General features: G+C 37.1%; 241 protein-coding genes, 2 pseudogenes and 1 riboswitch. Of the genes and pseudogenes, 181 read left to right on the forward strand and 62 right to left on the reverse strand.

Going from position 1 to position 230,686, the window contains the following annotated elements; translation table 11 throughout:
- Positions 1 to 526: 526 nt before the first annotated feature.
- The gene (locus CZ490_RS02740; RefSeq protein WP_077617446.1) at positions 527 to 1,612 is read right to left on the reverse strand and encodes a citrate synthase/methylcitrate synthase; all 1,086 of its coding nucleotides are present in this window, start codon (positions 1,610 to 1,612) and stop codon (positions 527 to 529) included.
- A gap of 107 nt (positions 1,613 to 1,719) precedes the next feature.
- Between CZ490_RS02740 and CZ490_RS02745 the strand changes: the two genes are divergently transcribed.
- Complete coding sequence (locus CZ490_RS02745; protein ID WP_077617447.1) at positions 1,720 to 2,601, forward strand: LysR family transcriptional regulator; 882 nt, start codon at positions 1,720 to 1,722, stop codon at positions 2,599 to 2,601.
- A 407-nt stretch (positions 2,602 to 3,008) separates the two neighbouring features.
- Here the strand turns inward: CZ490_RS02745 and CZ490_RS02755 are convergent, their stop codons facing one another.
- The 4 genes from CZ490_RS02755 to CZ490_RS02770 all read right to left on the reverse strand — a co-directional run bounded on the left by CZ490_RS02755 (position 3,009) and on the right by CZ490_RS02770 (position 5,491).
- A complete protein-coding gene (locus tag CZ490_RS02755; protein ID WP_077617449.1) occupies positions 3,009 to 3,605 on the reverse strand; it encodes a hypothetical protein in 597 nt (198 codons plus the stop codon).
- A gap of 129 nt (positions 3,606 to 3,734) precedes the next feature.
- Positions 3,735 to 4,058, reverse strand: coding sequence for a hypothetical protein (locus tag CZ490_RS02760; RefSeq protein ID WP_077617450.1), 324 nt, complete (start codon positions 4,056 to 4,058; stop codon positions 3,735 to 3,737).
- 100 nt (positions 4,059 to 4,158) lie between these two features.
- On the reverse strand, positions 4,159 to 5,160 hold the full coding sequence (locus tag CZ490_RS02765; RefSeq protein WP_077617451.1) for an HAAS signaling domain-containing protein: 1,002 nt from the start codon (positions 5,158 to 5,160) through the stop codon (positions 4,159 to 4,161).
- On the reverse strand, positions 5,144 to 5,491 hold the full coding sequence (locus tag CZ490_RS02770; protein ID WP_077617452.1) for a PadR family transcriptional regulator: 348 nt from the start codon (positions 5,489 to 5,491) through the stop codon (positions 5,144 to 5,146). The genes CZ490_RS02765 and CZ490_RS02770 overlap by 17 nt, the downstream gene beginning before the upstream one ends.
- Before the next feature lie 142 nt (positions 5,492 to 5,633).
- A riboswitch (TPP riboswitch) is annotated at positions 5,634 to 5,743 on the forward strand.
- A 60-nt stretch (positions 5,744 to 5,803) separates the two neighbouring features.
- Here CZ490_RS02770 and thiM point away from each other — a divergent pair.
- The 3 genes from thiM to thiD are packed head-to-tail and all read left to right on the forward strand — an operon-like array spanning position 5,804 to position 8,041.
- Positions 5,804 to 6,628 carry a hydroxyethylthiazole kinase gene (thiM, locus tag CZ490_RS02775; RefSeq protein WP_077617453.1) on the forward strand — a complete coding sequence of 275 codons (825 nt, stop codon included), beginning with the start codon at positions 5,804 to 5,806 and terminating at the stop codon, positions 6,626 to 6,628.
- Positions 6,615 to 7,265, forward strand: coding sequence for a thiamine phosphate synthase (gene thiE / locus CZ490_RS02780; RefSeq protein WP_077617454.1), 651 nt, complete (start codon positions 6,615 to 6,617; stop codon positions 7,263 to 7,265). The genes thiM and thiE overlap by 14 nt, the downstream gene beginning before the upstream one ends.
- The gene (gene thiD, locus CZ490_RS02785; protein ID WP_077617455.1) at positions 7,262 to 8,041 is read left to right on the forward strand and encodes a bifunctional hydroxymethylpyrimidine kinase/phosphomethylpyrimidine kinase; all 780 of its coding nucleotides are present in this window, start codon (positions 7,262 to 7,264) and stop codon (positions 8,039 to 8,041) included. The genes thiE and thiD overlap by 4 nt, the downstream gene beginning before the upstream one ends.
- Before the next feature lie 25 nt (positions 8,042 to 8,066).
- Here the strand turns inward: thiD and CZ490_RS02790 are convergent, their stop codons facing one another.
- Positions 8,067 to 8,837: a class I SAM-dependent methyltransferase gene (locus CZ490_RS02790; protein ID WP_077617456.1), complete on the reverse strand. Its 771-nt coding sequence runs from the start codon at positions 8,835 to 8,837 to the stop codon at positions 8,067 to 8,069.
- A gap of 171 nt (positions 8,838 to 9,008) precedes the next feature.
- On the opposite strand from CZ490_RS02790, the gene CZ490_RS22250 reads away from it, so the two are divergent.
- The gene (locus CZ490_RS22250; protein WP_159439899.1) at positions 9,009 to 9,158 is read left to right on the forward strand and encodes a hypothetical protein; all 150 of its coding nucleotides are present in this window, start codon (positions 9,009 to 9,011) and stop codon (positions 9,156 to 9,158) included.
- A gap of 9 nt (positions 9,159 to 9,167) precedes the next feature.
- Here the strand turns inward: CZ490_RS22250 and CZ490_RS02795 are convergent, their stop codons facing one another.
- Positions 9,168 to 10,028 carry a HAMP domain-containing sensor histidine kinase gene (locus CZ490_RS02795; protein WP_327078397.1) on the reverse strand — a complete coding sequence of 287 codons (861 nt, stop codon included), beginning with the start codon at positions 10,026 to 10,028 and terminating at the stop codon, positions 9,168 to 9,170.
- 647 nt (positions 10,029 to 10,675) lie between these two features.
- Positions 10,676 to 11,566 (reverse strand): MBL fold metallo-hydrolase, encoded by an 891-nt coding sequence (locus tag CZ490_RS02800; protein ID WP_077617458.1) that lies wholly within the window; start codon positions 11,564 to 11,566, stop codon positions 10,676 to 10,678.
- 148 nt (positions 11,567 to 11,714) lie between these two features.
- Here CZ490_RS02800 and CZ490_RS02805 point away from each other — a divergent pair, with 148 nt between their 5' ends.
- Positions 11,715 to 12,380 carry an oxidoreductase gene (locus CZ490_RS02805; RefSeq protein WP_077617459.1) on the forward strand — a complete coding sequence of 222 codons (666 nt, stop codon included), beginning with the start codon at positions 11,715 to 11,717 and terminating at the stop codon, positions 12,378 to 12,380.
- A 39-nt stretch (positions 12,381 to 12,419) separates the two neighbouring features.
- Here CZ490_RS02805 and trhO read toward each other — a convergent pair whose 3' ends face one another.
- Positions 12,420 to 13,325, reverse strand: coding sequence for an oxygen-dependent tRNA uridine(34) hydroxylase TrhO (trhO, locus tag CZ490_RS02810; RefSeq protein ID WP_077617460.1), 906 nt, complete (start codon positions 13,323 to 13,325; stop codon positions 12,420 to 12,422).
- 196 nt (positions 13,326 to 13,521) lie between these two features.
- Here trhO and CZ490_RS02815 point away from each other — a divergent pair, with 196 nt between their 5' ends.
- Positions 13,522 to 13,890 (forward strand): iron chaperone, encoded by a 369-nt coding sequence (locus CZ490_RS02815; RefSeq protein WP_077617461.1) that lies wholly within the window; start codon positions 13,522 to 13,524, stop codon positions 13,888 to 13,890.
- Between the two features lie 47 nt (positions 13,891 to 13,937).
- Here the strand turns inward: CZ490_RS02815 and CZ490_RS02820 are convergent, their stop codons facing one another.
- Genes CZ490_RS02820 through CZ490_RS02830 form a run of 3 tightly spaced genes read right to left on the reverse strand, consistent with a single transcriptional unit; the run spans position 13,938 to position 15,685 of the window.
- Positions 13,938 to 15,077 carry a zinc-dependent alcohol dehydrogenase gene (locus CZ490_RS02820; RefSeq protein WP_077617462.1) on the reverse strand — a complete coding sequence of 380 codons (1,140 nt, stop codon included), beginning with the start codon at positions 15,075 to 15,077 and terminating at the stop codon, positions 13,938 to 13,940.
- Between the two features lie 20 nt (positions 15,078 to 15,097).
- The gene (locus CZ490_RS02825) at positions 15,098 to 15,460 is read right to left on the reverse strand and encodes a spore coat protein (protein WP_077617463.1); all 363 of its coding nucleotides are present in this window, start codon (positions 15,458 to 15,460) and stop codon (positions 15,098 to 15,100) included.
- 6 nt (positions 15,461 to 15,466) lie between these two features.
- The gene (locus tag CZ490_RS02830; RefSeq protein ID WP_077617464.1) at positions 15,467 to 15,685 is read right to left on the reverse strand and encodes a spore coat protein; all 219 of its coding nucleotides are present in this window, start codon (positions 15,683 to 15,685) and stop codon (positions 15,467 to 15,469) included.
- Between the two features lie 153 nt (positions 15,686 to 15,838).
- On the opposite strand from CZ490_RS02830, the gene CZ490_RS02835 reads away from it, so the two are divergent.
- Together CZ490_RS02835 and CZ490_RS02840 are read left to right on the forward strand one after the other, a co-directional pair.
- Positions 15,839 to 16,048, forward strand: coding sequence for a hypothetical protein (locus CZ490_RS02835; RefSeq protein WP_142255327.1), 210 nt, complete (start codon positions 15,839 to 15,841; stop codon positions 16,046 to 16,048).
- Positions 16,041 to 16,337 carry a spore coat protein gene (locus CZ490_RS02840; RefSeq protein ID WP_077617465.1) on the forward strand — a complete coding sequence of 99 codons (297 nt, stop codon included), beginning with the start codon at positions 16,041 to 16,043 and terminating at the stop codon, positions 16,335 to 16,337. Before CZ490_RS02835 ends, CZ490_RS02840 begins: the two co-directional genes overlap by 8 nt.
- 55 nt (positions 16,338 to 16,392) lie before the next feature.
- Here CZ490_RS02840 and CZ490_RS02845 read toward each other — a convergent pair whose 3' ends face one another.
- On the reverse strand, positions 16,393 to 17,625 hold the full coding sequence (locus tag CZ490_RS02845) for a helix-turn-helix domain-containing protein (RefSeq protein ID WP_077617466.1): 1,233 nt from the start codon (positions 17,623 to 17,625) through the stop codon (positions 16,393 to 16,395).
- Positions 17,626 to 17,808: 183 nt separating this feature from the next.
- On the opposite strand from CZ490_RS02845, the gene CZ490_RS02850 reads away from it, so the two are divergent.
- From CZ490_RS02850 to CZ490_RS02890, 9 genes are all read left to right on the forward strand, one after another.
- Positions 17,809 to 19,110, forward strand: a complete 1,302-nt coding sequence (locus CZ490_RS02850; protein ID WP_077617467.1) for an MFS transporter — start codon at positions 17,809 to 17,811, stop codon at positions 19,108 to 19,110.
- 292 nt (positions 19,111 to 19,402) lie between these two features.
- A complete protein-coding gene (locus CZ490_RS02855) occupies positions 19,403 to 20,116 on the forward strand; it encodes a GTP pyrophosphokinase (protein ID WP_077617468.1) in 714 nt (237 codons plus the stop codon).
- A gap of 21 nt (positions 20,117 to 20,137) precedes the next feature.
- Positions 20,138 to 20,740: a TetR/AcrR family transcriptional regulator gene (locus tag CZ490_RS02860; RefSeq protein WP_077617469.1), complete on the forward strand. Its 603-nt coding sequence runs from the start codon at positions 20,138 to 20,140 to the stop codon at positions 20,738 to 20,740.
- A 92-nt stretch (positions 20,741 to 20,832) separates the two neighbouring features.
- Complete coding sequence (locus CZ490_RS02865) at positions 20,833 to 21,798, forward strand: DMT family transporter (RefSeq protein ID WP_077617470.1); 966 nt, start codon at positions 20,833 to 20,835, stop codon at positions 21,796 to 21,798.
- A gap of 241 nt (positions 21,799 to 22,039) precedes the next feature.
- Complete coding sequence (locus CZ490_RS02870) at positions 22,040 to 22,825, forward strand: SDR family oxidoreductase (protein WP_077617471.1); 786 nt, start codon at positions 22,040 to 22,042, stop codon at positions 22,823 to 22,825.
- A gap of 142 nt (positions 22,826 to 22,967) precedes the next feature.
- A complete protein-coding gene (locus CZ490_RS02875) occupies positions 22,968 to 23,276 on the forward strand; it encodes a hypothetical protein (RefSeq protein WP_077617472.1) in 309 nt (102 codons plus the stop codon).
- A gap of 483 nt (positions 23,277 to 23,759) precedes the next feature.
- A complete protein-coding gene (locus CZ490_RS02880; protein WP_077620916.1) occupies positions 23,760 to 25,277 on the forward strand; it encodes an FAD-dependent oxidoreductase in 1,518 nt (505 codons plus the stop codon).
- Between the two features lie 197 nt (positions 25,278 to 25,474).
- The gene (locus tag CZ490_RS02885) at positions 25,475 to 25,882 is read left to right on the forward strand and encodes a hypothetical protein (RefSeq protein ID WP_077617473.1); all 408 of its coding nucleotides are present in this window, start codon (positions 25,475 to 25,477) and stop codon (positions 25,880 to 25,882) included.
- Between the two features lie 227 nt (positions 25,883 to 26,109).
- Positions 26,110 to 26,310 (forward strand): cold-shock protein, encoded by a 201-nt coding sequence (locus CZ490_RS02890; protein WP_077617474.1) that lies wholly within the window; start codon positions 26,110 to 26,112, stop codon positions 26,308 to 26,310.
- A gap of 103 nt (positions 26,311 to 26,413) precedes the next feature.
- On the opposite strand, the gene CZ490_RS02895 is transcribed toward CZ490_RS02890, so the two are convergent.
- Together CZ490_RS02895 and CZ490_RS02900 are read right to left on the reverse strand one after the other, a co-directional pair.
- Complete coding sequence (locus tag CZ490_RS02895; RefSeq protein ID WP_077617475.1) at positions 26,414 to 27,139, reverse strand: MerR family transcriptional regulator; 726 nt, start codon at positions 27,137 to 27,139, stop codon at positions 26,414 to 26,416.
- An 18-nt stretch (positions 27,140 to 27,157) separates the two neighbouring features.
- Positions 27,158 to 28,018 (reverse strand): Hsp33 family molecular chaperone HslO, encoded by an 861-nt coding sequence (locus CZ490_RS02900; RefSeq protein WP_077617476.1) that lies wholly within the window; start codon positions 28,016 to 28,018, stop codon positions 27,158 to 27,160.
- Positions 28,019 to 28,194: 176 nt separating this feature from the next.
- Here CZ490_RS02900 and CZ490_RS02905 point away from each other — a divergent pair, with 176 nt between their 5' ends.
- Positions 28,195 to 28,593: a DUF2200 domain-containing protein gene (locus tag CZ490_RS02905; RefSeq protein ID WP_077620917.1), complete on the forward strand. Its 399-nt coding sequence runs from the start codon at positions 28,195 to 28,197 to the stop codon at positions 28,591 to 28,593.
- A 6-nt stretch (positions 28,594 to 28,599) separates the two neighbouring features.
- Here CZ490_RS02905 and CZ490_RS02910 read toward each other — a convergent pair.
- Positions 28,600 to 29,013: pseudogene (locus CZ490_RS02910) on the reverse strand (cupin domain-containing protein); the annotation flags it as partial.
- Between CZ490_RS02910 and CZ490_RS22760 the strand changes: the two are divergent.
- Positions 29,013 to 29,141 carry a hypothetical protein gene (locus CZ490_RS22760; protein ID WP_268761985.1) on the forward strand — a complete coding sequence of 43 codons (129 nt, stop codon included), beginning with the start codon at positions 29,013 to 29,015 and terminating at the stop codon, positions 29,139 to 29,141. The pseudogene CZ490_RS02910 and the gene CZ490_RS22760 sit on opposite strands and share 1 nt — an antisense overlap.
- A 21-nt stretch (positions 29,142 to 29,162) precedes the next feature.
- On the opposite strand, the gene CZ490_RS02915 is transcribed toward CZ490_RS22760, so the two are convergent.
- Complete coding sequence (locus CZ490_RS02915) at positions 29,163 to 29,462, reverse strand: hypothetical protein (protein WP_077617478.1); 300 nt, start codon at positions 29,460 to 29,462, stop codon at positions 29,163 to 29,165.
- An 89-nt stretch (positions 29,463 to 29,551) separates the two neighbouring features.
- Here CZ490_RS02915 and CZ490_RS02920 point away from each other — a divergent pair, with 89 nt between their 5' ends.
- The 4 genes from CZ490_RS02920 to CZ490_RS02935 all read left to right on the forward strand — a co-directional run bounded on the left by CZ490_RS02920 (position 29,552) and on the right by CZ490_RS02935 (position 31,840).
- Complete coding sequence (locus CZ490_RS02920; protein WP_077617479.1) at positions 29,552 to 30,250, forward strand: polysaccharide deacetylase family protein; 699 nt, start codon at positions 29,552 to 29,554, stop codon at positions 30,248 to 30,250.
- A 173-nt stretch (positions 30,251 to 30,423) separates the two neighbouring features.
- Positions 30,424 to 30,708, forward strand: a complete 285-nt coding sequence (locus CZ490_RS02925) for a nucleotidyltransferase domain-containing protein (RefSeq protein ID WP_077617480.1) — start codon at positions 30,424 to 30,426, stop codon at positions 30,706 to 30,708.
- Between the two features lie 101 nt (positions 30,709 to 30,809).
- A complete protein-coding gene (locus tag CZ490_RS02930) occupies positions 30,810 to 31,256 on the forward strand; it encodes a DUF6376 family protein (RefSeq protein ID WP_142255328.1) in 447 nt (148 codons plus the stop codon).
- A 116-nt stretch (positions 31,257 to 31,372) separates the two neighbouring features.
- Complete coding sequence (locus tag CZ490_RS02935; protein ID WP_077617482.1) at positions 31,373 to 31,840, forward strand: SRPBCC family protein; 468 nt, start codon at positions 31,373 to 31,375, stop codon at positions 31,838 to 31,840.
- Positions 31,841 to 31,922: 82 nt separating this feature from the next.
- Here CZ490_RS02935 and CZ490_RS02940 read toward each other — a convergent pair whose 3' ends face one another.
- Positions 31,923 to 33,239, reverse strand: coding sequence for a short-chain fatty acid transporter (locus CZ490_RS02940; RefSeq protein WP_077617483.1), 1,317 nt, complete (start codon positions 33,237 to 33,239; stop codon positions 31,923 to 31,925).
- A 163-nt stretch (positions 33,240 to 33,402) separates the two neighbouring features.
- On the opposite strand from CZ490_RS02940, the gene CZ490_RS02945 reads away from it, so the two are divergent.
- The 12 genes from CZ490_RS02945 (at position 33,403) to CZ490_RS03000 (ending at position 44,130) form a co-directional block, all read left to right on the forward strand.
- Positions 33,403 to 33,738 (forward strand): hypothetical protein, encoded by a 336-nt coding sequence (locus CZ490_RS02945; protein ID WP_077617484.1) that lies wholly within the window; start codon positions 33,403 to 33,405, stop codon positions 33,736 to 33,738.
- Positions 33,739 to 34,188: 450 nt separating this feature from the next.
- The gene (locus CZ490_RS02950; protein ID WP_077617485.1) at positions 34,189 to 35,835 is read left to right on the forward strand and encodes a S8 family serine peptidase; all 1,647 of its coding nucleotides are present in this window, start codon (positions 34,189 to 34,191) and stop codon (positions 35,833 to 35,835) included.
- 249 nt (positions 35,836 to 36,084) lie between these two features.
- Positions 36,085 to 36,318, forward strand: coding sequence for a hypothetical protein (locus CZ490_RS02955; protein WP_077617486.1), 234 nt, complete (start codon positions 36,085 to 36,087; stop codon positions 36,316 to 36,318).
- Positions 36,296 to 36,886, forward strand: coding sequence for a hypothetical protein (locus CZ490_RS02960; protein ID WP_077617487.1), 591 nt, complete (start codon positions 36,296 to 36,298; stop codon positions 36,884 to 36,886). The genes CZ490_RS02955 and CZ490_RS02960 overlap by 23 nt, the downstream gene beginning before the upstream one ends.
- Before the next feature lie 79 nt (positions 36,887 to 36,965).
- Positions 36,966 to 37,391 carry a hypothetical protein gene (locus CZ490_RS02965; RefSeq protein ID WP_077617488.1) on the forward strand — a complete coding sequence of 142 codons (426 nt, stop codon included), beginning with the start codon at positions 36,966 to 36,968 and terminating at the stop codon, positions 37,389 to 37,391.
- A gap of 76 nt (positions 37,392 to 37,467) precedes the next feature.
- On the forward strand, positions 37,468 to 37,929 hold the full coding sequence (locus tag CZ490_RS02970) for a DUF6843 domain-containing protein (RefSeq protein ID WP_077617489.1): 462 nt from the start codon (positions 37,468 to 37,470) through the stop codon (positions 37,927 to 37,929).
- A gap of 117 nt (positions 37,930 to 38,046) precedes the next feature.
- The gene (locus CZ490_RS02975) at positions 38,047 to 38,532 is read left to right on the forward strand and encodes a GyrI-like domain-containing protein (RefSeq protein ID WP_142255329.1); all 486 of its coding nucleotides are present in this window, start codon (positions 38,047 to 38,049) and stop codon (positions 38,530 to 38,532) included.
- Between the two features lie 617 nt (positions 38,533 to 39,149).
- Positions 39,150 to 40,184, forward strand: coding sequence for a serine hydrolase domain-containing protein (locus CZ490_RS02980; RefSeq protein WP_077617491.1), 1,035 nt, complete (start codon positions 39,150 to 39,152; stop codon positions 40,182 to 40,184).
- Positions 40,185 to 40,217: 33 nt separating this feature from the next.
- The gene (locus tag CZ490_RS02985; protein WP_077617492.1) at positions 40,218 to 40,967 is read left to right on the forward strand and encodes a phosphotransferase family protein; all 750 of its coding nucleotides are present in this window, start codon (positions 40,218 to 40,220) and stop codon (positions 40,965 to 40,967) included.
- Positions 40,968 to 41,183: 216 nt separating this feature from the next.
- A complete protein-coding gene (locus CZ490_RS02990; protein ID WP_077617493.1) occupies positions 41,184 to 41,900 on the forward strand; it encodes a ferredoxin reductase domain-containing protein in 717 nt (238 codons plus the stop codon).
- A 501-nt stretch (positions 41,901 to 42,401) separates the two neighbouring features.
- Positions 42,402 to 43,184: a TerC family protein gene (locus tag CZ490_RS02995; protein ID WP_077617494.1), complete on the forward strand. Its 783-nt coding sequence runs from the start codon at positions 42,402 to 42,404 to the stop codon at positions 43,182 to 43,184.
- A gap of 193 nt (positions 43,185 to 43,377) precedes the next feature.
- Positions 43,378 to 44,130 carry a DUF6904 family protein gene (locus CZ490_RS03000; protein ID WP_077617495.1) on the forward strand — a complete coding sequence of 251 codons (753 nt, stop codon included), beginning with the start codon at positions 43,378 to 43,380 and terminating at the stop codon, positions 44,128 to 44,130.
- Positions 44,131 to 44,295: 165 nt separating this feature from the next.
- Here CZ490_RS03000 and CZ490_RS03005 read toward each other — a convergent pair whose 3' ends face one another.
- On the reverse strand, positions 44,296 to 44,541 hold the full coding sequence (locus CZ490_RS03005; protein ID WP_077617496.1) for a hypothetical protein: 246 nt from the start codon (positions 44,539 to 44,541) through the stop codon (positions 44,296 to 44,298).
- Between the two features lie 340 nt (positions 44,542 to 44,881).
- On the opposite strand from CZ490_RS03005, the gene CZ490_RS03010 reads away from it, so the two are divergent.
- Positions 44,882 to 45,640 (forward strand): NERD domain-containing protein, encoded by a 759-nt coding sequence (locus CZ490_RS03010; protein ID WP_077617497.1) that lies wholly within the window; start codon positions 44,882 to 44,884, stop codon positions 45,638 to 45,640.
- Between the two features lie 987 nt (positions 45,641 to 46,627).
- Here CZ490_RS03010 and CZ490_RS22135 read toward each other — a convergent pair.
- The 4 genes from CZ490_RS22135 to CZ490_RS03030 all read right to left on the reverse strand — a co-directional run bounded on the left by CZ490_RS22135 (position 46,628) and on the right by CZ490_RS03030 (position 50,908).
- The gene (locus CZ490_RS22135) at positions 46,628 to 46,861 is read right to left on the reverse strand and encodes a hypothetical protein (protein ID WP_142255330.1); all 234 of its coding nucleotides are present in this window, start codon (positions 46,859 to 46,861) and stop codon (positions 46,628 to 46,630) included.
- 363 nt (positions 46,862 to 47,224) lie between these two features.
- Positions 47,225 to 48,394 (reverse strand): Ger(x)C family spore germination protein, encoded by a 1,170-nt coding sequence (locus tag CZ490_RS03020; protein ID WP_077617499.1) that lies wholly within the window; start codon positions 48,392 to 48,394, stop codon positions 47,225 to 47,227.
- On the reverse strand, positions 48,384 to 49,826 hold the full coding sequence (locus CZ490_RS03025; RefSeq protein WP_077617500.1) for a spore germination protein: 1,443 nt from the start codon (positions 49,824 to 49,826) through the stop codon (positions 48,384 to 48,386). The genes CZ490_RS03020 and CZ490_RS03025 overlap by 11 nt, the downstream gene beginning before the upstream one ends.
- The gene (locus CZ490_RS03030) at positions 49,823 to 50,908 is read right to left on the reverse strand and encodes an endospore germination permease (protein WP_077617501.1); all 1,086 of its coding nucleotides are present in this window, start codon (positions 50,906 to 50,908) and stop codon (positions 49,823 to 49,825) included. Before CZ490_RS03030 ends, CZ490_RS03025 begins: the two co-directional genes overlap by 4 nt.
- Before the next feature lie 176 nt (positions 50,909 to 51,084).
- On the opposite strand from CZ490_RS03030, the gene CZ490_RS03035 reads away from it, so the two are divergent.
- The 17 genes from CZ490_RS03035 to CZ490_RS03120 all read left to right on the forward strand — a co-directional run bounded on the left by CZ490_RS03035 (position 51,085) and on the right by CZ490_RS03120 (position 60,738).
- Positions 51,085 to 51,285 carry a helix-turn-helix transcriptional regulator gene (locus CZ490_RS03035; RefSeq protein ID WP_077617502.1) on the forward strand — a complete coding sequence of 67 codons (201 nt, stop codon included), beginning with the start codon at positions 51,085 to 51,087 and terminating at the stop codon, positions 51,283 to 51,285.
- Positions 51,282 to 51,737 (forward strand): hypothetical protein, encoded by a 456-nt coding sequence (locus CZ490_RS03040; RefSeq protein WP_077617503.1) that lies wholly within the window; start codon positions 51,282 to 51,284, stop codon positions 51,735 to 51,737. Before CZ490_RS03035 ends, CZ490_RS03040 begins: the two co-directional genes overlap by 4 nt.
- Positions 51,738 to 51,907: 170 nt before the next feature.
- Positions 51,908 to 52,552 (forward strand): lysozyme inhibitor LprI family protein, encoded by a 645-nt coding sequence (locus tag CZ490_RS03045; RefSeq protein WP_077617504.1) that lies wholly within the window; start codon positions 51,908 to 51,910, stop codon positions 52,550 to 52,552.
- A 215-nt stretch (positions 52,553 to 52,767) separates the two neighbouring features.
- Positions 52,768 to 53,289 carry a hypothetical protein gene (locus tag CZ490_RS03050; RefSeq protein WP_077617505.1) on the forward strand — a complete coding sequence of 174 codons (522 nt, stop codon included), beginning with the start codon at positions 52,768 to 52,770 and terminating at the stop codon, positions 53,287 to 53,289.
- Positions 53,290 to 53,416: 127 nt separating this feature from the next.
- On the forward strand, positions 53,417 to 53,719 hold the full coding sequence (locus CZ490_RS03055) for a hypothetical protein (protein WP_077617506.1): 303 nt from the start codon (positions 53,417 to 53,419) through the stop codon (positions 53,717 to 53,719).
- A gap of 92 nt (positions 53,720 to 53,811) precedes the next feature.
- Positions 53,812 to 54,063: a hypothetical protein gene (locus CZ490_RS03060; RefSeq protein ID WP_234987160.1), complete on the forward strand. Its 252-nt coding sequence runs from the start codon at positions 53,812 to 53,814 to the stop codon at positions 54,061 to 54,063.
- 11 nt (positions 54,064 to 54,074) lie between these two features.
- Complete coding sequence (gene map, locus CZ490_RS03065; RefSeq protein WP_077617508.1) at positions 54,075 to 54,815, forward strand: type I methionyl aminopeptidase; 741 nt, start codon at positions 54,075 to 54,077, stop codon at positions 54,813 to 54,815.
- A gap of 343 nt (positions 54,816 to 55,158) precedes the next feature.
- A complete protein-coding gene (locus CZ490_RS03070; protein ID WP_077617509.1) occupies positions 55,159 to 55,521 on the forward strand; it encodes a hypothetical protein in 363 nt (120 codons plus the stop codon).
- 72 nt (positions 55,522 to 55,593) lie between these two features.
- Positions 55,594 to 56,358, forward strand: a complete 765-nt coding sequence (locus CZ490_RS03075) for a hypothetical protein (protein WP_077617510.1) — start codon at positions 55,594 to 55,596, stop codon at positions 56,356 to 56,358.
- A 94-nt stretch (positions 56,359 to 56,452) separates the two neighbouring features.
- Positions 56,453 to 57,151, forward strand: coding sequence for a Type 1 glutamine amidotransferase-like domain-containing protein (locus CZ490_RS03080; RefSeq protein WP_077617511.1), 699 nt, complete (start codon positions 56,453 to 56,455; stop codon positions 57,149 to 57,151).
- 509 nt (positions 57,152 to 57,660) lie between these two features.
- Complete coding sequence (locus CZ490_RS03090; RefSeq protein ID WP_077617512.1) at positions 57,661 to 58,047, forward strand: hypothetical protein; 387 nt, start codon at positions 57,661 to 57,663, stop codon at positions 58,045 to 58,047.
- A gap of 287 nt (positions 58,048 to 58,334) precedes the next feature.
- A complete protein-coding gene (locus CZ490_RS03095) occupies positions 58,335 to 58,589 on the forward strand; it encodes a histidine kinase (protein WP_077617513.1) in 255 nt (84 codons plus the stop codon).
- A gap of 456 nt (positions 58,590 to 59,045) precedes the next feature.
- Entirely contained in the window at positions 59,046 to 59,306 is a 261-nt protein-coding gene (locus CZ490_RS03100) for a hypothetical protein (RefSeq protein WP_077617514.1), read from the forward strand.
- Positions 59,307 to 59,316: 10 nt separating this feature from the next.
- Positions 59,317 to 59,742 (forward strand): RND transporter, encoded by a 426-nt coding sequence (locus tag CZ490_RS03105; RefSeq protein ID WP_077617515.1) that lies wholly within the window; start codon positions 59,317 to 59,319, stop codon positions 59,740 to 59,742.
- A gap of 60 nt (positions 59,743 to 59,802) precedes the next feature.
- Complete coding sequence (locus tag CZ490_RS03110; RefSeq protein ID WP_077617516.1) at positions 59,803 to 60,093, forward strand: serine hydrolase; 291 nt, start codon at positions 59,803 to 59,805, stop codon at positions 60,091 to 60,093.
- Positions 60,094 to 60,293: 200 nt separating this feature from the next.
- Positions 60,294 to 60,479 (forward strand): PspC domain-containing protein, encoded by a 186-nt coding sequence (locus CZ490_RS03115; protein ID WP_077617517.1) that lies wholly within the window; start codon positions 60,294 to 60,296, stop codon positions 60,477 to 60,479.
- A gap of 70 nt (positions 60,480 to 60,549) precedes the next feature.
- Entirely contained in the window at positions 60,550 to 60,738 is a 189-nt protein-coding gene (locus CZ490_RS03120; protein ID WP_077617518.1) for a hypothetical protein, read from the forward strand.
- 29 nt (positions 60,739 to 60,767) lie between these two features.
- Here CZ490_RS03120 and CZ490_RS03125 read toward each other — a convergent pair whose 3' ends face one another.
- Positions 60,768 to 61,190 (reverse strand): RDD family protein, encoded by a 423-nt coding sequence (locus tag CZ490_RS03125; RefSeq protein ID WP_077617519.1) that lies wholly within the window; start codon positions 61,188 to 61,190, stop codon positions 60,768 to 60,770.
- 332 nt (positions 61,191 to 61,522) lie between these two features.
- On the opposite strand from CZ490_RS03125, the gene CZ490_RS03130 reads away from it, so the two are divergent.
- Positions 61,523 to 62,821, forward strand: a complete 1,299-nt coding sequence (locus CZ490_RS03130; RefSeq protein ID WP_327078398.1) for an MFS transporter — start codon at positions 61,523 to 61,525, stop codon at positions 62,819 to 62,821.
- A gap of 309 nt (positions 62,822 to 63,130) precedes the next feature.
- Complete coding sequence (locus tag CZ490_RS03135; RefSeq protein WP_077617520.1) at positions 63,131 to 63,394, forward strand: hypothetical protein; 264 nt, start codon at positions 63,131 to 63,133, stop codon at positions 63,392 to 63,394.
- Positions 63,395 to 63,525: 131 nt separating this feature from the next.
- On the opposite strand, the gene CZ490_RS03140 is transcribed toward CZ490_RS03135, so the two are convergent.
- Positions 63,526 to 65,592: a catalase gene (locus CZ490_RS03140; RefSeq protein WP_077620919.1), complete on the reverse strand. Its 2,067-nt coding sequence runs from the start codon at positions 65,590 to 65,592 to the stop codon at positions 63,526 to 63,528.
- Between the two features lie 303 nt (positions 65,593 to 65,895).
- Between CZ490_RS03140 and CZ490_RS03145 the strand changes: the two genes are divergently transcribed.
- Genes CZ490_RS03145 through CZ490_RS03155 form a run of 3 tightly spaced genes read left to right on the forward strand, consistent with a single transcriptional unit; the run spans position 65,896 to position 67,196 of the window.
- Entirely contained in the window at positions 65,896 to 66,171 is a 276-nt protein-coding gene (locus CZ490_RS03145; RefSeq protein WP_077617521.1) for a hypothetical protein, read from the forward strand.
- Between the two features lie 58 nt (positions 66,172 to 66,229).
- On the forward strand, positions 66,230 to 66,775 hold the full coding sequence (locus tag CZ490_RS03150) for a DinB family protein (protein ID WP_077617522.1): 546 nt from the start codon (positions 66,230 to 66,232) through the stop codon (positions 66,773 to 66,775).
- Between the two features lie 43 nt (positions 66,776 to 66,818).
- Positions 66,819 to 67,196 carry a VOC family protein gene (locus tag CZ490_RS03155; protein ID WP_077617523.1) on the forward strand — a complete coding sequence of 126 codons (378 nt, stop codon included), beginning with the start codon at positions 66,819 to 66,821 and terminating at the stop codon, positions 67,194 to 67,196.
- A 100-nt stretch (positions 67,197 to 67,296) separates the two neighbouring features.
- Here CZ490_RS03155 and CZ490_RS03160 read toward each other — a convergent pair whose 3' ends face one another.
- Together CZ490_RS03160 and CZ490_RS03165 are read right to left on the reverse strand one after the other, a co-directional pair.
- Positions 67,297 to 67,779 carry a nucleoside deaminase gene (locus CZ490_RS03160; protein WP_077617524.1) on the reverse strand — a complete coding sequence of 161 codons (483 nt, stop codon included), beginning with the start codon at positions 67,777 to 67,779 and terminating at the stop codon, positions 67,297 to 67,299.
- An 83-nt stretch (positions 67,780 to 67,862) separates the two neighbouring features.
- Entirely contained in the window at positions 67,863 to 68,705 is an 843-nt protein-coding gene (locus CZ490_RS03165) for an aldo/keto reductase (RefSeq protein ID WP_077617525.1), read from the reverse strand.
- Positions 68,706 to 68,970: 265 nt separating this feature from the next.
- On the opposite strand from CZ490_RS03165, the gene CZ490_RS03170 reads away from it, so the two are divergent.
- From CZ490_RS03170 to CZ490_RS03180, 3 genes are all read left to right on the forward strand, one after another.
- Positions 68,971 to 69,162, forward strand: a complete 192-nt coding sequence (locus CZ490_RS03170) for a hypothetical protein (protein WP_077617526.1) — start codon at positions 68,971 to 68,973, stop codon at positions 69,160 to 69,162.
- 63 nt (positions 69,163 to 69,225) lie between these two features.
- Complete coding sequence (locus CZ490_RS03175; protein ID WP_077617527.1) at positions 69,226 to 69,450, forward strand: DUF4083 family protein; 225 nt, start codon at positions 69,226 to 69,228, stop codon at positions 69,448 to 69,450.
- 93 nt (positions 69,451 to 69,543) lie between these two features.
- Positions 69,544 to 70,299 carry a class I SAM-dependent methyltransferase gene (locus tag CZ490_RS03180; protein ID WP_077617528.1) on the forward strand — a complete coding sequence of 252 codons (756 nt, stop codon included), beginning with the start codon at positions 69,544 to 69,546 and terminating at the stop codon, positions 70,297 to 70,299.
- Between the two features lie 138 nt (positions 70,300 to 70,437).
- On the opposite strand, the gene CZ490_RS03185 is transcribed toward CZ490_RS03180, so the two are convergent.
- From CZ490_RS03185 to CZ490_RS03195, 3 genes are all read right to left on the reverse strand, one after another.
- On the reverse strand, positions 70,438 to 71,433 hold the full coding sequence (locus tag CZ490_RS03185; RefSeq protein ID WP_077617529.1) for a DoxX family membrane protein: 996 nt from the start codon (positions 71,431 to 71,433) through the stop codon (positions 70,438 to 70,440).
- A 365-nt stretch (positions 71,434 to 71,798) separates the two neighbouring features.
- A complete protein-coding gene (locus tag CZ490_RS03190) occupies positions 71,799 to 74,003 on the reverse strand; it encodes an FIMAH domain-containing protein (protein WP_077617530.1) in 2,205 nt (734 codons plus the stop codon).
- Positions 74,004 to 74,473: 470 nt separating this feature from the next.
- Positions 74,474 to 74,929, reverse strand: a complete 456-nt coding sequence (locus CZ490_RS03195) for a hypothetical protein (RefSeq protein WP_142255332.1) — start codon at positions 74,927 to 74,929, stop codon at positions 74,474 to 74,476.
- Positions 74,930 to 75,363: 434 nt separating this feature from the next.
- Between CZ490_RS03195 and CZ490_RS03200 the strand changes: the two genes are divergently transcribed.
- From CZ490_RS03200 to CZ490_RS03210, 3 genes are all read left to right on the forward strand, one after another.
- Positions 75,364 to 75,558 (forward strand): hypothetical protein, encoded by a 195-nt coding sequence (locus tag CZ490_RS03200; protein WP_234987161.1) that lies wholly within the window; start codon positions 75,364 to 75,366, stop codon positions 75,556 to 75,558.
- Positions 75,559 to 75,585: 27 nt separating this feature from the next.
- The gene (locus CZ490_RS03205) at positions 75,586 to 75,927 is read left to right on the forward strand and encodes a hypothetical protein (RefSeq protein WP_077617533.1); all 342 of its coding nucleotides are present in this window, start codon (positions 75,586 to 75,588) and stop codon (positions 75,925 to 75,927) included.
- A gap of 146 nt (positions 75,928 to 76,073) precedes the next feature.
- Positions 76,074 to 77,753, forward strand: a complete 1,680-nt coding sequence (locus CZ490_RS03210; RefSeq protein ID WP_077617534.1) for a hypothetical protein — start codon at positions 76,074 to 76,076, stop codon at positions 77,751 to 77,753.
- 105 nt (positions 77,754 to 77,858) lie between these two features.
- Here the strand turns inward: CZ490_RS03210 and CZ490_RS03215 are convergent, their stop codons facing one another.
- Complete coding sequence (locus CZ490_RS03215) at positions 77,859 to 78,980, reverse strand: metal ABC transporter solute-binding protein, Zn/Mn family (RefSeq protein ID WP_077617535.1); 1,122 nt, start codon at positions 78,978 to 78,980, stop codon at positions 77,859 to 77,861.
- Positions 78,981 to 79,422: 442 nt separating this feature from the next.
- Between CZ490_RS03215 and CZ490_RS03220 the strand changes: the two genes are divergently transcribed.
- The 13 genes and pseudogenes from CZ490_RS03220 to CZ490_RS03280 all read left to right on the forward strand — a co-directional run bounded on the left by CZ490_RS03220 (position 79,423) and on the right by CZ490_RS03280 (position 90,932).
- A complete protein-coding gene (locus tag CZ490_RS03220; RefSeq protein ID WP_077617536.1) occupies positions 79,423 to 80,304 on the forward strand; it encodes a DUF421 domain-containing protein in 882 nt (293 codons plus the stop codon).
- A 166-nt stretch (positions 80,305 to 80,470) separates the two neighbouring features.
- Positions 80,471 to 80,665, forward strand: a complete 195-nt coding sequence (locus CZ490_RS03225; RefSeq protein ID WP_077617537.1) for a hypothetical protein — start codon at positions 80,471 to 80,473, stop codon at positions 80,663 to 80,665.
- 210 nt (positions 80,666 to 80,875) lie between these two features.
- Positions 80,876 to 81,652 carry a nucleotidyltransferase domain-containing protein gene (locus CZ490_RS03230; protein ID WP_234987162.1) on the forward strand — a complete coding sequence of 259 codons (777 nt, stop codon included), beginning with the start codon at positions 80,876 to 80,878 and terminating at the stop codon, positions 81,650 to 81,652.
- A gap of 191 nt (positions 81,653 to 81,843) precedes the next feature.
- Positions 81,844 to 83,322 carry an Lsa family ABC-F type ribosomal protection protein gene (locus CZ490_RS03235; protein WP_077617538.1) on the forward strand — a complete coding sequence of 493 codons (1,479 nt, stop codon included), beginning with the start codon at positions 81,844 to 81,846 and terminating at the stop codon, positions 83,320 to 83,322.
- Positions 83,323 to 83,449: 127 nt separating this feature from the next.
- The gene (locus CZ490_RS03240; protein ID WP_077617539.1) at positions 83,450 to 84,007 is read left to right on the forward strand and encodes a 2-phosphoglycerate kinase; all 558 of its coding nucleotides are present in this window, start codon (positions 83,450 to 83,452) and stop codon (positions 84,005 to 84,007) included.
- Positions 84,008 to 84,152: 145 nt separating this feature from the next.
- A pseudogene (locus CZ490_RS03245) lies at positions 84,153 to 85,707 on the forward strand (MMPL family transporter).
- A 52-nt stretch (positions 85,708 to 85,759) separates the two neighbouring features.
- Complete coding sequence (locus CZ490_RS03250; RefSeq protein ID WP_077617540.1) at positions 85,760 to 86,431, forward strand: response regulator transcription factor; 672 nt, start codon at positions 85,760 to 85,762, stop codon at positions 86,429 to 86,431.
- Positions 86,428 to 87,825 carry a sensor histidine kinase gene (locus CZ490_RS03255; protein WP_077617541.1) on the forward strand — a complete coding sequence of 466 codons (1,398 nt, stop codon included), beginning with the start codon at positions 86,428 to 86,430 and terminating at the stop codon, positions 87,823 to 87,825. The genes CZ490_RS03250 and CZ490_RS03255 overlap by 4 nt, the downstream gene beginning before the upstream one ends.
- Before the next feature lie 3 nt (positions 87,826 to 87,828).
- Positions 87,829 to 88,233 (forward strand): hypothetical protein, encoded by a 405-nt coding sequence (locus tag CZ490_RS03260; protein WP_077617542.1) that lies wholly within the window; start codon positions 87,829 to 87,831, stop codon positions 88,231 to 88,233.
- Between the two features lie 162 nt (positions 88,234 to 88,395).
- On the forward strand, positions 88,396 to 89,415 hold the full coding sequence (locus CZ490_RS03265) for a serine hydrolase domain-containing protein (RefSeq protein ID WP_234987163.1): 1,020 nt from the start codon (positions 88,396 to 88,398) through the stop codon (positions 89,413 to 89,415).
- Positions 89,416 to 89,543: 128 nt separating this feature from the next.
- Positions 89,544 to 89,954, forward strand: a complete 411-nt coding sequence (locus tag CZ490_RS03270) for a GNAT family N-acetyltransferase (protein WP_077617543.1) — start codon at positions 89,544 to 89,546, stop codon at positions 89,952 to 89,954.
- An 89-nt stretch (positions 89,955 to 90,043) separates the two neighbouring features.
- Positions 90,044 to 90,718, forward strand: a complete 675-nt coding sequence (locus CZ490_RS03275) for an HAD family hydrolase (RefSeq protein WP_077617544.1) — start codon at positions 90,044 to 90,046, stop codon at positions 90,716 to 90,718.
- A gap of 34 nt (positions 90,719 to 90,752) precedes the next feature.
- Positions 90,753 to 90,932, forward strand: a complete 180-nt coding sequence (locus CZ490_RS03280; protein ID WP_077617545.1) for a hypothetical protein — start codon at positions 90,753 to 90,755, stop codon at positions 90,930 to 90,932.
- Positions 90,933 to 91,064: 132 nt separating this feature from the next.
- Here the strand turns inward: CZ490_RS03280 and CZ490_RS03285 are convergent, their stop codons facing one another.
- Entirely contained in the window at positions 91,065 to 91,505 is a 441-nt protein-coding gene (locus tag CZ490_RS03285) for an Lrp/AsnC family transcriptional regulator (RefSeq protein ID WP_077617546.1), read from the reverse strand.
- Between the two features lie 173 nt (positions 91,506 to 91,678).
- Here CZ490_RS03285 and CZ490_RS03290 point away from each other — a divergent pair, with 173 nt between their 5' ends.
- From CZ490_RS03290 to CZ490_RS03340, 10 genes are all read left to right on the forward strand, one after another.
- The gene (locus CZ490_RS03290) at positions 91,679 to 92,125 is read left to right on the forward strand and encodes a GNAT family N-acetyltransferase (RefSeq protein WP_077617547.1); all 447 of its coding nucleotides are present in this window, start codon (positions 91,679 to 91,681) and stop codon (positions 92,123 to 92,125) included.
- 184 nt (positions 92,126 to 92,309) lie between these two features.
- Positions 92,310 to 93,923, forward strand: coding sequence for a spore germination protein (locus CZ490_RS03295; protein WP_077617548.1), 1,614 nt, complete (start codon positions 92,310 to 92,312; stop codon positions 93,921 to 93,923).
- A complete protein-coding gene (locus CZ490_RS03300) occupies positions 93,916 to 95,019 on the forward strand; it encodes a GerAB/ArcD/ProY family transporter (protein ID WP_077617549.1) in 1,104 nt (367 codons plus the stop codon). The genes CZ490_RS03295 and CZ490_RS03300 overlap by 8 nt, the downstream gene beginning before the upstream one ends.
- Entirely contained in the window at positions 95,016 to 96,209 is a 1,194-nt protein-coding gene (locus CZ490_RS03305) for a Ger(x)C family spore germination protein (RefSeq protein ID WP_077617550.1), read from the forward strand. Before CZ490_RS03300 ends, CZ490_RS03305 begins: the two co-directional genes overlap by 4 nt.
- A 248-nt stretch (positions 96,210 to 96,457) precedes the next feature.
- Positions 96,458 to 97,009, forward strand: a complete 552-nt coding sequence (locus tag CZ490_RS03310; protein ID WP_077617551.1) for a hypothetical protein — start codon at positions 96,458 to 96,460, stop codon at positions 97,007 to 97,009.
- A 91-nt stretch (positions 97,010 to 97,100) separates the two neighbouring features.
- The gene (locus CZ490_RS03315) at positions 97,101 to 97,589 is read left to right on the forward strand and encodes a pyridoxamine 5'-phosphate oxidase family protein (RefSeq protein ID WP_077617552.1); all 489 of its coding nucleotides are present in this window, start codon (positions 97,101 to 97,103) and stop codon (positions 97,587 to 97,589) included.
- Positions 97,590 to 98,032: 443 nt separating this feature from the next.
- Entirely contained in the window at positions 98,033 to 99,949 is a 1,917-nt protein-coding gene (locus tag CZ490_RS03325) for a heavy metal translocating P-type ATPase (RefSeq protein WP_077617554.1), read from the forward strand.
- A gap of 152 nt (positions 99,950 to 100,101) precedes the next feature.
- Entirely contained in the window at positions 100,102 to 101,262 is a 1,161-nt protein-coding gene (locus CZ490_RS03330; RefSeq protein ID WP_077617555.1) for a Gfo/Idh/MocA family protein, read from the forward strand.
- Between the two features lie 15 nt (positions 101,263 to 101,277).
- Entirely contained in the window at positions 101,278 to 102,006 is a 729-nt protein-coding gene (locus tag CZ490_RS03335; protein WP_077617556.1) for a ThuA domain-containing protein, read from the forward strand.
- 44 nt (positions 102,007 to 102,050) lie between these two features.
- Positions 102,051 to 103,130: a Gfo/Idh/MocA family protein gene (locus CZ490_RS03340; protein ID WP_200801540.1), complete on the forward strand. Its 1,080-nt coding sequence runs from the start codon at positions 102,051 to 102,053 to the stop codon at positions 103,128 to 103,130.
- A 359-nt stretch (positions 103,131 to 103,489) separates the two neighbouring features.
- Here the strand turns inward: CZ490_RS03340 and CZ490_RS03345 are convergent, their stop codons facing one another.
- A complete protein-coding gene (locus CZ490_RS03345) occupies positions 103,490 to 103,966 on the reverse strand; it encodes a CarD family transcriptional regulator (RefSeq protein ID WP_077617558.1) in 477 nt (158 codons plus the stop codon).
- 336 nt (positions 103,967 to 104,302) lie between these two features.
- Between CZ490_RS03345 and asnA the strand changes: the two genes are divergently transcribed.
- Entirely contained in the window at positions 104,303 to 105,274 is a 972-nt protein-coding gene (gene asnA, locus CZ490_RS03350) for an aspartate--ammonia ligase (protein WP_268762193.1), read from the forward strand.
- 58 nt (positions 105,275 to 105,332) lie between these two features.
- Here the strand turns inward: asnA and CZ490_RS03355 are convergent, their stop codons facing one another.
- Positions 105,333 to 105,953: a DUF3298 and DUF4163 domain-containing protein gene (locus tag CZ490_RS03355; protein WP_077617559.1), complete on the reverse strand. Its 621-nt coding sequence runs from the start codon at positions 105,951 to 105,953 to the stop codon at positions 105,333 to 105,335.
- Between the two features lie 153 nt (positions 105,954 to 106,106).
- On the opposite strand from CZ490_RS03355, the gene CZ490_RS03360 reads away from it, so the two are divergent.
- From CZ490_RS03360 to CZ490_RS03400, 9 genes are all read left to right on the forward strand, one after another.
- Complete coding sequence (locus CZ490_RS03360) at positions 106,107 to 107,933, forward strand: MotA/TolQ/ExbB proton channel family protein (RefSeq protein WP_077617560.1); 1,827 nt, start codon at positions 106,107 to 106,109, stop codon at positions 107,931 to 107,933.
- Positions 107,926 to 108,615 (forward strand): OmpA family protein, encoded by a 690-nt coding sequence (locus tag CZ490_RS03365; RefSeq protein ID WP_077617561.1) that lies wholly within the window; start codon positions 107,926 to 107,928, stop codon positions 108,613 to 108,615. The genes CZ490_RS03360 and CZ490_RS03365 overlap by 8 nt, the downstream gene beginning before the upstream one ends.
- A 365-nt stretch (positions 108,616 to 108,980) precedes the next feature.
- Positions 108,981 to 110,093, forward strand: a complete 1,113-nt coding sequence (locus CZ490_RS03370; protein ID WP_200801542.1) for a glycoside hydrolase family 88/105 protein — start codon at positions 108,981 to 108,983, stop codon at positions 110,091 to 110,093.
- 91 nt (positions 110,094 to 110,184) lie between these two features.
- Positions 110,185 to 110,673 (forward strand): TRAP transporter small permease, encoded by a 489-nt coding sequence (locus CZ490_RS03375; protein WP_234987164.1) that lies wholly within the window; start codon positions 110,185 to 110,187, stop codon positions 110,671 to 110,673.
- A complete protein-coding gene (locus CZ490_RS03380) occupies positions 110,670 to 111,956 on the forward strand; it encodes a TRAP transporter large permease (RefSeq protein ID WP_077617562.1) in 1,287 nt (428 codons plus the stop codon). Before CZ490_RS03375 ends, CZ490_RS03380 begins: the two co-directional genes overlap by 4 nt.
- 88 nt (positions 111,957 to 112,044) lie before the next feature.
- Positions 112,045 to 113,082 (forward strand): TRAP transporter substrate-binding protein, encoded by a 1,038-nt coding sequence (locus CZ490_RS03385; protein ID WP_407639776.1) that lies wholly within the window; start codon positions 112,045 to 112,047, stop codon positions 113,080 to 113,082.
- Between the two features lie 90 nt (positions 113,083 to 113,172).
- Positions 113,173 to 115,002, forward strand: coding sequence for a cache domain-containing sensor histidine kinase (locus CZ490_RS03390; RefSeq protein ID WP_077617563.1), 1,830 nt, complete (start codon positions 113,173 to 113,175; stop codon positions 115,000 to 115,002).
- A 22-nt stretch (positions 115,003 to 115,024) separates the two neighbouring features.
- Positions 115,025 to 115,771 carry a response regulator transcription factor gene (locus tag CZ490_RS03395; protein WP_077617564.1) on the forward strand — a complete coding sequence of 249 codons (747 nt, stop codon included), beginning with the start codon at positions 115,025 to 115,027 and terminating at the stop codon, positions 115,769 to 115,771.
- Between the two features lie 361 nt (positions 115,772 to 116,132).
- The gene (locus CZ490_RS03400) at positions 116,133 to 116,942 is read left to right on the forward strand and encodes a M15 family metallopeptidase (protein ID WP_234987165.1); all 810 of its coding nucleotides are present in this window, start codon (positions 116,133 to 116,135) and stop codon (positions 116,940 to 116,942) included.
- A gap of 84 nt (positions 116,943 to 117,026) precedes the next feature.
- Here the strand turns inward: CZ490_RS03400 and CZ490_RS03405 are convergent, their stop codons facing one another.
- On the reverse strand, positions 117,027 to 118,247 hold the full coding sequence (locus CZ490_RS03405; protein ID WP_077617565.1) for an MFS transporter: 1,221 nt from the start codon (positions 118,245 to 118,247) through the stop codon (positions 117,027 to 117,029).
- 175 nt (positions 118,248 to 118,422) lie between these two features.
- On the opposite strand from CZ490_RS03405, the gene CZ490_RS03410 reads away from it, so the two are divergent.
- The 3 genes from CZ490_RS03410 to CZ490_RS03420 all read left to right on the forward strand — a co-directional run bounded on the left by CZ490_RS03410 (position 118,423) and on the right by CZ490_RS03420 (position 121,948).
- Positions 118,423 to 119,589, forward strand: coding sequence for an LL-diaminopimelate aminotransferase (locus tag CZ490_RS03410; RefSeq protein WP_142255420.1), 1,167 nt, complete (start codon positions 118,423 to 118,425; stop codon positions 119,587 to 119,589).
- Between the two features lie 118 nt (positions 119,590 to 119,707).
- Positions 119,708 to 120,232: a CBO0543 family protein gene (locus CZ490_RS03415; RefSeq protein ID WP_077617567.1), complete on the forward strand. Its 525-nt coding sequence runs from the start codon at positions 119,708 to 119,710 to the stop codon at positions 120,230 to 120,232.
- Between the two features lie 102 nt (positions 120,233 to 120,334).
- On the forward strand, positions 120,335 to 121,948 hold the full coding sequence (locus CZ490_RS03420; RefSeq protein ID WP_077617568.1) for an ABC1 kinase family protein: 1,614 nt from the start codon (positions 120,335 to 120,337) through the stop codon (positions 121,946 to 121,948).
- Positions 121,949 to 121,986: 38 nt separating this feature from the next.
- Here the strand turns inward: CZ490_RS03420 and CZ490_RS22255 are convergent, their stop codons facing one another.
- From CZ490_RS22255 to CZ490_RS03425, 3 genes are all read right to left on the reverse strand, one after another.
- Positions 121,987 to 122,163 carry a hypothetical protein gene (locus tag CZ490_RS22255; protein ID WP_159439901.1) on the reverse strand — a complete coding sequence of 59 codons (177 nt, stop codon included), beginning with the start codon at positions 122,161 to 122,163 and terminating at the stop codon, positions 121,987 to 121,989.
- A 194-nt stretch (positions 122,164 to 122,357) separates the two neighbouring features.
- Positions 122,358 to 122,516, reverse strand: a complete 159-nt coding sequence (locus tag CZ490_RS22260; RefSeq protein ID WP_159439902.1) for a hypothetical protein — start codon at positions 122,514 to 122,516, stop codon at positions 122,358 to 122,360.
- A 53-nt stretch (positions 122,517 to 122,569) separates the two neighbouring features.
- Positions 122,570 to 122,815 carry a DUF2164 domain-containing protein gene (locus tag CZ490_RS03425; protein WP_077617569.1) on the reverse strand — a complete coding sequence of 82 codons (246 nt, stop codon included), beginning with the start codon at positions 122,813 to 122,815 and terminating at the stop codon, positions 122,570 to 122,572.
- 35 nt (positions 122,816 to 122,850) lie between these two features.
- Here CZ490_RS03425 and CZ490_RS03430 point away from each other — a divergent pair, with 35 nt between their 5' ends.
- Positions 122,851 to 123,261: a hypothetical protein gene (locus CZ490_RS03430; protein ID WP_077617570.1), complete on the forward strand. Its 411-nt coding sequence runs from the start codon at positions 122,851 to 122,853 to the stop codon at positions 123,259 to 123,261.
- A gap of 52 nt (positions 123,262 to 123,313) precedes the next feature.
- The gene (locus tag CZ490_RS03435) at positions 123,314 to 123,952 is read left to right on the forward strand and encodes a cytochrome P450 family protein (RefSeq protein ID WP_077617571.1); all 639 of its coding nucleotides are present in this window, start codon (positions 123,314 to 123,316) and stop codon (positions 123,950 to 123,952) included.
- Between the two features lie 259 nt (positions 123,953 to 124,211).
- Here the strand turns inward: CZ490_RS03435 and guaC are convergent, their stop codons facing one another.
- The gene (gene guaC, locus CZ490_RS03440) at positions 124,212 to 125,195 is read right to left on the reverse strand and encodes a GMP reductase (protein ID WP_077617572.1); all 984 of its coding nucleotides are present in this window, start codon (positions 125,193 to 125,195) and stop codon (positions 124,212 to 124,214) included.
- 156 nt (positions 125,196 to 125,351) lie between these two features.
- Positions 125,352 to 125,891 carry a helix-turn-helix domain-containing protein gene (locus CZ490_RS03445; protein WP_077617573.1) on the reverse strand — a complete coding sequence of 180 codons (540 nt, stop codon included), beginning with the start codon at positions 125,889 to 125,891 and terminating at the stop codon, positions 125,352 to 125,354.
- Positions 125,892 to 126,211: 320 nt separating this feature from the next.
- On the opposite strand from CZ490_RS03445, the gene CZ490_RS03450 reads away from it, so the two are divergent.
- A complete protein-coding gene (locus CZ490_RS03450) occupies positions 126,212 to 126,637 on the forward strand; it encodes a DoxX family protein (RefSeq protein ID WP_200801543.1) in 426 nt (141 codons plus the stop codon).
- A gap of 18 nt (positions 126,638 to 126,655) precedes the next feature.
- Here the strand turns inward: CZ490_RS03450 and CZ490_RS03455 are convergent, their stop codons facing one another.
- Complete coding sequence (locus CZ490_RS03455) at positions 126,656 to 127,747, reverse strand: metallophosphoesterase (protein WP_077617574.1); 1,092 nt, start codon at positions 127,745 to 127,747, stop codon at positions 126,656 to 126,658.
- Between the two features lie 368 nt (positions 127,748 to 128,115).
- On the opposite strand from CZ490_RS03455, the gene ltaS reads away from it, so the two are divergent.
- From ltaS to panF, 3 genes are all read left to right on the forward strand, one after another.
- Positions 128,116 to 130,071, forward strand: a complete 1,956-nt coding sequence (gene ltaS, locus CZ490_RS03460) for a lipoteichoic acid synthase (RefSeq protein WP_200801544.1) — start codon at positions 128,116 to 128,118, stop codon at positions 130,069 to 130,071.
- A 151-nt stretch (positions 130,072 to 130,222) separates the two neighbouring features.
- Positions 130,223 to 130,510 carry a YhdT family protein gene (locus CZ490_RS03465; RefSeq protein WP_077617575.1) on the forward strand — a complete coding sequence of 96 codons (288 nt, stop codon included), beginning with the start codon at positions 130,223 to 130,225 and terminating at the stop codon, positions 130,508 to 130,510.
- On the forward strand, positions 130,507 to 131,967 hold the full coding sequence (gene panF, locus CZ490_RS03470) for a sodium/pantothenate symporter (protein WP_077617576.1): 1,461 nt from the start codon (positions 130,507 to 130,509) through the stop codon (positions 131,965 to 131,967). The genes CZ490_RS03465 and panF overlap by 4 nt, the downstream gene beginning before the upstream one ends.
- A gap of 76 nt (positions 131,968 to 132,043) precedes the next feature.
- On the opposite strand, the gene CZ490_RS03475 is transcribed toward panF, so the two are convergent.
- Positions 132,044 to 132,481: a cell wall hydrolase gene (locus CZ490_RS03475; RefSeq protein ID WP_077617577.1), complete on the reverse strand. Its 438-nt coding sequence runs from the start codon at positions 132,479 to 132,481 to the stop codon at positions 132,044 to 132,046.
- 216 nt (positions 132,482 to 132,697) lie between these two features.
- Between CZ490_RS03475 and CZ490_RS03480 the strand changes: the two genes are divergently transcribed.
- The 8 genes from CZ490_RS03480 (at position 132,698) to CZ490_RS03515 (ending at position 141,342) form a co-directional block, all read left to right on the forward strand.
- Positions 132,698 to 133,186, forward strand: a complete 489-nt coding sequence (locus tag CZ490_RS03480) for a PH domain-containing protein (RefSeq protein WP_234987166.1) — start codon at positions 132,698 to 132,700, stop codon at positions 133,184 to 133,186.
- Entirely contained in the window at positions 133,186 to 134,763 is a 1,578-nt protein-coding gene (locus CZ490_RS03485; RefSeq protein ID WP_077617578.1) for a PH domain-containing protein, read from the forward strand. Before CZ490_RS03480 ends, CZ490_RS03485 begins: the two co-directional genes overlap by 1 nt.
- A gap of 450 nt (positions 134,764 to 135,213) precedes the next feature.
- Positions 135,214 to 136,956, forward strand: coding sequence for an ABC transporter ATP-binding protein (locus tag CZ490_RS03490; protein ID WP_077617579.1), 1,743 nt, complete (start codon positions 135,214 to 135,216; stop codon positions 136,954 to 136,956).
- Positions 136,953 to 138,689 carry an ABC transporter ATP-binding protein gene (locus CZ490_RS03495; RefSeq protein WP_077617580.1) on the forward strand — a complete coding sequence of 579 codons (1,737 nt, stop codon included), beginning with the start codon at positions 136,953 to 136,955 and terminating at the stop codon, positions 138,687 to 138,689. The genes CZ490_RS03490 and CZ490_RS03495 overlap by 4 nt, the downstream gene beginning before the upstream one ends.
- A 131-nt stretch (positions 138,690 to 138,820) precedes the next feature.
- Positions 138,821 to 139,300: a sigma-70 family RNA polymerase sigma factor gene (locus tag CZ490_RS03500; protein WP_077617581.1), complete on the forward strand. Its 480-nt coding sequence runs from the start codon at positions 138,821 to 138,823 to the stop codon at positions 139,298 to 139,300.
- Positions 139,300 to 140,283 (forward strand): anti-sigma factor, encoded by a 984-nt coding sequence (locus tag CZ490_RS03505; protein ID WP_077617582.1) that lies wholly within the window; start codon positions 139,300 to 139,302, stop codon positions 140,281 to 140,283. Before CZ490_RS03500 ends, CZ490_RS03505 begins: the two co-directional genes overlap by 1 nt.
- A complete protein-coding gene (locus CZ490_RS03510; protein ID WP_077617583.1) occupies positions 140,265 to 140,555 on the forward strand; it encodes a hypothetical protein in 291 nt (96 codons plus the stop codon). Before CZ490_RS03505 ends, CZ490_RS03510 begins: the two co-directional genes overlap by 19 nt.
- A gap of 133 nt (positions 140,556 to 140,688) precedes the next feature.
- A complete protein-coding gene (locus CZ490_RS03515) occupies positions 140,689 to 141,342 on the forward strand; it encodes an SDR family oxidoreductase (RefSeq protein ID WP_077617584.1) in 654 nt (217 codons plus the stop codon).
- Positions 141,343 to 141,381: 39 nt separating this feature from the next.
- Here the strand turns inward: CZ490_RS03515 and CZ490_RS03520 are convergent, their stop codons facing one another.
- A complete protein-coding gene (locus CZ490_RS03520; protein ID WP_077617585.1) occupies positions 141,382 to 142,365 on the reverse strand; it encodes a Gfo/Idh/MocA family protein in 984 nt (327 codons plus the stop codon).
- An 85-nt stretch (positions 142,366 to 142,450) separates the two neighbouring features.
- On the opposite strand from CZ490_RS03520, the gene CZ490_RS03525 reads away from it, so the two are divergent.
- Positions 142,451 to 143,773, forward strand: coding sequence for a purine/pyrimidine permease (locus tag CZ490_RS03525; RefSeq protein ID WP_234987167.1), 1,323 nt, complete (start codon positions 142,451 to 142,453; stop codon positions 143,771 to 143,773).
- A 109-nt stretch (positions 143,774 to 143,882) separates the two neighbouring features.
- Here CZ490_RS03525 and CZ490_RS03530 read toward each other — a convergent pair whose 3' ends face one another.
- A complete protein-coding gene (locus CZ490_RS03530; RefSeq protein ID WP_077617586.1) occupies positions 143,883 to 145,244 on the reverse strand; it encodes a YjiH family protein in 1,362 nt (453 codons plus the stop codon).
- Between the two features lie 233 nt (positions 145,245 to 145,477).
- Here CZ490_RS03530 and CZ490_RS22265 point away from each other — a divergent pair, with 233 nt between their 5' ends.
- The 7 genes from CZ490_RS22265 (at position 145,478) to CZ490_RS03560 (ending at position 151,116) form a co-directional block, all read left to right on the forward strand.
- Positions 145,478 to 145,630 (forward strand): hypothetical protein, encoded by a 153-nt coding sequence (locus tag CZ490_RS22265; protein WP_159439903.1) that lies wholly within the window; start codon positions 145,478 to 145,480, stop codon positions 145,628 to 145,630.
- 219 nt (positions 145,631 to 145,849) lie between these two features.
- Positions 145,850 to 147,112: an ammonium transporter gene (locus tag CZ490_RS03535; protein ID WP_077617587.1), complete on the forward strand. Its 1,263-nt coding sequence runs from the start codon at positions 145,850 to 145,852 to the stop codon at positions 147,110 to 147,112.
- Between the two features lie 68 nt (positions 147,113 to 147,180).
- On the forward strand, positions 147,181 to 148,140 hold the full coding sequence (locus CZ490_RS03540; protein WP_077617588.1) for a DUF294 nucleotidyltransferase-like domain-containing protein: 960 nt from the start codon (positions 147,181 to 147,183) through the stop codon (positions 148,138 to 148,140).
- A 15-nt stretch (positions 148,141 to 148,155) separates the two neighbouring features.
- Positions 148,156 to 148,884 carry an exonuclease domain-containing protein gene (locus CZ490_RS03545; RefSeq protein WP_077617589.1) on the forward strand — a complete coding sequence of 243 codons (729 nt, stop codon included), beginning with the start codon at positions 148,156 to 148,158 and terminating at the stop codon, positions 148,882 to 148,884.
- 144 nt (positions 148,885 to 149,028) lie between these two features.
- On the forward strand, positions 149,029 to 149,994 hold the full coding sequence (locus CZ490_RS03550; RefSeq protein ID WP_077617590.1) for a bile acid:sodium symporter family protein: 966 nt from the start codon (positions 149,029 to 149,031) through the stop codon (positions 149,992 to 149,994).
- 120 nt (positions 149,995 to 150,114) lie between these two features.
- On the forward strand, positions 150,115 to 150,555 hold the full coding sequence (locus tag CZ490_RS03555) for a GNAT family N-acetyltransferase (RefSeq protein WP_077617591.1): 441 nt from the start codon (positions 150,115 to 150,117) through the stop codon (positions 150,553 to 150,555).
- A gap of 42 nt (positions 150,556 to 150,597) precedes the next feature.
- Positions 150,598 to 151,116, forward strand: a complete 519-nt coding sequence (locus CZ490_RS03560) for an acyl-CoA thioesterase (RefSeq protein WP_077617592.1) — start codon at positions 150,598 to 150,600, stop codon at positions 151,114 to 151,116.
- Between the two features lie 46 nt (positions 151,117 to 151,162).
- Here CZ490_RS03560 and mscL read toward each other — a convergent pair whose 3' ends face one another.
- Both mscL and CZ490_RS03570 read right to left on the reverse strand, forming a co-directional pair.
- Positions 151,163 to 151,540, reverse strand: a complete 378-nt coding sequence (gene mscL / locus CZ490_RS03565) for a large conductance mechanosensitive channel protein MscL (RefSeq protein WP_077617593.1) — start codon at positions 151,538 to 151,540, stop codon at positions 151,163 to 151,165.
- A 70-nt stretch (positions 151,541 to 151,610) separates the two neighbouring features.
- Entirely contained in the window at positions 151,611 to 151,910 is a 300-nt protein-coding gene (locus CZ490_RS03570) for a hypothetical protein (RefSeq protein ID WP_077617594.1), read from the reverse strand.
- A gap of 314 nt (positions 151,911 to 152,224) precedes the next feature.
- Here CZ490_RS03570 and CZ490_RS03575 point away from each other — a divergent pair, with 314 nt between their 5' ends.
- The 19 genes from CZ490_RS03575 to CZ490_RS03665 all read left to right on the forward strand — a co-directional run bounded on the left by CZ490_RS03575 (position 152,225) and on the right by CZ490_RS03665 (position 172,413).
- Positions 152,225 to 153,904 (forward strand): alpha amylase family protein, encoded by a 1,680-nt coding sequence (locus CZ490_RS03575; protein WP_077617595.1) that lies wholly within the window; start codon positions 152,225 to 152,227, stop codon positions 153,902 to 153,904.
- 164 nt (positions 153,905 to 154,068) lie between these two features.
- Positions 154,069 to 154,878 carry an MBL fold metallo-hydrolase gene (locus tag CZ490_RS03580; RefSeq protein WP_077620931.1) on the forward strand — a complete coding sequence of 270 codons (810 nt, stop codon included), beginning with the start codon at positions 154,069 to 154,071 and terminating at the stop codon, positions 154,876 to 154,878.
- 43 nt (positions 154,879 to 154,921) lie between these two features.
- A complete protein-coding gene (locus tag CZ490_RS03585) occupies positions 154,922 to 155,872 on the forward strand; it encodes an acetylxylan esterase (RefSeq protein ID WP_159439904.1) in 951 nt (316 codons plus the stop codon).
- 222 nt (positions 155,873 to 156,094) lie between these two features.
- Entirely contained in the window at positions 156,095 to 157,378 is a 1,284-nt protein-coding gene (locus CZ490_RS03590) for an ABC transporter substrate-binding protein (protein ID WP_077617597.1), read from the forward strand.
- 181 nt (positions 157,379 to 157,559) lie between these two features.
- Entirely contained in the window at positions 157,560 to 158,414 is an 855-nt protein-coding gene (locus tag CZ490_RS03595; RefSeq protein WP_077617598.1) for a carbohydrate ABC transporter permease, read from the forward strand.
- 134 nt (positions 158,415 to 158,548) lie between these two features.
- A complete protein-coding gene (locus tag CZ490_RS03600; RefSeq protein WP_234987168.1) occupies positions 158,549 to 159,334 on the forward strand; it encodes a carbohydrate ABC transporter permease in 786 nt (261 codons plus the stop codon).
- Between the two features lie 154 nt (positions 159,335 to 159,488).
- On the forward strand, positions 159,489 to 160,193 hold the full coding sequence (locus CZ490_RS03605) for an N-acetylmannosamine-6-phosphate 2-epimerase (RefSeq protein WP_077617599.1): 705 nt from the start codon (positions 159,489 to 159,491) through the stop codon (positions 160,191 to 160,193).
- A 52-nt stretch (positions 160,194 to 160,245) separates the two neighbouring features.
- On the forward strand, positions 160,246 to 161,328 hold the full coding sequence (locus CZ490_RS03610; protein ID WP_234987169.1) for a mandelate racemase/muconate lactonizing enzyme family protein: 1,083 nt from the start codon (positions 160,246 to 160,248) through the stop codon (positions 161,326 to 161,328).
- 12 nt (positions 161,329 to 161,340) lie between these two features.
- Positions 161,341 to 162,357, forward strand: coding sequence for a Gfo/Idh/MocA family protein (locus CZ490_RS03615; protein ID WP_077617601.1), 1,017 nt, complete (start codon positions 161,341 to 161,343; stop codon positions 162,355 to 162,357).
- A 13-nt stretch (positions 162,358 to 162,370) separates the two neighbouring features.
- Complete coding sequence (locus tag CZ490_RS03620; protein WP_077617602.1) at positions 162,371 to 163,165, forward strand: M55 family metallopeptidase; 795 nt, start codon at positions 162,371 to 162,373, stop codon at positions 163,163 to 163,165.
- A gap of 22 nt (positions 163,166 to 163,187) precedes the next feature.
- Entirely contained in the window at positions 163,188 to 164,177 is a 990-nt protein-coding gene (locus CZ490_RS03625) for an ROK family protein (RefSeq protein WP_077617603.1), read from the forward strand.
- Between the two features lie 41 nt (positions 164,178 to 164,218).
- Entirely contained in the window at positions 164,219 to 165,277 is a 1,059-nt protein-coding gene (locus tag CZ490_RS03630) for a Gfo/Idh/MocA family protein (RefSeq protein ID WP_077617604.1), read from the forward strand.
- A 115-nt stretch (positions 165,278 to 165,392) separates the two neighbouring features.
- On the forward strand, positions 165,393 to 166,241 hold the full coding sequence (locus tag CZ490_RS03635) for a MurR/RpiR family transcriptional regulator (RefSeq protein ID WP_142255421.1): 849 nt from the start codon (positions 165,393 to 165,395) through the stop codon (positions 166,239 to 166,241).
- A 69-nt stretch (positions 166,242 to 166,310) separates the two neighbouring features.
- Positions 166,311 to 167,153, forward strand: coding sequence for a sugar phosphate isomerase/epimerase family protein (locus CZ490_RS03640; RefSeq protein WP_077617606.1), 843 nt, complete (start codon positions 166,311 to 166,313; stop codon positions 167,151 to 167,153).
- A gap of 91 nt (positions 167,154 to 167,244) precedes the next feature.
- Entirely contained in the window at positions 167,245 to 167,850 is a 606-nt protein-coding gene (locus CZ490_RS03645; RefSeq protein WP_077617607.1) for a YesL family protein, read from the forward strand.
- A gap of 12 nt (positions 167,851 to 167,862) precedes the next feature.
- On the forward strand, positions 167,863 to 169,449 hold the full coding sequence (locus CZ490_RS03650) for a DUF4127 family protein (protein WP_077617608.1): 1,587 nt from the start codon (positions 167,863 to 167,865) through the stop codon (positions 169,447 to 169,449).
- On the forward strand, positions 169,427 to 171,019 hold the full coding sequence (locus CZ490_RS03655; protein ID WP_077617609.1) for an FAD-dependent oxidoreductase: 1,593 nt from the start codon (positions 169,427 to 169,429) through the stop codon (positions 171,017 to 171,019). Before CZ490_RS03650 ends, CZ490_RS03655 begins: the two co-directional genes overlap by 23 nt.
- 65 nt (positions 171,020 to 171,084) lie before the next feature.
- Positions 171,085 to 171,834 (forward strand): Cof-type HAD-IIB family hydrolase, encoded by a 750-nt coding sequence (locus tag CZ490_RS03660; RefSeq protein ID WP_077617610.1) that lies wholly within the window; start codon positions 171,085 to 171,087, stop codon positions 171,832 to 171,834.
- Positions 171,835 to 171,972: 138 nt separating this feature from the next.
- Positions 171,973 to 172,413 (forward strand): SRPBCC family protein, encoded by a 441-nt coding sequence (locus CZ490_RS03665; RefSeq protein WP_077617611.1) that lies wholly within the window; start codon positions 171,973 to 171,975, stop codon positions 172,411 to 172,413.
- A gap of 72 nt (positions 172,414 to 172,485) precedes the next feature.
- Here CZ490_RS03665 and CZ490_RS03670 read toward each other — a convergent pair whose 3' ends face one another.
- Together CZ490_RS03670 and fdhD are read right to left on the reverse strand one after the other, a co-directional pair.
- Positions 172,486 to 173,814: an IS3 family transposase gene (locus CZ490_RS03670; RefSeq protein WP_077617612.1), complete on the reverse strand. Its 1,329-nt coding sequence runs from the start codon at positions 173,812 to 173,814 to the stop codon at positions 172,486 to 172,488.
- A gap of 132 nt (positions 173,815 to 173,946) precedes the next feature.
- Complete coding sequence (fdhD, locus tag CZ490_RS03675) at positions 173,947 to 174,756, reverse strand: formate dehydrogenase accessory sulfurtransferase FdhD (RefSeq protein WP_077617613.1); 810 nt, start codon at positions 174,754 to 174,756, stop codon at positions 173,947 to 173,949.
- 401 nt (positions 174,757 to 175,157) lie between these two features.
- Between fdhD and CZ490_RS03680 the strand changes: the two genes are divergently transcribed.
- The 4 genes from CZ490_RS03680 (at position 175,158) to CZ490_RS03695 (ending at position 179,958) form a co-directional block, all read left to right on the forward strand.
- Complete coding sequence (locus tag CZ490_RS03680) at positions 175,158 to 176,423, forward strand: L-lactate MFS transporter (RefSeq protein ID WP_077617614.1); 1,266 nt, start codon at positions 175,158 to 175,160, stop codon at positions 176,421 to 176,423.
- 62 nt (positions 176,424 to 176,485) lie between these two features.
- Complete coding sequence (locus CZ490_RS03685) at positions 176,486 to 176,848, forward strand: Na-translocating system protein MpsC family protein (RefSeq protein ID WP_077617615.1); 363 nt, start codon at positions 176,486 to 176,488, stop codon at positions 176,846 to 176,848.
- A 226-nt stretch (positions 176,849 to 177,074) separates the two neighbouring features.
- Positions 177,075 to 179,438: an FdhF/YdeP family oxidoreductase gene (locus tag CZ490_RS03690; RefSeq protein WP_077617616.1), complete on the forward strand. Its 2,364-nt coding sequence runs from the start codon at positions 177,075 to 177,077 to the stop codon at positions 179,436 to 179,438.
- A 97-nt stretch (positions 179,439 to 179,535) separates the two neighbouring features.
- A complete protein-coding gene (locus CZ490_RS03695; RefSeq protein ID WP_077617617.1) occupies positions 179,536 to 179,958 on the forward strand; it encodes a hypothetical protein in 423 nt (140 codons plus the stop codon).
- A gap of 16 nt (positions 179,959 to 179,974) precedes the next feature.
- Here the strand turns inward: CZ490_RS03695 and CZ490_RS03700 are convergent, their stop codons facing one another.
- Entirely contained in the window at positions 179,975 to 181,027 is a 1,053-nt protein-coding gene (locus CZ490_RS03700) for a YeiH family protein (RefSeq protein ID WP_159439905.1), read from the reverse strand.
- Between the two features lie 301 nt (positions 181,028 to 181,328).
- Between CZ490_RS03700 and recQ the strand changes: the two genes are divergently transcribed.
- Together recQ and CZ490_RS03710 are read left to right on the forward strand one after the other, a co-directional pair.
- Complete coding sequence (gene recQ / locus CZ490_RS03705) at positions 181,329 to 183,116, forward strand: DNA helicase RecQ (RefSeq protein WP_077617619.1); 1,788 nt, start codon at positions 181,329 to 181,331, stop codon at positions 183,114 to 183,116.
- 98 nt (positions 183,117 to 183,214) lie between these two features.
- A complete protein-coding gene (locus CZ490_RS03710; protein WP_077617620.1) occupies positions 183,215 to 183,715 on the forward strand; it encodes a spore coat protein in 501 nt (166 codons plus the stop codon).
- 50 nt (positions 183,716 to 183,765) lie between these two features.
- Here CZ490_RS03710 and CZ490_RS03715 read toward each other — a convergent pair whose 3' ends face one another.
- Positions 183,766 to 183,996 carry a group-specific protein gene (locus CZ490_RS03715; RefSeq protein WP_077617621.1) on the reverse strand — a complete coding sequence of 77 codons (231 nt, stop codon included), beginning with the start codon at positions 183,994 to 183,996 and terminating at the stop codon, positions 183,766 to 183,768.
- A 1,298-nt stretch (positions 183,997 to 185,294) separates the two neighbouring features.
- Between CZ490_RS03715 and CZ490_RS03720 the strand changes: the two genes are divergently transcribed.
- Positions 185,295 to 185,795, forward strand: coding sequence for a hypothetical protein (locus tag CZ490_RS03720; protein ID WP_077617622.1), 501 nt, complete (start codon positions 185,295 to 185,297; stop codon positions 185,793 to 185,795).
- 106 nt (positions 185,796 to 185,901) lie between these two features.
- Here the strand turns inward: CZ490_RS03720 and CZ490_RS03725 are convergent, their stop codons facing one another.
- Both CZ490_RS03725 and CZ490_RS03730 read right to left on the reverse strand, forming a co-directional pair.
- Positions 185,902 to 186,462, reverse strand: coding sequence for a thioredoxin family protein (locus CZ490_RS03725; protein WP_077617623.1), 561 nt, complete (start codon positions 186,460 to 186,462; stop codon positions 185,902 to 185,904).
- A gap of 74 nt (positions 186,463 to 186,536) precedes the next feature.
- Positions 186,537 to 186,818: a hypothetical protein gene (locus CZ490_RS03730; RefSeq protein ID WP_077617624.1), complete on the reverse strand. Its 282-nt coding sequence runs from the start codon at positions 186,816 to 186,818 to the stop codon at positions 186,537 to 186,539.
- 163 nt (positions 186,819 to 186,981) lie between these two features.
- On the opposite strand from CZ490_RS03730, the gene CZ490_RS03735 reads away from it, so the two are divergent.
- The 4 genes from CZ490_RS03735 to CZ490_RS03750 all read left to right on the forward strand — a co-directional run bounded on the left by CZ490_RS03735 (position 186,982) and on the right by CZ490_RS03750 (position 191,300).
- On the forward strand, positions 186,982 to 187,389 hold the full coding sequence (locus CZ490_RS03735) for a VWA-like domain-containing protein (RefSeq protein WP_077620933.1): 408 nt from the start codon (positions 186,982 to 186,984) through the stop codon (positions 187,387 to 187,389).
- 127 nt (positions 187,390 to 187,516) lie between these two features.
- Positions 187,517 to 188,899 (forward strand): L-cystine transporter, encoded by a 1,383-nt coding sequence (locus tag CZ490_RS03740; RefSeq protein WP_077617625.1) that lies wholly within the window; start codon positions 187,517 to 187,519, stop codon positions 188,897 to 188,899.
- Between the two features lie 92 nt (positions 188,900 to 188,991).
- The gene (locus tag CZ490_RS03745) at positions 188,992 to 189,744 is read left to right on the forward strand and encodes a VOC family protein (protein ID WP_077617626.1); all 753 of its coding nucleotides are present in this window, start codon (positions 188,992 to 188,994) and stop codon (positions 189,742 to 189,744) included.
- A gap of 296 nt (positions 189,745 to 190,040) precedes the next feature.
- Positions 190,041 to 191,300: an ATP-binding protein gene (locus CZ490_RS03750; protein WP_077617627.1), complete on the forward strand. Its 1,260-nt coding sequence runs from the start codon at positions 190,041 to 190,043 to the stop codon at positions 191,298 to 191,300.
- Between the two features lie 95 nt (positions 191,301 to 191,395).
- Here CZ490_RS03750 and CZ490_RS03755 read toward each other — a convergent pair whose 3' ends face one another.
- Positions 191,396 to 192,901: an extracellular solute-binding protein gene (locus CZ490_RS03755; protein ID WP_077617628.1), complete on the reverse strand. Its 1,506-nt coding sequence runs from the start codon at positions 192,899 to 192,901 to the stop codon at positions 191,396 to 191,398.
- Between the two features lie 282 nt (positions 192,902 to 193,183).
- Between CZ490_RS03755 and glcT the strand changes: the two genes are divergently transcribed.
- The 5 genes from glcT (at position 193,184) to CZ490_RS03780 (ending at position 199,792) form a co-directional block, all read left to right on the forward strand.
- Positions 193,184 to 194,026 (forward strand): glucose PTS transporter transcription antiterminator GlcT, encoded by an 843-nt coding sequence (glcT, locus tag CZ490_RS03760; RefSeq protein ID WP_077617629.1) that lies wholly within the window; start codon positions 193,184 to 193,186, stop codon positions 194,024 to 194,026.
- Positions 194,027 to 194,221: 195 nt separating this feature from the next.
- Positions 194,222 to 196,255 carry a glucose-specific PTS transporter subunit IIBC gene (gene ptsG, locus CZ490_RS03765; protein ID WP_077617630.1) on the forward strand — a complete coding sequence of 678 codons (2,034 nt, stop codon included), beginning with the start codon at positions 194,222 to 194,224 and terminating at the stop codon, positions 196,253 to 196,255.
- A gap of 189 nt (positions 196,256 to 196,444) precedes the next feature.
- Positions 196,445 to 197,395 carry an AAA family ATPase gene (locus CZ490_RS03770; protein WP_077617631.1) on the forward strand — a complete coding sequence of 317 codons (951 nt, stop codon included), beginning with the start codon at positions 196,445 to 196,447 and terminating at the stop codon, positions 197,393 to 197,395.
- The gene (locus CZ490_RS03775; protein WP_077617632.1) at positions 197,395 to 198,585 is read left to right on the forward strand and encodes a DUF58 domain-containing protein; all 1,191 of its coding nucleotides are present in this window, start codon (positions 197,395 to 197,397) and stop codon (positions 198,583 to 198,585) included. The genes CZ490_RS03770 and CZ490_RS03775 overlap by 1 nt, the downstream gene beginning before the upstream one ends.
- Complete coding sequence (locus CZ490_RS03780) at positions 198,575 to 199,792, forward strand: DUF4129 domain-containing protein (RefSeq protein WP_077617633.1); 1,218 nt, start codon at positions 198,575 to 198,577, stop codon at positions 199,790 to 199,792. Before CZ490_RS03775 ends, CZ490_RS03780 begins: the two co-directional genes overlap by 11 nt.
- A gap of 59 nt (positions 199,793 to 199,851) precedes the next feature.
- On the opposite strand, the gene CZ490_RS03785 is transcribed toward CZ490_RS03780, so the two are convergent.
- Positions 199,852 to 200,640, reverse strand: a complete 789-nt coding sequence (locus CZ490_RS03785; RefSeq protein ID WP_234987284.1) for an HAD family hydrolase — start codon at positions 200,638 to 200,640, stop codon at positions 199,852 to 199,854.
- 520 nt (positions 200,641 to 201,160) lie between these two features.
- Between CZ490_RS03785 and CZ490_RS03790 the strand changes: the two genes are divergently transcribed.
- A complete protein-coding gene (locus tag CZ490_RS03790; RefSeq protein ID WP_077617635.1) occupies positions 201,161 to 201,427 on the forward strand; it encodes a phosphocarrier protein HPr in 267 nt (88 codons plus the stop codon).
- Positions 201,427 to 203,145, forward strand: coding sequence for a phosphoenolpyruvate--protein phosphotransferase (gene ptsP / locus CZ490_RS03795; RefSeq protein WP_077617636.1), 1,719 nt, complete (start codon positions 201,427 to 201,429; stop codon positions 203,143 to 203,145). The genes CZ490_RS03790 and ptsP overlap by 1 nt, the downstream gene beginning before the upstream one ends.
- 82 nt (positions 203,146 to 203,227) lie before the next feature.
- Here the strand turns inward: ptsP and CZ490_RS03800 are convergent, their stop codons facing one another.
- Together CZ490_RS03800 and CZ490_RS03805 are read right to left on the reverse strand one after the other, a co-directional pair.
- Positions 203,228 to 203,899 (reverse strand): GNAT family N-acetyltransferase, encoded by a 672-nt coding sequence (locus CZ490_RS03800; protein ID WP_407639777.1) that lies wholly within the window; start codon positions 203,897 to 203,899, stop codon positions 203,228 to 203,230.
- A 60-nt stretch (positions 203,900 to 203,959) separates the two neighbouring features.
- Positions 203,960 to 204,151: a DUF5370 family protein gene (locus CZ490_RS03805; protein ID WP_077617637.1), complete on the reverse strand. Its 192-nt coding sequence runs from the start codon at positions 204,149 to 204,151 to the stop codon at positions 203,960 to 203,962.
- A gap of 109 nt (positions 204,152 to 204,260) precedes the next feature.
- On the opposite strand from CZ490_RS03805, the gene CZ490_RS03810 reads away from it, so the two are divergent.
- Complete coding sequence (locus CZ490_RS03810) at positions 204,261 to 204,467, forward strand: hypothetical protein (protein ID WP_077617638.1); 207 nt, start codon at positions 204,261 to 204,263, stop codon at positions 204,465 to 204,467.
- 63 nt (positions 204,468 to 204,530) lie between these two features.
- Here the strand turns inward: CZ490_RS03810 and CZ490_RS03815 are convergent, their stop codons facing one another.
- Both CZ490_RS03815 and CZ490_RS03820 read right to left on the reverse strand, forming a co-directional pair.
- The gene (locus tag CZ490_RS03815; protein ID WP_077617639.1) at positions 204,531 to 204,653 is read right to left on the reverse strand and encodes a YjcZ family sporulation protein; all 123 of its coding nucleotides are present in this window, start codon (positions 204,651 to 204,653) and stop codon (positions 204,531 to 204,533) included.
- 51 nt (positions 204,654 to 204,704) lie between these two features.
- Positions 204,705 to 204,806, reverse strand: a complete 102-nt coding sequence (locus CZ490_RS03820) for a YjcZ family sporulation protein (protein ID WP_077617640.1) — start codon at positions 204,804 to 204,806, stop codon at positions 204,705 to 204,707.
- 149 nt (positions 204,807 to 204,955) lie between these two features.
- Here CZ490_RS03820 and CZ490_RS03825 point away from each other — a divergent pair, with 149 nt between their 5' ends.
- From CZ490_RS03825 to CZ490_RS03870, 10 genes are all read left to right on the forward strand, one after another.
- Positions 204,956 to 205,843, forward strand: a complete 888-nt coding sequence (locus tag CZ490_RS03825) for an NAD(P)-dependent oxidoreductase (protein WP_077617641.1) — start codon at positions 204,956 to 204,958, stop codon at positions 205,841 to 205,843.
- Positions 205,844 to 205,935: 92 nt separating this feature from the next.
- Complete coding sequence (locus CZ490_RS03830; protein WP_077617642.1) at positions 205,936 to 206,118, forward strand: hypothetical protein; 183 nt, start codon at positions 205,936 to 205,938, stop codon at positions 206,116 to 206,118.
- Between the two features lie 160 nt (positions 206,119 to 206,278).
- A complete protein-coding gene (locus CZ490_RS03835; protein WP_077620935.1) occupies positions 206,279 to 207,490 on the forward strand; it encodes an acyl-CoA dehydrogenase in 1,212 nt (403 codons plus the stop codon).
- A 15-nt stretch (positions 207,491 to 207,505) separates the two neighbouring features.
- A complete protein-coding gene (locus CZ490_RS03840) occupies positions 207,506 to 208,279 on the forward strand; it encodes an SDR family oxidoreductase (protein WP_077617643.1) in 774 nt (257 codons plus the stop codon).
- A 111-nt stretch (positions 208,280 to 208,390) separates the two neighbouring features.
- Positions 208,391 to 210,004: a long-chain-fatty-acid--CoA ligase gene (locus tag CZ490_RS03845; RefSeq protein WP_077620936.1), complete on the forward strand. Its 1,614-nt coding sequence runs from the start codon at positions 208,391 to 208,393 to the stop codon at positions 210,002 to 210,004.
- Between the two features lie 48 nt (positions 210,005 to 210,052).
- On the forward strand, positions 210,053 to 210,619 hold the full coding sequence (locus tag CZ490_RS03850) for a TetR/AcrR family transcriptional regulator (RefSeq protein WP_077617644.1): 567 nt from the start codon (positions 210,053 to 210,055) through the stop codon (positions 210,617 to 210,619).
- A gap of 115 nt (positions 210,620 to 210,734) precedes the next feature.
- Positions 210,735 to 211,796, forward strand: coding sequence for a phosphotransferase family protein (locus tag CZ490_RS03855; protein ID WP_077617645.1), 1,062 nt, complete (start codon positions 210,735 to 210,737; stop codon positions 211,794 to 211,796).
- Positions 211,797 to 211,822: 26 nt separating this feature from the next.
- Positions 211,823 to 213,589, forward strand: a complete 1,767-nt coding sequence (locus CZ490_RS03860) for an acyl-CoA dehydrogenase family protein (RefSeq protein ID WP_268762194.1) — start codon at positions 211,823 to 211,825, stop codon at positions 213,587 to 213,589.
- A gap of 13 nt (positions 213,590 to 213,602) precedes the next feature.
- Positions 213,603 to 214,577, forward strand: coding sequence for a quinone oxidoreductase family protein (locus CZ490_RS03865; RefSeq protein ID WP_077617647.1), 975 nt, complete (start codon positions 213,603 to 213,605; stop codon positions 214,575 to 214,577).
- 243 nt (positions 214,578 to 214,820) lie between these two features.
- Positions 214,821 to 216,680, forward strand: coding sequence for a PAS domain S-box protein (locus CZ490_RS03870; protein WP_077617648.1), 1,860 nt, complete (start codon positions 214,821 to 214,823; stop codon positions 216,678 to 216,680).
- Between the two features lie 68 nt (positions 216,681 to 216,748).
- Here the strand turns inward: CZ490_RS03870 and CZ490_RS03875 are convergent, their stop codons facing one another.
- Positions 216,749 to 216,985, reverse strand: a complete 237-nt coding sequence (locus tag CZ490_RS03875; RefSeq protein ID WP_077617649.1) for an IDEAL domain-containing protein — start codon at positions 216,983 to 216,985, stop codon at positions 216,749 to 216,751.
- A 295-nt stretch (positions 216,986 to 217,280) separates the two neighbouring features.
- Between CZ490_RS03875 and CZ490_RS03880 the strand changes: the two genes are divergently transcribed.
- Both CZ490_RS03880 and CZ490_RS03885 read left to right on the forward strand, forming a co-directional pair.
- Positions 217,281 to 218,549: a PLL family lectin gene (locus CZ490_RS03880; protein WP_077617650.1), complete on the forward strand. Its 1,269-nt coding sequence runs from the start codon at positions 217,281 to 217,283 to the stop codon at positions 218,547 to 218,549.
- 25 nt (positions 218,550 to 218,574) lie between these two features.
- The gene (locus tag CZ490_RS03885) at positions 218,575 to 219,222 is read left to right on the forward strand and encodes a glycoside hydrolase domain-containing protein (protein WP_077617651.1); all 648 of its coding nucleotides are present in this window, start codon (positions 218,575 to 218,577) and stop codon (positions 219,220 to 219,222) included.
- 41 nt (positions 219,223 to 219,263) lie between these two features.
- Here CZ490_RS03885 and CZ490_RS03890 read toward each other — a convergent pair whose 3' ends face one another.
- Positions 219,264 to 219,734, reverse strand: a complete 471-nt coding sequence (locus CZ490_RS03890; RefSeq protein ID WP_077617652.1) for a YkyB family protein — start codon at positions 219,732 to 219,734, stop codon at positions 219,264 to 219,266.
- Positions 219,735 to 219,915: 181 nt separating this feature from the next.
- Here CZ490_RS03890 and CZ490_RS03895 point away from each other — a divergent pair, with 181 nt between their 5' ends.
- A complete protein-coding gene (locus tag CZ490_RS03895; RefSeq protein ID WP_077617653.1) occupies positions 219,916 to 221,646 on the forward strand; it encodes a sensor domain-containing protein in 1,731 nt (576 codons plus the stop codon).
- 25 nt (positions 221,647 to 221,671) lie between these two features.
- On the opposite strand, the gene CZ490_RS03900 is transcribed toward CZ490_RS03895, so the two are convergent.
- Positions 221,672 to 222,538 carry a metallophosphoesterase gene (locus CZ490_RS03900; protein ID WP_077617654.1) on the reverse strand — a complete coding sequence of 289 codons (867 nt, stop codon included), beginning with the start codon at positions 222,536 to 222,538 and terminating at the stop codon, positions 221,672 to 221,674.
- 299 nt (positions 222,539 to 222,837) lie between these two features.
- On the opposite strand from CZ490_RS03900, the gene CZ490_RS03905 reads away from it, so the two are divergent.
- Positions 222,838 to 223,470, forward strand: a complete 633-nt coding sequence (locus CZ490_RS03905) for a DUF3993 domain-containing protein (RefSeq protein WP_159439906.1) — start codon at positions 222,838 to 222,840, stop codon at positions 223,468 to 223,470.
- Between the two features lie 29 nt (positions 223,471 to 223,499).
- Here the strand turns inward: CZ490_RS03905 and CZ490_RS03910 are convergent, their stop codons facing one another.
- The gene (locus CZ490_RS03910) at positions 223,500 to 224,456 is read right to left on the reverse strand and encodes an MBL fold metallo-hydrolase (RefSeq protein ID WP_077617656.1); all 957 of its coding nucleotides are present in this window, start codon (positions 224,454 to 224,456) and stop codon (positions 223,500 to 223,502) included.
- A 196-nt stretch (positions 224,457 to 224,652) separates the two neighbouring features.
- Between CZ490_RS03910 and CZ490_RS03915 the strand changes: the two genes are divergently transcribed.
- The 6 genes from CZ490_RS03915 to CZ490_RS03940 all read left to right on the forward strand — a co-directional run bounded on the left by CZ490_RS03915 (position 224,653) and on the right by CZ490_RS03940 (position 230,645).
- Positions 224,653 to 224,889 (forward strand): YkuJ family protein, encoded by a 237-nt coding sequence (locus CZ490_RS03915; protein ID WP_077617657.1) that lies wholly within the window; start codon positions 224,653 to 224,655, stop codon positions 224,887 to 224,889.
- A 179-nt stretch (positions 224,890 to 225,068) separates the two neighbouring features.
- Positions 225,069 to 225,506, forward strand: coding sequence for a cyclic-di-AMP-binding protein CbpB (gene cbpB, locus CZ490_RS03920; RefSeq protein ID WP_077617658.1), 438 nt, complete (start codon positions 225,069 to 225,071; stop codon positions 225,504 to 225,506).
- Positions 225,507 to 225,609: 103 nt separating this feature from the next.
- Positions 225,610 to 226,488, forward strand: a complete 879-nt coding sequence (locus CZ490_RS03925) for a LysR family transcriptional regulator (RefSeq protein ID WP_077617659.1) — start codon at positions 225,610 to 225,612, stop codon at positions 226,486 to 226,488.
- Between the two features lie 102 nt (positions 226,489 to 226,590).
- On the forward strand, positions 226,591 to 226,839 hold the full coding sequence (locus CZ490_RS03930) for a YkuS family protein (protein WP_077617660.1): 249 nt from the start codon (positions 226,591 to 226,593) through the stop codon (positions 226,837 to 226,839).
- A gap of 217 nt (positions 226,840 to 227,056) precedes the next feature.
- Positions 227,057 to 228,811, forward strand: a complete 1,755-nt coding sequence (locus CZ490_RS03935; RefSeq protein WP_077617661.1) for an ABC transporter ATP-binding protein — start codon at positions 227,057 to 227,059, stop codon at positions 228,809 to 228,811.
- 13 nt (positions 228,812 to 228,824) lie between these two features.
- Positions 228,825 to 230,645, forward strand: a complete 1,821-nt coding sequence (locus tag CZ490_RS03940; protein WP_077617662.1) for an ABC transporter ATP-binding protein — start codon at positions 228,825 to 228,827, stop codon at positions 230,643 to 230,645.
- The last annotated feature ends 41 nt before the right edge of the window (positions 230,646 to 230,686 follow it).

Consider the following 230,686-nt stretch of genomic DNA (forward strand, 5'->3'; position numbering starts at 1 on the left):
GGTGCAAACAGAGAAACAAAAACGACAACAACTAACGTGGCTTGACCTCTCTATAGCCCCGGATTCCCTCATCATACTAAGGTGGTGAGGATGGGGACTTTTTGAGGATATGATAAATAGATAAAATTCAGTTACGCTGGAGGCTTAAATAGCTTCAGCGTTATTTGTTGTATAGTGAAAAGGAATAACCAGTATTGCTTGAATCAACGGATATATCAAGTATGTAAATTGCGGTCATTCATATAAAAAGATTAAAACGTTTATTTGGGGATTTTTATTGGGAGCAAACCTCTTAAGTTGTACTCTTTGGTTAGGTCTTAGCTATCCTTTTACATTATCCAATATTGATAGGATTTTACTACTAAGTATGCTTGTAGTTAATGTTATTTTAATAGTTCAAGTTATAAAGAATTTCTTAATGTAAATAAAGAATAGCGTATGAATGTGAAGTTATTGATCTAAAACTTAAGCGACGTAAAGTATTCCCTACGTCGCAATTATACATTGAAACATTGAAAGTATGGGTCTAGACTTTTGTCCCTATATACTCCGACTTAGGGCGGAAGATTGTATTATCCTGCAATTGTTCGATTGCATGTGCAGTCCAACCAATGATTCTCGCAACACTGAACGTTGGTGTAAATAGTTCTGGAGGCATTTCAATCGATTGCATAATAGCTGCTGCATAATACTCGACGTTTGTGTAAAGTTTACGGCCAGGCTTGTACTGTGATAGTAAATTAATTATTTCCTTTTCAGCTAGAACTGCTAAGTCTAACCACTCATCACTACCTAACATACTGGCACATTTTTCTCTCAACAGAATGGAGCGAGGATCTTCTGTCTTGTATATTCTGTGTCCAAAACCAAGTATTCTTTCTCCTTCTTGAAGTTTTTTCTCGACAATCGGTTTGATGTTTTCCTGATTTCCTATTTCTTCAAGTAACTCAATAACGCCTGAAGGTGCCCCCCCATGCAAAGGACCTTTCATTGTGCCAATTGCAGATGTGATGGCTGCAGCTAGGTCTGATTCAGTTGAAATCGTTACGCGGGCTGCAAATGTAGCTGCATTCAACCCGTGTTCCATCGTTAATTTTAAATACGTTTCAAGTGCCTCAACTTGTTGTTCGTTGGGGAGTTCCCCATTTAGCATCCATAAGTAATTAACTGTGTGTGACAAATTAGGATTAGGAGCGATTGCAGGTAATCCTTGTTGTTTACGATAATGCTTAGCTACGATAACCGGAATGGCGCCCGCTAGTATAATGGCTTGCTCCTGAATAGGTTTAGTAGAAAAGTGAGTATGTGCGAATGCGGATATAGCTGTTCGTAGAGCATCCATCAACGATATTTCTGCTGGTAAAACATCAAGGATGCTCTGAACATGGAAAGGTAACTGTCTACCATTTATTAATTTATTTTCTATGCTACGTAACTCAATATCGTCAGGTAAAACTCCGTGCCAAATAAAATAAGCAATTTCTTCAAACGAATAAGAGGGGATAAGTTCGTTTATTAAAACACCTCTGTAGCGTAATTCCCCTAAATTGCCTTCGACCGAAGCTATTTTCGTTTGGACGGCTATAACGTCTTTTAACCCTTTATTAAACATTATGATTTCTCCTCCTTTTCTTTAGTATAGTGTTGTTTTATGATTATATAAATTAAATGTTTTTTATTATAATGATTAATAACTTTAATCATTATGGAGGGTGTTTTATGGAGTATCAGTGGTTAAAGACATTTATTGTAGCAGCAGAAACGACTAACTTTCGACAAGCCTCGGAAAAACTTATCATTTCTCAACCAAGTGTGACTGTCCATATCCGACTGTTAGAGGAATACCTGGGTACTAAGCTTTTTGATCGGGTGAAGAACCGTGTTACATTGACCGATACTGGCAAACTATTTTATCAAGAGGCAAAGAAACTAGTCGAACAAATGGAAAATAGTATAGATAGAATACATACGTATTCACAAGGATTCCGTAAAAACTGGATCATTGCCATATCACCACTTATGGCCGAGACGATCTTACCGTATATTTTACGAACGTTCATGGAGAGTCATCCAGAAGTTGAAATCAGTATCAGAGTTGAAGAATCGGAGAGTATTGAAAAACTTGTTGATAACGGTGAAGTACATCTTGGTATCTCAGCAATGGACGCTAAATTTAAAAATATCGAGTCTATACTCATGTACGAAGACCCAATCCTATTCGTTATTCCAGTGGATACATATGATGAAGAAAGTGGACCTCAAATTGACGTTTCGGAGGTATTAATGAAAGAGTATGTATTTACGTATCATCATCCAACATATTGGGACAGCTTGCTCAACAAACTAAATAAACATGTAAACAGAATTCGTACGATGAAAGTTACACAAGCACATATTGTAAAGCGGTTCATTCAGGAAGGTCTTGGCGTTTCGTTCTTACCACAATCGATTGTTAAACGTGAATTAATCGAAGGAAGGCTCATGCAACCACATTTCGACCTCTTTACACTCCCGACAGCTTCAACATTTATTCTTGTGAAAAAGAAAGGGGAGCTTGAGGAAGAATTCATTCATTTAATTTCTAGGTATTATTTTGGATAAGGCTAAAAAGACAAGCATAATGCTAACTGAGAACCTCAGTTGCTTTTAAGTTGGTTGAATTAGTAGTAACGATAATAAAATAAAGTTATAAATGAAGGGATACTCTAAGTGAAGTAAATGGAGGCAAAGAATGTATAAAACAAGCATTAGATTCCCCGTACTCTATTTTGTGGTTATAACGGTTTGGCAAATTATCTCCAATAAAGATGTTGCTTGGTTAGCGAATATAGGTGTCTGTTTGATTATTTTTTTAATGCTTGCCTTCTATAATTTGTCTAAAAAATCATATATGTGGAAAAAAGAAAAAAATGAGAAATCGGAGTAAAAAGTTAAAGGCTTAGAGTACAATTCCTCTAAGCTTTTTTAGTGTAGACAAAATTTCAAATTGAACACAATACATTATCATACTAATCTACTTTACCAATTTGCAGGTCCTGTTCCATTTTCGCGACATTTTCACCGTCCTGATAGTAAGTCACACCAAAAGTTGAGCCTTCGCCACCATTGTTAAGAATTACATTCAAGTCATTTAATAATTGCTTCATATAATCGAAAGCCATCAATTGGGAATCCTGTATAGGCTTCCACTGATCACTTAGGTCAATCCTATCGATCGCACCTCCATTGCCATCGATATGCGATGTTCGGACGAATTGTTCGTGTGAAATTATCTTTGCGATTAATAGAAGATTAGCGAAATCCTTATCAAGATTGTCATTTTCGAAAAGCTGATAATCTCCCACTCCCAAGCCTTTCGTTAGCTTTTCTGCTAGCAAATACTGCTCATAACCTTGTTCGTATTTTCCGCTAGGTGTTTTTTCTACTTCATCGAGTAATGCTGCAAGAAATTCTTTCACTTCAGGAGCGGCATCTATCCATCCTTTTGAATCATCTTCTATAGATTCTACATACTTCTCACTATCAATTGTTGTTTCATCTTGACTACATCCAGCTAAAATACCAGAGACTAAAAATCCTGTTAGGATTAATTTATGCATGTTCATATGAAATCCTCCTAAACTTTCCTCTACCTATTCTAGCATTTGTTATTGGAAATTTTAAGAAGACTTTAAACACTTATTTGTAAAATGAAAAAAAGATAAGCCCAAAACACAGGACTTATCTCCTTGACGTTACCTCCAGTACTCCAAATACTCGTAATTCTCAGTGGGAACTTTTTTTATGACTTCGTTTGCCTCATTGCGATAAATTTCATATTCACGGTAGATTTCAACCTTATTACCTTTGACTACCTCTGTGTTAACATAGTGCATTTCTAATTCTGGAAGTACATCCTCGACTGAATTATTTCCTTCCGGGTTTGCCGAAACTTCTTCTTCAGACGTCATACCAGACACAGATATTGCATTTTTGTATTCATACACATCATCAGCTTCAATGACACCTGTTACAAATATAATAAACAGAATACCAATTGCAACCAAAAATTTATTCAACGTCACCAAACTCCTTTGTTCCTATCTCTTACTCATCTATATGCATTAGGGAAAAAGAATAGGACAACTAATCCTGTTGGAAAGAGTTCGATCAAATATGTTATCGTATGTTTGATTTGCGAATGCCATCGAATATATTGATGGCAGCAGATACGATGAATGAAACGAGTACTGTAACAATCAACCATGTTTTAAATTGTTGATTTGGAATACCAAATAAATCTGTCATAAACAAAATAAAATTTTGGTTGAAGATGCTAGGGTGTAAGGTGATTATAAAGAATACAATGGTTGAAAATATCTGAAGGCCCGTATTGAAAAATGCCATTCTTTTCGTCCATTGGCCCTGTATCAGTTTATAGAGGACTAATGCAATTTCAAGCCCAACTACAACCACCACAACCGGCCAAAATGAAAGTAACACTTCTTGATTTAATGCTGGAATCACAAATTCAAGTCCATCATTACTACCTTCATAGATACCTAGAAGTTGATTGGCCTTCAAATATAGAGTGACCCAGATTGCAGTCCACAATAATGAACCAAATACTTCAAATTTCGAGATTGCCTTTTTCTTAGGGATGTAAGTGATGTTTTTTAAATCATCGGGTGTCCATTTTTGTAGGTTAGTTGTTAGTGGAGTGTTATCTTTTTTGTGGTCTACTCGTTCAATGATTGCAAACACTAATGTAAACCAAAAGAAGGTTTGAATTGATACGTCTATAACTCTCCAAATCCCAAAGCCTATTAAGTCTAAAAGGACATTAATAATGGCTTCATTACCTCGATACCCGATAAAATATTCACCAAACATCGCGATGAGTGCAACAACAGCAGCTATTGGTACAATCATTTTCAATAACGTCACGTACACATCAAAATACCGAGGACCTATTAAATGCATGGGACGATCAGAGTATTCATTAGCTAACTTTACGGGATTACCTAGTTTTTCAAGAACCCTCTTTACATCATCTTCCCTATATTCCTCAGGTAACATGTCTTCAATTGTTGATCGTAATTCAAGAGCAATATCTTCTCGCATCTTTTCTGGAAGTCTTCTAATAACCTCCTGAATATAGACATCAATCAGATTCGTCATCTCTTTTCCCCTCCAATAGGTTATACAGCTCTTTTGAGTTCTGTATCCATTCCTCTTTTAGCTGTAAATAAATTTCTAATCCAAATTCGCTTAACACATAATACTTGCGGGGCCTACTATCCGATGTATCCCAACTACTTGTCACCAATTCCTGTTTCTCTAGTCGGCGAAGTAATGGATATAGGGTGCTTTGGTCAATGTCGATACCTGAACCTTCCAATAATTGAACAAGAGAATAGCCATATTGGGGGGTTCGTAATTGACTTAAAACCGCCAAAGTCAACGTTCCTCTTCTAAGCTCTGTAAGTAATGAGTTTAATAAGTTACTCATTTCACCCACCTCATTTTTGATACTATATGACATACAGTATTTATTTTATACTATGTATCATACAGTATGTTTGTTACGAAAGCAATTTATCTTTTTAAAAAGAATGACAGAAATTATTCATATGCTATAATAGAATAAAATTGAATGATGACAGGGGAGCTCACACATGTGGGCTGAGAGTAAGCGAAATGTAGCTTAGACCCATAACCTGATTTGGATAATGCCAACGTAGGAAATTGTGTAAGTATGACTATTCATGCGGTATATCTATTTTAGGTATACCGCATTTTTCATTTTTGAGGAGGAATTGGGATGTTTGAGGCTATTCTAAAAAATGTTAGAGAAAAAACACCACTCGTCCATAATATTACTAACTATGTGACGGTTAACGATGTTGCAAATAGTGTTCTTGCCTGTGGAGGATCACCGATTATGGCAGACGATCCAAAGGAAGTTGGTGAAATTACAAGCATTTGTAATGCACTCGCAATCAATATTGGAACATTAAATGAGAGAACGATAGAATCAATGATTATCGCTGGAAAAGCAGCAAATCAAATGGGCCTTCCTGTTATTTTAGATCCTGTGGGAGCGGGTGCTTCTAGTATAAGAACGAATACCGTATATCGCCTATTAGATGAGGTCCAGTTTGCTGTCATACGTGGAAATTTGTCTGAAATTAAAACAGTACATGCTGGGAGTGGGAATACTAAAGGTGTAGATGCCGCTGCAGAAGATGTCATCAATGAAGACAATATCGATGAGATGGTTCAGTTTGCAAAAGGTGTCAGTAAACAAACTGGTGCCGTAATTGCAATCACTGGAGCTATTGATATCGTCGCAAATGAGGAAAAAGCTTACGTAATCAAAAATGGTCATCCGATGATGTCAAAAATAACAGGGACAGGCTGTATGCTTTCGGCAGTTGTTGCAACTTATTGTGGAGCAAATCCTCAAGAGATAGTAAAAAGTACCGCAGCCGCTGTATGTGCAATGGGGCTTTGCGGGGAACTCGCTTATCAAAAGGTAGAAGAGACGAATGGCGGGACATCGTCGTTACGAACGTATTTAATCGATACTATGAGTCGTTTAGATTTTACACAATTACAAGGTGGGATGAAGATTGAAAGCAGATAAACAATCAATGCTGTTATATGCAGTAACTGACCGTGCCTGGACAGGCAGCCAAACATTAGTAGAGCAAGTAGAGGCAGCACTAAAGGGAGGGATTACATTTCTCCAACTCAGAGAAAAGAATCTGGGGTATGATGACTTTTTACAGGAAGCCATTGAATTAAAAATGCTAACGACATTTTATCATGTTCCCTTTGTGATTAATGACAATGTTGAAATTGCACTAGCGTGCGATGCTGATGGCGTACATGTTGGTCAGGAGGATTTGCCTGTTGAAAAAGTTCGTGACTTGATTGGCCCCGATAAAATTCTTGGTGTCTCCGCTCAAAATGTGGAGCAAGCGATTGCTGCTGAAAAGGCAGGTGCGGATTATCTTGGAATTGGTTCCGTGTTTCCAACAAGTACGAAGAAAGACGCACAACCTATGACATTTGAAACCGTCAAAGAGATTTGTAACAGTGTCTCCATTCCGATTGTTGCAATTGGTGGTGTTACGAAATCGAATATTCTAGAATTAGCTGGAAGCGGGGTAGACGGAGTTGCGGTGGTATCGGCTATTTTTGCACAGGCGGATATCACTGAAACAACGAAAGAATTGCGTAAGCTTTCAACTGAAATGGTAAGGAGCGACAGAAGATGAAAAAGGTACTGACGATTGCTGGTTCAGATTGTAGTGGGGGAGCAGGTATTCAAGCAGATATCAAAACAATCACTGCTCATAATATGTATGCGATGAGTGCAATTACTGCACTTACGGCTCAAAATACAACGGGTGTGTTTGGGGTGGTTGACACGACTCCTGAATTTGTAGGTGGACAGCTCGATGCGATTATGACTGACATTTTCCCTGATAGTGTCAAAATAGGGATGGTTTCATCACCTGATATTATCGGTAAAATTGTAGAAAAGTTAGAAGAGTACAAGCCTTCGAATATTGTCGTAGACCCTGTGATGATTTCTACAAGTGGAAGTAAGCTTTTAAGTGATACGGCAATGGATGCCTTAATTACCCGCTTGATTCCGTTAGCTACCATTATTACGCCTAACATTCATGAGGCAGAAGCACTTTGTGGGATGGAAATTCATTCAAGGGAAGATATGCAAGCGGCTGCCCAAACATTGTCGGAAACGTATAAAGGTGCCATTTTAATTAAAGGTGGTCATCTTGAAGATACGGCAGATGATTTATTATACAGCGATGGTGACTTCACATGGTTCCCAGGTGCAAAAATCAGTAATCCGAATACGCATGGTACGGGCTGTACATTATCATCAGCGATTGCTTGTAATTTAGCAAAAGGCGAGGATATCCAAACGAGCATTAGGGAAGCAAAGCGTTATATCACGGGTGCAATTGAAGCGGGTCTTGACCTTGGAAAAGGAAGTGGACCCCTCAATCATTGTTATGCATTATAAAAAAAGTGGGGAATAAACCCCACTTTTATATTTTTATCGCCTTTAACACAACTGCTTCCCCTTGGAAGGAAACAATTTTATGTTTCTCTATTTTTATCCGAAACTTCTTTTTGACCGTATCAGAGGAGTTTAGCATATAGTCAGTTAGTTCAGCCTTCACGGTGTCTGATACATGCATGCGGGCACACCAGCTCTCAAACTCAAATGTTTTGTCAAAACGATGGAACACTTGGATTTCGAACCCTTCATTTTCAAGCATTTGGAACCACTCTGTTTTTTTCCATGCACGAAAATGGCTGTGATCTCTCTTTTTCTCAATTGTATTATAAAACTCATCAAATTCTGTGGTTTCTGGAGCGACGTTATCGTCTAATAGAAATTGCCCGCCCGTTTTTAAAACTCGAGCAACTTCACTTACGAAGTGATGAATATGAGGAAAATGGTGAGGTGCAATACGACAAGACACGATATCATAGGTTTCATCTGGGAATGGTAGTTTTTCAGCATCACCCTCTACAAACTCAACGTTTTCATGACCATTACCTCTTATGAACTTCTCAGCAGCGGCTAGCATCTTTGGTGTTAAGTCCAATGCAGTCACTTTTTTTACAAGAGGTGCCAGGGCATTTGCTGTATGGCCGCCACCGGTTGCAATGTCAAGTGCAAGCTCTGTTCCAGTGGCTTGGGCCATTGCCACTAATGTTTGTAAATCTCCACCTTTTCGGTGAATGTCACTATCTACATAGTAGTCAGCGCTACGACCAAATTGTTTTATTACATCTGCCTTAATATCCATTTTTAGTTCCTCCATTTCATTTGATTACTTTTATCATATAGAAAAAACTGACATTAGGAAATTTTAAAAAGATTATAAATTGACATAAGAGAAAGTTATACTCCTGAAATAAGAATATTTTCCTATTTTATTAATAAATTTTATTGAATACATCTGAGGGGTCAGCATGTGGTGATAGAGAAGAAGATCTTTGTTGGGAATTACAAGGTAGGAGTAGGGGACACACTTGAGTTAAAAGGAACAAAAAGCGAAGTATACGAAGCGATTAAACGGGAGATTCGTACGAAAAAAAGGGGTAAGGCTTTTTTGAAATATGTATAAGACCCACGTTTAGACGTGGGTTTCATTGGTGATATGAGTCGAAGGGAATTGGAAGGTAAATTCGGTACCTTCTCCAATTACGCTGGTCACACGAATTGTACCATTCATTGCTTTAACAATGCTATAAACGACCATCATGCCAAGGCCAGTACCTTTTGAACCTTTAGTCGAATAATAAGGTTCACCAAGACGATCAATTTGTTCTTTTGTCATTCCAACACCTGTGTCTCTAATCGTAATTGTTACATTTGACCGGTCATAACTCGTTTCTACATATAGTTGACCACCACCAGGCATCGCTTCTATTGCATTTTTCATCACGTTGATAAAGCATTGCTGAAATTTTTGGCGATCGCCACTCATAGAGCCAATTAACGCAAAGTTTGTATGAATCTCCACTGAATTCTGGTTCGCAGTTGGCTTTAATATGGTCAGAACTTGCTGCAACTCTCGCTTAATTTGCAGTATTTCTATAGTCTCTAAGGCTGGCTTTGAGAAAGTCAAATAATCTTGTATAACCCTTTCGGCAGCACCCAATTCTTCTTTTATAATGGATAGATATTCCTTCTGCTTATGCCGAGGAAGATTATTGGACATTAGTAATTGCACAAATCCATTAGCTGCAGTTAATGGATTTCTGATTTCATGAGAAATCGCAGCACCCATTTGTTCAACGGCATATAGTTTTTCGGATTTCACAATCGTTTGTCGCATTATAAAGTTATTGCGGAAAAACTCTGTAAAATAGGATAATATACCTAATCCAATCGCTGGAATAACTAAATACGCAAACCATGCATCAACTGGATTAGCTGGTGGCATGGTAATTTGCAGGGTTCCTACAGTAATTAGAGAAATAATAAAAGTCAAAAGCACAGATGAATAAACGCGCTTAATGGAATTTTGTTTCCAAAACCAAGGATATAGCCACCATAACATAATAGAAAGTGGTAGATAGAGTATAATGGTCATATAAAATCCCAAGTCTATTCCGTAAAATCCTCTAATAACGATAACGGTTAGACAGAGGAGGGGGCCCAAACCTAGGTAAAGTCCTCCTATCAATACGGGTAAAAATCGCAGGTCAAAATAGTAAGACGAAGGAGTAGGGTGATATGAAAAGAGAAAACAAACGTAAATGAGCACAGATAGACATATGTATGCTTCCCATTTCGAAAGAGCTAGATTTCTCTTTCGATCAAACCATATTAAGCCTATAAATAATAATATGATGAGGATTGAAAAGTTAAACAAAATGTGCTTCGTAATTTCCATAATTCACCTTCGACAAATTAGTAGTAGATTTAAAAAACGGAATAGTTCGACAATAGTTACATTTATTATAACTCATAATCTATTTGTTTTGGGATTATTACTGAAAAAACTAATAAAAAGTAAAAAGAAGTTTGTAAATGGTATTTATTACCTATTTTACTATTAATTACTCTTTAAAACTATCGTTTTTATTGGAAGAAGATATAACAATAGAAAAAACGTACTTTCTTGAAAAAGTACGCTTAACTAGTAATCAGATATTCATTATTTGCTCCGGGTACTGTTAAATTCAGTCGTTCCAGATGTTTTCTTATCCCTACACGTTCCCATGTTTGAAAGATTGGTTCTTTTAGGGATTCTTTTGGATAGAAGATGCCAATTCTAACAAGCTCATTGAAATTCAAACCTTTTTTCACAAGACTCTCAATTTCCTGGTCCCTCCTGTTAATAATCTCAAGGTAACGGTACATGGCCTCGTGAAACTCCTGTTTCGAAAAAACACCTTTTTGATGTCCTGTGATGTAGGTATCAACATCCAAGGAAAGTAGTCTTTTGGCGGAAGAAATGAACTCTTCAATATCTCCATCCGTCCCATTATACCAAGGTCCAAAAGTCGTCATATCATAATCGCCAACAAAAACAACTCCTAAATCAGGAAAATATGGACAAGAGAATCCTTTTGTATGACCGGGTGTATGAAGAAAAATTACGTTCACATCGCCAAAACGATACTCCTTTTCATACTGATAGCATCCAGAAATATTGCTTAAATTCTCTGTCCATTCTTTCGGTACGCTTTTCCGAAAAAGCTCAACACCGGACGGCCCCCATTCCTGATAGATTCCATTTAACTTTGCAATAGAATCTACTGAGCGTGCTGTTTTAAACTCAATTGGGTTGATCCAGGTGGGTGTGTCTTTGAATAAATGGTTATTTAGGGTGTGATCAGGGTGATAATGAGTATTAATAATTAAGTCGACTCCATATTGTAGCTTTAGATTTACTAATGCTTCAGGTTCAGCACCGGTATCAATTAAGACTTTATCCTGACAATTGATATACAAACTTCTTGAAAAAGGGACCTTACTTTTATTACGTCCTTCTACAAGTAGGAGTGGTCCAATACGTTCCATATTTTCTTCACCTCTTTATAAAAATGACTGAATGTTCATTCATTATATCATGACCTATAGGATGCAAAGCAAGAGAAATGCCAAATTTTATATAAGTGGGTATACTTGAGTGTATATATCTGTTTTTTTATGTAAAGGAAGTGGACCAGTGGAAGGGAAAACAGCATTAATTGCGGGTGCGACAGGGTTAATTGGGAATGGACTGCTTCATGTTTTAATTGATGCCCCTGAATACAAGAAAGTATATGCTCTAGTGCGAAGACCGCTTGAAATCAATCATCCTAAGTTGATGGAGGTAGTCGTTGACTTTGATCGGCTTATTGATTATAAACACTATTTTGCGGTTGATGATGTGTTTATATGTTTAGGTACAACGATTAAAAAGGCAAAAACACAAGAAGCGATGTATAAAATTGATGTAGACTACCCTGTTGAAATTGGCCGTATCGCAAAGGAATGTGGGGCAAAACATTATTTAGTAGTCAGTTCCATGAATGCGGACTCGAAGGCTAAACTGTTTTATCCTCGAATGAAAGGTGAACTTGAGGAGAAGGTACAGAATTTAGGTTTTGAAAAATTATCCATTTTTCGACCGTCCCTGCTACTAGGAGACAGAAAGGAATTTCGTCTTGGCGAAGAAGTGGGTGCCTTTCTGTCAAAAGGGTTAACGTTTCTGTTTGTAGGGTCACTTCGAAAATATAAAGCGATACAAGGTAAAACGGTAGCGAAAGCCATGTACAAAGTGGCTCAGCAAAAAGAACAAGGTAAGACGATTTTTGCATCAGAAGAAATTGAGAATATTGGAAGACAGTAAGACCCAAAAAAGCTGCTCAGACTTTGCTGAGCAGCTTTTTTAAACCGATTGATGTTCCTTCACATAGCGGTTCTGTGGGTGGTCTTTACATTCTTGGCTACAAGATCTGTAGTGTTCATGTTCGCATTCCTCACATAATAGCAGATGTTTGTTACATTCAGGATTTCCACATTTTACGTAACGTTCCTCTGGTTTTTCACAGTGATAGCATTTCCCAACCACCGTTTCTTCACCAGTTCGGTTGACCTGTACTGCAATACGCTCATCGAAGACATAGCATTTTCCATCCCATAATGCGCCTTTTGCTTCAGGGTCATAGCCGTACGTAATAATTCCGCCATCCAGTTGGGAGACATCTTGGAATCCTTCTTTTACAAGAAAACCTGAAAACTTTTCGCAACGAATACCACCTGTACAATAGGTTAGTATTTTCTTATCTTTATGCTCACTTAAATTTTTTTCTACCCATTTTGGCAACTCGCGGAATGTTTCAATATCTGGTCGAATTGCACCTCTGAAATGGCCAAGGTCGTATTCATACGTATTCCGCGCATCAAGAATGATCACATCTTCCTGCTGCATCGACTCAAGGAATTCCTTAGGAGAAAGATGCTTGCCGGTCACTTTATTTGGATCTAAATCCTCTTCCAGACTTAAATTCACAATTTCAGGCTTAACCTTCACTTTTAATTTCTTGAAGGCGTGACCTTCACTTTTTTCGATTTTGAAAATCATATCAGAAAAACGGGAATCGTTTCTCATGAACTCAATGTATTTTTCTGTCTGTTCCACAGTACCTGAAACAGTACCATTCATGCCTTCAGTAGCAACAAGAATTCTTCCTCTTAAATCGAGGTTTGAACAAAGTTCAAAATGTTCATCTCTAAATGCTTGTGGGTTTTCAATTTCAACATACTTATAATAAAGTAAAACTTGGTAATCCATTTTCTTCACCTGTTTCTATAGATACATTTATCTTTAAGTATAATAACAAAAATGGAGCTACTAATAAAAGTACTTTTTGTTTCCTATGTGGAGGGAATTATAAGATTTTGACTGAGAAAGAGATAAGTAATATAGTTATCTACATTACTGTGACTTTTTTCATCGTATTTAATAGCTAATTTTAGGAGGAATCAAAATGGAGGTTTTTGCTGAATTTCTAGATGGGATTGGTAACCCTGAACATCGTGCTAGAACGGAAGAAGTGTTGAGTTGGGTCTCTCATACATATCCCGATTTAGAGCCTGTGGTAAAGTGGAATCAACCAATGTTTACAGATCACGGTACATATATTATTGGATTTAGTGTAGCAAAGCGTCATATGTCTGTTGCACCTGAAAGGGCAGGAATGGAGCGTTTTACGGAACAAATAGAGCAGTCTGGCTATGAATACACGAAGGAATTAATACGTCTTCCATGGAATAAAGAGGTTGATTTTTCATTGCTAGGGAAGATGATTGATTTCAACATAATGGATAAGGCTAACTGTTCTACATTTTGGAGGTAGTGGAGAGTTAAAGGGAACTTGGACATCAACCCAAGTTCCTATAAGACTCAATGTGGCTTCAATACAACCTTTATACAATCCTCTGTTTTGGTGTCAAAGACCTCATACCCATGTTTTGCCTGGTCGAGTGGAAGGACGTGGGTAATGATATCTCTAGGATCAAATTTCCCTTCAGAAATAAGATCATGTAGTTTAGGAATGACAGGGATTACGTGTGCTTGCCCCATTTTTAACTGAACATTACGTTGGAAAATGTCGCCTAACGGAAATGCATTGTATCTCATTCCGTATACACCAGTCACTTGAATCGTTCCACATTTACGAACCGCTTGTGCGGCTGTAACTATTGCGCCCATGGAACCACCATGTAGTTTGAGTCCAGTTGCTAAAAATTCGAGTGGTGACATCTTCCCGTCCATGCCAACACAATCAATGACAACATCCGCTCCACCTTGCGTTATTTCCTTCAAGTACGTTCCGACGTTTTCCTCTCTCTCAAAATTTACAATTTCAACGTTGTTCGTTCTTTTCGCATGCTGAAGCCTGTAATCGATATAATCTACGGCAATGACCCGTTTTGCTCCAAACATCCAGGCGAATTTTTGCACGAGCAACCCAACTGGGCCGCAACCAAGAACAATAACCGTATCCCCATTTTTAACTCCAGCATTTTCAACAGACCAATAGGCGGTGGAAGAAACATCTGCGAGTAATACAAGTTGTTCGTCCTCTAGTTCACTATCTTCCGGAACCTTGAACGGGGTAAAATCACCATAAGGTACACGTAAATATTCTGCTTGCCCACCAGCAAATCCACCGGTTGTTTCTGAATACCCTAAAAATCCACCCATGTCCCCGTTTTCATTTGCCTCATTACATTGGCTAGTGAAGTCATTCTCACAATACCAACACTTTCCGCACGCCATATTAAAGGGAACGATAACACGGTCTCCTTTTTTTAGCTTTGTCACTTCCGGTCCAACTTCTTCAACAATCCCCATTGGCTCATGCCCAATGATGTAGTTTTCTGGTGTGTTTGGAATCATTCCATGAATTAAGTGCAAATCAGACCCACAAATGGCAGAGCTCGTTACTTTGACGATAATATCGTCTGCTTTTTGAATTTTAGGATCTTCAACTTCTTTTACAGCCACATCTTTGATGCCCTGATATGTAACAGCTTTCATCTGTAATTTCCTCCTGCACGTTATTTATTCGGTGTTGCAAATGTACCGCGACGGTCTGTGTCAATTGGGAAAAGCTCCATTCTTGCTATTGCAAGGGCCATATCTGCGGATTTTAAATCTAATTCAATTTGTTTTTCTACGTCATTCGGATATAACCAGCCTTTTTTGATCATTAAATCAGAGAGCTCCTCATGTAAATCGATAGCCTGTTCCATTTGGCGATACAAGGCATCCCGTAAGTCGGGGGTGGCTGTCTCTGTTAAGGCAACTGAATAGTACCGAATACCCGTTTTAACGGATAGCAAAAAATCCATCGCAAAAGAGGCGTCGGCCATTTTCGGCATTCCTTCTGCGTATTTGGGATCTAAATAATCTTGATTCATCAATGCTCACCCTTTGTCTGAATTTGTTCGTGCTTTTTCGTAGAGTTCCTTAAGTTCTTCAATTGCTGCCATTGTCTGGTGTACATCTTTTTCCATCATTGCTTTTAAATCATTATCAAAACAGATACCTTGCATAAGCTTTGAGCGTACTAAACAGATTGTTTTAAAATTGATCATTTCATGTGTTTCCATTGTCTCGTGGAAGCCAAGTGCATGAAGGTCCATTTAAACTTCACTCCTTTTTACCATTAGGATGACCTTTTTTCTTGAAAAAATGGTGGAAAATTGATTGCCAAAATTAGTATGTTTGGAAAATGGATAAGAAACCTTGCCCAAGGAAATCTAAATGTAAGGAGTCAAACGAAAGGGGAATGACAATTGACACAATACATGGGACTACATGAAACTCTAGAAGTACACGAGTTATTAACCTTTAAAAACTTATGTGTAACAAAAGCGTTTACGATGAGTGGGCTTGTTCAAGACCCTCGGTTAAAAACAATCCTAACGAATGATGTTGAATCGGGGAGAAGGTTCATCACCCAACTACAGGAACTAATTACAGATAGGAGTCAGGACAATGAATGATATCTTTAAGAAATTAGTGGGCATGGGTGGGATGACCGACCAAGTTATTGCAACAGATTTCCTCATTTCAGCAAAAGCAGGAGTGCGTAACTTAGCATTTGCTATAACAGAAGCCTCAACTCCGAAGGTAAGGGCAGTACTGCGTGAACAGCTCCGACATGCAGTGGAAACTCATAAAAATATATCGGATTACATGATTGAAATGGGAATGTATCACCCTACAGACCTAGGTGAACAGCTTAACACCGATTTGACAATTACAAAAACATCTCTTGAACTGACAGACTAACGTAAAAAAGGTATTTTTCACCCATAGTGGATATGAAAAATACCTTTTCTATTTTTTAAGAACGTGAACTATCGGAGGCAATTTGTTCATACGTCCTTAAGCTAAATTCTTTGTATGGGGAATTTGGTAAATGGTCGAATAATTGAACGGCTTTTTTCGCAGCTGAAAGAGCCTGTTCATGCTTTCCAATTTCCACTAGACAAAGAGCCTTATAAGTCTCCATTAAATAAAATTGCGACAAGTCAAACGGATGACGATGATAATCCGGTACTTCCACTTGATTAAAATAATTTACAGCCTCTTCGTAACGACCTAACCCACGTAAAGCCTTTCCTTTCTCAAGGAAAAACCATTCCTTAAATTGTTGATTAAAGTCTGGATTAGCGAAAGTTTCGTCAATAATTTCAAGGGCTGTATTGTATTCTTTTGAAACAGAATTTAATGACTCAATGTAAAAAAGCTGGGAGGTCAACCTTGACATTTTATCCTCTGAAAACTCGGCGTATTGCTTTAATTTTTTCAGATAATTTTCGTGCAGTTGTCGATCACCAGCCATCATCGCATAAGCCGCGGCAAGTCGATATAAATCATCAATCAAATAAAAGGTCTTATTTTTTTGTGAAAAAGCAATCGCTTCATCCATTACGCGCTTTGCGGAATCTGAATCTCCGACTGCAAAATATAGGACGGCTTCTTGATAGTCAAGGTCCAATTTTGAAATAGGATCCAAGTAAACATGATTTTTTTCGATTTCTTTCCGTTCCCGGAGAATGGTCTCTAGTGCTTCTTTATATTGGTAATTCATGAAATGAACAAGTCCGCGAAAGCGAGCAATACTTACCCTTCTAGGTGTAACGTTCATTTGGTCATATAAAGTGGTCGCATGGTCAAGTGGACCTTGCCATTCATCGTTCTTCTCCCAATAAAGACTGTATCCATACAATTCAAGCAATCTTGCGGCTTCATAGCCTTGGGTTAGCTTAGGAACCAGTGGTTCAATAAGGGATCTCAACTTTTTATATTTATCCGGATCAACTTCAGAATCAATTGTAAATATTTTTTCGGCCTCTTCTAGAGTTTCTCTTAATTCATCGAAATTCACTTCATTTAAAAGCTGTGATACCTCAATTTCTAGTTGCTCCGCTATATAGGATAAGCTTTCCATCGAAGGATTTGCCTTATTATTCTCAATCAGGCTCAGCATGCCTTTTGTCAATTTAGTTCCAGCGAGCTCTTCTAATGTTAGTTTCTTTTGTTTTCGTAGTTTGCGTATTCGTTCTCCTAGCATGAGAAATAGGCACACTCCCTATTTTTGATATTTTGTTTAATTATATTAAACTTTTTATTGAAAAGAAAGTAAAATGGTGATATGATTTGTTTAATTATATTAAACTTTTTATTGAAAAGAAAGTAAAATGGTGATATGATTTGTTTAATTAAATTAAACTTTTCCATTTTTGGAGGAATTCACATGAATGAACAACAAAAACTCAAACGAGCAACGTATCATTTGTTTACTTTTACCATTAGTAAAATTATTTCTTCCTTCGGCGCACAAGTATACGCATTTGCTATCAGCTTTTATATTCTTCAACTAACAGGATCTGCAACAAGCTTCGCTACAAATCTAATCTGTAATCTATTACCTAGAGCCCTTGTCGCACCGCTTGCTGGGTATGCAGCTGATAAATATTCCCGAAAGAAAATCGTCATTATTTCACAACTCGTAACGACGCTCGCTATCCTTGGATTACTCGTTGTTAGTATGACCTATGGTCTTTCCTTACTTGCGATTTACACGACAACCGTTGTCTTATCACTTGCAACTTCTTTTACCGGTGTAACGTTTACGTCCTCAATCACAGGTTTAGTGGATGAAGACAGAATTCAACGAGCGATGTCACTCAACCAAATTTCAATGTCTTTTGCAGCGGTTGGAAGCCCTGCTGTTGGTGGTCTTTTATATGGAACTGTTTCTATGGAAGTATTTTTAGGGATGTATATTGCAGCATCAGTTATCGCTGTTATCTTTGAATCGACCATGAATTTCAATCTGTTCTCAAAGCGTAAAGCGAAGGATGTTGAAGAACAGAAGGAAACGATGTGGCAAAGTATTAAAGCGGGGATTGGCTATTTAAGAACCAAACAGGTCCTCATGACAATGATTTGGATCTCATTAATCATTAATTTCCTTTTTGGTGCGTTTGAAGTGGGTTACTCCTTCATTTTAATTGAAAAATTAAAGCTTGAATCACAGCATTTTGGATTTACACAAGGTGCATTCGCGGTAGGGATGCTGTTGTTCTCCATCTACTTCTCAGTTCGTAAAGAAGTGAAGTTTCCATTCCTCGTCTCAAAACGTGGCATCATTGGGATGGGGGTCATTATGGGATCAATGTCGGTTCCGTTAATCATTTCGCTATCGTATTGGTCTGTGTTCACATACTACTTTATCGCAATGTTTACTTTCGGTTCGATGATTATTGTTGTTAATACACCAATCCAAGTAATGATGCAAAAAATGATTGATGACGACTTCAAAGGTCGAGTATTCTCTATTTTAGAAACTATGGCAGTTGCCTTAATGCCACTAGGAATGATTATTTTCGGCTATCTGTATGATGTCTTACCAGGCCAATATATTCTCATTACCTCATCCGTTATTCTAATCGGAATCGTGCTCTTCCTTGCTCGACCTAGTGTCGTTCGAAAAGCACACCCAGAATTAAGTGGAACGAAAACGGTTGTGGAGAAAGCGAGTACCGCATTGTAAAAATAACGCAGCCTTCCTCAAGATGAGGGGGCTGTTTTATTTTATGAACAATATATGACATTGTGTCACTTCTGGTTGTTTAATGACAGACTGTCATATAGAATGTAGGTAGTGAGGTGACACAAGGTCATGTTAAAAACGGTCCCAAAAAATGAACTCAATAAACTAAAGCTGCGAAGGCTAGTGAGAAAGCTGCAATCACTTGGTGTCAATGCTTCAATTTGTAAGAAACCGATTAGCATAGAATAGTGACTTATAACAATAGGTGAATTTTTTATAAGGGAGACAAATGATGTCTGTAGGAATAAGAATTGATCAATTAAAAGATATGAAAGTGGAACTTCTACGATTTATGATGCCGTACAAGTTTGCCATTGAAGAAATGATGACCAAAATCAATATTTTAAAGCAGGAATTTAAATATATACACGATTACAACCCAATTGAACATGTATCCTCTCGTTTGAAATCACCAGAGAGTATTTTAAATAAGATTGACCGAAAAGGATATGGGTATTCGCTTGAATCCATAAAAGAAAATATTCTTGATATCGCAGGGATTCGGATAACATGTTCCTATATTTCTGATATATATAAAGTTAGTGAAATGCTTCAACAACAAAAGGACGTTACTGTTATTGCAAGTAAGGACTACATTAAAAATCCAAAACCGAATGGGTACCAAAGCTTGCATTTAATTGTGAAAATCCCTATTTTTATGTCGGACCGTGAAGAACATATTTATGTTGAAATTCAAATTCGAACCATTGCGATGGATTTTTGGGCAAGCTTAGAACACAAGATTTATTACAAATATAATAAAGAAATTCCACAGCATATGAAGGATGAATTAAAGGAAGCAGCAGTTACTGCCGCTCAATTAGATAGAAAAATGGAGAAGCTACAAAATGAAATGAACAAACTAAAAGAATCATCAAAAGCGGAAGAATTTTATAACGAGGATAGGGTCTTTCTACCATATGACTTTCTAACATTAGGAAAATAGTGAATTAAGGGAAAGGTGAAAATGCCGAAGATTACATTTTTTAATTTACCTGAGGATAAAAAACAAACACTACTTCAAGCAGCCAAACAAGAGTTTTCCAGTGTCCCATTATTCGATGCTTCGATCTCTAACATTATAAAATCTGCTGGAATTCCACGTGGTAGCTTTTATCAATATTTTGAGGACAAGGAGGATGCCTTCTTCTATTTGCTCGGGCAATTCGCTAAGGAAAAGAACATTGTTTTTCTTTCACTCTTGGAAGAGCATAAAGGTGATTTGTTCCCAACCTTTACTGAGTTTTTTAAGTTATTTTTAAATGAAGTTGAAAATACGACTTTTTTAAAAAATGCATTGCTTAATATGACTCATAAAATTGAGCGTACGTTTGATCGAATGACAAGTGAACATGAAATTAATGAGAACTTTAACAAGTTTAGCTCGCTGATTGATGTACGTATTTTACATGTAGAGGATGATAGGGAATTATTTCACGCCTTACAAATCATCACATCGGTATTGTTACGGAATTTAATTCATGCAATCGCCTATGACTTGCCTCGTGGAGTTGCATTGAACAATTTTGAAATTGAAATGAATTTATTGAAAAAGGGCCTTGTCCGGTAGGGAACACAATGGTGTTCTCGCCGGGCTTTTTTATTTTTTAAGAGGCTTTTTCTATAAGAATAGGAGTATAATAGAATGCATTAACAAATGATATGGAAAAAGAAAGTATGAATGGATGGATGAGTGTGCGGAAAATTTATTTATATGGCTTGCTGTTGTTTGTGATGCTTGCCTGGGGGCTAAATATTGTTGCAATTAAAATACTGATTGATCATTTTCCTCCTATTACTATTACCGGACTACGTATACTGGCAGCAGGGATTGTCATATTTGTTTTCTTGTATATGAAAAAAGATCTTCAAAAAATGAATCTACACGAGTTTGGATATGTCTCACTAAGTGCTTTAACTGGAATCTTCGGCCACCAAGCGTTATTATCAATTGGCTTAGTGAATACAAGCGGTACAAATGGAGCGTCCATATTGGCTTTAATACCACTCGTCACCAATATATTTGCAGTCCTTTTCTTAAAAGCAAAAATGACTTTCTTAAAAATCACCGGTGTGCTCCTTGGGATTGTCGGTATTTATTTGATACTAGTTCTTGGCGGAGGCTCTTTCACAAAGCTTTCGAATGGAGATGTTTTTGTTTTTTTATCTGTAATAGCGCAAGCTTTAAGCTTTATTTTTATACGTAAAGCTTCGTATACGTTAAATGCCAAAACCATAACTTGTTACGCTTTGTTAATGGGCGCAGGTTTTTTGATAATGTTAAGCTTCGCATTGGAGGGTCAAAAAATTGGAACAATGGGAACTCTCGGGGCTTTACCTGCCTATGTTTGGATCATTTTTTTAGCCTCTGCGATTGTCTCAACAGGTATCGGGAACTTGTGTTATAATTTTGCTATTTCAAAAATTGGAGCTGGTGAAGCGGCAATATTTCTAAACCTAGCCCCATTCTTTTCATTAGTGGGATCGGTTCTATTTTTAAATGAAACTTTCAAGTTCATTCAGTTGATTGGATTTATTTTAATTGTCCTTGGTGTCCTATTAGGTACTGAATTATTTGTGCGCAAACCGAAAATCGATAAGCAGGTCGAAGTTTCTGTATCGAAATAGTTTAGGAGGGTCGGCTCTAGAAATGGGAGCCGGCCCTTTTTGGGGGAGTGAGGTACTGTTATTTTCCAATTAGGGCAGAAAGATTGTTTGTTTGCGCGTAATGCAAGAGGTAGGGCACAATTAACGGAAGGCAGGGTACATTATTCAGCAGTGTAGGCACAATTCGTTGAGGAACAACACAAAAAAAGAGTAAAATGAGCTAAAATTAAAGTAACTTAAAACATAAAAGGAGTGGATACATATGGATCTGAATCTAAATGGAAAAACAGCAATTGTTGTTGCTTCAAGTCAAGGTCTCGGAAAAGCAATCGCAACACAGCTCGTTAAAGAAGGCACAAATGTAATGCTGGCTAGTCGTAACGAGGAGAAACTAAAAGGAGTTCAAGTAGAACTCTCAGCTTTAAACAAAGGTAGAGTGTCGTATCATCAAACGGATATTACTAAAAAAGAGGAAATCGAAGCGCTGATTAAACATACAGTAGACACTTTTGGGGCAATTGATATACTTGTTAATAATTCTGGTGGTCCACCAGCTGGAACGTTCGAACAACTGGACGATGAAGAATGGCAGAATGCCTTTGAATTAAATCTATTAAGCTATATTCGAATGATACGTAACACTGTACCACATATGAAAGAAACGGGCGGGAAAATCATCAATATTGCGTCAGTTTCCATTAAAGAGCCGATTCCTGGGTTAATCCTTTCCAATACATTCCGATTAGGAATTGTAGGTTTATCAAAAACGCTAGCAGATGAATTAGCACCCCATAATATCTTGATTAACACCGTCGCGCCAGGTCGAATTGCAACAGATAGGGTTGCTCATCTTGATCAAGTGAATGCTGAGAAACTAGGTAAGCCAATCGAAGAAATTGAGCACATGTTCAAAGAAAAGATCCCTTTAAAACGGTATGGTACACCAGAAGAATTCGCTACTTTTGTGACATTCCTAGTGTCAGACGCCAACACCTATATGACTGGTCAAGCTTACATCCTTGATGGTGGTATGGTGAAGGCGATTTAACAAGTTATGAGCCCAGGCAGGCTCTTTCTCGTCCGGACTAAATAAAGAACCAACTGAATAGTATAATACTGAGTATTCCGAAACTTTTCTCGCGCTTAAACGTAATACAATTGTCAGCGGTTTGAGGAAGGGGGGATGAACAATGGTACGATATACCACATTTGCACTTCTAATTACTACAATGGAGGTTGCGTTTCTTATAGGCGTTTCACTCTATATAGATGCAAATTTGTTAACTACCATGTTTTTCGGCTCTATTGTCTTTATAATAGTCGCATTCCTAATGGGCTCCTCAGACGATATTTTTACAAATAACTCAGAGTTTGCCGTTTTTAATAATACGTTTCTTGGTCGAGCAAGACATCAAAAAGGAAACTTCAAACTCAGTCCATTTTTTTCAGGATCACTTCTGTGCTTGGGTGTGTATTTTGTAATGAACTATTTTATGTAGGTGCGCCTATCCATTTGGAGGGGCGCTTTTTTTATGTTGTGTTGCTTTACGGCGGTTGCAGGCACGAAGCGGTAGGAGAATGTCATTGCTTGATGTCTTCAAAAGGAGAATGAAGTCCTGAAGTAGTCGGGAGTGTCGAGCTTGAGGTCGTCAAAGTGTGTATGAAGACCCGAATTCGTCGGGGGGTAGTTCGCTTGATGTATTCATAAGGTGTATGAAGACTCGAATTTGTCGGGATGAGCGAGTTTTTAGGACTTCATTTTGTGGTAAGAGGAAACCGAAACAGAAAAAGAGTCCAACACCCCTTCCATAACTGAGAAGAAGGGAATAACAGAATAACACGATCTTCGCCATTTTTCCTTCCCCTCATGTATGATACCCACATTACTGGAAAACCTAATCACAACTGACGAATTAAGGAAATGAGGGGTTATTGTGGAAAATGAGAAAAAGCTTCCTGACGCTCCAGAGCCATTATGGCGTATGGGTGTTGAAATACCGGAATTTTCTCCGCTTGAGGAGGATCTCGAGGTAGATGTTGTGATTGTAGGTGGGGGAATTACGGGTTTGACTTCAGCCTATGTTTTGGTTAACGAAGGTCTCAAAGTTGCTGTCTTAGAGGCCGATCAAATACTGAATGGTACAACGGGGCACACGACAGCAAAGGTCACCGCACAGCATGGCCTCATCTATGATGAGTTTATAACAAATTTCGGTAGAAGCACAGCTAGACTTTACTATGAAGCAAATACGGATGCATTGAAATTTATCCAAAAAACAGTTGAAGAGCATCAAATCGAGTGTGATTTTAAAGGACAGGATGCCGTAATTTACTCTACAACAGACGAGTATGCACAAAAGCTTGAAAAGGAAGCGAAAGCCTATAATAAAATAGGAATTGATGGTGAACTCGTAGACCAGATTCCTTTTAAGATGGACATAAAAAATGCACTTGTTATGAAAAATCAGGCTCAGTTTCATCCAGTAAAGTATTTAGCTCACCTGGTAAACCTCATTAAAGAAAAAGGTGGCTACATATTTGAACATACGGTTGCAGTAAATGTGGAGCCAGGGGAGAAACCAACTGTTCTTACGCGCGAAGGTAAACGGGTAACGGGTGGCTTTGTTCTAGCTTGTTCTCATTTCCCTTTTTATGAAGGAACGGGTTTTTATTCAGCACGATTGAAAGCTACAAGGTCTTATATTGTTGCAGCTAAAACGAAGGATAACTATCCGGGTGGAATGTATATTAGCGCTGACCAACCGACACATTCACTTCGTTCAGCTACAAGTAATGGAGAAGAGTATGTCCTTATTGGTGGTGGCAACCATCAAACGGGTGAAAGAAATGATACATTAGAAGATTACAGTGCTCTAAATATCTTTGGGGAACAGATTTTTGAAGTAGAAAAAATCCATTCCAGGTGGTCAGCGCAGGACCTTCAAACGTTAGACAAAATACCTTACATTGGGGAACTAACAACGGGCGAACCCAATATATTGGTCGCAACTGGCTTCCGAAAATGGGGGATGACAAATAGTACGGTGGCAGCATTGTTATTTAGGGATATAATTTTAAAACGAAATAACCCATATCGCGACTTATATTCGCCTGCTCGTTTCTATGCACATCCATCCCTAAAGAACTTCTTTGTAAATAATGCAAAAGTTGTTAAGCACTTGGTGCAAGGTAAAATGGAAATCCCGCAAAAAAATGTCGATGAGATTCCAGTTGGAGAGGGCGCTGTAATTTCAATCAATGGGCATCGTAAAGGAGCTTATAAAGACGAAGAGGGTAAAGTGTACATTGTTGATACAACCTGTACGCATGTTGGCTGTGAAGTCCATTGGAACAATGGTGAAAAATCATGGGATTGTCCTTGCCATGGCTCACGTTTCTCATATACTGGAGAGGTCCTTGAAGGTCCAGCTGAAAAACCATTGCAGCAATACGATTTCACAATGCTCGATAACCTAACATCGGAGGATTCTGGCTACTAAGCTTGAGTTGAAGTACTATGACACATTGACGTATAAAGGTTTTGTTATATAAAATATGATGTAGCGTAATAGCTTCCTTGTAGAAGGTTGTTTTGATTAAACAACTCAACAAGCGGAGCTTTCTTTTTGTTTGCCTATTTCACGCATGACTAAAAGTACCAGTAGATAACAAGTGGATTAGAAATGGGGGAGTTTTAGTGAAATTACAAAAAATAAACTTAATGGAAGCGTATTTAATCGAAACTCTACGCAGTAAGGGTATTACCAATCAGGAAATCCTTGCTAAAATTGAACAAGGCAGTGTAGAGGGCTGGAAGGATTTGCATGAGCACTTCAATTTTCATGAACTATTAAAATTGAATTACGATGATCTCAAACCAATTCTAACTGAGGGCTACAAAATTAAATATATAACCTTTAATGGAATGCAAAATCTTATTAAACTAAAATTTGGAAAAGTTAAAGACAATGATTACCAACTTTCAGAAAAGGGAATTAATAACCTAAACCTATCCGAAGAACAAGCTAACACACTCGCCCAAATGATCTCCCCAAATTGGGTTTTCAACTGGGACGGAGGGACAGGTTCCTTGACGCATAAATAAATCAGGACTAGATTAACGCCTTAACTTTTATGAGAAGTAGAGCTTGTCAGAGCAGGCTCTACTTTTTTTATTTTAAATAAGTTTGCTATTTTCTTTTATATCTGTTATTCTAAAGAAGAATTATTTTTGTTCTCATTCAGATTAAGAATTTCATTTGTTTTTCGTCTAAGGTATTTGAACAAGGATAGTAACACATGTGTGAACATCACACTAGGAGGCAAATTAACATGGAACAAGGTAAAGTAAAATGGTTTAACGCAGAAAAAGGTTTTGGATTCATCGAGCGCGAAGGTGGAGACGATGTATTCGTACACTTCTCAGCTATCCAAGGCGAAGGCTTCAAATCTTTAGACGAAGGTCAAAGTGTAACTTTTGATGTTGAGCAAGGTCAACGTGGCCCTCAAGCATCAAACGTTAGAAAAGCTTAATTAACCGAAACCGACAGGTCCTCTAGTAGGGCCTGTTTTTTATTTGAAAAATGAAAGAGGGTTAATATAAACCCTCTATTGTATTAGTTTATTATAGAAAAAGTCATTCCAATGCTTTTTGTATATATTGATAAGTCTCAGCATCCATTCCAAACTGCAAATTATTATTGGGATTTTCTGAGTGGAATAATTCTGTTTGTTTCTTTAGTTCTTGATCATTTCCTATGAATGAGTATACAATCTCACCCCATTTCTTTGCGAGTACCCGGACCTTGTTACTCGTAGGAGGTGTACCGTTCTCTTTTTCTCTTTGTATTTTTTTCAGAATTGCTTTAAATTCATCTTGTACTTCTTTTAAGGTATCTTCATCATATTGATTATAATAAGTTTTCATGACGTCTAGTTGTTCTTTTGTAAAGTATCCACCTTGGTACATTTTCATTGCTCCTAATAATTTTGTTAGTTCTTCAACAGACATCGTTTTCTTACTACGAATTGTTTCTAGAGCACTTTCTAATTCAAAGAGTAGTTTTTGCTGAACTTTTATATCATCCTTTATACGGGTTATTTGAGTTTCTATGATAGCAGCAGTAAAATCTTTTTCATTGTTCGTCATGACGGATTTTATGTCATCTAAAGATAACCCAATTTGCTTTAATGCTAGAATCTGTTGAAGTTTGGACAAGTCCGATTCTGTATATAAACGGTGTCCTGATTCTGTATATTGCGAAGGAGAGAACAAATCAATTTGATCATAATATCGCAGCGTTCTAATTGTTAAGCCTGTTAGTGCTGCAAGCTCTCCAACTTTCCAGTGTTGTTTCTTCATGTATATTTCACCCTTTATTTAATTCAAAAGCCTTTGAACCTCATTATAACTGAAGTGATAGCTTCTTCCGCAGATTTGACAAACGGTTTCAATATCTTCATGATTAGGTAAATCATTCTCACTTAAAGAATGTAGTATCCCGTAGAACATTTCTTTTGAGCATCCACAGAAAAATTGGACAGGACTGTATCCTATTACTTTTACATCCTCAAATAACTCACTTAGTTTTTCTTCAATTTTGATGTTTGGTTGTTTCAGTAAGTTGGTAAAGAAATTGCGGTTGGTTAAAAAAATGTGCCTTACTCTAATTAAAAGGTCATGAGAAGCTCCTGGAAGCAATTGTGCATATACCGCATTACTGTGTTGAACAAAGTTATCCTTGGTAAGGGTAAGATTGGTTCCTATAAATGTTTGTGTTTGTTCGCTTTGATTAAAATAATGTGAAATATCGTCAACAATGTTTCGGTATGGCATATCTGTTATGCCAGTAAATTGATGCATTTCGGATCCTTTGATAACACGTATGGTGCCATTATTCCCAATTAGATGGTTAAGTGAAAGGTCTTTCAATTGCTTCTTAGCAGCTTTTAATAATGCCTCGTTGAGATAACCGCGAATATTTCCATTTGCATCCGCATCAGCAAAAATCTTATATTTTGGTTCACTCATTGTCAGTTGAAGACTTATTCGTTGATTGCCTTTTAAGGTTCCAGCTATTAAACTGACAGCTGAGATGGTTTTTCCTAATGTAAGTTTAAGAATTTTGTTTGTTCCTCTGTTGAGGCTTAGTATATCATTCATTAATTTTGTATTATCGATTAATAATAAACGAACTTGTTTGTCATAAATAAGTGTCTTCACAATTGTATTCTGCATCATTCTATTCCTTTCTTTCTTCAATTACATACACTATAAAACATAACCTTACGTAAGGTTCAAGGTTTATTTATCATAGTTAAAAATTATCTCATTAATAATCACTAAGGAGTTTGTATGTTTTGAATCTCTCTGGTTTTCGGACTATAATGAAGAAAATTACAAAAGGGAGAAAGATGATGACTAAACATCGAATTTATACAACAAGTTTTGCAAGTGTCTACCCCCATTACATTACGAAGGCGGAGAAGAAGGGGCGTACGAAAGAGGAAGTCGATGAAATCATCCGATGGTTAACAGGATTGAGTCAGGAAGAATTAGAAATGCACCTGGAAAATAAGACAGACTTTGAGACGTTCTTTGCGGAAGCACCTAAGATGAATCCTTCTCGTTCACTTATCAAAGGAGTTATTTGCGGGGTACGAGTGGAAGACATAGAAGAGACGACAATGCAGGAAATTCGCTACCTGGACAAGCTAATTGATGAGTTAGCTAAGGGGAAAGCAATGGAGAAAATCCTTCGGAATAATGATATTAGAAATACTGAGTCTATATGTACATTAGTTTCTTTTGATTGATCTCGTGATTATAATGAATCCTAGTATCACTTCAGGTGTTGGTGCATTAAAAATGGCCAATAGATGCGTGTTATCAACAGTTGCCATTTCATAGTGCCACCACCCTTGAGGGATGTTGGTCACTTGGCCAGATGTTATCGGAAAATTAAGTACCTGTTTAGTAAATGGATTCAGCATGGAAACTGTAGCAGCACCTGAAATACAATAGACTAACTCTGCGGCATTTTGATGATAATGTGGTTCCACGACATTAGTCTTACTTAAGAAAATATCAAGCAGTGATACATTTTCCAGGGTATTTAATTGTTTGATACCCAATACATTTATATAGTTATGTTTGTCTTTTTTGAATAATGGACTTTTATTCACATCATAAGCGTAATGAGTCGCTGGAGATGTATAATCCAAGTATAATACCATTGATTATAACGTTCATAGAGCCTACAGCAATTATCGGACTTATCATGGGGGCTGTCTTTTTTCCAGTCGCATTTCGTATCATTATGGGAATCTTAAGTAAAGTAAATAACGTTGAACGTGAAATATAAAAAATAGACCTAAGCATGGGATCATATTGTCCCTGTTACGTCTATTTTTCTTAACTCTACAATTTGGGTATGACCAAGATATTGCGCTCGTTTAACGGTAAGTTCGTACTGTACCCCATCAATTAAGAGTTCCGCGACTTTGTTACTCGTTACTTGTTTAACAATCGAAACAGTCTCTACTTTTTTTCCTTCTTGTGTAAGGTGGGCAACGACAGCATCGTGGAAGTTCTCAGGCTCCTTGTACCATTTATGCCAATCTTCTAATTCAAATTGAATCACATTACCGCGCTGAAACAATGATTTTGTGAACTTTTTTAACAAATCGAATCTCCCCACTTCAAAGACAGATTTCTATATTAATCTAATTTTACTATAATATTAGGTAAATAAATATAATAAGGAAGTAAACGATGAAAAGAAAACTAGTATTTAGTGTTATTGGAATTTTAATTATTTTATTTATGATGGTTGGGGGATACAAAATCACGGTATCAAGGTCCTATCAATTATTTGGCGGTCTTACACAGCAGATAGACACAGAACAAAAGGTCGTAGCACTGACGTTTGATGACGGCCCAACTCAGAATGTACATGAAAGCCTACCTTTACTAGACAAATATAATGTCAAGGCTACGTTCTTTCTAATCGGTCAAGATATCGAAAAGTATCCGGAGGAAGCAAAGCAAATCGTGGAGGCAGGGCATCAGGTAGGAAATCACACCTATTCCCATGATCGCATGGTCCTAAAATCACAATCTTTTATTAGTGAAGAAATTGAAAAAACGGACGAGCTCATTCGTGAAGCGGGTTATGAGGGGGAAAATGACTTCCGACCACCGTATGGGAAAAAGTTTGTTGGGTTACCTTATTATCTTAGTAAAGAAGATAGGGAGACAATAACATGGAATATCGAACCTGATACCTATCATACAACCCCTGTGGATAAAGTTAATTATGTGAAAGAAAATATTCAGCCTGGTTCCATCATCCTGATGCATCCGATGTATGCAGAAGTTGATAAGGTCTTGGCGGAAATAGAAGGCGTCATTCAAACGCTGCAGGATGAGGATTACACGTTTGTAACAGTTGATGAACTACAGGGGATGTAACTCCAAAAAGGAAGAACCATTTTATAGGCGAATGGTTCTTTTTTCAATGATTGGACACGATTAATACTAAGAGTTAATACACTATCTAAAAAAGAAATTGAGGTGTTATTCTGGAGCCTATTGAAGTCCATGGTTTACGTCATTATTCTAAATCTGAATTGAAGGCCATCATAATGTCTCATATTGATGATAAGCTTGCTGATTTAGATGTTGAGATCGAGAGGATAGCTATTGTCGGCAGTCGGTTATACACTCACTTTCATTCAGAGAGTGATTTGGACATAGTAGTAGAATATAGTGGAGCGGAAAGAGAAGATGCCGTTTTTTATTATTTAATGGAGGACCCCCTTTATATTGACCATATTAAGGTAGACTTTCTACCCTATTGGGATTTGAATGGGACTGGAATCAGAAATCGAGAGCACGTTATGTTATATGATGAATCGTATCAAATATAGCACCTGGTTAACAGAATATACCAGAGTAGCAAACCGAACAAAATGAAACCTTTTACCCTTCTGCAACGTATATAGAATATGCGCAAAAAGGAGGGGATGTAGTGAAGAAACGATTTTTGGTTTTTTCCCTTATAGGTTTATTATTTCTTGGGGCTTGTTCCATCCTTGAGGATGTTAATAATACTGTAACGTACGTGAATGAGGCAACTGATTATGTTAATGAGGTAACTACGTTTGTAAACGAGGCTCCAAGCCTTGCACAACAAGCTGTTACGGATGAACAGGCAAGAGCAGACCTTGAGACGATGTTAACTGAAATGCAAGAGGACATGGAAACGTTCAATTCTCTGGAAGCACCAGGACTAGCAGCCGATATCCATCAACAAATTGTCGATTATAACAACCAAGCAGAAGAAGGAATCAATGTATTAGTAGAGAATGTCGAGAATGGTAAAATTGATCCTGCACTATTTGAAAATAGTGAAATCTTTCAAACGTTTCAGAACATCACAAATACGATTGATCAAATCCAACAATTAGGGGAATAAAACGAGGCGCAAGCTCTTCTATAGAAATTGCGCCTTATTTGTCTTATCAACTATCATCCTATAAAATAGTAATAAAATGTTAGCTTACTGGAGTACATAAAGGTGGTTACATTTATATGAATAGTTATGGCAGTCTATTTGAAAAAGAGGGTAGATACGTTTTAACTTTCGAACGTATTTATCCATTTAGTCCCGAAGAAGTGTTTCGCTATATAACGGAACCTGAGTATTTTACTCAGTGGTATCCCTTTGCAACGGGAGAAATGGAATTCCGAGTAGGTGGAAAGTTAAAGTTCAATGATGGTGAAGGTACGGTGTATGAGGCCGTTATTACTGAATTTAATCCTCCGCATTCCTTCTGTTTCCGGGAAATTGATGATTTATTAGAGATGCGGCTACTAGAAACAGAAGAAGGGAGTACCTTAACATTTAATCATACGTTTGATGACCCTGAAATGGCTATGTATACAGCAGCTGGTTGGCATAGATGCCTGGATGTACTTGGTCAATTAATACATGGTCAACCAGTTGAATGGAAAGATAATGCCCCGGAACTACGTGAATACTACAAAGTAAACTTATAAAAGAAGTTTACAATAATCCTACCCTAATAAAATAAAACCTTGCAAGAGAAAACTTGCAAGGTTTTGATATATTTGAACATCATTAGTACACAAAGTAAATCAAAATCGACGTTACAATTCCAATCCATACACTTAATAAAATACAGTATCCCATGATGTGCCGGATATGGAGCCCGACAATACTTAAGATTGGGAGTGCCCAGAATGGTTGAATGAGGTTCGTCCAGGCATCTCCCCATCCCACTGCCATGGCGATAACGGCAGGGTCGGCACCGAGTTCAATTCCGGCAGGTACTTGAAGCGGTCCTTGTAACGCCCATTGGCCTCCGCCTGATGGAGCTAAAATGTTAACGAGTCCTGCTGTCCAGTACGTAAAGACACCAAATGATTCAGCACTCGATATCGATGCCATACCCTGAATGATTTTATCCGCCAGACCAGAGCTTCCAAGTAACGCTATAATCCCGGCGTAGAAAGGGAATTGAAGAATGATTGGTGAGATTGATCCAGCAGCATCTTTGAATGCTTTTCCGTATTGTGCTAGCGAACGGTGAAACAGTAATCCTAATGATAAAAATAAAATATTAATAAGGTTCAAATTTAAATCAACACTGTTTGAGAATTGTAGCAACACATAGACGATACCAATTAACCCAATCAGAATCCCTAGGATAGGCGTGTTTTCTAAGCGATAGGCGGGTGTGTTTGTGTCGGCGGTATGTTCAAACTCTGACTGTTCTTTCTCCGGTTTTGCTGTATAAGGAATGATATTCTTTTTTGGAGCCATTAATAAGATAAAAATAGGTATGGTGATTAGTAGTGTGAAGAAGATGATAACCGTTCCAGGGTGGAAGATTGTTTCAGAGGTTGGAATGACTCCCATTACATTAGCAAGAAAATGATCTTCCGTCGCAATCGTAAGCAGGATGGAGCTTGAAAGCCCGGCTGTATAGAGGACAGTAGGCGCATATGCACATGCAACCAATAGTGGGAAATGGGCGTTTTTATTTCGTTTTCCAACTTCACGAGCAACAATGGCACCTACCACAACTGCGAGTCCCCAGTTAATATAATAGGCTGCTGCAGAGATTAAGAATGTGAATAAATAAGCTTTAGTTGCGGTGTTTGCTTTAGCTGAAATCGCCTCTAAGCCTCTTCGGACAAAGGGAACGGATGCTAGCACCATCCCAGTCATTAATAAGAGTACCATTTGCATCGTAAAGGCTAAATACGTCCAAAAACCATCACCATACGACTGAAACAAGTTCGTAGGATCTGCTGGAGCTGTAAAAAAGGCCAAGATAAAAACAAATAAGGTCATCAATACGGCGATAACAAATGCATCAGGCAAGTACCGCTGAATTACACGTGAAAAACGTTCTGACACTCTGTTTAACATGATTATCCCTCCTTTTTATTAATCAAGTTATGAGGAGGGAAAGTGTATTATGACAGAGTGGATTAAGGTATTAATTACGTAACCATTTGTTGAACTAATCGTTGTCCAGTAAGTAAAATCGTCTTATACTTTAAGCTACACCATGCGAAAGGAAGAGTAATGATTGAAGAAGACTCTAAAGACCGTTTCAGGTTATGTTTTAGTAGCTGTGTTTATTTGGGCTTTATTTTATTTGGGGAATAGAATCATAGATACAATTAAGACTAACTTTTTCAGCCTTGAATTATTGCTCTTACTTGTTGCAGTGTATCTAGTTTGTGCAGTTTATGGGTTGTTATTTTTTGTCATTGTAGATATTAAAAGAATGGAAGAACACTCTGATGGTACGATGATTATCATGATTGCACTATTATTTGCGTTTAGCGCATTTCCATTAATGAGGCTTATTGATAAAGTGTTTAAAACGAAGTTAATGGAAGGTGTAAATACCAAAAATTAAAGAAGGTAGCCCTCAACAATAAGAGGGGTACCTTCTTTATGTTAATAAAATGTTTTCTCCCATGACTCTCCCTCTCATTTGACCACCATCATTCACCGCACCAAAGCGGTGAATCTCTGTAATAGACTATCTTACTATGAGAAGGTTAACCCTTTAGATAGTTAGGCCCGTACCCCATTTTAGTGGTTAATGGAATTATAGTAATAAAATACTGAATTTACAAAAAATATTGACTATGACGTTTGAAACGGAGTATCGTAATGAAGGTAGGTCACACTATTACGAAGTCACAGTCTTCTTTAACCTCAGCATTACATACTTCATACTTTACAACGGACAGTCAAAAGTAAAGACTATTACTTTACTTTTTTAACTGTATAAAAAGTACATAGAAAGGAGCGAAACTCTTAATACCATAGTTGTTCAAATTCTTTATATGGAGGTTTGTAGATGAGAAAAGTAGTTAGCATGTCGATAGTTGTGTTGCTTATTTTAACGATGTTTGCGGGAAATTCATTTGCGAATTCAGCAGATCAAGCCAGTCAGGCAAACGGAAACCAGGATGTCATTGAAGGTGAACTGATTGTATCAGTTGAACCAAAAAATGGAAAACCAGATGTCTCCATCCAAAGCGCACAAAGTGTAACAGGGCAGGAAGATGTGTTGAAAAGTAAAGGATTTACAATCGTTGATACACTCCATGTAGAAGATTCTTCAGTCAAACCACTTGTTAGCAAAAATTTCAACAAAAAAGTAGTCGAGAAGATGGGCTTAGTCTACCTTGTACAATACTCTCCAGACCAGTTTAAATCTAGTAATATTGCAAAAAAAGAACTTCGAAAAGAACTAATGGATCTTGGTTTCAAGGTACGTTATATTTCTGAAAACTATAAAATGATGGCAATTGAAGGAACGGCAACGTTACAGGCTGTTCATCCAAATCAAAATTGGCATTATAACATGATTAAAGCACCAGAGGCGTGGGCGATAACAAGTGGCTCTAGCTCCGTTAAGGTGGCTGTATTAGATACTGGGATAGACCACAATCACCCTAGCTTAGCAAATTTCGTGAACACAAACTTAGGTCGAAGTTTCGTTGGTGGTAATACGATGGATGTTCAAGGTCATGGTACGCATGTGGCAGGAACAATTGCAAGCTATGGTAGCGTTTCTGGGGTTATGCAAAGTGCGACCCTTATTCCTGTCAAGGTACTAGATAATAGTGGTTCAGGTTCTTTATATGGCATCACTCAAGGAATTTTATACGCAGCAGATATTGATGCAGATGTTATCAATATGTCACTTGGTGGCGGTGGCTATAACCAAAGTATGGACGAAGCGGTTCAAACAGCGGTTGCACAAGGAACCATTGTGGTTGCTGCAACTGGAAATGATGGTGCATCTAGTATTTCTTATCCAGCCGCGTATAGCAGTGTTATCGCAGTTGGATCTGTAACATCAAATCGAACTCGCTCGAGCTTTTCAAATTATGGATCTGGATTAGAAGTCATGGCACCAGGCTCGAACATTTATAGCACCTATCCAAACAGTCGTTATACTTCATTATCTGGTACATCGATGGCGACACCACATGTTGCAGGTGTAGCGGGCTTAATCCGAGCAGCTAATCCCGATATCTCAGTAGCACAAGCAAGACAAATTTTACGTGATACAGCTCAAGAGGCCGGAAGCTTCACACAATATGGCTATGGAATTGTTGACGCGCATGCTGCAGTTGTAGCTGCGTCAGGCGGAAGCGGCGGTGGTACAACGCCTCCACCACCATCATCAACAGATACTGTCACAACAGTTTCAACAAACTATAGTTACTATTATCGTGGTGAAACAGTCTATATGACGAGCACAGTTAAAGATTCAAATGGTGTAGCCATCTCAAATGCAACGGTTAATTTTAAAATTACACGTCCAAACGGCACGAGTGTTACAGCCACGGCAGCTACAAATTCTTCAGGTGTGGCTACTTATTCGATTGGAACAAACTATTCAACAGCAACAGGAACGTATCGTGTGGATGCAACTGCATCAAAGAGCGGGTATACAACAAGCAGTGCTTCTACGACATTTAGGGTTCGTTAAGACAGTAGTCTCTGTAGGTAGTTAAATACAACTGACCCTTATTATAATAATGTAAGCTAAGCGCCTATCAAATGAATGATCATTTGATAGGCGTTTTTAGTTGAAAAATAATGATTGACTAAACTGTTACTTTCAATTACATTCTGGATAAATATGTTAAAATGAGCATAGAGTTTGTGAGACAAATAATTTCATAAAGACTTGAAAATTATGGATATAACAAAAGACCTGGAAATAAGGAGGAGTATGATGAGTAACAATTCAAAAAGAAAAGCTTTGATTATTTGGGGCTTAATCACCATGTTGGTAATTGCACCGCTTTTATCTTGGTTTATCGGAGTTATTTATGGTGTAAGTGTTTCAAGCGGGTTTGCTGGCGGAGGATTAATGGTCATCTTGTTTCCGGTTATATTTATCGTGGGAGTAGTTATTTTAATCAAAGGTCTAAGAGTGCCAAAGCGTGAAATTTCTTCAACTAAGTGAGCGAAAAGGTAAACTGACACTTTTACTTATTTTATTAGGGTGCTGCGTTTTAGTGGTGTATTTATTCTATTTTAAAACATATTCAACTAAAGGAATACTAGATAATGTAACCGAACGAGACGGTTACACTCTGAAACTCATAAAAAACAACGAAACTGTAGACTTTTATATAAAACCTGAGTGGATTCCTTTTGCTAGCAACGAAGAAAAGAAGCTTGGTATAGCGCTTGCGAGCAAAAATAATACAACGATTATTCTTGATGAAGTTTGGAATAGAGGTAGCGATATTCATTTTAATTTTGATACGATATACGATATGAAATACGATGCCGGAACCTTTCTATACAATGGTATCTTCAACGAAGACGGAACATTTACCACGAATGGGTCTTATCATGATTTTGATTTATATAACAAAAAAGCTGAACAAATTGATGTGGGGCAAACTGGATACGGCCCCAACTCATCATTCGGATTTGTTATAGATTCGGAGAATTATCATTTGATAAGAGATGGATTTTTTGTAGAATTTTCAGGATTCTATATGTATGAATACAACAGGAATTAATAATCGTTTTGGTAAAGAAATGATTGGTGCATACAAACCATTGCTCATACTTTTCGGTTAATTTGCTAGGGGGATATTTTTGAAAAAATATTTATATGTTTCTATAATAGTACTAATAATTGGAGTAATATTAATTACCATTTACAAGTATCGTGAGCAGGACTTGGGTGAGTTAGTAAATATGGAAAACGTTGATAAGGTCCATATTATTACCGAGTATAAAGATTCATATGAATTTGAAATTTCAAAAGTTGATCAAGAAACGATTAATAAACTTGCTAATTTTTTAAATCAATACAAAGTAAAACTAACAAATCAAGATGGTTGGATTTCAAATAATGAAGATGAAAGATTTGAACTCTATCTTGGATACAAAAATGGAGAAATTGAAATATATACAATTGAAAGGGATGTTGTTGTATCAAACCGAGTTTATAAGGTAGTGAATGCACCTTTGGATTATAAATGGATACAGGAACTTGAACGAGACATAAATTCTAAGTGAAAAATTTGATGTACTAAAGAAGCTGTCCAACACAATAAGAAAGATATGACTTATATTGGTTATATAAAATCGGGAGGTGGAGATTGTTAAAATAAAAGTTGGAATTGCATTTTTAGTTCTCGCTTTCTTAGGAGGAATATATGCGTTTTTCTTTAATCAAAAAGGAGTAGACCAGACGTATTTATTGCCTTTAGATTTTGAAGGATGTGTAGTAATCAACTACAATGTGGAAGGTGCAGAACCTCTAAAAATAGAAAACAATGAGATTATTTATAAGATTCCTAAAAATGGGATTCTCTATACATCTTCGCCATTTGATTTTGGATGGGTTAATGACAAGCATTCTGGAGCCTACCAATCACGAGCTTATTATGTTGATGAAAGAGGAGAAATACTAGAAGAACTACCACAAGAAAAAATAAGGTTTGGAGCAAACGGGGCTAGTCAAGTGGAAGGGAAAACAGAAAAACATTATTACTATCAGATATTTGGTTCAAAAGAAACTGAAGATGAAGGTTGTCCAGCACTCGGGATATAAAGGTAATCCTAATGCAACTGTGAGATATCTTAGTGGGATTTACAGACTTTATAATGAATGGCAGTTGGTACTAGATAAAGAAGTATTATGCATTTTAAAAGATTGGGAGGGTATAAAGTGAAAGTTGAGATTATTAGTTTACCGGCTTATTGTGCAGTTGGATTAAAGTGGGAGGGGACTTTCTCTGAAGTTGTACCGAATTTAAAAAATGTTATTCGGCAAATGGGAGAACGTGCCAATGAATTAGAGTATATGGTGAATCCTACAATTCAGTTAGGTCTATCATATCATGTCATTGAAAATGGATTTGCGCACTACGCGGTGTATGAAGTGAGCAATGAACAAGTAATTCCTGATGGAATGATTGAAATCAAGGTTCCTGAATTAATGTATGCGAAGACAACCCATAACAAAGGCGAAGTTATCCAAAAGACATATACGGATTTACATCAATGGTTATTTGATAGTGAATATACCGCATATAGGGAAGCAGGGGTAGAATACTATGATCCATATATGCCTCTAAAACATGAATACTATCCAATTGATCAAGACCCTAGTGATCCTCATTTTGATATTTATATTCCGATTGTCAAAAAATGATGAGAAGGCTTCTGTATTGATTTTTCCTGTCTATCAGCATAAAGTGCAATTGGGATAAAATAGGAATGGACATTCGTTGGGAAGTTCTTAATTTACCTTTTTTGGATTATCTACATTATCTCTTCATGCTTAAGTAGAGAAAGTATGTGTATTCAGTTTTGCGCATACTTTTTTCATATTTAAATTAAGAAAACATGCGCAAGTGGATAAATATTGAAATTCTAAGTGCTTTTCGGGATAATTTCCCCTTTTTCTGGATAATTCGCATGATTTGGTCGCACTTGTCTTAGGTAAAGCATGTGTAATTCAGTTTTGCGCATGCTTTTATCATATTTATATCAAGAAAACATGCGCAAGTGGATAAATATTGAAATTCTAAGTGCTTTTCGGGGTACTTCCCCCTTTTTCTGGAAATTACGCATGATATCATCGCGTTTGCCTTAGTTAAAGCATGTGCATTAAAACTACCCTTGTCAATGAATTCTTTGAATGACATTTTCTAAAAGTTCACACGCTGGATTTGAAATGATAGTAGAAGTTATTGTATGGAGATTAATAACCGAATAAGTGAGGAACTCTTGTTTTATCTTACTATAACGGAATCCAGGGAGAGAATAATGAAACTAAAAGATATCAATGTTCATGAGCAAATGAAACATTACCATGTCAACGGTTTAAGTATTAGCTTTATTGAAAAAAGTAGAATCACTGGAACAGAGAACTATGGTTTACTTGAAAGCAGTAGTGATAGAAATGTAAGTAATGATTCTATTTTTAATGCATGTTCCATTAGTAAATTCTTAACTGGAATGTTAGCGTTAAAGCTGCTAGAAGATGGGCACTTTGGTTTAGATGAAGATGTAAACAAAAGACTTGTCACTTGGAAAGTTCCTGAAAATGAATATACAAAAAATAAAAAGGTGACCTTAAGAAACTTGCTTAGTCATCAATCTGGAATCAAGGATCCTAAAGGCAGTTTCTCAGAACTACGTTCAGATATAGGCCCTCCTTCGATGCTTGAATTGTTACAAGGGAAGTCTCATTATTGTAAGGTTCCGATTGAAGTTACATTCGAGCCAGAGAGTGAATTCCATTATTCAGATGCGGGATATTGTATTGTTCAACAACTTATAGAAGATGTAATGAAAAAACCATTTTATCAAGTGATGAACGAATATATTTTTAAGCCGTTGAGGATGGAAAGTAGCTTCTTACCCACAACGATGTTAGAAATCGATAATAATAAATTTTCTTGTGGTCATGATAGGAATGGGCAATTGGTTGAAGGAAAATATCCGATCTACCCTTATCCATCTGCTTCAGGATTATGGACATCCTCGCTAGATTTAGCCTTAATAGTCCTTGAGTTAATGAATGCATTAAATGGAGAAAGTGAGATTGGTATTTCTAAGAGTTTAGTTCAAGAAATGATAACGCCACAAAGAGGAAAATGCTGGACAGGACTAGGTGTATTTCTAGAAGGTTCCGCCGAGGATTTAGAAATTACATCTATGGGTTGGGGAATTGGTTTTCAATGCATGTTGGTAGCGTATCCAAACTTAGGAAAAGGTGCAGTTATTATGACCAACGCCGAATTAGGTGTCCACCAAATGGATGGGATAATTGGAGAAATCTATAAATCTATTAGGTAAAGTAAGTGGAAAAAATGCAAGGGAGCTAACCAAATGATATTAGGTAAGCCAATAGCGAGTGGAAATACTGCGAAAATCTATCTTTCTGACAACAAAATAATAAAAGTTTTTAACGACTTTTTACCAGATTCGGAATCCATAAATGAAGCAAAAAAGCAAGAATATGCCTATACATGTGGACTTCCTGTGCCTATGGTGTTAGATGTTACAAAGATAAATGGAAAACAAGCAATCATAATGGAATATGTCGAGGGAGCAACATTGGGAGATTTATTTCTCAAAGATCAAGAACAAGCAGAGCATTATTTAAAGCTTTCTGTTGATGTACAACTTAACATCCATAGCATAATCCCCGATTCAATGGAACCTATGTATGATAAATTATACCGTCAAATTGAGGGTGTGAAAGTATTAGATAAAAGACAAAAAAATCTTTTATTAGAGAAACTAGATTCATTTTCATATACTAAAAGGCTCTGTCATGGTGATTTTCATTTATTTAATTTGATTATGAAAGGTAATCAAGTGGTAGTTATCGATTGGGTTGATTCAAGTGCAGGAGATATTCGTGCTGATGTATATCGGACCTATCTTTTATACTCCCAATTCTCGACTGAACTATCTGAATTATACTTGCGAATTTATTGTGAAAAAAGCGGAATATTAAGATCTGAAGTGCTGCGATGGGCTCCAATCATTGCTGGAGCGAGGTTATCTGAAAATGTCTCGTCGGAGAATTCAGAACGACTTGTTGAGATTATAAATCGCTACTGCCCAGTATAATTTGAAAACATTATGCCCGTATCTAAAAATTCATGTGTCATATGCCACTGGAGCAGACTAGTGAGAAGCATCAGTTTAATTATAATCAGAAGGCACACAAACAATCTTGAAAATAAAAATTATATCTCAAAATAATAAACCTTTTAATTGAGAATAATTATCATTTGCTGTATAGTAGGATGTAGCGATATAAATAAATGTGTTAGGAGAATATACATGCAAATATACTGGACGAAAATAAATAAGATTATTGAGGAAACTTCAGAGGTTAAAACATACTTACTTGATTGCCCAGAAGGCTTTACTTGGGAAGAGGGATCTCACACTCACTTCGCACTAGAAGGTTTCAACGCTGGAGAAAAGCCAAACAAGAGCCTAGTTCGCCATATGTCAATCTCTACTTTACCATACGAAAATGCAATCGGTATCACAACACGCATTAGGGAAAAGTGCTCTGAGTTTAAAATGATTTTAAGAGATCTTGAAGTGGGCAGTGAAGTAGCAATCTTTAAGACGTATTCGAATGTACCGCTTAAAAGAGAAGATAAAAATATTTATCTGTTGTCATCAGGTGTCGGCTTGGCAACATTTAGACCGCTTGTCCTTGATTATTTAAATCGTGCTGATAATGTCAATCAAATTAATTCCTTGAACATTGATTCATCAAAAGAATTCCTATTCACGGATATATTTGAATCAGTACCTGACAAAAAATTCACAGCTCAGTTCGTTGACAACCGTAATGACTACTATGAAGAAGTGAAAAAATTTGCAGCAGACCAGGATGGACTTTTCTATGTTGTTGGTAGCGATGAGTTCGTTGTACAAAACATTGAATTACTGCGTGAACAGGGTGTCAAGCCAGAACAGATTATGCTTGATAAGCGCGAACAACGACGTGCCGAGCTTTTATCAATTGATTTGACAGTATAACGGGCCAATTACGGGTGTGAAAAATATATTATTGACACATTTAAAGAACTCGCTTATGATTAACATATTAATTAATTGAATATCGTTTCTCCTAAAGGGGAGTAGCTTTTACAGCAGAGTCGTCATTTCAGAGTATTAGTACTCTCGGCTTTGTTGGCAACATTACTGTTGTTAGCAAGACCTTTACCAAGTCGGTAGAGGTCTTTTTGTATTTTAAGCTTCCTTTCAAACCTCTACCAGCAATATGGTGGAGGTTTTTTTATTTACTTTAAACAATAGGAGGTAAGTACATGAGGGATAGTGTGTTATTAATACAAAAAAAACTCCGCGGAGACGGTGACATTAGAAACTCACGTTAAATCTTATGGTCTAAATCATCGAGAATATTTTACAAAAGGTATAGAAAGTATTGATCAAGATAAGATTCAAATTGTTAATTGAAAGATTATCAGTATAAGAGCTAAAAAAATATTTTAGAAATATTAGGAGGTATGGAATAAGTTGGAGTTTTCAATTTTATTAGAGTATGGTTGGGTATTATTACTTTTAATTGCAATAGAAGGTTTATTGGCAGCAGATAATGCACTTGTATTAGCTATTATGGTTAAGCATCTTCCCGAAGAACAGCGGAGAAAGGCCTTGTTTTATGGGCTTGCAGGAGCTTTCGTGTTTCGATTTGGTTCCTTGTTCGCTATCTCTTTCCTTGTCGATGTTTGGCAGGTGCAGGCAATTGGTGCACTATATCTCTTGTTCATCGCTGCAAATCATATTTTTAGAAAGCTCATTTTTAAGAAGGAAAAGGATCAATCGAGTAAGGAAAAGAAAAAGTCTGGTTTCTGGGGAACTGTTTTTAAGGTTGAATTAGCTGATATAGCATTTGCTGTTGATTCAATCTTAGCAGCCGTTGCTTTGGCTGTCACACTTCCAAATACAAACCTCCCAAATATAGGTGGATTAGACGGCGGAAAGTTCCTTGTCATTTTCGCAGGTGGATTAATGGGTTTGATTATCATGCGTTTTGCGGCTAATTTCTTTGTTAAACTACTCAATACGAGACCAGGTTTGGAAATTGCTGCATTTATGATTGTTGGCTGGGTGGGTGTGAAGCTTTCCGTTTACACATTATCTCATCCAGAATTGGCCATTTTACCTGAAGGATTTGCAAAATCACCAGAATGGAAAATCACCTTCTATATTGTCCTGATACTAATTGCACTTGGAGGTTGGTTCCTATCTAAGGAGAAGAAGGAAGATTCTTCATTTGCCAAATCTGACACAAGATAAATAGAGGTAGGCAATAAAAATAGAAATATCCTATGAACACACATCAATTTAGGGACGATTACTGAAAAAGTAGTCGTCTCTTTATATTGAAAGTATATACACTCAAATTTTCATTCTTGTTTGTTAAGTCTGTTGTTGATTACAAAAGGGTAATGTATGATAAAAGATATTCCATATTAAAGAGGTAGATAGAATGAAATATCTTGAACATACTCCTAATCTTACCGGTGTTACGGTATATGGGGATCATAAGGATTTTGAACAGTTATACGATGCTCTCCATGAAATAGTCGGCGAGGAGGGGGAATACCCTGGTTTTGAAGGTCCACGCTTACGGGTACTGGGAATGTGCTACGATATTCGTCATGCATTAATGGGAAACAGAGAGATTATATTAATTGACAATGGAATTAATCAAGACATGATGAAATATCATTCCCTTATCGCACCTAGTCATAATGCCTATTTAGCCTTTAACGTCCTTTGGCCTGAGTTACTGTTTGTCACAATGGCATTAAATGAATTCGTGAACATTTATGCGAGCAAGCGATCAACAGATACTTTTAGACCAACACTTGGTCATCGTACCATTTGGGATTCCTCAATCGCATCCGTTCGGAGTTTTCAAGCTGCTGTAGCAAGTCATCTCTTGAACTCAATCCCAGAATCATCACATGCCCGGATTCTCCGATTAATGAACGACGGGTTCAGTACCTATGAGTCATATGCGACTCAATATATAGACAAGCTTAACGGCAAATTTATACGTATGACAAAGGAAAAACGTGAAAAAAACATAACTATCATGGTAAAACGCATTGCTGAACGTGGAGACGACTACCAGAGAGTAAGAGCGGAAGTACTTGAGGCTTCAAAAGAGTATAACTGCTCGATGACTGAAATAAGACCGATAAAGGATGAGTACCCAGAGGATTTTGATTGGTAAACAGGAGGATATCATGCCTAAGCATAGGATGTGCCTACGGTACGGAAATTAATGAAAAGAACTATTTAGTTTGGTTTAAGCTCTTACCTATAGAAAGGGAAACCCTCAAGAGCCTAGGGTTTCCTTTTTTTAGTTACAAAAATCAATCTTAAATTATTACATCGCCTAGATATTATAAACATCTGGGGCATGTTTAAACGTTTTGACAAATTCACCTAAACATGATTCACAAATATCAAATTTCCATGTTTCCTCATCATAGATAGATCCATATCCAAAGGAAAGAGAGAAAGATTGGAAACGCCCCTGCTCCCAGCCGTCATCTGAAATGTTTGTTGACTTCCCACATTTGTTACAGGTGATAGAAGATGCTACTTTCTTTGTTATCGTTACGTCTTTATATTCCTTCATAGACAATCACTCCCGATTAATTTAGTAAACAAACATTGAATAGGCTGTGTAGGTTCTTTTTCTTAATGCTATTACAATGCTAGTAAGTTTAGTAAGGGTAAGTCAAGTAAAAACGTTTTTTGTAAAGTTGTAGAAATAAGTAAAGGATTAAAGCAAACGAGTTCACATACTTCTGAACTAGTTTTTTATATAATATAATCTCAAAAGTAAATTCTTAGGAAAAAAGAAGGGTTTTTCGACAACTTAATGGAAACTATTTACTAATAGAGTGAATTCTGTCGAGATGTGTATATAAAGCTTGAAGAAAAAATAATAGAAATTAAATAAAGGGGTAATAGAGATGGAAATAGTAGCAATACTTATAATTACAATATTGCTCGTCCTAGGTATGCCAAAGGTTAAAGGGTTCATTGGTGAAGCATCCGTACGACTTTACTTATACAGGCTAGATAAAGAGAAATACAAGGTGTTCAATGATGTTCTTATACCATTACCAAACAGAAAAACATCTCAAATTGATCATGTTGTCGTGTCTCCATATGGAATTTTTGTTATAGAAACGAAGAATTACAAAGGGTGGATTTATGGTGATTCCAAGAGAAAATATTGGACACAAGTAATCTATAAGCATAAAGAAAAGCTCTATAACCCAATTTGGCAAAATTATGGTCATATTAAAGCATTACAGGAATACCTAGGAATAGAAAAAGATGAAATCTATCATTCTATTATATCTTTCAGTACACGTGCTACACTGAAAAAAGTTGATCCTGGTGATTCAAAATCAAGTGTTATTTATTCCTCACGAATAGTAAGTACAATCAATGCACACAAACAGGTTGTCTTAACAACAAAAGAAGCTCAGCAGATTGGAATGAAGCTTGAGAAGACATTAAACGCCGCTGGAGATAAGAAAAAACAACATATAAAGAATATCAAAGATACACAGCGCTTTAATCAATATAAAATCAACGCGAATATGTGTCCGAAGTGTGGTTCTGATCTAGTTGAACGAAAAGGGAAGTACGGAAATTTTGTGGGTTGCAGTAATTATCCAACGTGTAAGTTTGTCGGGAAAACTAAACAAGCAAATATGTAGAACAAGAGGATCTTTCACATACTGCATTTTTATGTTATCAATCAATCGGCTTGCTATCGACCCTAATTAGCAAGCCTTTAGATATTCCTCAAAAGTTCATATTATTTCTTACTTTAAGAAATAAATGCTTTTTCTGGTTGTTTATCTTTATCAAACCAATATTAGAATGTTTTTTTGATTTCAATTGCCAGTTTTAAAGAAGAAGTCTGTGTAGTAATTTGTGGTATTGCTCTGTTCAAATTGAATACATTGTCTACTCATTTTGAACAGACGAGCTGTCCAAGTTGAGCGACTCGTCTGCTCACTTTGAAAAAACTACTTGAAAGGGAAATCTAAAAAGTCATAAAATTGTTGGAATTATGTCGTGAAGTCATTAGTTTCTCACACTGAGGAAAACTGTTGCCATTTTGTAGATTCAGAGTATGAAATTTTTAAAAAAAGAACTGCTTCCAAAAATAAGTAAATACTAGATACAATCATAATTAAACCATCTGGCTGTTAAGCTAATTTACGATGCGTCCACGACTCGTCATACGATACGTTCCACGACACGTACACGATACGTGGACAAAAAGAAAAAGAAAAACAAAAAGAAAATAAAAACAACAACTACGTCTATAATTTCTATTATTGTCGTTAATCTAAAAGGAAAAATTCACAGAGTCGTAAGGTTGATGTCTTTAATAAAATTTGATTTGAAAATAGATGCCCCTTTTTCCCACTCACTCTCTATAACAATAGTGAAAAGGTTGTGAAAAACATGGCAGCCATTCAAGACATTCAACGTTCACAGTTGCATTACGTGTTTGATGCCGATGTTAACGAAAAGGGTGAACCAATCTTCTAGAATAAAAACTACAACAATATTAATCCTGCTGCAACAGTCAAAAAAGAATATTTCGTAAGGAATGTGAATGAATTAAAGAGGACGCAGATTATTTGCATCCTCTCACCTTTCTCCGCACTATACGCCAGATATTACACTTTTCAGGATTTTGCTTTTTTACATACTAAAATGATTTTGTCTTCTTTCATATCTTTCTTCTTGTCCTTTTTCTTGCCTTTCTTCATATCTTTCTTTTTGTCCTTTTTCTTGTTTTTCTTCATATCTTTCTTTTTCTTTTTCTCCTTTTTCTTATCTTTCTTCATATCTTCTTCCTCGTCACCCACTTTGCAGATTAAAAAGCAGTTATCGTCTTTACTATAACTATTTGACACCATTAAATACCTCCTTCCTTAATGTTTCTACATCTTATTAAGACAAGGTGAGGTCAGTGTCGGCAATTATCCTAATTACGATGAATTAAGTGAAAATGGAGAAATGTTGAGAAGTCGAGAATTAAATCTGAAATGAAGGAAGTAGAGGCACAAAATATCCAAGATAACAAGCTAATATTATTTATTACAATTTAGTTTAATCAAAAGTTTGTGAAGATGAATCTTCTACTAACAGTAGCTTAAGTTGAACAGCAAGACTTAAAAAACATAGCAAATAGACTAGGGGAAACCTTAATCCCTAGTCCTTTTCTCTAAATTTATAGGTAACTATGCTGCTTAATATTATGGTAAAAAAACCTGTCGCAATCACTCCGTAATCTTAATTTTACGATTTTTAAACGACCCTGAGTGCTCGAGTGTTATATGGGCCTCAATTGATTTAATGCTGTCTTCCTGTAGTAAGGTGCTTTGATCATTTAGCTTTTTCCAGTCAGAAGGGTACTTGCGATACAACTTATGCTCAAGGTTCAAGAAGTCAATATCATGTTCTATTCCGAATTGATACAATTCCCTTATCTCTGAAATGATACCCTTTTTTACGAACTCTTCCATCACGGCTACATTAAGGGTATGGTCTGTAATTCTGTTACTGACTACCCCATTAGCCAAGTACAGGATGGTGAATCGAAAAATTCCAGATTCTTTTTCAAGGAGAACTTTTACCATCTGGTCCTCAAGTACTGCAAGAAATTCAGGATCGTTATCATTTGGTAATAATAACGAAGCCCGTGTCGTTTCTGGCGTCAGCCAGCGCAACCCTTTCAATTTCTCGTACGGAAAATGCCCTTTGTATTTTTGATTATCAAGGAAAAAAGCACCATCGATTGCTAATTTGGCCTCATTCTTCTTATTTTTCTTCCATTGTTTGTCATCGATTGTTAGGGCAGGAATATAGGTCGTGCGGCCAGGGTCAAAAAACTCACGTGCAAAATGGTTTAATCGAACAGGTCGAATAGTTGAACTTTGCTCGTACGAACTTTCTGGGCTATGTAGAATTGTATTTAATGATGTTTGATTAAAAAAACCAGTTGCTGATAAAATATCTTCCATGTGGTTTTTCGTCCCAAAAATCCACGGTGTGGACCGGAATTCATAGTACCGTGTTAAGCCATCAAAAATACTCTCCAGTCCTTTTTCTAGTGCATTTTCGCTGAGTACAATGGCTGTAACATGTGCCCAAAGAAACCGTTCCTGTGATGTGTGGTATGCTTTAAAAAACGCATCGATAAATGTCGTTCCACTCGTCTCAGAAACATAGATTTCAGGTGGTCCTTTTTCCCCGCCTTCTCTTTTGGCTACTGAAGATAATCCAATCATCTGAATGGATACATAGTATTTCCCATCTCGGAAATCAACTCCGATGGCGGTTGCAAAATTTTGATTTTCAATCTCTCCCATATCATGGTTACACGCCGTAATCAGAATAAGACATAAAATGAGATAGACAGTACGAATGATACTCTTATTACACTTCATTCTTCTTTCTCCGCTTCTGTATAAATGATATTCCAAATTTTTTCCGGTCAAAAGGGTTCACAAAAAAGGCTGCTAGGTACTCTTTAAATGTTAATGAAGCAATTGGTTCTAGATAAGCGACCTTTAAGGACTCTAATGTTGATAAATAAATAAGAATGCTAAAGAAACTGATAAAAAGCCCATACACACCTAAAGTAATAGAGAGTAACAATGAAAAAAGTCGAAGGATGCTGACAGTTCCAACTAGTGATTGATTGACAAGGGTATAAGATGCTACAGCTGATAAGGCAATAATGACAATCATCGTTGGGGAAGCGAGTCCAGCTCTGATTGCTGCATCTCCAATAATGATACCTCCGACTATGGATATGGTCTGTCCCAGAACTGTAGGCATTCGAATTCCGGCTTCTCGTAGCAATTCAAACAATCCGAGAATAAAAATTGACTCAAGTCCGATGGGTAAGGGTAAACCCTCACGAGAGACAACAACTGTTGCTAATAGTGCAAATGGAAGTTGATCAATATTGACAGAGGATAAAGAAACCCAAAATCCAGGAAGAAAAATAGCTACCACTAAACCTATAATCCGAATTAACCTTCCAAATATAACGAGATAGTAAGGGAAATGAACATCCTCTGGTGATTTAATCAGCTCAAAGAGATTAATAGGTCCAATCAGTACTGAAGGGGAACCATTCACAATTAAGATGAATCTACCGCGCAACATAGATTCGATGACAAAGTCTGGACGAGTAACATAATCAAATAAGGGAAACAAAGAGAACGAGCGATCGGAAAGCCATTGTTCCAATTGCCCACTACCTACAACACTTTCGCCTTTAAAATCGGAAAGTCGTTTTCTTACTTCTTCAATTGTGTCCGGATTGGCTTTATTATGTAGATAGAGGAGAGAAACCTTGGTTTGACTCGCTGATCCAAGTGTGAAGGATTCACTGTAGAGCTCTGCCGACTTCATTCTTTTTCGTATCAATGAGATATTTACATTTAATTCTTCGGTAAAGCTATCTTTCGGCCCCTTAATTGAAACCTCTGTGTTCGATTCTTGCGGGTTACGTTGTGGCACCTTGCTAATATCGAATGCATGAAAAAATGGTGTGCCTTCTCGAAACAAAATCAATGAACCAGAAAACACTAGAATCACTGTTTCATTCATACTCCGAATATGCTGAACAGGTGGAAGCACTTCAGAACGGCTACGTGGTTCTACTTGATCAATACTCACTAAGATTCGATTGAAATATTCATTTAGCTGTGTTGAATCTAACATTCCTTTACAATAGAAAGCCTGAATCTTGTCGTCTTTTTCGATGGGTATAAATTCTACATCGGCATAATGACTGAAAAACTCTTTTATCTCGTCGCTAGTCAAGTTTTTATCTGTTAATTTCGTCTCTAGTTGCTCCATGTTCATAGCTTTTGGATTCCTTTCTTCTCTGGCAAATAGCTAATAATCAATAGTGCTAGCGAAAGTATCAAGGTGCATATGAAAGCAGCTGGGTAAAAGTATCTCCCGATGAAAATTTGCACCCACATATCACTTAATGGGAGTAATGTCAGTACTCCTAAACTGAGTGTCGTAACGATGAACACATGTTTCTTTTTAGTTGGCTTTAGATGTCCCTTCACCATATCTGATAAAAGGTATAAACCTAATGAGACTCGGATGAGTTCGCCACTCAATAATTGAAATACGGCTAGAAAATCAACATGAGAAATATAATTCCCCAATGTAATCAATCGCCATTGTTCAAAAGCAGGGAAACGCATATCAGATGCTACAGCTGGACCAAATGAAGAGAGTGAACCCATTGTAGGTCCAATAATCAGAATAGTTAACACAGTGATCAGCACATATATGTTGAGTAATGAAAATGATTTTTTTAAATGGTGCTGAAGAAGTAATAGCACAAGTAAGTCCGCGCTTCCACCGAGAATAATGACCGCTCCCTTGATGACGGGTTGAAAACCGTTGGCAACTATTGGAAAAAGATAAGAATAATCTTTTTCACTAAATGTAAATGTCGCGACAAATATCCCAAACGCCCATACGATAGGCAATAAAATAGCCGAAACATAGGCAATCGATTTTAGTCCACTGTAAGCTGACCAAACACAAATCACTAAAAAAGGTAGCATAACAACAAATGGCGGTGTTCGTGGTAAAAAATAGATATTAACAGATTGAATTAAGTCATAAAAGGAGATTGCGCTAATCGCATACACAAAAACCCAAAGGATGGATATACACACACGCGATATCATTGTCCCAGCACGTGATGATATCCAATCCGATAGATAGAGTTTTTGTTGATTCCGCTTCATAATTACATAAAGAATGAATCCCCATAGCAGTAGGAACCCATATGCAAAAAGGACAGAAATCCACGCATCTCGTTTTCCTGTTGTCAGTAAGTGCGGCATAATCAGCACGTGATTTGATATACCAATAAAAAGAATAAGTATAAATATAATCTGTGTTCGAGAAAACTGCATACAACCACCACCAATTGAAATACCAGCATTGTTAGGTTTTGTTTGAAATACCAAATTATGCATAATGTGAGTATGGAAAACTAAATAAAAAGATTTTGACTTTTTTTTTCACGTGATGTAATATATAAATTGCATATGCAAGATATATATTACATCGAGTTCGGTAGGTTGAGAAAATGAAAAATAATGTAAAGCTAACACGTATGAAAACGACGATGACTCAGGAGCAATTAGCAAAGAAAGTGGGAGTAACTAGACAGACCATTGGGTTAATTGAGAAAGGAGAATATAATCCGACTCTTCAACTCTGTATAGCGATCGCGAAAGAACTCAATAAAACGTTGGATGACTTATTCTGGGAGGTAGAGGACAAATGAAATCATGGATATCAGTATTATTGCCAACTGATGAATATAAGGAAAAGCGAATGGTGTATTTTTTCGCTGAGGGTGGAGTACTGCTATTATTGATGTTATTTTTACTAATGATTAGTAGCATCTTTTTTACTATTAGTGTGGGAGTAGCGCTATTCACATCGATTGCCGTATTCCTTCTATATGTGGTAGGGAGATATATATTGTCTGGAATGGAATTCACGGAGGTTGCAACTGAAACATCGTATAAGAAGGAGGTAAAGAATACGTTAAAGAAGACTTCTGGTTTTGTTTTAATCTTTGCGGTGTTCTATTTACTTCTTGGAGATGTGCCTAGCAATCGAATTGAATGGATTGAAAGTGTAGGATTAATGGTAAGTGTGGGTATAGCATGGTTTTTACTAAACTATATTTCTTTGAAAAGATCTTACAATAAGAACAAGGAATTAATCTAACAAATAAACATATACCTAGGTTTTCTGTAGTGAAGGGTCACAAGTTTCAAGTGGGCCTATCGATTAATTTTAAGATTGATAATCTTTTAGGAAATATATGTTAAAATGTTTGAGTGTACCAACTCGAATTGGGTGTGTTTGAAGAAAATGAATGGTAAAAGGAGATTTGAATGAAAAATACTAGAAAAGTCATAGTTCCCATTTTCACTTTGTTCGTACTCTTAGTAGCTGCTTGCTCAAATAATGAGGTAAGTAAAGAAGCGGACACCACGTTAACAAAAACGACTACTACTCAGAATGAAAACGAGGATTCTACTATTAAGGATTCATCTGATAATGCTTCAAATACTGACATCACAAATACAGACGCCAACGATACAACTACGAATAAGGAAACAGCAAAAGAACCTAAAAGTCTACCTGCTAAAGAAACGACCAGTTCAAATGACAATATGGAAGTGGATAAGAAGGATGAATATTTAACAAAATTAAATGATGCTAAAAAGATATTGGATGAAATGGAAGGTTCAGATTCATCAACATATGCTCTGAAAAAGGTAGAGGACGATCGATACGAGGCTTGGGATGAATTGCTGAATGAAGTATATGGAGTCCTACAAGAGCAACTACCTACAGAGAAAAAGGAGCAATTGAGAACTGAACAAAGGAACTGGATAAAATTTAGAGACGATTCTGCACTGGAAGCATCTTTAAAATATAAAGGTGGTACGCAAGAACATCTAGAGTACTCTGCTGTGAGTGCAGCTCTTACAGAAGATAGATGCTTTGAATTAGTTGAGGAATATATGAAATAGTTACATATTCTTCACGAACACAAACAGTACACCTTCTCATTGGTACAATAAATAGTTTGGTATATCGTTGTTTACGAAATGCGCTCTGAGTATGGATGATTCAGGGCGTTTTTTATTTGTAAAAGCACCTAAAGTCTTTTTTTTGGAAGGGATTTTCTACCAAATTATCGAATATGTTATAGTCATTAAATCGCGATGATGGAGGAAGATAATAGATGTACGAGATTATTAAAACGTATAAACAAGCAATCCCTGACATGAATTTTGTTGGAATGAAATATGGTGATATGGACCGGATTAACGGAGGGTTTGGAGCAAAGTGGGAGGAATGGTTTGAGAAAGAACGTTTTACGAAGCTTGAGTCCTTATTAACAGACGATTTCATGCGTGAATATAAAGATTATAATACAAATATTGGGTTAATGCGCTGGAAAGAAGGGGAACCGTTCGAATATTGGATTGGCATGTTTCTACCTAAAGGTACGGTAGCTCCTAAGGGTTACAAATCTATTAATATATCGGCATCAAATTTAGGGGTATGTTGGGTACAAGGTACAGAACCTGATGTATATGGTAAGGAAAAAGAGTGTGCTGACAACCTTCTGTATGAAGGCTATGAACTCGTACATGATGATGCTGGGGCATGGTGGTTCTTTGAACGATACGGCTGTCCACGATTTACAGAACCTGATGAAAAAGGAAAAGTCATTCTGGATATATGTCATTTTGTTAAATGATATCGACTTGTTGCTTTCTGTCTGATAAATTCAAGGCAATTTACAGATGCCGCTATTTTACTATTTTTAAATATGATTATTCTACAACATCCATTTAATAAATAATCGTTTTCAGGAGGAATGGGATTTGGATTGGACTTCACTATCAGATATGTTTTCTCTGATACTTGGTTTTGCTGTTATTATCTTCGTTTGTTATTTTCTGTTTTTTCGGCCTTTAAAAAAACTATTCACAGACAGAGGCAATCGGTTGTATTGGCTGTTGGCCATACTTGGATCAATTTGGTTAATCGTCGGAATAGCACTAATCGACTGGTTGGGGAAAAACTTTGAAACGGGTCAGACTATTGGTGCCGTACTCTATTTTGGTGTGATAGCAGCTGTTGTAATCCCCCTAACGGTGCGTGAAATTAGGGGAAGGAAAGAGTGAGTGTATCAAGTGTTATTTAATAAGATTAATGCTTTTAGATATAGAGTGCTAACCAAGTATTGGGGGAGGAAGTATAAGTTAATAACGTTGAGGTGAAACAAATGAAATGGTGGAAGTTATTTCTACTGTGCTTTCTTTTAAGAGATGAAGTAGTGTGTATTTTTGTTCTGTTAGAAAAGTGGAAACAAAATCAAATTAATAGTATAGTATTATGTGCCAAAAACTTTTTGGCATATTTTTTTGAAGAAAATGTGCAGCTTGATGGTAATATAACAAATATAATTTCACAAGCTAAAGGTATAATAAATAAATACATAAATAGTATAATGATGAAAAGAGAATGAGGTAGGAAAATATGATTGTGAAAACAGAAGAAGATATTAATGGTATAAAAGAAATTGGCAAAATTATTGCCTCAATTCGAGATGAATTGGTACAAAGAACGATTCCAGGCATAACCACAAAAGAACTTGATGACCTAGCCGGAGATCTTTTTGAAAATGCAGGTGCCGTTTCAGCTCCGAAAGGTGAATACGATTTTCCTGGCTTTACTTGTATTAGTGTCAATGACGAAGTTGCACATGGTATACCGGGGCAACGGGTTATTCAAGAAGGCGACCTAGTAAATATAGATGTATCTGCTTCAAAGAACGGTTATTTCGCAGATACGGGAATTTCGTTTGTTGTAGGAAACGGTGAAGAAATATTAACGAAAATATGTGACGTTGCAAAAGCAGCATTTGAAGCAGGTCTTCAGAAAGTAAAGCCAGGTTCCAAAATGAGTAGAATCGGAAAAGCGGTACATGAAACTGCGAAACAACATGGATTAACTGTTATTAAAAACCTTACAGGACACGGTGTTGGACGTAGTATACACGAGGCACCTGACCATATTTTAAATTATTATGATCCATGGGATAATGAAATTTTAAAGGATGGGATGGTTATCGCATTCGAACCATTCATCTCAACCCTTGAAGAAGAAGTGTTTCAGAAAAATGACGGTTGGACCTATGCTACAAAAAAGAGCTATGTAGCTCAGATCGAACATACGATTATCGTTACTAAAGATGGTCCAATTATTGTTACACTCTAAAATTAGTAATGCACTCTGTGTTGGAATGGAAATTATCGCATTCCCTTAAACTGAGTAACAATTAGTAATAAATGGTTACTACTAGTATTTGACTATTTAATTGCAAAATACAAAAAGGAGGACTAGCAAATAAAATCATTTGCTAGTCCTTTTTTAGTTAGCCTCTTCTACACTTTTTGTATATTGAATTGTTAGAGCGAGATATGGACTTTGCTTGTCATTATTCATCATCATATTTTAGCAATATCAGGATAGTTTTTTAAAAATCGAAACTAATTTACAGTTTATTCGTAAATATGGTTATGATATCACAAAGACAAAGCACCATAGGAGTTGAAAAAAGGTGAACAAACATCTAGCGAGAATTTCTACTGATATAAATAATGAAAAACTGAGGCTTTATTGGCCAGGATTTGAAGCTGTGGCTTTTGCTTTTTTTGATAGAACCAATGTGTACCTGTTTAACCACCCATCATATAAGAATAAAAATCTCTATCAAACGTTAAAATGGGACAACCGGTTTAGAGGGTGTACTATAATCCTATTTGATGAGTATCCAACGGCTATCGTTGATCTTGATTACTACGCAGATTATGAGAGTCTATATTCGATTGCTGTTCATGAGCTATTTCACGGCTACCAGCATATAAAAGGTGAAAAGAGATTTCCGAATGAGTTACTTGGGATTACCTATCCGATATTGTAAGATAACGTAGAAATCCGAAACCGAGAGAGAACGTGTCTACATCAAGCAGTACTAGCTGACTCTAAAGAGGAAATGAACCGATTTATTATTGACTTCATTTCATTGCGGGAAAAAAGGGAAGGCATCCTTAATAAATATCTGGATTATGAAAAGCTCGTAGAGACAGTTGAAGGACCAGCTTGGTACTTGGAGTCTAAGGCCTATGCAGATAAAAGCATGCTATCCTATGCCGAGGTACTGGAGAAACATTTCACACCATTATTAATCGATCGAAAACGATCGGCTCTTGAAATACGCAGTGGATGTATGGGTTCAGGTTTATATATTTGTTTGATTCTAGATAAGATTGCACCAGATTGGAAGGAGACTTTTTTAGATTCGGAAGAAAGTTTATATGAAATTCTTAAGCAGCATGTGGGGGTATGTATCAATCTCACAGAGGATAGAATCAGAGTTTCTCAGGAAACATTGGATATTATCAGCTACGTAATAGAAAACAAGAAAAAGCCCATCGACGAGTTTGAAAAGCAAGAGGGCATTCATCTTTTTATTGAGGGTCCAATTATAGTTACCTCATTTGATCCAATGAATATCAAATCTACAGAAGAAAAACGACTGCATCAAACCTTTATTGGGGTTCGTCTCAATAATGAAGAATACGTAATCCAGCAACCTGTTATTACGTATCCAAAAGATGGATTTAAATATGTTTCAAAAATGCACTTAATTCTAAAGAAGGAACCTATCGAAACTAATGAATCCCTTATCATTGAAGGAATTGGGGAAATAAAAGGAAGGGTGAGAAAAAAAGGGAATGAGATATTGATCGTTGCATAAATTCATATACTACGATTACATCGTATTTTTATCTCTCTAATAATTAAAATAGGGAGAGGTCATAATAAATCAGTCTTAATTTAAGAGGTGTTAAATGAGACAAATAATTGCTCTAGGTGGTGGAGGGTTTTCTATGGAACCTGAGAACCCTTTGTTGGATCGATACATTCTTAACCAGGCTAATAAAACAAATCCGAAAATTTGTTTCGTTCCCACTGCAAGTGGAGATTCAGATAATTACATCTCTAGATATTATAACTTTTTCGAAAAACAGAATTGTAGACCATCTCACTTGTCGTTATTTAGACCACCCACCAGAGACTTAGAGAGTTTCCTATTAGAAAAAGACATTATTTATGTTGGTGGTGGAAATACTAAGAATTTATTAGTTTTATGGAAAGAATGGGGCATAGATATTTTTTTAAAAAAGGCCTGGGAAAATGGGATATTATTAGCTGGTATTAGTGCAGGTTCTATTTGTTGGTTTGAAGAGGGAGTTACTGATTCTTATGGAGATGGGCTAGAACCATTAAAGTGTATGGGTTTTATAAAGGGGAGTAACTGTCCCCATTACGATGGAGAAGCAGAAAGAAAGCCTTCCTATCATAAATTAATTGAAACAAACAAAATCAAACCTGGGATTGCTGTTGATGATGGTGTTGCTATTCATTACATAAATCAAGACATATATAAAATCGTAAGTTCTAGATTAAATGCTAAGGCATATAAAGTGTTTTATGATGAGCAAGTTAAGGAAATAGAGCTTGAAACACAATTTTTAGGTTCTATTTGAGGGAATGGTGTAAAAGAGTCGCTTGTTTGGCCGTTTCGTACAGCAACATACTAAGCAAGATTCATTGAAGCAGGGAAATATGGCGCAGGCTCAGTAGAAGAAAACCTACTGGGCCTTTTTATATAAATAGGATTTTTTTGAAGAAAGAGAAGGTTATGCGTAAGGTGTAAAAAACATTTGACATCCTCTTTGTCAATTTTTATAATAAAGGTGTAAAAGGTTTTTTACACCTTTGTATTTGGTGGTGAAATAGTGGAATGGAAAATCGTATTAAGATGTACAGAGAGAGAGAGTAGGTGTCTCCCAAGGAAACTTGCAGAACTATGTAGAGTTAGCATACAAACTATTAATGCGATTGAGAATAACAAATATGATCCCAGTTTGCAATGGTCTTTGACATTGCGATGCATCTGGGAGTAAAAATGGAAGAATTATTTAATCCAGTTAGAACTGAAGAAAACAAGTAATACTTATATGAATTCAAAAAAAGTAAAGGGAGGGGATGTTTTATGAAAAAGAAAGATATGATTTGGTTAGTTGTATTGGGAGTCATTACTTTATATTTTGGTTCGACATTAGTAAGTTATTTTCGGACTGGAGATACTTTGGGAATTCCGGAATTTCTATTAATTATCGGGCTAGTTATTGCTTGGAGTGAGGTTATTACTTGGGGGACTAGAAGAGAAGTTCAAAAGGACGAAATGGGTAAAGAGATTATCAAAAAAAGCAACCACATTAGTTATAATATCCTCTTTATCTCATTATTAATTATTTGGATTATTGATTATTTATTCCTAGGCAATGAGAAGAATTATCCGCTATTTATTGCTTTATGTTTAGCATATATTATCAATCCAGTCGCTCAGTTTATCTTGGTGAAAAAACATATAGGTTAGCATTTGATTAGTAGACTATCATTGTTTCTGAGAAGTTAAGTTAGGGCTGTCTGTTTAATGCGAAGCTAGTATGAAATACGAAATAAAAAATTTCCGGAGCATAGGCAATCGCCCATGCTTCTTTATTGTGATGTCTAATTTGAAACCTTATTCTATCTTCTAACGTAAATAATAGAAATAAAAACCAACCGATATTATTTTTTCAGGGCTGTGGGATACATTAATTTACTTTTGTAAGAGCCCAGCAATGATTTAAGAGATTAAATAGGAATGAGGGATGTACTTTAATGGAAAAAATGAAATGGTTTTTGTATTTGAGTGCCCTCTTGTTAATTGGCATACCGATATTTATTGTTCTATTTTCAGATGATGTTACTTTCAGTTCAACCTTCAGTCATATAGTACTGAGCATAGGAATTTTATTATTTATCAGCGGAAAACTGATTGCAATAAGTGAAAAGAAAAAAGAAAGCAAACGATTGGCCCCTGATATCGGAGTTGTAATCGGACTATTTATCGTTTTAGTTTTCAGGCTTGTTTAACAAGAATAATGATTTAATCTTTGTCAGTCTATATGTGACTACAGCTACTGAAAATAGTTGGAGGGATTTATTATATGAAAGCAGAGAAAAGTCTAAGAATTTGTGGATAGGGTCATAGGTATTACAAAAGTAGCCAAGCTTTTTAAGATTTTCTGTATTATACTCTGCATTTGTACCCAAGTTACGGTGATGGTTATCCGTAATTTAACATAGAATTTTAATTAGCAGCCAAATCTAATGCTTGACGTATAAGCTGCTTTTAGTTTTTTATGAAACCCTAGCTACCAACCTACCCTTGTGCATCGAATCAATATGGTTTTAAAACATGAGAAGTCGCAAAATTCCTGAATTCACAAGGTGCTCATGGGAAATTATGTTAATATGAATGTATGTACTTATAATGTGAATATCGCATAGCGTCTTTGAAGTGGAGATAGGGTTTGAAGGGGGCGAAACATGACTGATAAAACAAATAAAAAGCAGCCCAACCTACCTAATTATTTAGTATACGGAATGATCTTTGGATTGTTTTTAGGTTCGTTCGTAAGTACATTTGCGATGATGTTTGATTATAAATTTATTCAAATAGTTGGCGTAGGTATGGGATATATATTAGGAATTACAGTTGGTGCTTTACTCTATTATATGGAAGAGCAGGTCGTAAGTAACATTTTTGACATGGTAGACGGAAGTTTTGAGAGTTTAATAACGTATTAGGGGGCATGAAATGGAAATTCAAATTAACAAGAAAGTGTTAAATTGGACAGTTTTTACACTGGTTTTATTGGCGGCTATTATTACGATAACTAGTACTGTATATGATTTGTATTATTCACCTGGGATTGGTGAAGCTGCACAAAGTCGATTAGGTTTTCGGTGGGGGACCATTCACCTAATTATCTCAGTCATATTACTACTTTTTTCTGGACTGTTAGCAATAAATTGGAAGCGCATGTTTCCATTCAACATTCCAGTCGCTATCATATTAGTAGGATTTTATTATGAGTTGTTTTTTCTAACTTTTACAATTGGATGGGTAGGCGCACTAGGTATGTTTGGTTTCGTTATTGCTTTTTTAATTGGAGCGACTTTAATCATCTCGTACTCGATCGCGAATCTTCTCGATCGTCGAAAATCTATTATTAAAAACTAAGACATCGAAACGTATTAGTTACCTCGGTGAGTAAGTTGTGGGGAGGAGGGGTGTTAAGAAATGGAAACAAGTAAGTTTGAGAAACACTTTAATCGTACGACAAAATCAAAGTTCATACATGAGTGCGTACTATTAGTTGAAAATACAAATGGCGATTTTTTGTACAAGAAGGAGTATGGTGACAAGAATCTAGACGCACCGTTACTTATGGCAAGCATCACAAAATTATTTACAACCGCATGTATTTTGATTTTGCGTGAGCAGGGTAAGTTGTCATTAACGGATGAGATTACTACTTACTTCGATAGCAATATGCTTAGTAGACTACATGTCTATAAGGGGCAGGACTGAAAAAGATCTCTTCTTTGTGGGAGATGTCAATCAGTTGGCAAACCCAATTGGTATACGATTGGTGATGCGCCTTGCGATATCGATTACATAATCCAAATGGGTTTCTTACTCCAGTTTTAGTTGAAGTGGTTTTTAAAAAATTAGAACTTAAATTAGGGGAGTTTATTGGTTTCTAAAAAAGACTAGGGAGAGTGATTTGGATGACGAGAAAATTAAGAAGATCATCAACCAATAAGGCAATATATGGGGTATGCGGTGGCATAGCAACATTTTTTGGTAAATCGCCACTTGCCGTTAGGTTAGCATTCCTTATCACGGCTTCAGTTTCGGTTTGGGTATATATCTTTCTTGTTTGGGCTTTAGAGGACGACTACCATTATAGATAAATTGATTCAATTTCTTTACGAACTGTGATATTTAGGTTTTAAGAGGAATAACTAATAAGGGGCATATTTTATGAATATTTTTGTAATGCTTCCGGTGATCGTTTCAATGATAGGTTTATATTTGATTACAATTGGATTGTGGGAACTTAGACAGGGGATCGATCGAAAGAAATATGTGACATATATGTTTACTGGTTTAACTCTACTTTTGTTCGTTGCCACATTACTATCCCCATTATTAATGATGTTTTTAAACTGAGGGGCCAGATGCCCCTCTGTCTGCACATGTTAATTTCTATCGGGGGGATTATAGGTTACGTAGGTTCCAGCAACGAAGTCATGGATTGCTCTCTTGTCTTCTCGAACTCCCACCATTACTACACTAACAATAAACCCGACTCCTAACGTCAAGGCGTATAGTAGTCCAGCAACTACAATCCTAAGTATCATATTCCCAATGTGTAATTTTTCACCATCAATCCTCGCGATTCGGATCCCGCATACCTTTTTTCCAACTGTATACCCGTACCATAAGACTGGTAGAGTTAGAGCATATAAGAATTCAATAAGGCCAGATTGCCAAGAATCATCATTTATTGGAAAGTTGAAAATGAGGGAAAGTAGAAAAGTAACAAAAAGAACGACAAAACCATCAATAAGTGTAGCGCCAAGTCGAACCCAAAACCCGGCTGGATTAAAAGTACTATGCATGTAAACACCTCCATTAGAAATTGTATTAATCTTTGTTGAGTTATATTATGGTAACCTTAGTTTAACGGTAACTACTTCATCAAAAATACTTAGGACTTTTATTAAGGGCAAGAGATTAAGTGTGAGTTGCTGCGGCAGCTTTTTTTATTTTATATATGAGAATTTAAAGAATTAGATGAAGTTTAGTTCGAGTAGTTTTTGAGTAAAAACATGTTTTAAATGGAGGCAGATTAGTAGTGAAGTGCTACGCAGGCTAGTCCGGTATGCGTCCTAATAAGATTATTACCCGTTTGTTTTATTTCATATATACTTAGTTTAGGAAGCGGTTAATTGTGAACGCGTATTTAGAAGAAGATTGTACGATTGTTTATTGTGTGTTTAGTTCCATTGTGCTTGCTTATATCATGTACATCATAGAGTTGGAGGTAGGAAGATTGAAACAAACAAAGCTATGGACGAAAGACTTTATTATTATGTTTTTCACGTCCTTTTTCATTGCATTAGTCTATTTCTTATTAGTAACAACTATGGCTGTTTATGCGATTCAACAATTTAAAGCTTCGGAAAGTATGGCTGGTCTTGCTGCTAGTATCTTTGTGATTGGAGCTGTTTTTGCTCGGTTTTTCACGGGGAGGTATCTCGATACAATTGGACGGAAAAAGGTACTATTAGTAGGGGTTCTTTTGTTTTTTGTACCAACTTTGCTCTATTTTACTATCACGAATATGTATCTACTACTTTTGGTTCGATTCATTCATGGGGCTGCATTCGGAATATCTACAACTGCTTTAGCCACCATCGTAATCGATGTTATCCCGAAGGAACGTCGAGGGGAAGGAATTAGTTACTTTTTTCTGAATCATACCTTGGCAACGTCGATTGGTCCATTCCTTGGCCTATTTCTAAACCAACATGCAAGCTTCTCTATGATTTTTATCGTGTGTACCCTTCTGTCTAGTGTTAGCTTGTTCCTCCCATTATTTTTAAGGATCCCACGTTCGGTGATGACAGAGGAGCAACGTAATTCGTTGAAGGGGTTTAAATTATCAAATTACTTTGAGAAAAAGGCCATCCCGATGTCACTAATGATTGCAATCATGGGATTTGTTTATTCAGGTGTCTTGGCTTTTATGACTCCTTATGCAACTGAAATAAATTTGCTAGAAGCAGCAAGCTTCTTCTTTCTTGTATATTCAATCGTTCTATTATTCTCAAGACCAATTACTGGTAAGTTGCTAGATAAAAAAGGGGATAACTTTGTTGTATATCCATCCATTATTTCATATGCGTTGGGTCTATTGATACTTAGTCAATCTCACAATAGTCTAACCTTTCTCTTATCAAGTGTGTTTATTGCACTAGGTTTTGGAACGATGCAGTCTTGCTTTCAAGCCATCGCTATTAAAGAATCACCAAAGCACAGGGTTGGTCTCGCAACTTCTACTTTTCTGATTTGTTGTGATTTTGGGGTTGGCTTCGGCCCCTTTCTATTAGGTACTATTATTCCAACATTAGGCTTCCGTGGATTGTATCTAGCGTTAGCCATCGTCCTTTTTTTGTGTATCTTTTTATATTTTTTTCTGCATGGGAAAAAAGCGGCCACTCAAAAATCGTATTCACAAGCGAGTTAGTAACGCCCACATTATCTAGATAATAGGCAAAAGGATTATGTGAAGGAGAACCATTTGATGGTGTACTGGTAGGAGCTAAAGTCTCTAAAGAGTTGGAATGAAAAATACTGAAGATATAGGTTGCAATTTTCCTTAAAGAAGGAGACTGCCCCAACTAGTGATACTTCAACCGCATTTGTAAACATATTTGCAGATGCTTTAGCACACTTACGGAGCAGGAAAGTTCAGAAGGTTTTAGTTTTTTGAAAGTTGAAACTTTTTTCTCGTATAAACGTAAATTAGGTATGATCTCATTTGGAGGTGTATAATTTGAATGCAGAAATAATGATGTTAGCCGTAACCTTAATAATAGGTCTTTCCTTATTTTTCATGGTAGTTACCAAGAAAGGTAACCCCACGAAAACATTTTTTCTATGGTTCATTCAATTTATAGTTGTACTAAGTGTAAGTATTTTCATCTTAAATTTGGGAGTAATTGATATGGTTATCTCAACATATGGCCTTCTAACTATTCTAATGCTAATTCTAGTATTGTTGAGTAACAATAAAGTAAGGAAAGAATCAAAAAAGTAACCTAGAAAAAGAGTATACTGAAAATAGAAATTACATGGTGAAAGATTGAATAAAAACATTCAAATAGTGACCTTCTTTGATTCATCCTCTTAAAAATGAAGAAGGAGGGTGGGACCCTCCTCCATATTTCATTATTTCGTTATACCTGACATTCCTTGGGACGCGGGACCTGTCCCTTTGTCCCGGTTCCAGAAGCGGGACTGCGCGATAGCGGTAACAAAATTTTGCTTAAAGTTTGGATTATTTGCTGCAAGGACGACACCCTCTGAGTTTTCCAATCCTGTTAGTGCAGTCATTTCCTGACCTGTTGAAGCAATGCCGATTGGCTTGTAGAGTTTGTAGGCCATGTTCACAAACTCTAAAACATTTTCCGTAAACCTTTTTTCATTTGGAGTATTTCCTCCGACAACGTAAACGGAGTCAACTAAGTATGGACTAGAAGTTAGGAATGATTTATTAACTTTGATTTTTGACCCGTTGGCTCCTGTGACAAATCCAAGTCTTTCACTAATAATATCGTAAAAAACTTTTTGTTGGTCAAAGAAATCCAGGATCTCACTAACTTCCTGATCATTAAAACCATCGCCAATCAGTACACCAACTTTTTTCGTATACGCACTAGGAGGTGTATTGAATTGACTTAAGGATGGATAACTATCAGAAACCGGAACATGGCTACCTGTTGGTCGAGCAACACCGATATTATCTGCAATTGCTGATGCCAGTTCCACATCGACATTAGCTAATAAATTCACATTTTGCTGACGAACGGATTCATCCATTACGTTACCGAGCTGATAGCTAAACGCTTCAATGGTATGCATTCTTTCAATAGGTGTCAAACTATTCCAAAATATTCTTGTCTGTGAAAAGAAATCACTTACCGAATCAATCTGTTTTCGTGTAGTACGACTACCTACCTCTTTAGATTGATGTTCATAGCCACCTTCTTCAATCGGTGTTTCGTGTGGGGTATTATCAGCTAACGAATTATTATGGTAGTTCACATGGTCGACATCGATTCGATGACGCATAGGTCCACGTCTTTGGTTATTATGGAATGGGCAAACCGGTTTATTAATCGGTAACTCTTGGAAATTAGGTCCGATCCGATACAGTTGTGCACTATGATACGCAATTAACCGACCTTGTAAGACTGGATCATTTGAAAAGTCAATCCCAGGTACAACATTCGCGGGATTAAATGCAACTTGTTCGGATTCTGTATGGTAATTTTCAATGTTTCGATTGAGTGTCATTTTACCAATCATTTCAACTGGAATTAGTTCTTCTGGCCAGAACTTGGTTGGATCAAGAATGTCGATGTTATATTTGTGTTCATCTTCGACAGGAATTAGTTGAACTCCTAATTCATATTCTGGATAGGCACCACGCTCTATTGCCTCGCGGAGATCTTTTCGATGGAAGTCAGGATCAATTCCACCGATTTTAATTGCCTCTTCTTGAAGTAAGGACTGAACACCAAGAACAGGCTTCCACACAAATCGTACATACGTTACTTTACCTTGTTCATTTACAAAAGTATATGTATTAATTGACCAAGATTCCATATGACGATAACTTCTTAGAACCCCTCGGTCCGACATAATCCAAGTGACCATATGTACCGCTTCCGGGTTATTTGCAACATAATCCCAAAATCTGTCGTGTGCGCCGGTAGCTGTTGGGATATCATCATCTTGTTTTGATTGGTAAGCATGCATAGCATCTGGAAATTTCATCGCGTCATAGTTAATGAGAACAGGCATTGCAATAGTTGTCAAATCATAATTTCCTTCATCCGTATATAACTTAACTCCCTGACAACGTAAATCTCTCGCTGTATCATAAGACCCTTTTGGCCCTTGGACGGTTGAAAAACGAATAGTTAGAGGCGTCTTTTTACCAGGTTCTGATAAAAAATTTGCTCTTGTTACATGCTTCATTGATTTATAGCATTCAAATTCACCATGTGCGCTATAACCTCTGGCATGAACGACCCGTTCAGGCTGCTCTTCATGTACAAAGTGAGTTATCTTTTCAAAATACTGCCAATCCTCATGTAACGTCGGCCCACGTTCACCAGCTTTTAATAGTGATCGATCATTTGCAATGGTCCTTCCTTGATTGGTTGTAAGTGGATTTCCGATGTTCTGAACACGATAATCGTCCAATTGCTGTTGTTTAATGTCTTTCATTGGATTATTGTTCAATAGATATTCCTCCCGAAATATTTTTTAAATAATTACCATTGTTAGATTTCGCCAACCAACCATAAATATGCATACTTGGAAAAATAATTAGGCGATGGGGGAGAAGGTGAGCTGTAGCTTGTTGGATAACCAAAACAATTTCCGATAAGAACGGTCTAAAATTCGGGTGCTTGAAAGCGATAACTCAAAACGTAGAGGAGAACACCCTTTATTTGTAGAAGTTAGTGTACTAACGAACAAGGGATAAACCCTAACTAAGAAATAGTTTCATTAAAAGGGGGATATTTGATGAATAATGATTTTTTGATGTATTCATTGGTCTTATTAAGTCACTTACTAAGTGTAGGTTTAATATTGGGTATTTTTACTTCGATTTTTGTGAAAAGCAGAAAGAAAGGTTTTGTATTTTTAACCATATATATTTTACTAAGTGTATACATTTTAATCACTGGATTTGATTTTTCTGTAGTAATAGGGAGTGGTATGTTGTTTATCTATCTTGTTATGGGTGTATTAACATACTTTGTTATTAAAAGAAAACGATTGCACGAAACCGTTATGTAGCTTTATTTATTGAAAGATAATCATAGTTAAGTAGGATAGAAGATGAGGGGGAGTAGTCGTGCATTTTAATATGAAGGAAGCTATAGAGGTGCTAGAACGTACACCGCAAACACTGGAGAATTTTTTATCTGGGTTATCGCAAGATTGGCTACAATGTGATGAAGGCGAAGGAACCTGGAATGCCATTGAAGTGATCGAGCATCTCATTGAGGGAGAGAAAAATAATTGGATACCAAGGTTAGAATTTATTCTTCAGGAAGGTGGCAATCGACCATTTCCTCCTTTTGATCGATATTCACACTTAACCGATAGGTCTCAACTGTCAATTGACCAGAAGTTGCAAGAATTTAAGGAAATCAGAATGAAAAATATACGTAAACTTAAGTCTCGTGTTGAACCTGATCTTCATCTTGAGCTGAAGGGTTTACACCCTGAATTTGGTACAGTTACGATAAGAGAGTTGCTGTCAACTTGGGTTGTTCATGACTTAACACACATTGCCCAAATTGTAAGGGTAATGGCTGAGCGATACAGGGCCGATGTAGGTCCATGGAAAGAATATTTAGGGATACTAAAAAGGCAGGAGAATAAAGACAAGCTGTAATAACAATCTTATATGCTTTCACAAAAGAGGGAGGGAGAGAAAGATGAGTGTCCTTTTCAGAGTTGAGTTGTATGTAAAAGACATTGAAGAATCTATAAAGTTTTATCAAGATATTATCGGGTTAGAACTGTTTGGCAGAAATGAACGTTCTGCACGATTCAACTATGATTGTTTCTCATTGTTACTAACTTCTGAATCAATCCTATTGCATGGACACTATTTTAATCAAAAGGCCAAAAGTAACGTTAAGGGCAATGGGTTTGAATTGATTATTGTTGTAGATGCTTTAGAAAAAGTGTACCAACGATGTCTTAACAGCGATTACCCAATTGAAGTTGAGGTGGAGAAATACCCTTGGGATATGAGAGGGTTTAAGATTGTAGATCCAGACGGCTATTTTTTAAGAATAACTTCTAAATAATGATAGTAAAGAAATGAAAATGGGTGCCAGCGCCCGTCAAGTAAAAGGGTTAGTGCATTTGGAGCCTGGCACCACATTCAAACACTAGAGTGAAAGTTGTTTAACGTTTCCCAGCATAAAATCGACGGTGGAGTTGGCGAACTTGCTCCGCTAGTTCAGGAACGGGACCATCTACTTGGGTATCCCGAATGACATCTTGTATAGGAAGATTTCGAACGCGTGATGGCGTAACACCCAGTTCACTCAACCATTGTGCTAGCTGTTCAGTTGAACTTGCATAAACAATTCGACCTAAACCAACCCAACCGTGGGCCGCCGCACACATTGGGCAATGTTCGCCTGACGTATATACTGTCGCATTTCCTCTATCTTCTGGTGTCATGTTTTCAGCCGCCCATCGTGCCAACGCAAACTCCGGGTGTTGGGTATGGTCACCACCTGCAACGTGATTATGATCTTCTGCAAGAACTTCCCCGTTGGCTGAGACAAGTACTGAACCAAATGGTTCGTCACCTTTCTCCAGCGCAAGTTTGGCTAGTTCAACACAACGTCGTAGGTGCTTTAAATCGATATCACTTATCATATTTAAATCCTCCTTGTCCCTAGACTTATTAAACAGGTGCTTTCCTCTAACGAGGAGAAGCACCTTTTAGTGTATTGTCTGAATTAATTTTCTTCATAAACGGCTGGATTTTGATTCTGAATCCTGCCATCTGGTCTGCTTAAGGATGAGATCATAGCCATTTCTGCATCATCCAGTGAGAAGTCAAAAATAGAAAGGTTTTCTACCTGGCGAACTGGAGATGCTGATTTAGGAATTGAAATCGCTCCAAGCTGATAGTGCCAACGTAAAATGATCTGCGGGATCGTTTTATTATGGTTGGTAGCAATCGTTTGAAGTGTATCAATCTCTAAGTCTTTGATACCACGTGTGAATGGGCTCCACGATTCGGTCGCAATATTGTTTGCTTCATGATATTTTCTTTGTTCAGCTTGGTTGAAGAAAGGATGTAACTCAATTTGGTTAATACTTGGTTTGACACCGGTTTCCTTTTCCAAACGATCTAGGTGTTCAGGTAAGAAATTACAAACACCGATTGAGCGGATAAGTCCCCATTTTTTAGCATCAATTAAGGCCTGCCAAGCTTCTACATATTGGTCTCGGTTAGGGTTCGGCCAGTGAATTAGATATAAATCATAATAATCAAGATTAGCTCGGTATAGAGATTCTTGAATGGTCGCTACTGCTTTATCGTATGCATGATAGCGTCCCGGAAGTTTAGATGTAATGAGTAATTCATGTCTAGGGACAGAACTACGGCGAACAGCTTCCCCGACCGCACCTTCGTTCTCGTAATTATAAGCAGAGTCAATAAGACGATAGCCATTATTAATCGCACTAACGATGGCATTTACTCCATTGTTTCCCTTAAGCGGGTATGTACCAAAACCGATTACAGGTACTGCTAGTCCATCATTCAATGTAATCTCTGGAATCCTAATTTCCATAAAGTAACACTCCTTCCATTAGCACGTTAATAGTATCATAATTTTGAAAATTACTCTATATTGAAAGTGGGAAGTTTAACTATATATGGTAAAATTAAGGTGACTTAATAATCCTGATGCTTATGTTATAAAGGTGTATTCAGGATTTGAGTGTGCAGCACTTGTTGCGGACGAATATTCAACTATGATCAATCAACTTATACTTACCTAAGTTGTTTCAGAGAGTAACTAATTTTTAGTAACTTAATTATAAAGGAGAGAGAGAATGCACTGGAAAAAATATGCGATGCTTTTACCACCATTTGTTCTTATTGGCCTCCTTTTACTATTTTACCTACCTACAGGTCAAAAACATTATGCAATATTAGTTGCCTTAGTGTTCTGGGCAGTTTACTATGCTTGGGTTTGTATCGATAAGAAAAGAGGGACAGAAGGCGTTAAAGGAATCAACAAGTAAGTCCTATTGGTAGGAATGGTTGCAAGATTAAATGTGAATGGGTTAGAAAGGAGAATTTAGTTTATGGAGGCAATAGGTAGCTTTGGGTGGTTTTTACTAATGAACATTTTAATAATAATGGTCATTGCTTTTATTTTTTACGGAGTTCGTTCATTCTTTATAAAACCTAATAATGACGATAATGACGATCGCGATTTTAGGGACACTAAAGAAAATAATAATTTAAAAGAAATTGAACAAAAGTTAGATAGAATTATTGAATTACTTGAAAAGGAAAAAAAGGACTGACACCCGACAGCTACAACCTTATTTCAACTGACATATAGGTTTGTAGGTATTATGGCAGACATAGACAGGTTGCGAAAAGGAGTAGGTGGTTTGATGAAATCAGCAGATAAATTTACAGACAAAGCTGAGATATATGCAAAATATCGTCCCAGCTATCCGCTTGAATATATTGAGTATTTAATTTCTGAGTCAGGCTTAAATGAAGATAGTCTGATTGCGGATATTGGATCAGGGACTGGAATATTAAGCAGGCATCTTCTTGAGAGGGGATTTGCTGTTATTGGGGTGGAACCAAACGATGATATGAGAACAGTGGCGGAACAAACGGTAAAACCTGGTACACGTTTTATATCCCTTAATGCCACTGCCGAAAATACAACTTTAAAGGATAACAGTATAGATTTAGTAACGGTAGCACAGGCTTTCCACTGGTTCAACATGGAGCAATTCAGATTGGAATGCCAACGAATATTGAAACAAGAAGCAAAAGTGGCCCTTGTTTGGAATAGTAGGGAGGCTTCAAGTGACATAAACAAGGAAAGCGCTGAAGTTTGCCGAAAGTATTGTCCGAATTTTAAAGGGTTTAGTGGGGGAATGGAGGAAACACCGATACCTTTTCATCAATTCTTTAAAGATGGAAAGTACGAAACTACCTACTTTGGCAATGACATCCACCTTCATTTAGATGGTTTTTTGGGTAGGTACTTATCCGCCTCCTATTCCCCGAAGGAGAACGACAAGGAGTATAATTCCTTCATTACGGCATTAACGAACCTTTTTGATAAATATAGTAACAATGGCACAATAATTATTCCGAATACAACCAGGAGCTTTTTGGGGCAGGTGTAATTATTTCATTTTTGTAATTGAAGTTATTCGACTATAAAGGAACCCAAGTTTTCTTTTTTTAAAAATTACGGTGCAAAATTAGTTGAACCGTTGAACAAAAAAGCTACCAATTGAGGTAGCCTCTTTATTTAAATTGTTTTATGCAAATCGGTAATAAATTAATAAAAATGTACTTAGCACAAATATAAAGTTTAGAAATACAAATATCATTTGATCCAATCTGGTTCTATGCATTTTAACTGGTGGATGGTAAAAGGATATTCCTTCGATAATAAAGATGATTAAGACAATATGAATCATCCCATGCCCCACTACTTCAGTGTATCCAAATATGGTTGTTGTCAGGATAAATAGAATGGTTACTACAAAAGCCAATAGACGGTTGAGAATACCAACGACTAATAGGTAACCAACGACGAATTCAATGAATGCCGATAGAACAATAAATAGTTCAGGAGCAAAGCCAAAAGTCGGCACGTGATGACGGTGAATAATGTCAATCGTCATAAAAGGATAAACCCATTTTTCTACGGCTACCCAGCATAAACTTAAACCTGTTCCGAGATAAAGAAACGGAAACCCCGCCGTCTCCAATTTCGTTCTTCCCACCAATAAAACACCGATAATAGCGAGATAAAACCCATAGTCTAACATATGAAACCAACCGGAATAACTCCATATATGAATAAACAAACCAAGCATTAATATGGAAGCTATTTTTGTTGCAACATGGTGAGGAATTATTAGTAAACCGATAATCGACCACATAAGGACCGTTTGCCAAGTATGGTGGATTGTGAACTCAGGTGCAAACATCGATCTATTAAGCACTTGTAAAATAAATGCCGCAGCTGTGCCATATTTTAAGATATAACGAGAGTATTTCCGATATCCATCTAGTTTCATATCAATTGTAGTGACACCGGGAATCTTCATCAAATGTGGTATAACTTGAGATAATATCGCTAAAAAAAGAGCTATTAGTAGAGATAACAGTATGAATTCTATTGAAAGGATTTGCTCAATAGGAACCTTTTCAGGTTCTTTCTCCGTAAACCATTTTACATGTGCGTTTGCTATAATTGGTGAAAAACAAATGACTCCAAATAATAAAAAAGAATTGTATTTCTTCAATGGATATCCCCCTCCTATTTGTAACAAGGTTCAAAAATAATTAGTCCAAAAAAAAGAAAATGAAAGATTCTTCGTACGTATAAGGAAAATGTTATGTTTCCGATATTGAACGATTTTTTATCCTCTCCAGTTTTTTAAAAGTATAATTGTTAATATATCCAACCGCATTTTGTACATGCAAAAAGTGGATTATTGTGGAATTGTCACTTACTTAACTGCAAAAGGAAGGGGGAAAGTTTTGTACTGTTTATGTTAATGATCCAAAGCCTCAAAAAGAGAAACCATCAACAATAATGGTTTCTCCAGATTTCTTATTAAAAATCAATGCTAGCCAATGAGCACAAGAAGGGGGATATACCGCCAAACTATCCCAACAAATAATCCTTTAGCTCTTGGTCAATATCCCATCTAAGGATATGTTCTTTTAGTATTTCCAGGTGACGTTTCACTTTTTCTGGCTCACCTTTTTGTTCAAAATGTCGGGCTTGCTTGATTTGGTTACTTGCTTGTTTATATTGGCTATTTTCGAGTAACTTGTTGCCATGTACCGCCTCAATTTTTGCTTCTAACGTATCTAATTCAGATGCATTCTGGTTAGTTACCGTAATCTTTAGTAATTTTGTACGATTTTCATAAGGGGCATAATAGATGTTTCCATCTTTCCCAAGTGTAAAAGTGATGGTGTTAGTAATATATTGAGATTCCAATGATATTGGATCGACTACGAATAATTTGCTACCAGCATTGGCGTACAAGAATCCATCTTCTGACCATTCTAGATGCACGTTATTCCACGCACCCATTGCAGCATTCGGATCAATATTTACGCTTTTTACGACATCAAGAGTTTCTGGATCCAATGCAAAGATGAAACCAGAGGAGGCTCCCCAAATATAGCCATCATGGAGTCCGAACTTCAGTTGACCAATGTGTGTCGGTTTATCTAATCCATCAATTTGGAGTGATACTTCTTTCGTCTTTGTTTCCGTTTCAACATCAAAAACAAATAATTTTGCTTCCTCTGCTGTCGGCGTACTTCCTAGACCACCTGTAATGGAAGTTGAACCATACACTTTGCCATCTTTATACACAATATCATTCACACTTTGATCTTGAACAATATTTCTAAAGACTTTATGGGATTCACCATCATAGACAGTGAGAGCTCCACCTAATTTACCGTAAGTCGGGATACTACCTACAAATAGCTTCCCATCACCAGAAGCCATTGAATGGAGTCGCTCTTGCTCGTCACCTATCACAAATAGTTTGCTTGGTGCTTGATATGGATCTACTTCTGGGTCGATGACCTGCACACTACCTTCAGGGTACACACCAAAATACATTTTTCCATCCATTTCATGCATGACATCTGCTTGACCTAAGTTTAGAGTTACAATCTCATTTGTAAGTGGGTTAAACACGGCTCCAACAGCCCCAGTCATACCACTCATATAGATTTTATCCTCTGAATAGGTAAAAAACTTATTCGTCACATTTGCAGTTGGAGGAACCATCTTTGGATAATTTACAACTGTATTTGTCTCGATATTAAAAAATACAACATCACCAGAAAACGTAATCGTGGCAAGACTTTTTCCTGGGAGTCTATCATCTCCTTCAATTTCAACCCAGTCTGCTCCTCGTAGGCCACTTCCATACGTCATCGGCGTATCATTCACTTGTAGCGTTTCGAGGTTGACATATTTAAGCTTTCCATCAGCTACAAAATACACATTTCCATCAAGCGAGTCAGTTACATGCAATCCTGTAACATTTGTTAAGATTACATCTAACCATTTTTCTTGTTCGATATCATAGATATACATTTTCTTAGAAACAGAGTATCTAGCAAAAATATATCGGTCATCGACGACATTTAGATCATAAACAAATCCGGATTCATTTAATTCCTCCGCGATATCTATTTTTTCGCCCGTTTCTACATTGAGTTTCATAAGTTTGTCATGAGCGGTACCGGCATAAATATATCCATCATGATAATCCATGGAACGAACATATTCTTGACTAATTTCCCCAATCATTTTTCCATAATCATGTAATTGTCCAGTAGCTTTCTCGTATTTAAATACCTTACCACTTGGATACGTACCAATGAAAGCATTACTCTCTTCATCTACTGCTAGGGCCCACAAGGACGCTTCTGGAATTTCAGCCAATGCTGTTATTTCTTTGGTTTGGGGTGAGTACCCCCAAATATGCTTGCCAGCTGCTACATAAACGGTACCATCTGGTGCAACCTCATGATGCCACGAATCATTTGCTCCATCCATAAATAATGTTCGAAGTGTTTCCTTTGTCTCAAGATCAATAACACTAAACTGAGCTGGAATACCCTTGGAAGTTGTATACATAACTTCATTTCCGTCCTCAATCCCAACAGCTCCATCGTAAATCGTTGTACCACCCGTTAATGGAAAACCTATTTCCTCAGGTTCTGAATATGTAGGAAATAATATCTCATTTGCCTTAACCTGATTTAAAGGTGCAATTAGCAATACGAATATAGTTAAAGATAGAAAAATTTTTACGGAATTTACTTTAAACAAATATCCCAACCTCCCATTTTTTTAATCTGTAGTAACCATAATTAAGTTGTACGCGCTTTCAAAAAATTAAATCACCTCCACAATTAAAGATGTAGTAGTATCTCTATTTAGTAGAATACTTTGAATTTATACTACTATCGCTTATTGTAATCAGTAAAACTGGATGATTTATGACGAAAATGAGACTCTAAAGTCGATAAAATGTCTAAAAACCACATCTAGGACAATCGATTTATCGAGAAGTGTGTCTAAATACCTACCTAAAATTAAATATAGGAACAAGGAAGGGGTTGAAGAATTTTGAAAATTATTACGAAAAGGTGGGGTGACTTAGTGAAGAAAGAACTCAAATTTAATTAAACATCAAAAAGTGCCTAAAATACTGCGAGTGTATTATTACTGCTAGATATTTTAGGCGTTTATATCCATATCTTTTTGAGGTTCTTGCTTTTAATTGTTAAGATTGAAGCCTATAACATTCCCCAGAAAAGATTAATCTGTGCAGTAAGGAAATAAAGTACCATTCCTAATGAAACTACCCTGAGTATTTGTTTCGGGGATTGATATAAAACAAATATGGTGGCAACCCATAGCAGGAACTCCAACCCGTTGATTAAATCAAAATACCAAAAACCAAAAACAAACGTTTGTCTTGAAAGAAACATCAAAATGGTTGATGAGAGAAAAATAGCAAGTAAGCCTTTTCCTTTGGCATACCAACATACAAAGGCCAATAAAGGTGAGAACACAGCAATGGTAAACCAAATTATCATATAAGATTTTGGATAAAAACCTGCGACAATCACTGTATATAAATAATAGCTCCCTACCATTCCTACAAAAAACAAAAAAACATTCAACGCAGACCTACCTGGTGATTTACTATAAACAGATAGGAGTAGTGCTAGGAATATCCAGATTCCCATCCGAGAAAAGAAATTCCTTAAATCCAATACTTCAAGGAAGTAGGGTAATAGATTACTGGGAGTTTCATCAAGAACTTTGGATATGACCCCTAAAAGAACCCCAGCAATAAAAATGAAAGTTGAATTGAGCAATTTTTTGGATCGTGTTATAGGGCTTCGAATTTCGTTCAGAAAGGCTCTCATGTTTCACCTCATAGTACAATATTCTGTTATAGAGTATGGATTCTTCGAATATACCTCTATCGTTCGTGCAACAAATTCAACAAAAGGTAGCTAAACTCCTTCTTTCTTTAACAATAGTCATCTTTGAAAACAAACTGTTCAAAGATTGTCTATGGTAACCCATTATACATATAATGAAAGTAAAGACATAACTACAGGAAAATGTAGATCATTAAAAGAGAAGTGAGGAGATGATTTTTTTGGTAGATTTGTTGGAACATATCTTTCAGCTATCAGCGGCATTTTTAATCCTGTGTTCTTTCTATTATTACCGGCATTTTAAAAGGGTTAGAAGAGAAAGAAAACTAACGATTATGGAGTTTTTAATTTACATCTCAACTCAAGTTGCATTATTTCTTTGTGCAGGTAGTTATTTATTGTTATTTTTAGATCGAAATTTTGGATAAAATAACTAACAAACATAGGGGGGTACTATGAAGGAATTTATGGAGTCATTCCTATTTTACATGATGTTTATAAGTCCAGCTTTAGTGGGTATACCGTTACAGGTGGTAGCGACTAGAAAGAAACCGGTAATAGGTGGATTTCTTGCGATAAATTGTATTGCGACCTCGGTAGTGCAGTTTATTTTCGTAGTTTTGTATGTGTTTTACGTAGCTTACGCTTTTCCAGGTCAAGCAGAAGCAGTTGGCTGGATAATGGTTGCGTATATACTACTATCATTAGTACTAATCAGCATTAATACAGCCATAGTATTCATTACGCATTTCATAACAAAGTGGGTAATGAATAAGAAGATAAAAAGAGTAGAATAGTTTGAAATATATACAAGACAGAACACGCCCCTTAGTAATCTATCAAGGGGTGTTATTTTATGGAAATGGTGGATTGTCAGTTACATGAAACTTTTTATGAAGTTCTTCGTATATAAAGTATAGTACGTTTTGAAAGGAGTCACTATATGCAATCAATTCTATTATTTTCAGTTATTATAGGGGTGGCATCTGCACTCATCCTTTTTCCATTTACACGAAAAGCTAAAAAGAAGGAAAAGGAAACTAAGCCTCATACCGGATACCTATTAACAGGTGCGGTTGTTTTTACTCTTCTAGCATTTATCTTCTTCTATGTTACGAATCTTGATCGTAACTTTTCTTCGGCTTGGTTGGTAGCCCTTATTGTTACTGCTGCCGGCGCGTTTTTTGCAAATGGCGCAGAACGAAAGATAAAAGCCATCCTGTTTGTAGGAAGTTTAGTCTTCACGATCTATTTAGGAACAGCATTCGTTTTTAATGCTGATGAAAAATTTGAAGTGGCAAGTATGGCGCAGGAAACGGAGATTGAGGTGTTTGACGAGACAAAAACGCCTGCAAGCGTTCCTCCACAATTCGCGCGGAATAAAATGAAAAAGGCCTTTGGCCAAGTACCTGATACGAGTTATTATGAGCTAGGAAACTTGCAAATTCAAAAGGTAAATAATGAATATGTTTATATTGCACCTATCGAATTTTCTGGTTTCTTCAAATGGTGGAATGGGGACACTACGCCAGGGTACTTTACAATCAGTGCCACAGATTCTACAGATAATCCGAAGTTTGTAAAATCAGAAATGACGTATACACCATCCTCCTATTTTCATAAAGATTTAACACGCCATATCCGTATGAAATACCCGAATACGATTTTTTACGGGGAGCCTCAATTGGAAATTGATGAGGAAGGAAAACCGTTTTATATTCGCTCATATGGGGAATTTATTTCAGCACGAAATGGATTTGACGTTAAGGGAATGGTACTTGTTGACCCTGCTTCAGGGAAAACAGAGATGTACAAATTAGCGGATGTACCAGCATTTATTGATGGTGCCGTATCACCAGAAGTAGTTAGCTTACAAAATAGCTATTATGGGAATTATGTACATGGTTTCTGGAACAGCTTATTCGGAAAATCCGATGTGAAACTACCATCGGATGAAGGAACAGAAGCAAATGTAAGCCCAATTTTTGATGAAAACGGAGATATGCATTATTTCACTGACTTTACCAGTCCGAAAGAAGGCGTAGACTCCATGCTTGGGTATTCACTGACGAATTCAAGAACGGGTGAAGCCGTTTATTATACGGGTAACTTAGAGGAATCGTATATGGATTCCCAAGGTGCTCTCCAGATTATTGAAAAGAAATTTATTGAGAAGAAATGGGATGGCGAGATGCCAATTCTCTATAACTTCTACGGGGAAGCAAGTTGGTTAACCCCAGTTCTGGATGCGAACGGATTTTTGCAAAACTACTTCATCGTCTCAGCTGCCAATCCGGAGATTTCCGTTTTTGGTAATACTCCAAATGAAGCGTTGAAGCTATATAAAACTGCTCTACAACGTGGCGGTGGAACGGTTGATGGAACATCTGAGGCAGAAGAAAAAAAAGTAAGCGGAAAAGTTGTGCGTGTTTATAAAGAAAAAACAGAAAACGCAACAATTGTTTACTTTTTACTAGATAACAATCAAAGTTACATGATTTCTTCGGAAAACAGTCCAAAAGCGATTTATTTACAAGAGGAAGATGAAGTAAGTGTAACATATCTCGATACAGGGGAAGAGTTTTTACCAGCAAAAGCCCTTGAAATCGAAGGATTAAAATAATTGTTTATGAAGAAAGTGTCGGTTGCGCATGTAACCGGCACTTTCTATTAGTAAGGAGTGAACAGGGATATACTCTATTTTACATTTTGGCCATCCTCTATATTTCTAATGTAATGCTTTTTTCAATGTTTCTAGATTTTTCCTCATGATACTGAAATAATCAGCACCACTCTTAGCGTCATCTTCTGTTCTAGATTCAAGGTTATGAAGAGTTAAGGCCTCTGCGTTTATTTCTTTTTTTACCATTTCGGCAATTTTGGATGTTACGTTTTGATCAAATATGACAAACTTGATATCATACTGTTTGGCTGTGTTGATAATCGTTGTTAACTGCTTTTGTGTGGGTTCATTCGTTGGTGATAAGCCGTGAACACTAATTTGCTTAATACCATACCTTGATTCCCAATATGAATAGGCAGCATGCGAAACCAGTATTTCTTTCTTTGAAGATTGATCGATAACACTCTTAAATTCTTCATCTAAATCTTGTAAACTCACCACTAATTCATCATAGTTCCTTTTAAACTCTTCCTTAGCTTCTGGTTTTAGTTCTTCAAGGGTATGCAGAACTTCTTCGGCTAATTCTATAGCTAATTGAGGATCTAACCACACATGCGGGTCAATGTCGTCGTGATTGTGGTGATGGTCATGGTCATATTCATCTTCGTCTTCGTGATTCTCATTATGTTCAGGTTCGGCATCATGCTCATGGTGCTCGTGCTCAGCGTCATGTTGGTGTTCATCATGACTGTGGCTTTCCTCAAAATTCGAATCAATATGATGGTTATGCTCTGTGTCATGTGTATCCTCACCATGGTGATGTTCCTCTTGTACTTTAGCAATCTCCATACCTTCAGTGGTTTTCACAAGCTGAACCTTTTCATCTTGCAAAATCTTGATTGCAGCATCGATGAAACCTTCCACACCTGCACCAATATAAAGAAGGGCATCTGCTTCCGCAATCTCTACCATTGTTTTTGTAGTAGGCTCAAAAGTATGAGCATCAGTCCCAACAGGGAACACGCTTAGTACCTCAACATGTTCACCACCAATTTTTTCTGTGAAGTCCTGTAAAGGAAATACAGTAGTGAAGATTTTAAGACGTTCGGAGGGGGGAGTGGCGGTATCCTTGACCTCATTAATGTTTGTTTTTTTCTCTGCAGCACACCCAGCTAAGAACGTGCTAATGACTAAAAGTAGTAATGGAACTATGTATTTTATTTTCATACTTTCTCCTCTCAAATCATAATTATTTCGATTTAGGTGCCGCAAAAGTATATATATCGTAATCATTACGATTATATGACTAAAAAAATCAATGGTGATGATATACAAGGTGTACATGGCTTGCTGTTTTCCACTAATCTCCATTTGTGATGTGATCTAAGGTGTTTAGGTCACTTATAGTGTTTTTTTCTTAATCCCACAAGATTAAATCGTAATCGTTTCGTTTTACTTAAACCATATTACGTTATAAATTTAAAAAATTCAAGAAAAAATTTCAGATAAAAAGAGAAGTAGTTGATTTTTATACATGGCTATCACAGTAAAACTAAATTTAAGATGGGTTGAAAAATGAAATGTCAGTCACAGCGACATTTAATAAATCATATTCCCACTATAAATGGGAACGTTAAGTGAATAGTAAAAAGAAACACTGGAGGTTACTATGTCTGAATTTCTTTTAATGGCTGGTAGAGCTGTGTTCTCTTTTTTAGTGTTATTCACATTGGCTCGAATACTTGGGAAAAAGCAAATTTCGCATCTTACATTCTTCGATTATGTTGTTGGAATTGTTATTGGGGATATGGCCAGTACAATTGCAATCGACAAGTCCTTAAAAGTAACACATGGCCTAATAGGGTTAGCTGTCTTTACGCTTTTATCCTTAATAATTGGATATGGTGCCGTAAAATCGTTTAAGTTTAGAGAAATTGTTGAAAGTAGCCCTGTTATATTGGTGAAGGATGGAAAAATTATGGAAAAAACGCTCCTCAAACAAAGGATGACCTTCGATGATTTATTGAATGGCTTACGGATAAAAGGTGTTTTTAATGTTTCAGAGGTTGAACTCGCTATGATGGAAACCAATGGTGAGATTAGTGTCTTGAAAAAATCGGAGTATGATGCACTCACTCCAAAGGATATCGGTTTGAGTGTTGAAGAGGATCATGGGCCTTCCTTAGTCATCGTCGATGGTGTCATTTTAGAAAAACATTTAACTTACTTAGGTTATACGAAAGAATGGCTTTTGCAAGAATTAGAAAAACAGGGGGCAAAAAGTAGTGAAGATGTCTTTTTAGCACAACTTGAATCCAACGGAAGCATATATGTTGATTTATATAATGATAAGAAGGATGCACAAAATAATAATAACGATCAACAAGAAAAACAAAAGCCTAACCTTGCCATTAAGTTGAGGAGATTACAAGCTGAATTAGAACGAACTGCTTTTCAAACGAAGGATACCCATGCAAAGAAGATGTATTTTAGTCAATCCAAGGAAATGGAGACGATCATAAAGAGACTAAATCCATATCTTACTGAGTAAAACGTATAGGAAATTCTAACAACATTGTACAATGTTGTGAAAATGTAGGAATATAGAATAAAAGAGCGATAATCCAAGAAGGATTATCGCTTGTTCGTATTGAATAGGGATTATAATTGGTGTTAAACAGGACGATTTTTAGATAATACAAAAGAGGTGTCTAATTATGAAGATACATACAATCGAGGATATACCTAAGGAAAAAGTAATGGATTTCTTTAAATTACATTGGGGAAGTACTGGGATGGTTATTTCAAGTGGAGTTTATGATTGTAGCACCTTAGACGGCTTTGCAATTGTAAATGAAGTAGATTCTATTGTTGGTTTAATTACTTATATAGTGAAAGGTAAGGAATGCTGAAAGGGTTCTTAGTAGGAGAAAAATGAATCTAGAAGAGGGTAACTTTGAAAAGAAGGCTTGGCTGCTTCGTGTTCTTACTATTCATTGAAGGATTCATTTTCTGACTCGGAGGTAGATGGAATATTAATAAATAAATACACTTTTTCACCATCTGAAAAATAGAATATAGAGAGGGTGTTTGCCATAGGAAATCTAAAAGCAGGGTATGGTTTGGACACTGATGGTTACATTGTAAGTGATGTTAGTATTGATAAGATTGATAGTGTCTATTTCCCCTGCATCCAAGAATCTATTAAGAGTCTTAAAGAATTATCCAAACAATTGCACAGTGTATATGTGTATGGTAGTGTAGCCAGGGGAGAAGCAGTTGAAAAAAAGTCAGATTTAGACCTCATTGCGATGTTCAATACGTCACTAGGTGCCGATAAGTTAGCCGAAGTAAAGAAACTCGCTGGAGAGCTGTCTGAAAAATTTCGTTTTCTAGTTCGTGATGTGGGTATAGCTGTAGCTTATTATGACTATACGATTGATCCCATAAACTATTACGAAAATGCATTCCTAAAGGAACTCTGTGTTTGTATGTATGGAGAGGATTTAGGTAATCGTTTTGGTCCTTATAAACTTACTTCAGAAATAGCCATCCGCTTTAATGGTGATATTAATGAGGCTCTAAATCGAACCTTAAAAAGGCTAGAAACAGCTTCTAAAGAAGACTATAAAATAATAACACAAAGCTTCGCTAGGAAACTAATTCGTACTTTATATTCAATGGTGATGCTTCGTTCACAAATTTGGACGACAAGGCTTCATGAGCAGGCTGAAGTTAGTATTCAACACTTCCCAGAAAAAGAGTCTATGATTCGAACTCTGTTAAAATGGGCAGACGATCCGCCGGTAGAATGTGATGCAGTGTATGAGGTGTTTAAGACTGAGGGTAAATGGGCTTGTGTGAATTTTTTACAAGAAGCCAAAATTACTTTGAACTAACTGATTAACTAAATTTATAAGAGCGATATTTTCGAGAAGGAGAGATAGTATGTCTTTAGAATTGGAAGTTACACATGATTTACTCCGTATGGGTCGTTATACTCCATCAACACTTGTACGGAGTAAGTAGGAGAGATGGATATACCGACTTTGTATGAAAAGGAAGCATGATATACAAAGGAGGAATAAACATGGCAATGATACAAGTTCAACATTTAACTTTTTCGTATCCGAGCAGTTCCGATACGATTTTTGAAGATGTAAACTTTCAGATTGATACAGATTGGAAACTAGGTTTTATAGGACGAAATGGACGAGGGAAAACAACCTTTTTTAAATTGTTACTGGGGAAATTTGAATACAGTGGAAAAATTATATCTCCGGTTGATTTTAATTATTTCCCTTTTACAGTAAAGGATAAAAGCAAAGATACGCATGAAATCTTAGAAGAAATATGCTCTCAAGCTGAAGATTGGGAGTTCCTTCGAGAATTGGCTTATTTACATGTCGATGCCGAAGTCATGTACCGACCATTTGAAACCTTATCGAACGGTGAACAAACAAAAGTACTACTTGCTGCACTATTTTTAAATGAAGGAAAATTTTTATTAATTGATGAACCGACCAATCATTTAGACACGGAGGGACGTAAGATCGTCTCGAGTTATTTAAAAAAGAAAAAAGGATTCATTTTAATTTCACACGACCGTAGCTTTTTAGACGACTGTGTGGATCACATTTTGTCTCTAAACAGAGCAAACATAGAGGTTCAAAGTGGCAACTATTCTTCTTGGAAACTAAATTTTGACCGCCAGCAGGAACATGAAGAAGCAACAAATGATCGTTTGAAGAAGGAAATAGGACGCTTAAAGCAATCCTCAAAACGTTCGGCAACTTGGTCGAATCAAGTTGAAGCCTCTAAAAACGGTTCAACGAATTCAGGTTCTAAATTGGATAAAGGGTTTGTGGGACATAAGGCCGCAAAAATGATGAAACGATCTAAAAACCTAGAGGCTCGTCAGGCAAAGGCGATTGAAGAAAAGTCGAAGTTATTAAAAAACGTTGAAAAAACGGAATCGTTGAAACTAGATCCTCTAGCCTATAAATCGAAGACTCTTATTCAATTAACAGATGTGTCTGTCATGTATGATGGTCAAGTTGTTAACACGCCACTACGTTTTACTGTAGAACAAGGCGATCGAATTGTACTGGCTGGAAAGAACGGAAGTGGAAAAAGTAGTATTTTAAAATTACTTTTAGGAAATACGATTCAGCATACCGGTTCATTATATAAGGGCTCTAACATGATTATTTCTTATGTCCAACAAGAGACCTCTCATTTAAAGGGGAGCCTATCTGACTTTATTGAAGAATATCAAATTGATGAAACTTTATTTAAAGCGATATTGCGAAAAATGGATTTTGATCGGATCCAATTTGAAAAGGATATGTCCTATTATTCAGGTGGACAGAAGAAAAAGGTACTGATTGCAAAAAGTTTATGTGAAAAAGCTCATCTGTACATTTGGGATGAACCATTGAATTTCATTGATGTATACTCTCGTTTGCAAATTGAAGAGCTTATCCAAACGTTTAACCCTACCATGGTTTTTGTCGAACATGATCAAACATTTCAAATGAAAATTGCAACAAAGGTAATTAAAATGTAGCAAATCCAGATAGGGCATGGGGAAACCCTCTTGTCACTTAAGATATGCGTTAATCCAAGCAGGATTAGCGCATTTTTCAATGGAATTATTAATGTAATTGGGACTTTAAATGAGATGGGGAAGATAAATGGTTATTTTAATTAGTGCTGTTAGTAGTACCGGTAAAACCTTGATGGCGCAAAAGCTACTAGAAACATATAATATTCCTTATTTATCAATAGATCATTTAAAGATGGGGCTGTACAGAGGAAATAAGGATTGTGGATTCACACCTTTAGATGATACAGAGGTTATTGCTAATAAGTTGTGGCCAGTCATAAAAGGGATGATTATGACTGCTATCGAAAATGATCAGCATCTAATTATTGAAGGCTGTTACATACTGCCTCACTATATGAAGGATTTCAACAAGGAATACTCAGAACAAATCATCCCAGTATTCTTAGGCTTTTCGGAATCGTATATTTTAGAAAACTATGAAACAAAAATAGTGAAACATCGGAATGTAATTGAAAGTCGTAAATGGCCGGAAGAAAGAACGAAAAACGAACTAATCAGGGAACATTCAGAGTTTAAAACTGAATGTTTACAAGCAGGTGTGAGGTATTTTGAAATTCAAAACGACTATGAAAAGGAATTATCGACTGTATTTGAATTTATAGAGACACAGAAAAGACATCTATAAGACAGTTAATCGACAAATGTAAACAAAAGTTGAGATTAAATTTATATTCAACTAGTACTATCAAAGTCGAAAGATAGTAAGGGAGGTTTACATTTTGAGAAAACTGTTAAATACAATTACGGATTGGGTTTCGACTAAACGTGGGATGTGGATTACCATTATCGCCTGGCTAGTCCTGATGGTTGGGTTAAGTGCTGGACCACGGCTTGGGGATTATAAAGTATCTAATTTCCAATCGCTTCCGGACGAAGCACAATCTATCATTGCTGAGAAAAAGACAGCAGAGATATTCCCAAATGAACAAGGGACACCGGGAATATTAGTCTTTCATAATGAAAAGGGAGACATCAGTCCTGAGGAAGTCAATCAAATACTAGAGGGAATAAATGCAGCAGGTATTAAAGGAATTGAGACCATACTAGATATAAGTACACTTCCTCCGCAAGCGTTGACAGGCTTTATTTCTAAAGATGGTTCAACGATGATTGTTCCCATGGAATTGCAGCAGGGTCTTGGGAATAGCGAGTACGCTGAGATTAATGATAAAGCTTCTAATATAGGTAATGATATAGCAGAAACCTTTTTGCTGGAGGAACGGTGTTAGCTGCAATGCTCATTTTATTTTTCGCTAACTTCCGTGACTACATGCGATGCGTGCAACAGGAGAACATGGAATTTGGGGGCCAATTGCTAAGTTTGTAGTGAATAAGCCTGGTTTTGCTGGAGGAATTGTTGGGATCTTCCTTCTCATAACTGCTTTTAATATGTTTAATCTTGATTTTGAATTTGATACCGTCAAAAAGTTTCCTGAGGATTTACCATCTAGAGTAGGTTATGAAATAGTAGAGACAAGATATGATAAAGGAGAACTAGCTCCTACAACGTTATTAATCGAAAGCAATCAAGCTATGGACCAAAATGAGGTAACTGCGTTTACAGAAAAACTAACAGAAAATGATAATATTGCATCTGTGCGATTGACTGCTCAATCTGAAGACACAAAAGCTCTAAAACTAAGCGTTGTATTAGCAATTGACCCATATTCTACTGAAGCTATGGATATGATTACAGACTTACGTGAAAATACTCCTGATTTATTAAAAGAGCTTTCTATATCAGGAGAATCATACTATAGCGGAGTAACTGCAAAGTTAGTAGATGAACGGGATGTGAATAATAGGGATATAATCACTATTGTGACACTTGAAACATTACTAATACTCGTGCTTTTATTTGCCCTAACTCGTTCAATTAGAATGCCAATTTATATGATGACGACAATTTTACTATCCTATGTGTCTGCCTTGGGTCTTGGTATTTTCCTTGTCGATGTTTTGTTTGGTTATGACGCATTAAGTACTAGGGTTCCAGTATATGCATTCATCTTTCTTGTTGCATTAGGTATCGATTATAATATTATCCTTGTCTCCAGATTTATCGAAGAGAGGAAGGCTCATCGGGTTAAAGATGCTCTTGAAATTGCAATCCGTAATACTGGTGGTGTAATCTCATCTGCTGGTATCATTCTAGCTGCAACCTTTGCTGCGTTAACAACGATGCCGATTGCTGACCTTTTCGTATTTGGATTTATTGTCGCAATTGGAATATTGATTGATACATTCTTAGTTCGGGGCATGCTCCTACCAGCATTAATATTATTATTTGAAAAAGATAAGCAAGCCTCGCATAATAGACAGTAACACAGAATACAAAACGCTTCCTACGTATTCTACATTTTGGAGGTTTCGTAGTATGAAGATTCTTGTTGTAGATGATGATGTCTATATTCAACAGCTTGTATCTATCCACTTAAGTCGAGAAGGGTATCAAGTATATAGAGCCAATCATGCCGAAGAAGCATTAGACTTTTTGGAAGAGAAAACAGTTGATTTAGCGATTGTCGATGTTATGATGCCCGGGATGGATGGGTTTGAATTGACAAAAATATTATCAAATGATTATGAAATCCCAGTTATTCTACTTACGGCTAAAGGACAAATCGATGATAAGGAACAGGGCTTCTTATCTGGTTCTGAGGACTATATCGTGAAGCCTTTTGAAGTGAAGGAACTTTTATTCAGAGTTGCCGTCGTTTTACGACGAGTCGAACGTGCTTTTGATACTGTTACAAAAGTTGGGAATCTCATGATTGATCGAAAGAACTTTGAGTTAATTATCAATCAAGAAACAGTTCTCCCACCTCTAAAGGAATTTGAAATATTAAGCTTATTAGCTTCACGTGTAAATAAGATCACCCCTAGATCTATACTAGTGGAAAAAGTATGGGGAGTTGATTATGAGGGGGGAGAACAAACCCTTAATACTCATATAAACCGAATTCGGGAACGTTTAAAAAGATACGAAGCTTCGGTAGAAATCCAAACCATCCGAGGAGTTGGCTATAAATTAGAGGTAACAAAATGAAGACTTTATATCGAAAGTTCATTGTTGCAACACTCATTATTTTAACAATAAGTGTCACTATAGGGATAATACTTGCAAATTTCATTTACATGACATCTACAAAAGAGAAAATTGACAAACAAAATGTGGAAATTGCACAACAAATTACATTCACTCTTGAGAATATGCATGCAGATAGTTCATCCCTTGAGCCCTTCTTGCAATCAATCGGAAATCTTGGTTATCAGATTTATGTGGTGAACAAATCGGGAAAAGATGCTTATTTTGGGGAACCTTTTAGCAAGACAGCTCTTCCTGAGGAGGCTATGGACGTTCTTACAGAAAAGGAAATTTACCATGGTATGAGTACTTTTTCCCATACGTTTTTAATGATGGGGCACTTCTCGAATGATGTAAAAAATACTGTAGGTGTACCCTTTAGAATGGGCGAGGAAGAATATGGCTTGTTTATCCGTCCAAATAATAAGCTGCTTTTTTCAGATATTCATATGATTCTAGCGTGGTTTTTTGTAGCAGTTGCAATTGTAAGTATTAGTGGGGTCATTCTTTTTGCTAAGCACCTAATTAAGCCGATTACAACGTTAACTGAAGCAACTAAAGAGATTACAAGGGAGAATTTCCATTATCCGTTAAAGATTGAGCGCAATGATGAGATTGGGCAATTAGTAGAAAGTTTTCATACCATGCAAAAGCAGTTACAGCATAATGATGAAGCACGAAAGTCCTTTATTAATAATGTATCACACGACTTTCAGTCTCCACTTATGAATATACAAGGTTATGCGGAACTTCTTCTTTCACAAGCTGTAACTGAGCAAGAATTCAGAGAATACTTACAGGTTATTGATCAAGAATCAAAACGACTTTCAAATCTAACAAAGCAACTATTGCTTATAACCTCACTCGATCAAAGTGCGTATCCGATGAGTATCTCCGAAGTGCAATTGGATGAACAAATTAAACAAACCATACGTAGATATCAATGGCGACTTCAAGAAAAGGAAATAGAAGTTTCTTATAAACTGCCATTTACTCGGATGAAGGCAGATGCAGAACTCATGATAAATGTCTGGGATAATTTGTTAACTAACGCAATTAAGTATAATGCTCAAGGTGGTAGTATTTGGATTGGATTAAGCAGGAATGAATCTTTCCTGACGATAGTGTTTAAAGATACGGGAATTGGTATGTCCGAAGAAGCGCTTAACCAAATTTTTGACCGGTTTTATCGAGTCGATTCTTCTAGAAAAAGAGATGGAACCGGACTTGGACTATCGATTGTTAAACAAATTATTGACTTACATGGAGGAGAAATCAAGGTTGATAGTAAGATTGGCGAAGGTACAACCTTTACAATCACGCTTCCAACTATGCATAAATTATTGGGGGAATAAAGAATGGAACAAACGTGGAGTTTACGACTTATTCGATTTTCAGCTATATTCGGGCTAATCGGTACGTTTCTTGGCTCTCATATGTCTGGAAATATGGATTATTCGTTGAGGCCGATTCATGCTCATATTCTATTAGTGGGATGGCTTTCAGTGTTTGCGTGGGGAATATTTTATAAGGTTTATACGATTAAATACAAAAGACTTGTTGAAATTCATAGTATCCTAGGAATGCTAGGTGCAGTAGGCTTGACCGTCGGAATGTGGATGTACAATTTAAATCCATTCAATCTTGATGAGACGTTTGTAATGGTATTCTTTATCGTCGGCGGAAGCTTACTTTTACTAGCTTTTATCCTATTCGTACCTATCACTTTTTTAATTGAAAAAAATGAGAAGAAGAACTACTAATCAAATTACAACCAATTGAAATAAAGTGCATCCCTTTAAAAAGGGGTGCATTTTGCTTTACTCGAAATATGCTTATTTAAGTAGAGGGTGCAACAATCGAGAAGGATTAATTCGAGGTCTTATTGAATAAGTTTATTAGAAAAAATAGAAAGCAGTGAAACAATGATAAGCTATGATAAAAATAACCGGTTTGAGTTGGTTGTCTCTAATGTAAGGACAACCTCTCAAGAAGTCGATTGTTCCGGTGCATCTGTACTTATTATTCATAATGATAAAGTAGTCACTGAAGAATATTGGGGGAAGCAATCCAATAAACCGAATGCAAGGCCTATTCAAGCAGATACCCAATTTCATGTTGCATCCGTTCGAAAAAGTTACATAGGCTTTGTCGTTGCATATGCCATAAACGAAGGTTTTATTGAGTCGATTGATGATGACATTACGAATTATCTTCCGAGTGAACAGCCAACTGAATTGATTGGAACAACAATCAGACATCTTATAACACATACACACGGGTTGAAGTTAGTTGATGGTGATGTATACCGAGAATTTGCGCCAGGTAGTAATTGGGCATATCGCGGGATTGGAGTTGACATGCTTACGCAAATTGTTAAAACAACATCAGGTCAATCAGTGGCTGAGATTGTTATGAACAAAGTACTGAAACCCTTACAATTAAAAGAGACTGGATGGTATGGAGAATTAAATGAAAAACTTGTAGAAGTGATACGAAAACCTGATAACCCACATTGGATAACAAGTAAAAGTACTACCGGTGACAAGATGAACATGTATGTATCAACTAGAGACTTAGCAAAATGGGGGTACCTACATCTGAAGAGGGGATTAGTAAATGGTCAGCAACTACTATCAGAGAAAATTTTTGATATGACTACAACTCTTCAAAGTCCGGAAGAATTAGATACGGAACTCCCACATAATGGCTTTCTCTGGTTTGTGAAAGATTTGTCTACGAGAAGATCAGAAATTGGAGACCTTGTACCTAAAGGTTCTTTCCAAATATTAGGGTATACGGGAGTTGCTCTATTGGTTATCCCCAAGCATAATCTTGTCGCTGTACGTGCTTTTAATAGTTTTGGATCTCCTGAAGGATTTGATTATCTAGCTGATGTTCGAAACTTTGGTGATGCAATCATGACTTGCTTATCAAACGAGTAGCAGGAATATGGTGAGCCATGTCGAAATAGTCATATAACAACATACGGAAATGTTCATAAGGAGGCATAAGACAGTGGATAAATTATGGATTCACTCTTCAAAATAAATAATTTTGAGGAGGAAAAGGAATGGAAATCAAATATAGTACTAGTAAAAATATTAATATACAACAATTAGAAAAATTGTATACAGATGTAGAATGGTATGCGTACACACAAGATTTAGACGTTCTAAAGCAGGCGATAGAGCAGTCGTTAGAGGTTATAACTGCTTGGAATGGTGATGAATTAGTCGGGCTAATTCGCATAGTTGGAGATGGTATAACTATTATCTACATTCAAGATATTCTTGTATTACACGCGTATCAAAATCAAGGAATTGCTACTCAACTTATGCAGCGGGTTTTGGAAAAATATAATAACGTTCGTCAAAAAGTGTTATTAACAGAAGAAGCTCCCGATGTAAGACATTTCTATGAAAAGAATGGCTTTGAGTCATGTGATCAGGGTTCTTTGGTCGCATTTGCGAAATTAAGGTAGTTTTAGAAAACGTTGCATTACTCTTAGTTGTGCAACGTTTTTTGTTGGGAAAGTAATCTACAAGAATGTAAGAAAGGAATGAGGGTTATTTGAGTAAGTATAAGGCAGTTCTGTTTGATTTAGACGATACTTTACTAGATAGGAATCAGGCAGTTGATCATATGTTTTTACTCATTTTAGAAAAGTGTTATATGAATGTTAACCAATCGGTTCGAGTTGATATGTTACATAGATTCAAAGATTACGATAAAAGAAGCTATGGTCATAGAGATAAATCCAACGTATTGGACTCGTTTTTTAACGATTTCCCACCATTATACAGATTGCCGCGGCATGAGATTCAAGATTTCTGGAATACTCATTTTCCTCATTGTTTTTCTATTGACCAAAGTACGTTAAATATTCTAAATATGATAAAGAAGCAAGTTAAAGTTGCAATTGTCACGAATGGCTCCTCTCAGAGGCAAAAAGCAAAAATAATGAACACTGACTTAAATAGTTATGTTGATGTAATCATTATTTCTGAAGAAGTGGGTTATTGTAAACCAGACAAGCGCATATTTGAGTTAGCCTTAAATAAGCTGAATGTGGAACCGGAAGATGCTTTATTTGTTGGAGATGATTTAGAAAAGGATATTGTCGGTTGTCAAAATGCCAGTATAAAGGGTATCTGGTACAATCCTCAAATGAGTAATAATGATACCGAAATCAAACCAGATGCAGAGGTTGATTCTCTTGGAAATTTAGTAGAGTATTTTACATAGAAAATTTAATGATCGTATTCCTGGGGGAGATATAATGTTAGTGGTTTTTGTTTTTTTTACACCAATAATTGCAGCAATATTTTTTGCGAACTGCATTTCAATTTTGAAGAAGGTGAAAGCGGGAAAAGATGTTCATAATCAAACTATTTTGGGTTCTTTGATGTTTGGATTTATCGTGCTTTCAATTGTTTGGTCTGTGCTATTTTCAAGTTAACGTTCAACCGATTGTTTTGTTAATTGTCAAAGTGGCATCCGAATAGCTATTCAGGATGCCACTTGCCTACCAAATTATCACGGTCAGAGGGTTTATCTTGTAATTAACAAAAAAACTAAACCTCAAATATAGTTAACCTTCAAGTCCATCTTTGCTTACTGGTTTAAATTCGACAACATCAGTTAATTTTATTAAGGTAGTCGGTTCTCCGTAAGGTAGTGTAGCATCAATAAATTCCTCAAGTATTTTCACTGATTCCGTTACTACTTTTACTAGATAACTATATTGACCTGCCAATCGGTGGCATTCCACTACTACCGGATGTTCTTTGCAAAAACTTCTAAACTTCTTCCCTTGTTTCGTATCGAATAAAATAAATGCTATTACAGTTTTATTTAGTTTTTCAGGGTCGATGATAGCCCTATATCCTTGTATAACTTCTTTATCCTCAAGTTTCTTTACTCTTTCGGTAGTTGCGGGTGTTGAAAGTCCAATCTTCTTTCCTAATTCAGTCATTGATATTCGAGCATTGTGTTGAAGATGTGTAAGAATGCTTTGATCTATTTCATCCATTTTAACTCCACCTTTACTTAAAAAATTTAGGAATATATATATAAGAAACATATTAAATGAAGTGAATCTTGTGAAAAACAATAAATTAAGTATGTAATAAGAATTATATACCAGATAAAATTGTAATCAATAAAGTTTATAACACCATATTATCCAGTGAGGAGAGAGTTTATATGGAAATATACCAAGCTAGTATTGAAGATATTGAAGGGTTATCAAATTTATTTAATATGTATCGTATGTTTTATCAACAAACATCAGATCTAGAAGGTGCCAAAACTTACATGAAAAATCGTATAGTAAACAAGGATTCTATTATTTTCGTTGCTAAAAATAAACACGAGTACTTAGGATTTGCTCAACTTTATCCCACTTTTTCATCAATATCCATGAAAAGAGCATGGATATTAAATGACTTGTATATCGATGAAAAGTACAGGAACCAAGGAATAGGAGAAATGCTACTACATAAAGTAAAAGATTTTGGAATTAGTACAGGTGCTAAAAGTATTAGCTTGGAGACCGCACCAGATAATTATGTTGCTCAAAGGTTATATGAAAAAAATGGTTACAAAAAGGAATCACATTTTTATCATTATGAATTGGACCTAGCAGAGTAGCCTTTATACTTATAAATTTTAAGGAGTGATTATCCAATAAGGGTAGTCGCTCTATTTCTATTTATAATAGTTTCCATACAATTCACCTTCATAATCCATAAGTACTAAAAAAGCACTATTTATCCGAAAAAATACATTTTAGAAAATGATTGGTACAAAATACCACCTTGAGGGAGGTAGAAAGATGCCGTCATTTTTTAAAAAGAACCCAAAACATCATCATGAAGTCTCCTTACCTGAGAGTGAAATTATAGAGTCAAAGCAAAAGAATATAAGCATCGATGCGGAACAAACAGCAAAAGAGGTTACGCAGATTTTCCAAAAGGATTTCGATTTTTCAACAAGAAGGTTTCATCTATTTGGTGAAACCCTGGCAGTTGTCCTTTATATGAGTAGCTTAGTTGATCAAGAAAAATTGGACAGAGATATTATTAAGCCTCTTCAAGAAACTAGACTCACTGACTCCTATATTAAATCCAAACTCAACACAAATAGTCTCACGTCGTCCCTACTTGAAGAAGTGCTCTATCATTGCTCAGGAGTATCTGAGTCAAGACTTTCATCTATATTATCGGGTTTATTAAGGGGACAATGTGTCGTTATCATCGAAGGGTCCAAACAAGCTCTCCTTCTTGACGCATTCAAACCTGAAAAGCGTAGTCTTACACAACCTGAGACTGAGAGAGTAGTGAGAGGTTCTCGTGATGGCTTTATAGAACAAATCATGACAAATGTATCTCTACTTCGTTATCGCTTGCCTGTCCCTGAGTTCAGAGTCGAGCAAACAGAAGTGGGTAGACGCACAAAAACAAGAGTAGGCATTTGTTATATGGAGGATATCGTAAACAAAGAGTTATTGAATGAGGTGAAAAAAAGGTTAAACAAGATTGACATTGACCGTATATTGGATGCCGGATATATTGAACAGTTTATTGAGGATAACCCTAGATCTCCGTTTCCGCAGGTGCAAAATACGGAACGGCCAGATAAAGCCGTAGGAAATTTATTAGAAGGTAGAATTGTTTTACTTGTAGACGGTTCCCCGTTTGTTTTGATTGTTCCTGCGGTATTTAACCAATTCTATCAAACGAGTGAAGATTATAATGAAAGATTTTTGATTACTAGTGCAATTCGTTTGATTCGTTTTATGTCTCTTATTTTTTCCTTAACATTTTCGGCCTTCTATGTAACAGTCCTTTCGTACCATCCAGAGATGATTCCGGCAAAATTTGTTGTTGCTGCTTCAAGCGGTCGTGCTGGGGTCCCTTTCCCCGTGTTTATTGAGGTATTAGTCATGGAGTTGGCGATGGAAATCTTACGTGAAGCAACCGTTCGAATGCCCCAACAGGTGGGTGGAGCGCTTTCTATTGTAGGGGTACTTGTTATTGGACAAGCAGCTGTTATGGCTGGCTTCGTTAGCCCAATAACAGTTGTCATAATTGCATTATCAACTATCGGTTCGTTTGCAACACCCTCATATAATGCAGCAACAGCTTTTCGGATGCTACGTTTCCCCCTAATCCTTTTCGCTGGAACCTTCGGCTTACTAGGATTAGCATTTGGGATTATACTCATCATCAATCATATGTTATCATTGCGTTCCTTTGGCGTTCCTTATATGGCACCTGTGGCTCCAGGGAATTTTAAAGGAATGAAGGATTCATTTATTCGTGCCCCACTACGTTGGTTGAAAAATCGTCCGGATGAGGTAAAACCGGAAGATAAGAAAAGGATAGATTTGAAAAAGGAAAGGGTACCAACGCCGAGGATTAAAGAAGGTGACAATAACAATGGATAAGCAACGAGAAAAAATAACAGTTGTTCAGTTTGCATTTATCGTCGTCAGCACCATTCTTGGAGTTGCAATGCTTGCTTTACCGAGATTTGTCGTTAGAGAGGCAGGAATTGGCGCTCCATTTGCAAGTTTCATTGGTGTCGGTTTAGCTTTCATTGGTCTATTAGGAGTTGTGTATTTAGGAAAAAGATTTCCGAAACATACACTAATACGATACAACGAAATCCTCCTAGGAAAGTCTTTAGGCCGTGTTTTTAGTATCCTTATCATTCTATTCTTTACGTTAAACATGGGGCTAGAAACACGACAATTTGCTGAGGTTGTAGCAGGCGCTTTACTTCCAAATACACCCATTCAAATTGTAATCTTTATGATGATATTTTTGTGTTTAACTACTGGGTTTCAAAGTGTTTCAACCTTTGCGCATATTCATTTTTTCTATATGCCGTTAATCATTTTTCCATTAGGACTAGTCTTACTTCCGGCGATTGGCGATATTGAAATTTATCACATTACACCCATTCTAGGAAATGACCCAACATGGAGAGAGTTTTTACGTGGAAGCCTTGTGGTGACACAATCAATGTTAAGCTTTTTCATTATTTCAATGGTTATACCATATATGAAACAACCAGAAAAATGTGTTAAAGGTGGAGTCTTGGGATTTCTAATAGCCGGCATATTTGTCGTGTTTATTTTATTCATGACAGTCGGAGTATTTGGGGACGTGGAAATTCTAGAAATGATTTGGCCGACATTAATTCTTGGAAGAATGGTGACAGTTCCAGGAGAAATTTTAGCAAGGGTAGATGCAATTTTGGTCATATCCTGGATATATGGTGTATTTACAACACTTTTATCCCACTATTTCCTTATTGTTCGCGGAATAGGGGAGTTATTTCGCTATTACAATTATCGGGTGATCGCAATTGCTGGATCCCCCATTCTTTTTTGTATTGCGATATTTCCACAGAATATTTATCAATTGTATGAATATTTAATGGCTGTAACCTTAACGGGACTTCCTTTAACGATTATATACCCAGTGATACTTTTGGCAATTGCAAGGCTAAGGAAAAAAGGAGGCATCTCTGTATGAAAATGATACGACTAATCATGTATCTACTCATATCTATGCTTATTTTAACAGGATGCTGGGATAGGTACGAACTAGAAGATCGTGCAAATATACTCGCACTTGCGATTGATCTTGCAGAAGGAGATGATGAAGCCGAAGTAACCCATCGTGAAGGAGATTTTCCAGGAGGGAAAAAAGGTGTTTTGTATAAGGTTACTGCTCAAGTTGCATTGCCGGGGAAAATCAAGCTCGGCCCTGAAGGAGGTGGAGGGGAAGGATCAGAAAAAACAGCGTGGTTGCTAGAAACCTATGGTCATACGATAAAAGATGCCATGTCTAACCTTCAGCAACAGCTTGCTGAAAAGCTGTACCTCGGTCATCTACAGATTATCGTGGTATCTGATGAAGTTGCAAAAAAAGGTGTTAGCGATATAAGTGAATTTTTTAAGCGTGATTATGAAGTGCGAAGAACGGCATGGATGGCGATTAATAAAAAGGATGCAGCAAAAGTGTTGCGAACAGCACCACCCCTAGAAACGGTACCTGCACTTTACTTGGGTGATACATTAGATAATGCCGTTCGTTTCGGAAAGTTACCCAGGGAATATCTTGGGGACTTTTGGGTAGATGTTTCAGATAAAGGAATTGACCCTATTTTGCCGGGGATAAAAGTGATTAACAATGACCGAATCCTGATTGATGGACTTGCCTTTTTTCGTGGTGAAAAAATGATGGGGCTAACATCTCCAATTGAGATTGGGGCCTTTATGGATATGAAGGAGAAAGATTCTGGTGGTTATCCTTTTAGCGTCTCGTTAGATGATAAAAGTGTTTACGTGATTCAAGGACAAGAACGAAGCTCTAAAATAAAAGTGAATATAGAAAATGGAACTCCAAGCGCGACAATTGATGTAAAAATTGATGCAAATTTAGAAGAAGCCATTGATGTTACCGTAAGTGGTGACAAAATCAAGCAGATAGAGAAGGCTGCAAATAAAAAAATGGAAGAAGTTAGTAGTGAGCTACTTAAGCAGTTACAGGAGCAAGGCTCTGATGTATTAGGGTTAGGTGCAAGGGTTAGAGCCAAATTTGGTACGTATTGGGACGAGGAAGTAAAAACCGATGAAGTATGGTCGGAAATCTACAAAGACATGAAAGTTAAGGTGACATTTGATTACTCCATTAGACGGACTGGAATGAATTGGGAGTAGGTAATTGTGAAAAGACAATTAATTGTTGTCTTATTGTTTGAATACTGAAAAACGAGCGGATAGAATGTTGATTATTTAACTATAATCAACATTCTAGTTGAAGTTAAAACGCGTTAAATGCTTCATTAAACTGTAGCTGAACTACCTGTTTATTTCACAACAAAAATAAGTTGGTTAAAAAGTGAAACTTTTCCCAATTATTATTCGTAGATACTATTATCAAATAATTTTCACAGGTAGGTACAAATATGTTAGAAAAAATTGATAAAGCATATTGGGTTGTATTATTGATTATTAGTTTAATAGTTGGTATTATTTTAGGTTTTATCGGACCTAATATGATTCATCACATATTGTTTAAACACGGAGAAACATTTTATGTGTTAACCCCTTTTCTATCAAACATTCTAATGCTGGTTGCAGTCGGATGTTTCGTTTTGTTCTGCATCGGTATGCTATTTGAAAAGAAAAAATGGAATTATACAGGGTTAGGATTCTTGGTGATTTCTATTTTAATATCTTACTTTGCAAATTTCGGAAACTATACTCTTTTTTCAGAACAGGACATCACTTTTAAGAAAATGCTTACAAAAGAAGTATACCATTGGAAGGATATCCAAGAAGCATCCTTAATCGAAGAGTATATTAAAAAAGGAAATACAACGGTAGGAGGCAATAAACAGTTTTACTTTACCTTCACTAATAACAAAGAAGTAGAATTAGAAATTCCCGACAGGAATATTGCAAATAAAATTAAACATAAACTTGCTGAATTTGATATTGACTTAAAAACTGAATAATTTCTTATTGTAAATGGACCGCTTCAACACCTCTACACATGAATAAGTGATTGTTTAGAGGGGAGTATAAACCTAAAAAGAGGTGATGAAAATGTCTAATATGATGAAACAAGAAGAAATTGAAACATTACGAGAGTTAATTAAAGATGTAGACACTGCCATGTTTACTACGGCTACTGAAGAAGGGCTCGTTTCTCGTCCCATGAAAACACAAGAAGTAGAGTTTGATGGTGACCTTTGGTTTTTCACTAAAAAAGAGACGGATAAATATGAAGAAATCATACATAATCAAAATGTGAATGTGGCCTATGTAGGTAAATCTTATGTTTCGGTTCGCGGAATAGCGGAAATCGTTGAGGATATAGGCAAGAAAAAGGAATTTTGGAGCAAAGCACATGAGAAGTTTATGCAAACTTCCTATGATGATCCTAACGTTATCTTGATAAAGGTAAAGGTCGACGCAGCTGAATACTGGGAACAAGGTAATTTCATAAAGAACATGCTCTTCTACTATAAACGAATGACAGGGCAAAGTGCTAAATCGTTAGATATGAATGAAACAATCGAATTGAATCATTAACAACCAAAATGGATTGTCCAGTCAGAGGACAATCCATTTCATCGTTATAAGCAGCATTAATTCCTTCGTAGATTAACTTCTTTTCGCTAGACAACTCATTATCTAACTTGAGCGGTGTTCTAGTCTACTTGGACTTTCCCGTTCCGAAACAAGTATGACAATCATGAACATGAACAGTTTCAAAAACTGAAGAAAAAAATCCCCATCCTGAGCAATCGGGACATATTTCCCTTTGAATTTTTTTATTTCGCTGTTTTTCTTTCCGATTTCCAAAGAAATCCATATAAATCCCCCTAAACTTTTATCTTTAGTAAAGTTTTCTTTATTCATTTTATATTTATCTTACACAACGTATTTTAAATTTGACTGCCGTCAAATTAATCTTCCTCAATTAACGTTACGATATAGACATAAGGTAATCGTAAAAGAGGAGGAGATAGAAAATGATTAATCACCATAAAAACCACTTAACACTCATTGCAGGAATTTTAATAGCGTTAGGCTTAGTGACAAAATGGATTGATATGTCAACATGGAGTAATGGACTCCTTCTGGCAGCAACCTTGATTGCAGGGGTTCCAATAGCTGTGAAAGCGTGGCAGTCATTACGAATGAAAACTTTCAGTATTGAATTACTTGTTACCGTTGCTGTTATAGGAGCAATTTTTATTCATGAATATATCGAATCAGCAATTGTTACGTTTCTGTTCTTGTTTGGAGCCTACCTAGAGTCGAGAACTTTGAAGAAGACTCGTGCTTCGTTACGAGAACTAGTAGACATGGCGCCCCAAGAAGCCGTTTTGCTTCATGAAGATGGTACCCGTGAAACCATTAGTGTGGATGCTGTGGTAAAAGGGTACCACTTGGTTGTTCTACCGGGTGGTAAAATTCCAGTTGACGGGGTGATTGTAAAGGGCCATGCCTCTATCAGTGAAGCGGCGATTACAGGTGAATCTGTTCCAGTGAACAAATCGAGGGATGATAAGGTATATAGTGGCTCAATACTCGATACGGGTTATGTTGAAATTATTGCAGAGAAAGTAGGGGATGATACCACTTTTTCAAAAATCATTGAGCTTGTAGAGGAGGCACAAGACTCAAAGTCAAAGGCAGAGCGTTTCCTTGATCGTTTCTCAAACTACTACACACCAGGTGTTGCGCTCCTTTCTGTTTTTGTCTATCTCGTAACTCGTGACTTGCACTTGGCAATCACATTTTTAGTCATTGCATGCCCAGGAGCTCTTGTTATTGGCGCGCCAGTTTCAAACGTAGCGGGGATTGGAAATGGCGCGAAGAATGGAGTGTTAATCAAGGGTGGAGACATTATGGAGAAATTCGCTAAAATCGATACATTAGTATTTGACAAAACAGGAACGTTAACGAAGGGTAAACCGGAAGTGACAGATTTGCATAATGTTAGCAGCATGCCGATTCATAAAATACTTGGTCTACTCGCAAAGGCAGAAACGATTTCTGAACACCATTTAGGTCGAACGATTATAAAGGAAGCACAGAATCAAGGAATTGATTTAAATGCATATTCAATCAGTGAAAGTGAAACAATCAAAGGGAAAGGGATTACCGCAACTGTCGAAGGATATTCGATTGTAGCTGGGAATCGTAAATTAATGGATGCAAAAGGAATTGAGCTTACTTCTGACACAGTACATCATGCGATTGAACGGGAAAAGGCAGGAAATACAGCTATCTATGTTGCTTTCAATCAAGAACTGGTTGCGATTATATCGATTGCTGACCAGATTCGTGAGGATGCAAAAGCAGCATTAGAGTATATGCGTTCAAACGGTATTAAGAGAATTGTCATGTTAACGGGTGATAACCGCCATACTGCTGAAGCAGTAGCGACACAGCTAGGAATTGATGAATTTCACGCTGAGCTATTGCCAAATGAGAAAGTTGAATACGTGAAGAATTTAAAAGCAGAAGGTGCGATTGTTGCGATGGCTGGTGATGGAGTCAATGATGCCCCAGCGATTGCGATTGCTGATATTGGGTTAGCGATGGGTGAGGGTGGTACAGACATATCAATGGAGACAGCGGATGTCGTCTTAATGGCAGACAAACTGTCCCAATACGCGCACTCTTTTGCCTTATCAAAAGCGACGATTCGAAATATGCGCCAAAATATTAGCATTGCTCTCATCGTTGTTGCGATACTACTTATCGGAGTCCTTACGGATCGAGTGCATCTTGCAGGAGGAATGTTCATCCATGAAGGCAGTGTCCTAGTGGTCATACTCAATGCAATGCGCTTAATTCGTTTTAAAACGAATGTTGGACAACGTAAGCAAATAAAAACCAAAAAGAAGAACAATTATTTTCTGGTGTTAGGTAAATGAACCAAAGCTGCTCGAATTTGAGTAGCTTTTTTCTACGAATCTAAAAAAAGTGAAACAAAATCTAAAGATAGGATACTTACTGTAATAGACAATCTATGTTTAAATAGAAGTGAACCATTTACAAAAAATGTTATGAAGAGGAGGAGGACACTATGAAACAAGTAAATATCGGTATGATTGGTTACAAGTTTATGGGAAAAGCTCATAGTCACGCATATCGCGATCTTCCACTGTTTTTTCCAGAAATGCTTCGTCCTGAAATGAAAGTAATTTGTGGCAGAAACAAGGAAGCGGTTACAGAGGCAGCGACACAATTTGGCTGGGAAGAATATACCACAGATTGGAAGGCCCTTATTGAGCGTGAAGATATTGATGTTATTGATATAAATGCGCCGAGTGATGTACATAAAGAGATTGCGATAGCTGCTGCAAAAGCAGGGAAACATGTTTTTTGTGAAAAACCGTTAGCGCTTACACTTCAGGATTCTAGGGAAATGCTAGAGGCGGTCAAGGCTGCAGGTGTGAAGCATATGATTGGTTTTAACTATCGTTTTACTCCAGCTGTTCGACTAGCAAAAAAGCTGATTGAAGAGGGAGCCTTGGGGGATATCTATCATTTCCGTGCTTGGTTTTTGCAAGATTGGTTGGTAGATCCGGACTTCCCACTTGCTTGGAGGCTTCAAAAAGAAATTGCTGGTTCTGGTTCCCACGGTGATTTGGGGGCACATTTAATTGATATGGCTCATTATTTAATTGGTGATATCACAGAAGTAATCGGAATGAGTGAGACATTTATCAAAGAACGACCACTCCCAACAAATATGACAGGGCTTTCAGCAACCGGAAGTAGTGAAGGTGAAAAAGGGCCGGTTACGGTAGATGATGCTACATTATTTATGGCCCGTTTTGAAAATGGGGCAATTGGTAGTTTTGAAGCAACTCGTTTTGCAACAGGGCACCGCAGTACAAATTCATTCGAAATTAATGGGAGTAAAGGTAGCGTCATTTTTGATTTTGAAAGATTGAATGAACTTCAGGTTTATTTTAAGGATGACCGAGAGGATGCCCAAGGATTCCGTCGAGTTGTGGCGACTGAGCCAAGTCACGAGTATATAGACCGTTACTGGCCAGCAGGGCACACAATTGGATATGAGCATACATTTATCCATGAAATTGTGGAATTAATGGATGCAATTGAAGAAGACCGCCAGCCTGTACCGAATTTTGAAGACGGTGTTAAATGTCAAGCTGTACTTGAGGCAGTAGAGCATTCAATTGAAAAACGACAATGGATTCAACTATCTGATATTTAGAAGGAGCGCTCAATTATGAATAAAAAAGCATTAATCGTTTGGGGTGGCTGGGATGGTCATGAACCTGAACAAGTGGCCTATCTTTTTAAAAACATCCTTGAAGAAGAGAACTTTAATGTTGAAGTTTCGCATTCGCTGGATACATATGCTGATACTGAAAAACTACAAACACTAGATCTACTAATTCCGCATTGGACGATGGGAGAGATTGAGAAGAAATATGTTCTCAATATTTCACAAGCTGTAGCAAGTGGAGTTGGCATCGCGGGCTGTCATGGGGGAATGTGTGATTCATTCCGCAATAACGTAGATTGGCAGTTTATGACGGGCGGTAATTGGGTAGCTCATCCTGGTAATGATGGGGTTGAGTATATGGTAAATATCAAGCATAGCTCAAGTCCGTTGCTTGATGGGTTACGTGATTTCAAAGTGGTTAGTGAACAATACTATCTTCACTTCGACCCAGCAGTTGAAGTTTTAGCAACTACTAGATTCCCGGTAGTCGACGGACCACATGCGACCAATAAAGCTGTTGATATGCCAGTTGTTTGGACAAAGCGTTGGGGGCAAGGACGAGTATTTTATAGCTCCTTAGGTCATCATGCGGATATTATCGAAATGCCCGAAGTTTCACTGATTATGCGTCGTGGTTTCTTATGGGCTGCAGAAGGTAAGCAATTGGCTAACCGTGAAGCTGTATCCGGTGATATTCGTTCGTATACAGGCATGGGAGATAGTCAGTAAACGATATTCGCGCACATTCTCATCTACAAATGGAGGAACGACCTATGAGTACAGTGAAACTTGGCATTATTGGCTGTGGCACAATTAGTTCGATTTATATGGAAAATGTTCAAAAATTTGATCACCTCGAGCTTGTTGCTTGTGCCGATTTAGATGTTTCGCGGGCACAGCTTCAGGCCGAAAAATATGGGATACCTAAGGCGTATTCTGTTAATGAATTATTGGCTGATGACGAAATTCAGTTAGTCATAAATTTAACGATTCCACGCGCCCATGCTTCAGTTAGTCTTCAAGCATTAGAAGCTGGAAAGCATGTGTATACGGAAAAACCACTAACTGTTTCCCGGGAAGAAGGGAAACAGGTGTTAGAAGCTGCGAAGAAAAATAATCTTCTTGTTGGTAGTGCTCCAGATACATTTTTAGGTGCAGGCATTCAAACTGCGGTTCATCTGATTGAAAATGGTGAAATTGGTGTACCAATTGGAGCATCTGCTTTTATGATTATTCGAGGCCATGAACATTGGCACCCAGACCCTGCCTTTTATTATGATCATGGTGGAGGACCAATGTTTGATATGGGACCGTATTATTTAACGGCATTGGTCGCGCTTTTAGGTCCAATGAGACGAGTTTCTGGGTCAACTCGTATTAGTTATCCAGAGCGAACCATTTTAAGTGAGCCGAAAAAGGGTACGAAAGTCAAAGTGGTTACTCCTACTCATATTGCGGGAACGATTGATTTTGAATCTGGTGCCATTGCAACGATTACAACGAGCTTTGATGCTTTTGGAGGAACATCTCTACCACCTATTGAGGTGTATGGAAGTGAAGGGACGTTGCTAGTTCCTGATCCAAATCGTTTCGATGGGACCGTAAAAATTAGAAAAAGAGATGAAAAGGAATTTGTAGAAGTCCCGCTTATTTTTGACAATCCACAGAATAACCGTGGTATTGGGGTAGCGGACATGGCTAAGGCCATTCTACATCAAGAATCGTTCCGTTCAAATGGCGAACTAGCTTACCATGTTCTTGAAGCCATGCATGGATTTCATGATTCATCCGCCAATGGCACACATTATCATTTGGAAAGCACGTGCAGACGACCTGAACCACTTAAAGGGTAGAAAGTGTAATAAGAACGTAAAACGTTTAAAGGCATTGCGATTGTGCAATGCCTTTAGAGTTATATAAATGACTAAAATATGTGCACCCAAAACAATGAAAGCCCTGCCTCTCTTTCATCCTTACGGCTCCTTGGCCGTGCCAGTGTGAATCAGGGGTAAAAACTTTTTTATCTAGTTATTTATTAGATATTAAAACATCGGGCAAGTGAAATATACATCGGAAATAGGAATAAAATGGTAGAAATGACAAAGAGGTTCATGCTCAATAGGTGAGTTAAAGAAGATGCCCCAAATAAAGGACATATTCCCCAAAAACCAGGACATTTTTGGGAGAATTAATACAAACTGCTAATTAACTCTTAACTGAAACTTTTGATTTGATTTTCAGTAATTCCTTTAATTAAATTCAGTTCACTAATCAAAAATTCATGTGCGTTAGCCAACATTTTCTTCTCGCTTGTATTAAGTGTTTTCTCTTTCTTCATACGCATTAAATCACGTACAACTTCAGCGCATTCTTGAATTTTACCTGTTTTTATTTTATCTGTGTTCACTTTAAATCTTTGTTTCCAAGGTAGTAAACGATCTGATTCTCCATGCAGAAAAATGTGAATGAGGTGTTTTAACGCAATTATGTCAGTAACAGGGCGTATGCTAGAACTCACTATTTTGCTAGTAGGTATCATGATTTGCATATTACTGATTAACATTTTTATAACATAATATTGCTGTTTTTTTCCTGAGACTTCCTTTTCTTCTATGGCTTTAATTATACCTACGCCATGCATTGGATAAACAATGTTATCGCCTACTTGATACAAATAACCCACCTCCATATTTAATAACCTTCTTAACCTTAACACAGATTCTATTTTATAACAAATTTTTAATAATATCATATTTTTATTTTGTGTGTCAATATATTTGGTTTAAAAAAGAAAAACACAAGTATAAGGTAGGTAGTTTACCACGCAGATTCTAAAACCTTACTATTCTTAATCTATGTAAACTTCATATATTGAAAAAGTAAACTGTAACACTTTAGGGCATTAGCACATATGGTAATAAGTCTAAAAATGGAGCTAACACACAACGAACTCCACTTAAGACTTATTTTTGGAGGTGGATGGACCATTACTTCTATATCTATACAAGGCGAATACAAACCTGTATTGAACGTCCTTCATACACAAGTAGCGATTAACGAAATGAAACATTATTTTGAAGATAAGTTCTCGAAGTCACTGCGTTTATTAAAGGTCCTGGCCCCGTTATTGGTTCAAACTGACGAGGGAATTAATGATGATTTAAATGGATACGAGCGAGTCCTATCATTTGATGCTGCTGATATTAAGAATAAAAATATTGAGGTGGTTCAGTCTCTTGCCAAATGGAAACGGGTCGCCCTAGGTAATTATGGGTTTTCAAAGGGTACTGGTTTGTATACCGATATGCATGCCATTCGTAGGGACGAAAAGCTCGACAACCTTCATTCAATCTATGTAGATCAATGGGATTGGGAGAAAATCATTTCAAAGGAAGAGCGAGACTTAAACACTCTTAAACGAGAAGTGAGAAAAATATATCAGGCAATTAAATCGACTGAGCTTCACCTATATGACCTTCATTCAGAATTAACACCTGTATTGCCTAATCAAATCTTCTTTATTACATCCCAAGAGCTTGAGGATATGTACCCTTATAACACCACAAAAGAACGAGAATATATTATCTCAAAAAAACATGGTGCGGTTTTCGTCATGCAGATTGGAGGTGTATTACGATCTGGTGAGGGCCATGATGGACGATCACCAGACTATGATGACTGGACATTAAATGGAGATATGCTTTTTTGGAGTCCACTTTTAAACACTGCTGTTGAAATTTCTTCCATGGGCATACGCGTTGATGAAAAAGCCCTCCTTAAACAATTAAAATCTTCCTTTCATGAAGACCGCAAAAGCTTACCTTATCATCGAGCCGTGCTGGAGAGAAAGCTTCCCCAAACAATCGGTGGAGGAATTGGCCAGTCAAGACTATGTATGTTTCTTTTGAAAAAGGCCCATATCGGAGAAGTGCAGGCCTCCGTATGGAATGATCAAATCATAAAAGAATGCAAAGAACAAAATATAGTTCTTCTTTAATCTAGACAAAAGCTTAAATGAGGATTTGGAGATGATTCCGCATTTAAGCTTTTTCACATTAATTATTTGTTGCTAATCTTCCAAGTGGTCCATTTTCATCGATGATATCTTGAATGTCGTAGAGGGAAATTGGAAACATAGGGAAGCCAAATACATATGGGGTGAGTTCATAAAGCTGGAAGTAGATGACAAGGGTTTTGTCAGCAACATAAAAATCTTGGTCCGGACTAATTGTAGTAAAATCAGAAATCAGACCAATATCACGTACTTTGATTTGTTCGTGAATGAGTATAGATAACCTTTTGACATAGTCACTTCCTGGTTTGAAAAGATCCTTGAGGTCGCAACATCTTCCGCGGTTAAGATCAAAAGTTAAAGATTTGATTATGGTATTCCCATGGGCAGCTCTGTCATGGTAGGTGTAGTTTGATTGAGTAAGACTTAGGACTTGCCTCTGGTTGTTTTTTATTTCGTAGTGACCTAGCATTTCAGCAACGGTAGAAGGTGAATCTCCAACCTGGGTCGAAATCAACGTTTGGGCTTGCTGGATAATCGATTGATTTATAAGATGCAGAAGTTGTCGGTTTCGCATTCTTTCAACTTGTGGGTAAAAGACCCTCTTTTGAGGATCAAATCTAAACGTACGAGTTATTGTACTAACTGGAAATGAAATAGGCATTTGTCACAATCCTTTTTTCCTTATCGTATTCCACTCAACCTAGGTGTGTGCGTGATTATAGAAATTCTCAAAAGCTTCAATGCATGATTTGTCCATTTTTCGAATAACTATTAACAAGACAAGGTTGGACGTGCAATGAGAGGAGAGAAGAGAATGGTAGAAGCAATTTTGAAGATATTTGTGAGTGAACAACAGGCTGAGGCGGTATTAACGAGTCCGTTGGTCGAATTAATTTTTATGGTGCTTTTTGTAGGGTTTGTTGTGGGAATTTTCGTTCATTTTACTCTCTACAGCAAGCTAAGGAGAATACGGAATTATATCCGCGATACAGACTCGTTGGAGATTGAACCTCTAAGTAAGATTCAGGCTGATTTTGAACAAATGAATCAGAAAGAATCCGTGAAAGTGGAGACCTTTGTTCAGAATAAAATTTCTGGTTGGAGAGTGTTTAATTTCCCAGTAGTGAATCTGATTAAAATTGTGCAAATGACCGTATCGATCTTTATTTTAATCGGTGTGCTCGGGACATTTATTGGACTAGCGATGTCATTAGGTAGTATTGATGCAACTGGTGATCAGCTTGTGGAGAACGTAGCTTTAGTCCTTGCGGGGATTGATGTTGCATTTTATACGAGTATTGCTGGGATGGGATTGTCATTGATTATGACAATCGTTACTCGGGTGGCCAATACCGAATTTATGTTAACGGATATCATGTTGAAAACGGAATCGATTTTAGAAGGAAATGAACAGGATGGAATGGGGCGGCTCATAGCCGTTTCCGAAATGATTAACTCTTCTATTCAAGAACTGCGAAGTACGAATCAAGAGTCCCTTCAAAGCATTGTCAATTCGTTTAAGGGGTTCCAGGAATACACCGTTGGTTTACAGCAATCCGCAAGGGATTTGGAGAAATTTAATGAGGGACTTTCGGAAAATCTCAAACAGTTCTCGGCCATTTTTCATGGTGTACAGGAGTTGACAGAAGGCTTTGATCAAGGTGTAAAAAAATTGAATCTAAACTTTGGTCAATTGTTCACGTATTTTGAAAACATGGACCAGCGCAATGAAAAGATGAGAAGTGCTTTCACTGAGACCTATAAAAAAGTAGCCGAGTTAACAGCGGACCAAAAGGAAACTATGAATCATTTTCAGCAGTCAGTTGTTGATATTAGGGAGTATTTTTCTTCAATTGCACAGCGACAGGAATCGATTTATGGTGCATTTGATAAGTTAAATGAACAGAGTGGCCACTATATCAAACTTATGAAAGAAAATAATCTGCAGTTTGAACGTGTGTTTGGAACCGATGTGAGTTCGAAATTAACCGATATTATATCTTCATTGCGGGATGTTAAAAATGATTTTAAGGCACTAGGCACCTCCATTGGTCGTTTGCCGCAAGCAATGGATACGATTAACAAGGCACAAAGTGAGTATAAGAATTTGCTAACCTACCGTTTTGATGAGTTAACACAGTTTACCCACGATTTTAATTCACATTTACAGGTTCATTTGACAAATGCACAAGCGATTGAAAGTTATTTAAGTGAAGCATCTCGTTCAAATGAGCAAGTGGGTATGAAATATATGAAGCTTTTAAATGAAATTAATCGCACGATCTCTCAAATGGGGGATTCCTTCCAATATAAAGAAAACCAAATTGATGCCAGTGTAAATGCTTTACGAGATACGCTTTCAAAATATGTGTCGAATCTCGAGGGAACGCTGGGTGAAAAGCTTGATAAGATAAGTAGAAACATTAATGAATATATCCTTGAGATGAACGAGGCTGTTAAAAAGGAATTTAAGCAAATTGGTGAAATAACAGGTGATGTTGGTCAACGTAATGCCCGCCAACTACAGCAAACTTTAGGGGATATGGGGCAGGAATTTCAAATGCTGAACCGTCAGCTCCAATTGATTGCTCAAAGTACGGTTCAAGAAAACAGTCATGTAAGGATTGGAACCAATGATTAATAAATACCAACGACTTTTTCACCGTGAGCAAGAGGAAAGTTCATTTTGGCCATCATTTACAGATTTGCTAACATCGGTATTACTTTGTTTTATCCTGATTTTTATCATCATGATGGTGATCAAATCGTTTCAAATCCAGGAAATGAAAAAGACGATTGATCAAATTATGGGTGTAAGGGTCGGGCTCATTGAGGATTTGAATAAAAAATTTAGTGACGACGCTGGTATAGAAATTGATGAGAAAACCGGGGCCTTGTTATTTAATACGGATATCTTGTTTGAATATGACTCGGCTGTGTTAAAACCAGAAGCTTTTACATTTTTGGACGAATTTGTTCCAGCATATTTGGATGTGCTTCTTGAAGAAGGATATGAGGCGTACATTTCTGAAATTATCATAGAGGGGCATGCTGATAAGGATGGAAGCTATTTGTATAATATGGAGCTTTCTCAGCAGCGCGCGTATAGTGTGGCTGAATACATTTTGAGTAGTCAGTTTCCATATAAAAACATTCAAGAGCATCTACAAGCTAAACTTACAGTGAACGGGAAATCCTTTACCGATGGACGGACCGATGAGGGTGGGAACTACAACGGCCAAGCCTCCCGTCGCGTCGAGTTCAAATTCCGCTTAAAAGACCAGGAAATATTGGAAAAGACAAGAGAATTACTAGGGAATTAATGGATGCGACCTATGGTCGTGTCTTTTTTTGGAGAATGGCCAGTTTTGGTTAGTTTTTGAAGTAGGCCAAGAGAAGCATGTTCGGTAGGACTAGCTATAAGGATGTTCTAGTGGTACACGCAAGCTCGAAAGAGAGACGAGCATGTGCCGCAAGAATGATATATTCTAGCGCATACTTACCACGAATCTCCATTAACATAGTCCCTAATCCCGCTCCAGCAAGCCTCGTCCATTCCTCCGCTCCGCTCGACTGAGAACAATATATTACAAATCTAAGACAAATTTATCGTATTTTAAATAGTCGGAATTATAAATATAATTAAGACAAGAGGATAAACAATACTTCAAAAGGAGGAACTAAGGGAATGTTTGAAAATCAAGCATGGTCGATTAGAATGGCCGACTCAGTTTTGAAATCCTATCCCGACCTGTCGGATAAATGGGATCATGAATACGGTGTGGTGTTCAAGTCCATTGAAGATGTTTGGCATAAAACAAAGGACCGCAACTATTTTGACTATCTAGAATCTAATATTAAGTCACGAATCGCCGAAAATGGAGATATTGCGGGTTACGCGCTCGAGGACTATAGTGTCGATCATATTAATACAGGTCGGATTCTGTTCACTTTGTACGACGAGACTAGAGATGAACGTTATCGAAGAGCAGCTACTATCTTAAGGAATCAATTTAAAACACATCCCCGTACAAGCGAAGGAATCTTGTGGCATAAGAAGATATTTCCGTATCAAAGTTTCTTAGATGGTATTTATATGGCTTCACCTTTTTATGCACAATATGCAAAGACTTTTAATGAACCTGAAATATTTGAAGATGTAATAGACCAAATTATATTGTTGGCAAAACATTCGCGTGATGCGACCACAGGTCTCTTTTACCATGGCTGGGATGAGAAAAAAGAACAGATTTGGGCAAATCCACAAACGGGGTGTTCACCAAGTTTTTGGGGACGTTCTGGGGGGTGGTACTGTGTTGGGATTGTGGATGTGTTGGATTATCTTCCCGAAAATCATCCTAAAAGAGGGCGCCTAATTGAAATCTTAAGTGGGTTCCTTACCTCAATTGTAAAGTATCAAGATTCAGAGACTGGCGTTTGGTACCAAGTCGTTGATCAGGGAGACCGAGAAGGCAACTACCTAGAATCTTCTTCATCAAATATGTACACGTATGCATTGGCAAAAGGAATTCGAAAAGGGTATCTTTCTGACGGTTTTCTCCCAGCATTAAAAAGGAGTTATCAAGGTATTCTTAAGAACTTCATCGAAGTAGATAATGATGGAACTATTAATCTTCATCAAACTTGTAAAACAGCCGGACTTGGAATCACGGATAATCGAGATGGTTCATTTGAGTACTATATAAGTGAACCTGTGGTTAGCAATGATTTCAAAGGCTTAGGTACATTTATAATGGCAAGTGTTGAAGTGGAGTTAATACGCGAGTTAGTTCAGATGTAGATTCCTATTTTTAAAGGTTAATATGTAATCGCTTACAATAGGACTTGAACTCGGAAAGGAAGTGAATCATTTGAAAAATAGAATAAGGAGCGTGTTCCTAAAACTTGACTCAATCATTGAAACAATAGCTGTATACATGTTGGTCGTAATGACATTAATTGTTTCGTTACAAGTAGCCACCAGGAAGATCTTTAATGTGGTGTTCTTCTGGTCTGAAGAAGTGACCATCCTATTACTAATTTGGTTTTCATTTTTAGGGATTGCGATTGGGTTTCGAGAAAAAATCCATATTGCCATGAGTGCCTTTACAGCACTATTTCCAAAGTTCTGGAATAAAGTCTTAGATAAAATCATTTCTGCAACTGTGTTTTCATTAGGTTTATATTTTATCGTGTATGGGTGGAGATTCTCGGTTGCGATGCATGCAAACACACTCTCTGCTACAGGTTGGCCAGTTAGTGTTATGTATGTCATTATGCCGATTACTGGGATTCTTATATGCATCTATTCTGCGTTAGAATTTTTCGGAATTGATACTGTCAGGCACCGATACTTAGATGAGGAGGTTGTGGAGAGATGACGACTGGAACGATTATTTTACTCGTGAGCTTTATTGTACTCCTCCTCTTACGTTTTCCAGTAGCAGTTGTATTAGCTCTTTCATCTCTAATTACAGCTATCTATTTAGGAATCCCCCTTGAGGTGATCGGTCAACGAATTGTTCAAGGTATTAATTCCTACGGGTTATTGGCAATCCCTTTCTTTATTCTAGCGGGGATGATTATGAGTGAGGGCGGACTTGCCATGAGGTTGGTGAATTTTGCTCAACTATTTGTCGGTGCGATTAGAGGTGGCCTCGCGATGGTCAACTGTATTGCGTGTATGTTGTTTGGTAATATCAGTGGTTCAGCTGCAGCGGATGTTGCCTCGGTAGGGTCGGTCATGATTCCGACGATGAAGAAAAAAGGCTATGATGCGGACTTCTCGGTAGCAATTACCTCTGCAGCAGCGATTCAGGGCACGGTTATGCCACCGAGTTATAATATGATCCTTTATGCGGTAGCTGCTGGTGGGGTCTCTATCTCGAGTCTTTTTTTAGCTGGCATCATTCCGTGTCTATTAATGCTAACCGGATTATTGATTGCTACCTTCTTCATTTCGAAAAAGCGTGGATATGAAAAGGGTGAAGGAATTCCATTAAGGGATGCTCCTAAAATTATTAAGGATGGTTTTCTGTCCCTGTTAACTGGAGTCATTATTTTGGGTGGAATCTTCTCTGGGTGGTTTACACCAACGGAATCTGGGGCGATTGCTTGCATTTATGCCTATATCATTACGTTCTTTGTTTACAAAGATTTACCTCTTAAACATTCTAAAATTATTTTTTTAAAAACGTTCCGAACGGTATCAATGGTCTTATTTTTAATTGCATCATCAGCTGCATTTGCTTGGATCTTAACCTATTTAAAGATTCCACATTTATTAGCCGAAACTCTATTATCCATCTCAGATAATCCACTTATTATTCTATTGATTATTAATATACTTTTATTGTTATTAGGTTCACCTATGGATATGGCACCATTGATTTTAATTATGACACCAATCTTGTTTCCAATTGTTACTGCGCTGGGTGTTGATCCAGTCCATTTTGGAATCATTATGATTATGAATCTAGGTATCGGTTTAATCACACCACCGGTTGGAACGGTCCTATTTGTAGGGGCTGCTATCGGAAAGGTAAGTATTGAAAGAGGGGCAAAAGCATTAATTCCACTCTATTTTGTCTTGGTTGTTGTTTTGTTAATTGTCACTTATATTCCAAGTATTAGCATGTGGTTACCAAATTTAATGAGTTCTTAATGGTAGAATCGCATTTCGATATGCGTGTTTCATAAATGAAACAAGACAGTCATTCTACAAAAAATTCAAAAACAAGGGGGAATTTAGCGTGTTCAAGAAGAAAGGGATGTTTGGTTTTTTAACGATGCTACTTGCTTTCATGCTACTTGCGGCTTGTTCGAGTGGTACGAATTCCATTGGTTCAGATCCTAAAGATGGGGATGGAAAGTCAGCTGATGAAGGAAAAACATACTCGTTTCGGTTAGCTGAAACACATCCAGCAGATTATCCGACGACAAAAGGGGATATTAAATTTGCGGAATTAGTAGAAGAACGTAGTAATGGTCGGATTAAAATTGAAGTTTTCCCTTCTGCTCAACTTGGAGAGGAAAAGGCAGTGATTGAACAGGTACAGCTAGGAGCAATTGAGTTCACTAGGGTTAGTAGTGGTCCTTTGGCAGAATTCAACAAGGACTTTGGTGTATTCAGTCTTCCATATATTTTTGACAATGATGAACATACTTGGAAGTTTTTAAATGGTGACATGGGAGCAGCCATGTTAGAGAGTCTTGAAGATTCACAATTAAGGGGCCTGGCCTACTACAGCTCTGGTTCGCGAAACTTCTATTCTTCTAAACCACTGAAAAGCATTGACGATTTAGAAGGATTAAAGATTCGCGTACAGCAAAATAAAATCAACATGGAATTAATTGATGCTTTAGGTGCTAGTGCAACTCCAATGCCTTATGGTGAGGTTTATAGCTCATTACAAACAGGTGTAATAGATGGAGCTGAAAACAACCACCCTAGTTTCTATTCTGCAAAACATTATGAAGTCGCGCCGAACTATATTCTTGATGGGCATCAACGTGTTCCTGAAGTTTTATTAATTTCCAAAACGGTTTGGGATACTTTATCGGCCGAAGATCAAGAGATTATTAAAGAGGCTGCACTTGATTCGGTTGAATACCAGCGCGAGGAATGGGATAAATACGAAAAAGAATCATTAGATGCAGTTAAAAAAGAAGGTGCTACAGTTGTTGAGGTAGACGATGTAACTCCATGGCAGGAAAAAGTAAAGCCAGTTATCGACAACTATCGTGATGAATTTAAAGATGTACTTGATGCAATCGATAATGCCAGATAGTAGTAAATATGGTATTATCAAGGGAAGGAAAGAAAGGGCTCACATGAGACTCTTTTTTTCCTTCATTTTACGATAAGTGGGGCTGGTTATTTGAAGTCTGTACGAAATAGAACTACAGATCTGCTAACACGAACAGTCTTTCTAAGAGATAAATCATTAATTGTAAAATTATCAGTATTTTCTGGATTGTTAATTATGTTCCCCATGATTATCTTCACACTCATTTCGTATACGAGGTTTTCAGAGGTTCTACAAGAAGAAGCTCATGATTATAATCGTCAAATAAATGAACAGATACAATTCTTTGTGGAAGGTTACTTACGAGATTTCGAGATTGAAACTTTAAAAATTATTAATCACCCAGATACGATTACCTTTTTAAAAACAGATACATTTCAACACTTACATGAACAAACCGTTCCTGCGGTGCGAAAAGTATTGGAAAATGCAGCATATTCAAGGTCCGATATTGTAAACTATACGATGATTCTTGATGATGTTCAGATCATTGATTTAGCGTCCACCGAGCAAAAACAGTCCTTACTCCAATTGCAAAATGAATATTGGTATAATCTTGTTCCTCCTAACGGGCAATCGCGAATGATAGTTAGACGCATCCCACGTACTACAGGCAGAGCCCGTACTTCTTCAACGAAGAATGAACAGCCAGTTATTACCATCGCAAAACGATTGATAAACCCTCAGACACTACAACCAATGGGAATGCTGATTTTAGATGTGAATTATAAGAGGTTACATGAAGTGGTTAATCGAGTAAGACCAGGACACTCCGGGTATCTCTATATCTTGGATGATAGCGGTCGATATGTATACCATCCCAAAAATACAAAAATTGGAACAATGGCTGAACATTCTGAGCGCAATATTCATGCTGCGGACGATTATTTACTTAACAGAAAAGAGAATCTCTTTCTTACATGGAGTGAAAGCGAGGTTCTAGATTGGCATTTCGTGACTTCAATCCCATTTTCAGAACTAATGGAGGGCGCAAATTCGATAAGAAACACTATCTTCTTAACATCAATCGTCTTTATCATTATTGCTTTTATCATGAGTTTTGGACTAGCAACAAGTCTAATTAATCCTCTCAAGAGGCTCCGAAATTTCATACGTAAAGTGGAAGTAGGCGATTTCACTGGAAAAGTACCGGTTGTGTCGAAAGATGAGATTGGTATGCTGACACATGGTTTCAATAACATGGTAGAAAGACTAGATACATTAATGGAAGAGGTATACGCTTCTAAAATAAAGGAAATAGAAATGAATCTACGTCAGAAGGAAACGGAACTAAAGATGCTACAGGCGCAAATAAACCCACACTTTTTATACAATTCTTTGGACACGATAAGAGGGATGGCATTAGAACGAGATATGGACGATATCTCAATTATGGCGGAATCCCTAGCCCAACTGTTACGTTACAATATAAAAGAAGAGGCCGCTAAGGTGACCATTAAACAAGAGATTCTTATAGGAGAGAAGTACTTACGAATTCAAAAGTATCGATTTGAAGAGAAACTAACCTATCATTTTGACGTTCCTGAAGAGTTGCTAGAAAAAAAGATTGCAAAATTTACACTTCAACCTCTACTAGAAAATTGTGTTGTACATGGCTTAGAGCCACAAACTGGGCATACAAATATAACGATACATGCTAAAACTCTAGATTCGAATACGTTTTTATTATTGATCTCCGATACTGGACCGGGCATTGATGAGGAACAACTCGAAAAAATTACAACTCTATTAAAAAGTGATCAGAACAATGACAAAGTTCGTCACATTGGAATAATGAATGTACATAAGCGGATCAGACATTTATTTGGCAATGAATACGGCCTTTTTATTACGAGTACCCTGACATCAGGAACCACAGTAGGCATTAAATTACCACTCTAGTTTTGTAAAAGGGGGGAGCTTTATGCATCAAATCTTGTTGGTGGAAGATGAAAGATGGGTTCGTACCGTCATTCGCAAGACGATAGAAAAAACCGGACTTCCTTTTCAAGTGGCTCAGGAATTGAAGAATGGATTGGAGGCTTATGATTGGCTGGCTCAGCATCAGGTAGATCTTGTGTTAACAGATGTCCGTATGCCTGCAATGGATGGAATCTCGCTTATGAAAGAAGTCCGTCGCCGTGAAATGGAAACGGATATAATTATTATTAGTGGACATGACGATTTTGCCTATACACAACAAGCCATTCGACTTGGTGCCTTTGATTATTTATTAAAGCCAGTTGAACAAGAAGGTATGACGGAGACCTTAAATAAGTGGCTACTAAAAAAAGTAACAAGAAACGCTCAAGACATTCGGGATAACCAACCTACAGCAGATGTAAATGAACTGTCTCCAATTGAGCAAGTTCTTTTATATATCGACCAATCCACAACAAAGGATGTCTCATTAGCTGAAGCTGCAGAAAAGGTCCACCTAAGCACGACTTATTTTTGCAAGCTCTTTAAAAAGGAGACGGGAACGAACTATAGTGACTATATCGTAAATATTCGTTTGAAAGAAGCGGCACGGTTACTTGAACAAACATCCCTTCGTATATCAGAAATTGCCGAGCGACTGGGATACGCCGACCTTGCATACTTTAGTAACTGCTTCAAAAAACAAAATGGCATAACCCCAAGCCAATTTCGAAAAATAAAATCCAGTTGAGGACAGAGGAACAGACGCTGTCCTTTTTTGTTTTTTTAGTTTGGGCCGTGTGAAGAGAGAGAATTAGCAGTTGAAATTTTGACAGAGAAGCTAGAATAGTAAATTGTTGAGTCTAAATCATTTGATTACTAGTACAGAAAACGGGTAAAACTGCTAGTAGAAAGTCAATGCCAAGAGTTTAATTTAAACCTTTGATTAAAATAAGGTGGAGGGCAGTTAAGCTATTTTTTACAGGAGGATTCAGAAGTACTTCTCCAATGGTTCCTAAAACCTAGAACTATTTCCCTGTGTCGAATCTTGTAGTTTATAGTAAAATGGTACATAGAGAAAAAATAGATGCAATTAGGGAAGTGGAAGAATAGTGAAAAAGGTCATCATCGGGGTGCTACTCGTGGTAGTTGTTGCAGGAGCGTTCTCTGTATTCTACTGGAGGGAACCCATAACCGATACATTACAAAAAAGCTATACGTCAATTCAGGAATTTGTGCTTGGGAAAATAAATAAAAAAGACAGTGAATCAAAGGTTGAAGCGCCCGAAACCCAAACATCTGGTGAAACAGAAGTGGTTGAACCAGATGAGGAAAAGCCAGTCATCGACCCAAACGATCCGTTTTTAATTCTTGTAAATAAAGAGGTAGGGGTTTTAGATGGAAATTATGTGCCGCAGGATCTTTCCATTCCAAATGTAGCTTTTTCAACTTCCGCTACAGAACGTAAATATATGGTAACAGAGGCTGCAGTTGCGCTAGAGGAATTATTTGAAAAGGCAAACACCGATGGTATTAAGCTCCATGCACAATCTGGCTATCGTTCTTACGAGACACAAGAGGCTATCCATGCCTCTTATATCAATTCAGTTGGTGAGGTAGAGGCAAGTACGTTTAGCGCAAAACCTGGACAAAGTGAACATCAAACAGGTCTAGCGATGGATGTAACAAGTGAAAGTGTTGGTAACCTACTTGTTCCAGAATTTGGTGAAACGGCAGAAGGAAAATGGCTTGCTGAGCATGCAGCCGAATTTGGCTTTATCGTCCGCTATCAACTTGGAAAAGAGGACATCACAGGCTATATGTACGAGCCGTGGCATATCCGTTATGTAGGTGTGGAGCATGCGATGTATATGAAAGAGCATGACCTAACACTTGAAGAATACTTAGGAGTTGTTAATTAATAGCTGCAATGAGCTTTTTACTCTACTTAAAAAAGTACCTGGAACCACTAAATGGTGGAACCTGGTACTTTTTTATATATTTATTTAACTTACACTCACCTGCACATTAGTCTTTTCTGCCCTTTTAGCATGGTTGATTTGTCTTCTCAAAATAACGATATAGGCAAAAAAGGCAAAGACAATACCTAAAGCACTATATAAAAACACAGCTTTAAAACCAGCATTCAAGGAAATAAATCCTAGGCAAATAGCGCCAGCACCACTACCTAAATCTTTGGCAGTAAAAAAGGTTGAATTCCCTGCGCCTCTTCGATCAGGAGGACATAGTTTAATCATGATTGCGTTTAAAGCAGGCTCTACTAACCCTAAACCCAAACCATAAAGGATACCAGTCACGACAAATCCACCAAGAGAAGTAGCGTACGCTAAAACTACAAATGAAATTGTCATAATGACTAAGCCAGGGATAATCGCGATGGAACTTCCATATTTATCCGCCAATTTTCCACCAAAAATCCTCGTGAACAATAGCGCGAATGAATACACGGTAAAATATAAACCGATGTCTTCAATCCCCAAAGATAAAGCAAAGGTCGGGATAAAGGTTAACGATGCGCCCATCCCTACATAAACAAAAGCAGTCACTAATCCAGTTGGAAGGGCTGTTTTCTCAAAAAGTAACTCAGAGATTTTTCTTTTTATTTGTGGTGCTTTTGGTTTAACATTTCGTTTTTCATACGTAATCAGAAGGCTGCAAGCAATCGAAATTAAGCTAATAATTCCGGCAACCAGGAAAAGTATTTGATAATTAAATTGTTGAATGAGAAAGATGCTTAAAGCTGGCCCAACTGCTGTTGCGAGTGTATTGGATAAACCATAATACCCAATACCTTCTCCTAAGCGTTTTTTTGGTACAATGTCTGAAATGACGGTTCCAGCACCATTCGTTGTGGCAGCGAATCCAACTCCGTGTATACTTCTCATAATCAACAATAAACTAATCGAAAAAGCAGCGATATATGATAGTGTTAAAAAGGTAGCAACCACTGCTCCAATAATAAGCACAATCCTACGACTCTTCTCATCCGATAATTTACCAAAAAAGGGTCTAGAAAGGATTGCAATGAACATGAAGAACCCAAATAGCATACCCGAAATCGAATTATCGCCACCCAGATAAATGGCGTAAAGTGGAAGTGCAGTCATCAACATGTTATTTGCAATCTGTGTGGACATTGCATAACTAAATGTTAGGATATAGTCCTTTGTCCATAATTTTTCTGAATTAGTTTGTTGGTTAAGCAAATGAAATCCTTCTTTCTGTACATGGTCATGTTGGCTATATATATGAAACGATGATGAAGGCTAGCAGTCATTATTTGTTTATTATAGAATGAAAGTTAGTAAGAATCAAAATTATCATATCAATTACCTGTAAATGTTTAAAAAAGCACTAATTATAACAGATGAGGTGACAGCTTTGGAAATCAGTCTTTCACAGAGAATGAATAAATTTGGAGAATCAATATTTAATGAACTAGCAAACTATAAAAAACAAAAACTTCAACAAGGTCAAGACATTATAGATTTAAGCGTTGGTAGTCCAGATTTGCCACCACCACCTTTTGTGATTGAAGAACTGTCTAAACATGTTCACAATCCTTCCTTATATGGTTATTCATTAACAGGAATAGATGAATTACATGAAGCGATTGTTGATTATTATTATAAAAACTATGATGTTCAGTTAAAAAAGAAAAAAGATGTCCTAATGGTGATGGGGTCTCAAGATGGACTTGTCCATTTTCCAATGGTTTTTTCAAACCCGGGAGATATTATTCTAGTTCCAGATCCTGGTTATACTGCATATGCAGCAGGAGTGGCGTTGGCAGGGGCAACTCCATATGGTATGCCTTTAAAAGAGGAAAATCAATTTTTACCAGATTTAGAGGCAATACCTGAAGATGTATGTCAAAAAGCAAAACTAATGATTTTAAACTTCCCCGGTAATCCGGTTCCAGCCTTAGCTACAGAATCTTTTTTCAAAAAGGTTATCGAATTTGCTAAAAAGCACCAGATTATCGTATTACACGACTTCGCTTATTCGGAATTATATTATGAAGAGAAGCCTATTAGCTTTCTATCAGTTGATGGAGCAAAAGATGTAGGCGTAGAATTTAACTCACTTTCAAAGAGCTTTAATATGGCTGGATGTCGGATCGGATATATTGTCGGAAATGCCGAAATTGTCGATGCGGTAAACCGATTGAAGTCCAATCTTGACTATGGCGTGTTTCTGCCAATTCAAAAAGCGGCGATTTCAGCATTACGATATTCGGAGAGCTTCAGTAATGACCTACGAGAGGTTTATAAAAAACGTCGCAATCTATTGGTGGAGGGGCTTGCTGAAGTTGGGTGGATTGTAGATGCACCGAAAGCGTCGATGTTTATCTGGGCGAAGGTTCCAGTTGGTTTCACCTCTACTGATTTCACCTACAGATTAATTGATGAAGCAGGTATTGTAATTACGCCTGGAAGCGCCTTTGGGCCAAGTGGGGAAGGCTATGTTCGAATAGGGCTTGTACAAAATGAGGAGACGTTGAAAAAGGTTGTTCAACGGTTAAAGGAAATCCAGTTCCTAAAATAGTGTAGGATATTTAGATGGGAATATAGCGCCTATTAAAAAGAATTAGGTTGATTTAGGTCTAATTAGAATGTAAATATTTGGGTAATCTAACGTTATTACATGATCAGGAGTGTATTCGATGCACCTACTATATAACGCCTTATTCCTTGTAGCTGCAATCAAATGGGGTGATTGGAAAGGCTGGCGAACGTATTACCCAACTATTTTATTCTTTATAGTGGGAGATCTTATTAAAAATATTTTATATCATGATTACTGGGTTTGGACCTATCAAGAAACTCTATTCGCACAAAATATCCTACTTAACCATACGTTTATATCCTTTTTAATTATGTTTGTTTCCTACCCAGCAACAGTACTAATCTTTCTTGGTCGTTATCCTGAAGGGAAATGGAAACAGATTCTCTGGACTGGTTTATGGATGGCTCTATATATCTTCGTTGAATATATAAACTTGGAGTATCTGCAGTTGATTAAACATCATCATGGCTGGTCGATGGGCTGGTCGATTCTTTTTAATCTTGTCATGTTTCCGATGCTTAGACTTCACCAAAAAAATCCGCTAATCGCGTGGGGACTGTCGATTGTATGGATTATTTTTCTGATATTGATGTTCCCGATTCCGATGGACTATATTAAGTGAATTATGAAACATCAATAAAATTCAAGCATTTCTTTTTAAAGGAGAAATGCTTTTTTTATTGAACTATTTTAGTAAGTAATTAAGAAATGAGAGGTTTCATTCATGAAAACAAAAAATAGGTTGGTTCGGATGACTACGGTTCTCTCGCTGGCATTTGGGATATTCTTTAAAGTCTATTGGTATAAATTACGTAAAAAACCACAGGCAGATTGGGATAAACTGTGGGAAGAGATAGGTGTGCGATTCCGCAACACCTTGTTTGAATTGGAAGGTTTACTTATTAAAGTCGGACAGATTTTGGGAACTAGGGCAGATTTATTACCTAAACCTTTTTTAAATCAAATTCAAGACCTTGCTGATAAGGTGCCTCCTTCAGAGTGGGAAGAAATTGAGAAGATACTTACAGAAAACTGGGGAAGCTCTATCTTTGATATCGTGGAATCCATAGAAACGAAAGCAATTGCATCTGCATCGATAGGCGAGGTTTATCGAGGAGTATTGAAAGATGGGCATTCGGTAGCCATTAAGGTTCAAAGGCCAGATATTCATTCCATTCTTAAAACGGATTTTCGTACATTGTCGATTATTATTTGGTTTGCTGACCATTTTGTACCGGTGCCAAAAGGGTTCATTAATTTTAAGGTTCTGTTTAATGAAATCAAACAAGTGATTGAACGTGAGTTAGACTATACAAAGGAACTACAAGCCATAGAATACTTTATCAACCGATTTAAGGATATGAAAGGTGTAAAAATACCTAAACCGTATCCTCATTACAGTACATCTAACGTACTAGTCATGGAATGGGTAGAGGGAACCAAAATTATGGATGTAGAGGGTTTAAAAGCAGTGGACCAGAAAGAATTGGCACGAAATTTGCTTGAGCTCTTTCTACCCCAATGGCTTGAACCAGGTATTTTTCATGCAGATCCACACCCAGGTAATGTACATATATCAAAGGAAGGGAAAATTATTTTACTAGATTTTGGCATGATAGGGGAAATTTCAAAAAAAGATGCAGCAAGTTTTCAAGGGCTACTAGAAAGCTTACTTACAAAAAATTATTCAAAAGCAGTTGATTGTATAGTGAGTTTGGGTTTTCTTTTGCCAGAAGCTGACCATGGAACGATGGAAAAGCTCCTCGAGGAAGTAATGTCTGTTAATCTGTCTCAATTTAAAGAAATCGACATAATCTCTTTTAAACGTGAGATGAACGACATTGTCCAAGCATTGCCGATTCAGGTCCCAACACGGTTTGTCTTTTTAGGTCGGTCATTCGTTGCAGTTGAAGGAATTATTTTGAATTTAGTGTCCGAAGAAGAAGTAGTAGATCTTATAAAGCCTGTGTTCGTGAACTGGATGAACAAAGATGGAAACAAGAAATGGTCACTTATTTTGAAATGGATAGAAGCACTCCCTATATTTAAGGTGGTCCATTCCGTTCAAGAATTTCTACAACTTCCTCAAAAACTAAAGGACTTAAAGGAACTTGAACAAAGACGAAAATTCCAATTTACCATTTTTGAAACGAGTAAAAAGCATTTCTTCCAGTTATTTTTATTAGGCCTTACTGGGATCGCAGCTGGTATTTTAACTACTCATCCAGAATTAATATACCTGTCAGGTGGTCTAACAGCTATATCTGGAGTGGGTTATATTATTTTTACGTATAAACAGAAAAAGTGGATGAAGTATATGCGTGATAGACGGAAATGAACCTTTAAGAGTAAAGGGTAAAAGAAAATCGCGAGGGTTTACTCCCCGCGATTTTCGTGTTCACCACGTTTTTTATTTTGGTTATAAATGTACCGTATCATTTTCATCGTTCTACTTCCTTGAATCATAATCACAATTGTGTAGATTGTCGTTAATATTACCCCAAGTATCGCAATCCAAAACAGTGTAGTGATTTTTGTCGATCTGCTTAACATACCAAACCTCCAGTTCCTGATTTAGTTGTTAGCATTTGTCATCAAGATGAGATTATCCTTTCACCATAAAATTGTGTAATTTTTCCAAGGAACCTAGGTTTCAGAAGAGGTACATTCATTTATACAAAAAACAATCCTTGCTCATAATGATAGTTTCTCTCTGGCTAAGAAGGAATTCTACCGTCTACAGAGAATTATTTAGGTATGTTTTTTATCGATTCAATAAAAGCTTCAACCGAGTCATCAAGTAATTGTTCACGATTCATGTCCTCATTGACATCTGTATCGACTTCCATCTCAGATTTAAGTACTCCATAGGTATCATCTGAATCAAAGAAATTCTCTTTTTTCATTACTTATCACTCCTTACAGATAGTGTAAGCAACAGAATCAAATTATACTCGGTCTATCTTCTGATAGGTCTTTCAAGCGTTAAAATTTCATCGTCAAGGGAGGCGAATTGTTGATCTACCACTGATTTAACATCTTGAACTGCAGCATTGTAGATATGTGGTGCTAGTTTTTCTTTTACAAAATGTAATACCTGTTCTGCCGCAAATTCACTGATTTCCTCATCACGTTCTTGTAAGAAAAATTCCTGTATGTCGGAAATCATCATTTGCTGCTGCTCCTTCGAAAGCTGTATAAACATAAAAACACTCCTTTTTTTTGAAAGGTGGAACCAAGATGAAATGGAAAACACTATTACTTGTGATACCACTACTCCTTGTTTTACTATACAGTTTTACATTCGTTCCTCACAAGGTTTTTAATATAGACCCTAACAATATTTTGAAAATACATATAGTTGATGGGAACACTGGAGAAAGGTTCGATATCACTTCAGAAGAAGAGATTCACACCATCACTACAAACTTAAACGAAGTCACCTTTAAAAAAGGTAAGCTATCTGCAGGATACATGGGATATCGTTTTGCTACTACAATATATGATAAAAATGGAGACGTTCTTAAAGAGTTAATCATCAATTCAAGCGATACCATTCGCTACAAAGGATTTTTTTACACAGCCACTGATAAAACACTCGAATATGAGTATATCGACAATTTAGTAGAAAAATATGTGAGTAAGCAATAACAATAAGAACCAGAATAAGCGATGATGATGATAAAACCAAGAGGTGAACAAGTTGAATAACCAAAATGAGATGCCTCATGAAGAAGGAATTGATCATAGCCTAGGTTTCCTAAAGGATGGATATGAGTTTATATTAAAGCGGCGTAAAGAGCTCCAGTCAGATATATTCGAAACCCGAATGTTTGGAATGAAAGTGATTTGTATGGGTGGTAGTGAAGCAGCTGAACTATTTTATGACACTGAAAAATTCCAACGAAAGAATGTTGCTCCAAATCGGATTGTCCAAACATTGTTCGGAAAAAATGCGATTCAAACCCTTGATGGTAAACAACATAGATGGCGCAAGCAATTGTTTATGTCGATACTGTCAGGTGAACAGCTTTCTAACTTGATTAAATTGGTGGAAGCGCAGTGGGAGATAGCAATTAATAAATGGGAGCAAAAAGAGCAGATTGTTTTATATGAGGAAGTAAAGCTTCTGCTATGTAAGGCAGTCTTTGAGTGGACAGGTGTACCTATTAAAGAGAATCAAACTGAAGAATTTACCGAAGAGCTGGCAGCATTGTATGAATCAGCAGCAAAAGTAGGTCCAAAACACTGGCAAGGAAGAACAGCAAGAAATCATGCGGAGCAATATGTGGAGGATGTGATCGAGGGTGTACGTGGTGGGAAAATAACGCCACCTAAATAGTTTTAAAAAAATGCCTAGTATGCCAAAAAGTAAGGTCATATTAGAGAATGTGAAAAGAATACAAAAAGGATGAGCAATCACAGCTCATCCTTTTTAAAGATAGAAAGTATATAATTCTTCACTTAGTTTTCGATGTCTAGCTCCAGTCGCCATCGGCTCGAGGTCTTAAGCTAATCGCTTAGGAAGGTAAAGGGCACCTTCTATCAGCGCTCGTATTTAAGCTTGTTGCCGTTAGGCGGGCGCCTTGCGATTTTTTTACTTAGTAGATTCGATCTCCGTTAAAGATTGAGTTTTTAACGACAACGTAATCAACGTGGCGAATGGAATCTAATTTAGTTCCTCCTGCATATGAGATAGAGGATTGTAGGTCTTGTTCCATTTCTTTTAGTGTATCTTTTAATGAGCCTTTGTGCTCAACATAGATTTTCTTTCCTTCAACGTTCTTCTTTTCACCTTTTTGGAATTCAGAAGCTGAACCAAAGTACTCTTTCACTACTTTACCTTCTACTTCTTTCGTTTCACCCGGTGACTCTTCGTGTCCTGCGAATAGTGAACCGATCATCACCATTTTTGCACCAAAACGGATTGATTTTGCGATATCACCGTGAGTACGGATTCCACCGTCAGCAATAATTGGCTTTGTTGCAGCCTTAGCACACCAACGAAGAGCAGCAAGCTGCCAACCGCCAGTACCGAAACCAGTTTTAATTTTTGTAATACAAACCTTACCAGGTCCAATTCCAACCTTCGTTGCATCAGCACCTGCATTTTCTAATTCTCTTACCGCTTCTGGCGTTCCAACATTACCAGCGATAACAAAGCTCTTTGGTAAATGATTCTTGATATGTTTAATCATTTCAATAACTGAATTTGAATGACCATGGGCGATATCGATTGTGATGAATTCTGGAACAAGGTCTTCTTTAGCGAGTTTCTCGATGAACTCGTATTCTTCCGTTTTAACACCAACACTAATAGAAGCAATTAGACCACGTGCATGCATGTCTTTGATAAAATCAACGCGTTTTTCTGGGTTGAAACGGTGCATGATATAGAAATAGCCATTTTCAGCTAAAAATAATGCAATCTTTTCATCTATAATGGTTTGCATGTTTGCAGGGACAACTGGAAGCTTAAATGTATGGCCACCAAACTCAACCGTTGTGTCACACTCAGAACGACTGTTCACAATACATTTTGCAGGGATTAGTTGAATATCTTCATAATCAAATACGTTTTCCATTTAAAAACACTCCTAAAACCGAATATTATTTTCATCATCTTTTAATAATGTTCGTACATTAGATAATGTACATGATTTTTAAAGCGATGTCAAAGACTTTTTCTTGTTGTTTTAAATAGAATTAAAAAAATCCTGCGATGAATCGCAGGCTTCAAACTAATAAATATCACTCAATTCTGAGTCTGAATAAACGGAGATTAATATAACGGCTGTCGTGTCCCCGATATTTTTGACAAAATGGGGGACGCTAGCATTCCAGCTGAACGAATCTCCTTCTTCAACAACAATAGAATCTTCTCCCTGTTGAGCGAGAATTTTGCCTTGTAAGACTAAATGGCATTCTTCACCTTCATGTGCATTTGGCTCTCCCATGGAACCTCCCGGTGGACATTCGACAATCATCATCCGAAGCCCTCCTTTGGAGGAAAGATGTTCAACTTTTAATGAGTTAAAAGAGGTTGTTGTGCGCTCTTCTTTTCGAACAACCCGCATATGTTCGCTCTTCTCTAATAATAAATAGGGGAGGGGAATGTCAAGGAAATCAGAAATAGTCTTTAACGTATTAATTGATGGAGAGGTATTGTTGTTTTCGACATTACTGATAAACCCTTTTGATAGGCCAGTTCCCTCACACATTTGGGCAATGGTAATCTTTTTGCGATTTCGGATAGCGCGTATTTTTGATCCAATATCCATTTTTTTACCTCACATGTATTCATTTATGAAACTTATTTTTATAGTAGCAAAAAAAATGTTGACAAGCTACTCTATATATTGTTATGTTATAAACAACAAATATTCATATTAAGAAACTCGAAGTCGTAACGACTTCTTTTTTTGCTCAATAGTATTTTTATACGAATATTTTATATCTATAAAAATACTTTTTGGTTATAATCCTTTAATATAGAAAAAACAAGAGGAGGGAAGAGAAAAAAGACGAGGGATATACCGTATCATTTATCGTGTTTTAAAGAATAGATAGTGAAAAAAAATTCTAATTGGAGGATAATATAATGGAAAATAAATTTGAATTAGGAAGTTTAATTATTAGAATCGTATTAGGGATTACGTTTTTCGTTCATGGGCTTGATAAGTTCCGTGGTGGGGTAGAAAATACTGCAGGTTGGTTTGATAGTATTGGATTACCAGGATTTTTAGCATATGGAGTTGCGTCTATTGAGCTTGTTGGAGGAATTATGTTGATTCTTGGTTTGTTTAGTAGAATTGTGTCTATTCTATTTGCTGTAATTATGGTTGGGGCCATCGTAAAAGTGAAGCTTGCAATCGGGTTTCTTGGTAACGGTCAGATGGCTGGCTATGAATTAGATTTAGCATTTCTAGCGATGGCAGTAATGCTTATCATTACTGGTTCGAAGGCATTCGCTCTTGATCAATTCATAGTAAAAGGGAAAGGGAATGCGACAACTTCTGTTAACTAACTAAAAAGGCATTACCACTTAAGGTAATGTCTTTTTAAATTCCACATTTATAATGACAACTTCAGACCTAGTTCCAAGTCGAAGTGGAGGACCCCACGTCCCAAATCCTGATGATACAATGGAATGCATTCTTCCTTTTTTTAACAAGCCGTAATCATTCTCGTAAAGTATATTTGTTATTAAATTACCGGGAAACACTTGTCCGCGATGGGTATGTCCTGATAGAAGCAAGTCGATTCCATGTTCTTTTGCAGCCTCTAATTCCGTTGGTTGATGATCTAGCATTATCACCGGTTTAGATGTATCCAGTGTGGCCACAAGCTCCTGAATCGCAGCACGTTTGTCATCTGTATCATCATTTCTTCCTATTAAATAGAGTTCGTTCTCAAGCATCGTAATTTCATCCGTTAGAATCTCAATTCCTAGCTTCTCCATTTCTTCGACAATTTTCTCGTTGTCGTTTCCATAGTAATCATGATTTCCAAGCGTAGCATAAACGCCTAGTGGTGCATCCACTTTTGTTAAGGTTTCACCCATGTTTTTATCGAGGAAGGGTTCAATGTAATCGTCAATAAGGTCACCAGGAATTAACACGATGTCAGGTTTCGTTTCTTCTACTAAATCGACAAATTTTGATAGATGACTCTTTCCAACAATACTTCCTAGGTGGAAATCGGACGCCATTAAAATCTTTAGACTGTCACGTTGTTCGAAAGCTTTTTCAATGGTGATATCATAGGTTTGTACAATAGGGCTCCATGCGTTGTAAGTCCCAAAACTGAATATAAGGATATACAGTGCCAGCACCGCAAAACCAATTGAACGGATTTTTTTCCTTTTAAATAGAAAATATAATAGAGTTGCGATTGGAAGCAATATAAGGCCAAAGCCTGTTAGTGTCATCCAAAAATAACCGATTGTGATTAGAATTGTAGAGGATGTCGTATATCCAATAAATATGGCCAGTGACAAAATAATAAGTACCAGTATATACGTTTTTTTGTATCGAAATGAAAAGGATTTTTTAAGCCAAATCCAGGCTAAATACCCAAAAAGGTAACACATACCACCGTAAAATAAAGTAAATAAGAGTATCGCAATAATAAACATAGTTCTAATAGCCCTTTCGGAATGGAATATCTTTCTTTTATGATAGTATAATTGAATCTTTATTAATTCGTCCTTTTTTATGCTTGATAAGAAGCAATTGTCATATTTAGAAGGGATAAGACGTATTTTATTAATGTTTGAAAAAAAGTTGTACAGGCAGGGTTGTAAGGGATTACAAAAATTTCAAGAAAATTCGGGGGTTTCTTTGGACTCTTGACTTTTCAAATAAACATAGTAAAGTAAGTGAATGTATTCTGTTTGTAAATTTTATTACGAACGTTAATAATTTGTTCATATTTTCTTGATAGAATGATTTTTGGAATCTGGTGAAGAAAAATCATTAGTTTAGATTGAAGGTAGGTGCAATCATGGAAAAGAACATACTAAAACGTGGTCAAAATATCTTCACTAACTTTTTTGGCTTCTTCTTATTGGCAGTGCTACTACTTTGGCTTAAAACATACTTCTCACAACTAACGGAATTTAATTTAAATATCGATAATTCATTGCAAACATTCTTATTGTTTATAAACCCGCTTGGATCGGCATTATTCTTTTTAGGATTTGCATTTTTAGGTAAAGGGAAAAAGAGATATAGAAGACTTCTTATTATCTATTTTCTAATGTCTTTCCTTTTATACGCAAATATTATGTACTACCGGTTCTTTAGTGACTTTATAACATTACCAACATTGTTCCAAACACAAAACTTTGGTGATGTAAGTGGAAGTATCGTATCGCTCGTAAAACCATATGATTTCTTGTTCTTTATTGACTGGATTGTATTGGTTGCCCTAGTTGTATTTAAAGTTGTTAAGGTTGAGACAACAACTAGGATGAAAGGTTTAAAAGTCGCTGCGTTATATGCTTTTGCAATTTTAATCTCTGTGATTAACCTTTCACTAGCAGAGGCTGATCGTCCACAGTTATTAACTCGTGGATTTGACCGACACTATATCGTGAAATATTTAGGGATGTATAACTATACAATTTATGATGCTGTTCAAAGTACGAAAGCTTCAACACAGCGTGCGCTAGCAGATAGTAATGACAGTATTGAAGTTATTAACTATACAAAGGCAAATTATGCTGAACCGAATCCAACTTATTTCGGAGCGGCTGAAGGAATGAACGTGATTTATTTGCATCTCGAGTCAATTCAAAACTTTTTGATTGATTACGAGTTACATGGAGAAGAGGTAACACCGTTTCTTAACTCCCTAACAAGTGATGAAAATACACTTTATTTCGATAACTTTTTCCATCAAACAGCTCAAGGTAAAACAGCTGATGCGGAATTTATCTTAGAAAATTCATTATACGGTTTACCACAGGGTTCAGCTTTCACAACAAAAGGTATGAACACTTATCAGGCAGCACCAGCGATCCTTGGACAAAAGGGCTATACGTCAGCCGTGTTCCATGGTAACTCAGGAAGCTTCTGGAACCGTAATGAGATTTATAAGTCTTTTGGCTTTAATCACTTCTTTGATTCAAGCTATTATCAAATGAATCCAGAGGATTTAGCAGAATATGGATTAATGGATAAGCCGTTTTTCGAACAATCTGCGGACCTTTTAGAAACATTACCGCAACCATTTTACTCTAAATTTATTACGGTAACACATCACTATCCTTACCGAATTAGTGAAGAAGATGCTACGATTGCACCACATACTACTGGTGATCGTTCTGTTGACCGCTATTTCCAAACAGCACGTTACGCAGATGAAGCATTAGAGCAATTCTTCAATGATTTGAAAGAATCAGGTTTATATGACAATTCCATCATCATCATGTATGGTGACCATTATGGAATATCTGCGAACCATAATAAAGCAATGAAACAAGTACTTGGAAAAGAAGAAATTACTGCTTTTGATAATGCTTCCCTTCAACGTGTACCATTGTTTATACGTGTACCGGGAATGGAAGGTGGAGTTATGCATCAGTACGGTGGTCAAATCGATCTTCTTCCAACGCTAATGCACTTGCTTGGAATAGATACAAAAGACTATGTACAGTTTGGAACGGATTTATTATCAGAACAACATGATGAAGTAATTCCATTCCGTAATGGTGATTTTGTAAGTCCAACAATATCGTCAATCGATGGGAAATATTATGACTCTACAACTGGCCTTGAAATTGAAGAAGATCAACTAGATACTGCAAAGAAGCTACGAGAAGTAGTTGAAGAAAAATTATCAACTTCTGATAAGGTAGTAAATGGCGACTTATTACGTTTCTATACACCACCTGGATTTGAGCCTGTAAAGCGATCAAACTACAATTATTTAATTGATGGTGAATCAGAAGAATAAAAAACATACAAGCTACCTAAGCAAATTGTTCTTAGGTAGCTTTTTGTTGGTTATCTTTAATATACTGATTCATGTTCGTTGCAGGAATTTTTGGGTAGGATAGAGAATAATAAAACGTCTAGTGGATTTGATTAGGTAAGGAGAAGTTAAAATGAAAAATCGTAAAACACCCGGTGATCCTCGTTTTCAAATTGCCAAAAGGGAAGCACTTATTGGAATTGGTTTGGCTATTTTTAATTTCCTTTGGTGGTTTGGCTTTGCATATGGATTAGGGTCAAAGCCAGTTGAAGAGTATACATATATTGCTGGATTGCCTAGCTGGTTTTTCTACAGTTGTGTCGTTGGATTTTTAGTTGTCGTTATGTTAGTCATCATACTCGTTAAAACAGTCTTCAAAGAGGTTCCGTTTGAAGATGACGAGGGAGGGGATTCTGTATGAATTGGGAAGTCGTGATCCCTCTTATCGTGTTCTTCGTCTTAATTTTTATGATTGGTTTTTATGCATCTGCACATGTAAAGTCAAAAGCGAGCTTTTTACAAGAATACTTTCTCGGTAGCCGTGAGTTAGGTGGTTTGGTCCTTGCGATGACAATGGTTGCTACTTACGGAAGCGCAAGTAGTTTTATCGGGGGGCCAGGTGCTGCCTATACAATTGGGCTGGGCTGGGTGTTGCTAGCGATGATTCAGGTTGTAACGGGCTATTTTGTACTAGCTGTGTTAGGAAAGAAATTTGCAATTGTAGCTCGAAAAATAAATGCAGTTACAATGATTGATTTCTTAAAGGAGCGCTATAACTCCAAATGGGTTGTACTATTATCAGCTGTAAGTATCATCGTCTTTCTTTTTTCTGCTATGGCGGCACAATGGGTTGGTGGTGGTCGTTTAATTGAGTCATTAACCGGTTTATCATATACAACGTCACTGTTTATTTTTGCAGTTTCTGTATTAGTTTACGTGACCATTGGGGGCTTTCGTGCTGTTGCACTAACGGATACCGTCCAAGGCATTATTATGTTTATTGGGACTTCCATCATCTTAATTGGGACAATCATTGCTGGCGGGGGAATCTCAAACATCATTCAGGAGTTAGTTGAAATTAACCCGAATCTCGTTACTCCGTATGGACATGATCGGTCGCTTACACCTATCTACTTATCTTCATTTTGGATTTTGGTCGGAGTAGGGGTTGTAGGGCTCCCGCAAGTTGCAGTACGCGCGATGTCGTACAAAAATGCAAAAGCGATGCATAAAGCGTTGATCATCGGGACGATAGTCGTTGGATTCATCATGTTAGGGATGCATTTATCTGGGGTCTTTGCAAGAGTGGTTATTCCAGGTGTTGAAGTGGCGGACACGGTTATGCCACTACTGGCAATGGAAGTGCTCCCACCTTGGCTTGCAGGAATTGTCTTAGCTGCACCAATGGCGGCAATCATGTCTACAGTAGACTCGTTACTATTGCTAGTTAGTTCTGCGATTGTAAAGGATGTGTATTTAAACTACATAAGACCGGATGCATCAGATACAACTGTTAAACGACTTAGCATTAGTGTTACGGCGGTTATTGGAATTCTTGTGTTTTTCATGGCAGTAAACCCTCCTGATTTACTCATTTGGTTGAATTTGTTTGCATTCGGTGGACTTGAGGCAGCCTTTATCTGGCCGGTTGTGCTAGGTTTATACTGGCGAGGTGGAAATAAGTATGGTGCGATTGCTTCAATGCTTGTAGGGGTTGGGAGTTATATTCTTATTTATACCATTTATCCTGAAGCCCTTGGTATGCATTCTGTAGTCTTACCGGTAATTTTCTCACTCATTACGTTTGTCGCAGTGAGTTTACTGGTAAAGGAAAAAGACCTCGACCACTTACGTAACATGGAGACAAAGTTTTATTAATCGACAAGTGCCTAAGCTTGTCGTTTTTTTAATATCTGAAGAAACATAAAACCCCCAAATGGGGGCTTGAAAATCATTATCTATAAACACTGTCACATGTATTTGCCTGTGGTTCGTAATAGCAATGTTGTTTGAATTGTCCTGAAAATGGTTGATTGTACCAAGTAGGGGGGCAAGTGCCATAGGGGTTAAAATACCATAGTGAATACTTGGATGGATGCTGTCTCCAATGGTTTATAGTTTGTCTGGCTAACTTTCTTTCAACCTCTCTAGCTGGGTTATAAAACAAATTCCCTTTTTGAACGGCTTCAAACGAATAATTTCCACCCTGAACCTGAAAAATCACATCCCGAATTGTTCTTACATCTCTAAAATCTAAACAATCTGCGACTGCTCGATTTACAATGACATTACCAACCATGAGCATACCAAGCCGACCTTCACCCTCGGCTTCTGCACGCATCATTCTAGCTACTAAATCAACATCTTTGTCTGTATGTTTTACTCTTGCCACTTTTCATCACCTCTTACAGAATTGTATGAAAACAGCCTTAAAAGATGTCGGTTTTTCAATTAAATTTTCGCCCATTATTTGTGTTTTTTAGGCGGCAAGCGTTGGTTATAGGAGGTTAATTATTTGTTTGGAATGAAACCTTTTGTGGATGGTAATCGTACCTATGTAATGTAAGTAAATTAAGTAGTTTTAGAGAATTATAAGGAGTTGCTAGTCGTGAATGAACGTAAATTAAAACATCATTTATCCCCTGCGTTTCCTAAGATACGGATGATTACAGAAACAATAACAAATATTATTGGTTTTTTAGTCGTAGGTGTATTATTTTGGTTGAATCATTATTTTTCGTGGCCAACATGGGCGTACTGGATATTAATTGCTCTACTCGTGTTCGCCGTACTTGGTGCTATTTGGTCCTTTATTGAACCAAGGCTCCTTTATCGAAGCTGGAGTTATCAAATAGATACCGAGTATCTGCAAATGAAATTTGGTGTGCTAACAAAAGAATGGGTGACTGTACCGATGACGAAAATACAATCGGTCTCAACAAGCCAAGGTCCAATCATGAAAAGGTATCAAGCCCGGTCAATAAAGGTTGAAACGATGGGATCATCACATACGATTCCTGCTCTAGAAGAAGATATCGCCCTTGAACTTAGAGAGAAACTAGCAGACTATGCAAAATTAAAGGAAGTAGATGAATAATGAGATATCATCCACTTAGTGTAGCTTTTCGGATTTATCAACTAATTAAAAATAATTTTATCCTCATCCTGCTTTTGTTTGTTATTCAAAGAAATTCAGAAGCCTGGTATTTTGTGTATGGAAGATATGTGTTTTTAGCAATAGTGATCTTACGTTTGTTTTACATAATCGCAAGTTGGTTTGTTGAGAAATATGAATGGAAAGACCGGACTTTTCACATCCATAAAGGGATTTTTGTTAAACACACAAGTACGATACCCTTCACAAGAATTCAAAATGTAACGAGGAAGACGACTGTCTTTCATAAAATTGTTGGATTAACGTCTCTTACTTTTGAAACGGCAATGGACGGGGAAGATGATTCAATTCATTTTGAGGTGATAACGAAAAAGCATGCTGAATATTTAATTGAACTTGTTCAACCAGGTAAAGAATTAAATGAAGAACAGGAGCTAAAAAAGGTCGAAGCAGATAATAGGAGTGATGTCCCTACTCACAATGAAGAGCTAAGGGGAAATGATGTGCAAGAACTTAAGAAGCTGCACAAGCCAAATCGTAAGGTGCATTTTACCCCTGAAAAGAAAGACTTGTGGAAAGCGAGCTTTACTTCGTTAAGCTTCCTGGCAATTGTTCCAATTATGTTCGCAGGATTGGAGTATTTGCAACCCGTTTTACCTGACCCTGACGAAATTGAAGGTTTATTTCAGAGAGTTCTTGCGAGTAAGTGGCTCTTTATGATTATCCTGGTTTTGGCTCTTACCGTTGCCGTCACGTTTGGTGTAGCAAGGACATTTATTCGATATGGCAAATATGAAATTTCATCTGATGAACGTTATATCTATATTCATCGAGGAGTTCTTGATGAAAGTTACTTCGCGATAGAAAAGAATAAGATTCAAGGTTTGGAAATGAAACAATCTTTGATGAAGCGAATCTTTGGGTTAGTGGAAGTAAAATTAATCAGTTCAGCTAATCCAAATACGGGGGATGAATCTCTTAATGTAAACTCACTTTATCCATTTTTACCTGTTCAAACAGCGTACGAATTAATTGAAGAAATACTACCTGTTTATCAGTTAAAAACAGCTAAATTAGAGAGGTTACCACGTAAATCTCTATGGGTAAAATTATTAAAACCGAGTTGGATCTGGATTTTGGCAACGATTGGCTTATTCTATTTTAAACCAGAACTGTTTGGTACGAATCATGTATGGTGGATGTTGTCGATTGGATTACTTTGTTTCATTGTCATCCAACGTGTACTTGATTTTTTTCATACGAGATATGCTGTTGCAGGGGATCAAGTCCAATGGTGGCGAGGTGGTCTCACTAGCACTATGTTTGTAACGAAACGAAGAAATATTATTGAGATGTCCTATTCACAAACAAGACTACAAGGAATTTTCGGAATTGCATCGGTAACAACAATGAATCGTGCTACACCAACACATATTGAAACAATAGATGATATCCCATTCCCGTTTGCAATGGAATTTGAACAATGGTATTTGAAACGACAAGGTGAAATTGATTTGATGGAAGGCGATGGGGAAAACCCGACTGCACCTAAAATATAAGAGATTAGGTGTGCTTTCGCATAGTGTCGTAGTCAGTTTTGTCAAAAAAAGGGCTATTAAATAATAATTTGATAGTTGACAATTGTAGGAAAAAAATGATAATCTTCAAGAGCACTAAGAAAAAATTGACAAAGGAGGAAAGGACAATGAAAAAATTAATTGCGTGTCATTCAAACTACAATTTAATATATTGTCCATACCTTCGATTTGATTGATTGTCAGTTTCCAATACAATAAAAGGTATAGGTACGCCTACTATACCTACTATAGAGATGCATGCTCTTTTTAGGGTGTGCATCTTTTTTGTTGTCTGGAAATTCTTGGTGAATAAAACGAAAAGGGGAGAAGGACAATGTGGAAGAGACGAAAATTATTGATTTTCAATAAGGAGTTGCTTGATGGTGGGTAGCTCTTGTCTTCTAAATAAGCAGGAGAAAGAAGGTATAAAACATGTTTGAAGTGTTAGGTAAATTGGGATGGTTCTATAAAAAATATTGGCTACAATATACAATGGCCATCATCCTTTTAATGATTGCAACTGTTCTGGAAGTGATTCCGCCTTATTTACTAGGTTCTATAATCGATCTTCTAACAGTGGGTGACATGACCAGAAACGTGTTGATTCAATATGTTCTGATATTCGTAGCGATTATTGTAATTGGTTACTTTTTGAATTTTTTCTGGCAGTACCGTTTATTCGAAGGTTCATTGAATCTTGAAAAACTAATGCGTCGTAAACTGATGCTGCAGTTTTTAAAAATGACGCCGACCTTTTACGAGAAAAACCGGACAGGTGACCTAATGGCTCGTGCAACCAACGATTTAAATGCAGTTTCACTTACAGCAGGTTTTGGAATTATGACTTTAATCGATTCTACTTTATTTTTGGGCACGATTATCTTTGCGATGGGGTTCATGATTTCTTGGAAACTGACATTTTTCTCCATGCTTCCAGTTCCAATCATGGCAGTACTGATTCAGTATCTAGGTAAAATCGTTCACGAACGCTATATGAAAGCACAAGATTCGTTTGGTGAACTAAATGATAATGTACTAGAATCTGTTGCAGGTGTTCGAGTGATTCGTGCCTATGTACAGGAGAAGAAAGATGAGCAGGTCTTCGCAGATAAGAGTGAAGAGGTTTACCAAAAGAATATGGATACTGCTAAAATAAATGCTTTATTCGGTCCGATTACAAAGATTGGCACGGGCATTAGTTATGTTGTAGCACTTGGATATGGGGCGGTTCTTGTAACAAATGGTGAAATGACAGTCGGTCAACTTGTAACATTTAATGTCTACTTGGGGCTAGCTGTTTGGCCGATTTTTGCAATAGGTGAGCTGATTAATGTTATGCAACAAGGGAATGCATCACTTGACCGTGTTCAAGAAACATTACAGTATGAAGCTGATGTAAAAGATGCAACGCATCCTGTTTCAATCTCGAAACCAAGTACCATCGGATTTCATGAGTTACGGTTCCAGTATCCAACAAGTCAGGTGAAAAACCTACAGAACATTACCCTTTCCTTAAAAAAAGGAGAAACATTAGGTATTGTAGGGAAAACAGGAGCTGGAAAAACAACTTTCCTACGTCAGTTACTACGGGAATATCCTTTGCAGGAGGGTCAGCTAAGTATTGATGGTATTGATATTGCTTCCCAAACGAAAGAACAAATACTTGATTGGATTGGCTATGTCCCACAGGATCATGTGTTATTTTCGCGGACAATTCGTGAAAACATCTTGTTTGGAAAAGAAGAAGCAACAAACGCTGAAATTGATAGAGCGATTCACTTAGCATACTTTAAAAAAGACTTAGAAAACTTACCAAGGGGACTTGAAACCCTTGTAGGTGAAAAGGGTGTTTCCTTATCTGGAGGACAAAAACAGCGCGTGTCTATTGCGCGTGCATTGATAAAAGACCCTGAAATTCTAATTTTAGATGATTCCTTGTCAGCAGTTGATGCAAAAACAGAGGCACGTATCATTGAAAACATTCAGAATGAGCGTAGCGATAAAACGACTATTATTACGACACATCGTTTATCTGGTGTTCAACATGCTGACCATATTATCGTGCTAGATGAAGGGCAAATCTTGGAACAAGGAACGCACGAAGAACTATTAAGACTAAATGGCTGGTATAAGGAACAATTTGACCGTCAACAGCTAGAGGGAGGCGGCGCATGAGTACAGGTAAACGATTAACAAAATATGCTTTTGCATACAAGGGCCCGATTTTTCTAGGTTTATTTTTCTTAACAGTTGCCGTGTTTACAGACCTTGCTGGACCATTCATTGCAAAGTACATCATTGATGAGCATATGGTCGTCGGCAATATCGAAGTTGGCCCAATTGCCTGGTTGCTTTGTCTTTATCTTATTTTAGCCATCGCAACTGCGGTGTTACGTTATTTTATGTATATTTACCTGCAAGTAGGGGCAAATCGCGTGATTCAAAAACTTCGTAAGGATGTTTTCGGTCATATACACACTTTACCGATACAGTATTTTGATCAACTTCCTGCTGGTAAGATTGTAGCACGTGTAACAAATGATACAGAGGCGGTTCGCAATTTATATGTGCAGGTCCTTTCAAATTTTTTAACAAGTTTTATATCAATTGTAGGGGTTTATGTAGCTCTTTTCATCCTCAGTTGGAAAATGGCGATGATTGCACTGTTGATGGTTCCTCTCATCTATCTGTGGATGATTCTATATCGAAAATACGCATCACACTATAATAAAGTGATTCGTAAGAAAATTGCAGATATCAACGCAATGATAAACGAATCGATTCAAGGGATGACAATCATTCAGGCATTCCGTCGTGAAAAACAAATGACAAAAGAATTCGACGAAATGAATAACGAGCATTATGCATATGGTCGAAAATTATTATTATTAGATTCAGCAACTTCATTTAATCTAGTTAATACATTGCGTCTTATAATGTTTACTATTTTCATTGTCTATTTTGGAACGCAATCTTTAACGGTTGGTGAGGTTGTATCAGCTGGTACAATGTACGCTTTTGTTGATTATTTAACGAGACTTTTTAATCCGATTACAAATATTGTAAATCAGTTTTCCCAATTAGAGCGCTCTCTAGTTGCAGGAAAGCGGGTGTTTGATGTGTTGGACCTTAAGGGAGAAACGGTATCTGAAGAGGGTATGCCTCGGTATGATGGTCATGTTGTCTTTGAAGATGTCACCTTCGCCTATAAAGATGATGAATATGTATTAAAGAACCTTTCATTTGAAGCAAAACGTGGTGAAACGGTAGCCCTAGTAGGTCATACAGGTTCGGGAAAAAGCTCAATTATGAATCTGCTTTTCCGATTCTATGACCCATCAATAGGGAAAATCTATATTGATGGGATTGATATCACTACATTACCAAGACAAAGCGTTCGTCAACATATGGGAATTGTTTTACAGGATCCCTACTTATTTACAGGGACCATTGCTTCAAACGTCAGCTTAAATGATCCAAAGATTACACGGGAAAAAGTTGAGGGTGCATTACGAGCGGTTGGTGCAGACCGGGTTCTTAAAAACCTGGAAAAAGGAATAGATGAACCGGTAATTGAGAAGGGAAGTACATTGTCATCCGGTCAACGTCAGCTAATCTCTTTCGCTCGAGCTCTAGCCTTTGACCCTGCTATTCTAATATTAGATGAAGCCACTTCGAATATAGATACTGAGACTGAAGAAATCATTCAACATGCGATGGATGTTCTAAAGAAGGGGCGCACAACCTTCATTATTGCTCACCGTCTTTCAACAATTAAAAATGCCGATCGCATCATTGTGTTAGATCGAGGGGTAATAAAAGAACAAGGTACACACGAAGAATTACTTGCCGTTGGTGGAACCTATTCACAAATGTATCGTATGCAAGCAGAATCATTACAGGTATAATAAGAAAAGACCACTGGAATAGCCCAGTGGTCTTTTACTTTTACCATTTCAATATATTTTACAATTAAATTTAGTATTCTTTGAAACTTTTTCTTTATTTGTTACGTGGATAGGGTGAAAGGTGGGTAGTGATGGACCTTGAACAAATGTTTTCATTGTATTTCAATGACTTATATCGTTATTTATTTTCATTAAGTAAAAATCATGCTGAAACTGAGGATCTAATTCAAGAAACCTTTACGAAGGCGCATATCACTCTTCTATCCAATGAAATTAAGGATATAAAGCCATGGCTTTTTAAAGTTGGATATCACTCATTTATCGACCGAGTAAGGAAGGAAAAACGCTATAGCTATACTGAGGATTTTCTCCAAGTAGAGTTTAATACCCCAGAAGCAATTGTTGTTGAAAAGAACTCCTACTTAGAATTGCTGAACTATCTGGATAAAATCAAGCCGGTAGAAAAACAAGCCATCTTACTCTGCGATGTAAATGAGTGTTCAAACGAGCAAGCAGCTACCATCTTAGATTTAAATGTAAATACACTTAAAACACATTTATCTCGTGGAAGAAAAAAGCTTCGGAAAATGTTATCGGAGGAGGAAAGGTAATGGACTCGTACGAAGAATTAATTGATAAAGCTAAAAAGGGTGGTCAATTGCCCTCGAACGACGGTAGTAAAAAACTAAAAAGAGCAATCTCATCTTCGAAATGGAGGTTAATCCTGACGACATTAACAGTCATTCTGTTAATCGTACCAACTAGTTATTTGTTCACCTTTATGTATTATGCATTTGGGACAAAATCGACGACTTTGATGGATATTGCGAGTAAGACGCTTTATATCACAGAGCCAAATACAACGTTGGAAGAAATCGAATTCGATATGGATTTTTCCCCTTTTTCGATGACGTTGGCATTTGAACAATATAAACAAATTGGAGATGAATTTTATCCAGCTGCGAATTATCGCTTACAGTTTATCCTGAATGACTTAGTTGAAAGTGAAAAGACTTCAAAACTGGAGAAGGTGTATCCAAAATACCCAACCGAGACAAATCTTTGGTTAACTCATCCGAGCAATTCAATCGAATTTAATAGTCAAAAAGAGTGGCAGGTTCTTGCTGGACTACCAGAGGAAACAGTCGTAGAGGCCTATGTCTCATTAACTGGTTTATACGAGGTTGATGAAGTAATAGATGAAGTGGGAAACATGGATGTAACTTGGGCTGCTATTTATACTGGAACGGAAGATACAATGATTAGTGCTGAGGGCGAATTGATTTCTCCGATTGGATATCCAGTCCAAAGTGACAATACCTATTGGTCTCCATTTCGGGACTCCACCTCACATGAGGATACATTTTTACAGATGTTAAAAGAAATTGAACCATATGAAGAGATTGCTGTTACAGTTTCATCTCATAAAAATCTAGAATTGGCAGAACGAATTGATTTTATTGAGGAAAATGGTTTCCAAACCTATGGAGTTGTCGTTACAGGGCCAAAAGCTGAAATAGAAAAGCTTAAAAATTCGGATATGGTTCGTTATTTAAAAGTAGGAGAGGTGAAATTATGGAACTGGGCAAGATGAGACATATTGTATTTCAATGGATGGGGTGGTCTAGTGTAATAATGGGGCTTACTGGTTTGCTGCTATTAAATGGTATGCTTTTATCCGGATTCGATATTCCCATTGCAACAAATGCATCCTTTTACGTAATTTCTTTTATCCTTGGATTTGTTTCGATTTTTCAAAAGAAAAGTCGATCATTAGGCTTGTGGGGAATCGGCTTAAGTATCTACTTCTTTGTGTTCATTATTCTCATGTTTGGTCTAGGCTGGGCGATTGTGCCTTTTCCATAAGTCTATTATTTATAGCGAGAGGTCACTATCTCTTCGTGCTTATTTTAATAAACTGACAGTAAACCCCTTATATTTGATATCTCATTCTCAACTTGTAATAATAGAAGAAATGGAAAAGAAAGGGGCTAAAAGGATGAAGGTTTGTGTAGTCGGTGCTAATGGACAAATTGGAAAACAGGTTGTCCAGTTATTAAAAGAAAGTGGTGAGCATACACCAATTGCCATGGTACGTAAACAAGAACAAGTAGCATCTTTTGAGGGGTTAGGCGTAAACACTGTGCTTGCCAGTATCGCGGAGAGTGTGGAAAAAATTGCAGAAGCTATTTCAGGCTGTGATGCGATTGTCTTTACTGCGGGTTCAGGCGGACATACAGGTCCGGATCAAACGTTGTTAATTGATCTGGATGGTGCAGTAAAAACAATAGAAGCAGCAGAGCAGGTGGGGGTTAAGCGTTTTGTGATGGTAAGTGCATTGGGTGCGAATAAACGCGAAAAATGGAATGAAGCAATCCGCCCATACTATGTAGCAAAACATTACGCAGATCGTATTCTTGTTGAAAGTGATTTAACGTATACCATTGTCCGTCCTGGAGGGTTATTAAATGAAGAGGGTACGGGTCATGTAGAATTAGGAGAGAACTTGACGAGAAATACCATCCCACGTGCGGATGTGGCGAAGGTAATTGTTGCTGCATTAAGCGAAGAAAATACCTATTATCAATCATTTGACCTCGTCAGTGGAGAAATTCCAATTGTAGATGCATTGAAAAATGTAAAAGGTGATTAAAAGAACCGCTTGCGATCAGACTGTCGCAAGCGGTTCTTATTATTTATCCGCAGGGAAAACCAAGCCAATTTGTTTTCGAGCCTCATCTAAGATTTCCATGACAGCAATCGAATCCTCGTAGGTATTTATCGTAGATTCTAGCGAGCCACTCTTAAGCAAATCAATAAATTCTTTTGTTTCGTAATACATTGTGTGTTGCTCAGGTAGAATGGAAATATCCTCAACTCGCCCATCGCGATAGCGTATCTCCACTTTTTCAGGTGATGCAATTTTATCAATTAAAATACTGCCATTTTCACCTTGGATTTCAGAAGGTATATAGGAATTCGTGACTTTTGAAAACATCACCATTCCTTCCAATTCCTTATAGTGTGCTAGAATTCCACCTTCACCATCAACACCGGAATCAAGCATAAGTCCACTTGCTTTAATTGAATCAGGTTTTCCAAACATTTGTATCATTGGATATATGCAATACACACCAATATCCATTAATGAACCATTCGAAAATTCAGGTTTGAATGCATTCAAAACCGTCCCTTCCTTATAAGCGTCATAGCGAGAAGAGTATTGACAATAACTTGCAAAATAACGGCGGACTTGCCCAATTTTATATAAGTTCTCTCTAATACTTGCATAAGAAGGGAGAAAACCTGACTTCATTGCTTCCATAAGTAGCACTTGATTATCTTTTGCTGCTTGAATCATTTCCGTTAGCTCTCTCTTGTTAGAGGCGATTGGCTTCTCGCAAAGAACATGTTTGCCGTTATTAAGTAGAATGGTTGCATGAGAGGCGTGAAAGGATGTCGGGCTTGCTATATACACGGCGTCCACTACATCTGATTGAGCTAACTCTTCTATCGAAGTAAATGTATAAGGTGCCTGGTGTTTTTCAGCATACTCTTTGGCACGTTCTTTCGTTCGTGAGTATACAGCTGTTAATGAGAATTCTTCAATTGACTTTGCAGCCTCTAAAAATGTATCTGTAATCCAGTTAGTTCCAATTATTCCAAAACGAATCATACATTACCTCCGAAAATAAAAGATAGATTCATTATACCAGACATCCTTATTTAGAAAAAAATGATAAAATGAGGAGGTGAATTTATTGAGAATAGGGATGAGAAATTTGAAAGTACTACTACGTTCATTACAATGGTTAGCCTTTATCGTGGCTAGCTCCATAGTAGCGCCTATTGCAATTGCCGCTCTTTATGGAATGGATCCTAACGAGACGGCTAGATTTGTCCAGCGCACGTTTTTAGTGTTAGGATTATCAGGAATGGTCCAGGTCTACTTTGGGCACCGATTACCGATAAATGAGGGACCTGCTGGTTTATGGTGGGGTGTATTTATTATCTATGCTGGCCTGGGTCCAACTTTATATGGTTCAGGTGAAGAAACGCTAAGGGCAATTGAAGCAGGTATATTGGTAAGTGGATTTCTTTTTATGATTTTAAGTGTTTCTGGAATTATAGACCGGCTTTCAAAACTCTTTACACCGGTTGTAACGGGTACTTATTTAATTTTACTATCCCTTCAATTGAGTGGTTCTTTTTTGAATGGAATTCTAGGTGTTGGTTATCGAGGTGAAGAAAGTGTTAACTTAAAGATCTTCGTTATTTGCTTATTCATTATTCTATTTACGTTTATTTTTGCTGAAAAAGGACCGCGTGCCTTTAGGCAATATTCAGTACTGATTAGTTTGGCACTTGGTTGGGGTGTTTTTGCTATCTTAGGATTAACAGAACCTTCAAAAGTAAAAACGAATAAGTGGCTAGAAGTTCCTGAACTTTTTTCATTTGGGCAACCTTTATTCGATAGCGGAATGATTGCAACCTCGGTGCTAGTGACTTTATTACTTCTTACAAATTTGATAGCTAGTATTAAAGTTGTGGAACAAGTCCTTCTATCTCAAAATAGACCCGTAGAAAAAACGAGATTTCGTCCAGCGGGCTTTATGGCAGGGATTAATCAAATTTTTGCGGGACTCTTTTCAGCAGTTGCACCAGTTCCTATCTCAGGTGCTGCGGGATTTATCGCAACAACGAAGATTAATACGCGGCTTCCTTTCATTGTTGGAAGTGCTATTTTGGTCGCGATAAGTTTCTTGCCGAAGGTCATGAATTTCCTTTCGGGTTTACCGGCACCAGTTGGATATGCTACGGTATTTATTATTTTCGCAAATCTGATGTTACCTGCTTTAACTGCGTTTGAACAACTTGAAAACCGTAGCACTTCTCGAATGATTATTGTTCTTTCGTTATTCGTTGGTGTAGGGTCAATGTTTGTCCCCTCAGAGGCTTTTAAGGATATGCCACCCGTTTTGACGTCCATATTAAATAATGGGCTCATCCTAGGAACGGTTGTGGCTATTGTGATTGAGCAGTTTGTTTCAAGGCTAGGCTCCAAAAATACCGAAAGAGCCTAGTCGAGGTTGTCACTTATACGGAAATACTGTCACTAACCAAAAAAAACTGTCACTATCATCAATGAACTAAGAAAAAGCCCCGAAATTAGCTTCGGGGCTTTTAATAGTTTTAAAAGAATAAATACGCCATCCCAACAATAATAGGTAACGTAATAAGTGTTCTTAATAAAAAGATAATCACTAAGTCTATGAAAGATACAGGTAATTTGGAACCAAGTAATAATCCGCCAACCTCTGACATGTAAATCAACTGTGTAATCGATACACCCGCAATGACAAATCGCGTTAAATCATTTTCAATGCCTGCACCGATAATGGCTGGTAGGAACATATCAGCAAATCCAATCACCATCGTTTCAGATGCTGCGGCCGCTTCAGGCACTTGAAGGAAAGTAAGAATTGGTACAAATGGCACACCTAGATATTTGAAGAATGGAGTAAATTCTGCAATGATAAGTGCGATTGTGCCGATTGCCATTACAACAGGAACAACGCCAAGCCACATATCCAATACGTTTTGAAAGCCACCTCGAGCCACTCTAGAAAAGCCACCTGCTTTGTCGGCTTGAATAACTGCTTTTTCCATTCCCCATTGAAACCGGTTTACATTAGTCGGTATCATTTCATCTGCTTTCCTAGTTGTCCCCTCATAATACGTATCCAATTTTCTCGACAGTGGCGGTATCCGAGGCATAATAATTGCTGCAACTAAACCTGCAACTAAGACCGTCATATAAAAAGGGACAAACATGCCTTCTAATTCCATTTGAGCTAATATGACAACCGTAAACGTGATTGAAACGACAGAGAAGGTTGTTCCAATAACAGCGGCTTCTCTTTTTGTATAATAACCCATTTCATATTGTTTATTTGTCAATAGAACCCCAACTGTTCCGTCACCTAGCCAAGATGCGATGGCATCAACGGATGAACGTCCAGGTAATTTAAAGAGTGGTCGCATCACCTTTGTCAATAAAGCTCCAAAGAGTTCGAGTAAGCCAAAATCAAGTAACAAAGGTAAAAAGAGTCCTGCAAATAAAAACACAGAAAATAATACTGGAATTAAATCAAATAGCAAAGTCCCGCCAGTAGTATCCGACCAGATCGCGGAAGGACCAAGTTGAAATAACGTCATTATCGCGAAAATCATCCCAAGTATACGTGTGATGACCCATAATGGTGTTATATAAAATAGACCAGATAAGAAGGGTGATTTCGTTATAAAAGCAGGTTTTACAAATAACGTAATGATTGACAGAATCCCAGTAAATGTGATCAACCCAGTCATTATATAAGGGATGGATTCTCCTAACCAATCTTGAACAATACCTGCCAAGATAGCAACTGGTATCGTGAATGAATCATTATATGGTAATGGTACGATGAATAAAAGAATTCCGATTAAAGATGGGATTATGAATCGTAAATAACCAGTCGTTGTTGGTTTGTCTTGTTGTTTTTGAACTTCCATGGTTTCACCTCAAAAATCAAAAAAATCTTAAAAAGTCACAATGAATACTTTATAACAAACTGAATAAAAATGCGAGTATTTTTTTATAATAATTCCGCAAGGTGTATAAAAATACTATTCTGAAAAGGAAGGTTAATTTAACCAACCTTGTTGTAGCATTCCCAATTAAACAAATAATTAATGAATGAGGATGTAAACCATTGGAAAACTAAAAAGAAAAGGAGTTGTGACTGGTGAAGAAACGTCAAACTAAAGAGGAAGCAACAATCGCAGTTGGAATGGATACAGAAGAAGAATTACAAAAGGAGGCAACTATGGATGAGGTTGAACAGGGTGATTACACCCAAGTGACAACATTATCCTTCGATGAAAATGACCCGAGTTAAGCTAGGAGAAGCATTATCTCAACGATAATGCTTCTTTTTTAGATTGAAATTTGCACTTAGTAAACTAATTGTTATACTTTCTTACATAATTCATCTAAAATCTGAAAAAAGTGATTGAAATCAATCTATATATTAGATTAATATTAGAAATCATATATATGATGTTACATTTCCTAACATGAAGTGTAATAAGAACAAACGAATTGAGGGGGAGAGAGAATGGACGTTTCATATCTTATGGACAGTTTATGGGTAATGGTAGGAGCAATTTTGGTAATTTTTATGTTAGGTGGATTTATTCTTCTAGAGGCTGGTTCAACTAGAATGAAAAATGCCGGGCATATAGCTGGGAAAACAATCTTTACATTCGGTCTATCTTCATTAGTTTTCTGGGCTGTTGGATTTGCATTTATATTTGGTGAAAATGCAAACCTATTTGTAGGACTTTCAGAATTTTTTTACTCTGGCAAAGAACTTGATTTAGGATTTAATTCATCTGTTTTCTTTTTATTCCAATTAGCATTTGCAGGAATCGCTATTACCATTGCAACAGGAGGCTTCGCAGAACGAGCAAAATTATCAATCTATCTTGTGTTTACTATTCTATTTGCTGCAATTGTATACCCGGTAGTCGCTCACTGGATTTGGGGAGGGGGTTGGTTAGCAGAGCATGGTAAGCAAGACTTCGCAGGCTCCACTGTAGTTCATTTAACAGGGGCGATGGCCGCTTTTGCAGCTACGATTTTATTGAAGCCACGTATTGGGAAATTCAATAAAGATGGTTCGTCCAATACGCTTTTCGGACATAACCAAGTGTATACAGCGTTGGGAGTATTAATTCTTTGGGTAGGTTGGTTTGGATTTAATGCAGGAAGTACAGTATCTGTAGCCGATGGATTCTTTGGTTTTGTTGCTTTAAATACGAATTTAGCAGCTGGTGCTGGTGCAGTGGCAGCGCTACTAGTTTCTTGGATTGTATTAGGGAAGTCGGATATCCCGACGATGTTAAATGGAACCTTAGCAGGTTTAGTTGCTATTACAGCTTCTTGTGCATTTGTTGATACATGGGCAGCAGTCGTGATTGGATTTGTAGCCGGAATACTAGTGTTTTATAGTGCTAGATTCTTTGAAAAGAGAAGAATTGATGATCCAATCTTCGCTCTATCAGTTCACGGAGCAGCGGGTATTTGGGGCACTTTATCAACAGGTTTCTTTGCAACTCCAGAGCTTGCAACGGTAGGGCAAGCAGGTTTGTTTTATGGAGGTGGATTCACACAATTGGGTGTGCAATTCTTAGGTGTTACAGTATCAGGTGCATATGCATTTATAGTTTCTTTTATCATTCTAGTTGTTCTGAAGAAAGTAATGGGTGGTCTACGTGTAACTGAAGAAGAGGAAATTATGGGCTTAGATATAAGTGAACACGGTAGTTATGGCTATCCGGAAGTCTTCTTAGCGAAGGAAGATAAAATGAGTTCATAATGTGATTAAGCAGGTCCCTAGGAATAGAGGACCTGCTCCTTTTGGATATACATGATGGGGGTGTGTAAATGAGTGAGGGGAAACAAGAATATGAAGATATAAAAAGAATGAAGCGTGCGTTGTTTTTTCAATACCAGATTGATGCAAATTCCCTAAATCATTTTCATGATAAGGTGATGAAATATATCTTCCATCTGGCTGTAGAGCGTTTAGGACAAAAAAATGTGCCATGTGAGTTTGTATGGTTTATAACCGGTAGCGGTGGAAGGCTGGAACAAGGATATGTTAGTGACCAAGATCATGGGATTATTTATGCCGATCATTCAAAGGAAGCAATTACCTATTTTCATGAACTAGGTAAAGAGCTTTCTTATGGTTTATACAAAGTTGGATATCCCTACTGTGAAGGTAAAATTATGCCATCTAACCCAGTATGGTGTAAATCGGTGGTAGAGTGGCAACAACAGCTTTCATCTTGGATGGTGGAGGAGACCTGGGAGACCATACGGTATTTGCAAATCTTCTTTGATTCACGAGTGCTTATTGGAAGTAACTCTTTAATAAGAGAACTTAAATTATTACTACTAACCTCTCTTAATGAAAATCTCTTGAGGAGACACCTGGAAAACATATTATACGTTAAAAAGGCAATTGGCCCACTCGGTCAGCTTGTGGGAGAAGAAAAAGGGGAGTATGAGGGGGCGATTGATTTAAAACAAACAGCCTTTCTTCCTTATGTAAGTGCAGTTCGGTTACTGGCGATGAAGGAAGGTATACAAGAAACCTCGACAATTGATCGGATAGAGGCCCTATTAAAGAGAGGATACCCACCAGAATTTCAGGTCTATCTTGAAAATTTTGAACGGTTACTAGAAATACGGAACCATTTGTTTCGCCATACGCAATCATATGAAGCAAGCCATTTTATTCCAATTAGACAATTGGATAGATCACGAAAAAAGGAGCTTAGAGAAATATTAAAAAATGGCTTGAAACTACATCATTATGTTCGTTCAAGTATTGGTTAGAGAGGTGATAGAAAAATGGCATTTGAACCATTTATTCAATTTGTGAGGGGGCTTCAAGGAAAAGTAAATACAAGTGGGATGGGTGGGAATCAAGGCCTAAGTTTTCAACAGATTGCTTTTCTCCGACAAATCCATCGTGACCTCCATCAAGAGGATAAATTGACCGTTCCTCTAGAAGAGCTAGGTGTGGTCGTGTTTGATATTGAAACAACAGGCTTTTATCCAGAACAAGGGGATGAAATTATCTCACTTGGTGCAGTTAAGATGAAAGGGGGAATCATACGCGAAAATGACATCTTCTATTCTCTCGTTTTCTGTAACAATAAGATTCCTGAGTCGATTCAAAACTTAACAGGGATATCAGGTGTTGATTTACAGAATGCCCCTCCCCTATCAGATGTTCTAGTTCGTTTTTTTGAATTTGCGAAGGGAAATCCCCTCGTAGCACATCATGCTAATCATGAGAAAGCGTTTATGCAAGCTGCAAGTTGGAAACAATTCCGTACACCATTTAAACACCGTGTTATTGACACTTCCTTTTTATATAGATTAGTTGAACCCAATTTACAACTAACAAGATTGGAAGACCTCTGTGAATATCACGACATACCAGTAACAAACCGACATCATGCTCTTGGAGATGCAGTGTTAACAGCTAAGCTTTGGTCAATCTATATCCAAAAAATTCAACAACTAGGATGTTGCACATTACGAGATGTCTATAACAGGCTTGCTAATCTTTAAAGAAGCACTACACCAAGTGTTTCTTTTTTAGTTGAAAGTCTCAATTTTTCCCTTTTTTTATTGAACAACCCCTAAATTGCGAAAATTGTAGTATACTATGGTAATGGTTTTTTAGTGTTAGATTCATAATATAGGGGAATGATCATGTTACAGAAACTCAACAAGAAATTAGAAAAGATGATGCCACTTATTACACCTACGAGTGTTGTTATTGGTGTTTTACTGACTGCTTATTTAGCTCCTTTTTCATATTTAGTACCTTGGATTTTTGCATTTATTACTTTTTCTGGAGCGCTTAGCTCTAACTTCACGTCGTTAAAACGGGCGATTGCTCATCCATTTCCAATTTTACTTGCCCTCTTTACATTACATCTCATCATGCCTGCCTGGGCTTGGGTGGTTGGACATTTAACATTTCCGGGCGATAGTTTTACGATTACTGGTTTGATTTTGGCAGTGGTCATTCCAACTGGGATTTCAAGCTTTATTTGGGTCGCTATGAAGCACGGTAATATTGCACTTACGCTTTCAATCATCTTAATAGATACTCTGATTTCTCCTTTTGTTGTACCGTATAGTTTAACATTGTTTGTTGGAAGCAATATCGAGATGGATATTTCTAGCATGATGCAGGGTCTCTTTTTTATGGTAGTGCTGCCTTCTGTCCTGGGTATGCTCGTCAATCATCTTACAAAAGGAGAATGTACAAAAACACTCAGCCCCACCTTAGCCCCATTTTCTAAAATTGGTCTTGGTGTTGTTGTTATTTTGAATAGTGCTGAAATTGCTCCATACCTTCAAAATGTAAATCTAAAGTTAATCAAAACTGCAGGTGTGGTTTTTTTCATTGCGTTTTGTGGATACTTGATTTCATGGGGAATTGGTCGTCTGATGAAATTAGAGCCCGATGTCATAGTGGCCCTTGTATTTACAGGAGGAATGCGTAATATAAGTGCTGGTGCTGTTATAGCTATTACCTTTTTCCCACCAGAAGTCGCGGTTCCTGTAGTTGTTGGAATGCTATTTCAACAAATTTTAGCCTCGATTTATGCTGGATTCATTGACCGTGTCTATTCAGTACAGCTTATTGAACAAAAATACACGGCTTAGACGTTAGCCAATCAACTGGCTAACGTTTTTCTTAGAAAAAAGATTGAAAAAAGTAGTTCGAACACATACGATATTTGGTGGAGGAAACTCCTATATACATATGATTCGGGGGAAGCTCACTTGACAGTGTCCTTACAAAAAATAACAAGTGAAAATTGGGAAGAGTGTATTGAATTAAAAGTTGGGAAGTCCCAGCAAGGTTTTATTGCAACAAATTTATACTCCTTAGCAGAGGTTCAGTTTTTACCGAATTTTGTTGCCTATGGAATCTATGTGGAGAACAAAATGGTTGGATTCACGATGTATGGTTTAGATGAGGATGACCATAATTATTGGATCTATCGTATAATGATTGACGAAAAATACCAAGGGAACGGCTATGGGACTAAAGCGTTGATACATGTAATTGAGGCAATAAAAACAAAACCTGATGCCAAAGAAATCATTATTGGGTATAATCCAGGTAACATCCAGGCGGAAAGAACCTACTTGCGAGCAGGTTTTCACCCTAAAGGTACAGCGCCTTGGGGGGAAAAACTCGTTTGTTTGAAATTACAATAAAACGACAAGAATAAAACAAGAGAAAAGGAGGGGGATTAACAAATGGAAGATGCAAAATACTGTAAAGAATCGTTTGTCGTGAAGACAAGCAATGTATTTCCACCTGATACCAACTATCATGGAACCATGTTTGGTGGAAAGTTAATGGCTTATATCGATGATGTTGCGTCCATTTCTGCTGTGCGTCATTCACGTTCACCAGTTGTAACAGCATCAACTGACTCAGTGGACTTCCTTCATCCGATCCAAGAAGGAAGCTCAGTTTGTTTAGAAGCGTTCGTAACCTATACGGGTCGCTCTTCGATGGAGGTATTTGTTAAAGTTATATCTGAGAATTTATATACGGGGGAACGCAATATTTGTGCCTTATCATTTTTAACTTTTGTTGCATTAGATGAGAATGGAAAACCTAAGCCCGTTCCGAAAGTTATTCCGAAGTCTGATGAAGAAAAGATGCTGCATGAATCAGCGAAAGAACGCGCTGAAACACGAAAGAAACGAAAAAAAGAAAACGAAAAAATGGCTTCAAGATATAGCATCGCATTACCTTGGGAAGTGTAAAAAAAGGTTGTCCACAGTCAATCACGACGCGGACAACCTTTGCTATTTATTGGCGCTGTTCCTTTAATAAATCACGAATTTCAGTAAGTAATGCTTCCTCTTTTGTTGGGACAGGTGCGGCAGGTGTCTCTTCTTCTTTTTTCTTAAAACGCTGAAAAAAACGAATAAACATAAAAATAGAAAAAGAAATAATTAAAAAGTCTACGACCGTTTGTAGAAACAATCCGTATTTTAGTTCTACTTCATGGAAGGTATAAGCCGCTTCAGATATTTTAATTCCACCTAATAATAAGCCAAATAATGGCATAATAATATCATTTACAAGTGATGTGACAATTTTTCCAAAAGCTCCACCGATTATAACACCGATTGCAAGATCAATGACATTGCCTTTAAGGGCAAACTTTTTAAATTCATTAAGCATACGTAAGTCTCCTTTCAAAATACATCTTATTTTTACAGATTAGTCGTAAAAAGAAAATAGTTCTTAAGGCTTATCTATGAAACTTCTCCAATTGATATAGCATATTTTCTTGCCTAAGGATTTCTATTTGCCTTTCACCTAACAAGTCAAAATGCGGGAAACCGGTTCGGTTATGAATATATTTCGAGGGAATCCCGTATTTTTGTCCCCACTTAATTAATTTATCAACGTCTGCACAGCCAACCTTCGTTACAGTCGTCATTCCAGGAAAACGATCATCCAACCAATAATGTGTGAGAAAAGCAATTTCTCCTTGTGAAACTTTTCGTTTCCATTCCATAAGCTCCTTGCGTTTAATGCCAAAAGCCATATTAGTACCACCTCAACAAATTACATTAGGCTTATTATATCAAAAAATAGAAATTATTTACTAAGATTAGGAGTGGAACGGATGTCTTATTAATAACAGGACTTTAGTCATAGGTAATTTTGTTGAAAAAAGAATAATCGTAACAGGATGTAGAGAATTTATCCTGTTTATTTTGAAAAAGTGAAGAAAATATTTTTCTTTACACCTAGTTGTGTTACTATTTAGATAATTCTTAAAAAAAGGAGGTAAGCTTACATCCATCGTTGTAATACATAAATGTAAACATAATTGAAAAGGAGAAAAAGGAGCGAGTTATGAAAAAAATATTTGTTGTTGTTACTGCTTTCTTATTGTTAACTTTTTCGGTTATTCCAGTTTCAGCTAAGGGTGGGAATGATACTGCTAGAAAGAATGTATTACAAAACATTGTGAAAGAACAGGATAAAAAGGCGAGAATGCTATGGTACGACTTGTCTGCTAATATCGAGTATCTAAATACAAAAGAAAAAGTAAAAGAGATCGTTGGTAAAACGGCTAAAGCAAATATAGACACAATTATTCTAGATATAAAAAACTCAACAGGGTTTGTTGCATATAATAGCGATTTAGCTCCACATGCAAGTACATCGAAGAAGATTGATAAGTTCCAAGGATATCCTGAGAATTATGATTTATTAGAGAATGTGATAGAAGAGGCACATAAATATGGAATTAAGGTACATGCGGCCATCAATGTATTCTCAGAAGGAAGCACGACTTTCCAGGAAGGGCCGGCTTACGAGAACCCGGAATGGCAATCAGTTATTTATGAGGGATCAAGGGTTGCAACTGCTGCAAATAATAGTACTAGAAAAATTGATGGTTCAAATATTACTAGAAATACAAACTATCTTGTACTGTATACTCCAGACAAATATGAAGTTTCTCCAGCTAATCGGTGGGGTGCAGAAATTCAAGTTACAGATGGTGTTGTAACACAGGTCTCAGATCGAAACACGTATGGTACACCTGCATTAGAAGTTCCTGAAAACGGTTACGTTCTCTCTGGGCATGGAACAGCAAGAACATGGTTACTTGATAATGTTAAAGTTGGGGATGTGTTAGACATTTCGGCAACTGAAACGAAACTTGTGCCATCTTCACAAGCAGCAGGACATTCTACATTTGTAAACCCAATTCGGGAGGATGTTCAGAACTATGAATTAGGTATCATTGAGGAATTAGTTACTAATTATGATGTGGACGGTATCGTTCTTGACCGAGCAAGATACAACAATATTTACGCTGACTTTAGTGAATTAAGCCGTGAAAAATTTGAGGCGTATATAGGTCGAGAAGTTGCAAATTTCCCGCAAGATATTTTTGAAATCAAATTTGACAACAACGGACAACAAAGTATTGAAGAAGGTCCTTTGTACCAAAAATGGATTGAATGGCGTGCTGGAAATATTCAGTCCTTTTTTAAAAAGGCACAGAAAACAGTTCATGATTTAAAGGAAGATGTATATTTTAGCACGTATGTAGGTGCATGGTATTCGGATTACTACAGTGAAGGTGTGAACTGGGCAAGTAAAACATATCAACCAGATTATAGCTGGACTTCACCTGATTATCACAAAACTGGTTATGCTGAAACATTAGACTTCATCATGACAGGTACGTACTTTGAACATGTAACAAAAGAAGAAGCGATTGCTAATGGTAGAATTGCTGAGCATAGCGTTGAAGGCTCTGCTGAACTAGCTATGGATGTCATTAATGAATCGACATTTGTTTACGGAAGTCTTTATCTCAATCAATATAGTAATAATCCAGATCAATTCCGCAAGGCTCTACGGAAGGATATTGAAAAAACACATGGTGTTATGTTGTTCGATTTAGTATATCTGGAATGGTTCGATTGGTGGCATATCGTAGAAGAGGAATTTGCAGAGCCTAGTCAAGCTCCGCACCATATTCCTGGATTCCTGAAAATGGTTCGAAGCGATACGTAGCAAAGATTGAGGAGCGGTTTATAAAAAAACTGCTCCTTTATGTATTTTTAAAATAATTTGAATTTTATGTAAAGTGAATTTATACTATGAATAGGAAATATCCTCCTTTTTGGTAAGAAACAGGAGGAGAATTTTACTCTGATATGAAAAGAGAGGAAGGTTATATGAAAATACAGATTCTTGGTACAGGAGCGGCAGAAGGATTTCCAGGTTTATTTTGTAATTGCAAACATTGCAAGAGGGCAAGAGAGTTAGGGGGAAAGAATATTAGAACCCGTTCTTCAACTGTTATCGATGATACAATTAAGATTGATTTCCCACCCGACACCTATCACCATGTTTTAACACACCAACTCGACCTTTCTAAAGTAGAGCATTTATTGTTTACTCATACTCACATGGACCATTTTAACCCCAAAGATCTAGGAATGAGAACACCAGGATTTGCTCATGATTTTTCATATCCCCTACATATTTACGGAAATGATGCAGCGATATATAAATGTAAAGAAGTCTTATGGCATACTGAAAATTATTTCTCATTTACATTAATGCACCCTTTTTCTACGTATCAAGTCGGTACAGCAAAGGTGACGCCTTTACCCGCAGATCACAACCCATTAGAAACCTGTTTGCTTTTTTACATTGAAAAGGATGGAAAAACGATATTTCATGGACATGATACAGGTTGGTTTCCTGAAAAAACATGGGAATGGTTATCTACGAAAAAAATAGATGTAGTCATTTTGGATTGTACTCGTGGACTTTTACCAGGAAGAAAAAATCATCTTAATATAGAAGCTGTTAAGGATATACAAAAGGTATTTCTTGAAAAAAATATCATATCGAAAGGGAGTCAAATAATAGCGACTCATTTTTCTCACAATATTGGTCTAATGCACGAGGATTTAGAAGAAATTTTTGCTTCGAGTGGTATTAAAGTTGCCTTTGATGGAATTGAAATTCATGTATGAAATACTGTATTAAACAGGAATAAAAACAAAGGATAGATGAATCGTGATATTTTACGAAAAACAAATCGAAGAATACGAGAATTATAAACCTGAACTAACTAAGCGTGAGGATTTTGAGAATTTTTGGGAAGAAACTTTAAAGGAATCAGCTGTATCTCCACTTCACATCCAAATGAAACCGATTAATTATCCAATCGATCAAATTGTCGCCTACAAGTTGATATACAGGGGATTTGCAGGAACTCCAATAAATGCCTTTTATATATTACCAAAAGATAAAAATAAAGACTTGCCGTGTATTATTATTTTTCATGGTTATGGTGGTAATAAAGGTTCAATATCTAATTACATGAAATGGACTATACAGGGATATGCCGTTTTGGCAGTAGACTGTCGAGGCCATGGGGAAAGTGCTGAGGACACGCTCTATTCCTTCGGTTCTACTGGAACATGGGCTACTCAAGGAATTCTAGATAAATATGAATATTATTATCGAAAAATCTATGTTGATTGCAAACGAGCAGTCGATGTTATTTTTACTAGAAACGAAATTGATAAATCTAGGATTTGTCTGCATGGTGCAAGCTTAGGTGGGGGGATCTCACTAGCGGTTGCAGCACTAGATAATCGTCCTACATTAGTTGTAGCTGATGTTCCGAATATGTGTAATATCGAGCTTGCTGTTCAGCAAAAATTCGAAGGCTCTTTAGTTAGTATCGAAAATTTTATGAATAGATATCCTGAAAAGAGTAAACAGGTGTTTGAAACCCTCTCCTATTTTGACAATCTTAATTTAGCACAATGGATTAAGAGCAAGACACGAGTTTCTGTAGCTTTCAAGGATTTAATCTGCCCCCCTCAATCTGTTTACGGTGTATACAACCAGATCGATGCAGAAAAGTTGATCATTTCATATCCGTTTTCAGGACATGATGCACCAGGCATCATATCGCACATCGATCAAACAATTGCTTATATTAAAGAAAATCTATAGAGCTTAATATTCTTCGAAGCTTCGAACGGTGACTAGATTGTTATAAGTAGGTCGCACCTTTATCGTAAATTAAAATTTCTAAAAATTGTTACAATTATATTGACAATGTAACTTTCTTGCAATAAAATTAACTTTGAAGAATATATTCACTTTTACACATTTTTTAGGAGTAATATTCCACCTCTGTTGTGAGTTCTTCGATTAAAAAAGGGGGAAATCGAATTGAAAAGATTAAAAAGGTTTTCAATGTTGTTGATCGTTTTAATGCTTTTTGTTGCAACTGCATGTTCTAACAATGAGAGTGCAGGAAATGATGACGAAGGTAAGAAAGATGAGAAAAAGAATGTTGAAATTAAGTTTTGGACGATTTCACTAAGCCCTACATTTGATGATTACATAAACGGTTTAGTCGATCAGTTCGAAGAGCAGAATCCAGGGGTAACTGTTGTATGGGAGGATATTCCGTATGACACTGTAGAACAAAAGACGTTAACTGCCGCTGCTTCTGGTCAGCTTGCTGATGTTATGAATTTAAACACAGACTACCTCAAGAAACTTGCAGCTGTCGGGGCTGTTATGGATCTTACAGAAAAAGCAGCCGATGTTAAGGATGATTTCTTTGAAGGAGTATGGGAAGCTGGGAATTTAGGCGATAAAACATATGCACTTCCATGGTATCTATCTACAGGTGGTCTTTTATACAATAAGGAATTATTGGAAAAAGCGGGTTTTGACGGTCCACCTAAAAGTGAGGAAGAAGCTTGGGAAATGTCAGAAGTTCTTTATGAGAAGTTAGGAGTCTATGGTAATACACCTACAGATATCCATTTATTCTTACCTCAAAATGGTATTCCTTTAGTTTCTGAAGATTTAAAGAGCGCAGCTATTAATACACCTGAGGCAGTTGAAGTATTTAAAAAGTTTAAAGAGCGTTTTGATAAGGGCTTAATCCCTAAGGAAATTTTATTAGCGCAAGCGAAACCAAACGAGTGGTATGCACAAGAGAAAATGGCATGGTGGGGTACAGGACCACAACTTTATCGTCAGGTTGAAGACTTATCACCTGAAGTGTATGCAAAATCTGATGCTGCACCGGCTATCGTTGGTTCCTCTGGATTTAGACATGTATCGATTATGAATATTGCTGTTTCCGCAAAATCAAAGGCTCCTGAAGAAGCTGTTGAATTTGCTAAGTTTGTTACAAACGCAGAAAGTCAGTTAGCATTCAGTAAGATTGTAGCAATCCTACCGTCAGTTAAAGATGCTGCAGCTGATGAATTCTTCACACAAGGTGAAAATTCGGATGACCCTGCAGAAAAAGGTAAGTTTTATGCTGCAAAACAGCTTGATATTGCAAAGGATATGTTTGCTCCTGTTGAGAATATTTCAGAAATTAATAAAACAGTTAATGAAGAATTTCACAAAGTCTTGTTAGAGGATAAAGATCCACAGAAAGCGATTGAAGATGCTGAAGCCAAGATTAATGAGCTTCTAAAGACGAAATAAAGTTTATCAAAGCCTAGCAAAATATAATTTAAAGAATAATAGGATTTATCTATGGCATTCATGATTGCTTAGGCATAGTGAATGCCTTCTTTTCTAAGAAATTATGATTTTACCAAATGTAGCTGAAAGTCGTAGTATGGTTGAAACAGACTAGCATTCGAATTATGGTAGGAGTGATTGTATGTATAAAGCAAGACACGCTTGGATGTTTCTTTTGCCAACCGCAATTTTGTTAACGACGTTTACCTTACTCCCAGCGCTGGCAGCTCTAGGGCTCAGTTTTACAGATTACAATGTATTCATGGGAACGGTAGATTGGGTTGGTCTTGAAAATTTTATTAGAGCACTTAAAGATGAAGAGTTTTGGAATGCATTAAAAAATACGGCTTATTATTGGATCTTAGTTACACCTGCACTTGTCGTCCTACCCGTATTTCTAGCAATTCTTGTTAATCAACAGCTAATTGGAATTAAGTTATTTCGATTAACATATTACTTTCCGGCACTCGTTTCAGTTGTAATTACCGCAATTTTATGGAACTGGTTATTTGCTAGTGACGGGATTTTTAATTATTTGTTAAGTCTTATCGGAATCAGTCCTATTGATTGGTTAACTAGCAGGAAGTTTGTAATGATTAGTCTTGCAATTGTAACCGTATGGCAAGGTTTAGGCTACTATATGCTTTTTTATCTAGCAGGCTTGCAATCCGTGCCAACAGATCTATACGAAGCAGCTGAATTAGATGGAGCTGGGTTCTGGCAAAAACATATACATATAACCTTCCCTATGTTAAAGCCAATCATCTTCTTTACGGCAGTTATCTCAACGATGTCAGCGTTCAAAGAATTTACATTAATGTTAACGATGACTGATGGTGGACCAATAGGGGCTTCAAAGACCGTTGTGTTCCTTGTTTTCGAAAAAGCGTTTAGGCAATTGGAAATGGGATATGCTAGTGCGATTTCATTTATTCTATTTATTATCATACTCATTTTGACTTTGTTAAATAAACGAACATTGGATAGCCAGTCTTAATTAAGGAGGTAAAGTAGCATATGCAGCCTATACAATCAAACACCAACACAGTATCCGACATCAAAACAAAAGGGCGGCCTCGTAAATTGCCGAGTAAAAGGAAAATTAGTCGCCTAACGATTTCATATTTCTTTTTGATAGTAGTAATGATTGTTATGATTGTTCCTTTTTTATGGTCAGTATCGACTGCATTAAAGGGACAAAACGAAGCAATATTTTCATTTCCTCCGAAGTTTATTCCAGAAAATATTACATTGGATAATTTTATTACAGTGTGGAATACACTTCCAATTCCTCTTTATTTATGGAATAGTACGATTTTAGCCTTTTGGGGAGTTCTTTTACCACTAATATTCTGTTCGTTAGCAGCTTTTCCATTAGCACGTATGAATTTCAAGGGGAAGAATATTGTATTTTTAGTGATTCTATCCACGATGATGATTCCTGGAGAGGTTACAATGATTCCAATTTATTTGATATTGGAAAAGTTACACCTTATTGGTTCATTTTCTGGAGTTATCTTGCCTGGGGCAGTTACCGCATTTGGTATTTTTTTAATGAGGCAGGCTTTTATGGGTATCCCTAAGGAAATTGATGAATCTGCCATTATTGATGGGGCAAAACCATGGCAAATCTGGTGGTATATTATGATTCCTATGGTAAAACCAATGCTTGCTACTTTAGCTATTCTAAGTTTCATTGGTTCTTGGAACAACTTTTTATGGCCACTACTGGTTTTACAAGATCCGAACACATATCCGTTAACAGTAGGTTTATATGACTTAAAAGGAGCCTTTGTAACTAATACCAGACTTGTTTCTGCAGGTGCAATCATTGCTCTTGTACCAATCCTAATTGTATTTGTTGCATTCCAAAATTACTTTATTAAAGGAGCCTATAGTAGTGCAGTAAAAGGGTAATAGAAAAATATAGACCATTCTCATGGAGAGGTATTCTAGTCGTATCCAATATTTCAATATATTAACTGCATAATGTGAAGAAAAATCCTTTCTTGTGCTTTAGTGGTGGATTAATCTTTTTTGTTTATTGGTGCGATAAAAAAGAGGGGAAATGATGAAAAAACAAGAGTTTTTGAACTTAATACACCAACAATTAATTGTTTCGTGTCAAGCTTTAGAAGATGAACCGCTACATGGTTCCATGTACATGGCTAAAATGGGTATTGCTGCAAAGATGGGTGGGGCAGTGGCGATAAGAGCTAATGGCAAGGAAGATTTAATGGCCATTAAAGAAGCTACTGGGTTGCCAACTATTGGGATTATTAAAAGAGACTATCCGGAAAGTGACGTGTTTATAACACCAACATTAAAGGAAGTTTCTGAGCTCATCGAGTCTGGTACGGATGTAATAACACTTGATGCAACGTTTAGAAAAAGACCAAGCGACGTAACTTTCACAGATTTGGTTTGGTATATAAGAAAACATAGTTCCAGTCTGATTATGGCTGATGTATCTACAGTTGCTGAAGGGATTGCCGCGGTAGAAGAAGGGTGCGACCTAGTTTCAACAACACTATCTGGATATACGTCATATAGTCCACAAATTGAAGGACCTGACTTTAATCTCATCAAGGATCTTACCTCGAAGTGTAAGGTGCCAATTATCGCAGAAGGTAGAATATCAACCCCTGATGAGGCAGTTATGGCCTTTAAAAATGGTGCACATTCAGTTGTAGTAGGATCTGCAATTACAAGACCGCAGGAAATTACAAAAAGATTTGTTGAGGGAATAAACAAAGCTAAATTAAAGAAGTTATGAGGTGATAAAAGTGATTATTAAGGACCTGGAAGTCTTTCCTCTGTCATTGCCGATGAAACAAAGTTTTCAAATTTCAGGGGGGACAGTTGGGGACAGTAATCAAGGTGCACCGCATGTTTACGTGAAAATCGTGTCAGAAGATGGCATCGAGGGTTGGGGAGAGGCTAGACCGAGTCATAGATGGAGTTATGAAACGATCGAGACTGTTGTTTCAACCATTCAAAAATATATTAAACCTGTAATCATTGGTAAGAAAGCTGATGACCTCTCCACTATCCATGAGATGATTGACAAGGAAATTTCCTCTGGATACTCGAAAGGTCAGCCTATTTGTAAAGCGGCTGTTGATATGGCCCTCTACGACCTAATTGGTAAAAGCTCTAACAAAGCTTTATCTGAAATTTGGCTTGGTAAATCAAAAGAACATATCGATTTATCTTACCTAATAAGTACAAGAAACCTCAATGAGGCAGCTAAAAAAGCTAAATATGCGAGTGAAAATGGATTTAAAGCTATTGACGTGAAAATTGGATTCAATGTAGATCTCGATATGGAGGTTTTGGAAGTAGTGAAGGCTGAAGCCCCAACTCTTTTTTTTAGGGTTGATGCAAATCAAGGGTATACACTTCCTGAGGCAATAAAGGCAGCCAAAAAAATGGAGAGAATCGGTGTAGACGTCTTTGAACAACCATTAAAAGCAAACGATTTACTAGGACATAGGGAACTGAGAAGAAAAACGTCATTACCGATAGCTTTAGACGAAAGTATCTGGAGTTCAAGTGATGTATTACAAGCTATTCGACTTGAAGCATGTGATTATGCAGTGATTAAACTCACCAAAATGGGTGGAATCACTGGTGCGAAATTAGCAGGAGAAATAGCTAAGGAAGCAAGCCTTGGTTTACTTGGTGGCGGGTTAACAGAATCTACTCTAGGACTAACAAGTAGTGCCCACTTGTTCAATTATTTAGGAATTAATCTCCCATCTGATTTGAATGGTCCGTTTTTTCTAGAAGATGATCCGATTCAAAACAGAGGAGAAATTGAGAGGGGATCCATTTTACTACCTTCAGGATATGGTATCGGGTGTGAGGTAGATCAAAAAAAGCTTGATGCGTATAAAATTCAAGTGTAGTAGGGGGTTAATATGACACGTAAAATTAGGTTTGGAATCATCGGATGTGGTGTGATTTCTCCTTTACATGCTGAGGCGATAAAAGCATGTCCAAATACTGAACTTGTTGCGGTTTCAGACTTGAGTTTGGAGACAGCTAGGAAGTTTGCAAATGCCTTTAATATTTCCACCTATGTTTCGGACTATAAGGATCTTCTCGCGATGAAAGAAATCGATGTCGTTTCAATCTGCACACCAAGTGGGACACATGGACAAATAGCTATCGATGCAGCACTAGCAAAAAAAAGTATTCTGTGTGAAAAACCCCTCGAAATAAAAGCAGACCGTATGACCCAAATGATACAAATCTGCAGAGAACAAGGGGTAAAGTTAGGATGTGTCTACCAACGGAGAGCCACAGGTGTTGTTAAAAGGGTAAAAGAAGCTATCAGTAACGGAGAGATTGGAAAGTTGATTTTATGTGATGCCTATTTAAAATATTACCGTGACCAGGCTTATTACGATAGTGCAGGGTGGCGTGGAACTTGGGAAATGGACGGTGGAGGCGCGCTAATGAACCAAGGTGTCCACGGGATTGACTTATTCGTGTGGTTAACAGGTGGTGTTTCAAAAGTGTTTGCTAGAGCTGCCGCTTTAACCAGAAATATCGAAGTAGAAGATACTGCGGTATCTGTTGTCGAATGTAAGAACGGTGCTTTTGGGGTAATTGAAGGTACCACCTCTGTCTTTCCAGAAAGGAGTACCCGAATAGAACTTTATGGAGAAAAGGGTACGATTATATTTGACGACAGTGGAATACAGGAATGGGTTACAAAGGATAAGGGAGATATTACGAAAGAGATTGAAATTGAGCTTAAAAATATTGAAGGGGTTAGGTCAATTGGCCATTATCATTTTATTGATGATATGGCTAAAGCAATTATTGAAGACCGAGAACCAATGGTAACAGGAGAGGAAGCGAGAAAGGCCGTTGATTTAATCCTCTCAATCTACGAATCTTCTAAACAACAAAAAGAAGTGTACTTGTAAGGATGGCTAAGTTATGAAAATCTATGTGAGTGTAGATATGGAAGGGATTTCGGGTGTCATGCTACCTGAACAGCTTAAAAAAGGTGGATTATTGTATGAAGAAGCTAGGAAGCTACTAACAGCTGAAGTTAATGCAGTAATTGAGGGGTTAATTGAAGCTGGGGTAGATGATATCTATGTCAAGGATGCTCATGGAACAGGGTACAATTTTATTGCTTCAGAATTGCATCACCAGGCAAGATACTGTATGGGGGCAACAAATATCTCCAGACGCTTCCCTGGTTTGGATTCTTCATTTGATGGAGCTATGTTGATCGGCTATCACACAATGGGTGGGACTGAAGGAGCAATTCGAGATCATACGATGACCTCGGTCGGTTGGCAGTCCATTCAAATTAATGGGAGACCTATAGGTGAGATAGGAATTGATAGCCTGTTATTTGGCTTACACAATGTACCCATCCTTCTTGTAACAGGAGATAAAAAGACATGTGCAGAAGCAATAGAGGAAATACCTAATGTATGTACGTATGAAACAAAAGAAGGCTACGGAAGGCATGCAGCATTAATTAAACCACCTAAACTAGTACATAAAGAAATAAAAGAGTTGATAAAAGAATCAATTAATAATAGGGAAAATGTATTGCCGGTTAAATTAGAAGGGCCATACGAAGTGGTAATCAAGTTTTTAAGTACAGATCAAGTCGATCATAGATACTTTGATGGTACGCGTAGCATACGTATAAATGGTTTAACGGCTGCATATTCGAGTGACGATTTTATTGAGGTTCTTTCATTAGCTTTGTAAGGGGAGGGGAAACACATTTTCAATGGAATATTCAATCGGAATTGATATTGGTGGTACGAAGATAGCGGCGGGTATTATTAGTAGAGAAGGAAGTGTCTTAATTAAGAAAGTATTTTCCACGCCTCAGGAAACAAAAAACTCCATCATCCAGTTGCTTGAAAATATTATTTTTTCATTAACTGAGACTGCAAGGACTGAAGAGAAGAAGCTTGTTGGAATTGGTATAGGAACAGCTGGACAAATCGATTTTGAAAAAGGAAAGGTACTTTCAGGTACGGCAAACATCAGGGATTGGAATAATGTTGCTTTAAGAGATATTCTTTCTAAAAAAACAGATTTGCCTATCTACATTGAAAATGATGTAAATGTCCTTGCCCTAGCTGAACAACAGCTTGGTGCAGGGAGAAACGTAGAAAACCTTATCTGCCTAGCTTTAGGCACTGGCGTTGGCGGCGGTGTTATTACAGGTGGTGAGTTACTTCGAGGAGCATGGGGTGGCGGTGCTGAGCTAGGTCACATTACGGTTAATATGAATGGGCCATTATGTAACTGTGGTTTCCAGGGTTGCGTTGAAGTGTATTCGTCAGGAACTGGAATAGCAAGAATGATGAGAGAAGAATTGGATGCCTATAGAGATAGTGAAGGTAATAATGACCTATTATACTATCAAAAACATCCTAAAGAAGTGACAAGTAGACTTGTTTTTGAATTAAATAACGCTGGAAATGAAGTAGCTGTAAAAGTAGTAGAGACAGCTATTAATGCTCTTTCATATGCAATTGTTAGCATGATTCATACCTTCAATCCCTCGATGATTATACTTGGTGGTGGAGTATTACATGAAGGAGAATGGTTTATCCAAAAAGTACGAGAAAGGATAGGTATTTTGGGAATTCGTTCCTTGGTTGACCCAGTTGAAATTAAAAGTGCCCAGCTCGGTGATGATGCAGGACTTATAGGTGCCGCCATTCAGCCTTGGGTATATGGAATCGATGTAGACGTTACAAATTAGTAAACCTAAAGTCTTACTAAACAGAGCAAGGAGTGTTATGAATGAGAAATGTTCGGGTGGGAGTTATTGGAGCGGGAAGCATTTCAGAACTTCATTTTAGTTCATATGCCAACAATAATCATGCCAAAATAGTTGCTGTATGTGACCTTAATAAGGAGAGGGCAGTACAAAAAGCAAAGACCTATGGTGCAGAATTTGTTTACTCTGATTATCGTGAGCTATTAGCTAATCCAGAAATCGATGCAGTCAGCATATGTACTTGGAATAACAGTCATGCAGAAATAAGTATTGCAGCACTTAAGGCTGGAAAGAATGTACTGGTAGAAAAGCCACTGTGTAAAACTGTTGAAGAGGCATTGGAAATTGAAAAAACGGTAAAGGAAACTGGAAAACTACTCCAAGTTGGCTTTGTGCGACGTTATGCAAGCAACACGGCCATACTGCAAAAATTTATTCAAAATAATGAATTAGGGAATATATATTATGCAAAAGCCTCTTGTATTCGTAGATTAGGTAATCCTGGCGGTTGGTTCTCTGATTTGGAACGGTCCGGTGGAGGTCCATTGATTGATTTAGGTGTTCATATGATTGATATTTGCTGGTATCTTATGGGACGACCGAAGATAAAGTCGATTAGCGGTAATACATATAATAAACTTGGAAATAGATCAAATGTAGAAAACTTATCCTACTATAAGGCTTCAGATTTTGATGCAACAAAAAATACAGTAGAGGACCTCGCAAATGCTCTCATTCGATTTGAGAACGGCGCTTCTATTTTTGTTGATGTAAGTTTTTCTCTTCATGCGAAAAAGGATGAAATTTCTGTTAAACTATTTGGGGAAAGGGGTGGCGCGGAAATCGAACCCGAGTTATTAATCGTTTCTGAAAAATACGATACAATTGTAAATCTGAATCCTCAAATTGACAATTTGTCATTTGATTTTGTGAAAGCATTTCAATCGGAAATTGATTGTTTTATTGATTGTTGCCATACTGGAGAGGAAACAATTAGTCCTGTGCAGGATGGGGTTGAGATGATGAAAATTCTATGTGGCATATATGAATCTAGTAAAAAAGGTACTGAAATTACGTTTTAGGATGTATATTCTCGTTCTGTAAATATAGCATGTTTATAACGTCTTTGTTTACTTAATGCGTGTATGTTTTACTTTCCCGTAACCCGAGGAAGAAAAGGAGAAGGATATGAATACAATGACGAAATCAAACCCAATTATTATGATTACTAGTATATATAAATCACTAACAAAGGCTGAACAAAAAGTAGCAGATTTCGTAATGGTTGATACAGAAGAAGCTGTATATTCGTCCGTAACAGATCTTGCAGAAAAGTCGGGAGTGGGAGAGACAACCGTTATTCGATTTTGTCGGAAGCTTGGTTTTAGTGGGTACCAGGAGTTTAAGCTAGCTGTTGCTCAAAATCTTGTGAGTCCCGAAGAGCAGGTTCATGGAAAAATAGAAGATAATGATACACTTGAAGTTATTTCTCGCAAAATTACAACTCAAAATATAAATGCCCTTGAAAATACACTTAACTTATTACAAACACAAGCACTCGAAAAAGCTGCCAAGTCAATTATCTCGGCCAATCGGTTATTTTTCTTTGGTATTGGTTCATCTGGTATAACTGCAATGGACGCTAGTCATCGATTTATGCGTTTCGGCTATAATGTCATCACCTCTTCTGATTCGCATGTTATGGCAATGAACGCGGCTCTCGCAACGGAGGATGACGTCGTTTTTGGCATTTCCACCTCTGGAAGTACAAAAGATGTTGTTGATGCAATTCGAATTGCTAAGGAAAATAACGCATTAGTCATTTGTTTAACGAATCATGCACGCTCACCTATTACTAAGTATGCAGATGTTATTTTATTAGCTGCATCAAAGGAATCACCACTTCAAGGCGGAGCGTTTGCTTCTAAGATTGCACAACTTCATTTACTTGATATTTTAACATCTGTTATTGCATTAAAAGATAAGGGTCAAACTTTTCAATCAATTGAGCAAACAGCTAAGGCTGTTTTGGATAAGATGTACTAGTTTTTATAAGGTAGATGCAGTTACGACTGCATCTTCTTTTATAAGTAAATAAATTAATGAGGTGATTATATGAAATTAAGTATGAGTATGTATAGTTTACATCAAGATATTGTTAACAAAAATTTAGATGTGTTTGAGTTTATAGATTATGCCTCTTCGATTGGTCTTGATGGAGTAGAGCTTTTAGATATGTACTGGAAGGATGAAGAGAAAGAAATCCCTGAAGTAATACATCTGTTGTCAGAAAGAAATCTTCTAGTAAGTGCCTATGATATTTCAAATAACTTTGTGAAGACCAGTAAAGAGGAACGAAATAATGAAATTCAAAAAGTTTACAAAGGAATAGATATTGCCCAAAAGCTACATACAAAAGTTGTTCGAATTTTTAGTGGTGATTTAAGTGAAAACGTTTCTTTTGAACAAGGAAAATCATGGATTATTGAATGTTTAAAGGAAAGTGCAGGTTATGCGGAAGATAAAGGGATAATACTTGCAATTGAGAACCACGGTTACTTCGCTGGTCGAAGTGAACAGGTTATTGAATTAATTGATGCGGTTAATTCTACGCATGTAAGAAGCACGCTTGATACAGGTAATTTCCTTTTAGTAGATGAGGATCCAAAGCACGCCGTTTCTGTTTTAAAGAAATATGTGTCGCATGTACACTTTAAGGATTTCGTTCGAGTGGGAAAAGAGTACGTGGGTCATGCGTTTCAAGCATTGTCTGGCGAAAAATTTATGGGGACAGTAGCAGGGGAAGGAAGCGTTGACCTTCAACATGTCATTCAAGAGTTAAGAAGTGTTAATTACAACGGATGGCTGTCTGTAGAATATGAAGGAACTGATGACCCTAAGGTAGGAGCAAAAAAATCAGTACATAATCTAAGAGCAATAGTACATGCAGGAAATTAAAATCAAGCTGAGCTTTATTCCTTTGAATGATTCATAAGGAGCCCAAGGATAATAGGTCAAAATTTATCCTTTTACGAAAGAGGTGGTTAAGATGTTTTCCTATAACGGAAAAGTATTTAAAGTAATGGAGGTGATAGGAAATGTTTGTTATGTCAATTTATTGTGGCTTATTTCCTCGCTTCCTATCATCACAATCCCAGCTTCAACCTCCGCCATGCTTGGAGTGATGAAAGACTTTTCAGAAGGAAATGAACCGTCTGTATCAAAAGGATTTGTTAGTCATTTTAAGAAATATCTTAAGAAATCTAGTGTGATTGGGCTTTTTCAATTTCTAATTGGGTTTGTATTAGTAGTTGACCTTCAAGTTATTTGGAATCTGGAAGGTATCCTGCAATATATCATGATCTCCTTAATTGGATTATTAGCATTAACGTTTATATTTATGTCCTTCTATATTTACCCACTATTAGTGGAATCTGATATGTCTTATAGGGAATTGATTAAAAACTCATTTTATTTATCAATCACGAGACCTTCAACTCCCATAATCATATTGCTTTTTATTAGTATCATTGTTTTTGTTAGTACATTCATTCCATTTCTACCTATTTTATGCGCTTTTAGTATGATTAGTTTTATAAATTACTATTTTTGTAAAAGAACCATAACTAAAGTTAAAAATATAGTGAGTATCTAAAGGAGTTTGTATATGAAAATAGTGTATCTACCACTTGATGAAAGACCTTGTAATTTGATATATCCACAACAATTAGCCGCTTCAGCAGACGTTACCCTTCATGTACCAAGTAAAGAAATTTTAGGAAATAAGAAAATAGCAGCATCATATAGTAATATTCGAAATTGGTTAGTGAAGGAAACTAAGGATGCTAATTATTTAATTATCTCATTGGATATGCTTATCTATGGTGGCATTGTGCCTTCCAGAATACACAAATTTTCTAAAGAAGAGTGTCAAAAAAGGCTTGAACTTATTAGGGAATTAAAACAACAAAATAAAAACCTAACTATATATGCATTTAATTTAATTATGAGAGTTCCCAATTATAATAGTAGCGATGAGGAACCAGATTATTATGAGTTTTTTGGGGAAAAGATATCCAGTTATGGAAAATTGGTAGATAAAGAATCAAGAGGGCAACTTTCAGAGACTGAGGTTCATAGCCTGACTGAAATAAAAGGAGAGATTCCTTCCGAGATATTAGATGATTTTATCGGAAGAAGAAGGATAAATTGTTCCATTAATCATGATGCGATAGAACTAGTAGAAGATGGGATGATTGACTCATTAATCATTCCCCTTGATGATAATGCGGAATATGGTTTTAGTTCTATTGAGCAGAGTGAACTTGTATCTAAAGTGGAAGAACTGAATTTATTTGATAAAATTGCGATTTACCCTGGTGCAGATGAAATAGGATGTACTTTGTTTGCAAAGGTTTTCTGTGACATCCATAATTATACACCAACAATTTACATCAGATACTCCTCAACAAATGGACCGTTCATCATTCCAAAATATGAGGATCGGAGCTTACATGAAAGTATTAAGTCCCATATAACCGCAATGGGTGGTATTGTGGCTGACAATTCAATCGAGGCTGATGCAATACTATTTACACATTCACCTTCAGTCAGTCAATCGGGTGTCGCAGAACCAAATCAAACTTTTCATGAAAGGCATAAATCCTATTTCTCCGAAGTTAACTACCGGGAATTTGTTCAAGCTCTACGTTATTATGTGCAAAACAGTAAGGTTGTTGGGTTAGCAGATGTTGCAACCTGCAATGGAAGTGACACAACCTTAATGAATTATATAAGAAAAGTAGGTTTACTTGAAAAAATTCATGCCTATGCGGGCTGGAATACATCTGGAAATACATTAGGAACTGTAATTTCTCATTTAATTATTGAAGCGTATTACCAAAGCCAAGCTACTGAAAGTGAAAAGAGGAAAAGCAAAAGTAGAGAGTATTATTATTCTAGGTTAGTTGAAGATTGGGGCTACCAAACAATTGCTAGAAAACATCTATCAAAACATGATGTACCACGTCTTGGTGGTACGTATTTTGATATCTCAGACCAATTAGAAGAAATACAGAGACTTACAAAAAAACTGCTTTCCGATTTTATCAATGATAACTTATCTAATCTATCTGAAGGAAAAATCATTTTACGTCATGTGTATTCTCCATGGAAACGCATGTTTGAAGTTGGGCTCGATTTGCAATTTGAATCCTTGAGGAGTGAATCCAGTGAAGTTGGAGCAAAAGGCTGATTTAATTATTATTGGTGGTGGGATTGGTGGGTGTACTGCGGCACTAGCAGCAGCTAAAAGAGGTAATAAAGTAGTCTTAACTGAGGAAACGGACTGGATTGGTGGACAATTAACGAGCCAGGCTGTACCTCCAGATGAACATCAATGGATTGAGCAATTTGGTTGTACAAAAACATATCGGGAATTTAGAGACCGTGTAAGGGAGTACTATCGCAAAAATTATCCCCTAACAGAAGATGCCAGAAAGAATCGATTACTTAATCCAGGTAATGCATGGGTTAGTAGGCTTTCACATGAACCAAGGGTTGCCCTTGCAGTACTTACTGATATGTTACAACCATTTATCAGCAGTTCTAAAATTACAATTTTATTGAATCATAAAATTATTTCTGCTGAAACAGATGGTGAAGAAGTGTTGTCTGTATCTGTGGAGGATAAGAATAGTAGTTTAATTACTAGGTTGTTTGGAACATTTTTTATTGATGCTACAGAGTGCGGAGATCTCTTACCACTCACAGGAACGGAATATGTAACAGGTGCTGAATCAAAGGAAGAAACGGGCGAACCACATGCGGTTAATGGGCCAGCGATTCCACAAGATATCCAGTCAATTACTCATTGTTTTATTGTAGATTATATCGAAGGAAAAGATTTTACAATTGAAAAACCGGAACAATATGAGTTTTGGAAGGAATATAAGGCTGATTTTATGAATGAAAAGCTTCTAAGTTGGTTTGGTGCAGACGGAGTAACAGGAAAAACGAAAAAGTTCGGCATGTTCCCTGGTGAGGGAATCTCCTTATGGGATTATCGTAGAATTATAGATCCTTCTATGTTCCAGCCCTCATTTTTTGAAGGAGAAGTTTCCATTATAAATTGGCCGCAGAATGATTATTGGCTAGGATCAATCATTGATGTTACAGAGGAAGAAAAACAAAAACATTTAACTGGTGCAAGACAGCTTAGCCTTTCACTTTTATATTGGTTACAAACAGAAGCTCCAAGACCAGATGGCGGTGTTGGATATCCGGGATTAAGGTTACGGAAAGATATGGTCGGAACTGAGGACGGTTTAGCTAAATATCCTTATATAAGGGAATCAAGAAGAATTAAGGCCGAATTTACTGTACTTGAACAACATGTTAGTGCTGATATACGTGGGGAAGAGGGTATAGCTAATTTCCCTGATTCTGTCGGAATTGGTTGGTATTATATTGATTTACATCCTACTATAGTTACAAACACAACTTGTTATGTTCCAAGCTATCCTTTTCAAATTCCACTCGGGTGTCTCCTGCCGATAAGGATGAATAATATCCTACCAGCCTGCAAAAATATAGGAACCACACATATAACGAATGGATGCTTTCGATTACATCCAGTAGAGTGGAATATTGGAGAAACAGTTGGTTACCTTGTTAGTTTTTGTCTTGAAAGAGGAATAAAACCTCGTGAGGTTCGAAATAATCATGTATTGTTAAAAGAGTTTCAACAATTGTTAGTCCGTGAAGGAATTGAACTAGACTGGCCAAGAGTTGTAGGGGCAGTTACTAACAAAAAAGAAGGATAGACAAGAAAATCTAAATTATCGTACATGTTAGTAAACAACCGATTTACGAGTTAGGAGGTTATTAATTGCTCCCATATCGATTACTCGCTATAGACTTAGACGGTACAACTTTAAACGATAACAAGGAAATTACACCAGCAACAAAATACTGGGTTAGAAAAGCCGGTGAGAATGGGGTCGTTGTATCCATCGCTACAGGTAGGGGTCGACAATCTGCAGAAACATTTAGAAAAGAATTAGCTCTTACTTCACCGATGGTGTATTTAAATGGAGCAGAAATATGGAAATCACCGAACAATCTACTTGAAAGACACTATTTAATGACTCAGGACATCCTTAAACTTTACCATCTCGCTATTCAGACAGATTCTTGGTTTTGGGGCTTCACCGAAGACCGTTTTATTAGAAAATCCGATTGGCAGGATGAGCTTGTAAATGGGAAATGGATGAAATTTGGACTATTAAATGATAATTTATCTTTAATTAAAGAACTGAAGGTGCAACTAGAACGTTGGGGCCATCTAGAAATTACTCAATCATCAGATAACAATATTGAGATTTCGACTAAAGGGATTTCAAAGGAGTATGGGATTCGAAAGGTTTGCAGTTTACTAAATATAGAATTAGAGAGTGTAATGGCAATCGGGGATAGCTTTAATGACTTAAAGTTAATTAACTCCGTCGGTTTAGGTGTTGCGATGGAAAATGCAGCTGATGATGTCAAAAATGTTGCAGATAAAATTACATCATCAAACGAAGAGGATGGGGTAGCTAAAGCAATATGTCATTACTTATTCGAAATGGATTACAAATAGAAACTCAAACAAGTATCTATTATTTGTAGAGGCTTTGTTAAAACGAATTGCATATAGAAAGACAACTTGTTGTTCTACATTCAAAATACCCTAATAAACTTTTAACATCATCAAAGAAATTTCGTAAGGAGTGGGATTTTGAAAAAAGTTGACACATTTGTAGTAAATGCTGACCGAGCAACAGTTTATAAAGTGTTCATGGATCCGATGAAACTAGGACCTTGTTTTCCGGGTTGTAAAGAGGTTAAGCAACTGAGTCCAACAACCTATGAAACATTGGTAGAGGTAAAAGTGCAATTTGTCCCTATCAAAATCCTAGGGGTAGGGGAGTTAAAAGAATCCATCGAGAATGAAAGAATTGTCGTCGAGATGAAAGGAAAACCTGTTTCACTGGCAGGATCCTTTACAAACACACTAACCGCAAATCTTAAGACAATCGAACCAAACAAAACACTTGTTGAATATGAAATGGATTTCGAAATGACAGGGAAACTAGCTTCAATTGGAGAGCTCTTAATGAAAGGTTCAAAAAATAAACAATCAGCAGAGTTTATGAAAAATGTTCAGGAGCTGTTTTAGCAAACATAATCGTATTAAAGAGAGAGTAGTAGTAAACTGGTACCTATGTCAAGGACACTATAAAAAAAGAGATTAAGCAATTAGAAGGTGATTCCTATATTGAATAGGAGTCATCTTTTTTAAGTTCCATTGATATCGATAATTGTTATAGTAAACCATGTAATGATTTATTTTTGCCTTTAGCTCTTTTAATGTCTTACACGATTGATAGTCAACCTCATCTTTTAAATGACCAAAGAAGGACTCTTGAGGGGCATTGTCCCAACAGTTTCCTCTTCTAGACATAGATTGGCCTAGTCCATACTTTTTTAATAACTTTTGATATCTTGGGCTCGTATAATGGCTTCCTTGGTCCGAGTGAATAAAGGCATCTTTGTGTAGATTAACTTTCTTATTATTAACTAATTTATGGATTGTCTGAGTTGCGATGTCTAAAGTGATACGATCTGAAACATGATAAGATAGGATTTCATTAGAGGAGGCATCTTTTACAGTCGACAAATAGGCCATACAATTACCGTCATATGGCAAGTAAGTAATGTCCGTTAATAACACTTTTCCAGGTACTCCTTGCTTAAATTCTCTGTTTAATTTGTTTGGAACCACCTGATGCTCCTTAGTCGCTTTCACTATCTTTTTATAGGGATTCGCCCTTCTATGAGGACAGACAATACCATATTTATTCATGATTCTTTGTATCTTTTTACGACTAAAGATAATGTTATAGTCATTCTCCAGTATCATTTTTATTGAACGTGAGCCCTTCTTATATCCCCGACGATTAAATGCCATTAATATGATTTCTTTAGCTCCTATGTCCAATTGCTCTCTTGCTTCTCGACTACCAGATGCCCTTAGGTAGCTATAGTATCCCGAACGGGATACTTTTAAAAGGTCGCAAAAATACTTAGTCATTCGATTAAATTGATTTTGTTCAATGGTCTCATAAATTAACTGATAAACTTTATTCGGTTCTAGGTTTAAGCTTTTGTTTAACAGCCTCCTTTCTGTCACTTCTAGCTTTTTTAATAACTCATCTTGTCCCTCGAGAAGTTTGATTCTAGCCTCTTGCCTTTCAATTACTTCGGATGGTGTAAGTTCACGTTTTAAGGGTCTGCCGGAACTTGTTTTCCTTGTATCTGTAAGCCCAATTAATCCATTCTTTTCATAAGCCTTTTTCCACCTGTGAGCTGATTGTTCTATACGTTTTATTCCAATCACGTCTGGATCAAAGCCATTCTCAATAAAAATTTGTCTAGGGAGTTTGCCCGCTAAATACTCATCCATGAATTTAGTTTTAAATGCGTCAGTGTATGTAATAGACCGGTCGCTAACTCGTTGTACATTTGGATTTTTTTGAAGTGTTTTTATCTCTTTTGCTGAAAATGTAATTTTACTCATATTTGTCCCCAATCCCCATATCTTGAAATTCAAGTATATAAAAAAATACCTGTAGATAAAACACTCTTTTTCAAGTGTCCTAACTACAGGTACCATATTAGTAGACAAGAAATCTACTACTCTCTTTTTTGTTTACAAGGTTTGTTCAAACGAATTCTGTACAATTCTTTCCGGATGAGAGTAAACATTTAACTTTCCTCCACGGATAAAACCAACTGCAGTAATGTTCAGTTCATCTGCCATTTTGATTGCTAAGTCAGTTGGAGCCGATTTTGATAAAACAATCCCAACACCAATTTTTGCAGCCTTCAGCAATACTTCAGATGAAATACGTCCGCTAAATACAATTACTTTGTTCCGAACAGGGATTTTGTTGCTTAAGCAATATCCATATATTTTATCAAGTGCGTTATGTCGACCAATATCGGTACGGTTCACAATTATTTCATTTGATGTGCAAAGTGCTGCGTTGTGTACACCACCAGTATCCTTGAAGACAAGACTACTGTTTTGCATTTCGTTCATAAGTGTAATACATTCTTCGGGAGTAAGGGTTATGGTTGATGTTGATGTTTTCGCCGTTTTTGCATCATTTACAAAATAGAATTGTCTACCTTTTCCGCAACATGAACCTATGAAACGCTTTGTGTAATATTCCTGACTTGTTATTACGTCGCGAGTCGTTTCGACATACGCATAGCCCCCGCCCTCATCAATATGGAGGTTCTTAATCTCGTCTCGGAAACGGATTACTCCTTCTGAAGCTAAGAATCCTATAACAAGTTCTTCAAGCTCTGAAGGCGTACAAACCATCGTTGCGAATTCATTGTTGTTTAGGATAATAGTTAACGGATATTCAGTGACAATTTGATCTTCCTCATCAAACAACTCACCATCCTCGAACCTAATGATTCCTTTTTTTACAGTAATGGAATCCACCATGTATACACCTCACTTATTATTTTTCAAAGTATGGATGCGCTTTCTAATAGATTACTACATTATAATCATACTTTTTTTGGAAGCACAACAAAAAAGATTATTAATAACTCAAAATAATTTTACAAAAAGGCTATTGTATTATTTTGCTAGTTTTGTTACTATTTTAACAATAGTCACAATATCGACACACTTTTGTCACAGGATAGCGAACCTGTCTCTGATGCAAAATGTGGAGATATGAAAGCGATTACTGTTAATTTTATAGTAGCGATCCTGCTAGGGAAATTAACCGTCATCATCCTTATGCTTGTATAAGCATAGGGTTGTTGACGGTTTTTTGTTTGGTAGGAGGACTACTGTAAGGGATAACAGCACTAATTTGAGAAAAGGGAGTGTAAAGAATGGGAAAGACAAAAAATCGCTGGTTGATTGCAGCCTCGGCAGTTGGTATTCACTTATCGATTGGATCTGTATACGCATGGAGTGTATTTACTAAACCCCTCCAAAATCAATTTGGATGGGATTTAACCGACATTAGCTTGACCTTTAGTATCGCAATTTTATTCTTAGGTTTGTCGGCAGCCTACCTAGGTCATTTTGTTGAAAAGTACGGCCCTCGTGCTTCAGGTCTACTTGCCGCTATCTTCTTTGGTGTTGGAATCACTGGAGCAGGTCTTGCTATTCAATTAGAATCACTGACATTATTATATATATTCTATGGCGTATTAGGAGGAATTGGTCTAGGCGTTGGATACATTGCACCGGTTTCTACGCTTGTTAAATGGTTCCCTGATAGACGCGGGATGGCAACAGGTCTTGCAATAATGGGGTTTGGCTTTGCTTCTTTAATAAGTAGCCCAATCATGCAAAAGCTAATTGAGACAGTAGGAATCGCAAATACATTTTACATTTTGGGAGTTTCCTATTTTGTCATTATGGTTCTTTCATCGTTGTACCTTGCTCCACCTGAAGCAGGCTGGATGCCGGCTGGCTTTAAAGAAAAGGTCTCAAATGGAACAACCAAATTAAAGCAGGATTTATCACAATTAACTGCAAATGAAGCGATTAAAACAAAACGTTTTTATTATTTATGGTTGATGCTCTTTATTAATGTTACATGTGGTATAGCAATCATTTCTGCAGCATCTCCACTAGCACAGGAAAGTGTTGGATTAACTGCGGTTGCGGCTGCTGCATTAGTTGGAGTGTTAGGAGCATTTAATGGGCTTGGTCGTATTGGTTGGGCGTCAGTTTCTGACTATTTAGGAAGACCAAATACATATACGACATTCTTTATTATCCAAGTTATTGCGTTTCCATTACTTCCATATGTGTCGAATCCGTTGTTATTCCAGGTATTACTTGCACTCATTTACACATGTTACGGTGGTGGGTTCGCAGCAATCCCAGCATATATTGGAGATTTATTTGGAACCAAACAGCTTGGTGCAATCCACGGTTATATTTTAACTGCGTGGGCAGCAGCTGGCCTCGCAGGTCCGATGTTTGCTTCATGGATTCGTGATACGACTGGAAGCTATACTCAAAGCTTAACGGTATTTACTGCCCTATTTGCTGTTGCGTTGGCGATTTCACTTCTAATCCGTTTGGATATTAAGAAGTTACAAAAACAACAACTTGAAAAAGGTGCTGAGCTTGCTGGTTGACAATCATTGGTAAACTTGATTTACTTAAAGTTAATGAGTAACGAGTAAGAGGTAAATAAAAAATGAATAAATACGAAGCCGAGTTTAGCAATCTTGTAAGGTCGTTTCGCAAAAAGCATATGGGAAAAGGACCTAGTAAAATTACAACAACCTTTTGTAAAAATTGGGCCATTTGTGAGATGGAAGGAAATCTGTCTCCAGTGGAGAAGTTTATTGCCGGTGCAGATGAGGGGAAACAAATGCTTCGTGCCGCGAGAACCGAAATGGTTAAAGAAATGTATCGAAAAAACAGACCTATTGAAATGGAAACATTCCTAGGTTCAAATCTAGTAGATTTATTTGTTGATATTGATATTGATCGAGATTTTGGAATGTCTATTTTTGTATTTGATCAAGACTTAGAAAAGAAGTTCTTAACTAAATAACAACAAACGTGTTCTTTTTGAACATCATATCGTGTTGGCACTTGGTAGCGACCCTGCTAAAGACTAACCACCGTATCATTTTTCTACCAACCTAGAATGATGTTCGGTGGTTTTTCGTTTAGTTGGAGAAGGATTATCTATTTGAATGGCGAAAGCATAGATAATATATATCAAATTTGACCATACACATAGTAATAGCGAAATAAGGGAAGAGGGGGATTTAAAAGTGGGAAAAACAAAGCATCAGGGACCAATCAGTACAACAAAATTGCCACAACCAAAGCACTGGGTCAGTCCTGTTCCATTTGGTTTAGGAAAAGTGAAGCCAAAGCATATTCGTGATACGATGAAAGTCGCCTGGGAAAACAAGGACAATCTTGGGTATGCTTCACGTATTTTAACGCAAGGTGTTTGTGACGGATGTGCACTAGGTGTGTCGGGTCTTTATGACCAAACATTAAAGGGACCGCATATGTGTACAACTCGTTTAAATGTACTTCGCCTGAGTACTATGCCAGCGATAAAATCTGAAATTCTTCATGCAGATATTGATGAATTGCGAAAGTACGATAGTACTGAATTACGGCAGTTAGGAAGAATTCCGTATCCGATGATTCGTCGTAAGGGAGAAAGAAAGTTTTCTAGAATCACATGGGATGAAGCGATGGACATGATTGCAAACAAGATGAAGAAACTAAATCCGAAGCAATATGCTTTCTATCTTACATCACGTGGTATCACAAATGAGTCGTATTATGTAGCGGCTAAGGTTGCTCGTTTTTTAGGTACGAACCATATTGATAACGCTTCCCGTATTTGTCATTCCCCGAGTAAAACAGCAATGAAGCGTTCCGTTGGTGTTGGTGCCTCAACAGCCAATTATCAGGATTGGATAGGGACAGATGTATTAGTTTTCTGGGGGAGTGTTGCTTCAAATAGTTCGCCTGTTTCAACCAAATACATGTTAGAAGCGAAAAAACGGGGAACTAAAATTATTGTGATTAACCCTCATCGAGAACCAGCAATGGATAAATATTGGATACCTTCTAATTTGGAATCTGCCTTGTTTGGAACAAAAGTTGCGGATGATTTTTACCAAGTCAGCATCGGTGGGGACATCGCATTTATGTTTGGCATTATGAAACATTGGTTTGAGATGGAAGAAAATCAACCAGGTTCCGCAATTAATCATTCATTCGTTAAGGAACATGTGAATGGTTATGAAGAATTAAAGACGCATGCAAAGGCACAAAACTGGGATGAGATTGAGAAATCTTCGGGTGTGACAAAAGAACGAATCATTGAATTGGCGGAAACGTTAGCCAAAAGTAAAAATGCAGTGTATACATGGGCGATGGGTTTAACCATGCATTCGTTCGCAACAGATAATATTTCACAGGTCGCAAATCTTGCTCTGCTACGCGGTCACCTAGGACGAAAACACAATGGGTTAATGCCGTTTCGCGGCCACTCCTCAGTTCAAGGATCAGGTGAAATGGGAGCAGACCCATTTGTTCTACCAGGTGGGGAATTCGACGAAAAAAATAGAGAACGAATCGAAAAGGTGTGGGGATTCGAAATACAAAAATGGCAAGGGGATATTGTTGGGGTCACCCTTGAAAATATTGTTCTTCCAGAGGAACATGAGCGAAAGGTAAAACTTTATTATATGTCCGGTGGGAATTTCCTAGAGACCATGCCAGATCCTGATTTTGTAAAGAAAGCATTGTCTGAACTAGATATACGCGTTCACCAAGATATAATCTTAAACACTTCAACACTTGTTGATGCAAAGGAAGCAGTGATTGTCTTACCTGCCAAGACACGATATGAACAAGAAGGTGGCGGTACCTCGACGTCAACAGAGCGTATGGTGTATTTTTCACCAGAGATTCAAGGAAATAAAAATGAAATTAAAGAAGCGCGTGCGGAATGGAAGATTTATGTGGATCTCGCCAAACGGGTAAAACCTGAAACTGCACATCTGATTGATTTTAAGACTGGTCAGGAAATTCGTGATGAGATTGCGATTGCGAACCCAAATTACAATGGAATTCAACATCTTAAGAAAAAGGGAGATGTTTTCCAATGGGGAGGGGCATGGCTCTGTGAAGACGGTATTTGTCCAACTCCGGATGGGCGAGCTAACTTAATACCTGTTGAAATTCCTGATTTCGGGAAAAAAGAGGAGCAGTTTGTCTTAACCACTCGTCGTGGAAAACAATTCAATTCAATGATATATAAAGAGGTTGATCCATTTAACGGCGCTGGTCGTTATGATGTGCTAATCAACCCTGAGGATGCGAAGGAACTTCGTGTAGCGGATGGTGAAGCAATCGTTGTTCATAATGGTTTTGGGGTATTCCAAGGAAAAGCCAAGTTTGCGGATATCGCTCGAAAAAATTTAGGCGTACATTTCCCGGAAGGAAATTTTTTATTACCGAGGGGCCGTTATGAAAAATATGCTGGTATACCAGATTACAACATTGCCGTGTATGTTGAAAAAGCAGAACGCTTCAACGCAAGGAAAGACACGCAATACCAAGAAAAAGAAATTGCAGATGATTTAGACATTAGTCCACCAGCTTAATATTTTTTTTGATGCCCTCAAATCTATATTTGGGGGCATTTTTACGCAGGAACAGGGAATGGATAAGAGTAATGTTCGATTTGAAGGGATGTTATAATTGTTTTCGTTTCGTGGAGATGCACATAAAATCTATCTAAAACTAAAATGTCATGTAGAGCGGGACCGGACCTTTAGCCATGTGAGGGATATGGAGGAAGTCCGAGAAATTATGGGCTTTTATGAGAAAATTGATTCAAAGACATTGAAAATTATTTACTATCGCATGTTAAAGGAACAGAGCGGATCTGGGATCATTCCAATACTAATAACAGCAATTCCTTGGTTTTTATTTCTTTTTTCGAACCAATTGCAGAAGTTTTTATTAGGAAAGGGATACTTATATCTGGTCCTCTTTAGTATCATTTATTTCTCGTTGCTCTTTTTCAGTGTAATCCTACATTTTCGAGAAAAAGCGTGGGCTACCTTCCATATCAACATCATCTGTGACATATTGAATGAACGAAAAAAAGTTGGGAACTAGCTTCCCAACTTTTTTGTTAATATAGTATCTGAATAATACCCAGTGTTAATATCCCCATCATGACGGATGAGAGTAACCCGACAAATAATGGACGTAACCCGGCGGATTTAATCTTTTTAAAATCTGTTCCTAGACCAACGCTTGCCATAACCATGATGATAAGAAACTTTGCAATGCCATCTGTTACACTTGTTACGGATGATGGAAGTGAGAAAATGGTATTGACTGCAACAGCTCCGGCAAAAAATAATATAAAGCTTGGAAATACCTTGCTAATCCTTAGCTTATTGTCGCTAGCTCCTTTAGATTTCATAGAAATATAGATGGATAAAAGAAGAGTCACTGGAACGAGCATAAGAGTTCGAATTAGTTTTATAACAACAGAAGTATCCCCAGCAGTACTGCTATAGCTGTATCCCGCAGCAACCACAGATGAGGTATCATGTATAGCTAACCCTGCCCATAGTCCAAAAATTTGATCTGACATTGAAAAAATCTGTCCTAAAAGAGGGTAAAATAAAACTGCCAGCACATTGAAAGCGAAGATGGTATTAATCGCATAAGCTGTTTCTTCCTCTTTTGCCCGAATAATAGGACTTGATGTTACAATAGCAGTAGCCCCACAAATTGCAGTCCCTAGTGCAACAAGAATTGGGATGTTCCCATTCAACTTAAAGAGCTTGGCCAAAATGAAAGTAAAAAGAATCCCAGTGATAACAGCCATAACAACTAGGAGAATTGCCTCATATCCAAGTTGGAAAATACTCGCATAACTCAGTCCAAAACCTAGTAGTACAATAGCAACCTTCAACAGTGTTTTTAACGTATAGGTTATTCCTTCCATAAAGACAACGGGAATACTAAGGAAGTTGCGAACCAGTATTCCAATGATAATGGCAATTACAGCTCCACCTATTAAAGGGAAATCTTTCCCTAACGAGTTAGCCAAGACACCAATGATTAAAACGAGAGCCACACCAGGAAGCTTGTTTCGAAGCGAGTGTGTATGGTCTACTAAAGTAGATTTCTTTTCGTATGATTGTGATACTTGTAGATTTGCATTACTCATGTCGTTCATCCTCATTTTTAATTTTACTTTATTAATAGTACCATAGGATGGACACCCTTCACAGGTTCATCTTCTTCCCTTATAATTAACTTAAACTTAGAACAATACGTCATGTGGTTGTGACACACATTGTATAAGAAAAAAAAAGAGGAAGTGATTTCTCACTTCCAAACACGAACAGATAAAGAATAAGGAGCTAACACCACACTGTATAGTATGCACAAAGCTATTCGGACATGTGGGGTAGTACACTACGTCAAACACACATTTTTTTACAAATCTTACTAAAAAGGTGTTTTTTATGATTGAACAAGCAAAACAAGTTTTACAGTCGTCTTTTGGATATCCTTCCTTTAGACCTGGCCAAGAAGCCATTATTGAAAACATATTACAAGGTAACGATACACTCGCGATTATGCCTACTGGTGGCGGAAAATCAATGTGTTACCAAATTCCCGCACTTATCTTTGAGGGAACCACAATTGTCATTTCCCCTTTAATTTCATTAATGAAAGATCAAGTAGATACATTGCTCGGGGTAGGCATACCGGCAACCTATATCAATAGTAGTATTTCTTTACAAGAAATCCAGGAAAGACTGCAGGATGCACGAGCTGGTCGCTATAAAATCATATATATTGCTCCTGAGCGACTCGAATCCTCTCAATTTCGATCCCTTTTATCTTCAATCCCTATTTCAATGATTGCCGTTGACGAAGCACATTGTATTTCACAATGGGGGCATGATTTCAGGCCAAGCTATCGCAATATCCATTATATGATTGCCGAACTGCCATCAAAGCCTGTGGTAGCGGCATTAACAGCAACTGCAACGGTAGAGGTAAAGAATGATATTTGCAATCAGTTGAAAATTACTCCATCTGCTGTTTTTATCACAGGTTTTGCTAGAGAGAATCTTACGTTTAATATTCTTAAAGGTGAAAATAAGCGAGATTTTGTAAAAAGCTTTTTAAAAGCTAATAATAACCAATCTGGAATTGTGTATGCCGCAACACGTCGCGAGGTTAATGAGCTTCACTCATCCTTAGAAAAGGAAGGATTTTCAGTAGGGAAATATCATGCTGGACTTTCCGATGAAGAACGTAAACAAGCACAGGAAGATTTCCTGTTTGATACTGTGAATGTCATGATTGCGACAAATGCATTTGGAATGGGAATTGATAAAAGTAATGTGCGATACGTCATTCATTATAATCTACCAAAAAACATCGAAGCGTACTATCAAGAAGCTGGACGAGCTGGTCGTGACGGGGAAAAAAGTGATTGCTATTTATTATTTGCTTCACAAGATATTCAGTTGCAAAAATTTTTAATTGAGCAATCGACAATGGATGAAGGGAAAAAAGAGCAGGAATATCACAAGCTGCAGCAAATGATTGATTACTGTCATACTGAAAAATGCTTACAACAATATATCTTAGAATATTTCGGAGAGAAGGAAAGCACTTCATGTGGCCGCTGTTTTAATTGTACGGATGACCGTGAAAAAATGGACGTAACAACTGAAGCACTCATGGTATTTTCTTGTATCAAACGGATGAAAGAGCGATTTGGAAAGACGATGGTTGCACAGGTATTGAAAGGCTCAAGAAGTAAAAAAATTCTAGATCTTGGATTCACATCTTTATCTACTTACGGTTTGCTTAAGCAGTACTCAGAAAAACAAATCGTCGGCTTAATTGATTACTTGGCTGCAGAGGGCTATGTGAAGTTAACAAACTCCCAATACCCCGTGCTCGTACTCGATGCAAAAGCATTACCTGTCTTAAAAGGAGAAGTAAAAATCTTTAAAAAGGAACAGGTTAAGAAAAAGCAAGTTGTCTCTGACAATATACTATTTGAGAAACTACGCGAGGTTCGTAAGGAAATCTCGACTCGGGATAATGTGCCTCCATATATCGTATTTTCAGACAGCACATTACGAGAAATGAGTGAGGTAGCGCCAATAGATGAGAAGGAATTGCTAGAAATAAAAGGGGTTGCTCAAATGAAATTAGAGCGATATGGCGAAGACTTTCTCACAGCTATTCAAAAGTATGTTGAGGAAAAAGGGACAGCAGTTAAGTAGAACGTAGTATAAGGAGTGGCCCATTTTGCCTAGGACAATTAACCAAACAATCTTTATTTGAATAGTTCTGTAAGGACTATGAGTAAGGGGAGAAGCAAATGTCCTATAATACAAATGATCAGCGCCAAAAAACGTTAGCATGGCATGAAACTCTTGAACTTCATGAACTTGTAGCCTTTCAGTCCATTGGACTTATGAAACTAAAGGATGCAATAGGGAAAGTTAAGGAAAAGGAATTGAAGGAACTATATCGACAAACCATTCGTGATTTGGAAGCAAACCTAAATGAGTTAATGGCATTTTATAAAATGGCGCCTCGGAGTGAAGTCGATGAAAGACGTCTTGATCCTGTATTTTACGCGGGCGACTTATTAGCTTTTGCAAAAACTTCTGTACGCAATTATGCAATTGCAATCACTGAAACAGCAACACCACAATTGCGAAATGTGTTTTCTAAGCATTTACAAAAGGCTATCGAATGTCATGCAAGAGTGTTTAACTATATGTATAAGCATGGTTATTATCCATCGTATGATTTCGAAAAGTTGCTAGCCAATGACGTTACACTTGCTAGAAAGGCACTTTCAATGAAATACTAGTTCTATAATGAAAGGCACCTTATTAGTAGGTGCCTTTTTGTTGTTTGTCATTATAAAAGAAACAGCTTTTCTATTGCCAGGTTGCGTTCATGTTGTTCTTCTTGAGTTACTAAATCATATTTCTTTAACAAGTGAAACAATTCATTAAGAGCTTGCTGCGAACGGTCTTCTTTAAGAAAGTGAGTTGCTGTATTGTATAGTTCTTCTGGTAAGTAACTTTTTTGACTTTCTAGCTTTTTGATTACATCCTCTTTTGAGTGGTCAATTGTACATGCAGACATAAACTAACCTCCAATTAATTATGTTACTCTCAATTCTAACATGATTGGTAGGAGAGGGGCTTCTTTTAGAGAAAGTATGATCAGAAACTGTGTTGGCAACTCAAAGATTAGAAAAGGTTGGGAGAAGATATATTGGCAACCGGCGTTACCAACCTTGGATTTGGATAAAATGAGGTGAAAGCGAAACCGTAAACTACGTTATCATCCTTGCAGTTGGATAAAACTAGGCGAAAGCGAACCTGCACCCTCTGTTATCATCCTTGCAATTGGATAAAATTAGGGAAAAGCGAACCCGCAAAGTCAGTAATCATCCTTGCAATTGGATAAAATTAGGGGAAAGCGAACCCGCAAAGTCAGTAATCATCCTTGCAATTGGATAAAATTAAGGGAAAGCGAACCCGCAAAGCCAGTAATCATCCTTGCAATTGGATAAAATTAGGAGAAGGCGAACCAGTAACCTGCGTTATCATCCCTGCACTTGGATAAAATTAGGAGGTTGCGAACCAGTAAAGGTCTGTAACATCCCCGCATTTGGATAAAACTAGGAGGTTGCGAACCAGTAACCTGCGTTATCATCCCCGGACTTGGATAAAACTAGGAGAAAGTCATCCCGCAACCCACGTTATCAGCCAACTGTCAGTTGTACAAAACCCCCTGTTTGCCAACTGTCAGTTGTACGAGAACCCCTGTTTGCCAACTGTCAGTTGTACAAAACCCCCTGTTTGCCAACTGTCAGTTGTACGAGAACCCCTGTTTGCCAACTGTCAGTTGTACAAAACCCCCTGTTTGCCAACTGTCAGTTGTACAAAATCGTTTACCAACTGTCAGTTGTACAAAACCGCTATTTGCCAACTGTCAGTTGTACAAGAACTCCTTTATGCCAACTGTCAGTTGTACAAAACCGCTATTTGCCAACTGTCAGTTGTACAAAATCGTTGTTTACCAACTGTCAGTTGTACAAGAACCCCTGTTTGCCAACTGCCAGTTGTACAAAACCGCTATTTGCCAACTGCCAGTTGTACAAGAACTCCTTTATGCCAACTGCCAGTTGTACAAGAACTCCTTTATGCCAACTGTCGGTTGTACAAGAACTCCTTTATGCCAACTGTCAGTTGTACAAAACCGCTGTTAGCCAACTGCCAGTTGTACAAAACCCGCTGGTTGTCACCCTGGTAGTTTGTACAAAACTAGGATTAAGCAAAACAGAAAGTAATTAAAAACAACCTCAAGTGACTTCAACCACAACATTATTCATATCCTTTTGGTAAAATGGGGAAAGAAAACAAGGGAGGTGTGAGATGGCTTATTATATTTGGATTTTCTTGAATGCTTTGCTTGTAATTAGTACATTCATATATATTTGGATATTTAGAACTCACGACTCACATATTGTCACGTTAGGGCAAGGATTTGCTCAGGTTGCGATTATCCTATTTATCATAAATGTAAATATGTATTTTATCTTCCTTGTGATTCGCCGAACAAAAGTGCGGAAACTGAAAATAACGCTTGCTAGACTCTCAAGACTGATGATGAAATCGCATATAAAACTTGCTATTGTAGGAACGATTTTAATTGTTTTTCATGGAGGGATCATGTTTTTTAAAATTGGCGGGGTAATTGGGTATGGGCATCCTAAAATTATAAGCGGAATTGTAGCAATACTCTTTCTAAAAGTAACTCTTCTGGCAGGATATCTTCGCCATAAGAAGTCTTCTGGTAGGCGGCGGAAATTTCATTATACGACAGCTTTTCTATTTACATTAATGTTTCTAGTGCATATATTTTTACCGATTTAAAAACACAAAAGACCGCCCACATTTCCGATCTGGTTAGTCCCGCAACGAAGCGAAGTTGGAAGTGGTGGACGGCCTTACTTATAGTATATGGTATTAGGGTAAACTTTTATGCGTCTTTCAAAATAGAAATCATACTAGTTTTTATATCATTCCAAAGCTCTTTGTCTGTTGTGATACTCTCAACAAAGGATTTAATAAATGCCTTAAATGCAGCATCATACTCAGGTGATTCTTTTTCTGGAACACTTGCCTTTAATTCATCAGCAAGAGCCTGGGCTTTGGGTGATCTTGGACCCCATTTTCCAACTTCTTCATAGTCTTTGTTGACGAATACGATAATCGGAATCGAGCGTGATTTCCCATTCGTTAAATATTGGTCCATTAGCTCTAAATTTTCATCTCGAATTAAATAGCGAGTTTCAATCAATGCTTCATCCGCTACTCTCATTAGGATAGGGAGGTTAACCATTGCATCTCCACACCAGTCTGCTGTTAATACAATAGCTTTCAGCTCTTTTCCTTGTAGTGCTTGCAGAAGTTCTTTGTCCGATTCTTCTAGTTGGAATTGGTTATACACTTTTAATAGGTTTTCTTTATGAACTTGCATGCTGTTAATGTAGTCAAATTGATTCAGCCCTTTTTCAAACCATGGTTTTAAGTTTGCCACTTTGAATTCCTCCTCTATTAGACACTATCTGCTTCCACTATAAATGAAAAAGGAGATTCAAACCACTAACTTGCTTAGGAAAGATACTGATTTACAGTTTCGTAAAATTCATAGGAATCCTGGTTGGGAAAATTCACTAAAATTGGCTCATCTTCAACTAGAACATCGGTTAATACTTGATAATCACCGTGTGCGGAAGACATTTCAGTTTGTTCCCATTTCCAACAAGCGCCTGTGAATGCAATTTGGTAATTGCTTAAGAGTCTAATCTCGTATAGGACCTCATTTAATTCGACAAAGCCAAGACCGTGATTAGATTCAAGTTTTTTCACTAATTCATGTTTTGAAATGTTCATATTTCATTCCCCCAATTATTGATAGTTTTACCTATGGGCTTGCTGAATAAGCTATCCAAGTATTGTTAGTTATGCGGTTCATATTTAGGAGGAAAACGTGACAAAATAGTGGAGCCAAGGAGGATTGTCCTTTGGTGATTATGCAAGAGGAGTTGAGTGCTGGGTGAGATGGCAAAGGTCACTGATGGATTTACTTAAGAGTCGCAAAAATAAAAAGATAGCACTGGCAGTAGATACATCTACAAATCAGGTGCGGTCCATTTTAATAAATAATATCATAAAGTTTTTTGGCGAAATGATTCCAGAGACACAACTTGTCCAGGCTGATTTTAAAATTAGAAGCATTTCACCGATTCAAAACCCATCCATCAAATTTTTTACACATGGTAAGTCTTCCTACACAGAAGTACTTGAATGGGCAGACCAAGAGAAAATTGATACTGTATTTTATATAACAGATGTCACTGGTTACTTTTATGATGAGTTGAACGTAGAAGCTGAAGTATTCTGGCTTGTCCCAGATGACTATCTACCAAAAGTCCCGTTTGGAAAAGCGATAAAAATTGCCTAATTTAATATGGAATGACGCCTAGGATTCCGTGAAATCTAGGCGTTATTTAGTTGGATAAATTATCCTTGACGTATCGGCATAACTGAATTATATTTTAATACAATATGATATAAAGGGGGGAAATCGTATGAGTTTACTTGGATTAGTAAATATCGTATTGATGGTCTTATTACTATTGTTATTATTTTATATGCAAAAGAAACATGTTTCTTTCTCAAAACGAGTATTTGCTGCTCTTGGCTTAGGGATTGCCTTTGGTCTTATCCTACAACTTATTTACGGAGCTGACTCTGTAGTCCTATCGGAGTCTATTAGTTGGTACAATATCGTGGGTAATGGGTATGTGAAGTTTCTACAAATGATTGTTATGCCACTTGTGTTTATTTCAATTGTATCCGCTTTTACAAAAATGAAGTTAGCGAATAACATTGGAAAGATTAGTGTTCTAATTTTAGGTATTTTAGTTGGCACAACCGCCATTTCAGCATTGGTAGGAATTGGAACGACAGTTGCTTTTGATTTAGAAGCATTCCAAATTGAAGCTGGTGAGGCTGAACAGGCACGAGGTGAAGCACTTGACCAACGATCTGCGGATCTACAAGGGAAATCATTCCCTGATCAAATTTTAGATCTATTGCCAGCTAACCCATTCCTAGATTTCACTGGCGCCCGTTCAACATCAACGATTGCTGTCGTTATATTTGCTGCGTTTATTGGAATCGCATTTCTCGGAGTTCGTCGTAAAGACCCAGAAAATGCGGAAATGTTCTCGAAGATAATTGATGCGGTATACTCCATTATCATGCGTGTTGTAACATTAATATTACGCTTAACTCCATACGGGGTGCTTGCGATAATGACACGTGTCACAGCAACGAGTGATTATGGAGCAATCTATAAACTTGGAAAATTCGTCGTAGCGTCTTATGTTGCATTATTGATTGTGTTTGGAATCCATCTATTGTTACTATCTTTCGCTGGATTAAACCCAATCACTTATCTTAAAAAGGTATTCCCAGTTCTAACTTTTGCATTCACATCACGTACGAGTGCAGGGACTTTGCCACTTAACATTAAGGCACAAACGAAAGATTTAGGAGTTCCAGAGGGAATTGCAAACTTTGCTGGTTCATTTGGACTTTCTATTGGCCAGAACGGTTGTGCTGGAGTGTATCCGGCAATGTTAGCAGTCATGATAGCGCCAACAGTAGGTATTAATCCTCTCAACCCAACATTTATTCTAACGGTAGTAGCGATAGTTGCTATAAGCTCATTTGGAGTTGCTGGAGTAGGTGGTGGAGCAACCTTTGCTGCCATTCTCGTATTGTCGGCACTTGATCTACCAGTTGCATTAGCTGGTTTGTTAATTTCAGTTGAACCACTTATTGACATGGGCCGTACAGCTCTTAATGTAAGTGGAAGTATGACAGCCGGAGTTCTTACAAGTAAAATAACAAAAGATCTCGACACTGAAACATATGCAAACCCAACACAACAACTAGGTGCATAATAAGATGTGAATATGAAAATAAGACCCGTAGTTTGGGTCTTATTTTTGTGTATAATATTGGTAATTAAAAATTGGGGTTTGGAGATGATGACTTGAATATCCAATTTGACCATGTGGTGCATTATGTACAAGACCCTCTTGAGGCTATGACTGCTTTTCAATTAATGGGTTTTCATCCTGTGAAAGGTGGAAGTCACGACACATGGGGGACGTATAATACTTTATGCTATTTTAAAAATCTATCTTATATAGAATGGATTGGGATTAGCAAGCTAGACGTAATAAAGGAAGGGAGTCATCCATTTAGTCGTCATATATACGAAGACTATCAACTAGGAGAAGGTTTTTCACAAATTGCCTTTCGAACAAACTCTATCATTGAAACAATGAAAGAACTCTCGCAAAAAGGGATTAAAACACTTGGGCCATTTCCAGGTTCACGCAAACAATCAGATGGAACACTGCTGGAATGGTCCATGCTCTTTATCGAACAGAAGGACCCGATGCCATTTTTTATTGAGTGGGGAGAGGATGATAGCAATAGAGAAGATAACCTTATCTCAAAGGGGATTTTTATCCCTGACAACAAAGCCATAACTTATATTTACTACTCAGTAAGTAATCCGGGGATAGTGGCAAATTTATGGGCAGATTTATTTAATGGAACCGTTCAAAACTCTGTTCTTCCTGGTACTCAGCAAAATGCAATGAAGGTTCATCTTGGTTCAATTGATGTGTTTTTCAGCGATGAACATCAACCTAGAGGAGAAGGACCTTACTTGGTAGGAATAGAACCTGGCGAAGGAAAAGTAAAATCCCTACATGGCGGAAAATATCGAGTCTAAATGAAAAAGAACCAACCGTTAATACACGGTTGGTTCTTCCTTGTTTTGGGCGAAAGTTAACTTTCTACATAATTATTCATTGCCGCGGTAGATTTGAAAATCTTAAACAACGAAAGCCCTACCTCTCTTTCGTCCTTTCGGCTCCGAAGCCGGTCCAGTGTGAATAAGTCTTTCTCAAATGTAAAAGATAAAACGAATATCTATATATAATAAAAATTATGTGTTAAAGTTTATAGGGAACAATTTTTTATTATATTATAGTTCATACATATTGTCAAATTACGGGGTGCTTGTCGATGTTTAGACGGATTATTAAAAAGAGACTATTGCTGATTTATTTTTTGGCAAGCCTAATTTGGATAACTCTTTCAGAATATGTAATTGATAAGTTTCCTACAAATTATGGAGACTACATCCAGGTTGGAAAAGGGCTTGTTTTCGTTGTTTTTACTACAGCTCTTATCTACCTAATAATTAAAAAAGATGAAGCGTACATAAAGGCTTTGGAAGAGCAGAAGGAATTGTCGACCCTTATTAATGCTATGCCTGACTTTGTCTGTTTTAAGGATGGAGAGGGGAGATGGATCCGAGTTAATGAGTTTGGAAAAGATCTTTACCAACTTCATGGTAAACCGTATAAAAATAAAACAGATAAAGAACTTGCAGAAATGTTGCCTTTTTTTAAAGAGCCGTTTTTAGGTTGTGTTTATTCTGATGAGGAAACGTGGGCTAAAGGAATAACGACTCGTGTTGAGGAATCATTTCCTGTTCCGAGTGGAGAAATGAAAACTTTTGATGTAATCAAAGTTCCATTGTTTGATGATGAAGGGAATCGGACTGGGCTTGTGACGATAGGTCGTGATATTTCGAAATTAAAGGCTGCTGAGGAAATGGCTTTAAGAAGGGAAAAACTCTCTGTGGTAGGGGAGTTGGCGGCTGGAATTGCTCATGAAATTCGTAATCCACTTACAACAATTAAAGGCTTCGTCCAATTACAAAAGGAACAAAACAACTCGACCTCACACATATCAGATATCATCCTCTCTGAACTTGACCGGATAAATCAAATTGTAAGTGAGTTGCTCGTATTTTCAAAACCACAAAGTAAAATACTCAAGGAATTTGAAGTAAATGAACTGATTGAATATGTGATTAAGCTTACTTCTCATGAAGCTACCCTTCATAATGTCGAGCTCATCGTTGAAAATCATGCCGCGAAATCCATTCTATATGGAGATATGAATGAGTTAATTCAAGTGTTTGTGAACGTGATTAAAAACTCAATTGATGCTATGCCAGATGGCGGAAAGGCGAAGATCCGTACTAGAGTTGTAAAAGATAAGGTACAAATTGAAGCAATTGACTTAGGAGTGGGGATACCAAAGGAACGACTCGAGAAAATTGGCGAGCCATTTTTTACATTAAAAGAAAAAGGAATGGGTCTTGGTCTCACCATGAGCAATAAAATCATTCAAGACCATGGAGGTACATTTAAAATAAAAAGTAAGGTTGGATTCGGAACAAAGGTTATCATAACGTTACCGATGAAGAAATAAGCTTTTACTTAGAAATGTACAACTAAATAATGCAATAGAAATAGGCAGTCTGTAAATACTGCCTATTTCTTTATTAACTACTTTATTTCATTGAATTATTGGGCCTGCTTATAGGAAGCATTAAATTCTTTGACCATGTTATCTCCGCCTTGTTCTTTCCATTTCTTTATTTGGTCTTCAAATCCAGCTTCATCAATATCTCCGAGTATATAATTGTAGGTAGCATCTTTCATAATAGTTGTTAATCTTTCCCCATCTTTATTAAAAGTTTCTGAATCCAGGGCCACTGTTGGATCCTTCATTAAGTAGTTCTCATTATCTTTAAAAAGCTGTTCTGCTTTTTCTCTTGTTTCATAATCGAAGTTACCTTCAAATCTACCGTTTGTTTCAGGTTCCCCAACCTCTAATGTTTGATAAGGAATAATCTCTGTATTTATCTTAGTTTGGTCATCGTTAGGGATTGCTTTACCATCTACAACCTCGTAGTGTTCACCTTCAATACCCCAGAATAGTAGATTGGCAATTTCGGGATCCATTAACTTATCAAAGAATCCTAGAATCTGCTTCAATTCTTCTTCTGTTTTTACAGAAGACTTAGGGAATAAATAGGGATGGTTAAATCCTGGTATGGACCAAATCGCAAATCCCCCATGTGGACCTTCTATTTTATTTTGAACATCAAGAACCATATTTGGATTTAATTGAACACCATCTGTAAACAATCCTTGAACATCACACATACAACCAATATAAGCTCCAGCTGTTCCATTTTTTATCATGGCTTGTTGATCTGTTTTACTTGTAATAGGAAAGTCCTGGTTGATGTATCCCTTTTGATGTAACTCTTTCATAAAATCCATCGTTTGTTTATACTCAGGAAAAGTAAATGCAGGTTGTAACTCCCCATCTTTCATTCCCCATTCGTTTGGTGTACCAAACCAGGATGACATTGTTTTAAATGCTCCAAAATTTAAATCCTCTCGATCTGCCAACCCGATTGTGTCATCTTTTCCATTACCATCGGGATCGTCTTCTGTAAATGCCCTTAACATTTCATATAATTCATCTACATTCGTTGGAGTAGAAATTCCTAATTTATCTGCCCAATCTTTACGATAAATAAGACCTTGACGAGCAAGAGGGCGACCTTGATAGAGAGCATACAATTTTCCGTCAACCATCGTGTTTTCCAATACATCATCCTTAAGCTTTGATAGATTTTCAAATTCATCAAGAAACGGTCCTATTTCCCAAAATTGGCCATCACGAATGGCTTGTTTGAATGGACCTTCCATTGAAATATTTGCAACGTCTGGTAGATTTTCAGTCGCAAATGCAGAGTTCATTTTATCTACATAGTTGTTTGCTGGTATCCATTGGATATTAAGTTGAACTCCTGTTTTCTCCTCGATTAATTCTTCAAGTTTAGGGTCTGGTGTTTCTGCTGAATGAAGAGGTGTCATGATTGTGATTTCTACAGGTTTGTTTCCTTTATCCCCATTTTGTTTTTTACTTGTAGTATCATCACTGCAAGCTGATAAGACTAATAAACTAGATAAAAGTATGAATCCTATAAATGATAACCTTCTCCTATGAACCATTTAATCACTCCTTGGTGTAATTTGTATTCGCTTTCATTCTAGTGAACTCTGCAGGTATCGTATATAATCATTTTCTCATTTTTACTTTAGGGTAAACGAGAAAGAAAGGATTAAAAATGTTTAATGCGAACAAAAATGTGTTATATATTGATAGATTGTTTGAGGTGATTTCTCTTAATGTTTAGACAATTCTCTCCCTAGGTAAATATATTGATTTCTTGTTTCTGCTCATATAGGATAAGAATTGTGTGTTTATGTTAAGTTAAAAAGTGGGGAATTTAGATGTCTGTCATTAACATATCGAAAGTTCTTAATAATAATGTCGTCATTGCTGACCATTCCGATTATGGGGAGGTCGTTATCATTGGTAAGGGCATCGGCTTTAACCGAAAGCAGAAAGAGGAGCTTAATGCAGAAAGCGTAGAAAAGCTTTTCGTCCTAAAAAATGAGAAAGTACAAACGAACTATATTAAAATCCTTCCATATTTAGAGGATAATTTGCAAAAAGTGATCATTACCGCTATCGAGTTAATAAAAAGTAGAACGGTTACATCTTTGAATGAGCATATTCATGTAGCCTTAACCGATCACTTAATGTATACGGTTGCTCGAGTTTCACAGGGGATGGAAGTCCGTAATCCCTTTTTAATAGAAACGAAAACATTGTATCCTAATGAATACGATATCGCCTTAGAAGTAATAGACATTTTTAAGAAAGAATGTAATATACAATTGCCTGAGGGAGAAGCGGGATTTATCGCCCTTCACATACACAGTGCAATCACCAATAAAGATTTATCAGAAGTCAATCAGCATTCTCAACTTATGACAAAATTGGTTCATTTGGTAGAAAATCAGTTGAAAATAGAGATTGATAAGCAAAGTATTGATTATATGAGACTGGTACGGCATTTGAGATTTGTCATTGAACGAGTAAAATCGGGGGAGAAAGTAGAAGAACCAGAAAAAATTACTGCACTCTTGAAAGAAGAATATCCTTTGTGTTATAATCTCTCGTGGAAACTCATTAAGGTAATACAGCAAACGTTGAAGAAACCAGTTTTTGACGCAGAAGCTGTCTATATTACGATGCATCTGCAAAGGCTTCAAAAGAAATTTAAATAGTATACATTGTTTTAACGTGTTACTGATTCGATCAGGCATGAGTAAAGAGAATGATTAAGTGAGGCAAACAGGATACATTTCCTTTTTCGAATGGAAGTAGTACTCTTGTTAGTTTTTCTTAATTATTTGTTTACTCATGCCTTTTTATGTTTTGCGATTATTACTAGATGAGGTTAATATTAGGAGGTTTTGAACGTGTTTAAAAAAATTTTTGGTGTCCTGCAAAAAATCGGTAAAGCGCTTATGTTACCTGTAGCTCTATTACCAGCAGCGGGTCTCTTACTAGGGATAGGTAACGCTATGCAGCAAGAAACGCTACTTCAATATCTTCCGTTCCTGGGATCGGATGGAATGCAGCTTGTTGCATCAGTTATGGAGGATGCAGGTGGAATCATATTTAGTAATCTAGCACTACTCTTTGCTGTCGGGGTAGCGATAGGATTAGCAGGTGATGGTGCAGCAGCACTTGCAGCTTTGGTTGGTTATTTGGTTCTAAATCAAGTAATGAGTTCATGGCGGGGGATTACGCCTGAGATGCTTTCTGATAATCCAGCATTTGCGTCTGTTTTAGGAATTCCAACCTTACAAACGGGTGTATTTGGAGGAATTATTGTTGGTCTTATTGCAGCATTTGCATATAATCGCTTTCATGCAATCGAGATGCCATCATTCCTTGGATTCTTTGCCGGTAAACGATTTGTTCCAATCGCAACTGCCGCATTTTCATTTGTAGCGGGCCTTTTATTATTATTTATCTGGCCACCGGTACAAGAGGCAATGAATAGCGCTTCTCTTTGGCTGATAGAAGAAGGTACTTATTTTGCTGTCTTTTTCTTTGGATTTATAAAAAGATTGTTAATTCCGTTTGGCTTACATCATATCTTCCATGCTCCGTTCTGGTACGAATTCGGTTCTTATACAACAGCTACGGGGCAAATTGTTAGAGGGGATATGACAATTTTCTTTGCACAATTGAAAGATGGAGTGGAAATTACTGCTGGTAACTTTATGGCTGGTGAATTTCCTATTATGATGTTTGGTTTACCGGCAGCTGCTCTTGCGATGTACCATGCTGCACGTCCGGAGAATAAAAAACTTGTAGCTGGTTTATTAGGTTCGGGTGCCCTAACATCATTTTTAACGGGTATTACAGAGCCACTTGAATTTTCATTTATGTTTGTGTCTCCGTTATTATTTTTATTACATGCCATTCTAGATGGATTGTCTTTTGTCTTAATGACATTTTTGAGTGTTAATATTGGCTACACCTTCTCAGGTGGAGGGATTGACTTTTTCTTATTTGGAATTTTACCAGGTAAAGAACCTTGGTGGATTGCAATACTTGTAGGTATCGTTTTTGCTGTTATTTATTATTTTGTTTTCCGATTTGCGATACGAAAGTTTAATTTGCTGACACCTGGACGTGAAGCAAAAGCCGAAGAAGATAATAAAGGTGAAGCTTCTGACCTAGCTTTTAATATTTTAAACGCAATGGGTGGACAAGAAAATATTTCTCATCTTGATGCATGTATCACTCGACTACGTGTATCTGTAAATGATATTAAAAATGTCGATAAGGACGAACTAAAGAAACTAGGTGCAGCAGGTGTGCTTGAAGTGGGTAATAATATACAAGCTATCTTTGGACCACGTTCTGAAACAATTAAAGGTCAAATGTTAGATGTGATGGGTGGAAAAAAACCACGTGAAGTAAAAGCGAAAGAAACAAAAGAGAATAATACAAATCAATTAAATAATGAAAAACATAGTGTTGATCATTTTATCTCTCCGATTAAAGGTGAAATAAAACCAATTACCGAAGTTCCTGATGCAGTCTTTTCTGGAAAAATGATGGGCGATGGCTTTGCCATTGTACCAACTGAAGGAACAATTGCTTCTCCTGTCGATGGAAAAGTAATAAATCTGTTCCCAACAAAGCATGCAATTGGAATTCTTTCTGATTCTGGTCGTGAAATCCTCATTCATGTTGGAATTGATACAGTTCATCTTAAAGGACAAGGTTTTGAAACGTTTGTAAGTGAAGGCGATACGGTTAAAAAAGGCGATTCACTTATAAAAGTTGATCTAGACTACATTGCAAAAAATGCAACGTCAATTATTACACCAATCGTATTTACAAACCTAGTAGAAGGAGAAAGAGTTGTTCTTAACAAGGAAGGGAACATTAATCTTTCTGAAGAAAGCATAATAGAAATTACAAAGGAATAATGACCAAAACAGACAGACTCTATAATGGGTCTGTCTGTTTTTAGTTTAGGCATAGTTGATATGCTTCTTTTTCATCCAATCCCAACTTACAAATAGTAGAAATCAACGAAAATATATGTTGGAAAATAGCTACACTTTTGATAAATTAAAATAGTCACACAATTATTATTTTATAAGCGGGAGGCACATATGTCTGCAAAAGCGAATGCTCTAAAAATCAAAGAGAACATAGGGAAAGTCATCATTGGAAAGGAAGATGTGATCGAACTCGTACTAAATTCCCTTATTAATAATGGACATATATTACTAGAAAGTGTTCCGGGTACTGGTAAAACCATGCTCGCAAAGAGTTTTGCGAAGTCAATTAGTGGAGATTTTAAGCGTATCCAATTCACCCCGGACGTCCTTCCTAGTGATATAACTGGGATTCAATTTTTCAATCCAAAAGTACAGGAATTCCAATTGCGTCCTGGTCCAGTTATGACGAATATTCTCTTAGCTGATGAAATTAACCGAGCGACACCTCGTACTCAATCTAGTTTACTAGAGGTAATGGAGGAGCGCCAGGTAACAATTGATGGTGAAACATTAAAACTACCTTCGCCATTTGTTGTTATTGCTACTCAAAACCCAATCGAATCACAACAAGGAACTTTTCAACTACCAGAGGCACAAATGGATCGATTCTTTATACAAATTGATCTCGGCTATCCAAGCTTTGTAGAGGAAAAGCAAATGATGAGAACGTATAGAAAAAGTAATCCAATCGAAGGTATCTTAGAGGTTCTCTCAAAGGAAGAAATTCAAGAGATGCAAGTCCAAGTGCAGAATGTAAGTCTATCTGAAGATGTTGAAGATTATTTGCTACGAATCGTCCATGAGACCAGAAAACATCCTGATGTTGAAGTGGGCGTTAGTCCGAGGGGGACTCTAGCTCTTATGAAGGCTGCACAAGGAAAGGCTTATTTGGAAGGCCGAATGTTTGTAACGCCTGAGGACATAAAATTTATGGCTCCATATGTGATTTCGCATCGTTTAGTTCTTACAATGGAAGGCTCCTTAAAAAAGACGAATCGTCAGGTTATTCTAGAATTGCTTGGGGCGGTATCCGTACCAGTTGAAGCTGGAGCGGTGAGGTAATGAACTGGAAACGGCAACTATCAATCGGGAATGAATTGTCGTTCTTGGCCTTACTTTCTTCTGCCTTTATTTTTACTGGTATTCTTTCGCAAATATTCTTACTTGTGTTTGTTGGGGCATTGTTTCTCCTATTTGTGTTTTTGAATAACTTTTATTTGAAGCATGTTGGTGAACAAATCATTGTTTCAATTGATAAGGAAACTGTTAAGCTCTTTCAAGGTGAAGATAATAATTTTTCACTTACGTTGAGCCAAGAAGGTTTCTTACCAATTATCAACGGAGAGATTAGAGTGACCATTGATCATGTAATAGGCTTCCAAAATGAAAGAATTAAATTAGAATCAGAGCAAATTGAGCTTACTTTACCTATCACTCTTTTGGCAAAACAAGCACATACCACAAAACTACCATTTCAAGGTAAGCAAAGGGGAGTTGCCAAAATCCGTGGACTAGAGCTGAGAATTCCACATTTATTTGGCTTTGGAGAGGCGTATTTACAATACACAAAACCAGTGGACTACGAAACAATTATTTATCCATCACCACAGACTGTTGGAGGGATTGAAAAAATAGTTCCGAAAAATCAAGGTGAGTATCCCATTCAAAGTTCATATTTTGAAGATTTGACCTCTATTGTCGGTACGAGGGGATATGTTCCAACAGATTCATTTAATCGGGTACATTGGAAAGCGAGCGCACGTACGAATCAACTGCAAACAAAGGTTTTTGATAAAACGGCCCAGTTTTCTTGGACAATAATCATTAATGTTCGTGAACGAAAACTAGAGCATTATTTAAGTGGGTTAACCTTTTTATTAGAATTGGCAACCCTAAAGAATATTCCGTTTGAAGTGTTTGTCAATGTAAGAAGGGCACAAAAAACGCCATATATTCATCTTCCACTTGGATCAGGTAAAGAACATTTAGCAAAAGCATTGGAATTGATTGCTAGACTTAGTAAGCATAGTGTAACGATTCCATATCACCACATGATCCACGCAATTGATAGGCAACAGAAGCTATCACCTTATGTGATTATGGTGGGTGAAATGAAGGAAGATGAACAGCTGATTCTTAAAAGTTTCGGCAGGAAAGGTGTAGATTGTTTTAACGTTATTGAGGATGAGGAGTCTATTTATCTACAAAAGGCATCTTTTACTATGAGAAGGGAGGATTCTCATGCGATATAGTAAACCGTTGCTTACGTCGTACCAATATGTTATGGAGATGATTCTTCTCTATATTGTGTGGATACTGCTCTACATTCATACTGAGATACTACCGCCAATCCTCCCTTTTCTATTAATTGCTGGTGTAGGGGCTGCTGTAATTGCATTTTTATTATCAATTCTTAAATCAAATACACCTTATCTATTTATTATGTTAGTCGCGCCTCTACTGGCTCTATTAAGCAGTTTAATGGGGCTATCTTTCGGGCAAAGCCTAATGATTGCAGCTATTGTATGTTACCGGGTCATTCGTTATTTCTATAGAAGCCCCAAGCTATCAGAAGCTATGGTCCTAAATGTAAGCATAATTACTGGTGGAATTGTTTATTTTGCTGCCAGTGTACAAGGGTATATCCACAATGATCTCGTATTATATTTACTAGTGACACAATTGCTATTTTTTATGATTGGAAAGATGGCAATCAGTGTGAGTGAAAGTTCTCTCGTTTTAAAGAATATAAGAACGAAAAATAACTCTTGGTCAGTGGTTGGCCTTTTTAGTGGATTATTGATTGCTGCGTTCGCTATTGCGATTATTTTTCCATTCGTGTTTGTCAGGGCCTTATCCTTTATTTCGTCCTTGATTGGTACCGGCATGTATTATCTTTCAAAACCTTTTTTTAATGCAGTTGATGATTTTGAAGCGGCGGGGAAGATGCAGGGGGAAAAAGTCGAACCTTTGGATGGGCTGGAATCAGCAAATAATAATTCATTCTCGGAGCTAGCAGGAGATGCGAATGTTTTGTTCTACCTTTCGATTTTCGGACTCCTTATTCTAGTAGCAATACTCTTTTTATTGGCAAAAAAAAGAGTAGTAAAAGAGGTAGCTATTGTGGGAGAAGGCTATCAATACACTACAACCACTGAAAGTGCCTCACATACAGCGTCAAAGTGGAGTAAACCGAAAAAACTAACGCCTCAAGCCAAGGTACGAAAGCTTATTCATGAGCTAGAGCTACTTTCTGCTAAACACGGACTTGGTCGTTATCATCATGAGAGTATAACGGAATGGTTGGGACGAAACCACTTTCTTGAACATCGTCTGGTCGATCTCTATGAGCGGGTAAGATATGGGGATGAGGAATTAACAGAACAGGAAAACGAAGCTTGTGAAGAAATCGTTAAGCAAGTAAAAATGAAAATCAAAAGTGTAAAGAAGAGCAAATAAAGAACCTGTCATAGGGTACAGGTTCTTTTTTTAGGTAATATTTTCAGTTTTGCACTATCTTAAACTCGTTGTTTACTGTTTTCTTTTAAGATCATGTGAACAGCGTCCGCAACGGAATCTACAACATATCTTGCCTCTTTTTTAACATCTTCATGAGCGGTTGCCATCGCAAAGCTGTTGGGAGTTAAACGAAACATCGGAATATCGTTATAGGAGTCACCAATACACGCTATTTCTTCTGGCTTTAAGGAAAGTTCATTAAGAAGTTTGGTTATCGCGTTTCCTTTGCTGATTTGTTTTGGCATAATATCTAGAACATGTTTTTCGGAGATGAATAAATCAACTTCATCCTTAAATTCAGTTGATAATCTTTTGTAACTTTCAATAATGTCATTTTCAAAACCAATCAACGTAATTTTAGAAGGTTTTATTACAGATAATTTCGAACCGATTTCAGGGTCGATGATGATAGGGTGGAACATTCTTTGTTGAACCCCTTCAACATACTCATTGTGTTCATGAGTGTAATTTGTGTCATAGCTACAGACAATCGTAACAAACTTTGGATTCAAAACACGCTGGTAAATATCCTCAGCGACCTCAGTTGTAAAGGTACGAGAGAAAATAGAACGATTATCAATAGTTGATGCAAATGCGCCATTTTGGCTAATCCGATGAAACTGTTGCCCAATTGATTTTAATACCTCGTTTATTTCAATATCCATTCTACCCGTAGCAATACTAATTTGTAGTCCTTCTTGAACAGCTTGTTGTAAAGCTTTTGCATCTTCTTGCTTAACAGTGTTGTCCTCTCGAAGTAGAGTTCCATCTAAATCACTTACGATCATTTTAATCAATGAATACACCTCCATTATTATGTAGGTAAAATACAATATTTGTTTATTATACATGAAATGGTTTAAGGATTGATAACATTAAGGTATGAATTTGTAAAAATGGTACATGAGAATAATAATTCTGCAAGTGAAAAAGATTCTCAATTTTCTATTTTAGAATGATTATAAACTTTCCAGTTGAAACCGCTTGATTCCTATGCTATACTCTTTGTGTAGAAGGTTAGGTTGTATAGACAGGATTGTTTCAACCCACTAAAAAAATAATATCATACATAAAGTTACATTTACGTGTTACTGATTCGATCAGGCATGAGTAAAGAAACGGTAAAAGCTATAGAAAGGATATGCTATCTATGTCTATAGTTGTTATTGACTTTCTCTTCTCATGCCTTTTTATATTTTATCTGGGTGCTAACAAGTATTCTTTCTTTACATATCTACCGAAAACGTACAAATACTACTAGTATGTATTACCCATAGGGTCTAAATAATTGGAAAAGGGGAATTTAACATGGCAGAAAAAACGTATAAAATTACAAGCGATTCAGGAATACACGCACGTCCAGCTACACTATTAGTACAGGCGGCTGGGAAGTATAATTCAGATGTTCAACTAGAGTATAACGGAAAGTCAGTTAATCTTAAGTCTATTATGGGAGTAATGTCCCTCGGTATCGCTAAAGGTGCTGAAGTGAAAATTGTTGCTGAAGGTTCTGATGCAGATGAGGCTATAGCTAATTTAACGGATATTATGGTTAAAGAAGGACTTGGTGAATAATGTCTAACGTGATCAAGGGAATTGCGGCTTCAGCAGGAATTGCAATCGCAAAAAGCTTTCGCTTGGAGCATCCTGATTTGACAGTTGAGAAACAAACGATTAGTGATAAGGATGCTGAAATTAAGCGTTTCGAAGAAGCATTAAACAAATCTAAAGAAGAACTAGAAGTAATCAAGAATCGTGCAAATGAAGAATTAGGGGAAGATAAAGCAGCTATTTTTTCCGCCCATCTTCTAGTTTTAAGCGACCCAGAGCTGATTAATCCGATTAAAGATAAAATTAACTCTGATTCTGTAAATGCTGAATTTGCGTTACAGGAAGTTGCTACTATGTTTATTACAATGTTCGAAGGCATGGACAATGAGTATATGGCAGAACGTGCGGCAGATATTCGTGATGTAACTAAACGTGTGTTAGCGCATTTACTAGGGGTAACAATTTCAAATCCAAGTATGATTTCGGAAGAAGTTATCATTATTGCAGAAGACTTAACACCTTCGGATACAGCACAACTAAATCGAAATTATGTAAAAGGGTTCACCACTGATATTGGTGGACGTACATCTCACTCAGCAATTATGGCAAGATCGATGGAGATTCCGGCCGTAGTTGGAACAAAAACGGTTACTACTACCATTGAAAATGGTGTAATGGTAATTGTAGATGGACTTGATGGGGATGTCATCGTTAATCCGTCTGAAGAGGTTTTAGCGCAGTACCGTCAAAAGAAAGAGCAGTATGAAGCACAAAAGGTAGAATGGGCTAAGTTGAAAAACGAAAAAACTGTTTCTAGTGACGGTCAGCATGTCGAACTTGCCGCGAATATCGGTACACCAGAAGATGTCAAAGGTGTACTTGAAAATGGCGGAGAAGGCATTGGACTCTACCGTACAGAATTTTTGTATATGGGTCGTGATCAGCTTCCTTCTGAAGAAGAACAATTTGAATCCTATAAAACTGTTCTTGAAAAAATGGAAGGCAAGCCTGTCGTAGTTCGTACGCTAGACATCGGTGGAGATAAAGAACTACCATATTTAAATCTACCGAAAGAATTAAATCCATTCTTAGGATTTAGAGCGATTCGTCTTTGTTTAGAGGAACAAGATATATTCCGTACCCAATTGCGTGCATTACTACGTGCAAGCACACATGGTAATTTAAAAATCATGTTCCCTATGATAGCGACTCTCGATGAGTTCAGACAAGCTAAAGCCATTTTACTTGAAGAAAAAGAAAAGCTTGTAGCTGCTGGAACAGCTGTATCCGATACGATTGAACTTGGGATAATGGTTGAAATACCCTCTACGGCTGTACTAGCAGATCAATTTGCAAAAGAAGTAGATTTCTTTAGTATAGGTACGAATGACCTTATTCAATATACAATGGCTGCAGATCGCATGAATGAGCGTGTGTCTTATCTTTATCAGCCATATTCACCATCCATATTACGCCTCATTTCCATGGTTATTGAAGCAGCACATAAAGAAGGTAAATGGGCAGGTATGTGTGGAGAGATGGCAGGCGATACAATTGCGATTCCTATTCTTCTAGGACTAGGGCTAGATGAATTTAGTATGAGTGCAACTTCAATACTACCTGCACGTACTCAAATTAAAAAGCTCTCTAAGGCTGAAATTGCAAGCTTTAAAGAAAAAATCCTATCTATGAGTACAACGGATGAAGTCGTCGATTTCGTAAAAGAAAAATTCATGAACTAAAAAAACGAGTCTAACCTGCTGAGAGTTAGACTCGTTTTCTCTATAAGTAAAAGATCATCGCTGTAACCTATAGCCCGGATTCCTACTTACTAAAAGGATTTCTCCATTCCATCAATAATCCATAATTACAGGATTCTTCATCTTCGAGATAATTGTCAATTAATTGGACGGGTGTACGTCCACAGCGCAACAAGAATGTAATGACCGGATCTTTAAGTTCACCTGTTAGAATTTTTTCAATATAGACATCCGCACTCATCTTTTCCGCATGTTTTGAATATCCGGAAATTCGTCCACCACCAACTAATCGTTCCAAATTTAACTGGACAACAACTTCATACATGGATTGCATTAACCACTTTCCAAGCCCGTATTTCCGAAACGCTGGACTGACACAAATATCAACGATGTATAATGTGTTACCATCCGGTGCGTGGTTTCGAATATATCCGTTATCTGTGATTTCCTCCCATGTATGTTGTGGATGTTTTGGATCAAAGTGGACAATTAGTCCAGTCATAGAACCACATATTCTCCCATCTATTTCAACACAAAGTGCTCCGAGAGGAAAGCGTGTAACATGATTATGTAGCTGTTCCTTATTCCACCATAAATCAGAAGGAAATGGGGGAGGAAAACTTTCTTGTTGAACGCGAATTAACTCATCAAAATCATTTTCAGTATAAGTCCGTATTACAGCCTTTTTTGGTATATTTTCATCAAATACATAGATGTCTTTTCGAAACAAGCTCATCACCTCACACCCCCATTTTACGTTACAATGGGAACGAAGAAAAGCACCACTTTCTTAATCTTAATGATAATTCTTTTCAAAATAAGAGTCTACAAGGCCTTCAATTATTGCAGGTTCAGGCTGTTCTCCAGTAAAAGTAAATGGAAGCTCTTGAATGAATTCGCCATCCCGATAGACATGTATTGCTCCTTTTTGATTTATTACACTGAATTCTGTTTCAAAACGAAAACCATCGCGGTCAATAGCACCCATGATTATATCTCCTTCCTCTGTAATCTTGTTTTTATTGTTCCAATTTAAATAGTAATAAGTACATATTTTTCTTGAAAATCGACAATTTAAGGATGAGGGGGTTTTTATGATGGTAGATAATACTCGCGATTATCATGAGCGTGACCCACATGTCGATGGACGATATGAAAATATAATCAATCATGATTTGGCTGGCGATAAAATAGGGATACGATCTGATGTGAATCTGGAAAACAGAGTCCAACCGAAAAATCCTTTTCAACTAAAGCCTAAAGTTGATAAGGAAATGAAGAAATTTCAGGATATGTTTGACTAAAGGAACACATGAAAAACCAGCAACCCGGTCAGAGTTGCTGGCTCTTTTATACAAAAAGTTAGTTTAGCACCAAGCTGCGCCAACGATGATTAGAAGAATGAACAGTACAACGATTAGCGCAAAGCCTCCGCCAAATCCATGGCCTCCATAACCATATCCACCATAGCCGTATCCACAGTAACCCATAATACATCTCCCTTTCTTTTTTATATGATAAAATCTCATTTTTTTAAAGAATTAATAACCTACATATGCGGCTCCAACAATGATCAATAGAATGAACAATACAACAATCAAAGCAAAGCCAGCTCCGAAACCTCCGCCGTGAGTTCCACTCATTTAGAACACCTCCATCTCTATTTGTTATATCCTATGGAAGTTGTTCATTTTTCGTAAGGTACAAATCCCCAATTTTCTTCAGTTTTTTAGACTATCGCCATTTTGAAATATGATATGATGATAATAAAAAAAACAAGGGGGACTTGGTGATGGTACATACTAATGGGTTAAATGAGAAAACAGTGGTAGGATTTATCGGTTTAGGTGTCATGGGAAAAAGCATGGCAGGTCATATTCTTGGTAAGGGACATAAAGTTCTTGTCTATACCCGTACGAAAGAAAAAGCTTCAGAGCTTGTTGAAAATGGGGCAATTTGGAAGCAGTCTGTCGCAGAACTTGCAAAAGAGGCAAACATAGTGATTACAATGGTTGGTTATCCCTATGATGTGGAAGAAGTCTATCTAGCAGAGGATGGTTTGCTCGCTCATGCAAAGGAAGGAACTTACTTTATTGATATGACCACTTCTACACCTTCATTGGCTAGTAAAATCTATAAATTGGCAAAGCAAAAGGGGATGTATGCCCTCGATGCGCCGGTGTCTGGTGGCGACGTTGGTGCAAAAGAGGCGAGATTAGCCATTATGGTCGGTGGTGATGAGCATGTCTTTGAGGCTTGTAGGCCAATTCTTGAAATAATGGGGCAAAACATTGTCTATCAAGGGCCAGCAGGCTCAGGCCAACATACAAAAATGTGTAACCAGATTGCAATTGCATCAAATATGATTGGGGTGGCGGAGGCTATGGTTTATGCGAAAAAATCTGGTCTTGACCCTGAGACTGTATTAAAAAGTATTTCATCCGGTGCGGCTGGGAGTTGGTCACTGAGTAATCTTGCACCAAGAATGATTGCAGATAATTTTGAGCCTGGTTTTTATATCAAACATTTTATCAAAGATATGGGAATTGCTCTGGAAGAAGCAAAAGCAATGGGAATGAAAACACCAGGCCTAGAACTTGCAAAAGAAATGTACGATGAACTAGCCGAAAAAGGCGAAGAAAACAGCGGAACCCAAGCCATTTATAAATTGTGGAAGTAACAGGTATGTTCAAAGTCACTTCCCCATTGGTGCATAGGAAATCCTCTACGAGAAGAAAATAAGTAGGAAGATTTCTAAGGGGGTGCACGAACATGGCAAAGCGTAATAAGAAGAATGATCCTGAACAAAAAAATAAACAAGGCTTTGACTCAGCTGTAACAGACACTGAATTTGGTAAAGAGTTTGGTAGCGCAGCGGCAAACAGAGCACATAAGAAAAAAGCCAAAAAAGAAAAAGCTTCTAAAAATGATGGGAAATACGAAGGTGGACTTTAATAAGGAATCGACAAGTGTAACACGCTTGTCGATTTTTTACTATGTTTGGTTTAGAATTTTTAGAAAAAACATTGAATAATTTCAGTAAACAGTAGTAATATAGAATTATGTTTACATACCAACCGGTTAGTAAGTAGAGACGAGATGGGGGATGATGACAATAAATTTTTCTCATTCTAATAAGGTTATTGCACTCCAAGAAAAGGTAAACGCTTTCATGGTGGAATATATATATCCAAATGAAAAAGTGTATGAAGAACAATTAAATCAGCAAGATAACCGATGGACAGATGTACCACCTATTATGGAGGAGCTTAAGGAAAAGGCAAGAAAACAAGGATTATGGAATTTATTTCTTCCTGAAAGTGAGTACGGTGCTGGTCTTACAAATGTAGAATATGCACCACTTTGTGAAATCATGGGAAGATCTCTGATAGCACCAGAAGTTTTTAATTGCAATGCTCCAGATACAGGGAATATGGAGGTTCTTGTTCGTTATGGGACAAACGAGCAAAAGGAGGCTTGGCTAAAGCCATTATTAAATGGTGAAATCCGGTCTTGCTTTTCAATGACTGAACCAGATGTAGCTTCATCAGATGCAACTAATATAGAAGCAAGCATTGTTCGTGACGGAGATGAATATATACTTAATGGTAAAAAGTGGTGGTCTTCGGGGGCAGGTGACCCACGCTGCAAAATTTCAATATTTATGGGGAAAACAAATCCAAAAGGACCAACATATGAACAACAATCTATGATTCTCGTACCACTAGATACTCCCGGAGTGAAAATTGAACGTATGCTCCCAGTGTTCGGGTACGATCATGCTCCTCATGGTCATGCAGAAATTACATACGAAAATGTACGAATTCCTGTTACCAATATGATTTGGGGAGAAGGAAAGGGATTTGCTATTGCACAAGGCAGGCTGGGACCCGGTCGTATCCATCATTGCATGCGTCTAATTGGTGCAGCAGAACGCGCCCTTGAGCAAATGTGTAAACGAGTCAAGCGACGTACCACCTTTGGACGTGCCCTCGCTAGTCAAGGTGTGATCCAAGACTGGATTGCTACGTCTCGAATCGAAATAGAACAAGCTCGGTTACTCACAATGAAAGCAGCACATATGATGGATACGGTTGGAAACAAGGCCGCGAAAGCAGAAATTGCGATGATAAAAGTTGTCGCGCCAAGTATGGCTTTAAAAGTCATTGATCGTGCCATTCAGGCGTTTGGAGCTGCTGGGGTTTCTGATGATTTTCCATTTGCCGCACATTGGGCAAACGCTAGAACTCTACGACTTGCAGATGGGCCTGATGAAGTTCATAAAGCACAGATCGCCAAATTGGAGCTTAGAAAATACATTGACTAAAAATGAGGTGGGAGAATGAGAGTTCTAGAGATGTTCAGTTTAAAAGGAAAGACAGCGATTGTTACAGGTGGTGGAAGAGGGCTTGGTGAACAAATTGCAGAAGGATTTGCCGAAGCTGGCGCAAATGTTGTTGTTTGCTCAAGAAAACTTGAGGCTTGTATAGAAGTAAGAAACCGCCTAGAAGCGCTGGGTGTGAAATCACTTGCGCTCCAATGCGACGTAACAAATCCTCAGGATGTACAAAAAGTCGTTGAAGAGACAGTAAAAGCATTTGGCAAAATTGACATTCTAGTCAATAATAGTGGCGCAACTTGGGGTGCACCTGTAGTGGATATGCCGTTTGATGCGTGGGAAAAGGTGATGTCGGTTAATGTGAATGGCACATTTCTGATGAGCCAGGCCGTTGGTAAGGTGATGATTGAACAGAATGCTGGGAAAATCATTAATATTTCTTCAGTTGCTGGCTTAGGAGGGATTGACCCACGATTCATGGACACGATTGGTTACAATACGAGTAAAGGTGCGATTATAACTTTTACAAAGGATTTAGCTGCAAAATGGGGACCTCATAATATTAATGTAAACTCTATTGCCCCAGGCTTTTTCCCGACAAAGATGTCAAAAGTCACAATTGAAAGGGGGGGAGATTATCTCAAGGACGTGACTCCACTAAAACGCATAGGAACGAACAATGATCTAAAAGGAGTTGCGGTGTTCTTAGCATCAAGTGCTGCGGATTTTATTACTGGAGACACCATTATAGTTGATGGTGGTATGCATACTTCATAAAAGGGGGGGATTCATAACAACGAAAACTTAGGTGGAGCATACATGTTAAACATCTCAGAACCTCAGATTGTGAACAATCAAATTTTAGTTAATTTATTGGAGGGGTTTTACATGAGTGAGAGAGTATGGTTAAAGCATTATCCACCAACGTCAAATGCAGAGATAGAAATTCCAAACATGTCTTTAGGGCAGGTTCTCCAAGAAACTACAGCAAAAATTCCACAAAATGAAGCCATTATTTTTTACCACAAAAGAATGACTTACCAGGAATTATCTGGTATGGTTCACGTATTTACATCAGCTTTACAGGAAGCAGGCATCCAAAAAGGAGATCGGGTAGCGATTATGTTACCGAACTGTCCACAGTATGTGATCTCATACTATGGATCGCTAAATGCTGGCGCTATTGTCACACAGATTAATCCCCTACTAGTTGAAAGGGAACTGCAGTACATTTTGGCTGACTCTGGAGCTGAAACCATTGTTGTAATGGATACACTTTATCCAAGAGTAAAAGCTGTAAAACCACATACAAATGTGAAAACAATTATTACGGTTAGTCTACAGCCGACCGAAATGGAATTGTCATCTGACAAAACGTTTGAACAATTTATGCAATCTGCAACAGGAACAGTTACACCTGTTGATATAGAGCCTGAACATGACATCGCAGTTCTCCAATACACAGGTGGTACGACTGGGCGATCAAAGGGAGCGATGTTAACGCACCGAAATATAGTGGCCAACATTGTTCAATCCTATGAGTTTTTTAAAAGTGAAATTATGTTCGGGAAAGAGCGTTCTCTGACTGTCATACCACTATTCCATGTTTTTGGAATGACATCAGGGATGAATCTGTCCATTTTTGTTGGTGCAGCAAATACCCTTTTACCAAAATTTGATGTTGAAGAACTTCTTGAAACAATTAGTCGTGAACAACCAACGATGTTCCCTGGAGTTCCAACAATGTATGTTGCTTTAACTAATCATCCGAAGGCTTTAGATTATGATTTAAGTAGTATTCGAGTTTGTAATAGTGGTAGTGCACCAATGCCAGTAGAGCTTATGAAAGAGTTTGAACGAAAGACAGGGGCACTTATACTTGAAGGCTATGGGTTGTCTGAGGCATCTCCTGTAACCCATTGTAATCCAATTTTTGCAGAAAGAAAGCCAGGAAGTATTGGGATTGGAATACCAAATACGGACTATAAGGTTGTGGATGTGGCAACAGGTGGCAATGAGGTTCCCCCTGGTGACCTTGGAGAATTAATTGTCAAAGGTCCCCAAGTCATGAAAGGTTATTGGAATATGCCAGAAGAAACTGCTATTGCACTCCGAGATGGTTGGCTATATACAGGCGACATAGCAAAGATGGATGAAGAGGGTTATGTATATATAATGGATCGCAAAAAAGATATGATTATCGCAAGTGGTTATAATATTTATCCGCGTGATATCGAGGAAGTTTTATACGAACATCCTTCCGTTCAAGAAGCAGTTGTCATTGGTATCCCAGATGAGTATAGAGGCGAAACCGTCAAGGCATTTGTAGTTCTAAAACAAGGGAAAACGGCGTCTGACGAGGAGATTATTTCATTCTGTAAACAGCATTTGGCAGTATATAAGGTCCCTAAAATGCTGGAGTTTAGACAAGAACTTCCGAAAACAAATGTAGGTAAGATTTTAAGAAGAGTTCTACGTGAAGAGGTAATTCATCCAAAGTAAAGATATGATATAATCGTTTTCAAACAAACATGCAAGAGAGGAAACCTCATGAAGAACAAAATTACTGAACAAAGCATTCTACTTTTTCAAAAAAAAGGATTCTCTGAAACCTCTATACAAGATATTGTGGATGCTCTTGGAGTTACGAAAGGTACCTTTTATTATTATTTTTCAAGTAAGGAAGAGCTTTTGAAAGATATCCAATTAGGTTATATCAATGAGCTCCTAGAAGAACAGGAAGAAATCATTGCAAAGAAGGATATTAATTGTAAAACAAAGCTTTTTGAAATTCTTTATTTGCTGCTACGTAATATTGATAAGAACGGTGCAAGTGCAAAGGTGTTCTTCCGTGAGATGATTAATCTAAGCGATCAATATTTAGCTCAGATTATTCCGAAACGAGATCAGTTTCGCATTAACATCCAAGAAGTATTGCAAGAAGGCAAGAATCGGGGCGAATTCCGAAGTGATTTAAGTATTGATATTACTACATTTGGGATACTCGGAATGGTTAATTGGAGCTACCAATGGTTCAATCCAACAGGAACACTTTCAGAACAAGAAGTGGCGAACATTTATATTGATATGATTCTAAACGGTATTAATAGTAAATAGACTAGAAGGGAATCCCATCCAATCTATTGGGATTCCTATAAGATTAATTTTTTTATCATTTACATACCAACCGGTCAGTAAGTAATATTTTTGATAAAAGGGGGGGCGTTACCTGATGAATGAATTCTCCGATACCGTACCTGTAAGGAAGGGTGAGGAATTAGAGATTCCAAGGCTTGAGCATTTTTTACAAGAAAACCTCGAAGATTTGCCAGCTGGGAATTTAGAGATAAAGCAATTTGGGGCAGGTCACTCTAATCTCACCTATCAATTAAAAATAGATAATTGGGAGGCCGTTCTACGTAGGCCACCACATGGACCTGTTGCTCCAAAAGCCCATGATATGAAACGTGAATTTCAAATTTTAAATGAAGTACATACCTTGTATCCGTTAGCACCAAAGCCATTCTTATATTCAGATGATGAATCTATTGTGGGAAGTCCATTTTTTATTATGGAGAGAAAACGTGGAATTGTGTTAGATACCTCATTTCCTCCGAATGTAGCACCAAAGCCCCAACTTTGTCGCGACATATCTGAAAAAATGGTGGATAACCTTATTCGACTTCATGAAATTGATTATAAAGAAACAGGTCTTGTAAGAATGGCAAAGCCTGAAGGGTTTATGGAAAGACAGGTACAAGGTTGGATTACTAGATATGAACGAGCGAAGACAGACGATGTTACGGGTATCGAAACGCTAAAAAAGTGGTTAATTAACTCGATTCCTTTTTCAGCTGCACCGACTATCATTCACTATGATTACAAACTAAATAATATGATGTTTTCTGATAATTTGTCAGAAATGGTAGGGCTGTTTGACTGGGAAATGACAACAGTTGGTGATCCTCTAGCTGATGTAGGAGCTGCAATGAGTTACTGGATTCAAGCTAGTGATTCTGATTTATTGAAACAAGGGTTAGGAAAGCCACGTATTACTGTGCTGGAGGGCTTTTTGACGAGAGACGAATTCATCGAGCGATATGCTCAGAAAAGCGGTCGTGATGTTTCAGCAATGAATTTTTATTTATCGTTTGCTTATTTTAAACTTGCTGTAATTTGTCAGCAAATCTATTATCGCTATAAAAAAGGTCAAACAAGAGACCCTAGGTTTGCTCATTTTGGCATATTTATAAATGGTCTTATACAAACAGCAGTAGCTTCGACAAAGAGCTAAGAATATTTAATAAGGGGTGAATTCAACTGGATTCTGTAGATGTAAAATATAGAGGTTCGAGTTTTTTAGTTTCAAAGGTTAAAGATATATTCACTCCAGAAGACTTTACAGAAGAACATCGTATGATTGCTAAAGTAGCACAGCAGTTTGTCGAAAAAGAAGTTACACCTGTTATCGACGAAATCGAACAACAAGACTTCAATGTAGTTGTTTCGCTACTCCATAAGGCAGGAGATATTGGACTGTTGGCCCATAGTGTTCCGGAGCAATATGGGGGACTAGGGCTCGACAAAGTGAGCAAGGGTATCGTCGGGGAAATGATTGGTCGTACTGGTGCGTATGGAGTTGCACATTCAAACCACACTTGTATTGCCACACTACCAATCACCTATTTCGGTACGAAAGAGCAAAAGGAAAAATACTTACCAAAATTAGCGTCTGGACAATATATAGGCGCTTATTGCCTAACAGAGCCTGGGGCTGGGTCAGATGCCTTATCATCCAAAACGACAGCTGTTTTAAATGATACTGGAACTCATTACCTTTTAAATGGAACCAAAATATTTATTACGAATGCTGAGTTTTCCAATACGTTTATCGTGTACGCAAAGGTAGATGGTTCAAAGTTTACAGCATTTATAGTAGAAAGAGATTTTCCAGGATTATCGCTTGGACCCGAAGAAAAGAAAATGGGAATCAAAGGTTCATCAACGAGAACCGTATTCCTCGAGAATTGCTATGTACCGGTTGAGAATGTTTTGGGAGAAGTCGGAAAGGGACATGTTATTGCTTTGAATGTACTGAATTTGGGTCGTTTTAATCTAGGGTCAGCGTGCATGGGTGGTGCAAAATATGGTTTAGAGCTTTCTCTAACCTATTCAAATCAACGAGAGCAATTTGGTAGTAAGATATCTACATTTGGTGCTACAAGAGAAAAAGTGGCTTCGATGGCAACAAAGATATATGCAGCGGAGTCGCTTCAATATCGTACCGCCTTTTTACTAGAAGATGCCTTAGGAGGATTATATGAATCTAGTGATACTAAGTTAATTAGTAAGCGATTAATGGAATATGCAACAGAGTGTGCAATCTGTAAAGTCTATGGATCTGAAACCTTAGATTATATTGCGGATGAGGCTCTTCAACTTCACGGTGGAGCTGGATATATTAAGGAGTATACCATTGAACGCATGTATCGTGACTCTCGAATTAATCGAATTTTTGAAGGAACAAATGAAATCAATCGCTTAATTATTCCAACTCAGTTCTTAAAAAAGGTATTAAAAGGTAGGGTAAGTCTAGAGGAGGATGTTCAAAAGGCAGTTAAAGACTTACATTCACAACAACCTGAAACTAATTCTATACTAGGTAGAGAGCAGAATGCTATTACGCTTATCCGTAATCTTTTTTTGTATTGTACAGGAGTCTTATTTAAATCATATGGTTTTGAACTCAAGGGTGAGCAAGAAGCATTAATGAAGTTAGCAAATATAGGAATTCAATTATATGCATCTGAGTCGGTGGTGCTCCGCACACTGAAAGCCATTCAAAAAAATGGGGAGGAAAATGAGAAGGTCAAGATTTTATTCGCACAATCCTATATTGACGATGTTCTTCTTGATATTGAGACCGATGCAAAAAGATTGGTCACAGGTACACTAAAAGACGCTGAACTCAAGCAGAGTATGAAAATTATTAGTAATAATTTTGCAGATTTAGCAAGGTCTGGTGCCACACAGCGTAGACGTCAAATTGCTGATGTTTTAAATCAATATAATAGATATCCGATATAGGGAGGAATGTGAAATGAGAGCTATTCAATTTACAGAATATGGTGGACCTGAAGTCCTAAAACTTGTAGAGGTTGAACGACCAAAACCAAACGCAAATGAAGTCGTCATTGAAGTAAAAGCCATTGGCGTAAATTATGCAGATACGGCCCGTCGAGAAGGCCAATACGTAGTCAAAACAGAGCTACCATTTATACCTGGAGCAGAAGTAGCAGGTATTGTCGTGGAAATTGGTGATGAAGTGACTTCTGTCAAGGTTGGTGCTAGAGTTGTAACTCTACTCAATTCGAACGGATATGCCGAATATGCAGTTTCACATGAAAGAACGTTAATCCCTATCCCAGAAGGAGTGGACTTTGAAACTGCGGTGGCGCTTCCTTTACAGGGATTAAGTGCTTATCACATTATCAAAACAATGGGGAGACTTGAGGAAGGTGAGACAATCTTAATTCATGCTGCAGCGGGTGGTGTGGGGTTACTTGCTGTTCAATTAGCAAAACTCTTTGGTGCTGGAAAGGTTATCGCGACTGCTAGTACTGATGAAAAACTGACTCTTGCAAGGGATATGGGAGCAGATGAAATCGTTAATTATACTTCTTCAGATTGGGACAATCAAGTACTTTTTCTTACAGATGGAAAAGGGGTAGATGTAGCCCTTGAAATGGCCGGTGGGGACGTATTCAAGAAAACATTAGGATGCTTAGCCCCTTATGGTCGGCTAGTCATTTACGGAGTTGCTAGCGGTGAACAAAGTAGGATGTATCCATCAAGTCTGATGGCAAAGAATCAATCCGTAATTGGCTTTTTCCTCCCTCAAATTATGAGAAGAAAGGAACTTTTTCAAACTAGTTTAATTGAACTTCTACAATACGTAGGTAGTGGAAAGTTAAAATTAACAATTGGTGGTGTATACCCGCTTGATCAAGCCGCAATGGTTCACGAACAATTGCAGGGAAGAAAGACATTTGGAAAGCTCATTTTAACACCTTAAATTAAGGTTAGTACCCGGGTGCAGATTACCTGGGTTTTTTAATTTTTTGATAAATGTCGAAAAAGGCTCGGAATTTTGCCGAATTTTCTTTATAATAATAAAAACAGGTCATTCTACCTATGGATTACAACTTATCCCTAAATTAATGTAAAAGTATAGTAAAAATATGGTTATTAAACTGAAATTTTAGATTGATTTCGATTCTATATATATTAAAAAACTGAATGGGGGGAGGGGAATAAAATGAAGGTGAAAAATCAGTTAAGTCCTACAAAAAATAAAGCAGATGTTCAATTCCCTGTTAATCTCGTATTTACAGTGACGGTAAATGGAAAGATACTTTATGTTTCAAATCATTGTAATGATATCCTAGGTTACACAAGTGACCTATTAATTGGAAGTGCTATTAGGAATATTATACATAAAGATGACCGTTTCATGCTTGAAAGCAATTTATTTAATAAACAAGATCGTTCAACATGTGCACTTCGGATTATGAAGGCAAACAATGAATTTGTCTGGTTCGAAGCAAATGTTGAACCAATTTACACTTCTTCTTCTAGTGAATATGAAGAGGTTCTATTAAAAATGAGAGTACTGTTAGAATCTTCAAGTAGCCAGGTGAAAGATGCTTATCGTGATAATAACCAATTATCATCAGTCATACCGGAAGTAGATTTGTTGCAAAATAGGCTAATAGATATACCTATCTTAATCGATGAAGCACCTTTTCCAATCATTATTTGTAAATTAGGAAAAATTGTTTACATGAATAAAGAGGTAGTCTCATTATTGAACATTCAGAACCCCGCTGGAGAAATTGGACACACTATTTATTCGTTTATTGATGAAGAATTCCATACGGTCGTCGAAAAACGTATTGAGCAGCTTCGAAATGGGTTTCGATTAGGTACAATTGAGCAAAAGTGGAAAAGACAAAACAATGAAGAAATCATTGTTGAGGTAAAGGAAGTTCCCATACATATAAAGGATGAAATTTTTGAATACCTGGTCCTACATGATATATCTTCAAGGAAATCATTTCACGATATTATTCATAGAAGCCGAGAGCGATATCAACGAATTGTGCAAAATTCAATTGATACGATAGCCGTTATTTATCAGAATAACTGGGTCTTTATAAACGATTCTGGAGTGAAAATGTTTGGTGCAAATAGCTATACAGAAATGTTGGGAAGGAATATCTATACGTTTCTTCACCCTGAAAATCATGAACAGGTCAGGAGTTTTATTGAAATTGTCAATTCGGAAAAGAAAGAAGTGAATTTCAGTAAACAATCCTGGTATACATTACAAGGAAATCAGGTTTACACTGAGTTAATTGGAATTCCAACAACGTACTTTGGTGAAGCAGCGGTTCAAGTGATCATTCGTGATATTTCTGATCGAATAAAGGCTGAAGAATTAATGATTAAGTCTGAAAAGCTTTCTATAGCTGGACAGTTAGCTGCTGGCATTGCTCATGAAATTAGAAATCCACTAACTGCAATAAAAGGCTTTTTACAATTATTTAATGATGAATTTCATGGAAAACAAAATTACTTCGATATTATCTTTTCAGAATTAAATCGGATTGAATTAATCTTGAGCGAGCTATTGTTATTAGCAAAACCCTCAGAAACTAAATTTAAAAGTAAAGATATTCGAACAATTTTACGAGATGTTGTGACATTGCTTGAAACACAAGCAAATCTACAAAATATCCAAATTAATATAGAATTTGCGAATGATGAGTCAATTATTACTTGCGATGAAAATCAAATTAAACAAGTATTTATCAATTTAATTAAAAATTCTATTGATGCGATGGAGAATGGTGGAAGCATATTTATACGTACAATGGTTACTGAAGATTCCATTTATATTTTATTTATTGATGAGGGGTGTGGAATTCCGAAGTCTATTCTAGACCGTATTGGTGAACCATTCTATACAACAAAAGAAAAAGGAACCGGTCTTGGGCTTATGGTAAGCTATAATATTATTGAAAATCACAGAGGGGAAATTAAGGTCGATAGTAAAGAAAATGAAGGAACGACCTTCGAAATAAAGCTTCCACGAGTGAATGAAAAGGTGCAGTAAATGCTGCACCTTTTTTTACTTCTTAAAGTAAAAGAAATAGGCTAGCGTTTTTTGCGCTAGCCGTTTCGTTATTGTAAAAAATTATGTTTTGACAGTAACATATTATATTGATTGGTAAGTTCGATAAATGTTGATTCATCTTGGTCAATAAGTGATTGATCAATCTGTTTTAATAATTGTTGTTTTCTAAAGGAGGCCAGTGATTGGACGAGAACCATTTCGGCTACCTTTTCATACATTTCATCATCTGGCGTTTGAGAAACTACGACTACCTCATTCTTTTGCTCTTTGTTCAAATGGTCCATTACTTAATCACTCCTTTGTTTTTTTCGCTTATTTAAGGATTCAACTATTGAATCTTATAAGCGCCATCAAAACCATGCTATTTTAAAAAAATATTGCATCGTCTAGATGTCTTTCTATTATGAAGGAAAATCAGGTGAAAGTAAAGTGTTTTTTTTTAGAAAATTTAGATATATCAGAACTTGTTTGTATAAAATTTCCGTAATATAAGTGTAGGATAATAAGAAAAATTGGGTTACTTTCCTAATCCATTTCATAGTATGAAATGAGAACTTCTACAAAAGGGAGGTACCTGTTTTGAATCAACCATATAATGGATATCAAATCGACCCATATTTTCGAACGGCTTCGCATGGTTATTATCCATATCATTCCGTAAATGGCTTTCAACCTGCTTATTATATAAATACTCAACCTCAAGTAAATCAGGTAAGACAAACGCAAGAATTTCAAAATGTATGGAAAGAAGTGCGTAAAAATCTCCAACCTCATTATAATCAATTAGCAGAATATAATATTGATCGGAGATTATCGCAGTTTATTGCGATGCAGCTTGTCATGTTCACACTTATGACTCAGAATCAAGTTTCTGGTTCGTTGGACCAACAAGTAAATCAAATATATCGTGCTTTTCGTAATCAAGCCAATTGGTTCTATGCTGTTTTGGCTCCGTACCGAATTCCAGATCGTATACTCGAACAAATATTTAAAGCCATAATACGATTAACATATGAAAATATTGGTTATTCGCCTGAAAAAAATTGGAGCGAATGGGAAGACCTTGGAGGTTATTTAACATCAGGTCCTTCTGTTGCTATCCCAGAAAGAAATCAGTTAGATGTGTATGTACGTGGAAGAAACCGTGTCCTTTACCACCGGCTGTGGGATGGTTCAAGATGGACTGAGTGGGAGAATCTTGGAGGCACGCTTACATCCTCTCCAGCTGCCGTGTCTTGGGCACCTGGTAGGGTAGATGTCTTTGCTCGAGGTGAAAGAAACCAATTGATCCATAAATATTGGAATGGTTCTACCTGGAGTGAGTGGGAGGACTTAGGTGGAGTATTAACCTCATCTCCTGCAGTTGCCTCATGGTCGGAGAATCGTCTTGATGTATTTGGCAGGGGTACAGACCGCCATCTCTACCATATATATTGGGATGGGGCAGGATGGAGCGAATGGGAAGACCTTGGAGGTGTTCTTACTTCTGCCCCAGGTACTGTGTCATGGGGACCAAATCGTATCGATGTCTTTGCACGGGGAGAAAATAGAGGCCTATATCATAAATATTGGAATGGCTCTACATGGAGTGGATGGGAGGATTTAGGTGGTCAATTAACATCTAGCCCAGGTGCTTCTTCGAGACATCCAAATCAACTTGATGTTTTTGTTAAAGGAACCAATGATCATTTGTATCTAAAAAGTTGGGATGGAAGTCGTTGGAGTGAATGGGAGGACCTAGGCGGAACATTAACCTCTGAACCAACCTCTGCTTCATGGAGCCGTAATCGAATTGATGTTTTTGCAAGAGGAGAAAACAACCAATTAATTCATAAATGGAAAGCATGAAGCGCAACATCTAAGGGGGGTATATATGCCTAGATATGTTTGGGGAGTAGATTCATCAGTCGCTGTTGATGATGAACTATATACATGTGTAAAAAGTAAATTTGGAAATCCTAAATTTTGGGGAAGATACTTAAGTGAGGAGCCTAATGTTTCAACAGGATTAACAAAGGGCGAAATTTCGTTCTTACGGAATCGAGGAATAAAGGTATTGCCTATCTACCCTATCTTCTCAGAGGCTCGTGGTTATGAAAAAGGGCAACTTGCTGCACGAAATGCGGTTTTTAATGCAAGAAGGTTGGGGCTACCTATAAATGCTGCGCTTTTTGCAAATGTTGAACGCTTTGGTGCTGTTGATGAGGCGTGGATTCGCGGTTGGGCAGAATCGATTTATCCAAGTGGATATCGTCCTGGAATCTATAATAATCCGGTAGTAGGTGATTTTGCTGGAGCTTATTGTGAGGCGGTTCGTAAAAATAATCAGGTTGCACTTCAAACGATTTTGTGGAGTGCTGAACCTGAAACTGGTGTGACTAGGGAACGGAAGGTACCTACTTTCAAGCCAGCTTCTCCAAAATGTAAATCAAATGTGTGGGTTTGGCAGTATGGAAGAGATGCCCAAGCATGTCCTGTTCATACAAATCTTGCAGATTCGCGTGTTTTGAATTATCTCTAATAAAAACCAGGTGAAATCCACCTGGTTTTTTGATGTGTACATTATCGGTAACTTTCACCTAATTTTTTGAATACTGGTTTTTGATAGGTTCGTTTATTTGGACGCTGTGTATTCTCTGTTTTCTCTTCTTCAATACCAACGTATTGCTGTAGAAGGTTTTTAGCTAGAGAAAGTGAAAGATAGGTTTTTGGATTACGATAGGTCTGATTCAACTTTCCAAGGTGTGGTAGGCTAGAGAAGTCTTCTTTTGTGGGAGGCATGTGAAAATAATAGTCTCCGGCTGAAATTAAGACATCGGATTGTTGTTGACTATTTTTGGGATTTCTAGAAAAGTGAAGTCCTTCTTTTTTTGCTTTTCCTTCTGTAATAAGCTTTTCTAATGCTTTTCTCTTTAGAAGGTATAAAAATTTAGGGTTTGTAGCAGTCTTCGCATGCCTGTTCACGACAAAAATGGCACGAGCAAGGTTGTCCACTGTTGGCTTAAGTGGCACTTGATTTACCTGTTTTTTCATACTTTCTCTCCTTTCTAACTTCTATTATACTGTTAGTAGTGTACTTTGACAAATTCTCTAGGGATGTTGCAATTCATACAATTTACTAATTCATACAATATAAGAATTATCATGAAAAAATAAAGGTTTTTGTCGATATATGTAGAAGAAATAGATATTAACTGTAATAGGGAATGGTCTGATGAATAGAACGAATAATGTCATTTTAAAGGATGCTCAATTTAGCCGCTCAAATGATAGAATTGAGGCTATTATGTTTGAAATTATCCTTAAACATATTAAAGATTTAATATATGTGATGAAAGTTGAGGAAAATGGGAGTTTTTCCTATGTATTTTTGAATGAAGAAGCAAAAGGTCATGCTAAACTAACCAATGACAGTATTGGGAAAACGCTTCATGAGGTTTTACCGGCTGAAACGGCAACGAGTTTGCATAATCAATATAGTTCTGTCTTGGAGAAAAAAGAGCCAATTTCATTTCAGGATGTAGTCGTTCTTACAGACAATAAGGTGGTTCATGGCGAGTCCATACTGACACCCATCTTTGATGAAAATGGTAACATTCCATTTATCGTTAGTGTAACGCGTGACATCACAGCAAGAGTTGCTGATAAAGAGTTGATTACGTACATGGCTTATCATGATCCACTTACTGGTTTGCCAAATCGTAGTTCTTTAAAGAAGGATTTAGATCATGCGGTTGAACAAGCAAAAAAGGGCCATAAAAAGCTTGCATTAATGTTCATCGATCTTGATCGGTTTAAATTCTTTAATGATTCTATGGGTCATATAGCTGGAGATCATCTTTTAAAAGAGGTTGGAAAAAAACTAGCATCTATTAATCATGAAGACTATAAAGTCTACCGACAAGGTGGAGACGAATTCATTGTTATCCTTTCCAACACATCAAGCGAAGGTACCGAACAATTTGCACAACAAGTAAATCAAGAATTTAAGAAACCTTTCGTGCTAGAGGATAAAGAGTTCTTTATTTCAGCCAGTATAGGAATAAGTACCTTTCCTTCTGACGGAATGGAAGGAGAAGCATTAATAAAAAATGCGGATACCGCTCTCTATCGAGCTAAGGAGTTAGGTAGATCTCTCTATCAATATTATAATCCTGATTTACAAAAACAGACCACTCATTTGATGCAGTTAGAAACAGGTCTTAGAAAGGCCATCGAGAAAAACGAACTCGAAGTTTATTATCAACCTCAATTGGATCTTGCTACAAATAAGGTTTCTAGCTTTGAAGCATTATTAAGATGGAAACATCCCACCCTTGGGTTTGTGTCACCAGCTGAATTTATCCCAATTGCTGAGGATACAGGGCTTATTTTTTCAATCGGTGAATGGATTATTCAAACAGTCTGCCAGAAGCTAAAACGATGGAAAGAGAGTGGCTATCTTCCTGTTTCGGTAAGTATTAATCTTTCTCCAAAGCAGTTCCAACAGCCTGAATTAATTAAGATTATAGAGAAGAATATAGAATTAAACCAAATTTTCCCGGAGAGCCTTGAATTTGAACTTACTGAAAGTGCGATGCAAGAACCGAAGAAAACAATGGAAACTCTCGCAAAATTAAAAGCGATTGGAGTTCGTATATCTGTTGATGATTTCGGTACGGGGTATTCTTCCTTAAGCTATATTAAAAAACTTCCGATAGATTCGTTGAAAATTGATCAGTCATTTGTAAAAGATGTGCTTTCTGATGAAAAGGATGCTGCAATTACAACAACGATTATTCATCTAGCACAAAGCTTAGGTCTTTCCGTTATTGCAGAAGGTGTTGAAGAAGAAAAACAGGTTGAATTTTTCAAGATAATGGGGTGTCATAAGGTACAGGGCTATTTCTTTAGTAAACCTATACCTGAATATCAATTGATTGAACATTATTTGACAAATAACTAAGAGGATGTCCTAGGGGCATCCTCTTTTATTGCGTGGATTGTAAGGTGAAAACAGAGATTTCAGGCTTAGCTAGAAATCGTAACGGGAGTCTGGTTGTTCCAATACCACGATTTACATATAGGAACATCTTATTTGGTCCAATAATATGGTCTCCCTCATAATAAATACTTCCAAGAGGGGGAGTAATTAGTGGTCCAACAAATGGTAGCTGAATTTGACCACCATGACTATGCCCTGATAATTGCATGTGAGCTCCTTTTTTAGCGGCACGTTCGGCAATATCTGGTTCATGCGCAAGTAAGATAGTAAATCTAGAAGAATCCACATTTTGAAAGGCTTGTTCAAAATCAGGGCGACCTAGCATGACATCATCCAATCCGACAATGGTGATCGTTGAATCATTCAAAATTACTTCTCTTGAAGTATTCATTAATAACGTGAAATCGGTTTGTTTCATAAGGTTTTTGTAAATTTCTGAGCCATAGCCACCATGGTCATGGTTACCGTAAATAGCAAATTTTCCAAGAGGGGCTTCAAGGCTTCTGAGAACTGGAATAAGTTGACTGATTCCAGCATATTTATTTGGTTCATCCATCAAATCTCCAGTAAACAATAATAAATCTGGTTTGAGCCCATTTATTTTATCCACAATTTTTTTAAGCTGATCAATTGTAAAATGGTGCCCAACATGTGTATCACTAAATTGAACTATCTTTATATTATGAAATTCCTTTGGGACTTTTGGATGTTGAATGGTGTGAGTCGTAATTTCCAATTGTTTAGGTTCAACATATCGAGCGTACCAATACCCGAGAGTTGAAGCGACGACGACTGTTGATGTGGCAGCAAAGGCCCGTTTTATAAATTGTCGTCTAGTATAATTTTTCTGCATGTTAACGCAACCTATCTCTATTAATCAATTTAAGTATGACACTATGAACTAGTGTAGCACATACATATTCGAAAGTTTTTTAAATATGTATTACAGTTCTGAAATAAAAGATTACCATAAGTATTCTTGCTAAAATTCTTGTTTTTTCTCGTTAAACAATTGCATATATTGTTTTTATAAAGAGTATTGTGTCAGAATGTGCAGCTATTTAACGAACGAATCATCCACATCAACACGATAGAACTTGTTAAAATGGTGGTACTTGTACAACACAGGTCTTTTAATGGAAGGATGATATTTTGAGAAAGCGAATCACACTACTATTTCTTGTCATTTTTATAATCGGACTTGTAACAGTTCCATCGGTTTACGCATCATCTGATAATCCACTTTCAAGAGAGCAAGTGTTCACCCTTCTTCAGGAAGGCTTTCAAGCTCAAACTTCATTGACATATGAATTTCGTACTTTTGACGAGGTTGTAAAAATTCTAAACCCTTATTTTCATGAAGGATATTCGAAAAAGTTTTTAGAGGAAAATTTAATTCAAGAAGATGAGGGGTATATTGTTTACGGATCTGATTTTGCGTTATACTTTATTCCGTTTTACTCCTATTCAGACAAAACTCAGATTTTGTTTGACCAAGATGAAAATAAAATATACGTTTATGAGTTCTTTGAGACTCCAGAATCAGGACCTGTCTCTTATCAGGACCACTATGAAATTGTTACGATTGAAAACATAAAATCAAATTGGCTTATAACTGATTTATCAATGGAAGATGAAGCTCCTACTGTAAAAAATGATTCCTTAAAGGAAGTGACCGTAAAAAGGGACCCCTTATTTTTAACTTGGAATCCATTTAAGGCTTACCTACTTGAAATGGAGCATCAAACCCCGTATTTCTATACGTGGTATAAGAATATGTTCTAACTCTAAAATAGAAATCCCAATTGGGATTTCTATTTTGTCTTGTTCATGTAATCGACGATGCCCATCGCACATATGTCAAGATCAAGTCCTATAATTTCATATACCTCGTGATTTCGTGGAATCTCCCGTTCATCAAGATAGGATGAAACTTTTTTGAAAAGAATATCTCGTATTGTATCTTTATGCTGAGTTGGACTTGCATTAGGAGTCTCCTCAAAAGATTGTTTTCCTGCATTCACAAATATTGGTAGCCAATGCTTGAGTTGTGTAAATACTTCTTTCACATTTGTAGACATGCCATAATGTCCAAAATAAACAGCTGATACGTCTAGTGCTTTTATTTTTTCAACAGACGTTATCATCTTGTCAGGACGAAATTGATTGGGAGAAGTAGAAGGCAAAAATAAGTCTATCCCATCCTTAGCAAGTTCATGATAATAAATGCCAATCGTATCTCCCGTAAAAATACCATTACTAACTGGGTCATAAATACTAAAATGATGATTGGCATGTCCTGGTGTATCCAAAAATACGAGTGTGCAATTTGGTCCAATCGCGAGCACTTCTTGATCATTTTTTACAATTAACTTTTCTTTGGCGATAGGTAAAATGGGATCGAATAAAGCGTCAAAGCTTTCTCCATAAACAGCTCTTGCCCCAGCAATTAAGCGGCTTGGGTCAGCTAAATGTCTTGCACCTTTTGGGTGGACAACAAGCTTTGCGTTTGGACAATGCTCTAACAATAAGCCAGCACCACCAGCGTGGTCCAAGTGAATATGAGTAACGATGATAAATTCCACATCATTTTTATCAATTTCTAGTTCTTTCAACCCTTCTAAAATAAATGGAATAGACGGGCTAGCACTTGTTTCAACAATAGTGATTTTTTCATCTTTAATGATATATGAACCTGTTCGTGCTTCTCTTCCTAAATCATGTGTGTCTATTACGAAAATTCGTTCATTAAGTTGTGTATAATTTGCCATGTTCTCCTCCATATTTTTATTGTATCGCAGCTAATTTTATTGTATTGTTACATAGTGGTTATGTAAAGGTATTGCCTACAATATTCTGAAAATAATAGCCCGTTTGAAAAATCATCAATTTCGTGGATAGAAGCTCAGGCTTTGCTTAATCCTAAAAGAAGAATCTGGCTTTATGCATATGAAAGGAGAGGCTCTTATGTCGCAGTTACAAGGAATCATAACTCGCCTTATAAGCCTTCAGGAAAATGCAAATGGTGGGGAAACCCCACAACGTTTTTTTGAAGTAAACGGTGAAAGAAAGTGCAGTGTGAAATATTTTAGCAAAACAAGTACTTATGAACTTGAGGTTTATCAACAAGGGGAAAAACCAAAAACATATCAATTCGATAACATTGATATGATTGCAATTGAAATCTTTGATTTAATTAATTAATCATTCTTTTCAGGTTCGGCAATTAGCCGAACCTTTTTTCTTGCCTAAGTCCCATTTTTCAATCTCACTCAAATAATACGAGTTATTGCTGCTTAATTATGGTAAAATAAAAGAGGAGTATTATGAATTTAAACTGGTATTATCTGAAATTTACTACGATGTGAGGTTGTGAGGCTTTCATGTTTGGTCTTCAAAGTGAGAATATTTTTGAAACAACAATTAAGAACTTACTGATTCCCGCTGATAAAGTAGCACATGTGCAAATTGGAAATAGCTTAGAACACGCCTTACTTGTTCTAACAAAAACAGGGTATACTGCAGTTCCTGTATTAGACCCAACATACAAATTACATGGATTAATTAGCTCAACACATATCCTAGATTCAATCCTAGGATTAGAGCGAATCGAATTTGAACGTCTAGAAAAAATGAAGGTTGAGGAAGTAATGAATAGGGAAATTCCTCGTTTAAATCTAAATGACAATGTGTTAAAAGGACTTAATTTGGTGATTGATCATCCATTTGTATGCGTGGAGAACGACGAATTAGTATTTGAAGGCATATTTACTCGTCGCGCTATCCTAAAACAAGTGAATAAACAACTTAAAATTAAATAAGTAATACAAAATCCTCCACCGTGTTTAGGAGGGTTTTTTAGTGGATAATGTTAATTAAAATACGCACTATAAAAACTTATGCCTATGTTCAGGAGGAAAGAATGTGCAATTCTCGGAATTTCAATTATTAGTTGTACTGGCATCAGAATTAAATATGCGGAAAGCATCTGAACGCTTATTTGTTACACAACCAGCGTTGTCTCAGCGTTTGCAATCTATTGAGAAAACTTGGAATACGAAAATTTTTATCCGATCACAGAAAGGGCTAACACCCACACCTGCAGGGGAAAAAATTATTGACTTTGCAAAAGAAGTTGTTGAAAAAGAAGAGAAAATTAGGGAACAATTACAAGGATTAAATCAAGAGGTGCACGGTACACTAAAGATTGCCTGTGCATCAATTATCGGTCAAAATTGGTTACCAAAGGTACTAAAAAAATATGTGAATACATACCCGCATGCGAAAATCTCATTAATCACTGGTTGGAGTAGCGAAATTTTAAAAAATCTCTATGATGACACGGTTCACATTGGTATTATTCGTGGCAAACCAGATTGGAAGGGTGTTAAACATCATTTATTAACCGATACCATGTATTTGGTTGATAAAGAAATTCAAAAAATTGAACAGGTATGGGACACAGATCGCCCATTTATTCAATTCAAAAGCGATTCTACCTATTACCAAGAAATCCAAGAATGGTGGCATCGAACATTTCAATCGACTCCCCGTCGAACCATTGTAGTTGATCAAATTGAGACATGTAAACAAATGACTTTAAATGGAATTGGGTATGCCATTTTACCTTCCGTTACACTAAACAATGATGAAACAAAAAATATTTTTAAAATACCTTTACTTAACGAGAACAATGAACCCATGAAACGTGATACTTGGCTAGTTGGGTATGATTATGCATTTGAACTTAAGCAAGTGCAGGCCTTTGTGGAATTGATAAAGGAAAATGTGGATTCAATCTAATGACTAATTTGTATGTATTGCCGTAATTTCTATCTCCGAATATGTGTGGAATAATCAAGGTCTCAATGTGACAAATTACATATATGAGGAGGTGGATGATTAATGGCGAAAGTTGGAGTGGAAGGTTCTTTAACAAATGTTCAGCAAGCTCTTCAAGAAAAAGGCTATGAAGTTATTCAGCTGAAACAGGAAAGCGATGCACAAAATTGTGACGCTTGTGTTGTTACAGGTTTAGATTCGAATGTAATGGGTATGGCAGATTCTGTCATGAAAGGACCTGTTATTGAGGCAAACGGACTAACTGCAGACCAGGTTTGTCAAGAGTTGGAAAGCCGTTTAGGACAATCATAAAATGAATAAGTAGGCTCGAATTGTAAAACAGAATAAGATTTGCTTTTAAGGCTAAGTCAATTACGACTTAGCTTTGTTTTTTTATTATTTTATATAAAATATTTAAGATTTTCAGATAATGCACTAGTAATTTATTTCGAAAACCGATATATTATTAGTTACGTATTGTGAATTTTTATTTTTTTATTTTTCTTGGAACACCAAGGGGGGATTTATAATGGAGACCTTTAAGAAATTAAAGGAGTTTTACTGGCCACATCGAAAGTTTTTTTATTGGTCACTATTTGCAATGCTTTTTGTTACGGGGGTAACAGTTGTCTATCCAATTGTTCTACAAGTAACTATCGATGAAGTATTTCGAGCGGGGAATTATCAATTAGTTCCGTATTTGGCACTCGGATTTATTGCCATCATGGTTGTAAAAGGGCTGGCTACATATTTTAATCAATATCTCGGGGACTTATTTGGAATAACCGCTGTTTATAAAATGCGGAATGCACTATATGAAAAGCTACAAAGGCTTTCATTTAGCTATTATGATAATGCGAAAACGGGAGACCTTATGTCCCGTCTTACGGCAGATGTAGAGGGCTTCAGGTTTTTCCTTTCCTTCGGATTTGCGGAGTTACTTCGTTTTACGCTTTTAATTGTCTTTAGTTTAATTGTTATGTTTTCATACTCTATTCCACTTACTTTGGTCACAATTATGGCTTTACCATTCTTAGCAATCGTCGTTTATCGCTTCGACAAGCGTGTGCATCCTGCATTTCGTAAGGTTCGAAAAAACTTTGGGCGATTAAATACAAATGTTCAAGAAAATATAAGTGGGATTAACACAGTTAAATCACTTTCACGTGAGGAGTTTCAAATAAATAAGTTTAATCATTCAAACGAAGGGTATCGCGATGTTTCTCTAGCAACTTCTTCGATTTGGGCAAAATTCTTTCCATTAATGGAGTTTATCGGAAACGTTTGTGTAGTCGCACTCCTTTCTTATGGGGGATATTTGGTAATTGAAGGTTCGGTTTCACACGGGGAACTCGTTGCCTTTTTTAGTTTGGTTTGGTATCTACTGAACCCCATCATGAACCTAGGGTTTATTATCAATATGTTTTCTCAAGCAAAGGCTTCAGGGGAACGTTTATTAGAGATTCTTGAAGCTGACGAAAAGATTGTTGATCAAAAAGGTGTTATCGCAAATGAAAGATTACAAGGGCATATTGAATTTAAAGATGTAACTCTGAAATATACAGATGATGATGAAGCTGCACTTCAATCAATAAGTTTTACTGCTGAACCTGGGAAGATAATTGGACTAATTGGTGCAACAGGCTCTGGGAAAACCAGTATTACGCAACTCATGACGAGATTTTATGAGCCAGTCAAGGGTCAAGTGCTTCTGGATGGTAGGGATGTAACAGATTATTCGATTCAGACATTAAGAAGTAATATTGGATTTGTTATGCAAGAATCTTTCTTATTCTCTTCATCCATTCGTGCAAACATTGCATATGGAAGACCTAACGCTTCTATGGAAGAAATAATTGACGCTGCCAAGCGAGCGCAAGCGCATGAGTTTATAATGGAGCTTCCGAATGGGTATGACACGATGCTCGGAGAACGTGGTATGGGACTTTCAGGAGGTCAAAAGCAAAGAATAGCGATAGCACGTTCCATTTGCATAGACCCTAGTATTTTAATTTTAGATGATGCGACAAGTGCAGTCGATATGGAAACAGAATTTGAAATCCAAAAGGCGTTAAAAGAGGTAATGAAAGGGCGAACGACATTTATTATCGCCCACCGAATCTCTTCTTTAAAGCATGCCGATGAAATTCTAGTGTTAGAAGACGGATTTGTAGTTGAACGAGGAAAACATGAGGAATTATTAAAAAATGAAGGGCCATACCAACGAATTTATGATATCCAATATAAAGACCAAAAAGTTGTTCTTCAGTCACAAGTAGGTTAGGTAGGTGAGTCATATGTCAACGGAAAAAGAAAAACAAGATGTGAAACATCGGTTTCACTACTCAACGGATCAGGCAATCGAAAAACCATTTAACTGGAAGCAAATGGCGCGTTTATTAGGGTATATGAAGCCATACTCTAAGAATCTATTGCCACTTTCTATAATTATGGTTTTACTTACTACAGCGGTTCGATTAATAGCACCGATATTAATTGGGAAGTATGCAATTGACCATGCGATTGCTAATAAAGATACAAATTTATTAATTATATTAGTTGCAACCATTGCCGGTCTTTACGCAGTAAACTACGTGGCGAATATATTTAGAATAAAGTGGACAAATATGCTTGGGCAAAATATCATTTATGACCTTCGAAAGCATTTATTCACACATGTGCAAGGCTTGTCACATCGCTTTTTTGACAAGCGTTCAGCAGGATCAATATTGGTTCGAATCTTAAATGATGTAAACTCTCTTCAAGAGTTATTTACAAACGGGGTTATCAATCTATTAATGGATTTTGTTTTGTTATTTGGTGTCATATTTATTCTCTTTGCGTTAAGCCCAGAGTTAACGTTAGCAATCTTAATTATTTTGCCACTTATGGTATTAATAACTACCAAACTCAGAAGAAAAATTCGGAGGTCTTGGCAAACCGTTCGAATCAAGCAGTCTATGCTTAATTCACATTTGAACGAGAGTATTCAAGGAATACGTGTTACACAGGCATTTACACAGGAAAAAGAAAATATAGAGTTTTTTGATGGTGTGAACAATGAAAACTTTGAAAGCTGGAGAGATGCTACCCAAAAGAATGCAATGTTCCGTCCCTTTGTTGAAATGACAAATGCAGTTGGGACCGCTATTCTAATTTGGTTCGGAGCAACGCTTATCCAAGCTGATGGTTTAACAGTGGGTGTTTTTGTATCCTTCGCCTTTTATCTTGGTATGTTCTGGGAACCAATTTCAAGGTTAGGTCAAGTCTACAATCAACTTCTCGTTGGTATGGCTTCTTCAGAACGTATTTTCGAATTCATTGATGAAAAACCAATTGTTGGTGAAAAAGAAAATGCAATTCAATTGACTGATATGAAAGGGAAAATTGAATTTGATAAGGTAGAATTTGCGTATGATGAAACACGTAAAGCTCTAAAAGGTATTTCATTAACAATCAATGCTGGTCAAACAATCGCCCTTGTTGGTCATACTGGATCTGGGAAAACGACAATCGCAAATTTAATAAGCCGGTTTTATGACGCTACGAGTGGTGAAGTTAAAATTGATGGTATTAATATTAAAGAATTATCTCTTCAAAGTGTTCGTTCTCAAATAAGTGTTGTTCTTCAAGACACCTTTATCTTCTCTGGAACCATCAAAGATAATATTCGTTTTGGGCGTCCGGATGCGACCGATGAAGAGGTAATGGAGGCAGCTAAAGCGGTTGGAGCGCATCAATTTATTGAGAAGCTTGTAAATGGATATGATACAGAAGTAGAAGAGCGAGGTAATATTTTATCAGTTGGTGAACGTCAATTATTATCATTTGCGCGTGCACTTCTTGCAGATCCTAAGATATTAATTCTTGATGAGGCTACGGCTAGTATTGACACTGAAGCAGAAGTGAAAATCCAGCTTGCGCTAAAAAAATTATTAAAAGGTCGTACAGCGATTATCATTGCGCATAGACTTTCAACGATTCGTGAAGCTGATACTATATTTGTTTTAGATCATGGTGAAATCATTGAACAAGGGAACCATAATGAACTCATGCAACAGCAGGGAGAGTATTTTGGCTTAGTTAAAGCGCAATTTAGAATGTTAGAAGCTATATAAGTATAAGAAGGAAGGACTCATGTGTAGTCCTTTCTTTGTTT

It is taken from the genome of Litchfieldia sinesaloumensis (assembly GCF_900156865.1).
GTDB lineage: Bacteria > Bacillota > Bacilli > Bacillales > Bacillaceae_L > Ferdinandcohnia > Ferdinandcohnia sinesaloumensis.

What these genes read in the sequence shown, in the direction of transcription:
- map (WP_077617508.1), top strand. Translation starts at nt 54,075, where the DNA reads ATGATTGTGAAAACAGAAGAAGATATTAATGGTATAAAAGAAATTGGC.
- CZ490_RS02770 (WP_077617452.1), bottom strand. Translation starts at nt 5,491, where the DNA reads ATGAGTAACTTATTAAACTCATTACTTACAGAGCTTAGAAGAGGAACG.
- CZ490_RS03285 (WP_077617546.1), bottom strand. Translation starts at nt 91,505, where the DNA reads ATGGATGAAATAGATCAAAGCATTCTTACACATCTTCAACACAATGCT.
- CZ490_RS03125 (WP_077617519.1), bottom strand. Translation starts at nt 61,190, where the DNA reads ATGCATAGTACTTTTAATCCAGCCGGGTTTTGGGTTCGACTTGGCGCT.
- CZ490_RS03570 (WP_077617594.1), bottom strand. Translation starts at nt 151,910, where the DNA reads ATGGCTTTTGGCATTAAACGCAAGGAGCTTATGGAATGGAAACGAAAA.
- CZ490_RS03770 (WP_077617631.1), top strand. Translation starts at nt 196,445, where the DNA reads ATGTCTGCAAAAGCGAATGCTCTAAAAATCAAAGAGAACATAGGGAAA.
- CZ490_RS03250 (WP_077617540.1), top strand. Translation starts at nt 85,760, where the DNA reads ATGAAGATTCTTGTTGTAGATGATGATGTCTATATTCAACAGCTTGTA.
- CZ490_RS03730 (WP_077617624.1), bottom strand. Translation starts at nt 186,818, where the DNA reads ATGAACATTTCAAAACATGAATTAGTGAAAAAACTTGAATCTAATCAC.
- CZ490_RS03520 (WP_077617585.1), bottom strand. Translation starts at nt 142,365, where the DNA reads ATGATTCGTTTTGGAATAATTGGAACTAACTGGATTACAGATACATTT.
- CZ490_RS03030 (WP_077617501.1), bottom strand. Translation starts at nt 50,908, where the DNA reads ATGCAGTTTTCTCGAACACAGATTATATTTATACTTATTCTTTTTATT.
- CZ490_RS02800 (WP_077617458.1), bottom strand. Translation starts at nt 11,566, where the DNA reads ATGGAACGTATTGGACCACTCCTACTTGTAGAAGGACGTAATAAAAGT.
- CZ490_RS03360 (WP_077617560.1), top strand. Translation starts at nt 106,107, where the DNA reads ATGGTAGAAGCAATTTTGAAGATATTTGTGAGTGAACAACAGGCTGAG.
- CZ490_RS03810 (WP_077617638.1), top strand. Translation starts at nt 204,261, where the DNA reads ATGGTAGATAATACTCGCGATTATCATGAGCGTGACCCACATGTCGAT.
- CZ490_RS03620 (WP_077617602.1), top strand. Translation starts at nt 162,371, where the DNA reads ATGAAAATCTATGTGAGTGTAGATATGGAAGGGATTTCGGGTGTCATG.
- CZ490_RS03090 (WP_077617512.1), top strand. Translation starts at nt 57,661, where the DNA reads ATGAAAAAGAAAGATATGATTTGGTTAGTTGTATTGGGAGTCATTACT.
- CZ490_RS02980 (WP_077617491.1), top strand. Translation starts at nt 39,150, where the DNA reads ATGAAACTAAAAGATATCAATGTTCATGAGCAAATGAAACATTACCAT.
- fdhD (WP_077617613.1), bottom strand. Translation starts at nt 174,756, where the DNA reads ATGGTGGATTCCATTACTGTAAAAAAAGGAATCATTAGGTTCGAGGAT.
- CZ490_RS02895 (WP_077617475.1), bottom strand. Translation starts at nt 27,139, where the DNA reads ATGAAGAAACAACACTGGAAAGTTGGAGAGCTTGCAGCACTAACAGGC.
- CZ490_RS03450 (WP_200801543.1), top strand. Translation starts at nt 126,212, where the DNA reads ATGGAAAATAAATTTGAATTAGGAAGTTTAATTATTAGAATCGTATTA.
- CZ490_RS03625 (WP_077617603.1), top strand. Translation starts at nt 163,188, where the DNA reads ATGGAATATTCAATCGGAATTGATATTGGTGGTACGAAGATAGCGGCG.
- CZ490_RS03305 (WP_077617550.1), top strand. Translation starts at nt 95,016, where the DNA reads ATGAAAATGATACGACTAATCATGTATCTACTCATATCTATGCTTATT.
- CZ490_RS03485 (WP_077617578.1), top strand. Translation starts at nt 133,186, where the DNA reads ATGAGATATCATCCACTTAGTGTAGCTTTTCGGATTTATCAACTAATT.
- CZ490_RS03535 (WP_077617587.1), top strand. Translation starts at nt 145,850, where the DNA reads ATGGACGTTTCATATCTTATGGACAGTTTATGGGTAATGGTAGGAGCA.
- CZ490_RS03610 (WP_234987169.1), top strand. Translation starts at nt 160,246, where the DNA reads ATGAAACAAAGTTTTCAAATTTCAGGGGGGACAGTTGGGGACAGTAAT.
- CZ490_RS03825 (WP_077617641.1), top strand. Translation starts at nt 204,956, where the DNA reads ATGGTACATACTAATGGGTTAAATGAGAAAACAGTGGTAGGATTTATC.
- CZ490_RS03515 (WP_077617584.1), top strand. Translation starts at nt 140,689, where the DNA reads ATGAAGGTTTGTGTAGTCGGTGCTAATGGACAAATTGGAAAACAGGTT.
- CZ490_RS02860 (WP_077617469.1), top strand. Translation starts at nt 20,138, where the DNA reads ATGCCGAAGATTACATTTTTTAATTTACCTGAGGATAAAAAACAAACA.
- CZ490_RS03420 (WP_077617568.1), top strand. Translation starts at nt 120,335, where the DNA reads ATGAAAACAAAAAATAGGTTGGTTCGGATGACTACGGTTCTCTCGCTG.
- CZ490_RS03875 (WP_077617649.1), bottom strand. Translation starts at nt 216,985, where the DNA reads ATGGACCATTTGAACAAAGAGCAAAAGAATGAGGTAGTCGTAGTTTCT.
- CZ490_RS03850 (WP_077617644.1), top strand. Translation starts at nt 210,053, where the DNA reads ATGAAGAACAAAATTACTGAACAAAGCATTCTACTTTTTCAAAAAAAA.
- CZ490_RS03870 (WP_077617648.1), top strand. Translation starts at nt 214,821, where the DNA reads ATGAAGGTGAAAAATCAGTTAAGTCCTACAAAAAATAAAGCAGATGTT.
- CZ490_RS03430 (WP_077617570.1), top strand. Translation starts at nt 122,851, where the DNA reads ATGAAATGGAAAACACTATTACTTGTGATACCACTACTCCTTGTTTTA.
- CZ490_RS03165 (WP_077617525.1), bottom strand. Translation starts at nt 68,705, where the DNA reads ATGGAAATTAGGATTCCAGAGATTACATTGAATGATGGACTAGCAGTA.
- CZ490_RS02845 (WP_077617466.1), bottom strand. Translation starts at nt 17,625, where the DNA reads ATGCTAGGAGAACGAATACGCAAACTACGAAAACAAAAGAAACTAACA.
- CZ490_RS03575 (WP_077617595.1), top strand. Translation starts at nt 152,225, where the DNA reads ATGAAAAAAATATTTGTTGTTGTTACTGCTTTCTTATTGTTAACTTTT.
- CZ490_RS03615 (WP_077617601.1), top strand. Translation starts at nt 161,341, where the DNA reads ATGACACGTAAAATTAGGTTTGGAATCATCGGATGTGGTGTGATTTCT.
- CZ490_RS03225 (WP_077617537.1), top strand. Translation starts at nt 80,471, where the DNA reads ATGAAGATACATACAATCGAGGATATACCTAAGGAAAAAGTAATGGAT.
- CZ490_RS03930 (WP_077617660.1), top strand. Translation starts at nt 226,591, where the DNA reads ATGGCGAAAGTTGGAGTGGAAGGTTCTTTAACAAATGTTCAGCAAGCT.
- CZ490_RS03710 (WP_077617620.1), top strand. Translation starts at nt 183,215, where the DNA reads ATGTCCTATAATACAAATGATCAGCGCCAAAAAACGTTAGCATGGCAT.
- CZ490_RS02815 (WP_077617461.1), top strand. Translation starts at nt 13,522, where the DNA reads ATGGAGGTTTTTGCTGAATTTCTAGATGGGATTGGTAACCCTGAACAT.
- CZ490_RS02985 (WP_077617492.1), top strand. Translation starts at nt 40,218, where the DNA reads ATGATATTAGGTAAGCCAATAGCGAGTGGAAATACTGCGAAAATCTAT.
- CZ490_RS02955 (WP_077617486.1), top strand. Translation starts at nt 36,085, where the DNA reads ATGAGTAACAATTCAAAAAGAAAAGCTTTGATTATTTGGGGCTTAATC.
- CZ490_RS03915 (WP_077617657.1), top strand. Translation starts at nt 224,653, where the DNA reads ATGTCGCAGTTACAAGGAATCATAACTCGCCTTATAAGCCTTCAGGAA.
- CZ490_RS03755 (WP_077617628.1), bottom strand. Translation starts at nt 192,901, where the DNA reads ATGGTTCATAGGAGAAGGTTATCATTTATAGGATTCATACTTTTATCT.
- CZ490_RS02745 (WP_077617447.1), top strand. Translation starts at nt 1,720, where the DNA reads ATGGAGTATCAGTGGTTAAAGACATTTATTGTAGCAGCAGAAACGACT.
- CZ490_RS03495 (WP_077617580.1), top strand. Translation starts at nt 136,953, where the DNA reads ATGAGTACAGGTAAACGATTAACAAAATATGCTTTTGCATACAAGGGC.
- CZ490_RS03545 (WP_077617589.1), top strand. Translation starts at nt 148,156, where the DNA reads ATGGCATTTGAACCATTTATTCAATTTGTGAGGGGGCTTCAAGGAAAA.
- CZ490_RS03025 (WP_077617500.1), bottom strand. Translation starts at nt 49,826, where the DNA reads ATGAACATGGAGCAACTAGAGACGAAATTAACAGATAAAAACTTGACT.
- CZ490_RS03455 (WP_077617574.1), bottom strand. Translation starts at nt 127,747, where the DNA reads ATGTTTATTATTGCGATACTCTTATTTACTTTATTTTACGGTGGTATG.
- CZ490_RS02825 (WP_077617463.1), bottom strand. Translation starts at nt 15,460, where the DNA reads ATGAATCAAGATTATTTAGATCCCAAATACGCAGAAGGAATGCCGAAA.
- CZ490_RS03115 (WP_077617517.1), top strand. Translation starts at nt 60,294, where the DNA reads ATGACGAGAAAATTAAGAAGATCATCAACCAATAAGGCAATATATGGG.
- CZ490_RS03855 (WP_077617645.1), top strand. Translation starts at nt 210,735, where the DNA reads ATGAATGAATTCTCCGATACCGTACCTGTAAGGAAGGGTGAGGAATTA.
- CZ490_RS03155 (WP_077617523.1), top strand. Translation starts at nt 66,819, where the DNA reads ATGAGTGTCCTTTTCAGAGTTGAGTTGTATGTAAAAGACATTGAAGAA.
- CZ490_RS03740 (WP_077617625.1), top strand. Translation starts at nt 187,517, where the DNA reads ATGAGTTTACTTGGATTAGTAAATATCGTATTGATGGTCTTATTACTA.
- CZ490_RS03145 (WP_077617521.1), top strand. Translation starts at nt 65,896, where the DNA reads ATGAATAATGATTTTTTGATGTATTCATTGGTCTTATTAAGTCACTTA.
- CZ490_RS03645 (WP_077617607.1), top strand. Translation starts at nt 167,245, where the DNA reads ATGTTTTCCTATAACGGAAAAGTATTTAAAGTAATGGAGGTGATAGGA.
- CZ490_RS03640 (WP_077617606.1), top strand. Translation starts at nt 166,311, where the DNA reads ATGAAATTAAGTATGAGTATGTATAGTTTACATCAAGATATTGTTAAC.
- CZ490_RS03785 (WP_234987284.1), bottom strand. Translation starts at nt 200,640, where the DNA reads ATGATCGTAAGTGATTTAGATGGAACTCTACTTCGAGAGGACAACACT.
- CZ490_RS02790 (WP_077617456.1), bottom strand. Translation starts at nt 8,837, where the DNA reads ATGGATATTAAGGCAGATGTAATAAAACAATTTGGTCGTAGCGCTGAC.
- CZ490_RS02755 (WP_077617449.1), bottom strand. Translation starts at nt 3,605, where the DNA reads ATGAACATGCATAAATTAATCCTAACAGGATTTTTAGTCTCTGGTATT.
- CZ490_RS03500 (WP_077617581.1), top strand. Translation starts at nt 138,821, where the DNA reads ATGGACCTTGAACAAATGTTTTCATTGTATTTCAATGACTTATATCGT.
- CZ490_RS03900 (WP_077617654.1), bottom strand. Translation starts at nt 222,538, where the DNA reads ATGCAGAAAAATTATACTAGACGACAATTTATAAAACGGGCCTTTGCT.
- CZ490_RS02870 (WP_077617471.1), top strand. Translation starts at nt 22,040, where the DNA reads ATGGATCTGAATCTAAATGGAAAAACAGCAATTGTTGTTGCTTCAAGT.
- mscL (WP_077617593.1), bottom strand. Translation starts at nt 151,540, where the DNA reads ATGCTTAATGAATTTAAAAAGTTTGCCCTTAAAGGCAATGTCATTGAT.
- CZ490_RS03630 (WP_077617604.1), top strand. Translation starts at nt 164,219, where the DNA reads ATGAGAAATGTTCGGGTGGGAGTTATTGGAGCGGGAAGCATTTCAGAA.
- CZ490_RS03700 (WP_159439905.1), bottom strand. Translation starts at nt 181,027, where the DNA reads ATGAGTAATGCAAATCTACAAGTATCACAATCATACGAAAAGAAATCT.
- CZ490_RS02900 (WP_077617476.1), bottom strand. Translation starts at nt 28,018, where the DNA reads ATGATGCAGAATACAATTGTGAAGACACTTATTTATGACAAACAAGTT.
- CZ490_RS02905 (WP_077620917.1), top strand. Translation starts at nt 28,195, where the DNA reads ATGACTAAACATCGAATTTATACAACAAGTTTTGCAAGTGTCTACCCC.
- CZ490_RS03075 (WP_077617510.1), top strand. Translation starts at nt 55,594, where the DNA reads ATGAACCGATTTATTATTGACTTCATTTCATTGCGGGAAAAAAGGGAA.
- CZ490_RS22135 (WP_142255330.1), bottom strand. Translation starts at nt 46,861, where the DNA reads ATGGTGTCAAATAGTTATAGTAAAGACGATAACTGCTTTTTAATCTGC.
- CZ490_RS03255 (WP_077617541.1), top strand. Translation starts at nt 86,428, where the DNA reads ATGAAGACTTTATATCGAAAGTTCATTGTTGCAACACTCATTATTTTA.
- CZ490_RS03355 (WP_077617559.1), bottom strand. Translation starts at nt 105,953, where the DNA reads ATGCCTATTTCATTTCCAGTTAGTACAATAACTCGTACGTTTAGATTT.
- CZ490_RS03395 (WP_077617564.1), top strand. Translation starts at nt 115,025, where the DNA reads ATGCATCAAATCTTGTTGGTGGAAGATGAAAGATGGGTTCGTACCGTC.
- CZ490_RS03580 (WP_077620931.1), top strand. Translation starts at nt 154,069, where the DNA reads ATGAAAATACAGATTCTTGGTACAGGAGCGGCAGAAGGATTTCCAGGT.
- CZ490_RS03325 (WP_077617554.1), top strand. Translation starts at nt 98,033, where the DNA reads ATGATTAATCACCATAAAAACCACTTAACACTCATTGCAGGAATTTTA.
- CZ490_RS03720 (WP_077617622.1), top strand. Translation starts at nt 185,295, where the DNA reads ATGGCTTATTATATTTGGATTTTCTTGAATGCTTTGCTTGTAATTAGT.
- CZ490_RS03805 (WP_077617637.1), bottom strand. Translation starts at nt 204,151, where the DNA reads ATGGGTGCTATTGACCGCGATGGTTTTCGTTTTGAAACAGAATTCAGT.
- CZ490_RS03680 (WP_077617614.1), top strand. Translation starts at nt 175,158, where the DNA reads ATGGGAAAGACAAAAAATCGCTGGTTGATTGCAGCCTCGGCAGTTGGT.
- CZ490_RS03865 (WP_077617647.1), top strand. Translation starts at nt 213,603, where the DNA reads ATGAGAGCTATTCAATTTACAGAATATGGTGGACCTGAAGTCCTAAAA.
- CZ490_RS03605 (WP_077617599.1), top strand. Translation starts at nt 159,489, where the DNA reads ATGAAAAAACAAGAGTTTTTGAACTTAATACACCAACAATTAATTGTT.
- recQ (WP_077617619.1), top strand. Translation starts at nt 181,329, where the DNA reads ATGATTGAACAAGCAAAACAAGTTTTACAGTCGTCTTTTGGATATCCT.
- CZ490_RS03940 (WP_077617662.1), top strand. Translation starts at nt 228,825, where the DNA reads ATGTCAACGGAAAAAGAAAAACAAGATGTGAAACATCGGTTTCACTAC.
- CZ490_RS03910 (WP_077617656.1), bottom strand. Translation starts at nt 224,456, where the DNA reads ATGGCAAATTATACACAACTTAATGAACGAATTTTCGTAATAGACACA.
- CZ490_RS03530 (WP_077617586.1), bottom strand. Translation starts at nt 145,244, where the DNA reads ATGGAAGTTCAAAAACAACAAGACAAACCAACAACGACTGGTTATTTA.
- CZ490_RS03260 (WP_077617542.1), top strand. Translation starts at nt 87,829, where the DNA reads ATGGAACAAACGTGGAGTTTACGACTTATTCGATTTTCAGCTATATTC.
- CZ490_RS03830 (WP_077617642.1), top strand. Translation starts at nt 205,936, where the DNA reads ATGGCAAAGCGTAATAAGAAGAATGATCCTGAACAAAAAAATAAACAA.
- CZ490_RS22255 (WP_159439901.1), bottom strand. Translation starts at nt 122,163, where the DNA reads ATGTTAAGCAGATCGACAAAAATCACTACACTGTTTTGGATTGCGATA.
- CZ490_RS03220 (WP_077617536.1), top strand. Translation starts at nt 79,423, where the DNA reads ATGTCTGAATTTCTTTTAATGGCTGGTAGAGCTGTGTTCTCTTTTTTA.
- CZ490_RS03635 (WP_142255421.1), top strand. Translation starts at nt 165,393, where the DNA reads ATGACGAAATCAAACCCAATTATTATGATTACTAGTATATATAAATCA.
- CZ490_RS03080 (WP_077617511.1), top strand. Translation starts at nt 56,453, where the DNA reads ATGAGACAAATAATTGCTCTAGGTGGTGGAGGGTTTTCTATGGAACCT.
- CZ490_RS03775 (WP_077617632.1), top strand. Translation starts at nt 197,395, where the DNA reads ATGAACTGGAAACGGCAACTATCAATCGGGAATGAATTGTCGTTCTTG.
- CZ490_RS03840 (WP_077617643.1), top strand. Translation starts at nt 207,506, where the DNA reads ATGAGAGTTCTAGAGATGTTCAGTTTAAAAGGAAAGACAGCGATTGTT.
- CZ490_RS03465 (WP_077617575.1), top strand. Translation starts at nt 130,223, where the DNA reads ATGAAAAATCGTAAAACACCCGGTGATCCTCGTTTTCAAATTGCCAAA.
- CZ490_RS03010 (WP_077617497.1), top strand. Translation starts at nt 44,882, where the DNA reads ATGGAAATAGTAGCAATACTTATAATTACAATATTGCTCGTCCTAGGT.
- CZ490_RS03040 (WP_077617503.1), top strand. Translation starts at nt 51,282, where the DNA reads ATGAAATCATGGATATCAGTATTATTGCCAACTGATGAATATAAGGAA.
- CZ490_RS03340 (WP_200801540.1), top strand. Translation starts at nt 102,051, where the DNA reads ATGAGTACAGTGAAACTTGGCATTATTGGCTGTGGCACAATTAGTTCG.
- panF (WP_077617576.1), top strand. Translation starts at nt 130,507, where the DNA reads ATGAATTGGGAAGTCGTGATCCCTCTTATCGTGTTCTTCGTCTTAATT.
- thiM (WP_077617453.1), top strand. Translation starts at nt 5,804, where the DNA reads ATGTTTGAGGCTATTCTAAAAAATGTTAGAGAAAAAACACCACTCGTC.
- CZ490_RS02740 (WP_077617446.1), bottom strand. Translation starts at nt 1,612, where the DNA reads ATGTTTAATAAAGGGTTAAAAGACGTTATAGCCGTCCAAACGAAAATA.
- CZ490_RS02765 (WP_077617451.1), bottom strand. Translation starts at nt 5,160, where the DNA reads ATGACGAATCTGATTGATGTCTATATTCAGGAGGTTATTAGAAGACTT.
- CZ490_RS02890 (WP_077617474.1), top strand. Translation starts at nt 26,110, where the DNA reads ATGGAACAAGGTAAAGTAAAATGGTTTAACGCAGAAAAAGGTTTTGGA.
- CZ490_RS03020 (WP_077617499.1), bottom strand. Translation starts at nt 48,394, where the DNA reads ATGAAGTGTAATAAGAGTATCATTCGTACTGTCTATCTCATTTTATGT.
- CZ490_RS03120 (WP_077617518.1), top strand. Translation starts at nt 60,550, where the DNA reads ATGAATATTTTTGTAATGCTTCCGGTGATCGTTTCAATGATAGGTTTA.
- CZ490_RS02925 (WP_077617480.1), top strand. Translation starts at nt 30,424, where the DNA reads ATGTCTCATATTGATGATAAGCTTGCTGATTTAGATGTTGAGATCGAG.
- CZ490_RS03560 (WP_077617592.1), top strand. Translation starts at nt 150,598, where the DNA reads ATGGAAGATGCAAAATACTGTAAAGAATCGTTTGTCGTGAAGACAAGC.
- CZ490_RS02920 (WP_077617479.1), top strand. Translation starts at nt 29,552, where the DNA reads ATGAAAAGAAAACTAGTATTTAGTGTTATTGGAATTTTAATTATTTTA.
- CZ490_RS03175 (WP_077617527.1), top strand. Translation starts at nt 69,226, where the DNA reads ATGGAGGCAATAGGTAGCTTTGGGTGGTTTTTACTAATGAACATTTTA.
- CZ490_RS02855 (WP_077617468.1), top strand. Translation starts at nt 19,403, where the DNA reads ATGTCTGTAGGAATAAGAATTGATCAATTAAAAGATATGAAAGTGGAA.
- CZ490_RS03005 (WP_077617496.1), bottom strand. Translation starts at nt 44,541, where the DNA reads ATGAAGGAATATAAAGACGTAACGATAACAAAGAAAGTAGCATCTTCT.
- CZ490_RS03045 (WP_077617504.1), top strand. Translation starts at nt 51,908, where the DNA reads ATGAAAAATACTAGAAAAGTCATAGTTCCCATTTTCACTTTGTTCGTA.
- CZ490_RS03170 (WP_077617526.1), top strand. Translation starts at nt 68,971, where the DNA reads ATGCACTGGAAAAAATATGCGATGCTTTTACCACCATTTGTTCTTATT.
- CZ490_RS03100 (WP_077617514.1), top strand. Translation starts at nt 59,046, where the DNA reads ATGACTGATAAAACAAATAAAAAGCAGCCCAACCTACCTAATTATTTA.
- CZ490_RS03105 (WP_077617515.1), top strand. Translation starts at nt 59,317, where the DNA reads ATGGAAATTCAAATTAACAAGAAAGTGTTAAATTGGACAGTTTTTACA.
- CZ490_RS03685 (WP_077617615.1), top strand. Translation starts at nt 176,486, where the DNA reads ATGAATAAATACGAAGCCGAGTTTAGCAATCTTGTAAGGTCGTTTCGC.
- CZ490_RS22260 (WP_159439902.1), bottom strand. Translation starts at nt 122,516, where the DNA reads ATGAAAAAAGAGAATTTCTTTGATTCAGATGATACCTATGGAGTACTT.
- CZ490_RS03890 (WP_077617652.1), bottom strand. Translation starts at nt 219,734, where the DNA reads ATGAAAAAACAGGTAAATCAAGTGCCACTTAAGCCAACAGTGGACAAC.
- CZ490_RS03240 (WP_077617539.1), top strand. Translation starts at nt 83,450, where the DNA reads ATGGTTATTTTAATTAGTGCTGTTAGTAGTACCGGTAAAACCTTGATG.
- CZ490_RS03280 (WP_077617545.1), top strand. Translation starts at nt 90,753, where the DNA reads ATGTTAGTGGTTTTTGTTTTTTTTACACCAATAATTGCAGCAATATTT.
- CZ490_RS03235 (WP_077617538.1), top strand. Translation starts at nt 81,844, where the DNA reads ATGGCAATGATACAAGTTCAACATTTAACTTTTTCGTATCCGAGCAGT.
- CZ490_RS02990 (WP_077617493.1), top strand. Translation starts at nt 41,184, where the DNA reads ATGCAAATATACTGGACGAAAATAAATAAGATTATTGAGGAAACTTCA.
- CZ490_RS03780 (WP_077617633.1), top strand. Translation starts at nt 198,575, where the DNA reads ATGCGATATAGTAAACCGTTGCTTACGTCGTACCAATATGTTATGGAG.
- CZ490_RS02940 (WP_077617483.1), bottom strand. Translation starts at nt 33,239, where the DNA reads ATGTTAAACAGAGTGTCAGAACGTTTTTCACGTGTAATTCAGCGGTAC.
- CZ490_RS03035 (WP_077617502.1), top strand. Translation starts at nt 51,085, where the DNA reads ATGAAAAATAATGTAAAGCTAACACGTATGAAAACGACGATGACTCAG.
- CZ490_RS03295 (WP_077617548.1), top strand. Translation starts at nt 92,310, where the DNA reads ATGCCGTCATTTTTTAAAAAGAACCCAAAACATCATCATGAAGTCTCC.
- CZ490_RS03510 (WP_077617583.1), top strand. Translation starts at nt 140,265, where the DNA reads ATGGAACTGGGCAAGATGAGACATATTGTATTTCAATGGATGGGGTGG.
- CZ490_RS03330 (WP_077617555.1), top strand. Translation starts at nt 100,102, where the DNA reads ATGAAACAAGTAAATATCGGTATGATTGGTTACAAGTTTATGGGAAAA.
- CZ490_RS03550 (WP_077617590.1), top strand. Translation starts at nt 149,029, where the DNA reads ATGTTACAGAAACTCAACAAGAAATTAGAAAAGATGATGCCACTTATT.
- CZ490_RS03345 (WP_077617558.1), bottom strand. Translation starts at nt 103,966, where the DNA reads ATGGAGGTGGGTTATTTGTATCAAGTAGGCGATAACATTGTTTATCCA.
- glcT (WP_077617629.1), top strand. Translation starts at nt 193,184, where the DNA reads ATGTCTGTCATTAACATATCGAAAGTTCTTAATAATAATGTCGTCATT.
- CZ490_RS03415 (WP_077617567.1), top strand. Translation starts at nt 119,708, where the DNA reads ATGCACCTACTATATAACGCCTTATTCCTTGTAGCTGCAATCAAATGG.
- CZ490_RS03300 (WP_077617549.1), top strand. Translation starts at nt 93,916, where the DNA reads ATGGATAAGCAACGAGAAAAAATAACAGTTGTTCAGTTTGCATTTATC.
- CZ490_RS03935 (WP_077617661.1), top strand. Translation starts at nt 227,057, where the DNA reads ATGGAGACCTTTAAGAAATTAAAGGAGTTTTACTGGCCACATCGAAAG.
- CZ490_RS03750 (WP_077617627.1), top strand. Translation starts at nt 190,041, where the DNA reads ATGTTTAGACGGATTATTAAAAAGAGACTATTGCTGATTTATTTTTTG.
- CZ490_RS03670 (WP_077617612.1), bottom strand. Translation starts at nt 173,814, where the DNA reads ATGAGTAAAATTACATTTTCAGCAAAAGAGATAAAAACACTTCAAAAA.
- CZ490_RS03490 (WP_077617579.1), top strand. Translation starts at nt 135,214, where the DNA reads ATGTTTGAAGTGTTAGGTAAATTGGGATGGTTCTATAAAAAATATTGG.
- CZ490_RS03370 (WP_200801542.1), top strand. Translation starts at nt 108,981, where the DNA reads ATGTTTGAAAATCAAGCATGGTCGATTAGAATGGCCGACTCAGTTTTG.
- CZ490_RS03000 (WP_077617495.1), top strand. Translation starts at nt 43,378, where the DNA reads ATGAAATATCTTGAACATACTCCTAATCTTACCGGTGTTACGGTATAT.
- CZ490_RS02875 (WP_077617472.1), top strand. Translation starts at nt 22,968, where the DNA reads ATGGTACGATATACCACATTTGCACTTCTAATTACTACAATGGAGGTT.
- CZ490_RS03095 (WP_077617513.1), top strand. Translation starts at nt 58,335, where the DNA reads ATGGAAAAAATGAAATGGTTTTTGTATTTGAGTGCCCTCTTGTTAATT.
- CZ490_RS03380 (WP_077617562.1), top strand. Translation starts at nt 110,670, where the DNA reads ATGACGACTGGAACGATTATTTTACTCGTGAGCTTTATTGTACTCCTC.
- CZ490_RS03790 (WP_077617635.1), top strand. Translation starts at nt 201,161, where the DNA reads ATGGCAGAAAAAACGTATAAAATTACAAGCGATTCAGGAATACACGCA.
- cbpB (WP_077617658.1), top strand. Translation starts at nt 225,069, where the DNA reads ATGTTTGGTCTTCAAAGTGAGAATATTTTTGAAACAACAATTAAGAAC.
- CZ490_RS03180 (WP_077617528.1), top strand. Translation starts at nt 69,544, where the DNA reads ATGAAATCAGCAGATAAATTTACAGACAAAGCTGAGATATATGCAAAA.
- CZ490_RS03885 (WP_077617651.1), top strand. Translation starts at nt 218,575, where the DNA reads ATGCCTAGATATGTTTGGGGAGTAGATTCATCAGTCGCTGTTGATGAT.
- ptsP (WP_077617636.1), top strand. Translation starts at nt 201,427, where the DNA reads ATGTCTAACGTGATCAAGGGAATTGCGGCTTCAGCAGGAATTGCAATC.
- CZ490_RS03365 (WP_077617561.1), top strand. Translation starts at nt 107,926, where the DNA reads ATGATTAATAAATACCAACGACTTTTTCACCGTGAGCAAGAGGAAAGT.
- CZ490_RS02850 (WP_077617467.1), top strand. Translation starts at nt 17,809, where the DNA reads ATGAATGAACAACAAAAACTCAAACGAGCAACGTATCATTTGTTTACT.
- guaC (WP_077617572.1), bottom strand. Translation starts at nt 125,195, where the DNA reads ATGGAAAACGTATTTGATTATGAAGATATTCAACTAATCCCTGCAAAA.
- CZ490_RS03160 (WP_077617524.1), bottom strand. Translation starts at nt 67,779, where the DNA reads ATGATAAGTGATATCGATTTAAAGCACCTACGACGTTGTGTTGAACTA.
- CZ490_RS03820 (WP_077617640.1), bottom strand. Translation starts at nt 204,806, where the DNA reads ATGAGTGGAACTCACGGCGGAGGTTTCGGAGCTGGCTTTGCTTTGATT.
- trhO (WP_077617460.1), bottom strand. Translation starts at nt 13,325, where the DNA reads ATGGATTACCAAGTTTTACTTTATTATAAGTATGTTGAAATTGAAAAC.
- CZ490_RS03315 (WP_077617552.1), top strand. Translation starts at nt 97,101, where the DNA reads ATGTCTAATATGATGAAACAAGAAGAAATTGAAACATTACGAGAGTTA.
- CZ490_RS03290 (WP_077617547.1), top strand. Translation starts at nt 91,679, where the DNA reads ATGGAAATATACCAAGCTAGTATTGAAGATATTGAAGGGTTATCAAAT.
- CZ490_RS03815 (WP_077617639.1), bottom strand. Translation starts at nt 204,653, where the DNA reads ATGGGTTACTGTGGATACGGCTATGGTGGATATGGTTATGGAGGCCAT.
- CZ490_RS02840 (WP_077617465.1), top strand. Translation starts at nt 16,041, where the DNA reads ATGAATGATATCTTTAAGAAATTAGTGGGCATGGGTGGGATGACCGAC.
- CZ490_RS03110 (WP_077617516.1), top strand. Translation starts at nt 59,803, where the DNA reads ATGGAAACAAGTAAGTTTGAGAAACACTTTAATCGTACGACAAAATCA.
- CZ490_RS03715 (WP_077617621.1), bottom strand. Translation starts at nt 183,996, where the DNA reads ATGTCTGCATGTACAATTGACCACTCAAAAGAGGATGTAATCAAAAAG.
- CZ490_RS03210 (WP_077617534.1), top strand. Translation starts at nt 76,074, where the DNA reads ATGCAATCAATTCTATTATTTTCAGTTATTATAGGGGTGGCATCTGCA.
- CZ490_RS03215 (WP_077617535.1), bottom strand. Translation starts at nt 78,980, where the DNA reads ATGAAAATAAAATACATAGTTCCATTACTACTTTTAGTCATTAGCACG.
- ltaS (WP_200801544.1), top strand. Translation starts at nt 128,116, where the DNA reads ATGGAAAAGAACATACTAAAACGTGGTCAAAATATCTTCACTAACTTT.
- CZ490_RS03140 (WP_077620919.1), bottom strand. Translation starts at nt 65,592, where the DNA reads ATGAAAGACATTAAACAACAGCAATTGGACGATTATCGTGTTCAGAAC.
- CZ490_RS02935 (WP_077617482.1), top strand. Translation starts at nt 31,373, where the DNA reads ATGAATAGTTATGGCAGTCTATTTGAAAAAGAGGGTAGATACGTTTTA.
- CZ490_RS02950 (WP_077617485.1), top strand. Translation starts at nt 34,189, where the DNA reads ATGAGAAAAGTAGTTAGCATGTCGATAGTTGTGTTGCTTATTTTAACG.
- CZ490_RS03800 (WP_407639777.1), bottom strand. Translation starts at nt 203,899, where the DNA reads ATGAGCTTGTTTCGAAAAGACATCTATGTATTTGATGAAAATATACCA.
- CZ490_RS02820 (WP_077617462.1), bottom strand. Translation starts at nt 15,077, where the DNA reads ATGAAAGCTGTTACATATCAGGGCATCAAAGATGTGGCTGTAAAAGAA.
- CZ490_RS03505 (WP_077617582.1), top strand. Translation starts at nt 139,300, where the DNA reads ATGGACTCGTACGAAGAATTAATTGATAAAGCTAAAAAGGGTGGTCAA.
- CZ490_RS03845 (WP_077620936.1), top strand. Translation starts at nt 208,391, where the DNA reads ATGAGTGAGAGAGTATGGTTAAAGCATTATCCACCAACGTCAAATGCA.
- CZ490_RS02880 (WP_077620916.1), top strand. Translation starts at nt 23,760, where the DNA reads ATGGGTGTTGAAATACCGGAATTTTCTCCGCTTGAGGAGGATCTCGAG.
- CZ490_RS03310 (WP_077617551.1), top strand. Translation starts at nt 96,458, where the DNA reads ATGTTAGAAAAAATTGATAAAGCATATTGGGTTGTATTATTGATTATT.
- CZ490_RS03205 (WP_077617533.1), top strand. Translation starts at nt 75,586, where the DNA reads ATGAAGGAATTTATGGAGTCATTCCTATTTTACATGATGTTTATAAGT.
- CZ490_RS03445 (WP_077617573.1), bottom strand. Translation starts at nt 125,891, where the DNA reads ATGGATATTGGATCAAAAATACGCGCTATCCGAAATCGCAAAAAGATT.
- CZ490_RS03335 (WP_077617556.1), top strand. Translation starts at nt 101,278, where the DNA reads ATGAATAAAAAAGCATTAATCGTTTGGGGTGGCTGGGATGGTCATGAA.
- CZ490_RS03595 (WP_077617598.1), top strand. Translation starts at nt 157,560, where the DNA reads ATGTATAAAGCAAGACACGCTTGGATGTTTCTTTTGCCAACCGCAATT.
- CZ490_RS03265 (WP_234987163.1), top strand. Translation starts at nt 88,396, where the DNA reads ATGATAAGCTATGATAAAAATAACCGGTTTGAGTTGGTTGTCTCTAAT.
- CZ490_RS03650 (WP_077617608.1), top strand. Translation starts at nt 167,863, where the DNA reads ATGAAAATAGTGTATCTACCACTTGATGAAAGACCTTGTAATTTGATA.
- CZ490_RS03895 (WP_077617653.1), top strand. Translation starts at nt 219,916, where the DNA reads ATGAATAGAACGAATAATGTCATTTTAAAGGATGCTCAATTTAGCCGC.
- CZ490_RS02830 (WP_077617464.1), bottom strand. Translation starts at nt 15,685, where the DNA reads ATGGACCTTCATGCACTTGGCTTCCACGAGACAATGGAAACACATGAA.
- CZ490_RS03425 (WP_077617569.1), bottom strand. Translation starts at nt 122,815, where the DNA reads ATGTTTATACAGCTTTCGAAGGAGCAGCAGCAAATGATGATTTCCGAC.
- CZ490_RS03050 (WP_077617505.1), top strand. Translation starts at nt 52,768, where the DNA reads ATGTACGAGATTATTAAAACGTATAAACAAGCAATCCCTGACATGAAT.
- CZ490_RS02865 (WP_077617470.1), top strand. Translation starts at nt 20,833, where the DNA reads ATGGAAAAAGAAAGTATGAATGGATGGATGAGTGTGCGGAAAATTTAT.
- CZ490_RS03540 (WP_077617588.1), top strand. Translation starts at nt 147,181, where the DNA reads ATGAGTGAGGGGAAACAAGAATATGAAGATATAAAAAGAATGAAGCGT.
- CZ490_RS03270 (WP_077617543.1), top strand. Translation starts at nt 89,544, where the DNA reads ATGGAAATCAAATATAGTACTAGTAAAAATATTAATATACAACAATTA.
- thiD (WP_077617455.1), top strand. Translation starts at nt 7,262, where the DNA reads ATGAAAAAGGTACTGACGATTGCTGGTTCAGATTGTAGTGGGGGAGCA.
- CZ490_RS03195 (WP_142255332.1), bottom strand. Translation starts at nt 74,929, where the DNA reads ATGGGAATCTGGATATTCCTAGCACTACTCCTATCTGTTTATAGTAAA.